This window comes from Carnobacterium maltaromaticum DSM 20342 (assembly GCF_000744945.1).
GTDB lineage: Bacteria > Bacillota > Bacilli > Lactobacillales > Carnobacteriaceae > Carnobacterium > Carnobacterium maltaromaticum.
Genome location: NZ_JQMX01000001.1, coordinates 1,441,786 through 1,672,471, shown reverse-complemented (window position 1 = coordinate 1,672,471; position 230,686 = coordinate 1,441,786). Strand labels below are relative to the sequence as shown.

The window sequence follows — 230,686 nt, the reverse complement described above, 5'->3', positions numbered from 1 at the left end:
AGCTTATTTATTTTCTGGTTTCTTTTTTATCTTTATTTTCATTTTCTATATGGCACTCATTGTTGGAGGTATTTTTCTTTGGTATTTTGTTATTAAAAAAGCAATTGTTAAAGGGATTGAACAATCTGTTTTAAATAAAGATCAAAGCCAATATGAACGAGAGCTTTACTTATTAAAACTTGAATTGAATCAATTGAAATCTTTAGTTAAGTCTGAAGAGTTGGTCGATCAAGCTCAGCAAGAAATTGCAGAATCTGGAAAAATCACGTTAGAAAAAGAGCAGGTAACTCAGTCAGAAGAATTTAATGAATTAGTGACTTCTGAATTTGACGAAAAAAAAGAATAGGAAGTTAACGGAGGAAATTGGAAAATGGAAAGAAAAACCGAATTTATTTTAACGTTGATTGGAGCGATTTTGAGTGGGCTCTTTTCACTTTTAATGATAGGTATAACCTTTTTGATTGGGATTGGAATTTCAGCGACTAGCTATACAGCCAGTGATGATTATTATTATGATAGCTATAATTATTCAGACAGTCTAAGTGCTAGCGAAGCGAGCATTATTATTGGAGCTTTTGCAGTTATTAGCGCAATTTTTATTGCAACAGCTATTTTTGGTTTTATTGCAGCTTTCAAAGTAAAAAAAGACAGTCGTGGATGGGGTATTGCTGTATTTATTTGTGGGATTCTATCAATTAGTACGTTACACGGTATTTTATGGTTAATTGCAGGGATTATGATGTTAGCTAGAAAAGCACCTAAACAAGAACCTATGACTTCCCATACTTTAAAAGAAGATATGGAAAAACTAAGCTCGTTACATGATCAAGGTGTATTGAGTGATGAAGAATATGAAGCTAAGAAAAATGAGTGGTTGGATTTTTAATTAAAAATAAGCAGAATCCCCGTTAAAACCAAGTCAGATTTGGTTTTAACGGGGGATTTTTTTTAGTTGAATTTCTATATAAAAATGATAATTACTCTATCGTTAAGATTTGATCTAGGTTAATAACCTGATTCGTTGTGACTAAAGTATACCCTAGTATTTTTATTGGACTCAATTCAGTGGTGGTGTTTACTTTTTTTAATTTGTCATTATTTTTCAGTATTTTTTTCGGTAAAATTGAACTGACGTTTTCTTTTTCAAGCATAGATATGAGGACATCTAGCGTATCAACTTGAATTAGTCTAGTTGATTCCATCTGGTTTGCCTTAATATAAGCTAAGGTAGCTTTTCTATAAGGGCATTCGCTATCTCTATTGATTACAATAGGGTGATTCTCAATTTTAAATTCACTTTCTTTTGATTGTACCCAGCAAATTTCTTCATTAAAAGAAAAATTTTCTTTCAATGAATCATCATCTATTTCTCTATTAATAATGAGTAAGTCAATAACAGACTGTTTTAGAAAAGAAATTAAATCAGGAATTGGTTTTGTATAAACGGAAATAGTTTCTGAAAAAAGGGCTGAAGATAAATAATGATGGGAGATATTTTGAGTAGCGCCAATCTTAAGTATTTTACTATTCATAGAGAAACTAGCATTAACTCTAGTCATAATTGCTAGGATTTCATTACAGTAAGTCAGAAATAATTCACCTTCAGGTAACAATTTCATGCCTTTATTTGTTCTAAGAAATAATTTGCAATTTAGCTCAGTTTCTATTTTTTCAATTCGTTTGCTAATATTTGATTGGACATAGCCCAATTTAGTTGCTGTTTTAGAAACAGAAGATGAGTGTGCTACTTCTATAAAAATTTTCATATCGTTTGTTTCCATTACTAGTGCCTCCTAGTTATTCTAAATTGGAATGGTAATGAGTAGTTATAATCATTATACAGCAGCAAAACTTCTTTGTATAATAGCATTATTAAAAGAAAGAAGGCGAAGGCTATGATTGGCATGCAATATAAAATTATGTTACCCAATGATTATGATATGGAAATTATTAAAAACCGAGTGAAAACAAACGGTAGCAAAACAGATGGATTTGAGGGTTTATTATTTAAAGCATATTTAGTTGTTAATTCTCCAACTAAAAAACAATATGCGCCTTTATATATATGGAAAAATTCTGAAGGAATGAATCGTTTTATTTTTGATGGGTTTTATAAAAATATTTTAAATTCATTTGGTTGGCAAACGATTAATATAGGGGTTTCTTCTTATATCGATTTATCAGATCAATTCGATAAATCTCAATTTGTTTTAGAAATTGAGCATGAAATTAAGGAGACACAGAATATAGCAACACCCGAATTAACTTTTTCTGATGAGCCAAGTTTAGGAAAAGTAATAATCTATAATCCTGATAAATGGAAATATACAGAATTTTATTTTTATGAAGAAAATCCCGTAGAAAAAAGCGAAAGAGGTTCTATTTATGAAATAGCCCATCTATCATTGTAAAAAAGAAACCCTTTAGAAGTAACTTTTATAGTTATTTCTAAAGGGCTTTATTAGTTGAGTAAGTCTTCGATACGTTCGACAAAGGTTTTATTTTCATCAAAAGAATCTCGAATCCCGATTGCATCACTAGGATAGTTGGTAATTAATCCATCCACATCTAAGGCTAGATAACGACGCATTAAGTCTTCATCGTTAACAGTCCAAACAAAAACCATTTTATCTTGTTGACGAGCTTGTTCTAACAAGCGGGTATTAAAAGAAAATTCTTCTAAGACCAGAAAATCAGCCGAAATTTGAGGAAGATTTCCAATATTTAAAGCTACAAGATAGCCTGTTTTTATAACAGGGTCCAATTTTTTTACTTTTTTAATTGTGGCTTCATCTAAGGATTGAACCAAATAAGTTTCGGTAACTTTTTCTTTCTGTAAGAGTGCTACTAAATTTTTCTCCATATCTTTTGACTCACGACCGTGTAGTTTGATTTCAACGAGCAATTTGATATTATCTTTTTTAGCGGCGGCAATATAGTCTTCAAAGGATGGAATTTTATCAGTAAAGCCACCACTAGAAACATCAATTTTTTGTAATTCTGCTAAAGTTAGGTCGCTAATTCGTTCGGAACGATTAGAAAGTCGGCTTAGTGTACTATCGTGAAAAACAACAAACTGATGGTCTTTTGTTTCTTGAATATCCATTTCTACATAATCTGCTCCAATACGAGCCGCCGCATCTAATGAACTGATTGTATTTTCAACTCCTTCAGCTGTATATCCTCTATGAGCAATAATAGCAGTAGTTGGTTGATAGATTACTTTAGAGACAGAGAAAGTATTCACAATGCTCATACCTAAAAAAGCAGCAAAAACACCCCAGTACATAAAACGTTTAGGTTTAAATAAAAAGGCTGGGTTTTGTTCTCTGTTGATTTCAAAATGAGAAGATTCAGCAATTGGATAAGCGAGATGGGTTAAGGCATCTGCTAACAGGGCTTGAAGTAAACCATAAAATATAAAAAGAAACCACTGGATAAAGGTTAAAGTAATTCCTGCAATTACGGGTGCAGCTCCATTTAGGATTTTTTCAATCACTATTAATGGTAAAAATGAAATAAAGAGAACGAAAGCAACTATTAAACTATGAATCAAAATAAGTAGTCCCAGAGTGAATAAAGCTTTAAACAGTTTCAAACGTGAATAGTTCCAGCTTTTTTTTATTGCTTGCCAAATAGTTAAGTTGGTTTCAATCACAAAAAAAGGAACCGTATAAATTAAGCGCATGCTTAAGTAAAATAATACGACTAAAACGCCTAGATATAAAAGCATCCCACTTGTCGATTTAGCTAATTCATCTGTAATAAAATTAGGAATTCTTAAATTCTCTGTCAAGGCAGCGTTTAAACCAATAGAAGCTATTGGTAAAATTAAAATAAAATAAAAAAAGAAAAACAGTAGTTGAAAACTGATAAAGTATTTAGCCTTTTGATTTAATTTTTTGATAATGTCTCTAAAGCGATAATTTTCCTTTGTTTGCTGAAAATGAGCTAAGAGAAAATAGTAGCCTAATTCATAATAAATAAAAAATAGTGAGACGAGAGCTAATAACAAAAGAAAAAATAATGCCCAGGGGTGCTTAAAAATAGTATAAATAGTTGTTTCTGTAATACCATTTAGACTAGAAGCAGCTAAAATGCGATAAAATAAAAAAGTAATTAAAGGCAAGGCTACGATTAAGCGAATGCCTTGTAAAAAAAGAATACTTTTAATGTATTCAGTTGGATGATACCAAATCGTTTTTAGACTTGTTTTGATAATTTTTAGTGGTTTCATGTTCTTCTCCTAATTCTTTAGTAGGTTATGTTTCCTTATTTTAACGGATATTTGTCAATTAGAGAAGAGGAAGTGTCTAAATCAGCAAAAAAAAGTTGATTTGAGTAAGTTTTAATCCTTATTGAGTTAATTTTTTTAGTTTAAGTCGATAGTTGTTTTTTTTCTTACTTTTTGGAAAAAAAGAATGCACTATCTAAGATAAAAGGCTTGCTTCGAACGTATGTTTATTATAAACTATAGGTTCGTGTTAGTTGCTTTTATTTCTAAGTTGTGTCTTTAGTAAATATAAATAACGAGCTAGATAAATTAAGTCCATTACACTTAATTTAATTATGAAAAACCCCAAAGGAGGGAACTAGTTAATGGGAATTTTGTTCCAACAAATGAAGAAGTTTAAATTACACACCTTACTATCTGTGTTTTTCACGGCTATTATGGTCCTTTCACAGCTATGGCAACCCAAATTATTACAACAAGTACTAGAAGCAATCATGAAAGATGACATGGACAATATCAATTCGATAGGTGTCATGTTAATTAGTGTGGCAGGAATTGGCTTAGTTGCTGGAATCTTAAACACAATTACATCTGCAAAAGTTGCACAAGAAGTTGGAGCGAATTTACGAGAAGAAAGCTTCCGTAAAATCCAAACTTTTTCTTTCAGTAATATTGAACGTTTTTCAACTGGGAATTTAGTTGTACGTTTAACCAATGATGTGACTCAAGTTCAAAACTTAGTGATGTTAGCTTTACAATCATTAGTCCGCATCCCGCTATTATTTATTGGAAGTTTTATTTTAGCGTTATACACGCTACCGAAATTATGGTGGATCATTATTGTATTAGTTATTTTAGTATTTTTAATTGTGATGTTTTCATTTGGTAGCATGGGCAAACATTTTGGTAAAATCCAAGGATATTTAGATAAGGTAAATGGAATTGCGAAAGAAAACTTAGGTGGTATGCGTGTTGTAAAATCTTTCGTGCAAGAAGATAACGAATTGAAGCGTTTTACGACGGTCAGTGACCTTTTAACCAAACATACTATTATTGTAGGAACTATTTTTTCAGTGATGATTCCGGCCTTTATGTTAGTATCAAATTTAACCATTGTGGCAGCTATTTATTTAGTTGGAGACATGGTAAAAGATGATCCAGCTGTTATTGGAGCAATTGCTTCATTTATGAGTTATTTAATGCAGATTATGATGGCAATTATTATTGGCGGTATGTTAATGATGATGGCATCTCGTGCTTTTATTTCATTAAAACGAATCAGTGAAATTTTAGATACAGAACCAGATATTACATATGAGAATACCTCAAGTGATGAAGTTTTAGCTGGAAGTGTTGAGTTTAAACATGTTAGTTTTCAATATGATGGAGACGATCAACCAACCTTAAAGGATATTTCCTTCAAAGCAGAACCAGGTGAACTGGTTGGGATTGTTGGTGCAACAGGTTCTGGTAAATCAACTTTAGCCCAATTAATTCCACGTTTGTATGATCCAACTGAAGGTGAAATTTTAATTGGAAATGAATCCTTGAAAAAAGTTAGTAAAAAAAGCTTACGCAAGACAGTAGCTTTAGTTTCGCAGCGAGCGATTTTATTCTCGGGAACAATTGCCGAAAATTTACGCCAAGGAAAGAAAGATGCAACTTTACCAGAGATGGAAAAAGCGTCAGCAATTGCTCAAGCAAAAGAATTTATTGAAAAACAGGCAGAACGTTATGATTCAATGGTTGAAGAACGTGGATTAAACTATTCTGGTGGTCAAAAGCAACGCCTATCTATTACACGAGGCATTATTGGAGATCCAAAAGTTTTAATTTTAGATGATAGTACTAGTGCACTTGATGCACGTTCTGAAAAGTTAGTTAAAGAAGCTTTAGAACGTGATTTAAAAAATACAACGACTTTTATTATTGCCCAAAAAATCTCATCAGTCATCCATGCTGATAAAATTTTAGTTTTAGATGAAGGAAAGTTAGTTGATGTTGGAAGTCATAAAGAATTAGTTCAAGAGAGTGCGGTTTACCGTGAAATTTATGAAACTCAAAAAGGAAAAGAGGTGGCTGAATAATGGCAGAATTTAAACGAATCACTCGTTTCTTTTGGGACTATCTAGGACAGTTCAAATGGAAATTAAGTGTGATTATCCTTGCAATTATCGGTTCAACCTATCTACAGGTTAAAGCACCTAAATATATAGGTGAGGCTATACAAGAGCTAGCCAATTACGCAACTCGTTATTTTACAACAGGTGTAGATGACAAAACGGATTTCATTCATATTATTTGGTTGTTAGTCATGTTTTATGTGCTATTAGCCGTTGGAACCTTTATCCAAAGTATTTTAATGACTGGAGTAGCAGGTAAATCAACGAATAATATGCGTTTAGATTTATTTAAGCGAATGGAAAATCTATCAATTCGTTTCTTTGATAGCCATCGTGATGGTGAAATGTTAAGCCGCTTTACCAGTGATTTAGATAATATTTCAAATACGTTAAATCAAGCATTAACCCAAGTTTTGTCTAATTTAGCCCTGATGATCGGGGTTGTTATTATGATGTTCCAACAAAATGTAATGTTGTCTTGGATTACTTTAGCAGCTTCACCAGTTGCAGTGATTGCAGCAACTTTAGTCATTCGTAAAGCGCGTAAATATGTCAATATGCAACAAGATTATATTGGCGATTTAAATGGCTATATTGACGAGAAAATTTCTGGTCAAAAAATTGTGATTACAAATGGTTTAGAAGAGGAAACCATTGAAGGCTTTATTGAACATAATGAAGCTGTTAAAAAAGTTTCCTATAAAGGTCAAGTTTATTCAGGTTTACTTTTCCCAATGATGCAAGGTATTTCACTATTCAACACTGCTATCGTGATTTTCTTTGGTGGTTATATGGCTTTAAACGGTCAGATTGAACGTAGTGTAGCTTTGGGGTTAATTGTGATGTTTGTCCAATATTCACAACAATTCTACATGCCTTTGACACAAATTTCATCACAATATAGTATGTTGCAATTAGCGATTACTGGTGCGCGTCGTGTGAGTGAAATTTTCGAAGAGAAACCAGAAACAGAACGTCCAGATGTTAAGTTAATAGATGGTGTTCATGAAGAAGTTCGTTTAGATCATGTTGATTTCTCATATGTTCCAGACAAACCAATTTTAAAAGATGTGAACATTACTGCTAAAAAAGGTCAAATGGTCGCTTTAGTTGGTCCAACTGGATCAGGTAAAACAACGATTATGAACTTGTTGAATCGTTTTTATAATGTAGATTCTGGTGGGATTTATATTGACGGAGTAGATATTCGAGATATCCAATTAGCATCGTTGAGAAAACAAGTTGGAATCGTATTGCAAGATTCTGTTCTATTTTCAGGAACAATTCGAGACAATATTGTCTTTGGGAAACCAGAAGCGACAGATGCAGAAGTAGAAGATGCTGCTAAGCAGGCGCATATTCATGAATTTATTATGGGATTAGAAAAAGGGTATCAAACTGAAATTAGTGATGAACACAGTGTCTTTAGTGTCGGTCAGAAACAATTGATTAGTATTGCTAGAACGATTATTACGGATCCGTCATTATTGATTTTGGATGAAGCCACAAGTAATGTTGATACGGTAACGGAAAGTAAAATTCAAAAAGCGATGGAAAACATCATTGCTGGCCGAACAAGCTTTGTAATTGCGCATCGTTTAAAAACAATTTTAAATGCTGATTATATTGTTGTCCTGAAGGAAGGCGAAGTGATTGAAGAAGGAACTCATGAATCACTACTTCGTCAAAAAGGTTTTTATTCAGAGCTGTATCATAATCAATTTGTTTTAGAATAACCCTAAAAAATAAGTTATTCAGAGATGTAGATATTCTCTGGATAACTTATTTAAAATTACATAGGAATAGTATACTACTTTCCATTACCAAACTGTGTATATTGTTTTGGCACATATTCATTTGAACCAACTAGATACATAATTTTATCATTGATTATTTCAAAACCAAAAGTTTGGAAACTAGTACCAGTTGATAAATATTTTCCAGTCCAAGAGCCGTCTTTCCTATAGGACTTGATACCATAATCTGGAATATAGTTGATGGTAATAACGGATGCATCTAAATTAGTATATCTCCTTGGTAAATAATAATCTGTCCCAATTGAAAACATTTCTTCTCCATTAATCATTTTTGAGCCAAACGTTTTCCACTGAGTCCCATGCTTTAAGTTTAAATTTGAATCAGGAATATTTTCTCCATTACTTCGGAATCCAAAAACACCATAACCCGGAATATATGCAACAGTTGCGATAGATTCATCAATAGCAGGGTGAGGATAGTCGATATCATCTGTTAGGATTCTTACTGCAAAACTTGGTGTATACCATTTTATATTAGTTATTTTCACATTCTGTCCAGGTTGCGGTGCATGAATAAAATCACCATTTCCTATTGCTATAGCATCGTGAGTTGTATTACCCTTATTTCCAAAAAAATATAAGTCACCAGGTTTAGCTTCTGAAACGGGAATTATTATTCCTGCATTCTCTTGTTGAGTAGTTACGCGAGGTAGATTATAACCATTTAGTTTAAAGACGTACTGTACTAAGCCAGAGCAATCAAACCCACTAGGAGTTGTTCCTCCAGTGACATAAGGAACACCTAAATAATTTTTTGCAGTACGAACAATATCATCTCGATTTCCAGTTGCTTTAACTTCATTTGTATAAAAAAAGAAACTAGAAATAATAACAAGTGAGAATATAGTGAGTTTTCCGATTCTTTTCATAAGTCAATTCTCCTTTAAATTATTATTTTCCATTGCCAAATTGTGTATATTGCTTTGGTACATACTCATTTGATCCAACAAGATACATGATTTTATCATTAATTATTTCAAAACCAAAAGTTTGAAAGCTAGTTCCAGTTGTTAAATAGTTACCAGTCCAAGAGCCATCTTTTCGATAGGACTTGACCCCATATCCGGGACTATAGTTGATCGTAATAATAGAAGCATCTAGGTTAGTATATCTTCTTGGTAAATAATAATCTGTACCAATTGAAAACATTTCTTCGCCATTAATCATTTTTGATCCATACGTTTTCCATTGAGTTCCATGTTTTAAGTTTAAATTTGAGTCTAGAATAGTTTCTCCATTGCTTCGAAATCCAAAGACACCATAGCCAGGTATATAATTAACGACTGCGATAGATTCATCAATGGCAACGTGAGGATAGTCAGATTGCTTGAATGCCTCAGAATCCCAACTAGCTAAGTTATTTGATTCAATCAATGATATTAATTTAGCTGGGTATTCAGGATCTGTAGCATATCCATCCTGCTTCAATAAATTAGCAACTTGTTTATAGTCTTTTATACCAATTAAGTTCGAATATCTAGAATTATCATGAAAAAATTTCCCATGATCTTCGACGCTTGCAGACCAATTTGGATATTTTCTGAATTCTGCATTTACTACAATCCATTGACCATTTATATATTCTTGTGTAGGGAGAAGAATATATTGTCCATTGTATCTACCTTTTATTCCGAATAAATTATTTGCAGATTGAGATAATGAGGAGTTTCCCCAACCACTCTCTAATATTGCTTGTGCTGCGGTTATTGAAGGTAAAATTTGATAATTCTTCCACCCATCAATAGCTCCTTGTTTTATTTGATTTAAAAAGATATCAGGAGTCGCTCGAATCGTTCTATTAGAGAAAGATTTAGAATAGTATCCAGGGCCAATCTCTGTATTTTGAGCCACCGGAGATTCGTCAGAAGTAGCAGAAGAGGTAGTTGGAAATAATAACATAGTGAACAAACAGATAAATAATAATAATGAGGAATTCTTTTTTTGAGTAGTCATAGTAGTTCTCCTTTTAATTTTTGTATAGGTGTTTGAAAAATAGATTAAATTATAACCAATTATTTCAAAAATCTATTTATTTCTATTTTTAAATATAAATAAAGTGTATCATATTGTTTTTGTTAAGTAAACGTTTTCTATTGAAGGTTTTTTTGGAACGTTATTCTAATTGAAATTTATCAGGCTGTGTTTAAACAATCTAAATACTTCGAGACTATTCAGAGTTGTATCATAATCAATTTGTTTTAGAATAACAAATTGAAGTAATATACTAAATAAGACTAAAAATGGTGGGTGACTAGTTTTTATAGTTGTCCACCATTTTTGACGATATTACTCAATTCTATCCGTATAATAATTCTATTCTTTTTACTGAATGATAAATAATAAACGATTGCTTTAAACTATTATAAGTAAGACTCATATCCTCAAGTTCAGTTAGCCTCAAAAATACTAGATGATCTTGATCAACCGACTGTGTATAAGGTCGCAGTTAATCAAGATATGTATACATTTGTGGGCGAGTAAATTAAAGTAAATTCAGTTAAGATCACTGTTCTGATTTTAACTGGATTTTTTTGTTGGTCATTAAAACATAACTAGACTTTGAGAATTATATGGTTGTACTAAAAAATAGCAGTACAAAAACGGTGTGAAAGAACAGATTTTTGACTATTTAATTGAATGAACTATAGAAACAAACCTGTTTTTTTATCTTTACACTATCTTAACACCATAGGACTTTTCCTTAACACTATCTTTAGATGAAATCTAGTAAACTTAACCTATCTTAAATAAAGGAGTTAACCATAATGACACTGATTTATTTAGTTGTTGGTTTAGTCGGTTTAGTTTTATTAGGCTATTTATTTTATATATTGTTTTGGGGGGATCATAAGTGAGTGCAATCGTGGTAAATCAAATTCTTTTTTTAGTTATTTTAATTGGATTGGGCATTCCATTAGGTATTTATAGCTACCGAGTGATGAGTGGCAAAAAAGTTTTTTTAAGTAGAGTTATTGAACCTATTGAAAATCAAGTATATAAGTTCATTGGAAAGCCAGCTAAATTAGAAATGACAGCAAAAAAATATGCTTTAGCAATTGTTTCCTTTAGTTTATTTAGCTTTTTAGCTGTTTTTCTATTGATGCTAGGTCAAGGCTTTTTACCTGCCAACCCAAATGGTTTTTCAGGAACAAGTATTGGATTAGCTTTTAATACAGCCATGAGTTTTGTGACGAACACAAACTGGCAAGCTTATTCAGGAGAGGTAACATTATCTCCCTTTACACAAATGGTCGCATTAACGGTTCAAAATTTTGTTTCCGCAGGTGTGGGAATTGCGGTTCTTTTTGCTTTACTACGTGGATTTATTGCACGTAATAAAGAAACTTTAGGAAATTTTTGGCAAGATTTAACGAAAGCTGTTTTATATATATTAGTTCCGGTATCATTCGTGATTGCCTTGCTGTTAGTATCTCAAGGAGTTGTACAATCTTTTAGCGCTGATGTGCCAGTATTTAGTTTAGAAACTGGGCAAAAGATTTTGATTCCGTTAGGTGCAGCAGCAAGTCAAATTGCGATTAAACAATTAGGGACAAATGGTGGTGGATATTTTGGGGCTAACTCAGCCTTTCCATTTGAAAATCCAACTGTCTTTAGTAACTTTATCGAAAATTTAGCGATTTTATTAATTCCAGTAGCTTTAATTGTCGCCTTTGGTTTATTTGTAAAAAATGCGAAACAAGGAAGAACTATTTTCATTGTTTCATTGGTACTTTTAGGTTTGGCTTTAGTGGGCGTAACCATGAGCGAAAGTTATACTGGACCTAGTTATCCAGGAGTTGTTGAAAGTGGGAGTTTAGAAGGGAAAGAAACCCGTTTTGGTGTTGGATGGACGAGTCTTTGGGCCGTTAGCACTACAGCAGCTTCTAATGGATCGGTGAATGGCATGCATGATAGTTTAACGCCATTAGGTGGTATGATTCCAATGTTCTTAATGCAACTTGGTGAGATTGTCTTCGGAGGTGCAGGTAGTGGATTATATGGCATGATTGCCTTTGTCATCTTAACTGTATTTATTGCAGGGTTATTAGTTGGACGAACTCCTGAGTATTTAGGGAAGAAAATTGATCCTTTTGACATGAAAATGGTGTGTCTACTAATTTTAACTCCACCACTTTTAGTATTATTAGGTACAATGAGTTTCGTCATGTTGCCAAATGGAATGGAGTGGCTAACAAATTCGGGTCCACATGGTTTTTCAGAAGTATTATATGCCTTTTCTTCCCTAGCTAATAATAATGGGAGTGCTTTTGCAGGCTTAACCTCAGATACACCATTCTTAAATGTCGTTGGTGGAGTGATTATGTTAGTTGTACGCTTTGTTCCAATGTTTGCAGCTTTATTTTTAGGTGGTAATTTAGCGAAGAAAAAAATGGTCGCTGTTAGTGATGGGACGTTATCAACAACCAATGGAACGTTTGTCGGAATGTTGATTGGGGTTATCTTGTTGATTGGAGCATTGAGTTTCTTACCAGCTATGGCACTGGGACCAATTGCAGAGTATTTTATGCATTAAAATGAGTATCTGCTGATTATTTAGTTGAGAGCTAAAGTAGTTCAACAAACTTTTTATTAGGCCAGTTCTTATGAGCCAGTCCTTCGGAAAAAAGATAAAATTTCGAGGTGGCAAAAAGCGCCACATCAAATTTTCCTATTTTTCTGCCAGGTCTAACCGGCTCAACAAACTTTTTATTAGGCCAGTTCTTATGAGCCAGTCCTTCGGAAAAAAGATGAAATTTCGAGGTGGCAAAAAGCGCCACATCAAATTTCCCTATTTTTCTGCCAGGCCTAACGGGCTCAACAAACTTTTTATATAGGAGTGAATGGAGATGCAAGAGGAACAATCTAGAAAAATGGTTTTTCAAGATGCTTTTAAGCAATCTTTTGTTAAATTAGCACCAATGATTCAACTTAAAAACCCAGTTATGTTTGTTGTTTATTTAGGAGCAGTTTTGACAACGTGTTTGTATTTTCTATCGTTTGCTGGGATTAATGACGCACCTGCTGGCTTTATCTTAGCAATTGCTTTAATTTTATGGGTGACAATTTTATTTGCAAACTTTGCTGAAGCTATCGCGGAAGGTCGCGGTCGTGCACAAGCGGATAGTCTGAAAAGTGCTCGTAAGGAAGTTATGGCTAAAAAATTAAAATCAATTAAGGCTATTGATCAGTTTACGGAAGTTGTTTCTTCGGATTTAAAACGTGGGGATATTGTTTATGTTGCCACCGGTGAGCAGATTCCAATGGATGGTGATGTGGTTGATGGTGCGGCTTCTGTAGATGAGAGTGCTATTACAGGTGAATCTGCCCCTGTGATTCGAGAATCTGGTGGTGATCGAAGCGCAGTTACTGGTGGAACAACCGTCGTTTCAGATTTTTTAGTGATTCAAGTAACTGCTGAAAGTGGCGAAAGTTTCTTGGATAAGATGATTGCTATGGTAGAAGGTTCAGCTCGTAAAAAGACACCCAATGAAATTTCATTACAAATTCTATTGGTGACTTTGACCATTATCTTTTTAGTTGTTTCAGCGACATTGCTGCCTTTTACAGAATTTTCGAGTCAATTGGCTGGAAATGGATCAGCACTTTCTTTGACAACTATTATTGCTTTATTAGTTTGTTTAGCTCCAACAACGATTGGTGCGTTGCTTTCTTCAATTGGAATTGCAGGTATGAGTCGTTTAAATAAAGCAAATGTCTTAGCTATGAGTGGTCGTGCTATTGAGGCGGCTGGGGACGTCGATATTTTAATGTTGGATAAAACTGGAACCATTACACTGGGAAATCGTAAAGCTAGTGAATTTTTACCAGTTGCTGGAGTCGAGGAATTTGAATTGGCGGATGCAGCTCAATTGTCTTCTTTGGCAGATGAAACTGCTGAAGGACGTAGTATTGTTATCTTAGCTAAAGAGCGGTTTGAGATTCGTGGACGTGATTTTCAAGAGTTAAATGCAACTTTTATTGATTTCTCTGCGAAAACACGCATGAGTGGGATTGATTATCAAGGCAACGAGATTCGCAAAGGTGCTGCGGATACAGTTAAACAGTTTGTGGTAGCTGCAGGGGAAGTATATCCTGAAGAATGTGATCAAATTGTAGCGAAAATTGCAGGTCTAGGTGGAACACCTTTAGTTGTTGTTAAGAATAAAAAAGTCCTTGGTGTCGTTTATTTGAAAGATATAGTCAAAAATGGTGTCAAAGAACGTTTTGATGATTTACGTAAAATGGGCATCAAAACAATTATGATTACTGGGGATAATCCAATGACCGCAGCCGCAATTGCAGCTGAAGCGGGCGTGGATGATTTTTTAGCAGAAGCGACTCCAGAAGCTAAATTAGAGTTAATTCGTCAGTACCAAGAAGAAGGGCATTTAGTTGCGATGACTGGCGATGGAACCAATGATGCTCCTGCATTAGCGCAAGCCGATGTAGCGGTGGCAATGAATACTGGAACTCAAGCAGCTAAAGAAGCTGGGAATATGATTGATTTAGATTCTAGTCCAACAAAATTAATAGATATTGTTCAAATTGGGAAACAACTGTTAATGACTCGAGGTGCATTGACGACATTTAGTATTGCTAACGATGTAGCAAAATATTTTGCGATTATTCCAGTGTTATTTTATGGAATCTATCCTCAACTAAATGCCTTAAACATCATGCATTTAACAAGCCCAACAAGTGCGATTTTATCGGCGATTATCTATAATGCCGTGATTATTATTGCGCTAATTCCTTTGTCATTAAAGGGTGTAGCCTATAAAGAGTTACCAGCCAGTCAAATCTTACGTCACAATTTATTTGTTTATGGTTTAGGTGGCTTAATTGCACCATTTATCGCAATTAAATTAATTGATATGGCGTTAACAGTAGTTGGTTTAGTTTAATTTTAGGAAGGCGGAATAGTAAATGAAAACTTTTAAAGCGGCTTTAATGCCCGGTTTTAAAATGTTAATGGTGATGACGGTGATATGTGGTTTTGCTTATACATTACTTGTGACGGGAATTGCCCAATTGTTTTTCCCTGAGGAAGCAAATGGAAGTATTGTAACGGTTGCTTTAGCTGAAGGAGGCGAAAAGCAAATTGGTTCTAAATTGATTGGACAAGGATTTACTGAACCTAAATATTTACTTGGTCGTCCAAATACAGGTGCTAGTGCTAGCCAACTTTCACCAGTTAGTTCTGAACAAAAAGAATTGGTTTTAGAGCGGATTGCAAATTTAGAAAAAATTGATCCTATGAATAAAGCTGAAATTCCAATGGAACTTGTAACGGCTTCTGGTAGTGGAGTTGATCCAGAAATTTCTTTGGCAACTGCTTTGTATCAAGTTGATCGAATAGCAAATGAACGAGGAATTTCAGAAAAAGAAGTTGAGAAAGTAATCAAAAACAATACAATCGGAACAATCTTTGGTAAAATAGGGGAACCAAGAGTAAATGTTTTAGGCGTGAATATGCAGTTAGATGGTTTGAAAATAATTAAATAGGAAGTAGTTGGAATGAGGGAGTTGATAAAACTGTTTTCTCTCATTCCTTATTTTTCATTCGAGCCTGAACAAGTTCAACAAACTTTTTATTAGGCTAGTTCTTATGAGCCAGTCCTTCGGAAAAAAGATAAATTCCCAAAAAAGTAAAGAATCACTTTTCTTGGAATTTCCTATTTTTCTGCCAGGCCTAACCGGCTCAACAAACTTTTTATTAAGGCTAGTTCTTATGAGCCAACTCCTCGAGAAAAAGATAAAAATTCGAGAGGACAAAAAACGTCCTATCAATTTTTCCTATTTTCTTGCCGGAGCTAACCAGCTCAACAAACTTTTTATTAAAGGAGTGATTTTATGCAGGAAGAGGATATACGGCCAGATCCAGATCAATTGTTACTACAAGTTGGGCAGGATGAGGAAACTACAATGGGGAAATTACGTGTTTTTTTTGGGTATGCTGCTGGAGTAGGGAAAACTTACGGGATGCTGAAGGAAGCAATTGAACAACAAGAAACCGGTAAAGTCGTTTTAGCTGGTTATGTAGAACCTCATGCACGTCCTGAAACAATGGCTTTATTAGATCATTTAAATCAACTGCCTTCTAAAAAGATACCGTATAAAAATATGATGCTAGAGGAATTTGATTTGGATGAAGCACTTAGGCTACAGCCAGAAATAATTTTAGTTGATGAATTAGCACATACTAATGCTCTAGGCTCTAGAAATAAAAAAAGATACCAAGATATTGAAGAGCTATTACAAGCCGGTATAGATGTTTACACAACTGTAAATGTGCAACATATTGAAAGCTTAAATGATATTGTCGAGGATATCACGCATGTTCGTGTGCATGAAACTGTGCCAGATTCATTTTTTGATGAGGCTCTTATTAAATTAATTGATGTAGAACCTGATGAATTGTTGGGTCGTTTAAAAGAAGGTAAAATCTATCGTCCTGAGCATGCTAAGAAAGCTATGAATCACTTTTTTACAAAAGAAAATCTTAAATTACTTCGTGAAATTGCGATTCGTCGCGCTGCGGATCATATTGGAATGGATAATCGGATTGAAGAGGCTTATACAGAAAAACGGGCTCATGTTAAATTATTGACTTGTATTGATAGCGAACATCAAACAGGTGCTGAAAAATGTATTCGTTGGACGGCTCGGTTAGCCAATGCTTTTCGCGCAGAGTGGGTTGTTCTTCATGTGGATGAAAGTGGAGATAATGAGAAAAGTGAAGCAGAATTGGCTTTGTTAAAACGAAATAATGAACTGGCTGAGCGCTTAGGAGCAGAAGTTGTCACGTTATCCGGTCATAATCCAGTGACGACAATTGCTCAATATGCCAAATTGACAGGCGTAACAGATATTATTATCGGAAAGCATCGTCGTAAATTGGATTATCAACGTCTGCTAAAGGATGATATTGAAGATCGCTTGATTAAACATTTAAGTAATGTTGAGTTGCATATTGTGCCGTTTATTGAAAAATATCCACGAATTAAGAATCGCTTCTTTTCGAAAGAACGTTTAATTCCTAAAAATTTAACAATAGCAGATAGTCTTAAAACGATGGTGTTATTATTAATGGCGACATTGCTATCAGAAATTTTTTCTTTTCTAGGAATTGGCGATCAAAATGTTATCGTGGTGTATTTGCTCTTTATTTTGATTATTTCACAAGTAACAACAGGCTATTTTTATGGAGTTTTATCTTCTATTATAAGCGTTATATTTTTTAATTGGTTTTTTGTAGATCCATTGTTTTCTCTGACCGTTTATAAAGCTGGTTACCCAATTACGTTATTAATCATGTTAATGGTTGCCTTATTTACCAGTAATATGATGATTCGTGTCAAAAGTCAAGCACGTGAATCAATAAAAAAAGAGCATCAAATGGGTGTCTTATACGATTTCAACAAAAAATTATTAGCTACTCGAAATCTAAATGGTATTATAAATTTAACCAATGATTACCTTGTAAGCACTATGAATCATAGTGTCATATTTTACACGGAGCAAGGGAAAAATTTACTGAATCACAAAGCTTTAGCCTTCGAAAACAAGCAGGATATTGAGGTTTTAACGGGATCTGATGAAGAAGCTGTTGCTAATTGGGTTTTTAATAATCAAAAGGTTGCAGGTTACGGAACTGATACATTAATGGGTGCGAAGGGTTTTTATTTACCCGTCCTTTCTCAAGGGCGAGTTTTGGCTGTTATTGGTGTCTTGTTATCAAAAGAAAATCCATTGACACATGAGAATTTAAACTTTTTAAAATTAATTGCATCTCAACTTTCTTTAGCTTTAGAAAGACAATATTTAGTTACAGAGCAACAACAAATCATGTTGGAAACTGAAAAAGAGAAAATGCGAAGTAATTTATTAAGAGCTATTTCTCATGATTTACGCACACCTTTGACAGGAATACTAGGAGCTAGCTCAGCTATTCTTGAAAATAAAGATAAATTTGATGAGGAATTAAAACTGAGTTTAATTAAAGATATTAAAGAAGATTCAGAATGGCTTATCCGCATGGTAGAAAATCTATTGTCTGTTACCCGAATTGATGAAGGAACGATGAAAGTTAAAAAAATGCCGGAAGCTGTTGAAGAAATTGTTGCTGGTGCTGTGCGCCGCATTCGCAAACGATTTAAGGAACAAGAATTAATAGTTAAAGTTCCAGATGAATTTTTATTGGTTCCGATGGATGGAACGTTGATTGAACAAGTTTTAATTAATTTAATGGAGAATGCGATTAAGCATTCTGGTTCAAAAGGCGCGATATCTGTCATTGTGAAGCGAAATCGGAACAAAGCTATTTTTGAAGTGACAGATAATGGTATTGGTATTCCAGAAAAAAAATTAGCTTCGTTGTTTGATCAATTTGGAAAAGAAAGTGACACACCAATTGATGCAACTCGAGGAATGGGAATTGGATTGTCGATTTGTAAAACCATTGTTGCCGCTCATAGTGGTACAATAGAAGTGACGAACAAGCAACAAGGTGGAGCTGTCTTTAGATTTACTTTACCAATAGATTAAGTCTTTTATGGGTCTGTATTAGGGCTACTAGATGGGAGGAGGAGTATCAATGAGTATAAAAACAGTTTTGGTGATTGAAGATGACCCGGCAATTTCTAATTTTATGACAGCTATTTTAACTGGAAATGATTATAAAGTCTTGACTGCTGATACTGGAAAATTGGGAATTAGTATGTGTGCTACATGGTCACCAGACGTGGTGATTTTAGATTTAGGTTTACCAGATATTGATGGTATTGAGGTGTTGCAAACAATTCGAGGCTGGTCTGAAATTCCAATTTTGATTGTTTCTGCTCGTGGGAATGAAGTCGAGAAAGTGTCGGCTTTAGATGAAGGTGCTGATGATTATATTACTAAACCTTTTGGAACTTCTGAATTATTGGCAAGGATTCGAACGGCTTTACGTCATTCAACAAAAAAAGATTCAGAAAATAGTCAATTAATTAACGGTGAGTTAACTATTGATTTTGAAAAAAGACAAGTTGAAATTGCTGGAGAAAAAATTCATTTAACACCAAATGAGTACAAAATTATTCAATTATTGGCAATCAATATTGGAAAAGTCTTAACTCATGACTTTATTTCTAAACATGTCTGGGGACCTTATGTTTCAGAAAATCAAGCATTACGTGTGAATATGTCCAATATCCGTCGAAAAATAGAAGTAAATCCAGCTGAACCACATTTTATTTTAACTGAAATAGGGATTGGGTATCGTATGGTAGAATTAACTTAGTCTGGAAAATGACTTTATTGAACTTAAAATAAATCAAAAGCTTGAAAAATTATCAGGCTTTTTTTTTAATTTTTTGCTATAATAAATAAAGAAAAGTCTTTATTATAAGGGAGTTGGCTTGATGCCAAAAGAAATACAGCTAAGTTTAATTCTTTTACTTGGTTATTTAGTAGGAACAATTAATGGTGGCTATTTATTAGTTAAATTTCGGAAAAAACAAGATATTAGGGAACAATTTTCAGGTAATGCGGGGGCTCGTAATGTCTATCGTGTGATGGGGAAATATGGCTTTATTGGCACGATACTTATCGATGGATTGAAAACGATTGGAATATATTTAGTGATAAACTATTATTTTCCTGATTGGACGATGGCCAAAATCATTGTTTTTATAGGTGTCTTTTTAGGACACTGTTTTCCAGTCTTTTTAGGTTTTCGTGGGGGAATGGGCGTTGTCGTATACTTAGCTTCGACTTTATTAATACTTCCGTTCGCTATCGTTATTCTAGTAGCAGTCACTTTGCTTGTCTACGCTATTTTTAGAAATAAGACACTGGCGGGATTGCTAGGAATGGCTTGCATTCCAGTGACTAGTTTTTATAGTCCTCTATCTATTAGTTGGACGTATTACTTTGCGGGGATTTTATTAGCTATTTTAGCTTTTTATGTGATTCCTAGAAATAAGAAAAAAGAAGGAACTGATTTTGTTGAATAAATCAGTTCCTTTTTTTGTTGAAAAAAACATTATGAAAATCTTCACACTTTCTTTATTTAAACTGACTTAAAAATAGAGTAGAATTGAAAAGAAAATAGCATATTTAATTTTATTCGATGAGTGGGGGAAAGGCAATGAAGAAAAAAATACGGACGATACTAGCCCTAATGCTACTGTTAATCTGTGTAGGAGCTGTTGGATTTTTTTCAGCAAAATATAGCACCTCCTTGTTTAATCAACCAGATTCAAAAAATATAAAAAAAGTGCTGGCAACCAGTGAAGAAAATAGTAAAGAAAGTTCTAATGAAGCTTCCTCCGAGAGTAGCCAAGAGCCAGAAAATCCAGTAGTTCCAGATACACAGGGAGCAGAAATGATGGCTAACCTAGACGTACCTACTGATGGAAGTCAGTATCCTGAATTAACCCAAGAAATTGAAAAGGCATTAAATAAAGATACTTTTATTGGTTCGGTATTAGTCGTGAAAGATGGCAAAGTTATGCTAAATAAAGGCTATGGATTTGCAGATAAGAGTCAAAATATTGGGAATTCATTTCAATCTTTATTTTACATTGGATCCGTACAGAAAAGTGTCACAGCAGTTGGGATTATGAAACTAGTAGATGAGGGGAAATTAAAGGTTGATGATCCTGTTAGCAACTTCTATCCCAATTTAAAAGGTGGGACAGGTATCACAGTTCGCCAGTTATTGACACATATGTCTGGTATACAGGGACGGAAAAAACCAACTGTAGCTATGACGCATCAACAAGTTGTCGAGGATATTGTGAATCAAACTGTTTTAAAAGATAGTGGTCAATGGCATTATTCTAATGATAATTACAGCTTGCTAGCGGGGATTATTGAACAGGTTTCAGGAAAAGGATATTCAGAATTTATTCGTGATACGGTTCTAGCTCCAGCAGGACTTTCCCATACTGGTTTTTATGATACATTTAATTCAGCTTTATTTCATGCTAATCCCTATCAAAAGGCGAATACAGATCCCTATCAACTAGCTAGCATCTCTGACGCAAGTCTTTCACAAGAATTCGGCGCTGGAAATATGTATATGACACCAGGTGATTTATACAAATTCAATCAAGCCTTGATTACTGGTAAGTTAGTTAGTCCTGAGAGTCTCGCGGAGATTCAAACACCTGGAAATTCTAAAAATGGTTATGGTTTTGGAATGTATATGAGCAATGATACGAAATATAGTCATGGTGTTTTAGGTAGCTACAATGTATTAGTTTTAACTTCTTTGGATGCAAAAGATGCTGTTATTATTATGGCTAATGAAAAACCAGAATTTGATATTTTAAAAGTAGCTGGATCGATTTATGAAGCAGCTAAGAAAATGGAGAACTCTTAATTGAGTTCTTTTTTTTTGCTTAAAATGTTAATGTAACAAGCTTTTGAAAATTTCATGAAAACTTTTTGCTGAAAATGAAAACTTTTACTTGCATTTTTTCTAAAATAGGAGTAAATTTAGTCGTGGATAAAGAAAGTCTCTAATGGATACGAGATGTATCTTATACGAGTTTCTTTACGAAGCAAACGGAAAAGAGGCGAAATCATGAAACTAACGAAAGGATTAGAACAAGCTGTTTGTATTATTACGTTACTGGCGACACAAGAAAAAGAAATACCAGTTTCTTCATTTATTATCAATCAACGATTGCAAGGCTCACCGACATACATCAAAAAATTGATGCGGAAATTGGTAGTCAACGACTTAGTCAATTCGGTATCAGGAATTAATGGTGGTTTTACATTGGCAAAAAGGCCACAAAATATCACCTTACTAGATATCATTGAAGCGTTGGAGGGACCGATTGTAACTTATCCAAATACAGGATTGATTAATATGGTTTTTCAAGATATGCAACCAGTTGCTACGCAAGGCGATTTAGTGTTGACGGATGTTTTTCAAAAAGCAGATACGTATTATACGAAATACCTTAATCAGCAAACAGTGGAAGATTTAATTCAAGAAACGTTAGGACTTCATGAAATTCCAGTTTTAAATTGGAATGATTTAGCCGAGAAAAAAGGTTTATTACGAAAGGTGTTGAATAATGTCAATGGAAATGATGAAAAATGAATGGAAAAAATTAGTCAATAATAAGATTTTATTAATCTCATTTATTGTAATCCTATTTATTCCAATCCTATACGCAGCGTTCTTCTTAAAATCAGTGTGGGATCCATATGGTAAAACCGGCGAGTTGCCAGTTGCAGTTGTCAATATGGATAAATCAGTTGATTATGAAGGCAAAACATTAGATGTTGGGGATCAGTTGGTCGAGAATTTGAAAAAAAATGAACTCTTAGACTGGCAATTCGTCTCTAAAAAACAAGCAGAACAAGGAATGAAAGATAAAAAATATTATATGGTTGTGACATTGCCAGAGAACTTTTCTAAAAATGCTTCAACACTTTTAGATAAAAATCCTAAAAAAATGAATATTACCTATGAAACAAATGGTTCATTAAATTATATTGGTGAGGTTATTGGTGAAACAGCCGCGAAGCAATTACAAAGTGAAGTTTCTGCGAATGTAACCAAAGCTTATGCAGAATCCATTTTTGCTCAAATTGAAAAAGTCGGTGATGGCTTTACACAAGCAGCAGACGGTTCAAAAAAATTGCAAGAGGGTTCTACAAAATTAAACGATGGAAATAAAACCATCACTGAAAACTTACAAAAATTAGCGACAAGTACCATTACATTTAGTGACGGAGCTAATAAATTAGAAGTTGGTTTAGATCAATATACAGATGGTGTAACACAATTGAATGATGGCGCAACGAAATTAAATGACGGTATTGGTCAATTAGCTTCAAATGTTGGTCCATTACAAGCCGGTGTTGGTCAATTAAGCGATGGTTCACAAACATTAGCAAATGGCGTTGGTGCTTATACTACCGGTGTTTCACAATTAATGGATGGTAGTAATCAACTTGTTGATAAAAATGGTAAGTTAAATGTAGGAATAAATGATTTAAGTAAAAATATTGCTTTAGCTCAACAAACTTTTGAAAATGAGTTATTACCTGGTGTTCAACAAATGAGTGATGGTATAACAGCTTCACCAGAAGACTTAAATAAATTATCTGTTGGTCTAACAACAATAGGTGAGAATATAAATCAGTTAGCTGCAGCAGTCAATGATTCAAGCAAATCAGATGCAGTTACTTCGGCAATTACTGCTGATATGCAAGCTATTCAAAGTAACCTTGAAACAAATGGAGCAGAATTACAAAAACTAGCTGGAAATGCAAATGAAAATCCAGAAAAAACTCTTAATGCATTAAAGTCAACAGAAGCTTATGATCAAATACTTGAGCCTCAGAGAAAAGAAATAGAAACAGCTTTGGAAAATGAATTAAATAAGCAAAAAGATGAGGAATTAGCTTCTATAGCAAGTATAGGGAATAATACTACTAAAATTGGTGCAAGTTTGCAAGATATCCAAACTCAATTAGGTAATTTAGCACAATTGTCCGCTGCTTTAAAAACAGGAGTAAATGCTTTAAATGATGGAACTAAAGAACCTTTAGTTCAAGCTTCTAAAGCTGCTCAAGGTCTTGGAACAATCAAAGCGAAAATTGATGCACCTGAAAAAGGCTTATTAGCAGGAGTAACTCAATTGAATTCTGGTTTAAAACGTTTATCTGATGGTAGTACGACATTAAACACAGGTATTCAACAATATACAGCTGGTGTTGATCGATTACAATCAGGAGCTAAACAGTTAACGGCTAATTCAGGTGCCTTAAATGCAGGTGCTAACGCCTTAAATGGTGGGATTGGTCAAATTTCAGGGAAATTACCAGAATTAATCAGTGGTGTGACACAATTAAATGATGGCTCTAGTCAATTAGCAGCTGGAACAGGTAAATTAACCGAAAATTCTCCTCAATTAAAGGATGGAATCGGTCAATTAGCTAGTGGAGCAACACAAATTCAATCTGGTTCAGGTCAGTTAGCAGATGGTTCTAAAACATTAGGCGATGGACTTGGAACGTTGAATTCAGGAACCAAAGAATTAAGTACGAAATTAGGCGATGGTGCTAAAGAAGTTAATGGCATTAAAGCAACAGATAAAACTTTTGATATGTTAGCAAGTCCAGATAAATTAACTCATAAAGAATTTAGTCATGTGGACAACTATGGCGCTGCGCTAGCTCCTTATGTTATGTCACTAGCTTTATATGTTGGTTCACTTGTCTTCAACTTTATTTTCCCAATTCGCAAAATTTCAATGGAAGGTCAATCAAGCCGTGCTTGGTGGTTAAGTAAATTTTCAATTGGTACTGTTGTAGCAATCGCTATGGCCGTAATTGAAGTTGGAATTATGTTAGTACTAGGTTTAAATGTTCAATCTGTTGGACAAATGTTTACAATGGCAATCGTGACTTCACTAGCCTATATGTTTATCATTATGTTCTTAGCAATGACGTTTGATAATCCAGGTCGATTTGTGGCAATGGTACTTCTAATTGTTCAATTAGGTGGTGCTGGTGGAACATTCCCAATGCCATTAACAAATGGATTCTTCAATGCAATTCACCCATTCTTACCAATGTCTCACTCAATCTATGGATTCAGAGAAGCTATTTCTGGTGGATTAGGTCAAGGAACATTTAATCAAAGTGTCTTCATCTTAGTGGCAATTTTTGTAGTCTTTAGTGGTTTATTAATGGTATCAATGAACTGGTTACAAAAAAGACATTTAGATGATGTTTCACAATTAGATAATAATCAAAAATTACAAGCAGTCGAAGAGTAATAAGATAAAAGCTACAGCTAAGCAAGATATTTTGCTTAGCTGTAGCTTTTTTGTGTACTAAATCTATGCTTAAAAATTAGTTACTTCAAGTGAATGACTTCTTTACTTTTTCTGGCTCTTAGAGATGAAAAAATAGAAACAACATCAACAACTTCTTGTAAAGCAGCACCTAATAGTGCGGGAATCACGCCAGTACTCGCAATCAGCATCAAAAGGATACAAATAATAATCCCGATTAAAACAGATTGCTTGGCAATCCTCATAGTGTCTTTTGAAATTTGAATAGATGTACTAACCTTGCTTAAATCATCCGTTAAGATAACGACATCAGCCGATTCACTAGCAGCGGTTGAACCATGAGCACCCATTGCAATCCCAATATCGGCAACTGCTAAGGAAGGAGCATCATTGACTCCATCGCCTACCATAATAACTGGACGAGCATCCTCAGCACTATTTTTCAATACATTAATTTTATCTTCTGGTAAACAATCTGATTTGATATCCACAATTCCAACTTGATTTGCAATCGTAGAGGCAATGTCGTTGTTATCTCCTGTTACCATCATAACGTGCTCTAAGCCTTGTTTTTTTAGTTGAGAAATAGTTTGTTTAGCTTCAGGCCTAACTGTATCTGTAAAGGTAATATAGCCAACATAGTTGTTGTCGATAGCGATAAAGAGGGCAGTTTGATTTAATGGTAGGATTTCTTTGTTAGGAGCGACAAAGGCGTATTTTCCTACCTTGACTATTTTTCCGTTCACTTCACCTTGAATGCCATTTCCAATCGTTTCTTTGCTAGCTGTAACAGGTAATAAGTGTTCCGTTCCGACATGTGCTACAAGTGATTTTGCTAAGATATGACTAGACTGTTGTTCGACACTTGCCGCTAAAATAGCTAACTCTTCTTTAGAAAATGTAGCGGTTGAATGGATGGTATCAACAGCTAAAATACCGTTGGTTAAGGTTCCGGTTTTATCAAAAGCAATTGATTTTGCACTGGCTAATTTTTCAATAATTGTTCCTGTTTTGATAATAATTCCATTGCGACTGGACCGGCTCATACCTGAGACCATCGCGATTGGGGCTGCTAAAATAAGTGGACAAGGAGAGGCGACTACCAGTACCTCAGCAAAGCGTTTTGGATCTTTTGACACATACCAAGCAAATCCAGCAATCAAATAAGCAATAATCGTAAAAGGGACAGCGTAACGGTCAGCTAAACGGACAAAATGAGCCGGTTGCTCTTCGGATTCTTTCACTAGGCGAATAATATTTTGAAATTGACTATCCTTAGCTAACTTTTCAACAGTCATTGTGATAGATCCATCTCCATTAATTGTTCCAGACATTAATTTATCCCCAACTTCTTTATTAACAGGCTTTGATTCTCCAGTTAGAGAAGCTTCATCAAATAAAGATTGACCAGCTAAAATGGATCCATCAACTGGCACGACTTCACCAGGTTTAACAACCAAAATATCATTTATGTTAACATCCTCTACTTTGATATCGGTCAGTTTATTGCCTTCTGATTTATGGGCAATTTGAGGAGAATTGTCTAATAGAGCTTTAAGTTCACTACGCGCTTTTTTTGCGGCATAATCCTCAAGTGCATCGCCACCGGTTAACATAATCAGTATAATCAAGCTAGCCCAATACTCTCCGACGGCTAATGTGGCAATAATGGCTGTAATGGCTAAGATATCAACGCCGTAATTTCCGGAACGGATCGTCTTGACCATTCCAACAAACATAGTGCTTGAAACAAAAATTCCTGAGACTGTGATTAAAATTTGTGCATATAAATCTTGCTTTAAAATAAATTGTAAAATTAGGGCCAATAAGGCAATCCCAAAGGTTAAAAATAATTTCTTTTCATTTTTCATAGTGCACCTCTTTAGTAATTAATTGCTGTAAATGATTTTTATTATAGTCAATAATTTCTATAATAAGCATAGCACTGTTAAGCTAAAATTACTAAAAAATAGGGTTAAATGAGAGTGTTTCTTGATTAGCAAAAAAAAGCCAATTCTAAATGTATAGAATTAGCTTTTTTACCATTCATTTTATTATTTAACAACAACTACAGGGCAAATAGCATCATGAATTACTTTTTTTGAAACACTACCAACAACCAATCGATCGAAACCTATTCGATTGTGATGACCAATAACAATTAAGTCAACAGCGTGCTCTTTTTCATAATCTAAAATTTTTGTTGCGATAAAACCTTCTAAAATAACAACTTCTACACCTGAATAATTCATACTTTTAATTAAAACCATGTGAAACTGCCTCACGGCAGCTTACAATTACTTTTTCATCTTCACCCGTTAAGTGATGAAAAAAGAACCCCTTTCTGCTATGGTTAAAGTGACTAAACCAACCAAAAGAAAGGAGTTCTTCTAATGACTAGCTTACACAAAAACCAAGTAAAATTCAATTCAAATATCACTATTTCTCATACAGGTGGTCAATTATCGAGTGATTCGGGTCTCGTCCTAGTGAAAGAGCTGATGAACACCTTCGGTTTTTCTGAACTGGCTAAGCAACACATTCACATTGAAGACGAACGAGCATATTTTACTCATGACAACTTATCCATACTTGAGCAGTTCATTATGCAATTAATTGCTGGTTACTCAGCTGATTCTGCAGCTAATCTCCTGAGACAAGATCCTGTGTTTAAAGCTGTTTTAGATAGGAAAGAACTCGCTTCTCAATCTTCACTTTCTCGATTTTTAGATCGACTATCTGAGGAGAATATCCATGAACTTCAAGCTTTGAACCAAGAACTTATTGATAAAGCACGCCTCATCCGTAATGATACGGAATTAATCATTGATTTAGATTCGACCCATTCAGATACATTTGGTCACCAAGAACAAACGGATTATAATACCCACTACCAAACCTATGGTTATCATCCATTGGTAGCTTTTGACGGATTGACTGGTGACTTCTTAAAAGCTGAACTACGTTCAGGAAATCAATATACATCAAAAGGCGTAAAGGAGTTTCTCACACCTTTATTAGAGCACTATAATCACTCTCTACCAAACACTGACATCTTGGTTCGTGGAGACAGCGGGTTCGCTACACCTGGTGTGTATGATTCGTGTGAATCAAAAAAGAGTCATTATGTTATTCGACTGAAGAATAATCGTAGACTAGGTCAAATAGCTGAGAAATCAGTACTTTATGGCGATAATCAAAAGTGGGAAGAACGAGAAGTTCAGTACTTCTCCACCACTTATCAAGCACAATCCTGGTCACAAAGTCGTCGCGTGTGTATACGCTCAACACGTGAAGCGGGCGAACTACTCTTTCGACATGAGTTTATCGTGACGAATCTATCAGAAAATGTTTCTCCTGATACCATCTTTTCTCTCTATGCCAAACGTGGCACAATGGAGAACTTCATTAAAGAAGCGAAAGCTGGCTTTTACTTTGACAAGACAGACAGTCCTCGCTTTTTGGAGAATCATGTCCGAATGATGCTCAGCTTGATAGCTTACAACTTAGTCAACTTCTTAAGAACGATTGGCTTTGAGGAAGTCCAAAAGGGAATGACCATTCATTCTATTCGATTGAAGTTTCTGAAAGTTGCTGGGAAATTAGTCCAAACGGGTAGACGAGTCTATCTCAAATTATCTAGTTATCATGTGTATCAGAATGAATTCTACAGGGTCTTTGCTCGCCTGAGGCGAGCCAGTCAATGGATCTAATCCAACAATCTAACGATTTTTTTACTGGGAAGTTATCCAGGGAGAAGTATGCTCAAAATGCCTTACACCCAAAATTTATTCCTCAATATTTTTGAACAGTGAATGTTTGAAGTAACTTTTTAGTCAAAATCAGTTGATAGGGATATTAGTGATACATATTTCAATAAAATGTACCAAAGAATTAAAGCTATGAATTATTCAGGTCTACAAGAATATTCTTTTTTTCGACAATTGCTTTTATTTTGGCTAGATAATCACGAGCTTCAGCCAGAAGTTTTGTTTCTAAATCTTCAACAGAATCAACCACAGGAGCACTTAGCTCACTATTAACAACATGTAAAATAGTTATTTTTCCTGTTTCTTTAAATTTTTCAGTTAGCAAAATGGCTTCTTTTAAAGCTGATTTTGATGTTTTATCCAGATCCATAGGTACTAATAAATGCATATAATTTCCTCCAATCTATTCAATTTGTTCCAGATGAGCTTTTCCAATAAATAAAACCAAAGCTCCACAGGCTACTGCAACTGCAGCAAACCAAAATGTGACATGCGGGTTATACCAGTCTGCTAACTTTCCAGCAAGCCAAGGAGCTAAAGCCCCACCAGTAAAACGAATAAAACTATAAGCCGAAGAAGCAATTGAGCGATCAACAGGTGAAACTTCCATAACAGCCGTCGTTATCAAGGTATTGTTAACCCCCTGAAAAAGTCCCGCGATAATGATACAAATAGAAATAATGGTACTATTATTTGCACCGAAACCCATAATCATTAAATCAAGTGCAAATAATAATAAAGCTGCATACATCATATTCTTGGTTCCGAATTTTTCTTGCAACTTAGGTGCTAGAAAAACAGAAGAAATAGCTAAGCAAAGTCCCCAACCAAAGAAAACAAAGCCAACTTGCATCGCGCTATAACTTTCCATTCTAAATGGTGAATAAGCCAATAGTGTAAAGAAGCCAAAGTTATAAAATAATGCTGTAATCCCCATAATAAGTAAGCCTTTATGTTTTAATGCACGTAATCCATCCCAAAAAGCTACTTTTTTAGTAGGTTTAGGGATTTTTTCTAATAGAATTGTGACTGAAATAAAGGCGACTGCCATTAAGGTTGCTACACCAAAGAATGGAGCACGCCATGAAATGCTCCCTAATAATCCGCCGAGTAAAGGCCCAACCGACATACCTAACCCCATAGCCGCTTCATACATAATAATTGATTGTTCGGTTCCTCCAACGCTAACACCAACAATAGCGGATAAAGCTGTTGAAATAAATAAGGCATTACCTAAACCCCAACCAGCACGAAAGCCAACAAGTTCCCCGACTGAATTAGAAAATCCACCTAAAACAGCAAAAATAATGATAATCACAAGTCCATATAAAATTGTTTTTTTTGCACCAATGCGACTTGAAATGTAACCAGAAAAAAGCATGACAATTCCTGTCACTAACATATAACTTGTAAATAATAGCGATGTTTCAGCAGGCGTTGCATGTAATTGTTCTGAAATTGATTTTAAAATAGGATCAACTAAGCCGATTCCCATAAAGGCAATCACACAAGCAAAGGCAACTGCCCAAGCTGGTTTAGGTTGTTTTAACAAACCTTTTAAAATACTTTCCTGTTTTTGGTCAGGCAGTGAATCTAGTTCTTCTACAAAATCTGGCTTTATTTCCAACTTTTTTCCTCTTTTCAACTTAAAAATTTGTTCAAATATCTCGTAAGTTAGTATAAAAGACTTTCGCTTATATGTCAATATTTATATATATAAATATTGACATATAGGGACAGATTTCATAAAAGCGTGGTATACTAGAAAAAGTAGAAAAAACAAATTAGAGGAGGCTATTATGAATTCATTAGGTTATACCTTACTTAGTATGTTAGTCCGTAAACCCTGCTCAGGTTATGAATTAAAAGGCTATTTAGAATTATTTTGGCAAGCCCATCATAGTCAGATTTACCCATTACTCACGAAATTAGAAGCATCAGGTTATGTTGTCTATATTTCAGAAAATGATCCTGTTCACAAAAAAATATATTCAATCACAGATGAAGGAAAAGCTTTTTTACAAGAATGGATTGAAGGAAAGACTGCGAAGCCGATTACGAGAGATGAATTTTTAGGCAAGCTATATGCCGTTTCAATTATTGATTCAAATCGAGTGAAAGAATTGTTTGAAGAGCGGAAAAGCTATTTTCAAAAATTAGCTGAAATTCATAAAAAGACCTTAACTGAAATTGAAACTCAATTTGGTCCAGATTTAGATGGAGAAGGTTGGGAATCTTCTTTTGGGCGCTACCTCATTTGTAAACGTCGTTATGATATGGATCTTTCGGAGTTAGAATGGTGTGAATGGGCAGAAAATTTATATGAGAAAAAATTTAAGTAACGAACTAAAAATTTAGTAAGTCTGGAGCAGCTACTCTAGGCTTCTTTTGCTGTGATTCTTGTTGTTTTAGCAACTTAGAAGTACAGTATGTATCGATCAAAAAGGGACGATGTAATCCTAAAATTTTGGTCTATTCTATTAAATAACGTATACTGTCAGTAAGAATAAGGAAATTAGGGGGAGATAGGCATGCTACATCATATTGATATTTATGTGAAAGATTTAGAAAAACAATCTAATTTTTGGAGTTGGTTTTTAGGAGAATTAGGTTACCAAGAATTTCAAAAATGGGAAACAGGAATTAGTTGGAAAAAAGCTGATTTTTATTATGTACTCTCAATTGGAGATCAAGAATTGATTCAAGCTCCTTATCAAAAAGGGGGAATTGGTCTAAATCATATTGCTTTTGGAACAGAAAAACGAGCAACAGTTGATCGCTTGAAAGAGGAAATTCAGGCACATGGTGGCAAAGTTTTATATGCAGAGGACTATCCATATGCAGGTGGTCCAGACCATTATGCTCTTTATTTTAATGATCCAGAAGGCATGAAAATGGAGTTGGTTGCTATGGAATAAGAATTAATAGAAAGTAAGTGCTGAAAAAATATATCTTAATAGATATCCTTTACTAAAAAACCTCTTGGAGCAACTCAGTTTTTAGAACTGGATTGCTTCAAGAGGTTTCTATTTTACTCTAATTTAAAATATTTTCCTGATAATACTCATATAATTTATCAATCGACTGACTCATCAAAATAGGTTCAGCATTTTTTATTTCATCCGCAGTCCAATCGAACCAACGTATCGTTAAAAGCTGTTTAATTTCTTTATCAGTAAATCTTTTTTTTATTGCTTTAGCAGGATTGCCCCCAACCATGGTATAAGGTGGAACATCTCCAACAACGATTGAACCCGAAGCCACAATCGCACCTTCACCAATCGTTACACCAGGCATAATCATGGCATTCATTCCAATCCATGCATCACTTTTAATAACCGTATCTCCCTTCGGAGCATAGGATTCTTTGATGTGCCCTGCAAAAGGGTAGACCGTAATCCAATCAGGATGATGGTTATGATTCCCACCCATTAAAATAGTGGCACCGCCAGCAATACAGACATAATTTCCAATAATAAGTTTATCCATTTTCCAACCAAAATCTTCGATTGGATTAAATAAATCCTTTGTTTTTTCATCACCCCAAAGATAACGAACACAGCCATCTTCAAAGTTTTGGTTTCCGTAATAGCCAGAATAATATGAACCCTCTCCCACCTCAATCAGTGGATTTGTGATTAGTTCCTTTAATTGTTTCGTATCTGACCAGTTAGTAAATTCTTTCATACTAATTCCTCGCTTCTAAGTTTAATTGTATTTCTAGACTTAGAAGCTGAGTACTGTAGCGACATTTCTTAATTTCTTCAATCGACGAACCATTGAGATACCTCCTGTAAATAAAAAGTTTGTTGAGTCGTTTAGCTCTGGCAGAAAAATAGGAAATTCCAAGAAAAGTGTCTCTTAACTTTTTTGGGGATTTATCTTTTTTCCGAAGAGTTGGCTCAAAAGAACTAGCCTTAGTAAAAAGTTTGTTGAGTCGGTTAGCTTTGCTAACTGTTTATTATTTTAGCATAAAATCGAACAAGCAATGTACGTATATAAAATTTTACTATATTTTCTATTAGAATTGCCACATACTTAAATTGAGGATATGACAGTATAAAAGAATAGTAACAGTCTAAACACTAAAAACGACTAAGTACTTTCCAGTATTCTGAAAAGTACTTAGTCGTTTTATTAACTCACATCGCCAGTATTAATCACAGGCTGAGTACCTTTATCGGTAATAATCGATACTAATAAATTATTCACCAATTGCAAGCGGCGTTCGTCATCTAATTTCAGGACGCCTTCTTCTTCTAATTGAGCAATGGCCAATTGAGTCATACCAACGGCACCTTCAACAATAATTTGGCGAGCACTTAAAATCGCTTTTGCTTGTTGACGTTGCAACATCGCACTGGCAATTTCAGTTGAATAAGCCAAATGGGTTAAGCGAGCCTCAATGATTTCAACACCAGCAACCTCCAAGCGACGTTGTAGCTCTTCTGTCAACTCCTGTGAGACTTCAGCTGAATTCCCACGTAAAGTTACATCGGTATCTTGAAAAGAGTCATAGGGGTATTTAGTGGCAACATGTCGAATCGCTGTTTCACTTTGGATTTCAATAAAGTCTTCATAAAAATCAACGTCAAAAGCAGCTTTCGCTGTATCAATCACGCGAAAAACGACTACAGCAGCGATTTCAATCGGATTGCCATCCACATCATTAACTTTTAGTTTTGAACTATTAAAATTACGCACGCGTAAAGAAATATGCAATTTATTTGTAAATGGAACGGTGATAAACATACCATTGTTGCGAATCGTTCCTAAATAACGACCAAATAAAACAATAATTTTGGCTTGATTTGGGGCAACAATTGTAACGGTACTAGCAAAAATACCTGATAAAATTAACAATACTCCTCCAGAAACTAACAAAGGCACACTTACTGAGCCACCAAGTGATCCGGTTCCTGAAATAAACAACCAAACTCCCAATAGGGCCATAAGAATTAAAATAATAATGCCAATATAGCCATTAATAGCCAACGTTTTTTTCTCTTTCATTAAACACAACTCCTTTTAGTCTTCGATTTAATCAGAGAATTCTTCTGAATCAACTATTTTTTCTAAGAAATAATCTTGTTCCTCTGCATCATCATAAAGGGTTAATTCCCCAGGGGCTGTCAGCTCTAAAACAAGTTGATAACCAAATGAATCTTCAAAAACAAGTTTTTGATCTGTAGCATGAATGATTTTTCCAGCCAATTCCTTTTGATTTAGAAAGAATTCACCTTCACTTGAAATGGATAGGAAAATTAATTGTGTGTCAGCGTCATCTTTTTTACGCCATTGACCTTGAAAATGTTCAAACACGGGTTTACCAATACGCACCCGTTTTCTTTGTTGTTTCTTAAATAAAACAGATCCTGTTACCCCGGCGAGCATTGAAAGCCCCACTAATACTTTTAAGCCATTTTTTTTACCCATTCAATTAATCTCCCTTCTAAAGATTTAGCAGAATTTTCTACTAAAATCATTAGTCATTTTACTTAGTTAATTTTACCCTATAAAGGGAATCTTGAAGTCGTTTTAGACAATTCTTTAAGGTTTCTTAAAGAAAAAGAGATGAAATTTGGTTTTTTTAGAAAAAAGTGCAAAAAAAGATTGCTTCTTGACCGGAAAAAGGCGAAAATGGAAAGTATATTAAAAAAAAATGAGAAAAAGGATGTGACACAATGAAAGTCGTTAAATTTGGTGGAAGCTCATTAGCTTCAGGAGTCCAATTAAAGAAAGTATTTCAAATTGTAAAAGAGGATCCAACACGCAAGTTTGTCGTTGTTTCAGCGCCAGGCAAACGCTCAAAAGCGGATGAAAAAGTCACAGACTTGCTAATTGATTGTGCCACCAAATCATTAATAAATGAAGATGTTCAACCTATTCTAGAAAAAATAATCGCTCGATATGCCAGTATTGCAGAAGAATTAGACTTAGGTTCTGAGATTATTACCGAAATTAAACAGAATTTAACAGAGTTAATTGCTGGAGATAAGACTCAACCAGAGTACTATTTAGATGCATTTAAAGCTAGCGGCGAAAATAATAATGCAAAATTAATTGCTACTTATTTTAATCGTGAAGGATTAAAAGCTAGTTATGTCAATCCTTTAGAAGCCGGATTGTTTGTAACGGATGAGCCAGGAAATGCACAGGTTCTGCCAGAAGCTTACACGAATTTATATAACTTACGTGAAAAAGACGGAATTGTTATTATTCCAGGATTCTTTGGGTATACAAAATCAGGTAAAATCAGTACGTTTTCTCGTGGCGGCTCAGATATTACTGGAGCCATTGTTGCAAATGGAGTTAAGGCAGATCTGTATGAAAACTTTACGGATGTGGATGCAATCTATGCGGCCAATCCTAATGTTGTTAAAGATCCAGCAGAAATCGTGAATTTAACTTATAAAGAAATGCGTGAGCTATCCTATGCGGGTTTTTCAGTTTTTCATGATGAAGCTCTTTATCCTGCCTTTCGTGGTGGAATTCCAGTTCAAATAAAAAATACAAATAACCCAACTGCTGAAGGAACAAGAATTACGCCAGAACGTAAACAAACCAATCAAGCTGTTGTTGGTATTGCTAGTTCAAATGGATTCAGTAGTATTTATATTGAGAAATATTTAATGAACCGTGAAATTGGTTTTGGGCGAAAAGTTTTAGAGATATTAGAGTTAGATGGTTTAAGTTATGAACACACGCCATCAGGAATCGACGATTTGACAGTCATTTTACGTAGTGATCAATTAACGAAAGAAAAAGAAGCGAAGCTAGTCAGTCAATTAAAGAATGAATTAGGAGCCGATATTGTCACAATTCAACATCATATTGCTTTGATGATGGTTGTGGGGGAAGATATGCGCTGCAATATTGGAACGATGAGTAAAGCTTCAGAGGCTTTATCAAAAAATAATATTAATATTGAAATGATTAACCAAGGTTCTTCTGAGGTTAGTATGATGTTTGGTGTTTCAGAAGCAGATGAAGAAAAAGCGTTAACGGCTTTGTATGAAGCATTTTTTACTAAATAGGAAAAACCGTCACTAAATTAGTGGCGGTTTTATTTATCGTTACTCTTTAATAATAGAGGAATTTTATCGTATAGAGAATGTAATCTTTAGTTAATTTAATTAGTTTAGTCGTATATTTTGCAACTATAGGAACTAAAAGCATAGCTAGTGCATAAAATAACGTTCCAATAATTAGGTTTTCCATACTAAAAGGGAGATAATGCAATACATCTGCAATAATAACTAAAAAGGGTGAAACGGTTAAAGTAAAAATACTTACCCACAAAATAGCCGCAATACTGTAGAAAAAAAGCACAATTAGGCTTGCGATAAGCAGATTAAATAAAATAATCCCAACCAAATTTTTCCAATTAATTTTTTTATGTCCCATAGTATAACCCTCCAAAGCAACTTTCTATAAATTAATAATAACGGAGTAGGGCAACTTTATCCTCCTGCTAAAGGCTGAATTTTTTCTCCAACTTATTGCGGACAAGGGTTAATAATAACAAAAAAACAACTGGAAAAGTATTTTTCCAGCTGTTTAAATGGGTTAGTTTTCTGATTTATTCTGTGATAGTCACATTTAGGAATAAAACATTTTTTTACTCAAATTTAGGTATTGTTTTGTTAAGTTAATGAGATGGTGTGTTAATTTTAGTGTGATGGGTGCTAATTCAACTCCGCCACTACAGACTAAGACTGAAATAAAAATTCGAATTGCAGTGACTGTTTGTAAATGAATCACTCCAGCAAAAATCATTATTGCTGGACAAGCGATACATAACAATGTAATTACCCAAAGGCAAGCGAGAATAGCGTACAGCACTATTAAGGCTCCAAGTCCAATACTAGAGTTAAATCCAACAACTCCAATGAAGGCACCTTTATTTATTTTTTTATTTTTCATACTTCTTTTTCTTCCTCTTCATTTGAAATTCTTCATTCTATAGTATAACAGAATTTTATCAGATGCACATAAAATAAAGAAAAATTCAGAGTTTGAATTTTAATTAGAAGCGAAATGACAACTGTTTCAGGTACTTAACTTTTATTTTTTACTTTATTTTAGGAATAATAAAACATGTTTTTATATTTATTTTATTTTGATATTAGTTATAATAAAAATAGTTCGTAATTTAAAAAAATTAAAATAGAATAGAATTTTAGTGTAGCGTTTTTAGAACTTATTTTGGATAAATTTGTAAATAAAAACTAGAAAGAAGGGCTTTTATAGTGGAACATTTTGGTCAAAAAGTTAAGGAAACAAGAATAGTTAAAGGCGTTACCCAAAAAGGTCTAGCTGAAGGAATTTGTACCCAAGCTACTATTAGTAACTTGGAAAATGGTTCTAGTTTTCCAGGACTCGGAACCTTACTTGCCATTGCAAGTCGCTTAGATATTGATTTTAGTGAAATATATGAGCACACAGAATTAAATGGCAACGGGTATAGCGAAGTGTTTAAGCAAATAAAAATGCTTTGTGGAAAGGAAAAATATAAGGAAGCATACAAAAGTTTAACTACTGAAATTAAAGTTGAAAACTTAGAAACAAATAGTGAAATAAAGCACTATTATTATTATTTAGGAATTACAAGCTTACTCGCTAAGAATAATTTTTCGGATGCGTTTTATAACTTGAATTTAGCGTTATTTACTGAAACAGGTAAACATATTACAAGTATTGATGTATTAATATCCACTGGAATAGGCCTAGCTTACCAGTTAAATTCAGAAGAAAGTAAAGCAAAAACGTATTTTGAAAGAGGCCTTAATCAATTGGATAGCTTAAAAAATCAACATCAGGATAATGTTGAAATGATAACTATTTACTGTAGAGTAGCCAAATTTTATCGGAAAATTGAAGAATACAAAAAGGCTTTAAACCTAATTAATTTAGGGATTGCGATTCAAAAAAATGAGCAAGTTTTCTTTTGTCTAGATACTCTAATTTATGAAAAAGGAAGTAGTTTAGCTGCATTAGGCAAGAAAAAAGAAGCGGAACAACAATTTTTCTATTCAGCAGCAATGGCTGAGTTTAATCAAAATACAACATTGGTTAAGTTGATTAAAGAACAAGTAGGGAATTATCAGCTTGAAGGGTATCGCTATTGGTGAAAAAAATTATAATTAATAAATAGAGTAAATTAATGAGGCTGCAATGCTTATTGTAGTCTTATTTTACTGCAGTAAAATTCGTTAGCAATTAAAATGCCAAGTGTGATATAATTGTTGTAATATGAATTAGAGTTTTGGTAATATTCTTGTGGCTATATTTAGAAAAACTATAATTAAATAGGTAGGAGTGGAATAAAGATGAAAAGAATCGGTCTGAGAGTGAAAAAAAGCAGGTTAGCTAATGGTTTGACTCAAAAAGAGTTGGCAAAAGGAATTTGTGCCCAAGCAACCATTAGCCACTTAGAAAAGGGGAATTCGCAACCTTCGTTAGCATTAATTGTAGCTATCTATAAACGGTTAGGTTTAAAAGTAGATAATCTGTATGAAGGGATTACAACAAAAGCGCGTTATACTAAGATATATGCTCATGTCAGAACTTTGATTAGCCAACAGCACTATCAGGAAAGCTTAGCCTTCTTAACAGAAAAGATTAAAATCGATCAATTAGAAAATCCAAGTGAGATTAAGCAATACCATTATTATTATGGTGTAAATACTTTATTAGGATATCATACTTATTCAGATGCCTTTTATCATTTTAGTTTAACTTTGTTAACTAAAACAACGAATCAGGCTGATCACTTAGATTTATTGGCTACTAATGGCATGGGAGTTGCCTATTTATTAAACTCCGAGCCTCGTAAAGCCCATACTTATTTTAAAAAATCAGAACAGTTAGTTAAGCAGTCCTTAAAGACGGTATCTACGTTGCAAGCTAGTAGCGAAATAGCCAAAATTTATTATACGTTGGCGAAGTACTATTCAAGGGATAAAGAGTATACAAAAGCTGTCGAATTTTGTGAAAAAGGCATAAAATTACAAAACAAACACCAATTAAAGGATTATCTAGGTATCTTATATTATGAAAAAGGCTTTAATTTAAAAAAGTTAAATCGATTAAGTGAAGCAGAAGATTATTTAGTCAATGCTTTTTATGCAGCTAAGGAGAGTAAAAATCAGTGTTTAATGGATGTACTTAAGAATAACCAAAAAAATGATAGTCTGGATGATTATCCTTATTGGTAATCATAAAAAAAATCAGCTGAGATTTTTGTCATTCAGCTGATCTTTTCTGTTTTTTTACTTAGTTGAACTGTTAGTTAGGAAGGTCTCTTTACTAGAATGCTTTCTCATTTTTGAACGAGTGGGATGAGATTTCATTGGTCGCAACAATCGTAAACCATTAAGGATAACGAGAATGGTACTTCCTTCGTGACCAATAACACCCAGAGGTAAATTAATGAGTTGAAAAAGATTTGATAAGATCAATACACTGATGATCGTGATAGAGAAAATCATATTTTGGATGGTAATTTTCTTTAATTTTTTTGAAAGTTCATAACTATAATTTAATTTACTAAGTTCATTTTTCATTAAGACAACATCTGCGACATCCATGGCAATATCTGTACCTGCCCCCATTGCAATCCCAATTGCAGCGGATGCTAAAGCCGGAGCATCATTGATTCCATCTCCTACCATTGCAATCATTCCGTACTCTTCTTTTAAATCCGCTATGATAGTCGTTTTTGTTTCTGGTAAACAATTTGCATAAATTTTATCTAAACCAAGTTGTTTACCGATAGTTTGACCAGTAGCTTCGTTGTCACCGGTAATCATAATTGTTTGGATGTTCTGCTTTTTAAAGAAGGCAATCATTTCCTTTGCATCGCTTTTTGGAACATCTAATAATCCTAAATAGCCAACTGTTTGATCATTTCTAGTAATATAAACCACAGTTTTTCCCTGTTTTTGTAAAAGTTCAGCCTCTTGAAATAAAACTGAATTTCCCTGGATGTCTGCCCCAATATATTCTTTTTTCCCAATTTTCCACTGATCTGCATAAGCCTGACATGCTAAACCATGACCTGTCTGATCTTTTATGAACTGTAAATCAATTGACTCAGTCATTTTAGGTTCAAGGAAATTGACAATGGCTTTAGCTAAAGGATGGGTAGATGTTTTTTCCATCGCAATAACGGCATTGATTGTTTCATTTGTAGTGCACTCAGGAGTAAAATACGAATCTGTGACAACGGGCATACCTTGGGTTAAGGTTCCTGTTTTATCAAAGGCTATCGCCTTAATTTGGCTGAAATTTTCTAAGTGAGCACCACCTTTAAATAAAATACCGTGCTTCGCTCCATTTGAAATGGCAGCTAAAGTCGCGGGAGTAGCGGAAGCGACTAATGCGCAAGGCGAGGCGACAACTAAAAGTACCATCCCACGATAAAAGGATTCATTCCAACCCCAATGTAAACCAAAATAAAAAATAGCAATCATAATGGGAACAAAAGTTAATACAATTTTTACATATGTGCTTTCAATTTTTTTAATCAGTGTGGCTGTTTTCGAAGGGGTGTTTTGGGCTTCTTCTACCAGTCGAATGATTTTAGAAAATAAAGTGTCCTGTACATCCTTGCTGACGGTAAAGGTCAGACCTTCATAAAGATTGATAGTACCACCAAATATAGGATCTCCAACTGATTTCTCAACAGGTAATGGTTCACCAGAAATAGCTGCTTCATCAATGATTGCATTCCCTTTTTCAATAATTCCATCAATAGGAATACTCGCTCCTTTTGGCACAAAGATTGAATCACCAATAGCTAATGATTTAATTGAAACTTCTTTAGTGCTACCATCTTTCTGGATTTTTAAAGCTGTTTCAGGTTGCATATGCATTAGGCTAGCAATAGCTTCAGTGCTTTTATTTGTTGCATATTCTTCTAATGAACCGCTCAAAGAAAAGATAAAAATTAAAAGTGCACCTTCCATCCAATATCCGATAATAGAAGCCCCGATAGCCGCTAGTACCATTAAAATATCTACGTTTAAATTTTTATTTTGATAGGTATCAATAAAGCCTTCCTTTGCTTGCTTAAATCCACCAATAATAAAAGATGTCAAAAAAATAAAAGTAGCAATCGTTTCTTGTGCATTCAATTTTAAAATCCAACCTAAAAGAATCAATAGGCCACTAATTAATGTAGCAATCATTGCAGGATTATTTTTCAATAATTTCATCAGTATCTCCTCCGTTTTGTTTTTCATCTGACATAAGCATAACAAATAAACCTTCTAAATGATAATGATTATAATCAGTTGATAGTGATAATTACTCTCAGTATCCATATTTAGGACATAGTGTTGTGAAAACAGAATGTTATTAGTGATAATGATTCTCAATTAAAGGATGATAGTAGGTAAATAAGTTCTAAATTCGCTAGTGTTTAGTAAATAACTGTCATTTCGAAATTTTATTTCATTATCTTCTATAACAAAAAACATAAAGTCCTTTAAAAACAGGGTTTTAAGCTTTTTTACAAACGCTTAAGAAATAAAATTACGTTAATTTGGATAAAATTGTTGAAATTTTATTTCTTTAGATGTATGATGAGTTTATTAAAAGTACTCAATTAAAATTTAATTCTGAAAGAATTCAATGGGTAAAGGAGACTATTATGTTAGGAATATCAGTTTTTCTTGGAGAAGATTTAAGCAATGAAACAAAGGCATTTATTCGTGAAATGAATGAGAACGGATTCACTGGTGTTTTTTCTTCACTTCACATTCCTGAAGATGATGTTAAGCAATATCTGCAGCGTTTAGAAGATTTAGGAAGGTTTACCAAAAAACTTGGAATGGATTTAACGGTGGATATTTCAGGAGCAGCATTAAGCAAAATTGGGTTATCTTTTAAGCGACCTAGCGAGATTTTAGCAACTGGAATTACAGGATTACGGATGGACTATGCGATTGAAAATAAAATCATGGCAGAATTAAGTCAACATATGAAAGTTGCTTTAAATGCCAGTACCATTACTAAAAAGGATGTAGCTGAATTACAAGAGTTTAATGCCAATTTCGATAATATGGAAGCTTGGCACAACTATTATCCTCGTCCAGAAACAGGTTTAGGAAAAGAAGTATTTGTAGCTAAGAATCAATGGCTTAAAGAATTAGGTTTCAGAGTAATGGCTTTTGTTCCAGGGAATAAGAAGTTGCGAGGACCTTTATTTTCCGGGCTACCTACTTTAGAAAAACATCGCTTTAGTAATCCGTTAAGTGGAATGATTGAGTTGAAAGAAGAGTGTCACGTTGATGATGTTTATCTAGGAGATCCAGAAATTGACTCAGAAACAATGAATCAATTTAACTTATATCAATCAGAGAAACGGATTTTATTACATGCCATTCCGACAGAATCAAAAAGTTATCTGGAATTGATTGAAGGAGACCATCAAAATCGTTTTGATCCAGCTAGAGATGTCATTCGCAGTGCAGACGCTCGTTTTAAAAAGATAAAGAAGGTAGAAGCACAACAAACAGTCCCGAGAAAAATAGGGAGTGTCACGATTGATAATCAAGACTATGGACGTTATATGGGTGAAATTCAAATTTCATTAGTAGATTTACCAAGTGATGAAAAAGTAAATGTTGTAGCTGTTATAGTTCCAGCAGATATTGATTTATTAAAACAATGCAGTCAAGCAGGACAACTATTTAGAATACAAATACAAAGTTAGTAATGAAAGAGGTACAGGTTATGCAATTAGAGAAATTAACAACAGAAGCGAGAAACAAAGATACGATGGGATTGGATCAATTATCAACAAATGAAATGCTGATTTTAATGAACAATGAAGATAAAAAAGTTGCCAATGCTGTCGAAAAAGAATTAAAAAGTATTCATGCAGTCGTTGACCAAATTATTGCCGCATTTAAGCAAAATGGGCGTTTGATTTATCTAGGTGCCGGAACTAGTGGACGTTTAGGTGTATTAGATGCAGCTGAATGTGTACCAACATTTGGTGTAGAGCCAAGCATGGTTCAAGGTTTAATTGCTGGTGGAATGAAGGCCATGACCATTGCAGTTGAAGGTGCTGAAGATTCGAAAGAGTTAGGGATAGCAGATTTAAAAAAAATTCAGTTAACTAAAAATGACGTTGTTGTGGGAATTGCAGCCAGTGGTAGAACCCCTTATGTAATTGGTGGATTAGAGTATGCCAATCAAATTGGAGCAACAACAGCAACCATTTCTTGTAATAAAGACGCTGAAATCAGTCAATTTGCGACGTTTCCAATAGAGGTTAATGTAGGTCCAGAAATTTTAACAGGTTCCACGCGTTTGAAATCAGGAACTGCGCAAAAGCTCATCTTGAACATGTTATCGACAGTTTCTATGATTGGTATTGGCAAAGTCTATCAAAATTTAATGGTTGATGTAAAACCGACAAATGAAAAATTAGAAGAGCGGTCGAAGCGAATTATTATGGAAGCGACAGAATGTAGCTATGAGTTAGCCAGTCAAAAATTCGATGAGGCTGAACAGCAAGTCAAATTAGCAATTGTCATGATTTTGACTGAAAGCTCTAAATCTGAGGCAGAAAAAAAATTAGCTAAGGCAAATGGTTTTATTCGAGATACTTTATAAAAGAATGGGGGAATAAAAATGGTAGAGTTAAAAGAGGATCGCTTAGCAAGAGAAATTTATGAAAAAGTTGGTGGCACTGGAAATGTCAGCAAGGTTATTCACTTTATGACTCGTGTTCGGATGGATATTCGAGACGATTCATTGGTTCAAATGGAAGATTTGAAGGCTATTGATGGGGTTATGGGTGTTGTTGAAGATGATAATTTACAAGTTATTGTCGGACCAGGCACAGTTAATAAAGTAGCGAATAAAATGGTTGAAATGGTTGGAGTTAAGTTAGGTGATCCAATTCCAGTTGACTCTAATCGTTCCGAGACAGCGAAAGGGAATTCTGGTTTAGAAGAAGCTGAACGAGTTGCTGCAGCTACTAAAGCAGCACAAAAAAAGAAAAACAATACACCTGTTAAACGGGCTTTAAAATCAATTGCGAATATATTTGTACCGATGATTCCAGCCTTTGTTGGGGCAGGGATTATTGGTGGGATAGCGGCTATTATTTCTAATTTATTATTGGCTGGGAATATTAGTGGAGATAACTGGGTAACAATTGTAACCGTTCTAAATATTATAAAAAATGGGTTGTTTGTCTATTTACAAATTTATGTTGGGATTAATGCGGCAAAAGAATTTGGTGCAACTGAGGCCTTAGGTGGAATTGTCGGTGGGATTGTATATTTAGCAGGGATGACTCCAGAAATGCCCTTGCCTAACATTTTTACAGGTGGCGATTTAGTAGCTGGTCAAGGTGGAATCATTGGGGTGATTTTTGCTGTATGGTTGATTGCAATCGTTGAAAAACGTCTGCATAAAGTGATTCCAGAAGCGATTGATATTATTATTACCCCAACTATTTCTTTATTAGTGATAGGGATGTTAACAATTTTCTTAATTATGCCGGTTGCAGGATTAATTTCAGGTGGGTTAGTAGGAGCTATTAATTGGGTGCTGAATGTTGGAGGGGCTTTTGCTGGATTCGTATTAGGAGCAGCATTCCTACCAATGGTGATGTTTGGACTACATCAAGTTTTAACTCCGATTCATATTGAAATGATTACAACAACAGGCATGACCTTATTGTTACCAATTTTAGCAATGGCTGGAGCTGGACAAGTAGGAGCCGCGATTGCTTTATGGATGAAGTGTCAAAAAAATAAAAAATTAACAAATATGATTAAAGGCGCTTTACCTGTAGGAATCTTGGGTATTGGTGAACCATTGATTTATGGTGTTACATTACCATTAGGTCGTCCTTTCGTGACTGCTTGTATTGGCGGCGGTATCGGTGGGGCAGTGATTGGTGCTTTCGGAGGAATTGGAGCTATTGCAATTGGACCAAGTGGAGTAGCCTTATTACCGTTGATTGCAAATGGTAAATGGTTGGGCTATCTAATTGGATTATTGGCAGCTTATCTTGGTGGTTTCTTAGCAACTTACTTCTTTGGAGTACCGAAGGAAGCAATGGAAGCAACTGAGTTGTAAACTAATAGAATAAATTGAGTGCGACTCCAAAAAAGTGGATTGAAAAATCTAGCTTTTAGGAGTCGTTTTTTATAGATGAGAATAGTGCAGGCTTCAATTTGAAAAAAGGGTATTCCTTTCGTTTTATGTGAAAGTTTTGTATGCTATGGAGGAAGGCTTTTAAATCAGATAAGCGGAGGGGAAAGCGATGTTGTATGGCAAAGAAGATCAAACGAAAAAGAATGATTATTTAGAACCTATTTTTGGAACAGGAGCAGAAGAACAAGAAATTCCTAAGTATAAATTAGGGAAAAACCCAATTGAACCTCGAGTAGCCTATCGTTTAGTTAAAGATGAATTTTTAGATGAAGGGAATGCTAGACAAAATTTGGCTACATTTTGCCAAACTTATATGGAGGATGAAGCGGCTCTATTAATGGCTGAAACTTTAGAGAAAAATGCAATCGATAAATCAGAATATCCTCGGACAGCAGAATTAGAAAATCGTTGTGTCAATATTTTGGCAGATTTGTGGAATGCACCTAAAGAGAAAAGTTATACAGGAACCTCAACAGTCGGTTCTTCAGAAGCTTGTATGTTAGCAGGGATGGCAATGAAGTTTAGATGGCGTAACCAAGCTAAAAAATTAGGCTTGAATATACAGGCTGCAAGCCCAAATTTAGTTATTTCATCAGGGTATCAAGTTTGTTGGGAGAAGTTTTGCGTATATTGGGATATTGAGATGCGGACTGTACCTATGGACGAAAAGCATATGAGTATGGATATGGATAAAGTGATGGATTATGTTGATGAATATACAATTGGTATTGTAGGGATATTAGGGATCACTTATACAGGTAAATATGATGATATTAAAGCTTTAGATGCTTTGGTTGAAACTTACAATTCTCAAACAGACTATAAAATTTCTATTCATGTTGATGGTGCTTCTGGCGCGATGTTTGCTCCTTTTATTGAGCCGAAATTGCAGTGGGATTTCCGCTTGAAAAATGTAGCTTCAATTAATACTTCTGGGCATAAATACGGCTTAGTCTATCCTGGAATTGGTTGGGTGTTGTGGCGTGATAAAGCCTATTTACCAGAAGAGCTGGTTTTTAATGTGAGCTATTTAGGTGGGGAAATGCCAACGATGGCAATTAATTTCTCTAGAAGTGCAAGCCAAATTATTGGGCAATATTATAATTTTTTACGTTTTGGTTTTGAAGGCTATCGCGCGATTCATCAAAGAACTAAAGATGTAGCAATGTATTTAGCGGCGGAAGTTGAAAAAACAGGTTTATTTAAAATGTATAATGATGGTGTTAATTTGCCAATTGTTTGCTACGCTCTAAAGGTAGAGACTGAGGTTGAATGGACATTGTATGATTTAGCTGATCGTCTATTAATGAAAGGGTGGCAAGTACCTGCTTATCCATTACCAGCCGATTTAGAAGATGTACTTGTTCAACGTTATGTAGTTCGCGCCGATTTTGGGATGAATACTGCAGTTGATTTTATGGAAGATTTTAATGAAGCTTTAAAAGAGCTAAATCAAGCACACGTCCTTTTCCATAGTAAAGAAGAACATGGTGCACAAGGGTTCACCCACTAATAAAAAAGCTCGCAACCAAATCAATTCATTTGGTTGCGAGCTTTTAAGTTTTACTTAATAAAAAATAGATAGCCTAGTAAAATAATTCCTAAGATAATGCGATAGTACCCAAAGGCTTTAAAGTCATTATTTTTAATATAGCCAAGTAAGAATTTAATCGCTATAATCGAAACGATAAAAGCAGTAATCATACCTGTAAATAAGATTGCATATTCCATACCTGTAAAGACAAAGCCAAATTTAACTAATTTTAGTAAACTAGCTCCAAACATCACTGGGATAGATAAGAAAAATGAAAATTCAGTAGCAACAAAACGAGATGTTCCTAAAAGAATTGCGCCAAGAATTGTAGCTCCAGAACGAGATGTTCCAGGGATTAAAGCTAAGACTTGGAAGAAGCCAATAAACAGGGCCATTTTATAGCTTAGTTCATTAAAGTTAGTAATTGAAGGCTTGCGATCTTTATTCCAAGTTTCAATCACAATAAATAGTACCCCGTAGATAATTAAAGTTGCTGCTACTGTTTGAAAATTATAGAATTTTTCATCTAAATAATCATCGAATAGGAAACCAAGTACAGCAGCAGGTAAAACAGCTACGATTACCTTAAACCAAAGACTAAAAGTATCTTGATTCTCCTGTTTTGTTTTCTTCGGTGAAAAAGGATTTAACTTGTGGAAATAGAGGACAACCACGGCCAAAATGGCACCAAGTTGAATCACAACTAGAAACATTTTCATAAATTCAGCCGAAACATTTAATTTTAAAAATTCATCAACTAAAATCATATGCCCCGTACTACTAATTGGTAGCCATTCCGTTATACCTTCAATAATGCCTAACAAGATAGCTTTTAAAATATCAATCATACGTATTATTTCTTCCTTTCAATGCAGTTATTTTCCAGTTAAGGATTTTATCTCACAACTTTCAGTATAAGCTTTTTTTCATTAATTGCCTAATGTTTTAGGCAATTTTTAGCTTTTTTTAAGAAAAATTTAGATAGTTCGGTTACCATTGTTTTTCTATAATTTGGATTAATAGGCTACTACCTGCGACAAAGAACCAAGTAATTAAACCCAATAAAATTGGTTTTGGCCCAGTTTTTAGCATATCTTTTAGGTTTGCTGATAAACCAATAGCAGCTAAGGCCATAGCAATCATAAATTTAGCAAGCCAACTTGTTGTCGCAATAAAAATAGCAGGTAAAATTCCCGTGGAACTAATGATTGAAGCGATTAAGAAATATAAAATAAACCAAGGGAAAATTTGTTTTAAGGCGACTTTTTTTGCCGTTTTCTTTTTCTGATAAAAGGTTATACCGGCAATGATTAAGGAAATTGGAATAATTAGTGTGGCACGTGTTAACTTCACAATTGTGGCGAAATCGCCAGCAGGTTGGCTAAAACTATAACCAGCAGCAACAACAGAAGACGTATCATTAATGGCTGTACCAGCCCAAAGTCCAAATCCAGCATCAGTCATTTGAAAGTAATGACCTAAGAATGGGAATAAAAAAACGGCAATGATATTGAATAGAAAAATAGTTGAAATTGAAAGTGCAATTTCATCATCATCGGCTTCAATAATTGGAGAGACGGCAGCAATAGCTGAACCTCCGCAAATAGCTGTTCCGACTCCAATTAAAATTTGCATTTTATTTGGAACTTTTAACCATTTTCCGACAAGAAAAGCGATGATAAAAGCAACTACGATAGTTACCAGTGTCACCTTTAAAGAAGATAACCCTGTTTTCCCAATATCTTGAATCGATAGGCTAAATCCTAGTAACACAATTGAAGCCTGTAAAATTTTTTTTGATGAAAAAGCAATCCCAGGTTTAAATTCTGGGGCAACATCGACGGTATTTTTTATTAAGATACCAAAAATAATAGCAAAAACAGCACTGCCTATAATTGGAAAAAGGCTGCCCAACCAAGTTGCAACTAAAGCAATGAATAAGACTAATGTAAGTCCTTTTATAATTTTCATAAAACACCTCCATAAAATGTTGAGAGTACAGTCCTTGTGATGGAAGGAAAATAGTAAATTAAAGGGGAATTTTTTTGCCTCTTTGTGGAATTCACCTTTTTCCCGAATGGTTTGCACATGAAACAGGTCTAGATATAATCTAATTAAGTATACCATATGGAAGATTTAAGCGAGAAAATGTTTTTATGAATTTTATTTATTATAAAAAAGTTATTACGGAAAGCTGATAGATAATGAAAATTAAGGTCAAGTCCGTTCAGACTATTCAATTGTTTAGCAGAGAAACTTGTTGTTTTAATTTGTTCCTAGAAAAAAACTGATTTATTGGTAGGTTGCTTTTGATTTAATTCTATGTTAAATTTGTTTTTAATAGTTTGAATGTTGGCTGATAAAAAGAGCCTAGATGAAGACAACTTAGTTTGCGCTAGTAATTTACCAGAGAAGGAAAAATGCTGAGATTTCCTATTTTACTGTTAACTTTGACCACTTCTGAATGTTTAATTGAAATTAAACCGACTTATTCTCGTTACGAATATTGAGTAATGGATAGCTATGCTATGCATTAAATAATTAGGTGGAACCGTGATTAAATTCGCCCTAATACTTCTTATCATTAGAAGTATTAGGGCTTTTTTTTTATAAAAAAAATAGGAGGAACAGTAAAATGAAAATGATTAAACTAACTTTTCAGGATAATAGTAGCAAAGAATTTGAGGCTGGCATAACAACGAGACAAATAGTCGCAGAAATCTATCCTAAACTAGTAAAAAAAGCTTTAGCTGGTAAATTTAATCAGCAGTTAATTGAAATGAATCAAAAAATAAGTGAAGATGGATCATTGATTATTGTGACCTCCGAAGCGGAAGATGCTCCGATAGTTTTAAAAAATTCTGCTATTTTGATGTTAGGAATGGCTTTAATTAAATTATACCCAGAAATAAAGCTTGCTTCTTACGGAATGGATGAAATTGGTTTTTACTATGATTTTGAAAATAGTGAGGCCGTTATTGAAGAACAATTAAGTGATGTTGAAAATGAGATGAAAGAATTAGTTAAAGCGAATGAGAAGATTAATGGGGAAGTTATGACCCAGAAAGAAGCAATAGAACAATTTAAAGAAAATCCATATAAATTAGAATTGATAAAGGGTTCAATAAATCAAGAGAGCTATAGTTTAGCTAAAATAGGAGAGCATATCGACCTAGTTTCAGGACCGCAACTACAAACTACTGGGCGCAATCAGAATTTTAAATTATTGACAGTATCAGGAGCTTATTGGCAAGGTAACTCCAAAAATAAAATGTTGCAACGGATCTACGGAGTTGCTTTTTTTAGTAAAAAAGAATTAAAAGACTATTTACAAAAACGCGAAGAAGCCAAAGAGCGCGATCATAGAAAAATTGGCAAAGAATTGAATTTATTTATGACGTCTCAAGAAGTTGGGTTAGGGTTACCTTTTTGGTTGCCTAAAGGTGCAACGATTAGAAGAATCATTGAGCGTTATATTGTTGATAAAGAAATTAGTTTAGGGTATCAACATGTATATACTCCAATAATGGCAAATACTGAAATATATAAAACTTCTGGGCATTGGGAGCATTATCACGAGGATATGTTTCCACCAATGGATATTGGAGATGGGGAACTTTTAGTGTTGCGCCCGATGAATTGTCCTCATCATATGATGTTGTATAAAAATGATGTGCATAGCTATCGAGAGCTACCGATTCGAATTGCTGAATTAGGTATGATGCATCGCTATGAAAAGAGTGGCGCAGTGTCAGGTTTACAACGGGTTCGTGAGATGACATTAAACGATGGACATACTTTTGTCCGACCTGATCAAGTGTTAGAAGAATTCAAGCGAACTATTGCTTTAATGGTGGCTGTGTATGAAGATTTCAACATCACAGAGTATCGCTTTAGACTAAGCTTACCTGACTTATTGAATACAGAAAAATATCATGGCGATCAAAAAGTTTGGAGTGAAACAGCCGATTTATTACGAAAAGCTTTAAAGGATTTAAATTTAACTTATTTTGAAGCAGAAGGAGAAGCTGCTTTTTATGGTCCTAAGTTGGATGTTCAAGTGAAAACAGCGATGGGAATGGAGGAGACATTATCCACTATTCAATTAGACCGATTTCTACCTGAAAAATTTGACTTAACTTATGTAGGTGAAGATGGTGAAAAACATCGAGCTATTGTTATTCATCGTGGTATTGTATCGACAATGTAGCGTTTTGTAGCCTATTTAACTGAAATTTATAAAGGCGCTTTTCCCACTTGGTTAGCTCCAGTTCAAGTGATGATACTGCCTGTAAGTGCTGCGCATCACGCTGAGTACGCAGAAACTTTAAAAGAATCAATGCTAGAAAAAGGAATTCGAGTTGAGGTTGATTATCGCAATGAAAAATTGGGGTATAAAATTCGATCTGCTCAGATGAATAAAGTGCCATTCCAAGTAGTTGTTGGGGAAGAGGAAATGCTGAACAACACACTGACAGGTCGTAGATATCAAAGTAAAGAAAATAGAACTATGGCCAAGAATGATTTTATTCAAATGCTAATAAGCGAAATTAATCAATATAGTCGAGGTTAAAATATAAAAACTCCCTCTATACTAGCGAGTCTAGTATAGAGGGAGTTTAATTCGTTAAGATTTATTTCTAACCATCAAATAAATCATTAAAATATTGAAGCCTTGGATAATAAAGAAAAATCCTAGTATGAAACCTAGTACAATTCCGACAAGAATTGGAGTGAAGAATGAGAATATCGCGAATAAAATAGCGATAATTCCTAATGTTAACAGCCAAGTCCAACCTGGGAAATCTTTAATTGAAATAGCGGTTAACAAGCGCATAACGCCTGAGAACAATACCCAAATAGCAAAGGCAATGATAAGTGTACTTTGGGCAATTCCTGGATTGAATAAAATAAAAATCCCGGCAATCAGAGAAGCAAATCCATCAAACAAGATCCATTTAGAAATATTCCAAACTTTGCGTTCTTGTAAGAAAGAGAAAATTTCGACTAATCCGTTTCCTCCTAGAAGCAACCCAATTAAAATCGTTGTTGTTTTTAGCGAAGCTGTTGGATTGAAAATAAACCAAAAACCCATCGCCATCATTAAAATAGCACTAATCAATAATAAATACTTAAAAATGTTTTTCATGTTTCTCACCTCATTAAATCTAATTTTTGTTACACTATTAGTTTACTACAAAATAGTAGGGAATGCAGTTTAAAACTCTTGCTCTACGGATAAAAATCAGAAGCAAGTCATTCCCAATATGTGTAGCCGGTTAAATTGAATTCCTGCATATCAATTTTAATTATATCTAAAATAAGATCATGATTGTCCATTTTTGCTAAGGCAGCCGCATAGTAATAGTACTCTTCTGCTTCTTTTTTTCTACCTAATTTATATAAATTAAACCCTTTTTCATAATAAAGCTTATCTAATTCAAAGTTCATATTTTGTTGCTTTTGTAAGGCAATACCAAAGTTACATAACTCAATAGCCTTTTGATATTCTTTAACGCTAGAATGAAATTTAGCAGTATTGTAGTAAATTTTAATGATTTCAAGACTTTCTTGATTTAAATTTAGATAGTCCATTAATTGATTTAATTGTAGCAATGCTTTATCAAAATAAGTACGGGCCTTATCGGTTTCAGAATCTAAAAAATAAGTCATAGCTATACCATTTGTTGAAAGGACATCAAATAAATCAAGTTCTCTTTGTTCACCAGTAGATAAAGCAAGGTTAAAATTAAAATGAGCATCGGCAAAATTGTCTTTAGCTAATAAACTTGTAATTCCTTTGTAATAATAATACTGTCTAAATTCAAAACGATCTTTTAACTCATCAAATTTTAGTTCATTCAGAAGTAAATCATAAGCTTCTTGATATTTTAATTTGCTACAAAGCATTCTTAAACGATTTAAGACTTGGGTGTTCCATTTTTCTTCCTTTTTTATATAATCAGAGATATTTATGATTTCAGAAAGCTCACTTATCTCAATACTCAATCTTTTTGCAATTGCTAATAATATATTTAAAGTAGGGACATTACCATTACTTTCTAAATTACTGATAGTCGCTTGGGTACAAATTTCATAAGCTAATTCAGCTTGAGTTAAATTTTTTAGTAACCGTTTATTTTTTATTTTAATACCTAAATAATTCATTGGATAACCCTCCTTGTTTAATTGATTAACTCTAGTATAGCTTGAAGAAAATTATTAGTATATAGATTTATTTTTATTTTATTTAATAATAAAAAAACTTTGGCAATTCGTAGGTGAACACTATCACGCATCATCCATTTAAGGTAGAATAAAAGTAGACGTAAAATCAAGATAGTGGGGGTGTGACTGTGGGAGTGTATTTAGAAATTCCAGAATTAAATGAACATTTTTTATTTCGTAGTTTTGTCAATGAAGGGGATATTTTAGTGTATCCTCATTGGCATAAGGAAATTGAAATTATTTATGTGAAAGAAGGCAATGTCAATATTGGTGTAAATGATGTGCCGATTCAATTAAAGCGTAATGATATTTATTTTATTAATGGCGGAGATGTTCATTATTTTTTAGCCTCTCCAGAAAGCGAGCGGATTGTGATTCAATTTGATCTCAGCTTTTTTCAAGATATTTCATCACTTGAAAAAACGAGTAAAGAAATGCGAAATCTATTTTCAAGTATTGTTCAAGCAAGTAGTTTGTGGTCCCAAGAAGTAGCAGATCAAATGCGCCAACTATTAATGACGGTGCATGAAGAAAATAATGAACGCAAAAGTGGCTATCGTTATGTGATTAAAGCTAAAATGTTTGAAATGCTAGCTATCCTCAGTCGAGAAGTTCCCCAAAATGAAAATTGGAACGATCAAGTTCGTGAAGAAATCTCAAGTACAAAACAAATGGAAAATTTAGAGCGCTTAGATAAAATATTTATGTATATTGAAGCGCATTATCAAGATACAATTACTTTGAATGATATTTCTGCATATATGGGATTTAGTAGCTTTTATTTTACTAAATTCTTTAAGAAAAATACTGGGACAACCTTTATCCAATTTTTAACAGAGTATCGCTTAAATAAAGCCAAATGGATTTTATTAAATGAAGATGCAACTGTAACCGAAGTTGCTGAAAGAACAGGATTTAGTAGCGTTAAAACTTTTCATCATCAATTTAAAGATTTGATGGGCATTTCTCCTTTAAAATATAAAAAGACAATATCCGGGAATAATTAAGCAAAAAACTGGGTAGAAAGCCTTTTCTTTTTTCTTTATAGTTAGGTTATAAAGAAAAAAGAAAAGGCTTGATTTTTTAGTTCTGCATTGTATCAAAGCTGAGCGAAATCAACAAGCTTTTGATAGAGCTAAACGGCTCAACAAACTTTTTATCATAGGAGGAAATAGTAAAATGACATTAAAAATTGGAATTATCGGGTGTGGCGGAATCGCTAACGGGAAACATATGCCAAGTTTGAAAGCGGTTGAAGAAGGTGAAATGGTAGCTTTTTGTGACATTATTGAAGAGCGTGCTTTAAAGGCTAAGGAAGAATTCGGAACAGGCGATGCAAAAGTTTATACCGATTATAAAGAAATGCTGAAAGATCCTACAATCGATGTGATTCATGTATGTACTCCAAATAGTTCACATTCTGTGATTTCAATTGCAGCAATGGAAGCTGATAAACATGTTATGTGTGAAAAACCAATGGCGAAAACAACGGCTGAAGCTGAAGCAATGTTGGAAGCTGCTAAAAAAACTGGAAAAAAATTAACAATCGGTTATCAAAATCGTTTTAGAAAAGATTCTAGTTACTTGCATACTGTTTGTGAAAATAACGAATTAGGTGACATTTACTATGCGAAAGCACATGCAATTCGTAGACGTGCAGTGCCAACTTGGGGTGTCTTCTTAGATGAGGAAGCACAAGGTGGTGGACCTTTAATTGATATTGGTACTCATGCTTTGGATTTAACTTTATGGATGATGGACAATTACAAACCAAAATATGTTGTTGGAAATAGCTATCACAAATTATCACAAAAAGAAAATGCAGCCAACGCTTGGGGCCCTTGGGATCCAACTAAATTTACTGTGGAAGATTCTGCATTTGGATTTATTACAATGGAAAATGGCGCAACAATTGCTCTTGAAGCTAGTTGGGCACTGAATTCATTAGATGTCCGAGAAGCTCAAACAACTTTATGCGGAACTGAGGGTGGTGCTGATATGCAGGATGGCTTGCGTATCAACGGTGAAGCTCACGGTCAAATGTATACGAAAAAGATTGAGTTAGAATCAGGTGGGGTTGATTTTTATGATGGTGCTGGAGATGATCCTGCTGTATTAGAAGCGCGTCAATGGTTACAAGCGATTTTAAATGATACGGAACCCGTTGTAAAACCTGAACAAGCGTTAGTTGTCACTCAAATTTTAGAAGCTATCTATCAATCAAGTCAAACAGGTGAACCTGTTTTCTTTACTAAATAAACGAGAAAGTTTGATCAAAGAATGGAAATAAAAAAAGTAACACCTGCTGAGTATCCGATGGATTTACTTTATCTAGCTGATCCTTCTAAGGAGATGCTAGACAAGTATCTCGGCAATAGCCAAGTTTATGGTTTAATCAAAAATAACCAAATAATTGGAGTCTGTGTTGTTCAAATAAAAACGTCAAAAAAAGCAGAAATAATGAATATCGCAATTAACGAAAAGAATCAAAATCAAGGGTTAGGTCGTTATTTGCTAGAACAGATTTTAATTGAAATGAAACAGCAAGGAATTCAGCAAGTAGAAATTGCCACGGGAAATTCGAGTGTAGGTCAACTACATTTGTATCAATCATTAGGTTTTAAAATTTTTAAGAGACAAGAAAATTACTTTATCGAGCATTATTCAGAGCCAATTTTTGAAAATGGTATTCAATGTATAGATCAAATTTGGCTTAAAAAAATAATCACTTAACTGATGAGGAGCATAAAAATGACAAAACCAATTGCGTTACAATTATGGAGTGTCCAAGATGAAACTGAAAAAGATTTCTTTGGAACATTAGAAAAAGTAGCTGAGATGGGTTATGATGGCGTTGAATTTGCTGGTTACTATGGAAAAACAGCGGATGAAATTCAAGTGAAGTTAGCAGAATTAGGACTAAAAGTAGCTGGTTCTCATATTCAGTATGAGCAGTTTTTAACTAATTTGGATGAGGTTTTGGCCTTTGAAAAAGTTTTGGGGAATAAAAATTTAATTGTTCCTTGGGCAGCTTTTGATACTGTCGAAGAATGGCAATTATTTGCAGATAATATGAAAACTATTGCTGAAAAAGTTACTGCTGCAGGTTTTAATTTTAGCTATCACAATCATAATCATGAATTTGAAGAGCTAAATGGACAACCTATTTTGACATGGTTGCTTCAAGAAGTTCCCACCTTAAACGTTGAATTAGATACCTATTGGGTTCAATTTGCTGGTGTAGATGCGGTGGAGTACATGGCAAACTATGCAGGAAGAATGAAATTAGTTCATTTAAAGGATCAAAAAGAAAATCCAATTGAAAGCACGGAAATTGGAAATGGTGTTCTCGATATTGCAAGTTATGTTAAACAAGCAGAAGAAAATGGAGTTGACTGGTTTGTTATAGAGCAAGAAGCTTTTACACAACCCACTCTAAAAAGTGTTGAAATTGGGTTAATAAACTTAAAACGAATTATCGCAGAAGGTTAATTTAGAAAGGACGGTTTTTATGGTTAAAGTAACTGTTTGGAATGAATATCGCCATGAAAAAAAGGACGAGGCTGTTGCTAAGGTTTATCCAAAAGGCATCCATAGTCAAATTGCTAGTTTTTTAACAGAAGCTGGAATTGATACTACGACAGCAACATTAGATGAACCAGAGCATGGTTTGACTGAAGCAGTTTTAGCAGAAACAGATGTGCTGATTTGGTGGGGGCATATTGCACACCAAGAAGTGAGTGATGAAATTGTGAATCGGGTTCAAAAACGTGTTCTAGAAGGTATGGGACTGATTGTTTTACACTCAGGACACATGTCGAAAATATTTATGAAGTTAATGGGAACAAGTTGTGATTTGAAATGGCGCGAAGCTGAAGAGAAAGAAAGACTTTGGGTCATTGATCCAAGTCACCCGATTGCTGATGGAATTGGGGAATATATTGATTTAGATGTAGAAGAGATGTATGGAGAGCATTTTGATGTGCCAAATCCAGATGAATTAATTTTTGTTGGTTGGTACGAAGGTGGCAATGTTTTTCGGAGTGGGATGACCTATAAACGTGGTAGTGGTAAGATATTCTATTTCCAACCAGGTCATGAAACTTATCCAACTTACTATAATAAAGACATTCAAAAAGTGATTATTAATGGTGTGAAATGGGCCGAGCCAACGAAGCGGAATTATCCAGTTTATGGCCATTCAAAGGCATTAGAAGAGATTAAACCAAAATAAATCAAAAAGACTAGCGAAAATGGAGGATTTTAATCATGAAATTAGGTGTATTTACGCCGTTATTTGCGGATTTAAGTTTTGAAGAGATGCTAGATCGAGCTAAAAGTGCTGGTTTAGATGCAGTAGAAATTGGAACAGGAGGAAATCCTGGAAATCACCATTGCCCAACAGATGAACTATTAGCTAGCCCGGAAAAACGCCAAGCTTATTTAGCTGAATTGGAAAAACGTGGTTTAACGATTAGTGCTTTTAGTTGTCACAGTAATCCAATTTCACCAGATGCTACAGAGGCTCGTGAAAGTGACGAAATTCTACGTAAAAGCATTCAACTAGCAGCATTAATGGGTGTTCCGGTCGTGAATACTTTTTCGGGAACAGCTGGAGATAGTGAGGATGCGAAAGCGCCCAATTGGCCTGTGATTCCTTGGCCAACGGTTTATTCAGATATTAAGACGTGGCAGTGGGAAAATAAATTAATTCCTTATTGGAAGGAAATTGGTGAATTTGCTACAGAGCATGGCATTAAAATTGGTATTGAACTTCACGGTGGATTTTTATGTCACACCCCTTACACTATTTTAAAATTACGTGAAGAAACGTGCGATGCAATTGGGGTCAATTTAGATCCAAGCCATTTATGGTGGCAAGGAATTGATCCAGTTGGGGCCATTAAAATTTTAGGTAAAGCTGGTGCTATTCATCATTTTCATGCAAAAGATACCTATTTAGATCAAGAAAATATCAATATGTATGGTGTCTTAGATATGCAACCATATGGTGATGTCCAAACACGTGCTTGGACTTTCCGCTCAGTTGGTTGTGGTCACAGTATGTCAGAATGGTCTGATATGATGAGTGCTTTAAGAACATATGGATATGACTATGTAGTTAGTATTGAACATGAAGATCCTTTAATGTCAATTGATGAAGGGTTCAATCGAGCTGTTACAAATTTACAATCTATTTTAATTAAAGATGCGCCCTTAGATATGTGGTGGGCATAGTTATAAGATCAAAATTGCTTAAATGAAAGGATTATCTAAGATGAAGCAAGATAAATTATTCGTTGTGATTGTTGGATTTGGCGGAATGGGCCATTACCACAGTACGTTAATCGAAAAAGACCAAAATTTAAAAGTTAAAGGGATTTTTGATACTAAACAAGATCGTTTAGATTATGGAACTAGTTTAGGTTATGAGGCGTATCCTGATTATTCCGCTGTTTTAAATGATCCAGAGGTAGATATTGTTTTAATTGCTACACCAAATGATGTTCATAAGGAATTAGCAATTGCTGCTTTGAAAGCTGGAAAACATGTGATTTGTGAAAAGCCTGTTACTTTATCTAGTCAAGATTTTATTGAAATTGATGCAGTTGCTAAAGAAAATGCAAAGGTCTTTATGACGCACCAAAATCGCCGTTGGGACGAAGATTTCTTGATTGTTAAAGAAATGGTTGATCAACAAACAATTGGAGATATTTTTCAACTTGAGTCACGCGTTCACGGAGCCAATGGGATTCCAGGCGATTGGCGACATGAGTTGGCACATGGTGGCGGAATGTTACTAGATTGGGGCGTACATTTGTTAGACCAAATGCTTTATATGGTTGATAGTAAAGTGACAAGCGTTTCTGCTCAATTAAGTTTTATTCTTGGTAATGAAGTCGACGATGGTTTTATTAGTACGTTGCAATTTGAAAATGGTGTCACAGCGATTGTCGAGGTAGGAACGACAAATTATATTCCTTTACCTCGTTGGTACGTAAAAGGCACGAAAGGTACGGCTTTAATTGAAGATTGGTCGTTGAAAGGCAAGATTGTTAAGCGAAACGAAGCAGTCGAAAAGGTTGAGCCAAAACCGATTCAAGCAGGCGTTGGGCTAACAAAAACAATGGCACCACCTTCAGAAGAGGCAACTATTATTGCTGAATTACCTGAAGCGCAAAAAAATCCACAAAGTTTTTATGAAAATTTTGCAGCTGTTGTGGCTGGAACAGCTGAGCCAATTGTTAAAAATTCAGAAGTTCTACGTAATTTACGTTTAATTGAAGCGATTTTTGAAGCAGCTCATACAAATCAAGTAGTAACTGATTTTGATCAGTACTCGAAAACTAAATAAAGTAAAAAAGTGTCAGAACTTGAGAAATTCAAGATCTGATACTTTTTTTATTTTAGATTGCTAGATATTTAGTTGTGATTTTATTTTTAGATGATAGTAGTCTATTAATTGATTTTTTTATATTTTTCCAATCATGCTTCGTTGGAATTGAATTGATACTGATTAAAGGGATATTTAGTGAATAGGAGTTATTTGAAATAATTAAATCATATTTTTCTTCTAAGTTTAATGATTCTGGTGCTGTGTTGGGTTCAATAATTGTAAGGAGCACGTTTTTATGAAAATGGTAGTTAATTAAATCACAAATAAATAGAGTATGAGAATAGTCAAAAGTACTAAAAATACCAATAGATATTGGAGTCTGTGTATTTCCTAGCCCCTCCAATAGATTAGGCCAGTAGATAATTAGCGTATAAATAAATTCATTAAAATAGCGACTATTTGAAGTTAAATAATCTGGCAGTTCATTAAGCAAGAGTTCAATTAAAAAAGGGTATTCTGTTTTAATAAATGTAGAGAAATGCTGCCTTTTGTCATACAAAATGAAATTAATATCTAATGAATGAAATTGAACTTTATATAAACGATTTACTAGTTCCTCTTTGTTATTTAAGTTAACTCCAATTTTTTTTTGAAAGGCAGTTAAAAAAGTAGTTAAATCATTTATTTTTTTCTTTTCCGAGCATGCAACAATTTTTTTTGGGAGAAAATTAGTTGCATGAAGATAGTCATTTTTATAATAAAGATAAAACAATTGCGAAAGAATGAGAGGTGTTAATTTAAAGCCAATTGTTTTTTGAAAATCACACATAAACATGCTATTAGTCATAATTTTATTTTCTAAGTCTTTTCCCAAGAAAGGCAAAGGTTCACTTTCTAGTAAGTTTCCATGGGATAAACGTGTTAAGCACACCATCGAAAGGTAGGTTAAATGTTTTATATTTAAATGCGTACTTTTATTTTTAAAAGGTTGAGGCACAAAATTCAGAAGCTCTAAAAAAATGGATTCATGTTTTTTAGAATAAGGGAAATCAGTAGCTAAGTACTTTTCTGAAAAGTAAGCAACATAAAAATTTTGAATTTGAATTTCATTTCCGGTGATTCGGTAGGGAGAAGACTGGATTTTAATAGCCAATGGAGCAAAAAAATCTGCACATTTTTTTATTAAGCGGCTCACTGTAGGAGTACTGACATATAAGTATTCTTCTAAGTCTCTCTTCTTTAAATGTTCATTGAAAAAAATCAATTCTAAAAAATTGAATTCAAGACTGTTACTTAGTATGACCGAATAAATATAATCAAATGTAAAATTTTCAGGATACGAAAGTTGTAGTCCTCTTTTTACAGATGTTGAAATACTAAATGGTGCAAAAATTTCATTGATTGCTCTAAGATCATTTCTGAGACTTTTTGCAGAACAATTTAATTGAGTTGCCAGCTCGTTAAGCGTCAACCATTCGTCTGTATCAAAAAGTAATTTTAAAAACTCTAAGCGTCTTAAATCAGTAGAATTTAATAGATGTTTCATAAGTATGTTCCTTTCTACTAAAGCTAATTTATTGATAGATATGTAAGCTATCTATGACTTAGCATAGCGTATAAACTATTAAGGAATAACAATTGTGCATATATTAGAATAGTGAAAATAGTAAATCTACATAATTAAATTTCATAGTAACCGAACTATTTTTTATTATAAAAAATAGTTTGGTTATTTAATTAGGCTAGGAAATGAATGTGAAAAAAGGCTTTATTACTTTTAGAGATATTTTTATGTTATTTAATAAGTTTCGAGAACAAATTGAATTAGTTTTAAAAAGATTTTATTTTTATTTTTCACATCATTTGTTCCTTCAGGAGGAAAAAAATGAGATTTTAATAAATGATAAGGTTTGTTATTCTGAAAATAAGTTTTGGGGAAAACTAGTATTAGATAGTTTTTTTTAAAGCTGTAAAAAAATGAAAGGAGTTTTTTATGAAAAAAAGGATTGTCTATAGTGTTTTGGTAAGTTTAGCTTTTGTGTTAACAAGTTGTGGAACGCCTGAAAAAAAGAAAACAGCAGAAACAAAAACGGCTGAAGCAAATGAATCAAGTCAAATACGAATAGATACCCCTTATTTACCAAAACCGGGTTCAATTAAAGTTGCTGGAGAAAATGTAGCAATTGGAGACATCGATTTTTCAATCAAAAAAGTTTCGAAATTGGACGGCGTAAATGGAACGAAATTAGCATTTATTCAGTACAAAGTAACAAATAATACGCAACAGAAAAACAGACCCAGTGAATTTTGGTACAGGTATGTACGAGTAACTCAAGACAGCAATATTCCTTTAACTGTAGGAGCACTTCCGTTTGAAGAAAAAGAAAATAAAAACGGGAAATTAGTCAAAAAAGCGAATCGATTTTTAGAAAAAGAGCAAACGACAGATGGTGCTGTTTTATATGTACTAGAGAATGATTCAGATGTAAAAATAACGTATTTAGATACGGACTATCAAGAGATTAGTAGTCAAAATTATTCGTTGGATTAATTAGGAGGAACTAGAAATGAAGAAAAGAATGAAATTTATTGGAATGAGTGCAGCTGTTTTGTTAGCTCTATCACCAGTAGTAATGCCAGCAATTGGCGCAACTTCAACAGTTGTTTATGCAGATGAAAGCTATGATGGGATTTTAAAGAATGCTATTCAATCTAATTATACAGTAGAAGATTGGACAGCAGAACGTATTTTAGGATTGAAAACACTTGTTAACTCAGGCGCTACCAATCAATTGTACACAGGTTCAATAACGAATAACTCTTTTTATACAGATATTTTAAGCTCGAAAATTTTTAATAATCAAACGTTAAATCAAATTTTAGGAGTTGCTGGTGCCAGCGCTAAAGCTCAAATTCTTGTTGATGGGAAATCACAAGTAACAGAAGCTGATTTGTCAAAAGCGCAACTGACACTAACCGTAAAAATCTTTGCTACTAACGGGAAAACAGCAGAAGCAGAAGTCCTTTTGAAAACCAATGCTCCTGAATTAGCTGTTAATGATGAGATGCTTTCGTTGACTCAAGCTTTTGGAGCAGATTATGTTGACTTTGAATTAAATCCAGAGTTATTAACAGTAGCCAACAATGATAGTAATGGTTCTTGGTCAGTTGATACAGTTGTTTCAGTGACTCCAACAAAAGAGAGACTAGTTAGGGATGGTATCCTAGATTCAGAAGGGCGTTATATTAAAGCTGGTGAATATACTCAAACAATTACAGCAAGTTTAATAAGTACGACAGGTACTGAAGTTTTACGAACTATAGATGTTACTATTTCAGTATTGGCTCCCAACGCTGCTGATTTGAAATTTATCGCGAAAACGGCTGATGCAAAAGAATATGCGAATGGATCAACTGTGCTTCAAACAGCTATTGAGAATATGGATGCGACCGTTGCGGCCACAAGTCCTTATAAATTCGAAGACAACTTAATTCTAAATAGTCCGGTTTTCTTTAATTTTGATACTAAGGTAACTAATTATGGCGAATTAGATGAAGTTCTAAAAAACCGTTTTATTGAATTATTCCAAGTATCAAATGAAATTAGTGGCACAGTTGCAACATTGCCTATTCAGATTGATAAGTTAACGGTGGACTCAACCAGTATTGATTTTTCAAAAGCAGGGATTGCGACAGTTCCCTTTAAGTATACGACTCCTAATGGGCAAGAAATGACCTTATCCTTACAATTGAAAATGAAAAATCCAGGCAACCCAGTCTTTGAATTTAGTCAAAATCAAGATATCACTATTTCAATTGGAAATGCTTTTAATTTATATGACTTTAAAGTATATCCCAATACAAATGATTTGAATAATGGAAATGCTGCTGGGAATGAAGGCATTGGTTTATTAGGCGGAGTCACTATTAATGGCAGCGTGAATACTTCTAAAGTGGGAGTTTATAAGATAACTTATACAGCAACTAATTTAAACCATTTAACGACGACCTTAGTTCGCACAATCAATGTGATTGATCCAAATGAAGGAAATGAAAAACCTGAAATTACAAACTTTAAATCGGTTGGCTATGTTGATTATATTACGGGGTATGGTATTCGCGTTTGGGGTACACCTAAAGGCAACGGAAGTAGTCAATTCTTGCCTCATGCTACTGCATGGAAAATTGATCAAAAAGCGACATTTAAAAATGGCGATATTTGGTATCGTGTTGGAAAAGATCAATGGGTTGATGGAAGCTACATTAAATTTAGTCCCGTTGCAAATGATCCAGGAATGAATGAATTAAAAGGCGTTGGAACCATTAATTACGTACCAGGTTATAGCATTAACGTTTATAAAGGTGCTGAAGCTAGTTCAGCAAATTGGACAGGGAAACAGTTAGAGCATGGAACTAAATGGCGCGTTTATGGCGAAAAAAATGGTTTTTATAATTTAGGCGGCAATCAATGGGTTGCAAGTAACTATGTAACATTCATAAAAGATTAAAATGAAGTTAATAACAAAGGAGACGATTGATTAAAATGAATAAAGTTAAATTTATTACACTGAATGCTGTGTTGGTACTAGGTCTATTACCAATTGGAACAACATTAGCCTCAGTTGAAACCGTTCATGCAGAAGAGATGAGTCAAAGAGCAGGGGTAGGGAGCTTACTAGACGATAAATTAAAGCAAACCAGTTCAATCGGAGTTGACGTGTTAGCCCAACATGCGGATGCTTTAGCGGCTATTGTCAATCAACAAGCGAATGAAGGTATATTAACGAATTACTCTGCTGAACCTGAAAGAAAAGCAGCTATGGAAAGTTTATATAAAACGATTTTAATTAGTGAAGATGGCACGTTTACGTTACATTCATTAACGAATCAAATTAGTAGCGCTCAGTTAATTATTAATGGAAAAACATCGATTACAGCGAATGAAATTAAAGAGGCTCAAAGTTTAACAATCGAATTTAAATTATTTGAATTCAACTTACCTGATCCATCAACTAGCCAGATGGTGACTGTAAATGTGAATCCTTATTCAGTAAAAAGTACAACAATTAATACAAAAATAGAATCAAGCTATCAAGCTGAAACAGGAATCAGTGTCAAAACACCAGCTGGAATCCCTGTTGAAAGTGACGATATTGAAGTTAAACATAGTGGTGGTCCAGTCAATGCGAATGGCATTCCTCTTGATTTAATTGAAGCAGGAATAGCAGATGCAACAGGTAACTTTATTAACGTTGGAAGCTACAATGAGGAATTAGAAGTAAAAGTAGCTGGGACCGTTGTTGCATCAAATCTTAAGCGTACGATTATTGTGGGAATTGGTGAATTTCAACCTTCTTTTAGAGGTGAAGCAGGACAAGGTACCAGATATGACCATGGTTCAACTGTGGCAAATTCAATCGATTTTCTAGCAATTGAAGGAGATCAAGTAACAGCTGAGCAATTGGAACAAAAAATTAAATCTGATGTAATTACTAATTTCCATATTTCAGATAAAAATGCTATTGCCTCAACCAGTTACCAAGAATTGACGAATCCAGCTGCGCTAAGTGTGGATACGTCTTCAATTAACTTATTTAAATCTGGTACGTACCAAATTCCAGTAACATATTCAAAACCTGGTAGTAAAATTGTTTCAACAATAACTGTTCCAACTAAAGTAACTGCAGTATCTCCGCCAGTTATCCGTTTTTCTGAGGGACAAAATCTAACGATTAAAGTTGGTGAAAGTTTTGATATGACAAAAAACTTAAATGTTTTTGAAAATCAAGCAGCAGCAGCTAATCCAACCAACTCAGGGAAAAATGTAACCTGGTCTATTGAAGGAAATATTGATACAAACAAAGAAGGTGTCTACACATTACGTTATATTGCGACAAATATTAAAGGGGCTAAAACGGAATTAACACGTATCATCACTGTTGAGAAAAGTTCTGAAACGCCTAAAGTCGAAAATTATACCACTGTTGGATATGTGAATTATGTGCCAGGTTATGGAATTCGCGTTTGGGAAGCGCCTAACCAAACAGCAACAGATTATTTCTTGCCTCATGCCTCCGCTTGGAAAATTGATCAAAAAGCAACCTTTAAAGACGGTAGTGTCTGGTATCGAGTTGGGAAAAACCAATGGGTAGATGGCAAGTACATCTCGTTATCACCAGTTACATCAGGCGAAGAAGTAAGTGTTGATGGGATAGCAACAATTAACTATGTGGCTGGCTATAGTGTGAACGTTTATTCATCTCCTCTAAGTTCAGAGGCTTCATGGACAGGTAAGCAATTAAAACATGGAACTAGATGGAGAACGTTTAAAAAGACGACCTTGAATGGAACAACTTTTTATAACTTAGGTGGTAACCAATGGGTAGATAGCCAATATATTATTTTTTCAGAAAACTAAATAACTTAAATACTGACGATTGAGGAGTTACCATTCTCGGTCGTTGGTTCAATTGAATAGGAGAATGGTGTTAATGATGAAAAAAAGCAAGTGGCAACTAGCCCTTCTTATTCTGATTAGCTCGATTTTTGGCTTTTCAGGAGCAAAGTTGGCGGTAGCAGATACCGTTGCAAGGGAGGGATTGATTGATGTTGGAGAAGATTTACAACTTTCCTATTATTTTGGAAATAAGCCAGGAAATGTAGAGATTACTCCGAATCGTGTGCAAGTAGCTAATGTGAATTTTTTAACTAAAGGGAAACGAGTGGAACACCTATATTCAAACGGAGGTAATAAAGGAACGATTTCGATGGGATTTAACGGGGCTAATAGTTATGTAGATCCGACTAATATTACTGTCAGCTCAATTACTGGAGGTGGAATTAATTCAGCTGTTACGGCAACTTATACTGCTGATTATGCTGGAAATCTGTTTGAAATCACTTCAACCTTAGCGCCAAGAGGAAATAATATTATCGTTTCAGATACTATTAAAAATATTTCTGGTAAGGACTTAGAAAATGTCTGGATTGCTAGAAGCTATGACACGAAGTTGAATGGCAATGATGCTGTACCTGTAAAATATTTAGGATCAAATAATGGTCTTTATATTGCTCAGGATGATTTTAAATTGTCTTATAATTTTCATATGCCAATCGGACCAGAAGGTTGGGCGGCAGATCAATATAATAAACAAATTGTTCCAGTTGTCTTTAGTAACCCAACAAACCTTGGTCAAGCTTCTTTAAATAAACCAGAGGGTGATATTGCCTTTAGTAATGGAGATTCTGGAATCTTTATGAAGTGGTCTCCTAAAGATTTTCCTAAAGATAGTTCTAGAGAAATCGGGTATATTGTAGGAGTGACACCAGAAAATATTGACGCACCAGAAGTGACAGTTGAACAAGAAGAAGTTGAATATCGTGGGGGAGATTTAGCTTTAAATGGGACAGTTTTATCAAAAGATTCTTCAGTAACAAATTTGGATCTTTATTATCAAGTAGATGGTAATACAGCAAAAAAATTTAAAACACTTCCAAATAATCCTGTAAATACGGCTTTTCCTTGGGAATTAACACTACCAGCAGAAGAATTAACAGGAGCAATGCCGAAGCAAATTAGTATTTATGCGATTGATTCAAATGGCTACTATTCGGATTCCATTTCTGTTGATTTAGTTCTCCCAAAGAGTCAGCCAGTAACGATTGAATATAAAAATCAAGAAGGGGCAACCTTAAAAGCTTCTGCTAAGATAGAAAAAAATATGGGGAAGAGTATGATGTTGAAACAGATAATGGGGGAACTTTATTACCTAATTTTGACTATTACACTATCGAAGCTTTACCAGGCAATAAAAGCGGTACAGTAACAGATGAACCTCAAACAGTAGTCATTAAGTATTTAGGTGATTTAGTTGGTGAAACTACGGGTAAAGTCACGGCTCAATACATTAATCAGGCACAGGATGAGTTAACTACTGAAATTCCAGCAACCGGAAATGGCCGTTATGGAAGTCCTTATTCTACAGTACAAAAAGATTTTTCTCATTATGATTTTGTTGGAGTTGATCCAACAGGTGCGACTCAAAATGGAACCTATTCAAATACGCCACAAACGGTTAAATTTAAGTATAAAGGTCACCCTGTGGGCGATGACGGGAAAGTACATGTTACCTATATTAACCAAGAAGGCGTAGCCATAGCTGATGAAGTTGAGGCAATTGGAGATGAATTAGTTGGTAGTCATTTTACTACGGTCAAACACGAGATAGAAAATTATGAGTTTAAATCAGCAGAACTAGATGGACAGGCTGTATCAGAGATTCCTGTCAGTGGAATCTATACAATGGATCCACAATTTGTCACGTATCACTATCAAGGTCAACAGGTTGGTGAAAATAAAGGACAAGTAAAAGTTCGTTATGTAAATCAAGAAGGTGCTGATATTTCACCAGAAGTATCTGCGACGGGAAATGGTTTATTTGGTAGCCCATATACAACCGAGGAAAAAGAAATTGATCATTATCAATTTATCGATGTTGATCCAGATGGAGCCTCAGCGGCGGGTTTCTATACTGCAACTCAACAAATAGTTACGTATCGTTATCAAGGTGAAGACGTAGGCGAAGCGGGCAAAATTACAGTCAATTATAAAAATCAAGCAGGAACAATGTTAGCAACGGAGTCATTCACAGGAATATATGGTCAGACATACAATCTTTCAACCGATAATAATGGAGTATTGTTAAAAGAGTTTGAGCATTATACACGCAATGAATTACCTGGGAATGCAGTTGGAAAGATTACGGATGTGCCACAAACAATCACTCTGACGTATACTGGTGATCAAGTTGGGAATAATATCGGGAGAGTAACGGCTAAGTACCTTAATCAAGAAGGTGTTGTGATTTCACCTGAAGTTGAGGCAAATGGTGATGGCCTCTTTGGTAGTCCCTATACAACTGAACAAAAAGTGATTGAGAACTATGAATTTGTCGGTAACGATGTAGAAAATGCTCCACCTACAGGGTTTTATAAAGAAACGCCGCAAACGGTTATCTATCGATATCAAGGGCGAGATGTTAGTGAAGAAGGCAAAATAACGATAGAATACCGAAATCAAATTGGTAAATTATTGGATAAAGCCTATATTACAGGACATTATGGTCAAACTTACAATCTAGAAACAGACCAAAATGGGAATTTATTAAAGACTTTTGAGCATTATACGCGAGATACTTTACCAGAAAATGCTAGCGGAACAATTTCCGATACTCCGCAAACTATTATTGTAACTTACACGGGGAATCAAGTTGGAAATGAATTAGGTCGAGTAACGGTTCGTTATGTGAATCAAGAAGGGGCTACAATTGCTCCAGAAGTTGATGCAGAAGGGGATGGTTTATACGGAAGTCCCTATACAACAAAAAATAAAACAATTGCTAATTACGACTTGGAATCAGTAGATGTTAATGGAGTGGTAACAACTGAGATTCCTGCAAAAGGACATTATTCTGCAGAACCTCAAGTAGTTACCTACACCTATAAAGGGCAAGAAGTTGGTGAAAGTCGAGGAAAAGTTATAGCCAAATATATCAATCAAGAAGGCGTAACGATTTCACCAGAAAATCCTGCAAGTGGTAATGGTTTGTATGGAAGTCCTTATACAACAGAACAAAAAGATATTCCTCATTATGAATTTGTCGATATTGATCCGTCTGGTTCATCAGCTACAGGTTTATATAGTGATAAACCTCAAACGGTTATTTATCGTTATAAAGGGGAAGAAGTTGGAGAAGCAGGGAAAATTACGATTGAGTATCGCAATCAAGCAGGCACTTTGTTAGATACTGCTTATATTACGGGGATTTATGGTCAACCTTATAATGTAGCAACAGATAACAATGGTGAATTATTAAAAGATTTTGACCATTACACTAGAAATGAATTGCCAGGAAATTCAGTTGGTACTGTGACAGATATGCCACAAACAGTGGTAATTACGTATACAGGTGAGTTAGTTGGGAATGAAGCAGGCGCTGTAGTAGCACGATATATCAATCAAGAAGGCGTAGCAATTGCGGAAGAAAAAGCTGCAGATGGTGATAAATTATATGGCAGCCCGTATACAACAGAGCAAAAAACAATTCCTAATTATGATTTTGTTAAATTAGCAGAAAATGGGGCTCCAGCTACGGGTTTTTATACAGATGAACCACAAACGGTTATTTATCAATATAAAGGGAATAAGATTGGTACTGTAACAGTTACCTATAAAAATCAAGCAGGAGATGATTTAGCTGCACCAATCACACTAAAAGGTGATTTCGGTTCAAACTATACTGCTGAACTAAAAACATTTGATCATTACCAAATAGACTCACTGCCAGGCAATGAAACGGGAACGTTCTTGACAACACCTCAAACCGTTGCATTAACCTACACAGGTGAGGATGTCACTGGTAAAGGTGATGTAACTGTTCGTTATGTAGATCAAAACGGTATACAGTTAACAAATGATACGATTACAGAACCAATCAAATTAACAGGTAGATATGGGGATCATTTTAGAACAACTGAAGAAGTCTTTCCAGATTATAATTTCTCACAAGCTACACTGAATGGAGAAACAACGAGTTCGCCGGTTACTGGTAGACTAAACGACCAACCACAAGAGGTTATTTATAAATATAAAGGTCAACTTGCGGGCAAATTGACCATTGAATATCAAAACCAAATCGGAAAAATATTGAAAACAGAAGAAATAACAGGTTCTGTGGGAGATGAAGTTACTTTAACTCCTCCAACAGAAGGTATATTCCAAAACTATACGCTTAATCCTAATCAAAATTTAACGTTCTCTCTAGAAAAACAACCGCAAACCAAAGTCATTTATTATACGGGTAAAGTTGCTAAGCCAGTATTAGAAAAACATATTGGCGCTGATGGAACTATTTTTAAAGAAGAGTATAAACGGGGAGCGTTTGGTGATGCCTATGAATTTTTACCACTATTATCCACAGAGACAGTTGGTTATACATTTGATCGACTTATTGGATCAAAGGTAGGCTTCTTAACCAATGAAGAAAAAACAGTTACCTTTATTTACAAAAAAGATAAAATAGAAAAAGGTTTAATTAAGGTAACTTACCAAGATGAATTTGGAAAACAATTAGCTTTGCCTGTAACAGTTAAAGGGAATGTTGGAACAGAGTATACTGCAAAAGCTAAAAAGATTAAAGGCTACGTAGCAAATGCAGAAAGTCAAACGGCTACTTATGCAAATGAAGAGACAGTTATCTCCTTTGTATATACCCGTGAACCGGTAGCTGGAGCAAATGTTGAAGTGAAATTTGTGAAAGAAACAGGTGAAGCACTAGCAGGATTGAGTCCCTTGACGTTGAGTGGAAATCTAGGTGCTGGATATGATGCAACAAGTGAAAATAATGAAGAGGTTCAAACCGAAATTCAAAAAGCAGTTGCATTAGGGTATTCAGTCAAAGAAATTCCAGCTAACGTAACTGGAACTTTTACAAATAAAAAGCAAATTGTTGTTTATGTATTTGAAAAAGGTGAAATTCCGGCAGGCGCTGTAACAATCAACTATGTAGATAAAGATACATTGGTGGAAGTTGCTGACTCGGATAGCCTAACTGGGACGGTTGGTGCGCATTACCAATCAGAAGCAAAAATAATTCCAGGTTATCGACTTGTAGAAATGCCAAGCAATGCAAGTGGAAGCTTTACAAATGCAACTCAAACGGTGAATTATCAGTATGAGAAAGCAACTGGTGGAGAAGTGACCATTCGCTTTGTAAATGAAGATGGTGTTGAATTAGCTGAGCCAGAAAAACGAACAGGGTTAGTAGGAGATTCGATTTGGCCTGAAAATAATGCTAAAGAAATTCTGGGCTATACTGTGATTGGCAGCAGCCTTCAAGAGCTTAAAGGACAAAGATTTACTGAAAACAATCAAACTCTTAATTTAACCTATAAATTTAATTCAACAAATCCAGACATAAAACCAGTTAAAGTCGTTTGTATTGATTTATATGGAAATATCTTGAAATCGAATGTAAAAGTAGTTCAATCAGGTCAAACCTTGACAGTCTTAGCCCCAGTAATTGAGAAATACACCTTATTGGGAACTGTAAGTAAAGTAACAGTAAATTGGAGTTTAGGCGATAAAGATCCTGAAACAATTTACTTTACCTATAGAGGAATTGGCAGCAAATAAAAAATTAGTATAATTCTGAGTACTTAGTTAACTAAGTACTCAGAATTTTTAGATAGTAGGATGCTGAAAAAATGTATTAAAGAAGGTGAAAAGAAATGAAATTTGAAGAAAAATGGCTAGACGTTGAAATTATAAATATTGAATTTCTCAGCTTCGAAAAAAAAAGATACAATCGAGTTTTCATTATTCCAGTAGGCTTAACAAAGAAAGAAATTGTGACCTTTTTACAAAAAGAATTTTATTTAGTCGAAGAATACTTGCATATTGATTTTATTGAAGAAGGTTTTTACTATAAAGGCAACTATTTCTCAACAATAAACCAAGAAAAAAAGATGATATAGGAACATGAATGTTTTAGTTAGATGTTGGAAAAACAATGAGTCGGATTTAAGGCTAGAAGAAAATTGAGTTTTGCAGTATACTAGATATGAAAAGAGAGACATGCGCTAACATGTCCCTCAAATGCTGAGTTTAGATTTACTAGGCTCAATGATTCTAGTTTTGTATTGTAACTCTAACTACATCTTGCCTGAACAGCTTGAGATGTGATCTTTTTTTACTCTTAATTATTGGTAGCGTGCTTTATTCAGCAGGAATATTCGTTAGCCAATTAATTCTATTTGTAACTACATTTGTTAGAAAAAGATAAATAAGAGCCAGTTCTTGTTAGTTTATTATAAGCTAATGAAGAAGGGCTTTTTTGCTTGCCAAGATATTTTTAAAAGTTCCTTAATTGAATATTAACTATGAATTGATAAACTACTGTTGAACAAAGTAAATGCAATTAAGAGAGGGAAGATGAAAATGAATTATAAAAGTTATGCTTTAGTAGGTGTATGTTTAGCAGTAGTTGGAGGCTATTTATTGAGCCAGAAACCAGTAGGAGCCCAGGTGAAAACCGTTCAAAAAATCTCAAATAAAGCGATAGATTCAGACTTAAAGAAATTAGAAAAGGAATATGAAGCTACACTTGGAGTTTATGCAATTGATACAGAAACGAATAAAACCATTAATTATAATGGAGAACAACGTTTTGCATTTGCTTCTACGTACAAAGCCTTGGCAGGTGGGTTAGTACTAGATAAATTTAATTGGGATGAGCTGAATCAAACAATGATGATTAATCAAGAAGATTTAGTTGATTATTCCCCAATTACAGAAAAATATGTTGGGATAGGTATGCCCTTAAAAGATATTATTGGTGCTGCGATGGAATACAGTGATAACACAGCAGGAAATATTCTTTTTGATCAACTAGGCGGACCAGCAGGATTTCAAAAAGAATTGGAAAAATTAGGTGACCATACAACAGAATCGGTTCGCTATGAACCAGAGTTAAATGAAGCAATACCAGGTGATTGTCGCGATACAAGCACTCCAAAAGCGATTGCGCTGGATTTAAAAAAATTGACTGCAGACAAGACTCTAGCTCCTGATAAATTAACTTTTTATAAAAAGCAGTTAGTTGAGAATAAAACAGGCGGAAATTTGATTCGAGCTGGGATTCCGACAGATATACTTGTTGGCGATAAATCAGGTGCCGCTTCATATGGGACGAGAAATGATATTGCTGTCTTATACCCACCAGACAGAAAACCGATAGTCTTAGTTATCTTTTCAAATAAAACCAACAAGGATGACGCTTATCAAGATGAATTAATTGCAAAATCTGCTAAACTAGTAGGTGATTATTTTAAATTATAGTCGTTAATATTTAGAAATAGTAGATATAGTGAATAAAAAAAAGTCAGCCATTTAGTTTAACTAAATGGCTGACTTTTTTTATGTTAACTATTTAACTCAGTTTGAATAAAATAATTCTTTAGAGCACCTAATAAATTAGCGTGATTTCCTAGTGTTGATTGACAAACAGTTGGACGAACAATCGGATATGGGACTTTTTTAAGATAGCTATCTAAGTAATAGTCAATTAATTCAAATAAGCGTCCTTGTTTACTAATACCTCCACCAATAGTAATCACTTCCGGATCTAGAATGGTTTGTAAATTCATAATTTGCTGTGTCAAAGACTGGCAGTAATCTTCTAGGAGCTTAACTGCTAAAGGTTCTTCATCGTCAACGGCTTTAAAGAAAATCTTTCCATCCATATCTTTCAGAGGAATATCTTTTTCTTCGGCATAGTTTTTTACCAGCAGGGGTACACTGTTTCTGTAAGCAAAAAGATCTTTTAATTCGCCAAAATCTTGAGAGGTTTGAATGAAAGAAAATTCACCAGCAGATAAATGGGCCCCTTTTAATAACTGATCATTAACGATAATTCCGCCGCCAATACCTGTACCTAAAACTAAAGCAACTCCATTTGAATGTCCGGCTAAACGACCTTGCCAATACTCGCCCAATGCGGCACATTTTCCGTCATTTTCGATATGAATAGTTGTTTGACAAGCTTCGGTTAAGATATCCCGAATATTGCAATCACGAATAAAAGTTAAAGCTCCACCATGAACTGCATGACCTGTACTAGAATCAATTAACCCCGGCATGCTTAGAGCAATACCAACAATTGGAAGAGAAGAGAATTCATTTTGAATGTTTTTTAGGCAAGTAATTAATGCTTCAAGGGTTTTCGGACTTTGTTTTTTCCCGGCTTGCGTAATGGTTCCTTTTTCATCCAATAACGCATATTTTACTGCAGTTCCGCCAATGTCGATTCCAATGTAATTTGTCAAATGAATAACCGCCTTTACGAGTAAATTTTTTTAAGCTAGAATAAAGTTAATGATACTACAAAGGAGTGATTTTTGCATGTTCGATTTATTTGATACAGAAACCTATACTGACCTAGATCAACTTTTAATTAAATATATCAATGGGAATTTAGAGCAAGTGGCTTTTATGCGTATTCGAGAATTGGCTGAAGCTGTACATGTATCGCCGGCAACCGTCATGCGCTTTTCCCAAAAAGCTGGATTTGCTAGTTTCCCAGAAATGAAAGTAGCAATTAAAAATTATGTGGAGCAACAAAAAAGCATTTTAAAGAATGAAGAAAGGCGCCGAGGAATTTTGCCATTAGATGTTTTTTCTAATGACTTAGAAGAACAAATTGATCTTATTACAGCAAAATTAATCGAAGCGCCCTTAATTTATTGCTTAGGTATGGGTTCATCTGGCGTTATGGCAGAGTATGCAGCGAAGCAATTTACCACAATTGGTTTGCGTAGTTTTCATTCAACGTCCCTTTATTTACCTTATTTAAAAGAAAGTCAGAAGCACAGTCCAAAGGATGTTACGTTACTTTTTTCTGTTTCCGGTGAAACGTTCGAGATACTTCATATTGCAAATCTTTTAAAAGAGGCAGAGGCATTCTCGGTAAGTATTACCAATCATATTGAGAATCATCTTGCCGGTCTAACGAGTATTAATTTGTCCTATGATACTTCTTATGATCGTTTACAGTATAATGTGGATATTTCTTCTCAATTGCCTGTTGTTTTTATAATTGAGACGTTAGTTAAAAAATTATATTTATTAATGCATTCTGGTAAAAAAGAAGAACTGAATCAGAAATAAAGTTTTTCTGATTCAGTCAATCAACGAATAAATTTAAGTTAGTTTGATTCTGCGAAAGCTTTCTCCTCATCGACTGCACGATTGTCAGCGATACGGAAAAATGGGAACCAAATAATTAAATTTAAGATAAAGACAACAGCGAAAATAATTAAATATTTCCAACCACCTTGTAATCCCATTAAAATTGGAGCAGGAGTGGTCCAAGGTAAGGAAATAAGTGGATTTAATTCGGTAAAGTTTAATAATTTTACTAAAATCCAAGCCGTACTTCCCATAATTAAAGGTGTGATAGCCATTGGAATAAAAAAGATAGGATTTAACATTAATGGTGCTCCAAAAACAAGAGGCTCATTTACATTAAAAATACTTGGTGGCCCAGCTAATTTTAAGAGTTGTTTATACCGTTCAGATTTTGCTGTAAACATAGCAACTACTAAGCCATACGTGCTTCCTTGCCCACCAAAGCCATTTCCACATACTTGAGCAATTACTGTGGCTAATAAGAATGGTAATGGTTGACCTTCACGAAAGGCATTCATATTGGCAACACTATTGGCAAGCAACATAGGCATCACGACTCCATAAACCATGTTAGGATGAATCCCAAAGAACCAAAGCATATTAGCTATAGTAAAGATGATAATAATAGTAATTGGGGATCCTGTTAATGCTTGTAAAGGAGCTTGAATCGAGCCAAAGACAAAAGCAAAAACACTGCCAAAAGGTGTAAAGCTAAATAACAAGCGAATAATAAAGAAGAAAATAAAAATCGCACCTGCTAAAAGAGAAGGACTTAGAGATTCCGCAACATTAGGTGGGACACTGTCCGGCATTTTAACGACTAGATTTTTTTTATTTAAAAAGACATACAAACGCGCAACGATATATCCAACAATAATAGCAACTAACAATCCTGTTCCGCCAGTGTATAAAGTTTGAAAAGCCTCAACATTTGTCGTGCCAGTAACAATTCCTTGTGAAGGGAATTTAGTGACTGCAGTTTCAAGAGTAGGAACTGCAACTTGTTGCGGCATTAAAATAAAGAAACTACCAACTGCTAGTAAACCAGCAGAAAGTGGATTGTAATTTTCTTTTTTAGCATAAACATAAGCAAAGTTAAATACGATAAAAATGGAAATAGCATTGAGAGTAGCACCGATAACTGAATCAAAATGAACCTTTAAGCCAGAACTTTCTACAAATGCAACCCAAGCAGGTATCGGGAAATTTCCGATAATCATTAAGACCGCTGCACCTAGAGTGACGGGTGTCGTCCGCATAAAAGCTTCAGATAGGGCACTAAAAAATTTGCTTTTATTCATCCAATTGGCAATAGGACCTAAAAATTTATTTAAAAAAATTTCTAATTTATCCATCATAATAAAACAACTCCTTATATAGTATATTTAGCCCGCAGTGTAGGCGCGACTAGAAAATAGAAAATTTCAGGAAAAGTGTCTATTTACATTTTTGTCATTTATCTTTTTCTTCAAGAGGCTTGCGAGATGAAATTAGCCTGAATCTATTCTGAAAGACTTGCTCCATTTGTTCGAATGACATCACGATACCAATTAAAACTATCTTTTTTATAGCGTTTTAACTCTTTTTCATTCGTTTCATCGCGATCTACATAGACAAAACCATAGCGTTTTTGATAACCATTTAACCAGCTTAATAAATCGGTAAAACTCCATGTACAATAGCCAAGGACTTCAACGCCATCTGTTATGGCTTCTTGGATAGCTAGACAATGGGTTTTTAAGTAATCAATCCGAGGTTGATCATGAACCTGACCATCTGCTTCTAGCGTATCAAAATCACCTAAGCCATTTTCAGTAATTAAAATAGGTAAATCATAGCGGCTTGAAATGCGACGTAAACTAATTCTTAAACCTGCTGGATCAATTGTCCAGTCCCAATTTGTTTTTTCTAAATAAGGATTTGATACAATTTTATACATGCCAGGCTGGCCTGCTTCTTTTGTTGTTCCTTTTTTACCAGAATAGTTTGCTTCACCAGTCATGGTCACACCATCTAATGGATTACTGGCAATGGTCATAGATTGGTAATAATTCACACCCATAAAATCAGGTTTTCCAGCTTTTAATAAGTCTTCATCACCTGCTTCAAAAACAGGAGCCAGTCCATTTTTTGCTAGATTTTTTAAAGCGACCTTAGGATAGCGACCATAGACGTAAACATCCATCCAAAAATTAGTGAATAAATCCAACATATTTTCGGTAGCGATTACATTTTCCGGCTGACAATCGACAGCATAAGCAGGGCTCATAGCAAAACTAGGACCGATTTTTCCAGGGTATTTTCCATCTCTAAAAGCTTTAATAACAGAAGCGTTAGCAAGATTAGCAATATGATTTGCTGCATACATACGTTTAGGATCTGTTACAGCGGGTGGATGAGAGGCCATTAAAAAGCCGTGCATCATAAAGACATTTTGTTCATTTAGTGAGACCCAATAGTTAACCCGATCAGAGTAGGCATCAAATAAAATTTTTGCATAGTTAGTAAAATCTTGAATAACTTGACGAGATTCCCAACCACCATAAGCATCCTCTAAAGCTTGTGGCAAATCCCAATGATAAAGAGTAACAATCGGTTCAATTCCGTACTTTAAAAGCTCGTTAATTAGGTCGCTATAAAAATCTAACCCTTTTTGATTGATTTCTCCTCGTCCATCAGGTAAAATTCGTGTCCAAGCAATTGAGAAGCGATAGGTTTTTAACCCCTGTTCAGCCATCAAAGCGATATCTTCTTTAAAGCGATGGTAGTGGTCAACGGCTACATCTCCATTACTGCCTTTAAATGTTTTATTTGGAATTCGAACAAATTCATCCCAAACAGATTTTCCTTTTCCATCGAGATTCCATGCTCCTTCGACTTGATAGGCGGCTGAAGCTGAACCCCATAAAAAGTCTTTCGGAAACGGGTCTAATTTTGTGTGTATCATAGTTAGGCTCCTTTAAATAGTAGTCAGATAGAATGTTCCTATCAGCAATTTAATCATAGTATTTCAAAATGAGTATGTAAACCTTTTCAAAAAAGTAGGTAGTTTTATCAGTAATGAAACACCACGTTTCATTAACAAAATTAAGTAGTAAAGAAAAAAGTTGAAAACGTTTGCTTTTTATATTTATTGTGGTATAATTTACTTAAGGATTAGTAATCCCATAATAAATGCTAGATTAACGAAAGCCAAGTTAATCGTTCAAAAGCAATCAGAAAGAGGTTGGGATTTTGTATAATCCTTGTCAATTTAATAGAGACTAACAAGCATCCATTATACTATTCTAGTTGTAAGTAAGATAGAATCGTATTCTTATGAAAAATAGGAGCTTGTTAGTCTTTATTTGTATTTAGATTTTAAATTTACATAGAAATGAGCAGAAAAAATGAATTTAGTTGAAAAAGATTTTCGTCTATTTAATCGAGAAGTTGTCCTATTTGTTAAACTAAAGCAACAGTTTGATTATGATGAAATAGAATGGATTAAACAACAATATAAAGAACTTTGGCAAAAATGGAAAAGTTTGAATCTTAAAGCGTATGAAAAGAGTATCCGTTATATCCCTTATAATAAACCAAAAATTGAAAGTTGGACAAATGGTTGGCAAATTAGAAAGCATTATTGGGCTTCTTATCGTATGGAAGGTAGAGAATCTGAAGCAACTTGTATCGGCGTTTTACTGAATAGACAAAATTTCAGGATAACGATTATGTGGCAAAAATATAAAAAAAATCAATCAACTGTGTCTGCTAGTCAATACAATCGGAATTTAAAACAAATAGGTGAGTGGGCTACTAAAATCAATCAAGATAATTATTTTATTTGGACAACCAAAAGTGATGAGTATGATTCTTATTATAGTTTATCAGATTACTTAACAAATTCTGAGATTCAAGCTACAATAAAAGCTGAGATTGATAAAGACGAAACGTTTCAAATTGGCTACATCCTCAAGCGGCAGCCTGAAATTAAAAATGTTGAAGAAGTAGTGACTGAAAAATTAATTGAACTTGGAGAATTGTATCAAATTTTCCAATAAGCACACCAAATTGCTAAAATAAAAACTAAATATATGATTTGAGGAGCTAAAAATATGAAGAAAATCAATTATGGTATTTTAAGCACAGCATCGATTGTGCCACGATTTGTTGCTGGTGTGAATGCAAGCCAACATGGTTTTGTTAAAGGCATTGCTTCGCGTTCCATAGAGAAAGCTAAATTGCTAGCCAAGGAGTTAGCTATTCCCAATGTATATGGAAGTTATGAAGCAATTTGCCAAGATTCAGAAATTGAGATTATTTATGTTGCTACATACAATAAGGCTCATTATTCAGCTGCTATGCTAGCTTTAAAAAATGGAAAACATGTCTTACTGGAGAAACCCTTTTGTTTAACTGTAAAAGAAGCTAAGGAATTATTTGCCTATGCAAAAGAGCATAATTTGTTTATTATGGAAGCTCAGAAGGCTGTCTTTTTACCTGCAACTCTTAAAGTAAAGGAGCTCATTGAGACTGGCATAATTGGTAAAATCCGATACGTAAATGCAAGTAGTAGTCATTTAGGTGTTGAACGAATTAAGTGGTTTGATTCTTTGGAATCAGGTGGTGGTGCATTGTTTGGAAGTGGAACGTATCCGTTAGAATATCTACAATTTGTCTTAGGAAATCAATTTTCAAGTTGGACGGGAACTTGCTTAGGAAAACCTAATCAATCTGACTCACAGTGTACATTATCATTAAAGTTAGGCGAAGATACTCTTGCAACAATTTTTATTACAACCTTAGTCGATGCTCCTAGTGCCTTGACTATCTATGGTGAGAAGGGCTCGATTACTATTCCAAATTATTGGAAAGCAACAGAATTAACAGTAACTATTAATGGGGAAGAATCAGAAATTTTTAAATTTCCAATGCTAAGCGAGTTTGCGTATGAGGTAGATCATGTAAATAACTGTTTAGAAAAAGGTTTCATTCAAAGCCCGTGGATGTCAGAATCTGTAACTGTTTCGACAATTACGATCATTGAGACAATGTATCAAGAGTGGATCGGAAATGGATTACTAACAATAAAATAATAAACGATGAAGAGACTTATTTTTTGTTAAGTCTCTTTATTTATGTTTTCTGGGAAACTTCCCGTGTTTTGAGAAATAGTCCATATTAAGTAAGCGCTTCCCTTTAGTCTGATAAAGGATTGTATCAAGTTTTTTTAGATGGTATAACTATATTAGGCCTACTAAAACAAACCGGTTTAGTAAACTTTTTTATCATTTTAGTTCTTATGAACCAACTCCTCGAGAAAAAGATGGAAATTCGAGATGGCAAAAAGCGCCATATCAATTTCCCCTATTTTCTTATCGGAGCTACCCGTCTCAACAAACTTTTTATTACAAAGGAGATTGCATTTATGATGGAAAAAATTCAGCGCTTTGGTGGCGCGATGTTTACACCCGTATTACTTTTTTCTTTTTCAGGAATTATGCTGGCTTTAACTATCATCTTTAAAAATCCAATGCTCGTTGGCAGTATTGCGAATGAAGGCACTTTTTGGTACAACGCTTGGTCTGTTGTTGAAAGTGGAGCTTGGACTGTTTTTAATCAAATGGAATTATTATTTGTAATTGGCTTGCCGATTGGTTTAGCTAAAAAAGCGAATGCTAGAGCAGCGATGGAAGCTGTTGTCACATATTTAACTTTCAATTACTTTGTTGGAAGTATATTAGAACATTTTGGGAAAACGTTTGGTGTTGATTATGCTGGTAGTGCTGATAGTGGCACTGGTCTTAAGATGATAGCAGGAATCAAAACATTAGATACAGGTATTGTTGGAGCTATCTTAATTTCAGCGATAGTCGTTTGGATTCATAATCGTTATTTTGATGTGAAATTACCAGAATTTTTAGGTATTTTTCAAGGATCTTCATTGGTTGTCATTATTGGATTCTTCATGATGTTACCCATCGCTATTTTAACAGCCTGGATTTGGCCTAAAATTCAATTAGGTATTGGATCTATGCAAGGATTCTTAGCAGCCTCAGGTGTTTTTGGTGTTTGGCTCTATACTTTCTTAGAACGAATTCTGATACCAACAGGTCTGCATCATTTCATCTATACACCATTTATTTTTGGTCCAGCGGTTGTTGAAGGTGGGATTACCAGATACTGGATGGATCATCTAAATGAATTTTCTAGATCAACTGAACCTTTAAAGAAACTTTTTCCAGAAGGTGGATTCGCTCTTCATGGAAATTCAAAAATATTTGCAGCACCAGGGATTGCGGCAGCCTTTTATGCCACTGCTAAACCTGAAAAACGTAAAAAAGTGCTGGCTATCTTGATCCCTGTTACACTAACAGCTGTCTTAGCCGGAATTACTGAACCTTTAGAATTTACATTCTTATTTATTGCGCCAGTACTATTTGTTGTTCATGCATTATTGGCAGCAACAATGGCAGCAACCATGTATGCTTTTGGTGTCGTTGGTGATATGGGTGGTGGATTTATTGACTTATTGGCGAAAAATTGGATTCCATTAGGAGCAAATCATTGGCAAACTTATGCGATTCAATTAGTCATTGGTTTAGCTTTTACAGCAATCTATTTCTTAGTTTTCCGCTTTTTAATTTTAAAATTCAATTTTGCAACACCGGGGCGAGAAGCAGATACGACGGATGTTAAATTATATAGTAAGAAAGAGTACAAAGAAAAAATGGCAGGTGCTGGTGGTCCAGCAATAGAGGGGGCAAATCAGTATACAGAAGCGGCAGCAATCTATTTGGAAGGACTTGGCGGTTCGGATAATATTGCTAATGTGAACAACTGTGCTACTCGTTTGCGTATTGGAGTACATGATGAAACTCTTGTTCAGCCGGATGAAGTCTTTAGAGAAGGCGGTGCCCACGGTGTCGTACGCAATGGTAAGGCTTTTCAAATAATCGTAGGTTTATCTGTTCCACAAGTTCGTGAACAATTTGAAAATTTACTAAAATTCAATCAAAATCTTGAAGGAGATGGACAATAATGAAAAAACATTCAATCGTAGTCGCAGGAGGCGGTAGTACCTTTACCCCAGGAATTGTCTTAATGCTATTAGCAAATTTGGAAAAGTTACCGATTCGTCAAATTAAGTTTTTTGATAATGATCCAGCAAGACAAAAACAAATAGCAGATGCCTGTGCGGTCATTATTAAGGAACAAGCACCGGATATCAAATTTGTAGCAACTAGTGACCCAGAAACAGCCTTTACAGATGTTGATTTTGTGATGGCTCACATTCGAGTTGGAAAATATGCGATGCGCGAAAAAGACGAAAAAATTCCTTTGAAATATGGTGTTGTTGGTCAGGAAACTTGTGGACCTGGTGGAATTGCTTATGGCATGCGTTCAATTGGTGGTGTGTTAGAATTAGTTGATTTTATGGAAAAATATTCTCCAGATGCTTGGATGCTAAATTATTCCAACCCGGCAGCCATTGTAGCCGAGGCAACTAGAAAACTTCGTCCAACTGCAAAAATATTAAATATTTGTGATATGCCTATCGGGATTGAAGAACGTATGGCTCATAGCATCGGTTTGAAATCTCGCAAAGAAATGGTTGTGCGTTACTACGGATTGAACCATTTTGGTTGGTGGACCGACATTAGAGACCTAAAAGGTAATGACTTAATGCCACAAATTAAAGCACATGTTGCCGAACATGGCTATGCCTTGAAAGAAGAAGTTGAAGCCTCTCAGCATACGGATGCTAGCTGGATGCACACGTTTAGTAAGGCTAAAGACATTTATGCTCTTGATCCAGAAACATTACCTAACACGTATTTAAAATACTATTTATACGCTAGTGATGAAGTAGCTCATGCTAATCCTGAATACACGCGTGCCAATGAAGTGATGGCTGGACGAGAAAAGCATGTTTTTAGTGAATGTAACCGTATTGCAGAATTAGGTTCAACTGAAGGCTCGACTTTAGAAATAGATGAACATGCTTCTTATATTGTCGATTTAGCGCGTGCTATTGCTTATAATACCCATGAGCGGATGTTATTGATTGTCGAAAATAATGGCGCAATTGTAAACTTTGAAGAAACGGCAATGGTAGAAGTACCTTGTATCGTTGGAACAAATGGTCCAGAACCACTTGTACAAGGCAAAATTCCACGCTTCCAAAAAGGTCTGATGGAACAACAAGTTGCAGTTGAAAAATTAGTTGTTGAAGCGTGGGCAGAAAAATCTTACCAAAAATTATGGCAAGCAATAACAATGTCTAAAATTGTCCCAAATGCAACTGTTGCCAAACAAATTTTGGATGAATTGGTTGAAGTCAATCAAGAATTTTGGCCAGAATTAAGTTAAATTAAATTTCTAGCAATCAGGAAGATACTGTGATGGTATATTCCTGATTTCGCTATAATTAAATAAAGCAATGATGGAGATATTCAGCGATTATAGAAAAACAACCTTTCTTTTTTTTAGAGTCTTAACTTAATGGTATACTGAGTATAAAGACTTGTAGTCGTATTAATGATGTTCTTGGATGAGCAAATTACTCAGTAAAAAGATGGGTATATTTGGTGAATGACACATACCTAATTTCCCGATAGTGAGTAAACTCAGCGAGTATTTTTATCATTTAAACGACTTATATAAAGGGGAGATTTAAAATGGAACTAGAAGCGCTGGTAAACCAGTACCACGACAAATTAAACGAAAATGATTTAGCTATTATTTCTTATGTATTAATGCATAAAACACAATGTGAAACGTTGAGTATTGTTGATTTAGCAAAACTTTGTCATACATCTAAATCATCTATTTTAAGATTAACACAAAAATTAGGATTTTCTGGTTTTAGTGAATTCAAATACAGTTTAAAAAAAGCAAGCAAAGAAAAAGCTCCTAAGTTGAATTTATTAGATTTACAAAGAGAAGATATGGAAGCTACATTAAAATTGATGCAGCAAACAGATGTTGCAACTATTGTTCAAAAAATGCATCAAGCAGATCGGATTATTGGTTACGGAACTGGTTGGGGACAACAAAATGCAGTTAAAGAGCTAAATCGAAATTTTATGGGGTGCGGTAAATATATGTTATCTATTCCCGCGAAAACTGAATTTGATTTGAATATGCCAATCATTACTAAAAATGATTTCGTCGTAATCATCTCATTAAGTGGAGATGCGAAAGATTTGGAACAAAATATTCAAACATTAAACTTACGTGGAGTGCCAATTTTATCTATTACCACCTTTAAAAATAATTATTTAGCCTCACTAGCACCATTCAATCTCTACTATCAAGTCTCTCCTATGCATCAAACAGAAAGGAACGAGATGGTCTCGTTCATCACCTTAAATTTAGTTTGTGATGCGTTATTTAGAGAGTATGCTTCCTATCTAATTGAGAGTGGAGAACTGTAACCAAAAAAATAATCAGAAAAGAGGACAGATGATAAGATGAATGAGAAAAATCAGGTCATTACAAAAGTCAGAAAGATGTCATTTTATTCAAGTTTAATTGCTTATTGGCTGATTTTGCCAATTCTATTCAGTTTCTATTTAGCCATGAAAATGTTGATGATGGGAATTGATTTTCAAACACTGTTAACTCAAAATTTAACTGTAACAGTCTTATTACTGATAGCTCTTTTAAATCCATTTTCAGCTTATTTTCTATTAAATACTACGGAAAAAGATAGGAAACGTAATCAACCAGTTGGTTTTTATTTGAAAGCGATGTTGGTTCAGCAACTCTTAGTGGGGAATTTAGTCGGAGCTGTTTTAGTTTTTTTTAGTTTTCGAGAAATGCCCTATTCGCAAGATGGAGTAGATTCACAAATGAAAATGACTAGCGTTTATATACTAGTTGGTATACAATATATACTATCATTAGTTGCTATTTTTGCACTATGGATGATGGTTAAAAATGGTAGTTAAATTTTTGGAAAGTAGGGATAGCAATGTTTGGATTTTTTAAGAAAAAAGAAGCTAAAAAAGAAGAGACTAAAACTCCAGTTACATCAGTTAGTATAGAAGGAACGTTATTTTCACCAGCAAATGGAAAAGTTATTGCCATTGGCGAAGTTTCAGATCCAGTTTTTGGCGAAAAAATGATGGGGGACGGTTATGCTGTTGTACCCACTGACGGAAAAATTTATGCACCAGTAAATGGAAAAGTGACAAGCGTATTTCCAACTAAACATGCCATTGGTTTATTGATGGATAATGGTACAGAAGTATTGTTGCACATGGGATTAGACACAGTTGAATTAAAAGGCGCTCCATTTGAAATAGCTGTTACAGAAGGGCAAGTTGTCACACCTGAAACATTAGTAGCAACTGTTGATTTAGATGCACTAGCTACAGCTGGAAAAGATAACGCAATGGTTGTCGTAATTACAAATATGGATAAAATTGCAAGTTTTGCAGTAACTGAATTAGGGGAAACAACTGCTAGTAAAGCAATTGGGACTTTTACAACAAAAGGATAATTAGCAAGAAGGTTGAAGACTTAAAAAGTTTTTAGCCTTTTTGTTTATAGAGTAGATCTTCTAGTGTTATTCTTGAGGCTACTGATTAAAAGAAAAACTGGAGGACTAAGAATGAAAAACTATCAAACTTTACTATTTGATGTAGATGATACATTATTAGATTTTGGAGCAGCAGAAGACAATGCCTTACGTTTATTATTTGAGGAACAAAAAGTTTCCTTAACTGTTGAAATTGAAAATTATTACAAAAAGATGAATAAAGGTATGTGGCAAGAATTTGAATTGGGGAAATTAGATCGTGACGAGCTAGTGAATACACGATTTTCAAAATTATTTAAAGCTTTTGGTCAAGAGGTTGATGGGGTTTTATTGGAACAAAAGTATCGTGGTTACCTAGAAGAAGGACATGAGTTAATTGATGGAGCGCAGTCACTGATTCAAAACTTAAAAAAAGAGTATGATTTATATATTGTAACAAACGGTGTTTCTAAAACACAATACAGACGTTTACAGGATTCTGGGCTACATTCAGCATTTAAAGATGTCTTTGTCTCTGAAGATACTGGTTATCAGAAACCGATGAAAGAATATTTTGATTATGTTTTTGCACGAATTCCTAACTTTAAGCGAGAAAATAGTTTAATCATTGGAGATACTTTAGGTTCTGATATTTTAGGTGGCAAGAATGTCGGTATGGATACATGCTGGTTCAATCCTACGAATAAAAGCAATACAAGTGAAATTGTCCCTACTTACCAAATTGCAGAATTAGAAAAACTATACGATATTCTAAATTAAGTAGTAAAAAATAAAATTGAGGCTAGAGACAGGATTGTCTTTAGTCTTTTTCTTATGTAGTTCTTTATTTAATGTCGAAAGAAAATAAAATGGTATAATTATAAAAGAAATAAAATTAAGTGGAGGTGAGTAAATGAATTTAATTCAAGAAAATCAGCGGATCTTAGAACATATTTTTCCAAGCTATCAAACCAGTGAAGGGAAAGCGCAGGTTCTTAAAGAAACTGAAGAATTATTTACTCAATTTAAGCAACAACATTTTCTATATCCAATCCGCTATCAACTTAAAAAAAATACTTTCCATATCAAATTAAAACGTGATTATTCAATTGCGCCTAGTCTGGAAGTTACGTCAATTAATGAAGTAGTTCCAGTGTGGAAATATAAGTTAGATCAAGAATTAATGAAATTAGAGAAACGAACAAAAAAAGTATTTTTAAGTGATTTTGGTGGTATTGCAGATGGAAAAACAGATTGCACAAAAGCCTTTAAACGGGCGTTTTCTGTTGGCTATCGTCATGTCATTCTCTCCTCTGGAACCTATCTTACGAGAGGTCTTAAAATTCCATCTAATGTAATTTTAGCTGGGGAAGGATCAGCAGAAACTTGCTTGAAACTACATCCAGAAGCACCAAAGTCGGAACAATTGCTGACAAATAAATCTCATTTTAAAGGCAATCATCATATACAAATAAAAGGGATATCACTGGATTGGAATGTTGAGCGTTTGACCAAAGGAGAAACAACAGCAACAGGAGGAATCGCTTCAAGCGGAATCACCTTAGCTCATGTTAAATACGCACGAATTGTTGATGTAGTAGTTAAAAATCCTGGTTTACATGGGGTGGACATTACGTCGCCTGCCTATAGTTATGCTGGCGACGGGACACGTTCTAGACTAGGTAGTCAGTTTATTTGGGTGGATCAGATTGAGGCCTTTGGCTTTGGTGATGATGGCATCACAACTCATCACAGTAAAAATATTTTGATTTCTAATTGTTATTTACACCATCCAAGTGGTTTAGCACATCGAACAGGTTTTTCAAATTCAAATGGGATTGAGATTGATGATGGATCGGAACATATCAGTTTAGTAGGTAACCGAACGGCTTATTGTTTTGGTGGAGTTGAAATAAAAGCCCATGAAACTAGTTCAGCAGCTTCAGATACACAAATTTTCGGACATTTTTCGTATCGCGACAATCGTTCTTATAATTTTAGACATATCGGTCATCATAAAGATCAAGACTTATTATCTCAGTCAGCATACGGCATTCGAGCTAGTTTTTTAGCTGCGTATTATCCACAAAAAACAGATTTATATAAAGCCTCTGAACCAAGAGGCATAGTAGTATCTGCTTATCAGCGAGTAGTGGTTAATCAATTTATTGCTCGAGAAGAACCTACTACTAATCACGAAAAAGTAGCGATTGCTATCCAATATCGAGCACGAGACGTTCGGATTGTGAATAGCCAGTTGAAAAATTACTATGGAGCGAAGCAGCCAATTAAAATTAGTAAAGACACAAGTGACATATATATAATCTAGATTTTAATAAAATAAAAATACGGTTACACCAAGAAGATTATTCTTTGGTGTAACCGTATTTTCTAATCTGCTAAATTATCTAAATCATCAACAGCTAATACCCTAGTCGTTAAGGGTTCAGGTGATAAAAGAATAGCAAGAATTTTTTTGGCAATTGTATCAACAGAGATAGGTTTAATTTGCGTGACAAAGACAGACAAAAGTGGGATTTTCAACAAAAATTCTAAAGCCCATTTAGCTCGGATAGACGAGGGTCTTCCCGCGCCTACTATTAATCCCGGTCTGATAATAGTTAAAGGTAAAGGCATTGAAATCAAACTCTGTTCTGCTTGACGTTTTGCTTCGATATATTTAGTAGGACCAGCATTAGCAGATAAAAAAATAAAATGTTGTAATCGATCATTATCTGAAGCAACTGTTCCAATTATTTTTGCTGAGTCGGCAATCATTTTTTGATAAGTAATTCCTTCTTTTGGACGTTCTTTAATAATACCAACTAAATCAATAATAGCAAAGGCGTGAAGTAAGTGAGCTTGCCAATCTTGTGAAGTAAAAATATCTGCTTGAACCCATTCAATTGGTGCATCCCTTAAGCTTTTCAGCAGTTTATTTGAAGGGGGGCGCCCATGTTTTGAAATACTTACAATTGTCCAATTTTCAGTTAAAGCAGTCTGACAAATAACTTGTCCTAAAAAACCACTACCACCAATAATCACTAATTTTTTTAGTTGTATCATACTCTCCCTCATTTCTTTTATAACTCTATATTCATACTATACCAAATAAGTTCAGTTTTTTTTAAGAAAAGGCTTTGAAAGATTAGGAATTTAGTAAATTTTTAACTGTTGTATTGTAATTAGACGAAAGAGCGCTTGACAAATGCTAGCAACCTCGCTAAGTTTTTTACTGAATAGAAGTGTGGTAGAGTAGGAGCAGTCACCAACAGAAAGGATGATTTAAAATGAAAATAGTTAAACCAAAACAAATAATAACGGCTTTAGTAGAAGATCAAATTGTAAAAATTGAAGAGGTTGAGTCGCATACACACTATAAAAAATGTCAAATTACGAGTAATTTTGGTATAAAGAAAATAAATGAAGTCATTTTTGAAAATTGTACCTTTGACCGATTAGATTTTAAGCAAATGGAGTTTTTAGATGTTATTTTTGACAATTGTAATTTAGCGAGTGGTGATTTTAGTGAAGGTTTAATTTACCGAAGTGAGTTTAAGAATTGTCAATTAAGTGGAGCAAATTTTATTGATAGTAAGCAAAAAAATGTTAAATGGCAAGGTTGTTTGTTAAGTTATGCAAATTATTCTAGTAGCAATATGGAAAGTGTTCATTTTATTGAAGGGCGAATGACAGAGAGTTATTTTCAAGATTGTCAGTTAAAAAATGTGATCTTTGAAGAGATTGATGCGAACGGAGTAGATTTAGTAGGTTCTAAGTTGACGGGTCTAGATATTTCGAAAGCCCATTTTGATTTTTTAAATTTGGATATTTCCTTAGCAAAAGGCTTGAAAATCGGATATGATCAAGCGTATAAATTGATTACATTGAGTGGAATTGAAATTGTCGAATAAAAAAACGAATGCAAAGGAAAATGAGAATTTTATCATAATAAGTTAAACTCATTGACCCAATAAAAAAAGCGTGTTAAGATTCTAAACATCAAATACATTAATACTTTAACGCGTTGAAGAGTCAAAGTAGATTAACTATCTTAGTTTCAGAAAATTGGTGGGAGCTGCGAACCAATCGAGATAATTAATTGAATTACGGGCTTGGAGCATCTTTACTTAAAAAATAAAGACGGAACTGGGCCGTTATTCCAATTGAGAGAGAAATAAGTAATTATTTCTAATTAGGGTGGTACCGCGAAATAATAAATTCGTCCCTGTTGTAGTTCGCTACAGCAGGGATTTTTGCTGTGGTTCTTGCTGCTTCAGCAGCTTAGAACCACAGTATGCATCGACCTGAAGGGGCGGATGTAATCCGAAAATGTTGGTTTTTATGGTTCTTGCTGCTTTGTCATGGTTCTTGTTGCTTTAGCAACTTAGAAACATGATACACATCCATCAAAGATGGACTGTGTTCAATTTTTAGAACCACAGTATGCATCGGCCTGAAAGGACGGATGTAATCCGAAGAAAGACAAGACAGATGTCAAAGAGATTTGTGGATGTTGCACTTGCAAAGCCCAAATCGAAATAGCGATGAAATTTCGAGGTGACAAAAAGCGTCACATCAAATTTCCCTATTTTCTTGCCAGAGCTACCCGGCTCAACAAACTTTTTATCAAGGCTAGTTTTTATGAGCCAGTCCTTTGGAAAAAAGATAAATTCCCAAAAAAGTAAAAAAACACTTTTCTTGGAATTTCCTATTTTTCTGCCAGGCCTAACCGGCTCAACAAACTTTTTATTTAGGAGATGGAATGGAAAATGTTAAAGTTAATCAGTACAGCAGGAGGAATTATTGGATATCGTTGCTCAAACTAAATCAACTTAAAAATTAGTTAGGAGAGATGATAGATATGGAAAAGCAACAGTCATTTAAAGAAGCGTTAGGTATATTAATCTTATTATTAGTCGTTATTGGCGTAAGTGTCATTAAATTTGGAGTTGCTCCACAAACACCTTTAATTATTGCCATTGGTTTATTAATATTATGGGGGAGATTTAGAAAGAAATCGTGGGATTCAATTCATAAAGGGATTCAGGAGGGGATTTCAACTGGATTAGTTCCAATGATTATTTTTATCTTAATTGGAGCCTTAATTGGTATTTGGATTGCCGCAGGGATCATCCCATCTATGATGGTATTTGGTTTTAAAATTTTAAATCCGGGTATTTTTGTACCCTCAGTTTTTATTATTTGTGCGATTGTTGGGACTTCAATTGGGAGTGCTTTTACAACAGTTTCAACTGTTGGAATCGCTTTGTTAGGTATGGGAACATCAATGGGCTTTAATCCTGCTTTGGTTGCAGGTGCAATTGTATCGGGAGCAGTTTTTGGTGATAAAATGTCGCCTTTATCAGATAGTACAAATTTGTCAGCAGCTGTATCAGGCGTCGACTTGTTCCGTCACATTAAAAACTTGATGTGGACAACAGTTCCTGCATTGATCATTTCATTAATTTTATTTTTTATTTTAGGTAACGGTGAAACACATGCAAGTACAAGCAATATTGATGAATTAGTCAAAACATTAACCGCTAATTTTTCAGTCAATATATTTGCGATTATTCCAATAGTTGTCATGTTTGCCTGTTCTTGGAAAAAAATTCCTGCAATTCCGACTTTATTATTAAGTATTATTGTAGCACTTGTGATGTTGGTGATTGAACATTCAGGACTTAACTTTACCGAAATTTCAAGTATTATTCAAGATGGATTTATTGCACAAACAGGAGATAAAAATATTGATGCATTACTATCTCGCGGTGGTGTTCAAAGTATGATGTGGTCAATTTCATTAATTATTTTAGCATTAGCATTAGGGGGATTGTTGGTTGAATTTAAGATTATTGATTCAGTCATGGCCCCAATTTCTAATTCACTTAACTCTACTGGCAAATTAATTTTAGCGACAGCATTATCTTGTATAGGGGTTAATTTATTAGTAGGAGAACAATACTTATCCATTATTTTACCTGGTAAAGCCTTCAAAAATTCTTTTGACAAGGCTGGTTTACATCCTTTGGCGATGTCTCGTGTGTTAGAAGATGCAGGGGCAGTTGTGAATTCGTTAGTTCCTTGGAGTGTCAGTGGTGTGTTTATTGCAGGTGCTTTAAGTATTCCAACAATTGATTACTTACCGTTTGCTTTCTTTTGTTTACTTTGTCCAGTCATTACAGTATTTTGTGGTTTTACAGGTATTGGAATTCAAAAGAAAAAAGAATCAAGTATTGCAAAAGAATTACGAGAAGTATAATAAGTTAATCCCAAAAAGGCTAAGATTTTTCTTAGTCTTTTTCCTTTTCTTAAAGTATCAGCTAGAATAATTAGGAGAAAGTGTGTAGAATAAATGAGTAAGACAATTTAGGAAAAGTAGGTGTTCAGTGAATGAAGCAAAAAAAAGGCATTTTATTAGCCAATCTTGGAACTCCAGATAAGCCTGAAAAGAAAGAAGTTCGAGCATTCCTTAAATTATTTTTAGCAGATAAGCGTGTCATTGATACGCCTCGGTATATTTGGTTACCAATTTTACACGGCATTATTTTAAACACACGTCCTAAAAAATCTGCTAAACTTTATAAAGAAATATGGCGCACAGAAGGTTCACCATTATTGATTTATACGAAAGAACAAACGCGCCAATTACAAGATCGTTTTCCAGATGTAGTGGTTCGCTTCGGCATGTCTTATAGTCACCCTTCAATTGTGACATCCTTAACAGAGATGGATGATTTAGGCGTAACGGACTTAACTATTATTCCATTATATCCACAATATTCTACAACGACAACAGCGTCTATCTACGATGCTGTCGCAACTTATTATTTAAAAAAAGAAAATATACCTAGCTTACATTTTATTCGAGAATTCACAGAACACCCTCTATACATTGATTTATTAGTAGATCAAATAAAAACTGAACTTGCTAAACATCCAGTTGATCATTTGCTGTTTTCTTATCATGGAATTCCAGTTTCATATGCAGAAAAAGGGGATCCTTATCCAGAACAATGTGCAGCAACGACCAAAGCCGTTATGGCTAAACTCAAACAAAAGATAGCTTATTCAGAAACCTATCAATCAAAATTTGGTCCAGCTGAATGGTTAATACCAGCAACGGATGCGACTCTAAAAAGGTTGCCTATAGATGAAGGCGTGAAAAAAATCATGGTGATTACACCAGGTTTTGTATCAGATTGTTTAGAAACAATCGAGGAAATTGAATCTGAAAATCGTGGGTACTTTATGGAAAACGGTGGCGAAGAATTTTATTACATTCATCCTTTTAATGAGGATCCGCGATTCGTTGATTTATTGGCCCAACTAGTTAGTGATAAATAAATACAACTAAAATTGAGGAAATGAAAAAGAAAGCTTGCGACTTATTCTTAGGCATGGTATAGTACTTACATGCGATGAGTTGACTCAACCAGGTAACTTCGGTTATTCCGCTGCGGCGGCTAGTGGTTGAACAAAGGCAGGGCGTTGGTACTTCGAGTACAACTACAGGATGTAGATGCTTAGCTCCCTCTGTATTGTGGAATTCATGGAGTTTGTTTATGCAAATAAATACTGCCGGAAAAAGCACTGACATTTATGTCAGTGCTTTTTTCTTTGTTTTTTATTTAATGTAAAAGCTAATAGTTATTTAGTTGAAGGTGCGTTTTTTATAAAATCACGATAGCTTTTTACCATTTCTTTTGACTTAGTATAGTGTAAATAATGTTCACCTTTAAAAATTTCGACTTTCCCGTAGTTTAATCCTTTAATTTGCTCTTCATGTTTTGGCTCCCATCCTTCAGTATCCTTAATACTTGCTTCTGCCAAGAAAAATAGAACAGGTAGTTCTTTAGGAAAGTTCATATTTTTAGCAGCATTAAAATTAGCTTCCATTTGTTCGCCTTCACTAAGAATGGCAGCATTCATAGTGTTTTTTAATGAAATTAATCTAATTTGTTTTTTTGTTCTGGAATCTACATCAGGAGCCATCAAGGAATCGGGTTTTAGCAACAATCTAAAAACACCTAAATCACGTAATAATTTATAGCTGCTAGCAGGAAAAGGGTCAACTGATTGAGTAGGAAAGCTTGTATCAATTCCAACAAAAGCAGTAACTTCATCAGGGTAAGTTCGGCTATAGTCTAAACCATAAATCCCAGCAATTGAATGTCCCATAAGTGTATAAGATGTAATGTCTAATTTTTGCAAAGTTTCATGAATTTCAGAAACAATATTTTTAGTTGAACGTTCTGAAGTTGGAAGGTCACTTAATCCATACCCAAGAGGTTCTACGACGACGACTTTATAGTAGGCTTTTAGTTCATTTACTAAAGGTGTGAAATCTAAAGCAGGAGCAGCAGTTCCAAAACCAGGAAGTAAGACAATGGTTTCTTGACCATTGCCATGAATACTCACATTTATTTTTTTATCATCAACAGAAATTTTTTGTCCATAATCTGTAATTTTTTTATCATCTAATCGATTTAAAATTTTATTTGTCACAAACATTCCTGCAACTATAATGATAACTACTAGTAAAAAACTGATTATTATTTTTAATGAAATTCGTCCTATTTTTTTGATCAACATAGTACCATCCCTTTTCAATTTAATTTGTTTAAATGAGAATTTAGTTCAACTTTCAAATTATTTCCCAGGTAATAATTTCTTTTCTCTGGGATACATTTATTCTACTAGAAAAGGTAAGATTCGTTTTATATTAAGCGTGAATGGTAGAAAAATGACGATGAAATGTAACTATAGCTTGCAAAAAAGTGTTTTTTCTTTTCATTAGTTGCTATAATGGCAGAAGTTGCGGTTTTCATGTAATTATTTTTATAGAGTAAACGCATACTGAAGTGGAAATTTTTTTTATTTATTTTCCTACTTTTTTTGCCGAGCCTAAACAGCTCAACAAACTTTTTATTCAGGCTAGTTCTTATGAGCTAGTCTCTCGGAAAAAAGATGGAATTTCGAGGTGACAAAAAGCGTCACATCAAATTCCCCTATTTTTCTGCCGAGCCTAAATAGCTCATCAAACTTTTTATTAAAGGAGATTCAAGTTAATGAACACCAATATAATCGGGATCGTGTTATCTTTTAGTTTTATTTTTATCGTGTTAGCGCTTGTAACAGTCAGTCAAAAGAAAGCTAATTTAAGTGAGGAGTTTTCTAGGAAAGCCATTCATATAGCTGTCGGAAATTGGATTTTAATTGCTGTTTATTTTTTTGATTCAATTTTATGGGCCGCTTTTGTTCCACTGTGTTTTATTATCTTAAATTATATTTCATATAGGAAGCAATTATTCAAAGCGATGGAACGCAGTGCAGATGATTCTTTAGGGACTGTTTGGTATGCTGTATCTTTATTTGTTTTAACTGTAGTGGCTTTTTATTTAAATATGCCTTTTATCGCTATTGGTGGTATTTTATCAATGGCTTATGGTGATGGATTTGCTGCTGTTATAGGAAGTAAATGGGGGAATGTAACCTACCCAGAAAAATTCGGAAAAAAATCATTAGAAGGCGCAGTGACGGTCTTTATCTTTATTTTTTTAATTACTAGTATTCTTGCTTATCTTTATTTGCCCGTGAATAGCCTGTTAGTAGGCTTAGTTTGTGGCTCAATCGGGACGATTTTAGAATTGTTGACGCCTAATGGCTTTGATAATTTGTCAGTTCCATTGAGTATTGGAGCACTCCTTTATTTGTTTACAATTGGTTCAACGATGACAGGATTGATTCTAAATACGACACTGACAATCTGCATTTTATTTTTAGCTTGGGTGGTCGGAGCTTTAACAGCTAAATCTTGTGTGACATCATTTATCTTAGGAATGTCCCTTTATTTATTAGGAGGTTGGCTCGTTTATGCTGGCTTAATTGTCTTTGCTATTTTAGGCAGTGGAATTAGTAAAATAGGGCGCCAAAAAAAGATTGATGCAGCTGCATTACATGAGCGGGAAGGAACTAGAGGCTCAGTTCAGGTATTAGCCAATGGCTTACCAGCATTATTCTTTGCAATTATTTATTTTGTTACCCAAGTTGAGGCTTTTCAACTTGCAGCGCTGACGACTTTTGCAGCAGCAAATGCAGATACGTTTTCTTCGGAAATTGGTATGCTTAGTCAGAAAAATCCAATCTCTATTTTAACATTTAAACGCTTGGCTAAAGGTTTATCTGGTGGGGTTAGTTTTTTAGGTCTCATTAGTGGCTTGATTGGTGCGTTATTGATTGGTAGTTTAGCGCTAGGGAGTTATCCGATTAGGATTATTTTATTGATTAGTTTAATCGGTTTTTGTGGTACGTTAATTGATAGTATTCTAGGCAGTACTTTGCAAGCCAAATATCAAATTGGCAAGAAAATCACAGAACAGATAACTGAAAATGGACAGAAGTTAAAGCGAATATCAGGATACTCAGTTATCAATAATGATGTCGTCAACTTTATTAGTGTGCTATTAACAGGTATTTTGGCTTGTTTCGTGTTTAATTGAAGTGTTATTTTAAAAGAATAAGTCCAGTAAGAAATCAAAAATTTACAAAAAAAATACATTGAATTGCTTTACTTCCATAAAACCTATGTAATAATGAGAGTAAGATTAAGAAAGGACTATCATCATATGCCTAAACAACGCCTTTACATTATTTCTTTGGATGCTTTTGGTAGCCAAGATTTAGAGTATGCAAAAAACTTACCTAATTTTAAACGATTATTAGCTCGCAGTGCACTTGTTTCAGAAGTTGAAACAGTTTATCCGTCATTAACTTATATGGCGCATACATCAATTGTGACTGGGGTTTATCCCAATAAACATGGCATCATTAATAATACCTATTTGCAACCACATTTAGATTCGCCAGATTGGCACTGGTACGCAAAGGATATCAAAGTTCCCACTTTGTTTGATGTTGCTCATCAAGCTGGATATAAAATTGCAAGTTTACTTTGGCCAGTTACAGGACGAAGTAAATCTATTCATTGGAATTTTGTTGAAATATTTCCAAATCGTAAATGGAAAACTCAAATAGGAGTTTCTTTATGGTCTTCAAGTCCTAAGTATATCTTCGATTTAAATAACAAATTTGGAAAATTGCGCAATGGAATTCAACAACCTCAATTGGATGAATTTATTACTGCATCAATGGTTGATACGATAAGAACAAAAAATCCAGATTTATTTGCAGTTCATTTAGTTGATTTAGATAGTACACGCCATAAATATGGTGTAAATACGCCAGAAACTCAGGCTGCTATTCAGCGGATGGATCAGCATCTTGGCCAGATGATTGTGGCTATGGAAGAAAAAGGTATTTTTGATGATACGGTTATTGCAATTCTAGGTGATCATTATCAAATTGACGTCCATACGGTCATTCGCTTAAATCAATTATTTAAGGAGCAAGGATGGATAACCTTAAATAAAGATGGAAAAATTAAAGACTGGCAAGTTATTGCAAAAGGAGCAGATGGTTCTTGTTATATTTACACTCAACCACATATTGATTTATCCGAAGTTAAAGCTGCTTTAGGTAAACTAGAAAAAGAAATTGATCATATTTATACTGGTGAAGAAGCGGCTGCTATGGGAGCTGATTCAGCTTGTCAATTTTTAATCGAAGCAAAAAGTGGCTATTATTTTGAAAGCGGGATAAACGGACCTTTAGTTGAAAAAACAGCAGAAAATCCTACTTTACTCAAAGGCACTCATGGATTTAGTCCTAAAAAAGAAAATTATACTACAACTTTATTTATTAGTGGTCCAGGAATCAATTCAGCAGCTAAAATTCCATACGCACATTTAATAGACGAGGGACCAACTTTTCTACATGCAATCGGATTGAGTTACCCTCAACCAGTTGATGGGCGAATTTTAATCGAATTATTTAATGAAGTCAATTAAACTGAAATGGATGTGAAGGAATGGAGCAAATTAAACAAAGTGAGAACGATCGCTTTCGTTACACTAAATTAGAGCGTAGTTGGATTATGCAAGATTGGGCCAACTCAGCATACTCAGTAATGATTACAACGGTCGTATTCCCTTTATTTTTTAAGGTAGTTTCTGAAAATGGTGGCTTAAGTGATGCCACTTCAACAGCATATTGGGGCTATGCAAATTCTTTAGCCACTTTAGTTGTATCTCTTTTAGCTCCGTTGTTAGGTGCAATTGCCGACTATAAAGGCTATCGTAATCCTTTATTTACTCTTGCAACAGGATTGGGTGTCGTGGCAACACTAAGTTTTGCTTTTGTTCCTGATGAGAATTGGCAACTATTATTATTTCTTTATGTATTATCTGCAATTGGCTTCTCTGCTTCTAATATTTTTTATGATGCCTCTTTAATGGATGTTACCTCGAATAAGCGGATGGATCGTGTTTCAAGCGCTGGATTTGGTTGGGGATATATCGGAAGTACCATTCCATTTTTACTTTTTATCGTTTTACAATTAACTGAAATTTTACCAATTTCTACAGGAACTTTAATTAAAGGTTCCTTTATTATGACGGCGCTGTGGTGGTTCATTTTTACTATTCCTTATTGGAAAAATGTGAAGCAAACGACTTATATTGAAAAACAACCTAAGATAGTTGCTAAAAGCTTTAGTCGTTTATGGCAAACAATCAAACATATTCGCCAGCATCGCAATGTTTTTCTATTTTTAGCTGCTTACTTCGTCTATATTGATGGAGTAGGGACGATTATAACGATGGCAATGACCTTTGGAACAGATGTTGGTTTAAGTGCGAATAACCTTGTAGTCATTATGTTAGTTGTTCAAATTGTGGCTTTTCCGTGCTCAATCTTATATGGTGTTTTAGCAAAGCGCGTTGGAAATAAAGAAATGATTTTCTTTGGTATTTTAACGTATATAGGAATTTGTATTTTTGCGATTCAGCTCGATAGTTTACTTAAATTTATCGTGTTAGCTATCTTGGTTGGAACTGCCCAAGGTGGAATTCAATCCTTGAGCCGTTCTTTATTTGCCCAATTAATACCAGTTGAAAGAGCCAATGAATTTTTTGGATTTTACAATATATTTGGCAAATTTGCTGCCGTCATTGGTCCTGTATTAGTCGCAGTGACGACACAAATTACCGGACATGCTAAAGATGGTGTATTTTCTTTAATTATTTTATTTGTCGTCGGAGGAATTTTACTTTATTTTGTTAAAGTAGACCATGAAATTGAGAATCTATAAATATAAAAAAACGAGTTGAGAATTTCTCAGCTCGCTTTTTTGGTCAACCTTTAAAATTATATAAGGGTTTAATAATTTCTTGAATCTTCATAGTACCCGTCACATCTTTTTGTAACTGTTTACTTGGTTTATAGGCGCTAGGTGCTTCGTCTAAGGTATGTTTAGAAACGGAAGTACTCCAAATATGCCGCATTGTTTTTTGATAGCTGTCTAGGCTGATTTGAGCTTTAGCTTTGGAACGACTTAAAATCCGACCAGCTCCATGAGGGGCAGAATAATTCCAGGCTGGATTGCCTAACCCAGTCGCAAGAATACTCCCATCACGCATATTTAATGGAACAATAAGTGCTTCCCCTTTTTGAGCTGAGGTAGCGCCCTTTCGAAGCATTAAGTTTTCAGTATCGATATAGTTATGAGCGCAATCAAAAGTACTGATGACAAAGTTGTCCCATTTCATCCCTTTTAAAATCGTTTCAGCCATCAATTTACGATTTAAGGCAGCGTAAGCTTGGGCGATTTTCATATCATTCAAATAGTTTTCAAAATTGCTTCCTTCTACATAAGAAAGCTCATACGGAATCTTAATTGTTTCACGAAGGGTTGCTAGTCTATTGGCCTCTGCAATCAAACCTTTTTTCATTTGGTGCTTCAATTCTATTTTTAACTCTTTTCGTCTAGTAGCTAATGTTTGATAGGCTATTTCTTGATGGTATTCTGCGACTTCTTTGCCGAGACTGCGGCTACCACTATGAATGACCAAATAGATGCCATCTGCACCTTGGTTCACTTCAATAAAATGGTTGCCTCCACCAAGTGTCGCGATACTACGCATGGCCCAGCCTTCATGGACGGGTGCATGTAGTTTTGTGAAATCAAATTGGTGCATTGCGGTATCATGGTTGCTTTGCCCACTAGGAATTCGATTGCGAATCAATTGGTCTAACTTATCAAAATTTAATTTTAAACGTCCAGGTTTTAACTTTACAACATAAAGTCCACAACCAATATCGACTCCAACAAGATTTGGTACGACTTGGTTTGTGATGGTCATACTAGTTCCAATCACACAACCTTTGCCACTATGAGTATCAGGCATAATTCGAATTTGACTATCCTTAGCAAATTCTTGATTACAAAGTGAAATAATTTGACTGATCGTATGATCATCAAGCATATCCGTATAAACAACAGCTTCATTATATTTTCCTTTTAATGTTAACATTTCAAATCCTCAACTTTTCTATAGAGTTTAGGAGAAATGAAGAGATTCGATTTCTCCTATTGCTGGATAAATCCTCTTAGTTGGTTTAATTTATTACTCATTGCTTCGTCCTCCCTTAGAATGTTCGTTGAGCCGTTCAGGCCATAAAAATAGTTAGAATGGTAAACTTGGAGCTTTAGGTTCAGAACTACCTTACTCTTAGTTCTTCTATCTTAAAAAAGAATTACTTTAAAAACGCAAAAAAACAGTTCATCAACCAAGAGATTGACGAACTGTTTCTAAAAATTAAGACTAGCATCTATTTGTTAAGAGCATTGACAACAGAGGGAAAACTATTGCCACTCAAACAAATAAGTGGGGCTTTAAATTCAAAACATAAATCAAATCTTGCTTGTTTCGTAATAACTATCTGTAATTGAGTAACTGCATTTTTCATGATGTCTGCTCCTTTCCGTTTAGTTTTGGTAACTCGAGAAGAAGTATAACATGACATTTTTTTATTAACAAGAGAATCTTTCATCTTTTTTATTTCTGGCTTTTCTTAAATAATCTAAAATTTAGGCATAGACAAGTGTGAAAATCAGAAAAAGTATGGTATCATTTGGTCATTCACAGAATTTAGTAAAGAAAGAATTTATGTCAGCTTTAAGCTGATTTTAGTGATATATATAGTAATGGAAAGAGGTTTATTTAGAATGGGAATGGTCAGCAATGATTTTCATAAAATTATGATGGAACGTCGCTCAATTCGAGCCTATGATGAGGCCGTTAAAATTCAGCAAGAAGAAATGGCTCAAATTTTAACTGAAGCAACATCTGCTCCATCATCTGTAAATATGCAGCCTTGGCGTTTTGTTGTCGTTGAGAGTAGCGAAGGAAAAGCAAAGCTACGTCCACTAGTTGGTTCAAATGTGCTACAAAATGATACATCTGCAGCGATGATTCTTTTATTTGGTGACCGCAATTGTTTTGCTTACTCAGCTGATATTTATGGGGTAGCAGTTGAACGAGGCTTGATGCCAAAAGAAGTGGAAGAAAGACAACTAAAAAATTTAAAACATCATTATGAAACCATTTCTCCTGATCACTTAAAAGAGACGTTATTAATTGATGGAGGATTAGTAGCGATGCAATTAATGTTAGTGGCTAGAGAACATGGGTATGATACGAATGCAATCGGTGGTTTTAAAAAAGAATTATTGGCAGAGGCTTTTAATATGGATGCCGCTCGCTATGTTCCAATTATGATTGTTTCCATTGGAAAAGCGGTTGAAGCAGGTTTCCCATCTGTACGCTTACCTATTGAAAAAATTACCGAGTGGGTTTAAAATTTAATTAGTCAAAAAGACTCCATTTCAATCAGAGGAAATTCTGATCGGAATGGAGCCTTTTTGATTAATTGATAGCTGCTATAAGTCCTGCAAGTTAAGTTTTTTTATAAACCTTGTAAATATCTAACCAATTAGGAGTGTTTGAAGACCAATAAGCAGAAGTGTAGCGATTAAAATAGGGTTTAATCAGTAAATAGTATAGTGTAACATCCAAGTATAAAGGCTAAAGTTAATAGTATCGTTAAAATTATTTTATAAACTATTTTTATTTTCATTCATAGTAGCTTCCTTTTATAATTAAAAAGTTATTTTACTTTAAAATTTTTATTAGTTAAGAGAGTTGCCCAAAGCCCATATATTGGGGAAAAAATACATACTAACTTAAATAAATTAATCAAGGGATACTTTGAAATGATAGAAAATAATAAAGTAAAGAACAAAAGAAAAGAAATACTAAAAACTATAAATCGATATATATTTTTTTTCCAAAAAGGAAACCTTTTTAAATTATTGTCTAAAAAGGTCCCTATCAATCCTAAGCCTAGCCATTTCATAACTTTATCCTCCCCAGTAAATAAACAAGCTTGATGAGTTGTCTAACACATAAAAGCTTGTTTTTATATAATGTTAGCCTTGTTTAGTTGCAATCGTTGCTCCAATTCCATAAATTGGGGCAATAATGCATAAAAGCTTAATTAATTTAATAGTGGGATAGTTGGTAATAATAGAAAATATAAGTGTAAAGAAAATAAGAGATGAAAAACTAAAAATAATAAATCGATAGATATTTTTTTTCCAAAAATGAAATTGATTCAAATGATTGTCTAAAAATATGCCGAAAAATCCTAATTTTAGCCATTTTTTCATACTCAGCCCTCATTTCTGTATTTTAAGATGATAAATTATTGGTAATACCAATATTGATAACTGTAGCTTTGATAGATAAAAACTCGGACATGACTATAAGTTCCTGGAGTAATATATGATATTATACTAGCTATGACAAAATACTTAACTCCACCTAAAAGCATACCAACTGCAGGTGCACCTCTATTTGCAATAAAATTCAAATCACTCTTTTTTATATATATTTTGAAAGTACCAGAAAAAACAGAACCGACTATTTTAGTTGTACCAGCTGCTCGCGCTAAATCAGGAGCTGGTAATGGCAAATTATTATCTTTACAATATTGAACCAATCCGGATCGAGTTAATTCTATTTCAAAGTTATTCCCATCGGAACTAACGGAAAAATATGGAGAATTTTTATAATACTCTAAATCGATGGTTTCTTGTATAGTTTTGGCTTCAGAAGCATTAACCACTATAGGTGAGAATAAAAAAGCATTTACTAGTATCATAGCAGTTAAGGTTATTGAGATTATTTTAATAGTTCTTTTCATGACTTTTCCCCTATTCACTTAATTATTTTTTTTCTAATAAACCACTAAACTCATAGCTATAAAATAAAGTTCCATCTCCATTCATGGTAACCAATTTTTTATTCCCAGTTGCATATAACCACCCTTGATATTTACCACCATTAATATATGAAACATGCCATCGGCGATTTAAACCCGGGGCTTTCATTTGAAACCAAGAGGTTAAATATACTCCAAAAACAGCTCTAGATACTTTATTTGGAAAGTAAGTATAATGCTCACTACCTTCAATTAATATTCCTTCATCCAACAATGGGGAATCAATAAAATCTAAAGTATTGGTTCTGTCATAAACCGTATTTTCTGACGCATAAACTGGTTGGGCAAGAAAAGCACAGGAAAGTAATAGTGTGCTAATCATTAAAACTCTTCTTTTGATTTGCATGGATATTTCCTCCTTAAATTTGATAAATTGATTATTACATATATCAGATAAAGAAAACTATTTTGTTCATAAGTGATTAATTTTGATTCACAAATGCTATAATAATATATAAAATAGAGTTTGTTTTCAATGACATAGTTTGCAGTTTAGAATTCTAAATTTATTTTAAGGAGTGTTTCACGATGTTTGATTGGATTACTGTAGATTCATTTACATATTCATTTTTTGCGATATTCAGTTATTATTTTTGTTTTCTTTATTTTGAATTATTTAATAGTTTGAAAAAAATTTTAATTTTATTGTTGTCATTTTTAGTCATATTGATAGTTCATTTCAATTTTGATAGTATTGCTGATTTATTATGTTTTGGCTTTTTTTTGATTTATGAGATAAGTCAAAAAAAACCTCCTCTAAATGGACTTTTTATTACAGTTGTATCGCTATTAATCCCTAGATTTTGTAAAAATATTATAAGTTATATAGTTTGGAACACGTCAATAAATACACTTTCTGCACCAATAGCATATTTGATTCCTTATATCCTATTTATTTTGTTAGCTATTCCTATACTTTTAGTAGTTAGAAAACTATATGTTGAAATTAAGTTGAAAAATAATTACTTTTTAAGTCTAACAATCGTATTATTTATTGTGTATTTCATTTTACTTATGAATCAGCTATTTGTGTATATTTCTTATTATAATGATTTTTCTGGATATGCGATTTTTGCAACAGTTCTTGTGGCCATATTCGTTTTATCTTTGCAGTTTTTTTTCTATAATGAGATAGTAAAAAAAAGGATAGAAAATATAAAAAAAGAAGAAATGATTCACGCAGCGGAACAATTTAATTTAGAAGTAGAAAAGCAAAATAATGAAATTAAAAAATTTAAACATGACTATCGTAATATTTTATTGTCGTTAGATTATTTTATTGAACAGAAGGAGTGGGGAAAGTTACGAGAATATTATGAAATAACGATTAAGGAATCTCAAAAAAATCTTCAAAAGACAAATTTTACACTGTCTTCAATCAACAATCTTGTAAACTTTGAGTTAAAAAGTATTTTACAAACAAAACTTTTAAATGTCCAAGAAAATGGAATTGAATTGAATGTTACAGTTATTGGGGAAATAGAAGTGGAAAACCAATACTCACTAGCACTAGTCAGAGGTCTAGGTATTATTTTAGATAATGCATTGGAAGAGTTGGAAACATTAAATGGAGGGAAATTAAACATTCTGTTTACAAAGGAAGAAGAAGAAGTTGTTATTATTATATCAAATTCATGTAGTGGAACTGTTGAAAATATCCGAACTCTTAAAACAAAAGGCTTTTCATCAAAAGGAATGAATAGGGGATTAGGTTTAAGCAATTTGCAAGAAATTATAAATGAAAATGACTTTGTGTTAGAAACATCAGTTAAAAATAATTTATTTACTCAGATAATAAGAATTCAAGAAAGGATGAAATAATATGCTTTCAGTTTTTGTTTGTGAAGATGATAAAATACAGCGTGAAAAATTAGAGAAAATTATCCGGAACGTTATTATGATTGAGGAATTAGAGATGGAATTTACTTTATCTACTGGAGATATCAAGGAACTATTAGAATTAGTAAAAAAGCTAGAGCCGATAGGTTTATATTTTTTGGATATAGACTTACAGCAAGAATTAAATGGTATAGAATTGGCATCAGAGATTAGAAAGTATGATACTTTTGGCAAAATAGTGTTTTTGACTTCACATACTGAACTGATGCCTCTAGCTTTCCAATATCGGGTTGAAGCATTGGATTATATCATCAAGTCTGAGGAAGAAGCAATGAGGCTAAGAGTATATGAATGTATGAAATTGGCTTCCGAGCGACACAAAGATGACCGATTTAAAAATAAACATATGATTACAATTAAAATAGGGAACCAACTTAGAACTTTTAAAGTAGAGGATATTTTATTTATTGAAACATCAACTAAACCCCATCGTTTAGTTTTAAATTTAATAAATGAACAAATAGAGTATTATGGAAATATAAAAGATGTTGAAAAATATGGATTTAATTTAACTAGATGTCATAGATCTTTTGTTGTGAATAAAGATAATGTCTCAAAAATAAATAAAAACACCTTAGAAGTTGAGATGAATGATGGGAGCATAATTTATGCTTCTACCAGAGGCATAAAAAAGTTGCATTAATGAACACATACCATTCGTTTATGAATGATAGGTAATAACTTCCAAATTTAGTTTATACTTCAATTAAACATTAAATTTGGAAGGTGATTTTATATGAAAAAAATTTTTTTCTCACTGCTAATACTTCTAATTTTCCCAACCCAAAGCTTTGCAAATTCACAAAAAATAGTGAGTGATTTGGATGGCACTGTAGTAATTGAATTTATACAGAAGATTTTATATAAGTATAAAATCTTCTCGACAGGTAAGTCGGCAAAAACATACAATGGATATACTCTTCGAAAAAGCGTGAAAGTTAAAGACGGATACATAGGATTTTATTAGTAATGCTTCTTAAAGATAGCCAACATTTTATCAGGAAAAATAGCATAAGGATAACATTCTATTGACTTTTCCAAAATAAAACAGCCTGCATTCCACAAAGTATTTTTTGTGGAATGCAGGCTGTTTTATTCTAGTTTACACATCAATTAATGACTATTTTTAAGCATGATTTTTTTCAATGGATAATATAAAAGAGAGACTAAAATTACAGTTGAAATCGAATTAATCACAGTTGCATATAAACTTACAAATGAGGCAATTGAGGCAACTTGTAAAGTCGTACCCGCAATTAAAGAAACAATCACTCCCTGTACATAAGACTCAATAATTTTTGTTATTCCAGCTGCAATTGCAATCAGTAAAATTACATAAAATTTAGAATCATCATGTTTAAATAAGCGGAAAATAGTTGCAACAACTGCGGCTACAATAATTGCTTCAATCATTGTGAATACTGCAAAACTAGCATATCCGTTTAATAAATCAAAAATCCCAAGACCGATTGCACCAGCGGCAGCTCCGTATTTGAAACCTAAAAGTAGCACAGAAAGAACAACAAGTGCATTTCCAAAATGAATAAATGGGGCCCCTACTGCAGCTGGTAAAGGAATTCTAAAAACTTGGACGCCTAGAAATGTAATCGCAGCGAATAGCCCTGTTAACACAATCATATATGTTTTGTTTTTGTTTGAATTTAGCATAAAATTCCTCCTTTAATCGATAAAAAACTCGTTGAGACGGTCAGCTCCGGCAGAAAAATAGAGAATTGCAAGAAAAGTGTCAGTTTCTTTTTTTGGAAATTCATCTTTTTTCCGAGGAGTTGGCTCAAAAGAGCTAGCCTAGATAAAAAGCTCGTTGAGCCGGTCAGCTCCGGCAGAAAAATAGAGAATTGCAAGAAAAGTGTCAGTTTACTTTTTTGGGAATTCATCTTTTTTCCGAGGAGTTGGCTCAAAAGAGCTAGCCTAGATAATTATTTTTAGTAGTTTGGGTAATTCCGTTTCAAAACAAACACCAAATTTAGGATCTTGTTTTTGCTGAAGAGTTTTTGAAATGGCATCGTGAATAAAACGAACAGCAATTTCGCTTGCTGTATGAATGTCTTTACCAGATAATACCGAGCCAGTTACTATACTAGCAAAAATATCCCCAGTTCCAAAATAATGTCCAATCATCTTTTTATCTAAAGCATAATTGATTCTATTTGTTTCAACATCAAAAGAAGCAGCCCCAATTTCAAATTCGTCAAAATAAACGCCAGTTAAAATAATTTTTTTTGGACCTAGTTGTCCCAAACGTTTTAATAAATCTTCAATATAGTCTTTTGTGTAAGGACCTGTTTGAAAAGGTTCTTCTAAAAGTAATGCAGCTTCAGTCAAATTTGGGATAATGACTGTGGCTTTTTCACATAATTTACGCATTTTTGCTGGATAATCTGGTTGAAAGCCACGATAAAGTTTACCTGAATCAGCCATAACAGGATCAATGATGACAGGACATTGTGAGGCTGTCATCGTATCAATAGTATCTATCACAAGATCAATCTGTTTCGGGTTGCCTAAGTAACCTGTATAAATAGCATCAAATTTTAAATCTAAAGATTTCCAATGAGCAATGATTTTTTTCATTTCTTCTGTTAAATCTAAGTAAGTATTAGCTCCAAGCCCTCCAGTGTGAGTTGAAAGTAACGCAGTTGGCAAGACGCAAGATTCAAACCCTAAAGTAGCAAGAATCGGCAAAGTGACAGTTAGGGCAACCTTTCCGACTCCAGATAAATCATGAACAACTAAAACTTTTTTTTGCATGTATATCTCTCCTCGTATAAAAAGTTTGTTGAGCCGTATAGGCCTGGCAGAAAAATAGGGAAATTTGATATGGCGTTTTTTGCCATCTCGAAATTTCATCTTTTTTCCGAAGGACTGGCTCAAAAGAACTAGCCTTGATAAAAAGTTTGTTGAGCCGTTTAGCTTTGGCAAGAAAATAGGGAAATTTGATATGGCGTTTTTTGCCATCTCGAAATTTCATCTTTTTTCCGAAGGACTGGCTCAAAAGAACTGTCCTAATAAAAAGTTTGTTGAGCCATTTAGCTCTGGCAAGAAAATAGGGAAAGTTGATGTAACGTTTTTTGTCACCTCGGAATTTCATCTTTTTCTCGAAGAGCTGGTTCAAAAGAATTAGTTTTAAGACTTATAAAATTAAAAAAGTGGCTAAAAATAAAATGCAGTATAAAAATCCAATCATTAAGCCCCAATTATAGCATGAGTAGCAATAAACTATAAAGCTTTTAACTATTATTTTACTCATTATATTTTCTCTCGTTCTAATTAACGGTTTGGTTATTCTTTTAAAATTAAAAAATAACTTCTAATCCTATTATGCTTGATAGAATTTTTTTGAGATAACTAATAAAATGAAAACTATTTTTTTGTTATTTATTTTTATTGTTATTAAGTTGCTCATTAGTTTTTTTTTTCACTTACAAAAAAACTTTATTCAAAGATAGTTGCATCATATAGGTGTTAATCATTGTGAAAAATTAATTTTCACAATGTTATTTTAGTTGAAAAAAAAGTCTATAAATAAGTCGTGTATCTTTTGTTTTTTGTTATTTTATTGTATGATTTGGTTGAGAAATTAAGATGTTATTTATTCATGTTATTCATGAGTGTGAAAAGGTCTTTTATTCTTTTTAATAACCGATTAATACCAATATAATTAAGGAAGTAGGGGATTGAAATGCGGTCTGGAAATGTCTTGTTTTTAACTATTATTGGAACCATTATTATTGGAGCGGGAACGGCAATTTTAGTGCAAGCAAAAGAAGAAGAAATTGTTATTAAACCCATTGAAATACCTTATGGAAAAAACATCAATGCAGCAGTCATTGAAAAACAATTAGAAAAGCAAGGAATTAAAGATGTTAAAATTATTAAAGGTAAAATTGAACCTGAAAAAATTGGTGAATACTCTCTAACTTTGCAATTAACTAAAGAGGATAATGAAATTTTTGAAAAAGTCGTTAAAATTGATGTTACAGATGAAGTCCCTCCAGAAATAACAGTGAAAAAGGTTGAGATTGAGGCAGGATCTAATTTTAATCTAACGGATTATGTGGATGTAATTGATAATGCTGATGGTGATTTAACCGGAATTATCACGTATAAACCAGTTGATACCAAAGATCTAGGAGAACAAAAGTTAGAAATAGCTAGTACGGACTATTCTGGAAATAAAACCAATAAAAAATTATTCTATCTGTTATAGACACAACAAAACCAACTCTGAATGTAACAGATGAAAAAATCAATTTTGGAGCAAAATTTAATGCAATGGAAAATAGTAGTGCTACGGACTTGATTGATGGAAATTTAACTTCTGAAATGCAAGTTACCGGTACAGTTGACCCTAATACAGCTGGAACTTATACCTTACTATATACGGTCTCTGATAAATCAGGTAACAAAGTAGAAAAAGAACGGAATGTCATTGTGGAAGCTGCTCCAGTTGCAGATAATGTTGAGCCAGAAGCAACCAATGAAAATGCAAATGAAACTAATCCAGAGACTGATACTTCTAGTGATGTGAATTCTGAAGCAGAAGCTGTAACGCCTGCACCTATTTCAAATCCAGATCCAATAGCTCCACCAGCACCAAGTTACGCTCCAATGACTATCTATGTTGGAGGCTCTGCTATACCTTATCAAAATGGCGGTCAAGGAACTGGACAGTCAATCATCGATAACGCTCCAGTTGCTTCAACTTGGGGAGGTGCGGCTATTCAATCAGGAAGCGATGGTTTAAATACACATATTATCGGTCATAACCCGGGTGTCTTTAGCGCTCTATTTAATGTTGGAATTGGTAGCCAAGTAACGATTACAGATGGAAATGGAACACCAACAAACTATACAATTAATCGAGTCTATGAAGTCAATGATAATGCTGTCGGTGTTCGGGATGGTGTTGATTATTGGGATCAAATGATTGGTACTGGCGGAGGTGAACGGGTGACCTTCCAAACATGTGAAAATGACAATGTGAATTGGGTCTATGAAGCAGTAAGCTAATGTTGGTTTGGAACCGAAAAGAAAATACTAGTCAATTAAGAGTTAACTCTTAATGGACTAGTATTTTTTTAATTAAAATCCGCTGAAAACGGGCTTACAATAAAAAATACTTATGTTAAAATAAACAAGGACTTTAAAAAGTAATCATGATTGAGTAAGGAAGTGTAGAATGAACAGAAGTTGGGTATATGTCATTATAGGCGCTATTTTAGAAGTTGCTTGGGTAACTGGTTTGGCTCATTCAACCACAATCTGGCAATGGATAGCGACGATTATTAGTGTGACGATTAGTTATGGTTTGTTTACGTTAGCTGCCAAAAATCTGCCAGTGGGAACACTATATGCAGTCTATACAGGATTAGGAACAGTTGGAACGATACTTGTAGGTATTTGGTTGTTTAATGAATCCATTTATCCATTGAAAGCTTTTTTAATGATGACTTTATTAATCGGAATTATCGGATTAAAGCTAGTAGAAGCAAAAGGCAAGTAAAAAAGGAGGACATTGAATGACGTTAGCATGGGGTGCATTATTCGTAGCAGGTTTAATTGAAATTATTGGTGTCATGAATATTAAACGCTTGGCAGATGGAAAAAAGAGCGCTCTTTTTTTTGCCATTGTTTTAATGGGAATTAGTTTGTTGTTACTTTCTTTTGCATTACAATCAATCCCAATGGGTACAGGATATGGAATTTGGACTGGAATTGGCACGGTAGGTACGACAATTGTTGGTATAGTAGTCTATAAAGATTCAAAAAGTTGGCCAAGGTTATTTTTTATTGCCTTAATCTTACTTTCAACAATTGGTTTGAAACTACTAAGTTAGAACAATAAAAAAACTTGCCAGTAGAACTAGTCTACTGGCAAGTTTTTTTATTTATACATATTTTCCAGTTACAGAGTTCGCTTGTTCTTTGATTTGTGCAGGTGGACCAGAATAAATTAGTTGTCCGCCTTTACTTCCGCCAGCAGGACCAAGATCAATAATCCAATCCGCACTTCTAATAATATCTAAATTATGTTCGATAACAATTACCGTGTTGCCTTTTTCAACAAGGGTATTCATGATATCAATAATTTTTTCAATATCAGACATGTGTAAACCTGTTGATGGTTCATCCATAATATAAATACTGCCTTTTTTATGCAACTCATTAGCTAGTTTTAACCGTTGGCATTCTCCACCAGAAAGAGTATTAAGCGACTGTCCCAGTGTTAAATAACCAATTCCAACTTCTTCAAGCGCTTGTAATTTCTTAGTTATCTTTGGAGTAGTAAAGAAATCTAAGGCTTCAGTAACCGTCATTTCTAAAACATCACTAATTGACTTTCCTTGTAAATGGTAGGTTAGAACCGTTTCTTGAAATCTTTTCCCTTGGCATGTTTCACATACCGTACGAATAGAATCCATAAAAGCTAAATCCATAGTTGTAAAACCTAAACCTTTACAATCTTCACAAGCTCCTTTTGAATTGAAGCTGAATAGAGAAGGGCTAACTTGATTAGCAGTTCCAAATTCTTTACGAATCGTATCCATAATCCCGCAATAAGTAGCAGGGTTTGAGCGACTACTAGCATGGGCAGCCGATTGGTCAATGACAATACTATCTGGATGTTCTTTTAAGAAAATATCTTCAATTAGCGTACTTTTACCAGAACCAGCTACCCCAGTTACAACAGTTAAAATACCTTTTGGAATTGTGACATCAATATTCTTAAGATTATGGAGATTGGCATGTGCAACTGAAAATCCACCAGTAGCTTTACGCGGATTACTTTTTAGTGCGAGATTTTTTTGCAAATAGTTCCCTGTTAATGTATCAGAAGTTAATAAATCAGCATAACTACCTTCAAACATAATTTCGCCACCTTTTTTACCAGCTAAAGGTCCAACATCAACGATATGATCTGCAATTTTAATGACGTCAGGATCATGTTCCACCACTAAAACGGTATTGCCTTTGTCTCGTAATTTAACAAGTAGTTCGTTTAAACGGTGAACATCTTTAGGGTGCAGACCCACACTAGGTTCATCAAAAATATAAAGTAAATCCGTTAAGCTACTACTTAAGTGACGGACCATTTTAACACGTTGAGATTCTCCACCAGATAGAGTGGTAGTTTCACGATCTAAGCTGACATAATCTAAACCGATATCAACCAGATGTTGAATGCGTTCTAGTAAGCTAGTAATTAAAGGTTTAGCAATAGGATCGGTAATTTCTGCCAGTGCGTTTAATAGTTCATCCATTTGCATTGCCAGATAATCAGCAATCGAATAGTTATTGATGCGGCAGTTTAAGGTCGCTTGAGAAAATCGGGCTCCATGGCACAATGTACAACCAGCTTCATGAGTAAAAGGAGCGACTCTTTTTTTAGTTGATTCAGCCATTTCGCCTTCTTTTTTTAAATACAGGCGATTGAATTTTTCAACTAAAGCTTCATAATTTGAGTTTAACGCACCAAAATCACTACCGAGCGTTATTTTTATATCTTTTCCATAAAGTAGCAGATTTAATTCTTCAGCTGTATAGTCGTTGATTGGTTTGTCATTGTCAAAAAATCCTGAAAGAGCATAGATTTTCCAATACCAAGAATCAACAGAAAATGTTGGAAACAGAATAGCTCCATCATTCAATGATTTCGTACGATCTAATAATTTATCGAGATTAACGGTAATCTGTTTGCCGACACCTTGGCACTCTGGACACATACCTTGTGGATCATTAAATGAAAAATAATTGGCAGTTCCAACGTAAGGGGTTCCGACTCGAGAAAATAGAAGTCTTAATAGAGGATTAATATCAGTAATTGTTCCTAATGTAGAACGGGAGTTTCCGCCTAACCGTTTTTGATCAATAATAACGGAAGTTGAAAGATTTTCAATCGAATCAGCATCAGGTTGTTGGTATTTTGGTAAAAAATTTCGTAAATAAGCACTGTAGGTTTCATTTAATTGGCGTTGAGATTCTGTTGCAATAGTCCCAAAGACGATTGATGATTTTCCAGATCCAGAAACACCAGTAAAGATGGTGATTTTTCGCTTAGGAATAGCTAAAGAGATATTTTTTAAATTATTTTCTCTAGCCCCATTTAAATAAATGTATTCTTGTGTCAATTAAACTCCCCCAATACTTTTTTTAGTAACTATATCTTTCTTTCAAATAAAAAAATAGGCATATGAAGACACAGTAAATAGGCTGTTGAGGTAAGTAACGGGTCTAATAGACGAGCAGATTGTTCAAAAAGAACGCGTAAGTGCTTTTAAAATCTATTGAACCTGAATTACAGCACTAAGTTAATGAGGCTTAGCAACAGCATGTTCACGAGCAAATTTTTTATTTTTAGAAAGGGCTTAAAGTCACGAACTAAAATAATAACAAATTGTTAAAATGAAGTCAAGGAATATAGCTAGCTAGTTTCATAATTTAAAACGAAAGTTATTCAACTAAGACTTAAGGATGATTTATGATCAAAATAGTAGTGAAAAAAATAAAAACAAGCTATAATCAAGAGCAGCTTTTATTTGGAGGGGGAGAATAATAGGATGGAAGAACGTGCTACGCCCAAAATAGGTTCATGGAAAAATTTCTTTACTTTACTGAATGACACGAAGCCCAGAAAAATATTGATTTTCTTTGGTTTATTCTTTAGTTTGATTACAACATTGATTGGTCTGGTTGTACCACTATTTACTAAAAATTTAATTGATAATTTTTCGATAGAATCTCTAAGTTGGATGGTTATTGTTGGAATCGTATTAGCTTTTATTTTTCAGGCGATTACAGATGGTGTTTCAATGTATATGCTAAGCTACATGGGACAACAAATGGTTGCTCGCTTACGTGAAAAAGTGTGGAAGAAGCTTGTCCATCTGCCAGTTTCTTATTTTGATGAAACCAAAACAGGAGAGATTGTCAGTCGCTTAATTAACGACACAACCTTAGTTAAAGATTTAATTACGCAGCATTTCCCACAGTTTGTCAGTGGAATCATTTCTATTATTGGTGCAGTCACTATTTTAATGATTATGGATTGGAAAATGACGTTAATGATGTTAATCGCAATTCCGATAACAGCGTTATTTATCACACCATTAGGATCAAAAATGGCAAAAATATCCAAAGCAACCCAAAATGAAACAGCTGATTTCACTGGAATTGTTAGTCAAACATTGGCTGAAATTCGTTTGATGAAATCATCAAGCGGTGAAGAAACTGAAATTAAAAATGGTGAAGCTGGAATTAATCGCTTATTTAAATTTGGATTAAAAGAAGCCAAACTATTTTCAATTATTGGCCCAATTATATTTTTAGTTATGATGGCGATTATTGTTGCGATTATTGTTTATGGCGGGATTAGAGTTCAAGAAGGTACACTAACAACAGGAACATTAATTGCTTTCTTACTCTATTTATTTCAAATTATTTTCCCTGTAACTTCATTTGTAACTTTCTTTACCCAATTGCAAAAAGCCAAAGGTGCAACTGAGCGAATTACTGAGATTTTAAGTATGGAAAGTGAAGACTTAGAAAAAGGCTTGGATTTTGATGTAGCTGGAAAAATGATTCAAATGAAGGATGTTTCATTTGAGTACAATCCAAACGAACCGATTTTAGCCGATATCAATTTCGAAACGAATCCTGGGGAAGTTATTGCCTTTGCAGGACCTAGTGGGTCTGGAAAAACGACTTTATTTTCTTTACTAGAAAGGTACTACTCTGTTAAAGAAGGCAGTATTGAAGTTGGGTCGACACCATTAGAATCAATTTCATTACATTCTTGGCGTCGTCAGATTGGTTATGTTTCGCAAGAAAGTGCGATGTTATCTGGCAGCATTCGAGATAATTTAACTTATGGATTGGAACAAGAATTTTCTGAAGATGAGCTTTGGAAAGTCGCTAAACTAGCATATGCCGAAACCTTCATTCGCGAGTTGCCTAAGGGGTTAGACACAGAGGTTGGCGAACGAGGAATGAAATTATCTGGGGGGCAACGGCAACGAATTTCAATTGCCAGAGCTTTCTTACGTGATCCTAAAATATTAATGCTAGATGAAGCGACTGCAAGTTTGGATAGTCAATCGGAAGGAGTTGTTCAACAGGCCTTAAGTAATCTGATGGAAGGCAGAACAACATTCGTCATTGCCCATCGCTTATCGACGATAGTCCATGCAGATAAAATTATTTTTATTGAACATGGTCGCATTACAGGTATGGGAACTCATAGTGAGCTGGTGGCTAATCACGAATTGTATCGTAGCTTTGTGGAGCACCAATTAACTTAATGGATAGTTGTATCATGTTGTGTCATGGTTTTTGTTGCTTTATCATGGTTCTTGTTGCTTTAGCAACTTAGAACCATGATACACATCCATCGAAGATGGACTGTGATCCATAAATGTTGGTTCACTAAGGTTCTTGTTGCTTTGTCATGGTTCTTGTTGCTTTAGCAACTTAGAACCATGATACACATCCATCAAAGATGAACTGTGATCCATAAATGTTGGTTTGCTTATATGTAGCATCTTTATATCGAAGCCTCTTTACATTTTTCTTATTTCTTATAAAATAGAAATAAGAAAGCATTTTTAATGAAACGAAAAATAAAATTTAAAATTGAAGAGGTGAATTTAATGAAATTTGAAAATAAAAAAGAAGAGAAAAAATATTATGAAACAGTTGCGAGTGAAGAAGAATTTTTAAAATGGTATAAGGCTCAAGATTTGCCTAAATACGAAACGCCATCTGTAACTGTGGATAACGTAATGTTTTGTTATAATCGTGAAGAAGATCAACTTAAAATGTTGTTAATCAAGCGTAAAGCGCATCCATTTAAAGATTCTTGGGCTTTACCACCTGGATTCCCGGAGACACCTAACTAGGAACAAATGCAAAACCCGTCAAATCAAGGTTTGGACAGTATTTTGAGGTTCGATTCACCTAGTTATGTGTTAAACGCATAACTAGGGAGAAATGCTTTTATATCAAGGTTTTATCCGACCTAGTTACGACTATCCGGGAATACAGGTTACCAGGAGGTTTTGTCAATCCTACAGAATCAACAAATGAAAGTTGTTTAAGAGAAACTCAAGAAGAAACCGGCGTCAAGCTAACCGAGTTAAATATTGAACAATTATATACTTTTAGTACGCCTAATCGTGATCCACGAGGATGGGTGATTACAACGAGCTATATTGCTTTTTTAAATCAAGAAGTACTGACAGCGGGGGACTATGCTAGCGATGTTAAATGGTTTAATATTGATATTGAAGGTGATCTAGTCATGCTAACTGAAGGGGATATTGTGATTCAATTAGATATCCAAAAAGAAGCAACTCTTGTCTCTAGTCAAGAACGTTTGGCTTTTGATCACGGAGAAATTATTAGTACAGCCTTTAAACGCATACGTGGAAAAATGTACTCCCAGCCTCGTGTATTAACGATTTTAGGTGAGAGTTTTACAATTACAGAGGCTAGAAAAGTCTTTGCTAAATTTTTAGGTCTAGATTATAAAAAGATCGACCATTCTAATTTTAAAAAAGATTTATTGAAATTTGTCAAAGAAGTGGATGAAAGACCGACTGGAGTTGGACGCCCATCTAAATTTTATGCTGTAGATAGTCCTTATTTGACTTAAATACAATCAAAGCCTATGGGAAATCAGAGGCTTTTTACATAGTTAGAAATTTTAAATTGTTATTTAAATCGATTTTATTAGTTATTAATAGATGTGTCTATATTTTGTTAAAAATAGATAGAAATATTTTTTTGCTCAAGGTTTTTGTTCTTTTTAAATAAGCTATATGTTATTATAGAAACATTATAAGGCTAGTAAAAGATAGAAGGCGAGAGGAGAGCGTTTTTTGTGAAAGAAGCAGACATTCGTGTAGCGATAACTGCACAAAATTATGAACTCTATTATCAGCCCAAATTTGAAAGTGTAGAGAAGAAATTAATTGGTGCTGAAGCACTTATGCGATTAAAAGTTAATGAAAAAGTGTTAAGACCAGATGACTTTATGCCAATTGTCAATGAAATGGAACAAATGGAAACGATGCAAAATTTTTTAATTCATGAAGTTGTAACGAAATTAAATTCAGAAGAGTTAGTCAATTATGATTTTTCAATTTCACTTAATATGAACTCTAGCGAATTTGTGCATAAAGAACATATGGATGAAGTTTTATTGTTTTTTAAAAATGAGTTAATAAACCCCAATAAACTAGAAATTGAGATTACGGAAAGAAGAGAATTTCCTGATTTTGATTTAGCCGTTAGCTATTTAGAAAAACTAAAAGAAACTGGGATTAAGGTCAGCTTAGATGATTTTGGTAGAGGGTTTAATTCGTTAGCCTATTTACGCATGTTGCCTATAGATGTCTTGAAAATTGATCGTGCCTTTATGAATGAAGTATTAACGGATAAGAAAGTTCAAATGATTGTTAAAGCAGTGATTCAATTAGCCCATGACTTAGACATTTTAGTATTGGCGGAAGGTATGGAAACAAAGCAACAAGTTGAGTTTATGGATCAAATGGGTTGTGACACTTATCAAGGATTCTATTTTGGTTCTCCAGTTCCGTACGCTGTATTTCAAGAAACGTGGTTGCCATTCCTTCAATAATAAATGTTTGAGAATAAAAAAGTGAAATCCTCATTGAATCAAGAGGATTTCACTTTTTTTATTTAGGACGTTTTACGGTATATTCATCAGCTAAAGTCGCATATTTATTACCAGCTAGTCGAGCGACAGGTAATAGTTTTTCTGTTAAAATATAGTCATTTTTTTGATCAAAGACAGATTCAGAAAAATGAAAATCACTCACGGCTAAAATAAATAAATCAGTAACTATTTGATCTTGCTGATTTTTTATTGGAACATACTGGTGTAATGTGGTTTCAAAACGAATTTTTGCTTCTGAAATACCAGGTACTTGAACAGAAAGGCTTGGTTCAAGTGTTAAGTTTGTTAGCTCTACTTCACTTTGGTCAGGAGCTAAAGAACGAGAGGTTTGGTTCATAACATGAATCAAACTTTCATCAACAATATGAATGACAGCTTCTTTTGTTGCAAGAAGATTTCGAGCAGAATCTTTCATTTCACCATTTTGACGTAAAATGGCAATAGAAAGTAATGGAAGTTCGTTTGAAACTCCGCTGAAAAAACTAAAAGGTGCTAAATTAACTGTTTTACCATCAGCGGTTAATGTTGTAATCCAGGCAATTGGCCTAGGAATGATGCTACCACTTAAAAACTTATATTGTTGCTTTTTTGACAGTTTATCACTTGTAAAATGAATCATACGAATTCATCCTTAGGAAATTCTTTTTTTAACCATTCTTTTGCTTTTTCTAACTCTGGATAAGTGAGTTGATGACCGGCATTTGTCCAGACCATATCAACATTTCCATCACGTTGGAGAAAGCTATCCCTTAATGTTTCAGAAGCTGATTTTGGTACAATTGGATCATTTATACCAGCTGAAAGCCAAATACTGCTAGTACTTAAATCAAATGTTGCTTCATGTTTGCCTAAGGACATTGCATGAAATAAAAGGCCTCTTTTAAAACTATTTTCTCGTTCTAAAAGCAGATGACCGGCAATATTGGCCCCGTTTGAATACCCAACAAGGACCCACTGATCAAAAGAAATCTGATATTTTTTTGAAAGTTCTTTAACCGTAGCTAGTAGTTCATCTGTTTTTAACTCCAAATTTTCTAAATCAAACTGTCCTTCAGCAAAGCGTTTAAAAAAGCGATTAGCTCCTTGTTCAGAAACAGTTCCTCTTAAAGAAAGGATAGTAGAATTTGGTGATAACTCTTCTGCGATTTTAAGCAATGAGTGTTCATCTCCACCAGTACCATGTAAAAGTAATAAAGGTGGGGCAGTAGTTAAGCCAGCTTTAAAATAATGTTCCATCAATTATTCACTCCTTTTTGTATTAAAAGGTCGGACAGCACTTTCTATATACTCGCGTTGTTCTTCCAAGAATGGCGGAAGTGATAAAGATTCACCAACTGTTTCGTAAGGTTCATCTTGCATAAATCCAGGACCATCAGTTGCAAATTCAAACAAAATTGGGCCTACTCGAACATATAAAGATTCAAAATAAAAACGATTCACATAGCCTGATTGAGGCAAGCCAAAACTATGAATGCGTTCAATCCATTCGTCTAAAACTTGACGATTTTCAACTCTGAAGGCAACGTGGTGAACATTTCCAAACCCTTCTCTAGCAGGTAATAAATCAGTTCGCTCTTCAACAATAACTTGAGCACCATTTCCTCCTTCACCAACTTCAAATAAATGGAACCCAGCCTCTGTTTCAATTTGTTTAAATCCCATAACTTCTTCAAGCATTAATTTCATTGGCTCTAAATCAGCAACTGTTAAGAAAATTGGACCTAAACCAACAATCGCAAACTCGTAAGGGACAGGACCTTTTTGCCATGGAATACCAGCTGGAACTCCATGATTGAATTCATCTGAAATCAGTTGATAATGTTGATCATCGAAATCAGAAAAGGTTAAGATTTTTTTACCAAATTTAGTCTCAATTTCGCCATGTTCAACAGAAAATTCATCAAAGCGTTTTAACCAAAAATCAATAGCGGCATCAGTTGGGACACGGAATGAAGTTCGAGAAATAGAATTTGTTCCTTTGATCCCTTTTTGAATATTCGGGAAGTCAAAGAATGTCATATCAGTACCAGCACTGCCTTTATCATCTGCAAAAAAAGTGTGGTAAGTTTGAATATCATCTTGATTGACTGTTTTTTTGACTAAGCGCATTCCTAATACTTCAGTGAAAAATTGATAATTACGTTCTGCACTACTTGTCATTGCTGTTACATGGTGTATTCCTTTTAAATTATTCATTTATAGTTCCTCCAATGTTTTTGTAATAGTTGTTCGTTTTGTTTCTAAAAAAGCAGGTAGAGCTAAATTTTCACCTAATGTGGCGAGATCTTCATCAATCAGAAAACCAGGTAGTTCAGTAGCAATTTCAATGCGAAGGCCATTTGGCTCTTTAACATATAAGCTTTTGAAATAGCCACGATCAACATACTCCTCAATCTTAAATTGATTTGCTAAAGCCGTTTGATAAAGTTCCTCTAAATCAGCAGCTGTTGCGGCACTATAGGCAATATGATCAATAGATCCACGGCCAATTCTTGACTTGGCCAACTCAGAACTTTTTTTGACAATCGTAAAGCTAGTCCTATTATTTAGTGGAAGGGTCTCAGTTGACTTAATCCCTAAATAAGTGTGTAAAAACTGATTTGTTAAAGTGGGGTTTTCTACGACTAAACTAGTTCCAGCAATTCGAATAATTTGATAGTGAGCAGGAACTGTAGAGTGCTGAGTAGCTTTTTCAGATTGGATTTGTTCGTCAGTTTCAATTAATTTAAGTTTAAAATCATCAAAATCTGTAAATTCAAGACCTTCATCATCCTGATGACTCTCAACATTAAATTGAAGCAATCGTTCCTTCCAAAATTGTAAACTACCTTTTGGGATAGCTAAATAGTTTGTTGAAAAATAATTGTTAAAATCCCTTCGTTGGCCCAATTTTGAAATTTCAAAAAAAGTGAGTAGAGTTCCAGGAGTACCCTGATAATCTCCAAAAAACAAGTGACGCATTTTTGTATTTTCCTGATTAACAGTATTTTTAACCAAACGTAAACCTAAAATTTCTGTATAAAAATAGATTGACTCTTTAGCAGATTTTGTAAAACCTGAGATATGATGGATATTGTGAACCATGAATACACCTCCTAATATAAAAACTAGCCTGATAAAAAGTTTGGTGAGCTTTTTTTAATCAATTTTTTATTTCATGATACTAAATAATTTAGTAACTTTATGAAATTATAATACTTTCTAAATAGAAGTAACTTTGTTAAAGTAAGTATATCATCAATTGAATTATTTAGCAAGGGGGACTCTAATCTAACATAAAAAAGTCCAAATCGTTTATCAAAAAACGATTTGGACTTTTTATAGAGTAGTATATTATTACCTTTTTATCGCAATACACAGACACATTCTGGTGCATAAACATCTTTTTGAATCATATTTAGCAAGCCTGTTTCACGATCTCTTGAAAAAAGAGTTAAATTATCTGAATCTTGGTGTGCAACAATCACAAAATCTTCTGTTGAATCTAGATTGAAATCACGCGGAATTTGACCTTCCGAAGCAATTAATTGAATTTGTTCAAGTGTTTTTCCTTCATTTGAAATCGAGTAAACAACAATTGAATCATGACCACGATTTGAAGCGTATAAAAATTTACCATCTGATGAAACACGAATAGCTGCTCCTCCATTAAAATCAGTAAAGTTATTTGGAATTGTTGAAATGGTTTGGATTTCAGTAAAAGCACCAGTCGTTGCATCATATCCTAAAACAATGACAACACTAGATAATTCACCAAATAAATAAGCAATTTTTCCATTTGGGTTAAAAACAAGATGACGTGGACCAGTACCAGGTGCTGCATTATAACGACTTACTTCTGTTAATTTGCCTTCAGTTGAAACAGAATAAGAATAAACACTGTCTGTTCCTAAATCGCATGCGACTACATAGTTATGATCCGGTGTTAAATCAGAATAATGAGCATGTGGGCTCGTTTGATTTTCATGAACGCTAGAACCTGTATGAGCTACAGTGTCAACTAATGTTAATGTTCCATCTTCTGCAACTTTTAAGACGCCAATTTCACCCTTATGGTAGTTTGCTGTATAAAGGAACCCTCTAGCATCATCAACACCTACATAACATGGTGGAGCACCAGCGGCAGTAACAGAGTTCACTAATTGATAAGTACCAGAAGCATCTTTTTTATAAGAAGACATGCCACCATCACCATCAACTTTAGCTACAGCATATAAAAAATCTTGATTTTTTGATAAGCCAAGATAAGTTGGACTGTCAACTTTAGCAATCAAAGTTAAGTTCTCCAATTGTTTTTTTTCTGTATCTAATGTAATTGTGTAAACCCCTTCACTTTCACGTTTTGTATAGGTTCCTAAAAATAATGTTTCTTTCATTGTTGTTTTCCCCCTTATGTTTGCGTATTCAATTCACTATTTAGTATACCATAAAAGTTAAGAAGGATAATAAAATAATCGGTCATTTAAAAAAACAATCAGGTTCAATTACCTGATTGTTTTGAATTGAATTTAGTTTATTAGCCTTTAGTAAAACGAGTAACAGTTTCAAAAATCCGTTGACATGCGTTTGTATCGCGATATTCAATTAAAAAATTCGCTTTTTGTTTGTTTTGTTTACTAATTTCAAAATGGGTTATTTGTGCAACTTCCAATAAATGCATTAAACTATCTGCATCTGTCGCGATTTCACCAGGTAATTCATTTTGGTAGCTATGATGCAAGTGAACAGCTTCATCCGAATCGACTTGTTGAAACTGTGCTTCTATTTGATAGAATAAAACAGGTTTATCTAAAAAGCTAAAATCAAAAGCCTCAGAGGCGTAATCTGTAATCATAATTTTACTCGCTTTTAACAACTCAATTAAATTCCCATCCTCTTGATAAACAAGCTTTGTAGCCAGTTTTTGAAATTCTGTAGCATACTTATTAAAGGCTGGAGGCAAAGCAATGACTAAATTTAATTGGTTCTGTTTCAAATACTCAGTAAAATCTGAGCTAGCTAGGAATGTTAAATAATTAGCAGCTAAAATATCAATAAATTCTGTTTGAAAGTGTAAACCCGTTTCATGATCCACCGGGAAAAATAGTAATTGATTTTCGATAATCATCGGTTTAGCAGGGTCAAATAGTTCGTCAAAGCGCGCCAACCCAGTAATAGCAACTTGTTCTTTAGCATAGTGTAAAACATCAGTAACTAGACGTAGTTCATTTTTTGAACTAACTAAAAATAAATCAGTTTCAAACTGCAAAGAAGAATGTCCTAAAGTTTCGATTTCGTTTTGTAAGCCGATCACTTCATTTTGTAAATAAATCTTTTTCCCACGAATAAAATTCAATAATTGCTGTGTGCGAGTTGGATAGATTTCATGCGGATGATAGGCGGTTAAAATGACTCTTGCCATAAATAAGTGCCAAATATGTTTTTTAGATTTAAAAGGTAAAATATGATCAGAACCGTATTTTTCTAATTTTTGATAATCAGGTGAAGCAGGATCAATAACATAAAAAACATTACGTTCGGGATGGTTTTCACGCATGTAACGATAAAAAGCAAAGCCATTATTATTAGCAGTATGAGGTTTTTCACCAATTACCCAAATTTTATTTTTTAAGTAAAAAGGTCGGATAAACCAAAACAACACCAACATTTCTCTAAAATAAGAAAAAACAGCTTTTTCAAAACGTGTCACACAAATAGACAAGCTTTGAGATTGAGACGTAAAGTTTGGCGCAAACGTATAACTAGTTGTTGCGTAAGAATAAAAAGCATTTTTATAGATTCCTTTTGATTTTAACGCTTTTGGATTTCCAACTCGAACAACGGTGGGTTCAAACAGCCCGTTTAAATAGACTTCAAAATACAAATCAAAATCATCATCTGGAAATTCAATTAATAGTAGTTCTTGCGCAAAATCTTTTGTATCAATTAAAATATGGTAGTCATAGTGGTATAAATGTGTACCAGATTCTAAATTATCTAACATGATATTTGAATGAATGGTCCGTTTTAGCCCAGATCGTTTACCAACCATAATGGTATCAATTCGATTAATCGCAATTGCTTTTGAACTGATTTTTCCATGGATATTTATTTTTTGTTGTTTGGTTTTTATATCTGTGATATAGCTCCCTTTAATGTAGCGTAGGCTACGAACTGGAACGTTTACAGTAAAACAAAAACCATTTGTTTTACGGCTGAAGTAGGGATAAATATCGTCTTCTCGATCTTTAAATTGGGTTAACCCGTATGAATCAAAGTGCTCAAATAAATCTAAAGAAAGAGGTTCTTCCTTATCTACCCATTGGTTATCAACAAAGTAACTGATTCCAAAATAAAATTCAAAATGTTCACGGCCACCTTGAGGAACAATCTGATGAATAAAATCAGTTAGATTAAATTGAAAAGAAAAGTTTGTTGGATCAATTTCAGTTGTAGAAAAATCGTATTTTTCTCCAGTTTCACGATGCAAAATAAAGAAGCCTTTAAAGTAAACAGGATGATCTTTGTTCAAAGTTACAGTTGTAACAATTTGATCGCCTTGTGTACGGATTGAAAAGCTTGGATGTTTCAAAATTAATTCAGTTTTGTGTCGATTTAAAAATAAATGAGAATCTTTAATAGATGATCTCAATGACATAATAGTTTCCTCCGATAGATAGCTCTTAGTAGAATAACTCAAACTTATCATAGCAGTCGCATGATAGCGTTGCAATGAATTGCTACATTTGTAAAGGAATTGTAATCTAAAAAAGACGAATAGTTGTTACTCTTTTAGTTGAACTTATGTAGAATAGTGAGTTCTACTAACAAATGGAAATCATTCTATGATAAAATAGGAAATGAAACAAATAGGCAGGAGAAAGAGGGTAAGCACGAAATGACAATTGGAACAGTAACAAGTATTGGACCACAAGCAATCAGTGAACAAGATCCAATCATTATTTTATTTGGTGAAGAAGCAACAGAGGATATCCGTCAGGTTTCTGTCATCCAAGCTTTTGAGGATGGAAGAGAAATGATTGAATTAAAAAAAGGACAAACCATTAAGTTTGATAATCAGTCTTATACAATTGAAGCGGTAGGTTCTTTGGCCGTAGATAATTTAAATAGCATCGGGCATATTACGTTAAGTTTTACTGAAGTTCCAGCAGAGGATATGTTAGGGAATGGAATTTACCTGAGTCCACAAGAACTTCCAACGATTTCAGTTGGTACAAAAATCAGTTACGAAGCGTAAACTACTTTTGCGAATCAATAAACTTTTTATCAAGGCCAGTTCTTATGAGCCAGGCCTTCGGAAAAAAGATAAATTCCCAAAAAAGTAAAAAGCCACTTTTCTTGGAATTCTCTATTTTTCTGCCAGGCCTAAACGGCTCAATAAACTTTTTATTAGGCCAGTTCTTATGAGCCAACTCTTCAAGAAAAAGATAAAAATTCGAGAAGACAAAAAGCGTCCTATCAATTTTTCCTATTTTCTTGCCAGAGCTAACCGGCTCAACAAACTTTTTATTAGGCCAGTTCTTATGAGTCAACTCTTCGAGAAAAAGATAAAAATTCGAGAGGACAAAAAACGTCCTATCAATTTTTCCTATTTTCTTGCCAGAGTTAACCGGCTCAACAAACTTTTTATTCAAGGAGGAGTTTAAGATGGAAGATTTAGATCAGAAGACTGAAAAACGCAAGAACTTCTCTTGGTTTTGGCGTTGGTTTTTAAACAATAAATTTGTTACAGTTCTGTTGGTAAATTTATTAATTCTATTAAATATTTTTGTTTTATCCAAAATGGGTTATCTATTTCAACCAATCGGTAGTTTTTTTAGTGTGATTGGGTTGCCCATTATTATGGCTGGAATATTGTATTATTTGATTAATCCATTGGTTGACTGGCTCGAAAGCAAAAAAATTCCTAGAGTTTTTGGAATCACGATTGTCTTTATTATTATCTTAGGTTTAATTGTTTGGGGAGTAGCTATTTTAATTCCATTGATGCAAAAACAAACCATGAGTTTTATTACAAACTGGCCCTCATACTGGGAAAGAGCCAATAGCGAACTTGACAACTTGCTGAGAAGTGACTTGTTTTCTCAGTTGCAAGATCAATTATCTAGCACAAATGGAGACATTGTTAAGTCTGTAACTGGACAATTAAATTCAATGCTTAATTCAACTGTAAATGGTTTAGGTAGTGTGGTAGGTGCTGTTACTAACGTTGTTATTGCCGTGGTTACAATGCCATTTATTTTATTTTATCTTTTAAAAGATGGGAAGAACTTGCCTCATCATTTAATGAAATTTGTTCCTACTAAATTACGTGATACAACATTTAGATTATTGACAGATATGAATACTCAAATTAGCCAATACATTCGTGGTCAACTAATTGTTGCTTTTTTTGTAGCAATTATGTTCATGGCTGGATATGCTATTGTTGGTTTAGAGTATGCAGTGACATTAGGTATTTTAGCTGGATTCTTAAATCTAGTTCCTTATTTAGGTTCATTTTTAGCAATGGTTCCAGCTGTGATTATTGCCTTAGTCGATTCACCAGAAATGCTGATTAAAGTCATGATTATTTTTGTTATTGAACAAACGATAGAAGGTCGAGTTATTTCACCGCAAGTTCTAGGAAGCAACTTAGAGGTTCATCCAGTTACGATTATTATCGTTTTACTAACAGCAGGAAAATTATTTGGAATTCCTGGAGTTATTCTAGGTATACCAGGTTATGCTGTCTTGAAAGTGTTGTTAACGTATATTTTCAACTGGTATAAAGAAGTTTCTGGATTGTATCACCATGATTATAACCCCGCCCCATTGCCTGACAGTGGAGTCAAAAATGAAAAATCTGAAAGTTAAATAAAAAAATGAACGGTTCACTATATTGTGAGCCGTTCATTTTTTTATTTATTAGAATGTTTGAGCTAGATCTTTCGCTGCTGCGAAACCTTCAGCCATAATAGCTGGTGCATGTTCTGGATCATGATCCATTCCCTCAACAGCAAGTTGGTGATAGTCAGTAACTCCAATAAAGTTGAAAATCATTTTTAAATATTGGCTAGCAGGATCTTGGCCTTTATAAACACCGCCACTTGATTGGATGTGTAAGACTTTTTTATCCGTCACTAAGCCAACAGGGCCTTCAGCAGTATATTTGAAAGTTTTTCCTGCTACATTGACAGTGTCAATCCAGGCTTTCAAACGAGTTGGAACATTTAAATTCCATAGTGGATTAGCAATAATGACTTTATCAGCGTCTAAGAATAATTCAGTAAGTTCATTAAAACGTGAAACTTTATCTTGTTGTTCTTGAGACAACGTTTCAAATTCAGTACCTGTACGTAATGCATCCCAAGCTGCTAGTATGTCTAAATCAATTTCTGGAATGAATGATGTATACAAATTGATTTCATTGATGTGGTCAAAGTGATTTTTTTCTTTATAAGCTGTGATAAATGTATCAACAACTTGCATAGAACGTGATACTTCTCCTGTTAATGGATGTGCTTTAATAACTAATACTTTACTCATTTTATAAAAACCTCTTTCATATTTTAAATAATTACAAGAACTATCTTACCAAAAGTAAGTATTGAAAACAAGATTAAATCTAAAAAAATAAATTATTTTACTGAGCTATCTAAAAAAATGTAATAGTTTTCATTCGCTTTATACAGCTAATCGTTAAAAACAGGTGCTTTTTTTCTAGAAATCAGGTGAAAAATATGTTGTTTTTCTCTTGCAATGTGACAGTGCGTCATATATAATGACAAAGTGTCATATGACGGAGTGTCACTTATGGAGAAAGCATGGTACTCTAGTCATTTCCAATCTTTAAATAGAAACTTATAGATTGAATAACTTAAAAGATTAACAATGAAAGGAGAACGTAAGATGCCAACTCAAACATTTTTTAACTTACCCATTGATAAGCAAAAGCGATTACTAGATGCAGCGTCAACAGAATTTTCTAGAGTTCCATTAACAGAAGCATCAATTAACAATATTATTAAGCTAGCAGAGATTTCGAGAGGCAGCTTTTATCAATATTTTAAAGATAAAGAAGATTTGTATTATTATTTTTTTGCGACTTTAAAACAAGACAGTAAAAAAATGTTGGAAGACTGTTTAAAAGAAGCTAATGGTGACTTGTTTTTAGGATACCAAAATTATTTTCCTAAGATGCTAACGATGATTACTGAAGACAAACAAGCGTCATTTTTTAAACATATGTTTTTGCATATGGACTATCGGACAAGTCGCGAAGTTACGCCTGAAGCTATGAAGAAAAGAGAGTGCGAACACAAAAAAGATCGACATCATAATCATTTTGCTGATTTTGTTAATGCGGATTTACTGAAAATTGATTCAGATGAAGATTTTCATTCACTGTTTAAAGTGATGATGACCTTTTTATTTCAAACAATTGGCGATGCTTTTGCAAAAGAATTACCAAGGGATGAAGTAATTGCTAGTTTTAATAAAAAATTGTTTTGGTTACGTGATGGTGTCTACGTAAAAAGCGAGGGAGAGAAGTAGAAATTTAAATGAATAATGAAGATGAACAAGAAAGAAAGGAATGAAAAGAATGTTAAAATTAGCCAAACGAATGTCTTTCTGGGCAGTAGCTGGGGCCGTTGTATTTATGATTATTCAAGTGGTTAGTGATTTATACTTACCAACCTTAACGGCAGATATTATTAATAATGGAGTTGCTAAAGGAGATACAGATTATATTTGGTCTGTTGGTTTTAAAATGCTTGGTTTCTCATTAATTAGTATTGCTGCCGCAACTGGAAATGTATTTTTAGCTGCCAGACAATCACAAAAATTAGGGAAAACATTACGAAGCGAAATTTATACTAAAGTAACAAATTTTTCAAATGATGAAATTGACGAAATTGGAACAGCTTCTTTAATTACTCGGACAACCAATGATGTCATTCAAATCCAAAATGTAGTCATGATGTTTTTACGCATGATGATTATGGCACCAATTATGTTAATAGGAGCTAGTTTTTTAGCTTACAGTAAAGATGGTCAATTAACACAAATTTTCTTATATGTTTTACCAATCTTAGCTATTTTTATTGGTGTGGTAATGTTCTTTGCTGTACCACTGTTTAAAGCAATTCAAAAGAAAACCGATAAACTAAACTTGGTTTTCCGTGAAGGTTTAACAGGTATTCGGGTGATTCGTGCGTTTAATCGCAGTAAATCTGAAACTGAGCGCTTTGCAGAAGCCAATAAAGATTTTATGGATACATCAATTAAAGTAAATACAATTATGAGTCTGATGTTACCAGTTATGACCTTTATCATGAGTGGGACTAATATTGCCATCATTTGGTTTGGTGGTCAATATATTGGAAATGGGACCTTAGAGGTTGGTAATTTACTTGCCTTTATGACCTACGCAATGCAAATTTTAATGAGCTTTATGATGTTGTCAATGGTATTTATCTTTATTCCAAGAGGACAAGCTTCAGCAGTACGGATTAATGAAGTCTTAAATATGGATAGTAAAATTAAAGATCCTGAAAATCCAGCTAAATTACCAGCTGAAAAACAAGGTACATTAGACTTTAATCATGTTGATTTCAGATATACAGGTGCTGAAAATCTAGCTTTGAAAGATATTGATTTCCATGGCAAGAACGGACAAACTATTGCCATTATTGGTGGAACTGGATCAGGAAAATCAACATTGTCTAATTTACTAGGTCGTTTCTATGATGTTGAAAATGGATCCATTGAGATTAATGGCGTCGATATTCGTCAAATGAAACAACAGGACTTAAGAGATGCTGTCGGATATGTACCTCAAAAAGCGATGCTTTTCACTGGAACAATTCGTGAAAACTTAAAATACGGAAACCCAGATGCTACTGATGAAGAACTATGGCATGCATTAGAAATTGCGCAATCGAAAAATTTTGTTGCTGCGATGCCTGAAGGTTTAGATTCATATGTAGAACAGGGTGGAGGCAACTTTTCCGGTGGACAAAAACAACGTCTCTGTATTGCTAGAGCATTAGTCAAAAAAGCAGATATTTATGTCTTTGATGATTCATTCTCAGCGTTAGATTTCAAGACTGATGCTGCTTTAAGAAAAGCATTAAAACCAGAAACTAGAGAATCTGTGGTTGTTTTAGTTGCACAACGAATTAGTACTGTAATTGATGCGGACATTATTTTAGTATTAGATGAGGGCCAATTAGTTGGACAAGGAACTCATGAAGATTTAAAAGCTACAAATGAAACCTATCAAGAGATTATTAATTCTCAATTGAGAGGGGAGGAAATCTAAGATGAGTGATAAAAATGTAAGTCAACCAAAAGGCGGACAAGGAAGAGGTCCAATGGGCGGCGGACCAGGTGCGCGAATGCCAGTTCAAAAAGCTAAGAATTTTTGGCCTACCATTAAACGTTTATTCGGTTATATGTCGAAACGTTCCATTGCGATTATTGCTGTTTTCGTCTTAGCTATTACCGCAACTGTTTTTCAAATTAGAACACCTAAAATCTTAGGTGAAGCAACAACTTTAATTTTTGAAGGAGTTCAAAAAGGATTTATCCAACGCCAAGCAGGGATAGAAGTGGATAAATTACCGATTGACTATGATAAAATTGCTTCGATTCTTTTAGTTGTTGGGATTATGTATGTAGCATCAGCTCTCTTCAGCTTTTTGCAACAATTTATAATGACTCGTGTCTCACAAAGAACAGTTTATGAGTTGCGTCGTGATTTAAAAGGAAAAATGAATACTGTACCAATGGAATATTTTGACACTCATTCTAACGGAGATGTAATGTCTCGTGCGGTTAATGATATGGATAATATTTCCAATACACTGCAACAAAGTTTGACCCAGTTAGTAACAAGTATTGTCACCTTTTTCGGTGTTTTATATATGATGTTAACGATTAGCTGGCAGTTAACATTAGTTGCTGTGGCAACTGTTCCATTAAGCTTAATTGTAGTTGGAATTGTCGCACCAAAATCACAACGATTCTTTGCTTCACAACAAAAAAGCTTAGGTTTGTTAAATAATCAAATTGAAGAAACCTATAGTGGCCATGTTGTCGTGAAAAGTTTTAATCGTGAAGCAGCATCTATTGAAACTTTTGAAAAAGAAAATGAAGTACTATTCAAATCTTCTTGGAAAGCCCAATTTATTTCAGGTTTAATCATGCCTTTAATGAATTTTATCAAAAATTTAGGTTATATATTTGTTGCTGTTCTTGGTGGGATTAAGGTAGCTGATGGTTCAATGACTTTAGGGAATGTACAAGCGTTCCTACAATATACCAATCAATTTTCACAACCAATTACACAATTAGCGAACTTAATGAATACAATTCAATCAACAGTGGCTTCGGCTGAACGTGTTTTTGAAGTCTTAGATGAAAAAGATATGGACAATTCTCCTTCTGGTATTGAACCAATTCCAAATTCACCTTATAAAATCAGTTTTGATCATGTTCAATTTGGATATGGCGAAGGTACGGATGATTTATTAATGAAAGATTTCAATTTAGATGTGAAAGAAGGTCAAATGGTTGCGATTGTTGGACCAACTGGAGCCGGAAAATCAACATTAATTAATTTATTGGAACGTTTTTATGATGTTAAGGGCGGAAGTATTAAATTTAATGGGATAGATACCCGTGATTTTTCAAGAGAAGAGTTACGTAGCCATTTTGCCATGGTATTACAAGATACTTGGCTATTTAATGGATCCATTTATGACAATATTAAATATGGTAATGAGAAAAAAGAAGCAGATGATTTTGTTGTAGAAGCTGCTGTGGCAGCCCATGTAGATGATTTTGTTCGTAAATTACCACATGGTTACGATACAATTTTAAATGAAGATGCAAGTAATATTTCTCAAGGTCAACGTCAATTAATTACAATTGCTAGAGCATTCTTAGTTGATCCAGAAGTATTAATTTTAGATGAAGCGACTTCAAGTGTCGATACTCGGACTGAAGTGTTGATTCAAAAAGCAATGCGTAAGTTATTACAAGGACGAACAAGTTTCGTAGTCGCTCATCGCTTATCTACCATACGTGATGCAGATAATATCATTGTGATGGATAAAGGTTCCGTTGTTGAAACAGGAACCCACGATGAACTAATGGAAAAAGCCGGTTTCTATGCTGACTTATATAATAGTCAATTTTCAGAAGAAGCCGTTAGTTAAGTAAATAGAAAGCTAGTTAGAATGGACATTCATTCTAGCTAGCTTTTTTAGGTTGTGCTAAAATAAGGAATATAGGAAAGGCTAGTTTTGTGAGCCAGGCCTAACCGGCTCAACAAACTTTTTTTTAAAGTAGAGGAGGAATAAATAAATGACAGAGTACCGAATAATTACACCTGAATATAAAGAAGAAATGTTTGAATTAGCTAAATATGCATTTAACATCCCCATTACAGAGAACTTAAAAAATCAATTTAATTTGATTTTTGATAACTCCATTTCAGTTGGCGCATTTCAAGAGACTGGCACTTTAAGTGGACAAGTGATGATTACGGCTTATGAAGTTTATCTTCACAAGCAAGTTTATAAAATGGGAGGTATTGGTTTAGTGGCCAACTACCCAGAATATCGTGGAGATGGGGATATTGCTTCTCTAATGAAGCTCGCTCTAAAAACTATGAATGAAAAAGAAGATGATCTTTCTTATTTAGCTCCATTTTTATATAGTTTTTACCGTAAATATGGCTATGAACATGCCTTTGACCAAGTAAAATTAACTTTAACACCAGATGAATTGCCCAAAGCTCATAAACAAAAAGGAACAATGAAGCGAGTGGATTGGAAAACTGGGAGTCATGAGTTAAAAAAACTATATCAAATGTACCAGAAAGATTCTATCGGACCAGTTCGCAGAGCGGATTGGTGGTGGAGCTATAATTATGACTATAATCAAGAGCTTAAAATAGCTATTTATTATAATCCAGAAAATCAGCCTTATGGCTATTTAACTTACGAAACAGATGGTCAAAACAAAACCTTTAGAATCAAAGAATTAGTTTATTTAGATTACCATGCTTATGATGCTTTATGGGGATTTATAGCGTCACATAACGGGAGCTTTAGCTATTTTGAGTACAGTGCTGGGATTAATCAAAATCAATCCTATTTGTTAAGTAATCCACGTATTAAACAAGAAATTATCCCTTCTATGATGGCGAGAATTGTTAATATGAAACGATTTATTGAGAAATTTAACTTTATATCTGAGATAGACAGCCCACTTTATTTAAAAGTAAAAGATGAAGTTGCTCCTTGGAATGATGGGTTATGGAAATTAGAAATAAAATCGGGACAAACTAGTTTAACAGAAGTTGCAAATGAACCTGAAGAAGGCTTAGAAAATCAGCTATTAACCGGTGATATTGGTGCTTGGACTCAAGTATTTATGAATTATCGTTCTTTAAATGAATTGCATTTCTTTAATCGTATTGAAGGATCTGAAGCTGCAGTTCAAACGTTAGCTGCTCAATTACCTGATGGAAGTCCAACCTTATATGACTATTTTTAATGAACTGAAAAATAGAATAAAAAAAGAATCGTTGAAAAACGATTCTTTTTTTACTCATTATTTTTTCTCTTTGAAATTCATTTTTTCTAACATTTCTTGTGTTTTTTTCATGCTAATACCATTTTTTGATGTATCCGAAAAATTCATTCCAGGAATAGCTGATAACTCTTTAAGATCAGCTTTTTCGTAGTCAACTTCAACTTTTTCAATCGCATGATCTTCTTTAAAGTCCATCGTTTCTTTTAGTCCTTTAACACCTTGATATTGTTCTTCAATAGCTTTAGTGACTGCTTGTGCTTCTTCTTTAGTAGAAACCCCTAATGAGCTATAAGGAATTTTACTAGTTGCAGTTTGTTTTGATACGATATCACCTTTATAAGTATACGTTAAGGACATTTCAACTCCATTTTCATTCGTTTCAAATGTTTTTGTTTCCTCTTTGTTTCCTCCACATCCAACCAAAATAAATAATGAACAAACTACTGCCAACAACGGTAAGACTTTTTTCATTTTTCCCAACTTACTTCCTCCTGAAATTTAATTACACAATATATATAATAACTGTATTTAAAAGATAAGTCAATAATAATTTTATACAAAACTTCCTTAAAGTAAGTATATTACTTGAAGTAATTAAAATAATGTGATTTAATAGTTATATATAAAGTAAAGATAAAGGGAGTCTTATAAATGAAAAAAATGAATAGTGAAACAAGCATTGGAAAAGTAGTATTAAATGTTGAAAATCTGGAAGCGATGAAAACTTTCTATCAAGACAAAATCGGACTTGAAATAAAAAGTGAAACTGAAAATGAAGTTTCTTTAGGCGCAGTAGATGAAAGTCAAACCACATTGTTACAATTAAAACGAGTACCGATTACAGCAAAAGTTGGACGTAGAACAGGATTGTATCATACTGCTTTTCTATTACCGAGTCGAAGTGCTTTAGGTGATGTTCTTTATCATTTAGTTAAAACAGAGTATCCTATTACTGGGGCAAGTGATCATGGCTACAGTGAGGCTATTTATTTAGATGATCCTGAAGGAAATGGTATTGAAATTTACCACGATAAAGCAAGAGAAGTTTGGGATATTAATCCAGATGGTACGATTAATGGAATCACAATTGCGATGGATGCAGAAGGTGTTTTGGGAGCTGCAACTGGAAGCTTTACAGGATTACCAAAAGGAACAACTGTTGGACATATTCATCTGACAGTGGCTGATTTAGACGCAACTGAAAAATTTTATATTGATACATTAAAAATGAATTTACAGACAGATTTTCCTGGCCAAGCTAAATTTATTGCAGCTGGAAATTATCATCATCATATTGGGACAAATGTATGGTCGGGTAGAAATATCCCACCAATGGAAAAAAATACAAAAGGTTTGGCTTACTTTACAATGGAAGTTCCATCATTAGAGGCATTAATAGAAGTTAAAGCTAATTTAGATGAAAAGAGCTATCCTTACACATATGGAAAAGAGCTTTCACTACTACAAATAGTTGATCCAAATGGCATTAATTTAGAAATAACTGTAAAATAAAGTAAATAGAAAAACAAGAGAGTTAGAGAAATTTTCTCTAACTCTCTTGTTTTGTCAAAATAACGGGTCCTTCTTTCGTAATTGCGAGAGAATGCTCATATTGAGCACAATAGCTTCCATCAATTGTTCGAGCAGTCCAGCTATTTGAATCTATGTCCATCTTCCATGTTCCTGTAGTAATCATAGGCTCAATGGTAATCGTCATACCTTCTTTTAAGCGTAAGCCTTTACCCGCTTGACCATAGTGTGAAAAGAAAGGTTCTTCATGAATTGTTGGACCAATACCATGAGCAAGAAAGTCTCGAACGACACCATATCCTTTAGATTCCGCATAACTTTGAATGGCATGGCTAATGTCACCGACGCGATTACCAATTTTGGCTTGCTCAATCCCTAATCTCAAAGCTTCTTGAGTCACTGCCATTAATTCTAGGTGTTCGTTTGATAATTCCCCGACAGCATATGTCCAACAACTGTCAGAAATAGCGCCTAATAGATCAACGCAAAAATCAACCTTGACAAGATCACCAGATTTCAGGACATAATCAGAAGGAAAACCGTGGCAAATTTCATCATTTACACTAATACATGTCGCATATTCATAATTTTCAAAACCAATTTGTGCTGCTATTGCTCCTTTATCTTCAATTTTATTTTGAACAAATTGATTGATTTGATTTGTTGTAATACCAGGTTTGATAAAGGTTCTTAATTGTTGATGAATACCGGCTAAAATTTTTCCAGATTCCTTCATTTGTTCAATTTCTCTTTGAGATTTTAATGTAACCATTTTGACACTCCTTAAAAGTTAATGTACTTATATCTGTATATTGAAAAGCGTTTAAAGTATAGAGTAATGTGTCTGACTCATAAAAGAAGTATTTGCTTAAATCATAAAACAACTGCATATTATTATACCATACGATTTAGCGTACCTATACTCGTAAACCTTAATTTAGGTGATTCTTTTTTACTGAACTTTTGTTGATTTAAGACTAATTAGTGGTAAGATAGAAAGTAAAATTGGAGGGATATGAATGAACCAAAATAAGTTAGTTATCATTGGAGTCGGACATGTAGGCTCGCAAGTTTTGACAGAAGTTTTACATTTGCAACTTTTTGCTAAAATTGCTTTAATTGATAGCCAAGACAAAGTAGCAGAAGGCGAAGCGTTGGATCATCGACATGCAGCAGCGTTTCATTCACAAGCAAATCCAGAAATCTATGCTGGCAGTTATGAGGATTGTCAAGATGCAACCGTTATTATCTGTGCGGCTGGACCGAGTATTGTACCAAATACTGGCGAATTGATGCCTGATCGTAGCCAATTGGCTATGCAAAACGCAACTGTTTTAAGAGAGATTATGACGCGAGTTACTGAATATACAAAAGAAGCTGTACTCATACTTATCACTAATCCTTTAGATTCAATGGTATATTTAGCTGAAAACGAATTCAACTATGCTAAAGGTCGGATTTTTGGAACAGGTACGATGCTTGATTCTGCTCGTTTTAGACAAATACTTGCTGAAAATTATCAAGTGGATCCAAAAAGTATATCGGGAATCATGATGGGCGAGCATGGGTTAACAGCCTTTCCAGTTTTAAGTCGCGTATCAATTGAAGGCTTTAAAGCTGATGAACTTGCGTTTAAAGGGAGTAATTCATTAAGTTATAAAAATATTCAAGGGGCAGTTGTTAAAACAGCTTATGATGTTCTAAACGCTAAAGGTTGGACAAATGCAGGGATTGCTCAAGCTACAGTTGCATTAGTGCGAGCTGTAGTATTAAACGAACGAAGTATTTATCCAGTTTCTACAACCGTTACTAATGCATACGGGTATCAAAGAGATGTTGCCTTTAGTTTGCCTTGTATAATAGGGAAAAATGGGATTGAAGAACAATTAGAATTGCCGCTAGATAAAATTGAAACAGAAGCTTTAAAGCATTCTGTTGCTGCGATAAAAGAGACTATGAAAAACTGTGGAATTTAACAAATAATTAACCAATAAATGACTGGAAAAATGTTGGAAAGAACAAAAATTTTGGTATACTAATTAAGATAGAATAGAAAGAGAGTGTAGTCTTATGTATCCAAAAACACAAGCCTTAATTTCTGAGTTTATTCAGGAAGAAATATTTCCAGGAGCAAGTTTTGCTTTTATAAACCCAATAGAAAAAAATAGTTATCGAACTGGAAATGTAGCTGTTTATCCTGTAAAAGAACAAATTAGAGACAATCAACTTTATGATTTAGCTTCAGTGACCAAGGTGTTGATGACAACAACGCTAATTTTACAATTATGGGAAGCTGGAAAATTAAACTTAACAGATAGTGTCTCTTTGTATTTACCAACCTTTAGTGAACCAAGTGTAACAATTCAACATTTATTAACTCATACCTCTGCCTTAAATGGGTTTATTGAAAATCGAGATCAGTTAACAGCGGGAGAATTAAAAGAGGCTATGTTACATCTATCCATTGGTCCTGATTTTGGAAAGAAAGTCGTTTATACAGATACAAGTATGATTTTATTAGGTTTTATTGTTGAAGAATGTACAAAAAAAAATTTAGCTTTAGTATTTCAAGAAAGAGTTTCGGGGCCATTAAAATTGAGCAATACGGTTTTTGAACCTACAGATCCCCTAAGCTGTGCTCCGACCGAGAACCATCCAACTCGTGGAATAATTCGAGGTGTTGTTCATGATCCTAAAGCTTTTACTCTTCGTCCTAACTGTGGGAGTGCAGGACTTTTTTCAACTATTGAAGATGTTAGTCGCTTTAGCCAAATGCTATTAAATGACGGAGAATTAGATGGAGTCAGATTACTAAAAAAAGAGACCGTCGAGAAATTAAAGCAAGATTGGACTCCAACAGGTAACTTGAATCGTTCATTGGGCTGGGATTTCCTTAGCTCAGGTGATAAAAGTCATCCTAAACGTTATTTATTTCATAGTGGTTTTACAGGAACATTTATCTTTTTGGATATGATCAAAAAAGAAGGTTTTGTTTTTTTATCTAACCGATTGCATTTGCAAAATGATACTCCGCACTATTTGAAACGTAGAAACGAGTTATTAGATGTCTATATTCGAGAGCTAGAAGAAGGACAAACTAATTAAAAATAAGACAAATTATAGTTTTTTTGTTTTTTTGCGTGAATCGCTTTCAGATATGGTAAAATAGATAGCGTGTTAGAGGAAAGCTGAACATGCGAATTTTAATGAAGGCAATGAGCTTTTGATAGAATTAGGTGACTCAACAAACTTTTTATTAAGGCTAGTTCTTATGAGTCAACTCCTCGAGAAAAAGATGAAAATTCGAGGTGGCAAAAAGCGCCACATCAATTTTCCCTATTTTCTTGCCGGAGCTACCCGACTCAACAAACTTTTTATTTAGGAGGAAAACAATGACTGAACCGTTATTTTTAGAAGCAGTTTTACAAGAAAAAATCTGGGGTGGAACAAAATTAAAGGATGTTTTTGGCTACGCAATTCCAAGTGATAAGGTGGGGGAATGTTGGGCAATTAGTGCTCATCCTAATGGCCCTAGTGTAGTTAAAAATGGTCCTTTAAAAGGTCTGACATTGGCTGAGGTCTGGGAACAGCATCGTGAGGTTTTTGGAAATGTTGCAGGTGATGTATTTCCTCTTTTAACCAAAATTTTAGATGCTGCCGATGATTTATCAGTTCAAGTGCATCCAGATGATGCTTATGGACTAGCTCATGAGGGAGAATTAGGTAAAACGGAATGTTGGTATGTGATTGAAGCTGATGAAGGTGCTGAGATTATTTATGGTCATCATGCGAAAACAAAAGCAGAATTGGAAACAATGATTCGTGAGGGTCAGTGGGATCATTTATTACGTCGTATTAAAGTCAATAAAGGCGACTTTTTCCATGTACCAAGTGGAACGATTCATGCAATTGGTGCTGGTATTATGATTTTAGAAACTCAGCAAAGTAGTGATACAACCTACCGAGTTTATGATTATGATCGTAAAGATGATAGTGGTCAACCTCGTGAACTTCATATTCAACAATCTGTTGATGTTACAACAGTACCACATATTGATCCAGTACTACATGTTGAAACAATCAATAAAGGCAATGTGGAGATTACAACATATGTTGAAACGGATTTCTTTGATGTGTATCAATGGGATATTAAAGGTAGAGCTGAATTTATGGCGACGGCTCCGTATACTTTGGTAAGTGTTTTAGAAGGCAGTGGTTTTCTAAATCTAGCTGATGGCGCAAGTTATGAAATTAGTAAAGGCACTCATTTTATTTTGCCAAATGATATTAAAGCTTGGGAAATTGATGGTCATTTGCAAATTATTGCATCAACTCCAGGTAAAGCGAATCGCTAAATTAAATTAACTAATAAATAGCTGGAAATCAAGAGGCAAGTGTCTTAGATTTTTAGCTATTTTTAATTTGGAAAAACTGATTATTAAGAAAAAAAATCGTTTTATAACTTGTTTTATTAAGAAAGGATGTTCTTAAAGTTCAGATAATTGCGTTAAGCTATGTCTGAGGTGAAGGAATTGATAAAAAATAAGAAACGAATTCTGTATGTGTTAGCTATATTAGTCGCAATTATTAGTTTGAGTTTTTATTTACTAGGTATATATGGAAAACAATTAAATCAAGGAAGTAAAACCAAAATAGGAGAAACCAGTGAACTTGTAGTTGACCTTAATAATCAAAAAGTTTTATATCAAAAAAATCCAAATAAAGCTAGACCTTTAGCCAGTTTAACTAAGTTAATGACGATTTATTTAACATATGAAGCGCTAGAAAATAATCAGTTGAATTCATCAGAGGAATTGGAATTGCCTTACTTAAACGATAGCCAGGCTGTTAGCTTACGAAGTATAACAGCTGATGAAAAGAGTCAATGGTCAGTCGCTGACTTAATGGCTGCTGCAATGGTTATGTCAGCTAACGATGCAGCAGAGGCCTTAGGAAATCGTTTGGGAGGAGAAAATGAATTCATTCAACAAATGAACCAAAAAGCCCAAGAGTTAAAACTTTCAAAGAAAACTAATTTTACTAGTTCTAGCGGTCTTCCGACTGAAAAAGGAGAATCCGTGGCAACAGCAAAAGATTTGGCTATTTTAGCAAAAGCGCTAGTGACAGATTATCCACAGGTTTTAGAGCAGACTCGCGCGGCAAGTTGGACTTTAAGTACAGGAGGAATAATTGATTCAACGAATGGTTTGCTAACCAGCAACCAGCATGATTTTGAAGTTGATGGTCTTAAAACAGGCTATACAGAAGATGCAGGCTACTGTTATATAGGAACGGCCAGTAAAGGTGAGCAACGCTTACTAGTCATTGTCTTAGGCACCAATAATTCTGAAGAACGATTTTTAAAAGCGGATAAATTGCTACAAAAATACTTTGATTAATCCTGAAATAAAAAGCCAGACATTGAATTTACTCAATGTCTGGTTTTTTGTTAATTTTTTTGTTTTTTTCGATCCATTGCTGCATGTAACAAACGATCAGCTAAAATCGTATTTTTTACAAGTAAAGGACCATGGAAGTATGAACAGTAGGTTTGTTTATAGATAGCACCCTCTGTTTTATCTTCACCATTATTGCCTTTTCCTTGTTGAACAACCCCTAAAGGTTTTTCGCCTTTACCTAAAAAGGTCATGCCATTATGGTTTTCAAATCCAACATAAGTTTCGCCAAACTCTTCATTCTTAATAATGATATCGCCAATAAAGCGACTGTTATCTTGGCTTAGTGTATAGTGATCTAGGGCGCCGATTCCATCAATTTTATTGCCACTAGCGTCCATATAATAGTGACCTAACAATTGGTAACCACCACAAATTGCTAAAGTAACTCCACCAGCTTCAATATACTCAGTTAAAGCTGCTTTTTTTGATTGAATATCACGAGAGACAATTAGTTGCTCGTAATCTTGACCTCCACCGAAGAAGACAAGATCGTATTTTTTCGGATCAAAATCATCCTTCAAACTAATAATTTCAGTATTTAAATGGATGCCCATTTGTTTGGCACGATGATTTAACATTAATAAGTTGCCATTATCACCATATGTGTTTAATAAATTACCATAAAGATGGCAAACTGCTAATTCTTCCATCGTTACATTCCCTCCTTAACGTAGCCTGCAGCTGCTAACTCTTTACGCAGTTGTAGGACGGCGGTATAAGTTGCCAACACGTATATATGCTCAGTTGGAGCTTTTTCAAAGCTTTTAATGACATCACTTAAATTAGGCAAAACTTGTAATTCATCTTTTGGTACACCCGCTACTTCCAAACGCGTAGCGATATCGTTGACGCGTTCGCCACTAACTGTAAATTGTTTAATATCCATTTCCATTATTTTTTCATAATTTGCATCCCAAATCCAACTAACATCAATTCCATCAGCATAATTTGCATTTAAAATAGAAACAAGTGAAAAAGGTCTTGGATCTAAAGCAATCATTTCTAAAATTTGGTTCAATCCAACTGGGTTTTTGACTAAATTAATAGTAATTTCTTTTTCGCCAATTTTAATTACTTCTTGGCGTCCAAATACTTTTTCAGCTAAATTAAAACCAGCTCTAATTTCAGCAGGGGAAACATCAAATAGGCGTCCAATTGAATAGGCTGATAGTGCATTATAAACATTATATAACCCTCCAACATTAATTTGAAAAGCTTCGCCATCAATTTCAAATTTAGAACTTTGGTGGTCCATTTTCAGCATTTTTGTTAAGCGATAAGTTAACTCAGGTCGTTTGAAATCGCAATTAGGGCAGTAGTATTTCCCTAAATTACTATAAGTAATAAATTTATAATGAAGAATATTTTGACAGTGTGGACATAAAATTCCATCAGTATTATAATGGGCCATCAACTCTCCATCAGGTTGGTCGTCAAAGCCAAAGTAAATACGTTCATTAACAGTGTCTAATGAATTAAAAATAGGGGCATCACCATTGCTAATAATTTTAGCAGTTGGTGCCAAAGCTGCGCCATCGACCATCATTTGATAAATCGTATAAATTTCTCCAAAACGATCCATTTGGTCTCGGAAAACATTTGTAAAAAGAATAGCTTTAGGTTTAATATACTTAGTCACATGAACTAAACTAGCTTCATCAACTTCTAGTACAGCAATTTTTTTCTGATCCTTTTGATTCGCTGAATCATGCATTAAAAAGGTTGAAATAATCCCTTGTTGCATATTTGCACCAGTTGGATTTGTAATAATGTTTGGATATTTTTGCTTTAAAACTTGAAAGGTTAGTGCTGTTGTTAAAGTCTTTCCGTTTGTCCCAGTAACAATAACAACTTCATAATCTTTAGCTAAGGCCCCCAAAACATTAGGATCTATTTTTTGAGTAATCATACCAGGCAAACTGCTGCCACCTTTAAAAAAAGTATGAAGCCCCCATCTTGTCGTTTTACCAACCATAATTGCAAATGAACTACGTATACTCACACTGTCTACCTCCAAATTAAATTCAAATAAATACTATAATCTAAAAAATCGTCTCTCACATCATAGCATAAATTTTTTGAAAATTAATTAAAAAAGGTTAACTAAATGCTAAATTTAACTAAAAATCAAAAATTAGTGTCGGTTAATCTTGAAAATTTCTTTTTGTGTGGAAAAAATAGAAAAAAACAACCATTGTTTTTGAAGTAAAATAGATAGGGTTATATAGAATAGCATTTTGTTAGTGGTTGAAATAGAGCTACATAAAAAATATGTACCAAATAAGTATTTTAAAAATTAGGGTAATTATAGAAGGAGCCAAAATAAATTGGAAGCAATAAATATTCAAATAAAAGTATTTAGCCAGGAAAAAATTAAAGTAAACGCGGAAGATAAAAATGTTTATTTTTATAAAAATGATTTTTTACCAGAAGTAATTTTAGAATTAGCACCAGAAGTGAAAAATAAAAGTTTTTTTGGAAAAAGTAAGTTAGGTCGTAATTCTGAATGGGTATCAAGTATAAATGATTTAGTGAAACAAATAGTCATTGAATGTCATCCATTACCCAATAAATTGTCATTAATGAAAGTCTTAGATGATTACAGCCGAACATTTAATGAAGAAAATCCTGAATTAATTGTCTATCAAATATTTTTAAAGGAAGAAGTCGATAAAGTAGTCTTAGTTTTAAACTTTGTGACTCGCTTTATTTATCAAGATGGAGAGTTTTTAGACAGTGGTATTCGGAAAGCGTTGATGCAACAAAATGTGGATCAAAAAGGGAATATATTAATCAATTGGAAGAACAGTGAAATAAAAAAAATTACAAAAAAACTGCTACAACTTCAAGAATTAAGTGAGATGACTATCCCTGTTGTAGATCAAGAAAGTTCCATAAAATTAGCTGAAACGGTTGTTAATATTGATCAAGAAATACGTCAATTAGCGGATTCTTTACCAAGTGTTTCGAAATTAGAAGAAAGAGTGAATACTTGTCAATCTGAAGTGGATCAAGTCAGTGAGCAATTAACCAATGCTAAAGATAAAAAAATAAAATTAGATAAGCAATCTAAAGAGATTGCTAGTTTTTTGAGTAGTCTAGAGCAACAAGTCGAATTATTAAAGGTAAAAATGGAGCAGCTCCTACCAAATATGGAACTTCAAAATGAAAAAAGTAATCAAGTGAAACAACAAGAAGAGCAAAATGAACTGCAAGAATTAAGGGAGAAAATAACAAAGTTGGAAAAAGCAAATGAAGAAGTTGACCAATTAGTTACAGACTCTATTGCAAGGATAGCGAAACAGACACAAATAGAATCGCCATTGAAAAAAGAGCTTGTAGAAATGAATAAGCGTTTGATAGGGATAACTGAAAATGAAACGACATTAAAGCAACAAGTCAAAAAATTAAATTTAATTATTTCACAACAAAATCAAAAACATGAAGCAGAGCGCCAACGTTTAGAAGGAACAATTCGTCAATTAGAGTTATCTAAATTGGATAATACTAAAAAAATAAGCAACGAAATGGTTGATGAGAGTCCATCAAAAGAACTAAATTTATTAACTATCAAAGTTAATGAAAATAATGAATCTCAAGCAGTACAAGAAAAAACAGAATTAGGACATGGAAACAATGACATAGTGGAATTTGTGAATACAAATGAGGGACAGTTAGTTGAGAATGAAAGCCTAGAAACAGAACTAAATTTATTGGAAAAGCAGTCAAAAAAAACTTCCAATTGGCTTAAAACTAAAAAAATGGAAGCAGCTGAATTTAACGAACAATTTCGTAAAGTTCAGTACTTGGAACATGCTTGGATGATTAATAGGGACCTATCAAAAAAAATAAACCAAGAAAATCAAGATTTTGACGAAAACCAAGAACAAGAAATGATTGAAGAAAAGCTAAAAAATGAAATTAATCAAGTTGAGATTGAGAACTTTATTTTAAATGGTGAGGCAGCTAATCTTCGAGAACGAGTTACCTTTAAAAATAATCGACCATTTGCCAAAGATCGTGTGATTTTAAGCAATGCTGATTATGAGTTATTAGAAAAAAAAGCGAGACAGTATGAATTAATAGATTACATGAATAAACAAATGACGGTAAAAGCTAGAGAGCAAGCTTAAAAGACTTAAAGGAGAGGCATGTGTTCACATGTCTCTTCTTCGAGTATCATTTAAAGTTGAGCCTAACAATAGTCCAAAATACAGGTAAATTTTAACTTAGCCCCATTTTAAAGATAGAAAAGGCTAGATAAATCGTATTTTAGTAAAAAATAGGTGAAAAGTTCGGTATTTTAAAGTATAATTCTAGTTGGATTCCTATAGAAAGAAAAGGTGAATTTCAGCATGGCACAACTTTTTTTTAAGTATGGCGCAATGAATAGTGGTAAAACAATTGAAATCTTAAAAGTTGCTCATAACTATGAAGAGCAAAATAAACCTGTTGTCATTATGACTAGTGGGATTGATGATCGAGATGAAGTTGGCTTTGTTTCTAGTCGTATCGGATTACGGCGTGAAGCGGTACCTGTATTTGATGAAACCAATATTTATCATATAATTGACGAAATGGCCATTAAGCCAGCGTGTATTTTAATTGATGAATCACAATTTTTAACAAAAGAACATGTCTATCAGTTGGCACATATTGTAGACGATTTAGATATTCCAGTGATGGCATTTGGCTTGAAAAATGATTTCAGAAATGAATTATTTGAAGGTTCACATTATTTATTGATTTATGCAGATAAAATTGAAGAAATGAAAACCATTTGTTGGTACTGTCATAAAAAAGCGATTATGAATATGCGCTTAGTAGACGGTCAACCTGTTTATACCGGAGAACAAATTCAGATTGGTGGAAATGAGTCTTATTTGCCTGTTTGTCGTAAACACTACCATCATCCTCCACATCATTAGCTTTTTTGCTATGGAGTATTGGACAGGAAGGTAACTAAAAAAACAAAGGAGTGAATAAGCTAAATGTATGATAAATTACAAGGCGTTGAAGGCCGATATGAAGAATTAGGAGAGCTACTTAGCGATCCGGAAGTTATTAGTGATACGAAGCGTTTAATGGCTTTGACGAAAGAAGAGGCTAATTTAAGAGAGACGGTTAGTGTCTATCGTCGGTATAAAGTTGTTGTAGATGATATTGCCGATACGGAAGAAATGCTAGGAGAAAATTTAGATTCTGATATGGCAGAAATGGCTAAAGAAGAACTTTCAGCATTGAAAAAAGAAAAAGAAGCGCTTGAAGAAACAATTAAAATCTTGCTTCTTCCTAAGGATGAAAATGATGATAAGAATATCATTATGGAAATTCGGGGAGCTGCTGGTGGCGATGAGGCAGCTTTATTTGCTGGCGATTTATTTGGTATGTATCAGAAATACGCAGAAGGTCAAGGCTGGAAGACTGAAGTATTAGAAGCAAATATTACTGGGATTGGTGGTTATAAAGAAATTATCTTTATGATTACTGGGAATAATGTTTTCTCAAAACTAAAATACGAAAGTGGCGCTCACCGTGTTCAACGCGTTCCGTCAACTGAATCGCAAGGACGTATCCACACTTCAACTGCAACAGTTGTTGTAATGCCAGAAGCAGAAGAAGTTGAAATTAACATTGCAGATAAAGATATTCGTACGGATATCTATCATGCCAGTGGAGCTGGTGGACAGCACGTTAATAAGACTGCATCTGCTGTTCGTTTAACCCATTTACCAACTGGAATTGCTGTTGCGATGCAAGATGAACGTTCTCAAATTAAAAATAGAGAGAAAGCAATGAAAATTTTACGTGCGCGTGTCTATGATCAAATTCGCAATGAAGCTCAAAGTGAGTACGATGCAAACCGTAAATCAGCTATCGGGACTGGTGATCGTTCTGAACGCATTAGAACGTATAACTTTCCGCAAAACCGCGTGACGGATCACCGAATTGGTTTAACCATCCAAAAGTTAGATCAGATTTTAGCTGGTAAATTAGATGAGATTGTCGATGCATTAATCGTATACGATCAAACCGAAAAATTGGAGCAAATGAAAAATGGCAACTAATTCATCTTATAAGGAAGTCCTTAACTGGGCTTCCTCTTTTTTAGAGAGTCATGGACTAGAAGGATATGCAGCTGAACGTTTTTTATTAGAGCGGATGGAGTGGACTAAAACAGATTTAATCCTAAATTTAGCTACTGAAATCCCAGAAAAAGTCAAAGAACAATTGGAATCAGATGTAATCGAACATAGTAAAGGAAAACCTGTGCAACACATTTTAGGCTACGAATGGTTTTATGATCGCCCATTTAAAGTTACGGCAGATACCTTAATTCCGCGTCCTGAAACTGAGGAAATTGTAGCGAAATTTTTGGCGAGAAATGGGCAGAAACAAGATGGTTTGACTGTGTTAGATGTTGGTACAGGAACTGGGGCAATTGCGATTACAGTAAAAAAAGAACGTCCGATGGATCTAGTGACAGCTATCGATATTTCATCAGAAGCTTTGAGTGTTGCCAAGGAAAATGCACTAAAATTAGATGCAGATATTCGTTTTTTAGAAGGGGATCTATCTGCACCTGTTAGTCATGAGAAATTTGATGTAGTGCTATCAAACCCACCTTATATTTCTGAAGCAGAGCGTCCATTAGTTGATGACATCGTCTTTTTCAATGAACCCCATCTAGCTTTATTTGCTAAACATGACGGCTTGTTTATCTACGAACGATTAGCTAAAGAGTTACCATATTTAATGAAACCAGCCGGTCAAATTATTTTGGAAATTGGTTTTCAACAGGGAGTGGCTGTAAAAAAACTATTTACGACGGCCTTTCCATTCGCTAAAGTTACAGTAGAAAAAGATATGTCTGGCTTAGACAGAATGATATACGTTCAGTTACCTTAATGAAGAAATAAAGCTAGCTCTGGTTAGCTGGCTAAGATTTTAAGAAAGAAGGAACATGTAATGGAAACAAGCTTTTTTAAAGAAAACAATTTATCTGAGGCGGCGAAACTCATTCAAGCTGGAGAGCTAGTGGCTTTCCCCACAGAAACAGTCTATGGCTTAGGTGCAGATGCGTTGAATGAAGAGGCTGTAAAAAAAGTTTACGCGGCAAAGGGGCGCCCTAGTGACAATCCTTTAATTGTTCATATTGCCAGACGTGAGGAGCTTGAATCTCTAGTTGCTGAAATTCCAGCTATTGCAGAACCATTAATCAAAAAATTCTGGCCGGGGCCATTAACCTTAATCTTTAAGGCGAAACCAGGTTTTTTTTCAACAAGTGTTACTGCTGGCTTAGAGAGTGTCGCCATTCGTATGCCGGATAACAGTTTGACATTAAAGCTAATTCAATTGGCGGAGAGACCCTTAGTTGGACCAAGTGCGAATACATCAGGACGCCCAAGCCCGACTTCAGCTGAACATGTGTATCATGACTTAGAAGGCAAAATTGCGGGAATTATTGATGGAGGTGCAACTGGTATTGGCTTGGAGTCAACGGTTTTAGATCTGACTTCCCCCGAGAATCCACTTATATTAAGACCTGGAGCAATTACTCAACAAGACTTAAAAGAAGTACTTGGTAAAGACGTTATGTACGATCACCATTTAATTGGAAAAGAGGAAGCACCTAAAGCACCTGGGATGAAGTACACACATTATGCACCAGAAGAGCCTGTTATTCTAGTTAAAGGCACTGACTATAATCTTTGGCGAAAAGCAATAACTCATTACTTGGAGCAAGGTGAAACCATCGGAATTTTAGCAAATGAAGAAATTATTTCGAAAGTTAAGTCTGAAGTTGAAGATGTTTTTTCTTTAGGGTTAAAAGCGAACGTTAACGAGGCTTCTCATTCTTTATATGCGGGTTTACGTTTTTTTGAAAAGACGAAAGTAACATTGATTTTAGCAGAAGCTTGTGAAATCAATGATAATACACGAGCATATATGAATAGATTAGAAAAATCTGCTGGTGGAAAATATTTTTAACGAACTTTCTAAGCAAAAAGGAAGAAATTTAGTTGAAATAATGCTATACTAAATTCATTAAATGGAGAATGGAGTGTTGAATTTGACTTTTAAAGATTTTGATCCAGAATTATGGGCAGCAATTGACCAAGAAAAAGAGCGCCAGGAGCACAATATTGAATTAATTGCTTCAGAAAACTTTGTATCTAAAGCAGTACGTGAAGCACAAGGCAGTATCCTAACAAACAAATATGCAGAAGGGTACCCTGGAAAAAGATATTACGGTGGCTGTGAATACATAGATATCGTTGAGAATCTTGCTATTGATCGGGTTAAAGAGTTATTCGGAGCAGAATATGCCAACGTTCAACCACATTCAGGTTCACAAGCCAACATGGCTGCTTTTAATGCTTTAATTGAACCAGGTGATACTGTTCTCGGAATGGACTTAACACATGGTGGTCATTTAACTCATGGTTCACCAGTGAATTTTAGTGGGAAAACCTATAACTTTATTGCTTATGGTGTTGATCCAACAACAGAGAAGATTGATTATGATGAAGTTCGTCGCATTGCGATTGAAGGTCAACCTAAATTAATTATTGCTGGAGCTAGTGCATATTCACGCGCAATTGATTTTGCTAAATTTAAAGAAATTGCCGATGAAGTTGGTGCCTACTTCTTAGTAGATATGGCTCACATTGCTGGTTTAGTAGCTGCAGGAGCACATCAAAATCCAGTTTTATATGCAGACATTGTAACATCAACGACTCATAAAACATTACGTGGTCCTCGTGGAGGGTTAATTTTAGCGAAAGAAAAATATGGAAAAGCATTAAATAGTGCTATTTTCCCTGGAATCCAAGGTGGTCCATTAGAGCATGTCATTGCTGGAAAAGCTGTGGCTTTTAAAGAAGCAATGACACCAGAATTTAAAACCTATTCTGAACAAGTCATAAAAAATGCACAAGCAATGCAATCAGTTTTCAATGAGTCTGTTGGTCATTTGATTAGTGAAGGAACAGACAACCATTTACTTCTATTAGATGTAACAAATTTTGGTTTAAATGGTAAAGAAGCAGAAGCTATTTTAGATAGCGTTGGGATTACAGTTAATAAAAATACAATTCCATTTGAAAAACTTAGTCCATTTAAAACGAGTGGTATTCGAATTGGTACTCCAGCGATTACAACTCGAGGATTTAAAGAAGAAGATGCAGAAGAAGTTGCTAGACTAATTGTTGCAGCATTAACAGCCAAAGATGATGCTGAACAGTTGAAATCAATTAGCCAAGACGTTCGTTCTTTAACAATTAAACATCCACTTTATGATGAAAATGACTAATCAGTTGTTTTAATTATATAAATAAAACGCAGCAAAAACTGAAGGAATAGTCCTTCTAGTTTTTGCTGTATTTTTATTTGTCTTATTTGAACGACATAAGTATAGAAGTCTGGGTAGATTTAGCAATGAAAAAAATCATTTGTCAGCATTTTATTAGCACGCTTCATGAGAAAAAAATTAAATAGAGAAATGGATTCTGATACTATAACTAGTTATAGTTATACCTCTATTCATCTAAATTGGTTTATTTTAAAAAAAATCAAGTAATCACTAGCCATTTGTTCTATTTTCCTTTACAATGGAATTGTTTAGGAAAAATTTTATAGAAAATGAGGGCTGAAATAATGGGTAAATTTCAAGTATTAGATCATCCGTTAATCCAACACAAATTAACAATGATTCGCGAGTCAAAATGTGGGACAAAGGTTTTTAGAGAAGTTGTTAATGAAATCGCTATGTTGATGGCTTATGAAGTCTCAAGAGACATGCCACTAGAAGATGTTGAGATTGAAACGCCTTTAGTTAAAACAGTACAAAAACAATTATCTGGGAAAAAAGTAGCAATTGTTCCAATCTTGAGAGCAGGTTTAGGAATGGTTGATGGAATGTTAGAAATGATTCCAGCTGCTAAAGTTGGACACATCGGCTTGTACCGTGATCATGAATCACTAGAACCAGTTGAATATTTTGTTAAATTACCAAGTGATATTCAAGAACGTCAAATGTTTGTTGTTGATCCAATGTTAGCAACAGGTGGTTCGGCAATTATGGCGATTGACGCTTTAAAACGCCGTGGCGCAACAACGATTAAATTTGTTTGTTTAGTAGCAGCTCCAGAAGGAGTTCAAGCATTGCAAGATGCTCACCCTGATGTAGATATTTATGTTGCAGCACTTGATGAAAAATTAGATGAAAATGGCTATATCGTTCCAGGTCTTGGCGATGCAGGAGACCGTTTATTCGGAACTAAATAAGTAAAAAAGTATTTTCCTATTGAAATAGGAAAATACTTTTTTTGTTTATTTTTTAAAGCGCTTTAAATTTTAAAAGCATTTCTTTATGAAAAAATTATGAAAAACAGTTAAATGTGAAAAAAAATTAGTGGCTTTTTCTTCAGTTAAGCGGGGATTTTGCCATTATATAAAGCGATGATTGCCATTAATTATCGATATGTAAACCCTATTTTATAGTCTTTTTTTGAAAAATAGAACTGTTTTTCAAAAAGCTTTTGTATTTTTGAATAAATGGTGGTATGATATCAAATGTTAAAGAGTGAGCTTGAAAAAAATAATGTTTTGATAAGATTCAGTTTATCTTTCTTCGGATATCTAAAAAGGTGATTTAGATAGGAAATGCTAGGTCATTTGTGTTAGAATATAAAGGTATCAACGAATGGATTCGAAAGATTAAATAAGTAATGTCATCATTTTGTTCTTTCAGATCACTCAGTTTAATTTTACCTGACTTCGTTGAATGAAAGTTCAATTTTAGAAAAGAGGTGAAAGTTGTGGATCATGAAGCTCCAATAATTCATTTATTTGGCCTAGCGTTTAATGTAGCTAATATGATTACGGTTGTAGCAGCATGCTTAATTGTCTTTTTAGTCACTTTTTTCTGTACTAGAAAGTTACAAATTAAACCAACAGGCGGTCAAAACTTTATTGAATGGGTTGTTGATTTTGTGCGGACCATTATTTCTGGACCAATGTCTTGGAAAGAAGGCCAACAGTTTCATTTATTAGGTTTTACATTATTATTATTTGTGTTTGTATCTAATATGATGGGATTGCCACTGGTTATTACAATCGGAGGAAAAGGGTACTGGAAGAGTCCAACTGCGGACCCAGTAGTGTGTTTAGCTTTAGCATTAATGGTTATTTTACTTACTCATTATTTTGGAGTACGTGAACAAGGGTTTAAAAACTATTTTATGAATAGCTATATTAGACCAGTTTCGTTTTTATTGCCAATTAAATTATTAGAAGAATTTACAAATGCTTTAACGTTAGCTTTACGTTTGTATGGTAACGTTTATGCAGGGGAAATTTTGCTAGGTTTGATTGCAAGTTTAGGACTTAGTCACGGACCATGGACCTGGATCGTAGGTCTCCCATTGGAAATGGTTTGGCAAGGATTCTCAATCTTTATCGGAAGTATTCAAGCTTTTGTATTTACCACATTAACGATGGTATACATGGCGCACAAAGTACAGGTAGAACACTAAAAGAACTTGTACAAAAATGATTTAAAAGTAATTATTATCAAGGAGGAAATTTATTATGAACGGAATGGGTTTAATCGGAGCAGCAATCGCAGTAGCAGGCGCAGCAATCGGAGCATCATTAGGAAATGGGAAAGTTATTTCAAAAACAATTGAGTCAGTGGCACGTCAACCTGAGCTACAAAGCAGACTACAAATGATGATGTTTATCGGAGTAGGTTTGATTGAAGCTGTTCCAATTATGGCTGTAGTAATTGCCTTTATTTTAGTGTTTAAATAATAAAATTTTGGCAGAGATTGCCTCTGCCTTTTTGCTTAGGTAAATGAAGTTTAAAAGTGATTTAGAAGGAGTGTCGGAAATGTACGGTTTAGTATTAGGAGAATCCACCAGTGCTGGAGATACAATTTTTGTCTTAGTGTCCTTCTTATTGCTATTGTTAGTTCTAAAGAAATTTGCTTGGAAACCTTTGATGAATATTATGGAAGATCGTGAAAAGCAAATTGCAAAAAATATCGACAGTGCAGAAAATTCTCGGATTGAGGCCAATCGTTTAGCCGTTGAAAGTAAAGATAGTCTTGAAGCGACAAGAATCGAAGCGTCAGCTATTATTGCGAAAGCTCGTGAAAATGGTGAAAATATTCAGGATGAGATGCTAGTAAAAGCGAAAGCAGAAGCTGAGCGTATCATAGTAGATGCTAAAAAAGATATTGAATTAGAAAAACAAAAAGCAATTGAGAGTGTCAAAAATGATGTCAGTCATTTATCAATTGACATTGCCACTAAACTGATTGGAAAAGAATTAACAAGTGAGGATCATGCCGCTTTAATCGATAAGTATATTGAAGGGTTGGCTGATGACGAATGAAATTAGACAAACATACAGTAGCTAGTCGTTATGCAAAAGCATATTACAAGTTAGCCGAAGAACATGATACCGTTGAAGAAGCCTTTGACAACATGATGGATATTCGTCAAATATTTGCTGATAACCCAGGTCTTGGCTTGGTGTTGTCAGATGCTCGCTTAACATTAAATCAAAAACGTCCAATCGTTGAAAATTTAATGAAAAACTTTCCAGAACTGATGCAAAATTTTGTTCAAATGATTTTTGATTATGATCGTATGAATGATATGGAATTAATTGTTGATGAATTTGAAAAACTTTATGATTACAAAAATCGGACGATTCTAGCGAAAGTAACGACAGCAGTTCCTTTAACAGACGTACAAAAAGAACGTTTGGCTGTTTCTTTTGCTAAAAAAATGGACGGTAAAAAAGTCATGTTTGAAGAAGTAGTTGATTCAGCTATTTTAGGTGGCGTGATTATTGAAGCAGAACATCAAATCTTCGATGGTAGTATTCGTTTGAATTTAGAAACATTGAAAAAACAAATCATGAAATAAATTGAAATGGTTGAAGAGGTGAAGGTGTAATGGGCATTAAAGCTGAAGAAATCAGTGCTCTAATTAAGCAACAAGTAGAAGGGTACCGTAACGAGCTACTCATCGATGAAGTTGGAACTGTAACTTATATCGGAGACGGGATTGCTCGTGCATACGGACTAGAAAATGCCATGTCGGGAGAGTTACTAGAATTTTCTAATGGTGTTTTTGGAATGGCTCAAAATTTAGAATCAAATGATGTAGGTATTATTATTTTAGGACCTTTCGAAGAAATTCGTGAAGGCGATAAAGTGAGAAGAACTGGTCGTATTATGGAAGTTCCTGTTGGGGAAGCCTTAATTGGTCGAGTAGTAAACTCACTTGGACAACCAGTTGATGGTTTAGGCGAAATCGTAACAACTAAAACACGCCCAGTTGAAACTTTAGCACCAGGCGTTATGCAACGTCAATCAGTAGGAGAACCTTTACAAACAGGCTTAAAAGCTATTGACGCATTGGTACCAATTGGTCGAGGTCAACGCGAACTTGTTATTGGGGATCGTAAAACCGGTAAAACAAGTATTGCCATTGATACAATTATCAATCAAAAAGATCAAGATATGATTTGTATTTATGTTGCAATTGGACAAAAAGAATCAACTGTACGAAATCAAGTTGAAACCCTAAAACGTTATGGCGCAATGGATTATACTATTGTTGTTACAGCGAGTGCCTCTCAACCGGCCCCAATGTTATTTATTGCACCGTATGCGGGAACGGCTATGGGTGAGGAATTTATGTACAATGGCAAACATGTCTTGATTGTCTTCGATGATTTATCAAAACAAGCAGCTGCTTATCGTGAAATATCCTTATTACTTCGTCGTCCGCCAGGTCGTGAAGCGTACCCAGGAGATGTTTTCTATTTGCACTCACGTTTATTAGAACGTGCTGCTAAATTGAACCAAGAATTAGGTGGCGGTTCTATGACTGCTTTGCCATTTGTTGAAACACAAGCTGGGGACATCTCAGCATATATTCCAACAAATGTCATCTCTATCACTGATGGTCAAATCTTCTTAGAGAGTGATTTATTTTATGGCGGAACTAGACCAGCTGTGGCTGCAGGATTATCTGTATCACGGGTTGGTGGTGCAGCACAAATTAAAGCCATGAAAAAAGTTGCTGGAACTTTACGTTTAGATTTAGCTAGTTTCCGTGAATTAGAAGCCTTTACGCAATTTGGTTCAGATTTAGATGCAGCAACACAAGCTAAATTAAATCGTGGTCGTAGAACAGTTGAAATCTTAAAACAAGATTTACATTCGCCATTACCAGTTGCGAAACAAGTTATGATTTTATATGCTCTTACACATGGTTTCTTAGATAGTGTTCCAGTTGATGAAATTTTAAGATTTGAAGGAGAATTCTTTGATTATTTAGATAGCCAAAGACCAGAAATTTTAAAAACCATTGTTGAGACGAAAGATTTACCAGATTCTGAAGAGTTAGATGCAGCAATAACTAATTTCAAAGAAATGTTTATTCCTGTGAAATCATCAATCTAGCATAAATAGAGAAACAAACTAAAGGCGGTGAGCTGAATGGGTGGCTCTTTAATTGATATTAAAAAAAGAATTGCTTCAACCAAAAAAACAAGTCAAATTACTAGTGCCATGCAAATGGTTGCTGGGGCAAAATTAGGAAAAGCCGAAGCGACAGCTAAGAATTTCCAAATTTACGCATCAAAAGTTAGAGGAGTAGTAACGCATATTGCGGCTACTCAACTAGCTTTAATAGAAGATGGGAATTTGATAGGTACAAATTCACCATCTAACGTTGATTTTCACGATATGCTAATTGAAAGACCGGTTAAAAAAACGGGCTATATTGTCATTAGTTCTGATAAGGGATTGGCAGGTAATTACAATAGTTCAGTGATTAAATCGACCGTTGATATGATTACCCGTGACCATAAATCATCCGATGAGTATGTATTTATGGCTGTTGGTTCGTCAGCTGCTAACTTTTTTAAAAGTCGAGGCATGAATTTAGCCTATGAACTACGAGGAATTAGTGACCAACCTTCATTTGAAGAAATTCGTGAAATTGCTAGAACGGCAACAGAAATGTATAAAAATGAAGTTTTTGATGAGCTATACGTTTGCTATAATCACCATGTTAACTCACTTTCATTCCAATATCGGGCTGAAAAAATGTTGCCTTTAAGTGATTTAGATGCAAGTGAATCAGTTGACTATGAAGTTGAGTACCTATTTGAACCTTCGAAAGAAGCTATTCTAGATATTTTATTACCACAGTATGCTGAAAGCTTAATTTATGGAGCTATTTTAGATGCTAAAGCAGCAGAATTTGCAGCTAGAATGAGTGCTATGAAAAGTGCAACAGATAATGCTCACTCAATTATTGATGATTTAACAATCCACTATAATCGAGCACGTCAAGCTGCAATTACGCAAGAAATCACTGAAATTGTCGGTGGTGCTTCAGCACTTGAATAACCTATTAATCTTGAATAGTTTATTCAGACTAGTTTTTATGAGTCAGCCTCTCGGAAAAAGATGGAATTTCGAGGTGACAAGAAACGTTACATCAAATTCCGCTATTTTTCTGCCGAGCCTGAACAAGCTCAACAAACTTTTTATTAAATGGGAGGGAAAATGAATGAGTATAGGTCAAATTGTTCAAGTAATTGGACCCGTTGTTGATGTGGAATTCCCATTAGATGGATCGTTACCTGATATTAACAATGCCCTCATTGTCAAAAAAATTAAAAACAAAAATAAAGATACAAATGAAGTTCCAGAAACAGTTGTGCTGGAAGTTGCTTTAGAATTAGGCGACGGAATTATTCGGACAATCGCAATGGAATCAACTGATGGTTTACAACGTGGTATGGATGTTGAAGATACAGGTAAAGCTATTTCAGTACCTGTTGGTTCAGAAACATTAGGCCGTGTATTTAATGTTTTAGGTGAAACAATTGATTTAAAAGAACCTTTTCCAGCAGATGCAAGACGTGATGTAATTCATAGAGCAGCTCCAACTTTTGATGAATTAAGCAGTAGTACAGAAATTTTAGAAACTGGTATTAAAGTAATCGATTTATTAGCGCCTTATTTAAAAGGTGGTAAAATTGGTCTATTTGGTGGTGCCGGTGTTGGTAAAACTGTTCTTATTCAAGAATTAATCCATAATATTGCTGAAGAGCATGGTGGAATATCTGTCTTTACAGGTGTTGGTGAACGAACTCGTGAAGGAAATGATTTGTACTTCGAAATGAAGGAATCTGGTGTTATTGAGAAGACGGCAATGGTGTTCGGACAAATGAATGAACCACCAGGTGCTCGGATGCGTGTTGCGTTAACAGGTTTAACAATTGCGGAGTATTTCCGTGATGATGAAGGCCAAGATGTGCTTTTATTTATTGATAATATTTTCCGTTTCACTCAAGCGGGTTCTGAGGTTTCAGCCTTACTAGGACGTATGCCTTCTGCGGTTGGGTATCAACCAACATTAGCTACCGAAATGGGTCAGTTACAAGAACGGATTACTTCAACTAGAAAAGGTTCAATTACATCAATCCAAGCGATTTATGTACCAGCCGATGATTATACGGATCCAGCTCCAGCAACTGCCTTTGCCCATTTAGATGCAACGACAAACTTAGAGCGTAAATTAACGGAACAAGGGATTTATCCTGCAGTTGATCCGTTGGCTTCATCTTCAAGTGCGTTAGCACCTGAAATTGTTGGAAAAGAGCATTATAAAGTTGCGATGGAAGTCCAACAAACATTACAACGTTACCGTGAATTGCAAGATATTATTGCGATTTTAGGAATGGATGAGTTGTCAGATAGCGAGAAGATTCTTGTCTCTCGAGCTCGTCGAATTCAATTTTTCCTATCACAAAATTTCCATGTGGCAGAAGCCTTTACTGGACAACCAGGTTCATATGTTCCTGTAAAAGAAACGATTCGTGGATTCAAAGACATTTTAGATGGTAAGTACGACGATCTTCCAGAAGACGCCTTTAGAAGTGTTGGACGAATTGAAGAAGTTGTAGCAAAAGCAGAAGCACAAGGATACTAATCGAGGAGGGTACTCATGTCTGTTTTAAGAGTCAATATCGTAACACCAAATGGTCTTGTTTATGATCACAATGCTAATATGGTAGTTGCTAAAACACTTGATGGTGAAATTGGGATTCTACCTCAGCATGCTCCCATTATTGTGCCTTTACAAATTAATGAAGTTCGTGTGAAACGAACAGATAACCCAGAGCATGAAGATGCTGTTGCCGTTAATGGTGGCGTGATGGAAGTCCGCGATAATATCTGTACAATTATTGCAGATAGTGCTGAAAGAGAGCGAGATATCGATTTAAGTCGTGCTGAACGTGCGAAAGAACGTGCAGAGAAACGAATTGAAGAAGCGAAAGAGCATGAAGATCGTGATGAAATCGACCGCGCTACTGTTGCTTTACACAAAGCAATTAACCGGATATCTGTTTCAAGACATGGTAGATAAAAAGTTCGTTGAGCCGTTTAGATCCGATAAGAAAATAGGGAAAATTGATAGGACGCTATTTGTCCTCTCGAATTTTTATCTTTTTCTCGAGGAGCTGGTTCAAAAGAGCTAGCCTAGATAAAAATAAATCCTCAGGAAATTTCTGAGGATTTTTACATACTCATTCTTTTAGAGTGAGATTTGTTTATTTATTTATAAAATTATGTTAGCATTAAAAATATAATCCATAAAAAAGGAGACCAGATATATGTCATTTTTAGGCGTACAATCTTTATTAGGAATCGTGTCACATATCATTTTTATCATGATGTCTTTTTGGGCTCTTCGTGGAATTCGCATTGAGAATTGGATCAAAAAAGGGTATGAAAGGCAAGCAAGAGTTTTGTATATTTTTTTATCAATAGTCATTGGTTATACAGTAAGTAGCTTCTTTTTAGAATTTATCAGTCTTTCTAAGAGTTTGCCTTATTTGTTAAAATAAGATGAAAAAGCGGTAATTTTTTCAGAAAACAGGTGAAATGATTGTTTCATGAAATCATTTCATGCTATAATGCTAGAAGCGGTCATTGGTTAGTAAATATCCAATGAAGCACTTAAGAGTTTCGGAGGGGTTTAAACATGGAAAAAATAATTGTTCGTGGCGGCAAACGTCTGGAAGGAACAGTTAAAGTAGAAGGTGCTAAAAATGCAGTATTACCAATTTTAGCAGCAACTATCTTAGCAAGTGTTGGGGAAAGTAAATTAACAAATGTACCAACATTGTCTGATGTATTTACAATCAATGAAGTGTTACACCATTTAAACTTAGATATTAACTTTAGTGAAAAAAATAAAGAGGTTGTTGTCAATGCAACCCATGAATTGAATTTTGAAGCACCTTTTGAATACGTAAGTAAAATGCGTGCGTCAATTGTTGTAATGGGTCCATTATTGGCTCGTTTAGGTCATGCTAAAGTTGCGCTTCCAGGTGGTTGTGCAATCGGAACAAGACCAATTGATTTACATTTAAAAGGCTTTGAAGCGATGGGTGCGAGAGTACATATCGAAAATGGCTTTATAGAAGCGTTCGCTGATGAATTAAAAGGCGCAAGAATTTACCTTGACTTCCCTAGCGTAGGTGCAACACAAAATATTATGATGGCTGCAACGTTAGCTAAAGGTACAACAGTCATTGAAAACGTAGCCCGTGAACCTGAAATTGTCGATTTAGCTAACTTTTTAAATCGCATGGGTGCAAAAGTTATTGGAGCAGGAACTGAGACAATTCGAATCGAAGGTGTCGAAGTTTTAACTGGTACAGAACATGGTATTATTCCTGATAGAATTGAAGCGGGCACGTTTATGGTCGCTGCAGCAATGACTAAGGGAAATATTTTTATTGAAGATGCTGTTGCAGAACATAATAAACCTTTAATTTCAAAATTAAAAGAAATGAATGTTTCAATTACTGAAGAAGAAAATGGCATGCGTGTTATTGGACCTGAAAAGTTGAAAGCAACTGATGTAAAAACGATGCCACATCCCGGTTTCCCAACGGATATGCAAGCACAAATGACTGCTGTTCAATTATTAGCAGAAGGTACTAGCACAATGACTGAGACCGTTTTTGAGAATCGCTATATGCATATGGAAGAATTACGTCGTATGAATGCGAATTTCAAAGTTGAAGGTCCATCATTAGTTATGTATGGCCCAACTAAACTGCAAGGTGCTGAAGTTGCCGCTACAGATCTTAGAGCTGCTGCTGCCCTTATTTTAAGTGGATTATGCGCAGAAGGTTATACTCGTGTGACGCATTTAGAATATTTAGATCGTGGGTACTTTGAATTCCATAAAAAACTGCAAGCACTTGGTGCGGATGTTGAACGTGTGAATGAAGAAGAAAATCAGCTAACTGAAGCAGAATTAGAAAAAATGTTTAACTAAAAATCAACCTAAGTGCTGATCGAAACTTTTAATAGTTTTGATCGGCACTTTTTGATTTAAGTCATAGAAGTAGGTAATAGCAGCGACCTACCAAATTTACCTCTTCTTTATTCAATCCTGAGCAAAGCCAAACAGCTTTTTAATGAGTTAATAACTCAACTATCAAAAAACAATCATTTTTTATTAAATTTTTAAGAAAATCTCGGTTTCGGATTAAGGTTAGTTATGCTATAATAGAAAATTAGATGGCTATGTTTATTTATGTAGCCTAAAATTGAACGAAGAGCTTTGAGAGGAGAACAATAATAATGGCGAAAGATATAGGTATCGATTTAGGTACAGCAAATGTATTAATTCATGTAAAAGGAAAAGGGATTGTTTTAAATGAGCCTGCGGTAGTAGCTATTGACACAACAAATGGTCAAGTATTGGCAGTAGGAGAAGAAGCTTATCGAATGGTAGGGCGTACTCCAGGAAATATCCGGGCAATTCGTCCTTTAGAGGATGGTGTTATTGCTGATTTTGATATTACGGAAGCTATGCTTTCTTATTTCATTAATAAGTTGAATGTGAAAGGATTCTTGTCAAAACCGAATATTTTAATTTGCTGTCCAACAAATATTACCTCTATTGAGCAAAAAGCCATTATTCAAGCTGCTGAAAAAAGTGGTGGGAAAAACGTCTATCTCGAAGAAGAACCAAAAGTTGCCGCAATTGGTGCTGGAATGGATATTTTTCAACCAAGTGGAAACATGGTAATTGATATAGGTGGAGGAACTAGTGATATCGCTGTTTTATCAATGGGAGATATCGTAACTAGTCGTTCATTAAAATTAGCTGGTGACAAATTAGATAGTGAAATCACACAGTATGTGAAGAAAAAATATAAATTATTGATTGGTGAAAGAACTGCTGAATCAATTAAAATTGAAATTGGAACAGTTTTCCCTAAAAATCGTTCTGATTCAATGGATGTTCGTGGTCGCGATATGGTCAGTGGTTTACCAAGAACAATTACGATTACTTCTGATGAAGTTCAAGAAGCACTAAATGAATCAATGATGCTAATTGTACAACAAGCAAAAGATGTTTTAGAACAAACTCCACCAGAATTATCAGCGGATATTATTGATCGCGGGATTATTTTAACAGGTGGTGGTGCCTTGTTAGATGGAATTGATCAATTATTTGCGGAAGAACTAAAAGTTCCAGTTTTTGTTGCGGAGCGTCCATTAGATGCAGTCGCATTAGGTACAGGTATCTTATTGGAAAATATTAGCAAAAAACGTCGTTAATTATTTTATCTCTGATAGCGACTTATATCCTATATGTAGGAATAATGCTTAGTTAATTGAATGAGGTGGAAATAATGCCAAATAAGAAAGAAAAAATGGGAGCAATTCCAACACCTCTCAAGGTATTAATTGTCATTGTTGTGATTATTCTAACGTTTTTAATTGGAGCAATGATTGGATTTGGACTATTAGGTGATGGCAATCCTTTTGCTGTTTTTAGCCAAAATACTTGGGAACATATCTTTAGCTTTTTTACAAAAGGACCAAAAAATTAAAAAAAGTGCTAAATTAGTTTATCTAATTTAGCACTTTTTTTGTATAGTATAGTTAAAATAAAAATTAAAGAGTTGTTTTTGCATAGAGTCTACTATAGAAAGGTGTGAGAATAAATGAATCAAGTTACTTTGGTTGGCCGTTTAGTTAGAGAGATTCAATTACAAGAGGTAGGGGAAAGTAAGTCAGTTGTTAATAATACAATTGCTGTACAACGTATTTTTAAAACCGAACAACAACAGCAAGCTGATTTTATTCCACTTGTTGCTTGGGGGAAAGTTGCAAAATTATTAGATTTATATTGCGAGAAAGGGGATTTAATTGGTATTAATGGAAAGATGCAATCACGAAGCTACATCAATAGTGAAAATATTACTATATTTGTTGTAGAAATGCGTGTTGAAGAAATTCAATTTTTACAAAATAAACGAACGGAAGAGACAATAGCGATAGTTGAACCTTAAAAAGCTCTGCCTTACTTGTTAACGAACTGTAATAGAGACAGGTTCTGGCTTTTTCTTTTCTTGTTTATAAATAAAATAACGTTATAATTTGTGATGATTACTAAAAAAATGTAATATTAAAAAGGGTTTTTTTGACGTATAAAAATAATTAGAAAACAAAATGTGAAATTTTTTGAAAAATAATAGATAACAAAAAAGTGATAGAATTAGGAATGGTTTCGATTTCAAATTTTAGTTTCAAAAAAACTAAAATAAATTAAAAAAAATGAATTGTCAGAAAATTTACAAGTATAACGGGTTTTTCTTTGAATAGGGGTGGGCCGTCACATAGGCTTAATCAATGAGTAACCTAGGGCTTAGATAGAAATGGTATTATTTTCTTCATAGCGAACAGGAGGAAAATAAACATATGAAAAAAAGAATTCTATCGATTGCTATAGCATCTACATTATTTGTAGGTATAGCAGGAGTATCTTCTGCCTTAGCAGCAACATTAGATGATAACTCAGAACAGGTGGTACCTAAAAATGTAGCAACACTATCTGGACAAACTGTGTTAGCTAACTTAACTACTCAAAAAAACTCTAATAATGATTCAAAGACTATTGTACAAGAGCTATTAGCAGCTCAAACTTTAAAAGATCAAACACCAAGTATGTCAAAAGTAACTAAAGTAGAAAAAACATCTACAGTTGCAAATTATACTGTAGAAGCAGGAGACACTATTGAAAATATTGCTAAAGCATTTGAAGTTTCATTAGAAGATTTAATGAAATGGAATGCCGGATTAACGATTGATTCAATCATTCAAGTTGGTCAAACAATAAAAATTCAAACTGAAAAAGATCCAACTACTATTGAAACTTCAAAATTATCTTGGGAAGCACCAGCACCAGTTGTTGAAGTAGCACCAGAACCAGCAGTAGTTGCAGAAGCACCTGTTACTCAACCAGTAGAGGCAGTTGCAGAAGTAGCACCAGCACCAACTGTTGAAACAACTCCAACTGCAGCGGCACCAAGTGGGCGTGTCGTAACTGTTTCAGCTACAGCATATAGCACAAGCGAACCAGGAATGTCCTCGTTTACAGCACTTGGCATTGATTTAAGACAAACGTCAAATGTAATTGCTGTTGACCCTAATGTAATTCCATTAGGAAGCCGTGTATTCGTAGAAGGATATGGTGAAGCCATTGCTGGTGATACAGGTGGAGCGATTGTTGGAAATAAAATTGATGTTCATTTTGCAACAGTTGATGCATGTTATCAGTGGGGTGTACGTTCAGTCCAAGTTACTATTTTAGATTAAATAATCAAAGCTGTACCCAAATAAAAGGGTGCAGCTTTTTATTTTGCTATGAAATAGTAGTAGATGCCGTATAGCAAAGTCATTTGCTGGATATGAATACTTTATGAAGAAAACTTGATTCTTTAACGAGTTACTTTGTTTCAACCGATAAAAATAGTATAATGAAAAGAGTGAAGGTGAATCGAATCGAAAAGAGGGATAGCAATGAAAATATTAATGATAGAAGATAACCAATCTGTTTGTGAAATGATGGAAATGTTTTTTTTGAAGGAAAATTGGGATGCTACGTTTAAACAAGACGGAAAAGAGGGCTTAGATGCTTTTTTAGAGCAGCCAGATTCTTGGGATATTGTGACACTAGATTTAAATTTACCAACAATGGATGGAATTCAAATCTGCCGTGAAATTCGTAAAGTATCGGAGACAGTGCCGATTATCATGTTAACAGCTAAAGATTCAGAGAGCGATCAAGTGATTGGCTTGGAAATGGGCGCAGATGACTATGTAACGAAGCCTTTTAGTCCACTAACACTAATTGCCAGACTGAAGGCGTTACACCGTAGAGCAGATTTAACTAGCCATGAAGAAGTACCAAAGCATAAGTTGGATGAAGATTTTGAAGTGGCAACAGATCATTTGAAAATTAACACAAAAACACGAGAAGCTTTCTTATTTGAAAAGCCGATTGAAGGATTAACACCAAAAGAATTTGAATTGCTTTATACATTAGCTAAAAGTCCAAAGCAAGTTTTTTCTCGAGAGCAGTTACTAACATTAGTTTGGGATTATCAATATTATGGGGATGAACGAACAGTTGATGCTCATATTAAAAAATTACGCCAAAAAATTGAAAAAACAGGTCCGCAAGTGATTCAAACAGTTTGGGGAGTGGGCTATAAATTTGACGACAGCGGAGTTGAATAGCTATGAAATATCTTTATCAGCAAATGTTAGCCTTTTTTGCAGTAATCATGACGGTCTTAGTTATTTTAGGGTTTTCTTTTCTTAAATTTACAACAGATACTGTTCAAGAAAATTTGGAGAGCCAATTAAGTAGTTATGCCAACACTATTATTGAAAATCGTTTAGTTGAGAATGCCGAATGGGCGGAATTATTATTACACAACCAGGGTGTTAGGATTTATGTTACGGACACTAATAAGCAAATTATTTCGCCAAAGCGAGATAAAGGCAAATATTTAAATATATCAGATGCAGATTTGAAGGAATTAACTAAAGGGAACGAGGTTAGCTCAAAAGGTGATTCTCCCATTGATTTATTAGGGAATAAAAATAAGCAATTATGGGTTTTAGTGTCCTTTGTCTATACAGAGACGCAAGAATTTGCGGGAATTGTGTATGTGGATGCGCCCATGAGCAATATTAAGGGAAGTATATCCGAGCTGAAAAAAAATCTTTATTTTGCGTTAGTTATTTCAACGATCTGTGCGTTAATACTCAGCTTTGTTTTAGCACAATATCAAGTCAAACGGATTAATCGCTTGCGTAGTGCTACGCACCGAATTTCAAAAGGTGATTTTGATGTCCATTTAGAAAGTAAAGATCGTGATGAATTTGATGATTTAGCAGAAGATTTCAATACGATGGCTAGCTCATTAAAAGAATCAAATGAAGAAATAGAGCGTCAGGAGAACCGGAGAAGGCAGTTTATGGCAGATGCGGCTCATGAGATGAGAACGCCGTTAACAACCATTAACGGGCTTTTAGAGGGTCTAGAATACGACGTTTTTCCAGAAGAGCAAAAAAAGCGGAGTATTACATTGATGCAAAATGAAACTAGACGCCTCATTCGTTTAGTTAATGAAAATTTAGATTATGAAAAAATTCGTTCCAATCAAATCACTTTAAGCCGTTATACATTTAACGTCCATGATGCCTTGGAAAGCATCGTCCAACAATTGAGCGGAAAGGCTGAAGAATCAGGTAACAAACTTACACTTGATTGTCCTCGAGAATTGACTGTGTACGCTGATTATGACCGTTTCGTCCAAGTGATAGTGAATATTGTTCAAAATGCGATTCAATTTACAAAGGATGGTCAAATTTCAGTTATTGGATTAGCAGGTTTAAAAGAAACTGTGATTGAAATTACAGATACAGGGATTGGAATGACTGCTGAGGAAGTCAAAAATATCTGGGAACGTTACTATAAAGCAGATGTTTCTAGAAAGAACACAAAATTTGGTGAGTCTGGTTTAGGCTTGGCTATCGTGCAACAATTAATGAATTTGCATGATGGGAAAGTAACAGTTGAAAGTGTTCCAGATCAAGGTACTACATTTAGATTAAGTTTTCCAAAAGAAGTGATTGAAGAAGGAACTACTGAAAAGTTAGAGAATCCTGATTTAAAAGCTTAAGTAAGAGTGCATTTGGCAGTTAAATTTTTATAGATATAGAAAAATCCGATTAAATATAGGAGAATTTCTCCTATATTTAATCGGATTTTATTCATTTTAACAGGTAATAACTAATTAAAGATCTGCTGGAGATAGTTGGATATCACCAAGATTAGCAATATTATCATCCGATGTAAGAACAATAATTGAGAGACCTTTTTGTTTAATTAAGCTTTTAAAAATCATAATCCAATTTTTTAATTGGGGTCCATTTTCATTCTTTAGCCAATCATCAACTAAAATTATTTTTTTTTCAGCACACAAACTTGCAATTAATTGAACTTCCTTTTTTTGTTCATCTGTTAGAGAATCGATTTTTTTATTTGCTAAGTCAGGAGAGATATAACTTTCTTCCAAAGCATCTAATATAAGCAATTCAGGAGAACGGAGTTTAGGTTTCGCTAATTTTACAGTTAATAAAATATTCTGTAAAATCGTAAAGTAATGAATAAACGCAGGTTCTTTTAGAATATATCCAATCTTTTCCCGTTCAGAAGAACTGAATAACCTAGTTAACGATTGAATCACTTTTTTTTCTTCTTTATCATTTCCAATAGCAATGGTATAAAGAGACTGTTCAGTAAATGGAAAAGTAGTGTTCTTTGATTTTAAATGAGTCATCATGATTTAACGTAACCTCCTGTATGAAAATAAAAAGTTTGTTGGACTGGTTAGGCCTGGCAAGAAAATAGGAAAATCTGATAGGACGCTTTTTGTCCTCTCTAGATTTTATCTTTTTCTCGAGGAGTTGGCAAAAAAGAGCTGGTCTGATAAAAAGCTCTTTAAGTATGCATGGTCATCCGTATTTCAAAGTATTTCGATTAAGAAACCATAAGGCTGCTGGTGACATACACAATAGTGTGAATAAATTCATTCCTAAGGCAAACTGAACGAACCTCTGAGGGTTTGTTCCAATAGTTTGGTTAGCATCTGTTAAGGTGACTGTATTAAACTTTGAGACACCTTCTTTATAGGGTTGCGGATTCTCACTTGGTAATTTATCATCCTGCGTAGCAGATATAATAGTTGAATTCGTTTGAATAAGGAAATGTTTTTCAGTCTTTCCAACAAAATTTTGCTCAATTTGATTGAGTTGTTGTGCCACAGGTTGCCGGAAAAAGACGCTTGTAACAAATAAAAACAATAAAAAAACATTTAATAAAATTAGATTTTCTAGCACGAGTTGAAAAAAGATTTTTCTTTTCTTTTCGCCAATTAAACGAAAATTTAAAAGCTCTTTTCTTCTAAAGAAAAGTAATAGTCCATGGAGAGCAGTAAAGCCAATTGCACCAAATACAATGGTAAATAAAAGGAGTTGGCCGACTATATCTTGTTTATGCTTAATTGTTTCAGCTAATGACTGAAAAAAATCTGTATTAATTGTTAAATCGCTTTGCTTTAAATTTAAGGTTTCATTTATAGTATCTAAAGAAAAATTAAGTTGAGTTAACATTGAGAATAAGAAAACTAAAATTAAACTGAACGCAACATACAGAAAGAAAACAAGAATGCTTCTCATAGGCGTATGTCGAATACGTAAAACAGCCCGTTCGAAAATAGTCATTGTGTATATTCCTCCCTCATTGTTAGTCTATTATCTAAGTATAATAAAAGAGTATGAAAAAAGTGTGAACAGTTAATGCATTTTTAGCATTTATTTAAGAAAAATAAAAGACAAAAAAAGAAGGTAAACCAGGTAATGTATCAACCCGTTTACCTTCTTTTAAACTAGTTATTTTGTAGCGTCTTCCTTTGCAGCTTCTGCAGCGGAATCTGCAGCAGCTTTAGCTGCTTTTTCAGCATCGGTCATTAATTCAGGAGCATCTGTTTTATAAAGTTCAACAGTAGATTGTCCATCTTTTTGATTGATTAAGCTAGTATTTTCATCGCCAAGTTTTTTAGCAGCTTCTTTCAATTGATCAACTTGATTTTTATAATTAAAGACAGTTGGATCAACAGGAGTGAAGTTAGCAGGGGTGTAATAACGTAATAAATCACTATTGATAATACTATCTGAGAGATTTAATTGTTTTTCGACTCCAGTTCGTAATACTTCAACTTCAGCTAAAACTTCTTCGCTAGGATCAGTGATTAAAGCTCCTGTTTTAGTATCGTAAATTTTAGTTCCCATAACCGTATATTTTGGTGTAACAAAGCTTCCGTTACGGAAAGCGACAGTTTGATCGTGTTCAGGAGAAGTTAAATCTGTCCCAAACTGGATAAATCCATCTTCATTTGTCGTATCAACACCTAATAAATGTAATAGGGTAGGCAAGACATCAATTTGTCCACCAAATTCACTTTTAATACCACCGTTGGTTTGACCAGGGATATGGTACATAAATGGTACACGTTGGACTAAGGCATTGTCGTAATCTGTCCATTCTTCAGAAGTTTTCCCAAGTAGGGGTGCTAATGAAGGATTTCTTGAATTAGAAATACCATAATGATCTCCGTAAAGGACAATCATTGAATTATCATATAAGCCTGAAGCTTTTAAATAATCAAAGAATTCTTTAACGGATTGATCTAAATAATGAGCAGTGGCAAAATAGCCATCAATAGTGCTATCACCCGTAGTTGCTCTTGGAAACTCAACATTATCATCATCTAGTGGATACGGGAAATGATTCGTTACAGTTAAGAATTTAGCATAGAAAGGTTGCGGCAACTGTTCTAAATACTGAGTAGATTCTTGGAATAATAATTTATCTTTTAATCCATACTCCAATGTGTTCCCATCAGAAACATCATAATAACTTGCATCAAAGAAGTAATTAAATCCAAAAGATTTGTATGTGTTATCACGATTCCAGAAAGAGCCGACATTTCCATGGAAAACAGCACTTGTATAGTTGCCGTTATCACGTAAAATTTGTGGAGCAGCTTGGAACACATTACTTGAACCAGCTTGAGTAAATGCTGAACCTTGTGGCAATCCAAATAATGAATTTTCTAATAGTGTTTCTGCATCACTCGTTTTACCTTGTCCAACTTGATGGAAAAAGTTCTCGTAAGATGTAGTACTTTGATCATGGTATAAGCTGTTTAAGAAAGGTGTAACTTCATGTTCAACACCATTTTCATCTTTTAATTTATAATCAATTAAAAATTGTTGGAAACTCTCTAAATGGATATAAATTACATTTTTTCCTTTTGCTGAACCAAAAGTAGCGGGGTTAGCAGCTGCGCGATGTTCATTTAGATATGAGATAACTTCATCCATATCTGAACTATCAGCATTTGCTTTCACCTGATTGGCTTGAGCGGTTTTGATTCCGTCATAAACAGTAAAGACATTTAAACCTAGATATTTGACAATATAGTTACGGTCAAAAGTACGAGTTAATAGTTGTGGACGATTGCTTTCAGCAATGCTAAGATTTGCTCCAAAAATAGCAACAGATAAAACTGTCATAGCAAATGCATAGCGTTTTTTGAATGGGCGAGGGTCCATTTTCACTTGTTTAGATAAAAGTAATCCTAATAAGATAATAAAATCTAAGATGTAAAAAATATCAGCAAATGAAGTTAAGGCAAAAGCACTTGTATTTAAGCCACCAGCAACACTTTTAGCCCCTAACATGGTATTTACAGTTAAAAAGTCTGTAAACTCACGATAGTAAATTACGTTTGAGTAAAGTAAGGCTGTTGCTAATAAGTACAAAACAAACAGTGCAATATAGGCCCGACGTGGTTTTTTAAAATACAACGCAATTGAAAAAATGAACAATGTGGTTGCAACTGGATTAATGAACAAAATAAATTGTTGTAAGGGTCCAGTCACCCCTAATGAGAAGGCTGTTTGATAGCTATAATAAGTTTTAGCCCAAAATAGTAAAACAGCGAGTGTGAAAAATCCTAATCTTGTATTCAGTATAGCTTGTGTTTTCTTTATCAATTTCAATTCTAGCGTCCTCCTTAGAAAGTAGACAAGTTTGTAGGTTACATTAAAAAAAGAAGTTCCATGTCTAAATAGTCACGTCTTCTTTCTAACTGTCAATAAATATATCACTTTATATTTTACCTTTTTGACCAGAGAAAGTCAATTTTTCTATCTGATTAACAAGAGAATGAAAGGCTGTTTTAAAAGCTTTTTAAAGGGTGTTTTCATTTTAAAGAAATCTTAACCTTCATTTTTATCTTTTTTTATCAAATTCAGTTATAATAGTGGTAACAAAAAAGAAGGAGGTTCCCAAAAATATGTTTTTTTTACAAAATTTATATGAGTTTACAGAGTCAAATTTTGGGGACACTATTAATCACTTTCCTTTAATTAAACTTATTTTCTATAGTGTTGATCGTACACTTCGTTATTTTTTAGTCTGGCTTTTAATTAGAGGTATTTACCTACTATACAAACATCTGAAGGGAACTAAAATCAGAGTTGCAAGAGAATTTGTTGTTCAGTTTTTCGTGTTCTATGTAATTTTGTTATTTCAACTAACTGTGTTTCGTGGGGAATATAGTATTACAAATGTCTATATTGAACTACGCCCCTTAAGTGAAGTGAATTGGCAACCATTTACCGAAACATTTAAACTAACACAAGGAACATCTTTGTTTGATTTTTACTATAATTTATATGGAAATATCTTTTGGTTTATTCCGTTAGGTTTCTGTGTGGCTTATCTTTCACAAAATAATCATCCGTTTTTACGCACATTTTTTATCGGTTTATTTTGTTCAATTGCTATTGAAACAATGCAGTTCTTATTTAGGACAGGTATCGCAGATGTAGATGATGTAATGTTCAATACCACAGGAGCGCTAATCGGTTTTGTATTATATGAAGTTTATTTCTTGCTAAAAAAATTATTTTCCAAACAAAAAAGACGAAAAGAGGCAGTCTGACTGTTTTTTTCGTTTTTTTTTTGAGAAAATAACCACTTTTAATTTTTTCTAAAAGCTGTGCTATAATAGGAAACAAAGGAATCAGAAAAGAGTGGATGCATCGATGAAAAGAGAAATCTGGCAAGTGAACCTTAAAATTTTGTGGTTTGGTTGTTTTTTAGCTGGAGTTGGATTCAGTTTAGTCATGCCTTTTATGGCTCTTTATATTGATACTTTAGGTGATTTTACATCTAAAGAAGTGAGTATGTGGAGCGGAATTACTTTTAGTTCAACTTTTTTTGTGACGGCAATAGTAGCGCCTTTTTGGGGGAAACTAGCAGATCGAAAAGGGCGAAAGCTCATGCTTTTACGAACAGCACTTGGAATGGCAATTGTGATTGCCTTAATGGGTACGGTCCAAAATGTCTATCAATTAATCGGATTGCGTTTGTTACAAGGTTTTTTTTCAGGTTTTATTTCTAATGCGACAGCTTTGATTGCCACTCAAGTACCAAGGGAAAAAAGTGGTGCAACATTAGGGACACTTACAACTGGAAGTGTGACAGGAACATTAATGGGACCACTAGCTGGTGGAACGATTGCTGAATTTTTTGGTTTTCGAATTACTTTTTTTATTACTGGCTTTTTATTATTTTTAGTTTTCTTATTGTGCTTGTTCTTTGTAAAAGAAAATTTTGAACCTGTTTTAAAAGAAGACGAGTTATCTGGTAAAGCCGTTTTAGCAGAGTTGAAATTTCCACGAGTCATTATTGGCATGTTCGTTACAACAATGATGATTCAAGTTGCCGCTAATTCAATCAGTCCGATTTTAAGTTTATATGTGAAACAATTAGCCGGTGAATCCTCCAATGTAGCCTTTATTAGTGGCATTGTTGCATCTGTTCCAGGAATTGCCACCTTACTGGCAGCACCTCGTTTAGGTGCGCTTGGTGATCGAATCGGAAGTGAACGAGTGTTGAAAGCTGGGTTACTATTTTCAGTCATTATTTTAATTCCGATGGCTTTTGTGACCCAAGTTTGGCAATTAGCTGTTTTACGGTTCTTGTTAGGGGTATCAGATGCAGCTTTAATTCCAGCAGTTCAAGCTATTCTAACAAAAAATACCCCACATGCTGTGGCTGGTAGGATTTTTAGTTATAATCAATCATTTCAAGCAATGGGAAATGTGATGGGTCCGCTGCTCGGATCGGTTATTTCAGCTAGTTTAGGATTTAGTGGAGTCTTTTTAATTACACCGCTATTTATTATAAGTAATTTCTTTTTAGTACAGCGTAATACTAAAAATATTAAAAAAATTCAATCAAATAAGTAATTTGAGTAAAGAGAGATAAAGGGGTTTTAGGTAAAATGGAAAAAATAATGGTGAAAATGCAAGCAACAAATAAAATTAAAAGTGGCTATCCACTGCTTGTGAAGGGTGATTTTGTTAAAGAACCAAGTGTTACAGAAGGTACCTTGGTTGAACTAATTGACCAACAAAAGAAATTTGTTGCTAGTGCCTATTTAGCTAAACAAAATAAAGGCGACGGTTGGATCTTATCTCTAAATCCTCAAGAAAAAATAAATCAAAAGTTTTTTGAAAAGTTATTTCATTTAGCTGGAAGCAACCGGACATTTTTAGAAGCCAATGGTGATACGACGGCTTATCGCTTTTTTAATGGTGAAGGAGACGGTTTAGGCGGATTGACAATTGATTTTTATGCAGATTACTATGTTTTTTCATGGTACAGTGAAGGTATTTATACACATCAAAAAATGATTATAGAAGCTTTTAAGTCAGCAGTTCCAGCTATAAAAGGTATTTATCAAAAATTTAGATATGATACAAAAGGCCAAAATGATGAGAGTCATGTATTTGGTGAAAAGGCTCCAGAACCCTTGTTGGTACAAGAAAATGGCATCCAATACGCAACTTATATGAATGATGGTTTGATGACTGGAATTTTCCTAGATCAACGAGAAGTTCGTGAAGCCATTAGGGAAAAATATGCTGTGGGTAAAACCATTTTAAATACATTCAGCTATACAGGTGCTTTTTCAGTAGCTGCAGCCATGGGTGGTGCTTTAGAGACAACCAGTGTAGATTTAGCTAATCGTAGTTTACCTAAAACTAAAGAACAATTTGAAGTTAATGGAATTGATCCAGAAACACAAAAAATTATTGTGATGGATGTTTTTGATTATTTTAAATATGCATCTAAAAAAGAATTATCTTTTGACACAGTTATAATAGACCCACCAAGTTTTGCCAGATCTAAGAAGCGAACTTTTAGTGTGGCAAAAGATTATTCAAAATTACTAGAAGAAGTGATTGAGATAACGAATAAAAATGGTGTAATTGTTGCTTCAACAAATGCAGCCAATGTAACAATGGAGAAATTTGAAGGATTCATTAAGAAAGCTTTTGCAAATAAAAATTGCCAATTTGATTGGCTTGAAAAGTATCAACTGCCGAATGATTTTAAAATAAATACTCATTTTCCTGAAGGCGACTATTTAAAAGTCTGGATTTTACGTAAAAAATAAATAGATTTCGATTGATTAGACAAACGAGTCATACTTGTTTGTCTATTTTTTTCGACTTTTTTAAGTTTGATTTAAGCTTGGAAAGGTATAACTAATGCAGAGCACAAGTAAAGTGTTTCTATATTGAAAGGAAGCAGGGGGAAAGTAGTATGAATTTTATCAAACGAGCATTATTAAGTACTAAAGTAAAAAAAGGACGTTCATTTTTATTGTTATTCATTTTTTCTGCCATCTTAATTTTTGTGTTAGCAGGGTTAACAATCCAAAGTGCTGCCAATGTAGCTACATCTGAAGCTAGAAAATCAATGGGAGGTTCTGTAACTTTAGGAGTCAATCGTGAAAATACATTAAAAAAATCAACTGAAGAAACGAGTAGTTCAGAAACCACAGAAACTCAAAGACCAACTCCTGGTTCCTATGAATCAACGCCTGTTGATTTGACGATTGCCACTAAATTAGCGGCGTTAGATCATGTTGCTAGTTATAACTTTATTTCAACGACTTCAGCAGGAGCGGAGTCTTTCGAACCCATTTCAAGTAGCGATTCAACGGAAACAACGACTGAAACCCAACAACCAACTGGGGGACCAGGAGGTGAAGGTAGTGAGAGCGAAAGAGGCTCAAATTTTGGACCAGGGGCAGCCCAGGGTGATTTAAATGTTCAAGGTGTTCTATCGACAGAAAACTTAGCGGCTTTTACAGACGGAACAAGTACATTGACAACTGGAACAGCCTTGACTAAAGAGGACGTAAATAAAAATGTTGTTTTAATCGAAAAAAGTTTAGCTGAAGCCAATGACCTGGCTGTTGGCGATACAATTACTATTTCTAATCCAACAGATGACACAGTCACATATGAGCTAACGATTCAAGGAATTTATGAGACAACAACAAGTGACAATGCAATGGCGGCTAATTTTAATTTCTTAAATCCTTCGAATCAAATCTATGTCCCTTACACCTTTGCCAATACTTTAAAAGGCGCAACATATGATAATGGGGTTGACTCAGTTATCTTTAATTTAGATGATCCAGAAAATGTCGAAAGTTTTGTGAAAGCTGCAGAGGCAACCGGTTTAGATACTGAGACCTATAGCTTACAAACAGATACAGCCGTTTATGAGCAAATGATTAAACCGATTGAAAATGTCTCAAGCTTTGCTAAAAAAGTTGTTTTATTAGTAGCGATAGCTGGTGTTGTCATCTTATCACTAATTATTATGATGACAATTCGTGAACGCAAGTATGAAATGGGCGTTTTACTCTCTTTAGGCGAAAAACGTTGGAAATTAATTGCCCAATTTTTCACTGAGATTTTGATGATTTTCTTAGTTGCGATGTGTGTAGCTGGAATTAGTGGGAAATATGTTGGAACAATCGTTGGCCAACAATTACTAGATCAACAAACAGCGACAACAACAGAAACGACTGAAAATACAGGACCAGGTGGTGGCAATAGTGAACCACGTGGCGGAAATATGGGCGGATTTAGAAATTTTGGTGCAGAAAGTTCCACAGCAGCGAAACAAATAGATGAGCTGAACGTAACTGTTTCAACAAATGACTTGGTTAAACTAGGGGGAATTGGATTAGGAATTTGTTTCTTGTCCATCATGATTTCATCAATAGGAGTTATTCGTTTAGAACCAAAGAAAATTTTGACAATGTAAAAAGATAGGGGATGTTTAAATGATAACAGCAAAAAATGTCGGGTATTGGTACGATAAAGGGAATATACCTCTTTATCAACATGTGAATTTAACGTTTGAAAAAGGCGTTTTATACAGTATTTTAGGCAGTAGTGGATCTGGTAAAACGACTTTTTTATCTTTACTAGCAGGATTAGAAAAGCCTAAAGAAGGGGACATACTTTATGAAGGTACATCCATTAGTAAAATGGGTTTGACTAAATTTCGCAATCAAAAAGTTTCGATTGTTTTCCAAGCCTATAATTTATTACCCTATATGACTGCTTTACAAAATATTGTAACAGCAATGGAAATCACCCGTTCCAAAGAAACGGATAAAAAAGCTTATGCGCTAAAAATGTTGAAAAAGGTCGGTATATCTGAAGATTTAGCAAATAAAAATGTGATGAAACTCTCAGGTGGACAGCAACAACGAATTGCAATCGTGCGGGCGATGTGCACGGACACAGAATTGATTGTTGCAGATGAACCGACAGGAAACTTAGACGAGGAAACTTCTCGTGATATCATCCATTTATTTCAAGAGTTGGCTCATAAAGAAAATAAATGCATTATTTTGGTGACGCATGAAAAAGAAGTAGCGAATGAAAGCGACGTGTGCATCCAATTAAAAAATAAGGAATTCACAACTATTATTTAAGTACCAAAAAGGCGTTCTCAGATAAATTGAGAACGCCTTTTACATCATCTAAGCTAATCAGCAACATTTAAATCAAAGACATCAATGTTGTCTAAACCACCATAGATGTCATACCAGGGAACAGCACCATCCGCTAAAATGCGATTCAAAGTCTCAACGTTATTTTTCCCAGTGGTATCTAACCATTGGATTAAACCGGTTTTCCCACCTTGAGCATATGCTGAAACCCCATCAAACCAAGTGGCTCTCCCACCTAGAATTCCACTATATTGTGCACCGGCCTCTTTAGCAAATCTTAGTTCTGTTTGAAAAGTTTTGGTAGGGACGCCAGCGCTTAAATAGATAAAAGGCCGAGTTGCTGCATCGCTAGCCTCTTTAAAGTAAGCCAACGCTTCATCTCGAGAATAAACTTGCGGATCACCATTTTCTGTATAGCCTTCAACATACTTGAAAAGGACAGGCACTTCTACTTTTAGTACATCGATATGATATTTATCTTTAGTTAATTCTTTGATTGTATCGATAACTTTTTTCGGTTTGATTTTTGCAAACTCAGGACTGTGATCATCGGTAATATCATTATCATAAACGATAGGCTCAACGAAAACAGGAATATCAGCAGCCCGAGCTTCATCACCAAGTCTTTCTAGAAATCCCAATTTTTTTTGAATAATTTCATCCTCTTCATCGGGGTTAAAGTAGACTAGAACTTTCGCTGCATCAGCACCTTTAGCAATTAAACGTTGTGCTGACATTTCAGGAATTAACTCAGGTAAGCGACCAGGTGTATGCACATCATAGCCTGTTTTTTCATAAGATAAGATTAAACCAGCTTGCTCATTTTTATCAGATATTCCTTTAAAACCGAGTTCTTCATCAAGCAAAATAGCACTGACATATTTAGTTAGTTCTTGTGAAACGAGCCCTTTGAATTCATAGACCATTTCAATAGTATAATTTTCTGAACCCACAGCTTGTTCCATCATTTTTTTCATAGAACCACGTTGATCAATTGCTAATGCAGCAATCACGCCATTTGAGTTAGATAATTGTTGCATTTTTTCAAACTTGCCTCTTGAAATTCTTTTCTTTGTCATGAAAAATCCCTCCAATATCAGTTTCATTAATTGTAGTCCTCCTATTTCTAAAAGACAAATGAAACGCTAGATAAACAAAACCTTTACCAAAGAAAGAGTTATGATAAACTATAAGAAAGACTACTAAAGAAAAGAAGGAATGAACATGAAAGCTAAAAAAATCCACAAAACAAATGCTTGCCGTATTTTAGATAAAGCTAAGATACCTTATGAAATTTATGAGTTTCCTTGGAGTGAAGATCATGTAGATGCCAAAACAGTTGCTAAAGAGCTAGGCATACCAAATGAGAGTATTTATAAAACAATTGTCACAATCGGTGATAAAACTGGAGTTACAATAGCTTGTTTACCAGGTACTGAAGAATTAAATTTAAAAGCTTTAGCCAAGGCAAGTGGAAATAAAAAAATTGAGATGTTGCCCATGAAAGAGCTTGAAGAAACAACTGGTTATATTAGAGGAGGCTGTTCTCCAATCGGTATGAAGAAAAATTATCCAACCTTTTTGGCAAGCGAAGCTCAAGAAAGAAACGAAATCATCATTTCAGCGGGAAAACGTGGCATGCAGGTAGCACTTAATCCAGCAGACTTAACCAAGGTCGTTAATTTAAAAATTATGGATATTACTGAAAATAAGGTGTGAGTAGGATGTTTAAGAGGGAGTAAAAAGGCTGAGTAAACTAGAACATTCTAGTTTACTCAGCCTTTTTATTGCCTATTTAGAGCTGCTTACTATACTGATGTTGTGAGAGCTTCTCACTAAAGCCATTTTGTACTAAAAGTTTTGTTATGGGAGAATCAGCAACTAGATTACTTCCAATCCACTTATTAGGAGTATAAAGCTTTTGTAGTGAGGCTAAAGCAGCTTTTATTTGTAATTTTGGTGAATCTAACTCTAGTTGATGAATAACTAATTGATTCCCTTGTAAACTAACAACCGTATAACCGATTAATTTTGTCTGATCATAAATACCTATAGAATCATAGCCATGAATGGCTTTATTTTGCCATAAAATATCTGAGCTCTGATTCACACCAATCGATTTTAGACTCACCACTTTTTTCAGCTGATAATCAGTTTCAGAAGTGAAATTCGTAGAGCTTTCTAGAAATAAAACTTTTTTTACAGGCGCGAACCCAAATTTCTTATAAATAGAAATCGCCCGTTCATTTCCGTCAATCGCTTCAAGATACAAAATAGAAGTACCACGTTCAACAGCAACGCGCTCAAATTCCCTTAACATTTTAACTGAAACTTGCTGATTACGAAAAGCTGAATCGACAGCCATCCCACCTAACCAGGCTATTTTTTGATCAGAAAAAGTTCCTTCAGCATGAAGATAAATCCCAGCAGGTTGATTATCTATAAAGAAGACTTTAGATAATTCTTCAGAAATCGACAGACTAGATAATCGGTTATCTAACTGTACCTCAGTCATATTGATAGGAACTAAATAATCTGAGAAACCATTATTCCAAACTTTAGTTCTAGCAGTTGGCGAAACTTCATTAAAACTTTTGAACATCATAATTAATCACTCCTTTAATAAAAAGTTCGTTGTGCCGTTTAGCTCCGTCAAGAAAATAGGAAAAATTGATAGGACGTTTTTTGTCCTCTCGAATTTTTATCTTTTTCTCGAGGAGTTGGCACAAAAGAACTGGCCAATACAAGAAAATAGATGAAAAAAATGTAAGAAACCCAATAAACCTGAATTTCTTACGTTTTGGATAAAAATGTATATCAATCTGTTTGTTTCCCTGCATGCATACCAGCAATTCTTCCAGTGACAAATGCCGCTGTGATATTGTATCCACCAGTATAACCGTTAATATCTAAAATTTCACCAGTAAAATACAACCCTTTTGCTAATTTACTTTCCATTGTTTTAGGATTAATTTCCTTTGTATTGATTCCACCGCCAGTAACAAAAGCTTTTTCCAAAGGTTGAGTTCCATTAGCAGTAAAGCGGAAATCCTTAAAAAATTCAGCCAATGCTTGAATTTGATCCGGTGTACATTGTTTTAAAGGCATCGTTTCTAAAAGCCCTAGACGATCAAAAGCAAAAAGTAAATAACGCTCTGGAACCAGCCCTTTTAAGGCATTTTTAAGACTTTTATCGCCCTCATTCTTAATCAACTGCTGAAACTTTTGATTAAGCTGACCGCTACTAAACGTTGGCAAAACATCTAAAGTCATCGTAACAAAATCCGATTTATCACGACCCATCGTTTGGTGTACAAACATTGAACAGCGTAATGCAGCCGGACCTGACACGCCAAAATGAGTAAAAATCATATCCATTTGATGCGTAATTACTTTCTTTTCTTTCTTATTTAAAACACTCAAAGCAACATCTCTTAAAGAGAGACCTTGTAATGTTTTATCCAAAATAAAAGGTTCATCAGAGAGAATCGGAGCTTCAGTTGGGTAAAGAGGTTTTAACGTATGCCCAGCTTTCTTAGCCCATTTATACCCATCACCAGTTGATCCCGTTCGAGGCATTGCACGCCCGCCAGTCGACAAAATAATCGCCGAGCCATGAATCTCCTCGCCGTCTTCTAAAATAACCCCTTTAACTGCTCCATCCTCATAAAGAACCGTTGCAACAGGATTATCCGTTAAAATAGTGACATTCAATTGTTCCATTTTGGCCATAAGGGCCTCTAAAATAGTCTTAGACTTATCTGTTACAGGAAACATGCGCCCGTGATCTTCCTCTTTCAAGCGCACCCCGTTCGATTCAAAAAAGTTTATAATATCGTAGTTATCAAATTGATGAAAAGCGCTATATAAAAATCGACCATTTCCAGGAATATGGGCAATGATTTCATCTGCATCGCGGTTATTCGTCACATTACAACGTCCGCCGCCAGTCACCAATAATTTTCGTCCTAATTTTTTGTTTTTTTCAATCACCAAAACTTTGGCGCCTTCTTCAGCTGCTGCAATAGCTGCCATCATACCGCTTGTACCGCCACCGATGACAATAACTGTATAGGTTTTCATAATAAATCCTCATTTCCATTAATGAATCACTGCTTCTAATAATGTATCATAAAAAATGGGAAAAGCAATCTAAGAGATTTATTTTTAATGAGAATTTGTTCATTCTAGAGGATACTGCTTGAAGTGGGAACGCTCTCTTTGTTAGGATGAGGAAAGTAAAAACTTGTTTATAGAAAAGAGGAGTATCATGGAGATAATCATTGCACTTATTCCGGCAATTGCCTGGGGTAGTATTGGGTTAGTTAGTAATAAAGTAGGCGGTACTGCCTATAATCAAACTTTAGGTATGACAATTGGTGCGTTTATTTTTTCAATAGGCATCTACCTTTTTTATCAGCCAGTTATAGATATGAAGATTATGATTACTGGTTTACTTTCTGGTTTGTTTTGGGTATTAGGCCAACAACAACAGTTCCAAAGTATGAAATTTATGGGTGTTTCTGGTGCTTTACCGATTTCAACAGGCTGCCAATTAATTGCTAATACATTGGCGGGTGCGTTACTTTTTCATGAATGGAAATCGGGTCGTGATGTAACCTTAGGTGTTCTAGCATTAGTGATTTTAATTGTTGGGGCAAGATTTACCGCTGTAAGTGATGGTGGAGAGAGTAACGGTAGTGGCGAAAAAAATAAAGGCTACCGTGCAATTGCAATCTCAACAGTTGGTTATGCTTTGTATACAATTATTGTCAACGCTGCAGGAGTGGATGCGCTAGCAGTTATTTTACCGCAATCTGCAGGCATGCTAATAGGTGGAATTTTATTCTCCGTCAAGCAAGATGTGTTAAATAAATATACTGTGAGAAATTTAATTACGGGTTTATTATGGGCAGTTGGAAATATATTTATGTTGATTTCAATGAAGAATGTCGGACTTGCAGTTAGTTTTTCTTTGTCACAAACAGGAATTATTATTTCGACACTAGGAAGTATTTGGTTATTAGGAGAAAAGAAAACGAAACGAGAATTTCGTTATGTAGTAATGGGCTGTATTTTGGTTATTATTGGTGGTGTACTATTAGGATATCTTAAATCCTAAAAATAAAGATTAGGATTTTTTAACAATCTGAATCTCCCTTGTTTTTTATGGTAAACTTATCATGGTTTTCGTAGATAAACCCATGGAATTGATAGTGTTTAAATTAAAAATAAGGTAGGAATAAAAATGGATTATATGAGGAAAAAACCGCTCGACCCGACAGCGCATCATTCGTCAAAATTAAAAAAAGAATTAAAAACAATGGATTTAATTTTATTAGGTTTAGGAGCAATGGTTGGAACGGGTATTTTTGTAATTACCGGAACTGCAGCAGCTAAATATGCTGGACCGTCTTTAATTATATCGTTTGCGATAGCCGCGTTTTCATGCGTACTCTCAGCACTTTGTTATGCTGAGTTTGCTTCACGGGTACCAATTGCAGGTGGTGCATACTCTTATGCTTATACTATTTTTGGTGAACTGATTGGTTGGATAACAGGTTGGTTAGTTGTTTGTGAATATTTGTTAGCCAATGCATCTGTAGCATCTGGTTGGTCAGGATATGTACATGGATTTTTAGATGGCTTAGGAATCCCCTTTCCAAATGCACTACGAGCTTCATACAATGCCGAAAATGGAACTTATGTGGATGTTATTGCAATTTGTATCACGTTTATTGTGATGTTTGTTGTAATGCAAGGAGCAAAAAAAGCATTAAGACTAAATAATATTATGGTTATTATTAAATTTGCGTTAGTTATTTTATTTTTAGTTGTGGGTGTGTTTTATGTGAAACCAGATAATTGGACGCCATTTGCGCCATTTGGCATGGCTGGGATTACAACTGGGGCCGCAATTGTTTTCTTTGCCTTCTTAGGTTTTGATGCCGTGAGTATGGCCGCCGAAGAAGTTGAAAACCCGCAGCGCGATATTCCACGGGGAATTATAGGTTCATTAGCTATCGCGACGATTTTATATATCGGAGTTACCTTAGTTTTAACTGGCATGGTGCCTTTTAGTAACTTAAATGTCAAAGATCCAGTTGCGTTTGCTATGCGTTTTATCGATCAAAATTTTGTAGCAGGTTTGATTTCAGTCGGGGCTATTTTAACATTACTAACCGTTTTAATTTCAATGATGTATGGGTTAACTCGAATGATTTATGCGATTGGTAGAGATGGTTTGTTGCCTAAAGGGCTAAGTAAAGTCGATTCAAAAACCAAGACACCAAAAAATGCGACTTTAGTGATTGGGATAACTTCAGCTATTCTGTCAGGTCTTGTGCCTTTAGAAAATTTAGCTCAACTAACCAATATTGTGACCTTGATGGCCTTTGCGATTATTGCAGCAGGAATTATTAAGTTAAGGAAAGATTTTGGAGATCCAAAGATCAATGAATTTAAAGTTCCATTTGTACCAGTGTTTCCAATTGTTTCAATGCTCGTTTGTTTCTATTTAATGATTCAGCTTGAATTATCGACTTGGATTGTCTTTGGAATTTGGTTAGTTTTAGGTTTAGCTATTTATTTCTTATATGGATATCGGAATAGTGAATTAGGGAAAAATAAAGAATAATAGGGTTTAAAAAACACGTTAGAATCTAGTAAATAGAATTCTAGCGTGTTTTTTATCAAAATACTGTTATTTATAGTTAGAATAAGTGCTTATTTATTGACAAATAACAGTGATAACTGTAAATTTGGAGATAGAAAACCTTAAAATTCAGCATTTAGAAAAGAGGAATTAAGTTGAACCCAGAAGTAACTAATTTTATTAATGAGCTGGATAGTCCTTGGAAAATTACTTTAGTAAATGAGTTAAGAGAGCTCGTTCACTCAACAGTTCCTGATATTGAAGAGAGAATTCAATACAAAAAACCTCACTTTTTAAAAGATGGTCATTATGCAGCAGTCATATCTCCAAGTAAAGATGCAATTACTTTTATGATTATGAACACTGAAAATATTGAGTTTCCTAAAGAGTTTGCAGGACCTAAAGAACGAAGATGGATTAAAATAAGTGAAGGTCAAAAAGTTGATTTTGATTTGTTGTCTAAATTGTTAGCAGAAGCAGTAAATAGCCTTTAGAATTTAAGTTATCTGCTTAACAAAGTAATAAAAACAAGGATTTGTCAGTTATGCTGCACAGGTCCTTGTTTTTCGTACAAAAATGTGAACGTTTTCTTTTTTTAGTTGTTATTATATAAAAACAGTTGTGTTTTAAATTTATTTAATATATAATAAAACCATCAGATGCATTTGATAAAAAAAATATAATAAGGGGTTGTTAAAATGAAAAGAATATCAGGAGTCACTCTGGCTATATTGGTTTTATTATTTATCCCGGTAAGTGCAAAAGCAGCAGAATATTCAAATCTTGGTCCAGGTAATATCAAAAAAGAAACTGTCTTTTACTCCAACTTAGGACCAGAAAAAATAGAATCTAAAAAAATAGAAGAACAAGAAAAAGTGGGAACTATTGAAATTAAATTAAACGATAATAGTATTTTAAAACTTGATAAAAAATATACAGAAGGAACAGAATATTCAACTGTCGATAGGAATGTAAGTACCAGAGCATTAACGGATTTTAAGACAATTACCTTAGCGAGAAATAATAGCAACTTTCCAACAGAAACTTACTATTCTCAATATAATAATAGTGTAAAGCGTTGGTATGCTGGCAATTTGAGTTTGAGGACTATATCCTATTCAAATGGAAGATATGTGGCTACTTATTCGGGGATTTTAGTCATGCAAAACTGGTGAAGATTAAGATAGATAAAAAGATTTGTAGATTATTTCTTTTCTATCTGCTTTATTTTACTCATACAGAAACGCTAAATAAGCTATTTGCTTAACCAAGTAATAAAAACAAGGACTTGTCAGTTATACTGAACAGGTCCTTGTTTTTCGTTTCTGCTTCTTTAAAATCTGTAGAAATAACTAGCTAGTCTGAATCAGATAACCAATAAAAAACGCCCCAGCTTCTTTTTTTATGGTAAAATAGATAGATATAAAAATTCTTAGGGGATTTAGAAAGTAAGGTGTATAAAATGGCATATGTCAGTATAAAAGATGAATATAAACGATACCAAATGGGAGATTCAGAAATTATCGCCAATGATGGCATCAGCTTTGATATTGAAAAAGGGGAATTTGCTGTCATTATTGGACCTAGTGGAGCAGGTAAATCCACTGTTTTAAATATTTTAGGTGGGATGGATAATGCTGATGAAGGGCAAGTCTTAGTCGATAATATTGATATTGCAAAATTTACAAAAAAACAATTAACAGGTTATCGTCGTAATGATGTTGGCTTTGTTTTTCAATTTTATAACTTAGTTCCTAATTTAACGACCAAAGAAAATGTTGAGCTAGCCGCTCAAATCTCACCTCATGCGCTAGATGCTGAAATGGTGCTTAGAGAAGTTGGCTTAGGCGAGCGTTTAAATAATTTTCCAGCGCAATTATCTGGCGGAGAGCAGCAACGGGTAGCAATTGCTCGTGCATTGGCGAAACAACCTAAATTATTATTGTGTGATGAACCAACTGGGGCACTCGATTATGAAACTGGGAAGCAAGTCTTAAAACTGTTACAAGATACTTGTTTAAATACAGGCACAACAGTCATTGTAATTACCCATAATTCAGCGATTGCTCCAATGGCAAACCGTGTGATTGAGATTAATAATGCCAAAGTACGAAAAGTGACACTAAATGAAAATCCACTCTCGGTTAGTGAGATTGAATGGTAAAGGAGCTGAGAAATTAAGATGAAAAAAGGAGCACTTTACAAAGATATATTTAGAGAAATTTGGCGGACTAAAGCACGTTTCTTATCTATTTTTGCGATTATTACATTAGGAGTCGGGTTCTTCTCAGGAATCAAAGCGACAGGTCCAAATATGATTGATACAGCGGACCACTATTTTAAAGAGAAATCGTTGATGGACAGCAAAGTTCTTTCCACTTACGGCCTAGATAAAGAGGATATAAGCATCTTAAAAAAGCTTAAAGGAACTGAAATCCTGCCAAGTTATACACAGGATGTTTTTCTAGGAAATTCAGGAATTGTCGCAAAAGTAATGTCACTGCCTGAACAAAATTCACTAAACCAGTATCGAGTTATCGAAGGTAGATTACCTGAAAAATCTGGTGAAATTGCCTTAGATAATGTAGCGAAATTAAAAAATAATTTTAAAATAGGTGATGAAATTACCTTTACTTCAGAGGGGACAACAACTGATTTAAAGGACAGTTTCAAAGAATTGACGTATAAAGTTACTGGATTTGTTAATAGCCCGATGTATATTGAAACGTTGACGCGAGGTACTAGCTCAATTGGAAAAGGCACAGCTGATGGTTTTGCCGTTATTCCAGAGAATGATTTTTCATTGGACTATTATACAGAAGCGTATTTAACCTTCCAAAATACAAAAAAATTACAGGCCTATTCAACAGAATATGAAGATACGATTGAGAAAAATAACAAAATAGTCGAAAAGGCTTTAGCAAATCAACCAGAAAAACGGTTAGCTGAAATCAAAACCAAAGGCGAAGAAAAAATAGCTGAAGGTGAAAAGAAAATAGCTGATGCTAAGGCAGCTATTAGTGATGGTGAACAGCAATTAGCTACGGCTGAACAAAAGCTAGCTGATGGCGAAGCTGCTTATACTGCAGGTGTGAACCAACTACAAACAGAATTAGCTAAAGCTCAAGCGAGCATTGATGAGAATCAAACAAAGATTGATACAGGAAAAAGTGAGATAGCTAGAAATGAAGCGACTCTTTCAGATGGCGAAGCACAACTTAATGCAGCCAAAGAAGAATTTCAAACAAAAAAAGTTGCGGCTGAAACTGGGATCAATCAAGGTCGCGATTTTGTTGCTGCTGTGAACCAAGCCATGGGAGTACCAATTCAACAGGTTCCTACAACAACTCAACAGAGTCTCATTCAAGCTGGCAATACAATTGATCCAGCTATGGGGCAAGTTCTGACAGGCTATTTTGCAGGAGTCGTACCGATTGAACAAGTTCAAGGAGCAATTAACGGATTGAATCAAAAACTAGCTGCCTCATCTGCTGAATTAGTTGCTGCCGAAAGTCAGTTGCAGCAAAAAGAACAAGAACTAGCAAATGGTAGAAGCACCTTAGAAGCAGCAAAATCGGACTTAGTGGCTGGCGAAGAAGCTCTAGCTAGTGGGAAAGCTCAATTAGAGACAGAAAGAGTTAATGGTGAGGCACAACTCGCAAGTTCTCGTAGTGAATTAGATGCTGGTCAAGCTAGTTTTAAAGATGCAACAACAGAATTTGCAACTAAAAAAGCCGATGGTGAAAAAGAAATTGCTAAAGGCGAACAAGAAATAGCGGATGCAAAAAAACAATTAGCTGATTTAAAAGAGCCAGAGTACTTTGTTCTAGATCGAACCACGAATCCTGGCTATGAAGAATTTAGCGATAATGCAACGAGAATCTCGGCCATTGCTCAAGTATTTCCCGTCTTCTTTTTCTTAATTGCTGCGCTTGTTAGTTTAACAACTATGACAAGAATGGTGGAAGAGCAACGATTACAAATCGGGACATTAAAAGCCTTAGGTTATACAAATGGCAATATAGCGATGAAATTTATCATTTATGCTTTGTTGGCGAGCGTTAGTGCAACTATTGTAGGATTATTTATTGGTTATCAATTATTCCCAACGATTATCTTTAATGCATACGGTGCGTTGTATAATTTACCAGATATCCGAATTACCTACTATGTAAGTTATGCGCTGATTTCATTAGTTGTAGCCTTACTATGTACGGTCATTTCAGCGATCGTTGTTACGTGGGTTGAACTAAAAAGTAATGCTGCCGAACTGATGCGTCCAAAAGCACCGAAAAGTGGAAAAAGAATTTTATTAGAACGAATTCCGTTTATTTGGAATCGATTTGGATTTAATCAAAAAGTGACAGCTAGAAACTTATTTCGTTATAAACAGCGGATGTTAATGACGGTTTTAGGAGTGGCTGGGTGTACAGCATTAATTTTAACTGGTTTTGGCTTGAAAAATTCAATTGCAGATATTGCTGGATTACAGTATGGTAAAATTATGCGCTATCAAGCAGTAGTTGCTTTCAATCCAGAAGCTTCCAAAGCGGATGAGGAAAGTTATGCTAAATTAATTCAAGGCACACCAGAAATAACTGGAACATTGAATGTGAGACAAGAAAATTTTAAAGTGGCTAAAAAAGGTGTAAATACACAAGAAGCCGCTATCTTTGTTCCTGAAACTACAAAAGATTTTGATAAATTTGTAGGATTACAGAACCGTAAAACAGGTGAAAAATATACCATTCCGGCTAATGGAGTTTTAGTTACTGAAAAATTAGCCAAGCTGTTTGATTTGGAACCAGGGAAAACCTTTGAAATTACAAATACTGACAATCAAAAGTATAAATTAGTCGTTAAAGGGATTACCGAAAACTATGCGGGTCACAGTATTTATATGAATCCGACTTATTATGAAGAGATTTTTAAGACACCCGTAGTCTTTAATTCACAGCTTTTAACATTTAATGAAAGCAGCAAGTGGGAGAATAGTTTTGGTGAGAAATTAACAGCTAATCCTAGAGTTGCCAGTACGATTTTTGTAAATCGAGTTGGAGATAATTTTGAAGACACAATGTCTAGTTTAAATATTGTGACACTTGTCTTGATTATTTCAGCGGCGCTATTGGCCTTTGTTGTATTATATAATTTAACCAATATCAATGTTTCAGAACGAATTCGTGAGCTATCAACTATTAAAGTATTAGGTTTTTATGATGGGGAAGTCAGTCTTTATATTTATCGTGAGAATATTATTTTAACCTTGATGGGAATTGTTGTCGGTTTAGGCTTAGGTGTTGTTTTACATGGCTTTGTCTTAGCAACAGCTGAGGTAGATATCATGATGTTTAGTCCAACTATTAAGACCCTAAGTTACTTGTATTCAGCGATACTTACGTTACTTTTCTCAGGTATTGTGATGATTGCTATGCATGTTAAATTGAAGAAAATCGACATGATTGAAGCATTAAAATCAGTGGATTAATTCTAACTTAAAAAGTCTCTAAAACCATTAAAATTGGTTTTAGAGACTTTTTGACGCTAGTAGAATAGTAGAGTTTTTGATAAAATATCTATTTAGTGTGTTTAAGAGGAGGATTGTAATGAAAAAAATTATTGTCATAGGACCATCTGGTTCAGGGAAATCAACCCTAGCAAGAAAAATTGCTCCTATTCTAAATCTGCCTTTGTATCATTTGGATCAGCTTTTTTGGCAGGCAGGGTGGAAATCTATTTCTCAAGAAGCATTTACTGAAAAACTACAAGAAATTGTAAAAAAAGAGGAATGGATTATTGATGGGAATTTTAATCATTCTTTAGAAATCCGGATAGAAAAAGCAGATGCGATTATTTTCTTAGACGTTCCACGCCGTCTTTATTTTCCACGCATTTTTAAACGCTATTTTCAAAATTATGGTCGAGTTCGAGTGGATATGAGTCCTGGATGTGTAGAGCAACTGGATACGGAATTTCTCAAGTTTGTTTGGACATTTTCTAAAAAAGTTCGTCCTAGTTTAATTGAAAAATTAAAAGGTTTGAAGCCAGAACAAACTTTAATTGTCCTTCGTTCGAAAAAAGAAGTGAACTTTTTTATTGAAAATTTACCTAGTTCTAAAAGTGATAAAACATAGACAATAGGCAAATTTTTTTGATAAATAAATGAGATTGTTTTCGTTATTTAAAAGCTGGACAAACAAATTTACTTACGAAAAGGATACCAATTATAAAGGATTATTGCTACAATATAGTTAATGAGAGGAAGTGAAGAAGATGCTATGGGGAACGACCTATGAAACGGTTTACTTCTATATTTTAATTGTGACGGCTATTTTGGCGGTAATCACTTTTTTTATTGGTGATATTATTGATTTTGATGGACCCATTGATCCAGTTTTAATTGTGCCCTTCTTTGCCTTTACTTCATTGTTCGGTTACTTAGGGGAAGCTCATACTGGATTTGGAAGCGCTTGGATTTTATTAGTGAGTCTAGTAATTTCAACAATAATTATTTTTTTATTGAATTTTTATTTAGTTGTGCCAATGCGAGATGCCGAATCCACCTTATCCACATCTGAAAAAGATATGGAAGGACGAATTGGAATTGTTGTAACACCAATCCCGGAAAAAGGTATGGGAGAAATTAGTTTAAAGAGTGTGACCGGTTCAAGTACCAGACCAGCTAGTCGTTATCAGGCAGGCCAGGCAATCAAAGCGGGAGAAAAAGTTTTAGTGATTGAGATTAAGGAACGTGTTGCGTATGTAGTTCCTTACGAAGAAGCATTTTAAAAAAAGAGAGGTTGGGGGAAAATGTCGTATTTGGTAATTGGTTTGTGTGTTTTTGTTGTATTAATGTGTTTAGTAATTTTTATTTCAAAGTATCAAACAGCTAATCCTGATGAAGCTTTAATTATCAGTGGAAGTTATTTAGGTGTAAAAAATGTATTTAAAGATGATTCTGGTAATAAAATTAAAATTGTTCGTGGTGGGGGAGCCTTTGTGTTACCTGTTTTCCAACGTTCTAATCGTTTAAGTTTATTATCAAGCAAGTTAGATGTATCAACACCAGAAGTTTATACAGAGCAAGGTGTTCCGGTTATGGCTGATGGAACATCCATTATTAAAATTGGCTCTTCTGTTGAAGAAATTGCAACAGCAGCTGAACAATTTTTAAGTAAAACCAGAGACGAATTAGAAAATGAAGCTCGTGAGGTTTTAGAAGGTCATCTGCGGTCAATCTTAGGCTCAATGACAGTTGAAGAAATCTATCAAAATCGAGATAAATTTAGCCAAAGTGTTCAAGAAGTTGCCAGTGTTGATTTGGCAAAAATGGGTTTAATTATTGTTTCCTTTACAATTAAAGAAGTAAAAGATAAAAATGGCTACTTAGATTCATTAGGTAAACCTCGGATTGCTCAAGTGAAGCGTGATGCTGATATTGCAATTGCTGAAGCAGACAAAGAAACTAGAATTAAACGTGCCGAAGCTGAAAAGAACTCGAAAAAATCAGAATTAGAACGTGAAACAGAAGTAGCAGAGGCCTTAAAAGAAAAAGAATTGAAACTAGCAGCTTACAAGCAAGAGCAAGATATTGCGAAGGCCCAAGCAGATCAAGCTTACGGTTTAGAAAGTGCTAAAGCTCAACAAAAAGTTACAGAAGAAGAAATGACGGTTAAAATTATTGAGCGTCAAAAACAAATTGAATTAGAAGAAAAAGAAATTACGCGTCGTGAGAAACAATACGATTCAGAAGTGAAGAAAAAAGCCGATGCTGATCGTTATGCGAAAGAACAGGAAGCCTTAGCTAACAAAGCTAGAGAAGTTGCTGAAGCTGAAGCGGATCAATTCCGGGTTGAAGCTATGGCAACAGCCAATGCTAACCAAGTTCGTTTAGAAGGACAAGCAATCGCTGATGCTATTTTAGCAAAAGGACAGGCAGATGCTGAGGCAAAAGCCAAGATTGCTGAAGCCTTTAAACAATATGGTGAAGCAGCTATTCTATCTATGGTAGTTGAAATGTTACCAAATATGGTAAAAGAAGCGGCTCAACCAATGGGGAATATTGAAAAAATTACAGTTATTGATAATGGTCAAGGTGAAGGTAGTGGAAGTGGCGCAAATCGAGTCGCCAATTATGCAACGAATTTATTAGCGACTTCACAAGAAACTTTAAAAGAAACAACTGGCTTAGATGTTAAAGATTTGATTGAAAAATTTGTAACAAAAGCGCCTCAAACGATTCATCAAGACATTCACCAAGATAAATAAAAAATAACCTAAAGCTCTAAAATGAGTTTTAGGTTATTTTTTTTTGCTGTTTTTAGGTTTTGTATCGTTTAAAAGTTCTTCAAGCTCTGCTTTCTCTTCATCTAAAGTTTTCAAATCTGCTTTAATCTCTTTGACCTCTTCATGAGCAGGAGTTCGAATTAAATGGTTAATGGTAATAGCGATAAAGGTGCCAATAAATGTATCTCCAACACGTTCTAATGCATAAATAAAAGTTTCATTATTAGGAATTGAAAAATAAATAATTAATAAAGTCGCAATCGCTCCAATAATTCCAGAGTTGTAATTAATACCATCACAAATGATAATAATGAACATAATACAAAAAGGGATACCAATTAATTCAATTAGGAAAGAAGAGCCTAGTTGTCCTTGAATAAAAATAAATAAGGCAGCAATTAAAGCTCCGATTGAGTTGCCCAAAATCCTAGATTTTCCAAACTTAACAGTTGTTTCAACATCTTCTCTTAAGGCGAAAACGGCAGATAAAGAAGCAATCATCGGAGTTCCACGTCCACTATAATGGAAGATTAGAATACAAATTGCAACTGCAATTCCTGTTTTTACTGTTCTCATACCAAGTCTAAATTGTCCAAGTTCCATTATTATCATCACCCTGATTTTTATTGAGTTTTTTTATCTTTTTCCTTAATTGCATCAGCTAAATTTGTCATTGCGAAGGCAGTTGAGCTGAGATCAGCACTTAGAACTTCCAATTGTTGAAAAGCGGCACCATGACTGATATTAATCAAACTAATTGCTTCTGCTAATTCCTCTTTCTTCATATCAGAAGAAAAATTTTGATAAAATTCAGATTCGGCATCCACTGTTTTTTCATAATAGCTATAAAATAAATCATAGGTGATACTAAGTTGTTTAAGAGTTTGAATCGCATTTTCTAATTCAGTTTCAGGCATATCGACTGCTTTTTTTGCTTGATAATCAAGTAAAGTATCTTGATTTTCTTTAAGTTTAGTCATATTTTTTTGAATACTTGCAAGTTCTTTTTTACGAGCTTTAAAGTTTTCGCCAACTTCACCTGTTTTCTTTCTAATGATTTTTTCAGCATTTTTATCTTTTAAATCGTTACTTAAAGCTGTCATCATATCTTCTTCTAAAGCTTCATATTTTTCTAAATGAGTATTGATATTTTCAATTCTCTCATTATTTTCTTCGGCAATTTTTTTAGCTCCAGCGCGTTCCTCAGTGTTACCACAACTAGCTAATACTAAGAACAATAGCGGCAATAAAACGAAATAGACTTTTTTGTTTAGTAACTTAAAATTCAAATAGAACACTCCTTCTTATAAATTGAATCATTGTGTGTAGTGCTACTTAAACTATGATAAAGGAAAATTGAAGAATTGCAAGAACTACATGTGATAATCCCAGAACTTAATCATTAAAATTTCAGAAAATAGTTGCATGTTTTTTTAGAATACATGCTATGATAGAAGAAAAAAGAAAAGGTGAGAATATGAGAATTGGTTTAAGGACCATTAAAACGGCAGTTGGAGCAGCAATTGCGATTTTTATTGCTGAGAAATTTCAGTTGAATTATGCTGTATCAGCAGGAATTATCACTATTTTAAGTGTCCAAAATACGAAAAAAAAATCAATTACATTAGCTGGGCAAAGGATTCTATCAACCTTACTAGCCTTGGGAATTTCTTCGATTTTCTTTAATTTAGTCGGCTTTAATCCACTCGCATTTGGTTTATATTTAGTTGTATTTATCCCGTTAGCTGTGCGTTTAAGTTTAACCGATGGAATTGTTGTTAGTTCTGTTTTAGTTACTCATTTTTTAATCGAAGAAAGCACCTCAGTAGACTGGTGGACCAATTCTTTTGGTTTAATGCTCATTGGTTTAAGTATTGCGATTTTAGCTAATTTATATATGCCATCTAGTGAAGGCAGATTGCAGGAGTTACAAATGGAATGTGAAAATCAAATGAAACTAATTTTATTAGACTTTTCAGGCACATTACGAAATGGCCATTTTCACAGTGAAGAAAATCCGCTTTTAATTAAACTAAATCAACTTTTAAATGAAGCTGTGAATCTAGCTAAGAATCAACATAATAATCAATTTTTTGGACAAAGTTATTACTATATAAAATATTTTGATATGCGGCAAATGCAAACCTATGTCTTGCATCAAATCAAAGAAGATCTAAGTCAGTGTCATTTACCTACAATGGAAAATGAAAAATTAGCTGAGATGTTGATTCGAACAGCGGAAGGGTTACATGAAAATAATTCTGCTGATCAGTTAATGGCAGATATTCAAAAGCTTTTTGAACATTTTAGAAATAGTCCATTACCTGAAACACGGGCTGAATTTGAAAATCGAGCGATGTTATTTAAAATGTTAAATGATTTTATGCATTTTATTGAAATCAAACAAGTTTTCTATAAAGAATTTGCTTCAGAAAAGAAAATAAGTGTCTAGTTCGTATGAGGAAGTGTCATTAAAATGTCACTTCCTCATTTTTTTTTAATATTTAGACAATAAGCTATTGATTAAATTGTCAGAATATTCTATACTTACATTTATATTCATTGAATGTTCAGAAAATTTAGAACAAATGAATACATAAAATAGCAATTATTTAGCAGGATAATACAAGGGGGAAAATACATGAAGAAAATAGTCGCGAGTTTGGCAGTTTTGGCAATTATGGCCACAGGATGTGGAGCAGGTGGAGGAGCAGCAAAAGATTCTAAAACAATTAAAATTGGTGCGAATTTAGAATTATCAGGTCCAGTTTCGGCTTATGGAACAGCTGAATATGAAGGAGCTAAGTTAGCTGTTGAGGAAATCAATAAAAATGGCGGTGTCTTAGGCAAAGATTTGGAATTAGTTAAATTAGATAATAAATCAGACAAGGCTGAGTCAGCTAGTGTAGCAACAAAATTAGCAACAAAAGAGAATGTAGTGGCAATTGTTGGACCAGCAACATCTGGAGCAGTTAAAGCTGCTACTCCAAGTGTAACAAAAGCAAAAGTACCAATGGTGACACCATCAGGAACAGACGATTCTGTAACTGTTGAAAACGGAAAAGTTTGGGACTATGTTTATCGTGTTTGTTTCCAAGATTCATTCCAAGGTGTGGCACTGGCGAACTTTGCAACCAAGAATTTGAATGCGAAAAAAGCGGTTATCATTGGCGATAGTTCAAGTGATTACGCAAAAGGGTTAACAAAAAGCTTTAAAGATAGCTTTAAAGGTGACATCGTAGATGAAGTCAATTTTACAACTGGAGATAAAGATTTTAAAGCGGTCTTAACTAAAATTAAAGACAAAAACTTCGATGTTTTGTATATGCCTTCTTATTATGAAGAAGCTGGTTTAATCATTAAACAAGCAAGAGAATTAGGTATTACACAACCTATCTTGGGAGCTGATGGTTTTGGCAATGAAAAATTAGTTGATTTGGCTCAAGCTAAAAATCTAAATGATGTTTATTATACAGCACATTATTCAGATAAGAGTGAGAACCCTAAAGTTACTGACTTTGTTGCAGCCTTTAAAAAAGAAAATGACAAGACACCAGATGCTTTCTCAGCATTAGCTTATGATTCAGTTTATATGATTGCAAAAGCAATTGAAAATGCTGGCGAAGCAGATCCAGAAAAAGTAAAAGATGAATTAGCTAAAATTAAAGACTTTGATGGCGTAACAGGTAAAATTACAATGGATAAAGAACACAACCCAGTAAAATCAACCTTAGTTATCAAATTAGAAGATGGTAAAGAAGTTAGCAATACGGTTGTAGAGCCTTAAAAATAAAATACTAGCTTTATCGAGCTGAAGGAATTCCCTTCAGCTTTTCGTATTTAAATTCGTTTATTAAAAAGAGGTGCTTTTATGGAAAATTTTATTCAGCAATTGATTAATGGTCTGTCATTAGGCAGTATTTATGCATTGATTGCCCTAGGTTACACAATGGTTTATGGGATTATCAAGTTAATTAACTTTGCCCACGGAGAAGTTTATATGGTGGGATCGTACGTTGGATATACAGTGATTCGTAATTTTAATTTAGGACTTATTCCAGCATTACTTTTTTCAATGGTATTTTGTGCTATTTTGGGAGTAGTCGTTGAACGAGTAGCATACAAACCTTTGCGTAAAGCCACGCGAGTAGCTGCTTTAATTACAGCAATAGGGGTTTCTTTCTTATTACAATATATTGTACTGTTTATTATGGGACCTGAAGTGAAGGCTTTTCCCGAAACATTACAAAATAAAAGTTATTCATTAGGTGGTATTACAATTGATGAGCAACAAATTACTATTTTTGTCGTAACAATTGTGTTGATGTTAGCTTTACAATTCATTGTGAAAAAAACCAAAATGGGGAAAGCAATGCGTGCTGTTAGTGTTGATGCAGATGCTGCAAAATTAATGGGGATTAATGTAGATAACACGATTTCATTCACTTTTGCTTTAGGTTCAGCTTTAGCTGGTGCGGCAGGAGTTTTAGTAGGAATTTATTACAATTCAATTTCACCAATGATGGGAACTGCTCCAGGGCTAAAAGCATTTATTGCGGCTGTTTTAGGTGGCATTGGCCTAATCCCAGGTGCCATGTTTGGTGGATTTACGATTGGGATTATTGAAACATTGATCAGTGGCTACGGAAATTCAATGATTAAAGATGCTGTTGTATATGGAATCTTAATTGTGATTTTAATTGTTAAGCCATCTGGTTTATTAGGCAAAAATACTAAAGAAAAAGTGTAGGTGATAAAAATGAAACAATTCAATAAAACAAATCTTGGCTGGCTCATTTTTATTGCCGCTATTTATGGCATAATTGGAGCAGGCGTCTACTTAGGTATTATTGACGCTTTCTATGAGATTACGTTGATTACGATTGGAATTAATATTATTTTAGCTTTAGGTTTGAATTTAATTATCGGTTTTTCAGGTCAATTTTCGTTGGGGCATGCTGGATTTATGTCAATTGGTGCCTATTGTTGTGGAATTATGACTTTAAAAATGCCAAATTGGACAGGCTTCTTTGCTGGTATTATTTTAGGAATTATTATGGCTAGTATTGTGGCGTTGATTGTTGGGATTCCAACCTTGCGTTTAAAGGGCGATTATTTAGCGATTGCAACTTTAGGAGTCAGTGAAATTATTCGAATTGCGATCTTGAATATGGGAGATTTAACGAATGGGGCAGCCGGATTAAGCGGAATACCGATGTTTACAACATGGCCAGTTTTATTCATTTTTATCGTATTAGTGACGATTGTCATTGTGAACTATATTCGCAGTAGTTCTGGACGAGCAACTGTTGCTATTCGAGAAGATGAGATAGCGGCGGAATCTATGGGGATTAATACAACTAAATATAAAACCATTGCATTTATGATTGGAGCAGCAACAGCTAGTGTTGGTGGAGCTTTGTATGCGAGTTATTTTAGTGTCATTACTCCGTCTGATTTTGGCTTTATGAAATCTGTCGATATTTTAATTATTGTTGTATTTGGTGGATTAGGTAGTATTACAGGAACATTTATTGCTGCCGTAGTTTTAGGTATTATCAATGTTCTTTTACAGGATTTCGGTGCTGTAAGAATGATCATCTATGCTGTAGCCTTAATTGCAATTATGGTTTTTAAACCATCAGGCTTGCTAGGAACAAAAGAATTCACAATCAGTGGTTTAATAGCGAAATTTAGTAAAAAAACTCCTACAAAAAAGGAGGAAAAATAAATGAGTTTATTAGAAGTAAAAAAATTAACTAAAAATTTCGGTGGTTTAGCAGCAGTTTCAATGGTAAGTTTGGAACTAGGAGAAAATGAATTAATCGGATTAATTGGTCCAAATGGAGCAGGTAAAACGACTTTATTTAATCTTTTAACGGGTGTCTATGTTCCAACAGAAGGAACAGTAGAATTAAATACCAACGGTAAAAAAAATGTGTTAAATGGACAAAAACCTTACAAAATTACTGATTTAGGTTTAGCTCGTACGTTTCAAAATATTCGTTTATTTAAAGAATTAAGCGTATTAGAAAATGTCTTAATTGCCATGCATGCAAAAAATAAAGTTGGCGGATTAGCTAGCGTAATGAGAACACCAGGGTTTTATCGTTCTGAAGCGAAAATGCGCCAAGAAGCGATTGACTTACTAGCTATTTTTCAGCTTGAGAATAAATTAGACCATTTAGCTAAGAATTTACCTTATGGTGAACAACGTCGTTTGGAAATCGTAAGAGCTTTAGCAACAAAGCCTAAAATTCTATTTTTAGATGAACCAGCTGCCGGAATGAATCCACAAGAAACAGCTGAATTAACAGCACTAATTCGTCAAATTCAAAAAGATTTCAAAATAACGATTCTTTTAATTGAACATGATATGTCATTAGTAATGAATGTTTGCGAACGAATTTATGTATTAGAATACGGTCGGATGATTGCACATGGAACACCAGAAGAAATTAAAAATAATCAAGCCGTAATCAAAGCTTATTTAGGTGGTGACTAAGAGATGTTAAAAGTAAAAGACTTATCTGTTCATTATGGTGTGATTCAAGCCATAAATAAAATAAATTTTGAAGTTCATGAAGGTGAAATTGTTTCGCTAATCGGTGCAAATGGTGCGGGAAAATCAACAATATTAAAAGCAATTTCAGGTTTATATCGTCCTAGTGAAGGGGAAATCCTTTTTAAAGATACGCCGATTCAAAAAGCATCCACTAAAAAAATTGTGGAATCCGGCATCTCTTTAGTTCCAGAAGGGCGCCATGTTTTTAGTGGTATGACAGTTTTAGAAAATCTTGAATTAGGTGCCTATCTACGTAAAGATAAAGATGGAATTAAGCAAGACCTAGAAAACATCTATGAACGTTTTCCAGTTTTAGCAGAACGGAAAAAACAAGATACAGCGACACTTTCAGGCGGAGAGCAACAAATGGTTGCAATGGGGAGAGCCATGATGTCAAGGCCTAAACTTCTATTGCTTGATGAACCCTCAATGGGGCTCGCACCTATCTTTATTAAAGAAATTTTTAGCATTATTAAAGACATTAATCAGCAAGGAACAACGGTTTTATTGATTGAACAAAATGCGAAAGTAGCGCTATCTATTTCAAATCGAGGGTATGTTTTAGAAACTGGAAAAGTTGTACTAAGTGGAACTGGCGAGGAATTATTAGCTAGTGATGAAGTTCAAAAAGCCTATTTAGGAGGATAAAACATGTATGTAAAAAATTATATGACTGCTGAAGTCATCACAATTTCCGAAGAAACTAAAATTTTAGAAGCTTTAGATTTGATGAAAGATCATCAAATTCATCGATTACCAGTCACAAAAGATGGACAAATTAAAGGCTTAGTCACAGAAGGGATTATTCAAGAAAATTCCCCTTCAACAGCTACTAGTTTAAGTATCCATGAAATGAATTATCTATTAACTAAGACAGCCGTCGGAGATATCATGTTAAAGAATGTGATTACAATTGCCCCTGATGCATTGTTAGAAGAAGCTGCAGATACAATGCGCAAAAATCAAGTGAGCGTTCTTCCAGTTATTGGAACAGATCATAAATTAGTCGGAATTATAACAGAAAAAGATATTTTTGCTGCCTTTTTAGATTTATTAGGTTACTATAACCAAGGAACGCGGGTTGTTGTTGACATTAAGGATGATCATACAGGGATTTTAGAAAAACTAACACATCTGTTTACAGAAGAGCAAATGAATATCGATCAAATTGCTGTTTATCGTCAATCTGGTCTAACTCAGGTTGTGATTCAAGTTGCAAGTGTTGAAGTTGCTAAAATAAAACAAAAATTAATGGATAATGGATATACAGTTAGTTCATGTAGTTTAAAAGAAGGATAACTAAAAAGCTAGTCTTTTCTAAACCTTTTAGGGTTAAAGAAAAGTCTAGCTTTGTTTATTGATAATGAGATAACATTATTTTAAGTTTATCTTTATAGAGAGCAATAAGGCTTTGAGGAGCAATAATTTTAGCTGAATCTCCAAAAGTAATCAAATAGTCTACCATAAAGTTTAACTCATGGGGTTCGAACCAACCTTGTATATAAAAATCACCTTTTTCCTCAACTAAACTCATATTAGGATAGTGTCGTTGATTAAAACGCTCTACTCCAAAAGTAGTCAGTTGTACTGTGAATTCAGTAGCAGCTTGGCTTTTATTCTTTTTTAAATGATTTTGGCGAATATCAAAATCCGCAAAATCTTTTGCTACATATCGTTTAGATTCTGTAAGTTCTAGAATTAAGTCACAACGAAAAATTCGATAGTCATTTTTTTCAAAATCAAAAGCGTTACAATACCATTTTCCATCCATCGCTTCAAGTCCTAAAGGTTGAATCCAACGCTTAGTTAGCGTTAAGTCTTTTTTTTGATAGCTAATTTGAACAACATTTTGGTTCATTGAGTAAAGAAGTAATTCTTTTAGAAAAAAGGTTGGATAATGTTGAGGTGAACCATTAAATGAGAGCCTTTTTTTCATGATGTTCAGTGCATTTTTTTGATTATCAGGCAAGCTTTCAATTAACTTTTTAGTGATAAAATCATATTCAGATTGAAAAGGCGTTGTAATAAAGAAAGCTAGCATTTGCATAGCAAAAAAAATAGAGAAAACTTCGTCATCTGAAAAATAAACAGGAGGGAGGAAGTGTTGGTTAATCACTTGATATCCTCCATTTTTTCCATACTCAGCATACAGTGGAACACCTATTTCTTCTAGTGAAGAAATATCTCGTAACGCCGTACTTTTTGAAATTGAAAATTCATCCATTAAATCACGTAAGTTAAACTTTACTCTGTTATTAATAAAATAAAGTTCTTTTGTCAGCCGTATATCTTTTTTCATAGAATCTCCAATCGGTGTCATGTTTTGGTACCTATTGATAGTATAATAGAACTTGTAAGTGAATACTAGAGCTTAGATTTTATCAAAGAAGGGATGAATAAAAATGACAGTACAATTAACAACATTTCTTTCAATGAATGGGAGAGCAAAAGAAGCAATTTCATTTTATCAAGAATATTTAGAGGCTAAGGTTTTATTTATAAAAAATTATGTAGAATTAAAAGAGATGGATCCGACTTTTGAATTTATTGAAGCAGAAGCGAACTATATTGCTCACTCTGTTTTAGAAATAGGCGGAGGGATGTTAATGGTGGCCGATGAAATTATGAGTGCCAATAAAAAAGAGATTATCGGGACTAATTTCTCACTTTGCATTACTGGAGAAGTGGAAGAAATCAAGAAAATGTATGCAAAATTAAATACTCATCCTAATGTTAAGATAGTGATTCCTTTGGAACCTAATATTTTTGGTAATGCATATGGAATTGTTGAAGATCCTTTTGGTATAACGATCCAACTGGTTAATGAAAAACAAGCCAAAAAGTAATAGTAAAAACAGCAAGACTTGCTAAGAAATCCAAGTTTTGCTGTTTTTTTTGCTATTCAAAATCGTAATGTAATCCCCATTGTTTTCTAGCTGAATCCATCATTTTAAGAACATCGTGGGAGAGAGTAAGGTAATTTTCACCTTGTCCTTCTAAAATTAAATTTGTCATATTTTGCGCTTCATAATTTAAAGCTTCGGCTTCAACTCCGGCCTCAACGATTTCAGTTGTTCCGTCTGGGCGCGTGATTGTTGCACGTGTAGCTCTAGGGTATTCGTCAACAGTAATATAGCCATCTTCACAAGCTATAATTCCGCGTTTAGGCATTTTAGCTCTAAAGGTTAGCGCAACAATCGCCATTTCATTTAGCTCGTTTTTTAGAATAATAGCTGATTGTTCATCCACTCCAGTTTCAAATAAATTCATGGTTGTTAAGATTTCATTTGGTTGACTGTTTAAGAAAAAGCGAGCGAAAGATAACGCATACGTACCAATATCTAATAATGCTCCACCAGCTAAATTTTTGTTATAAAACCGATTTGTCGGGTCGGTTTCTTTTAAGCTTCCAAAAGAAACTTGGAGCATTTTTAATTTGCCCAGAGTTCCTCCTTCAATAAGCGCTTTAAGCTTGTGAAATAGCGGCATATGAAAAATAGTCATGGCCTCTGCTAAGATTAAGCCTTTATTTTCTGCTAAATCCATCGCTTCTTGCAATTGTGTCGCATTCATTGTAATTGCTTTTTCACATAAGACATGTTTCCCATGCTCTAGGCATTTAATAATTAAATCAAAATGATGACTATGTGGTGTTGCAATGTAGACAACATCAACTTTAGGATCTTGAACTAATTGATCGTAATCCCCATAAGCTTTTTCGATGGCATGTTTTTGAGTAAAAGTAAGAGCTTTATCCAATGAACGAGAACCAGCTGCATATAAAGTCCCACCGTTAACATTAAAAGAGCGAGCAAAACTGTCTGCAATTGCTCCTAAGCCAATAATGGCCCAATTAATAGTTTTCATAAAATTCCTCCTAATTCGAGATTTACTTGCAAAAATAAATGCTGTTAATAGTCTAATTGTAGCAAAAATATGTCGAAATCGATAGGAATAGCAGTTGTTTTAGAGCATTATTTAAAAAGAAAGAGAAATTGGAATTTATAGGTGTTCTAATTAGAGTGTAGTTAGGGTAAAATGGAAATGAGTGAGGAGAGAGGGATGAGATAGAAAATGGTTATGTGGGAGAATTTTAAACGAAACGACTCATTAAGACGTTTTAGTGTCTTTTTAGTTATATGTTTAGCGCTTTATTTTATTCGTGAAGCAATAAGTATGATTTTATTAACATTTATATTTACATTTTTAATTTTAAGACTAGTAAAATCGGTCCAACGATGGGTGAAAATCCCCCAAACGTTAATTGTAATCGTGACATACGCTGTGATTGTCTCTTTGTTTTATTTTACATTGACCCATTATGTTCCGAAATTAATTTATCAAACCGGGCAGATGATTGAATCCGTTTATCGTTTTTATCAATCACCAGCACGGAGTAGTATGATTGTTGAATGGATTGGTCAAAATATAGATGCTACAGAGATTAAAGATCAACTGAAAAATGGTTTAAGTTTAGCGTTAACTTACTTAACTAGCATCGGATCAATGGGAGCGACTTTTTTACTTTCTTTTATTTTAAGTTTCTTTTTTTCAATAGAAGAAAAACGTGTCAGAGAATTTAGCCGTTTATTTTTCACCAGCAAGATTGGTTGGTTTTCGCAAGATGTTGCCTATTTAGGTGGGAAATTTGTCGAAACATTTGGTGTTGTTCTAGAAGCACAATTTTTAATTGCTTTAGCAAATACCGTGATTACAACAATTGGACTTTATTTCCTAGGTTTACCTCAGTTAGTAAGTTTATCAATTATGATTTTTATTTTAAGCTTAATTCCAGTTGCGGGTGTAATTATATCGTGTATTCCATTAGCTTTAATCGGGTATAGCATTGGTGGATTTACAGATGTTGTTTATATTTTAGGGATGATAGCGATTGTCCATGCATTAGAATCTTATGTACTGAATCCAAAATTAATGTCGAGTAAAACAGAGTTACCTGTTTTTTTCACATTTGTAATTTTGTTGTTTTCAGAACGCTTTTTCGGAGTTTGGGGACTAATTGTGGGAATTCCAATTTTTGTTTTTCTGCTAGACCTACTAGATGTTAAAGCGATTCGAAAAAAAATTGGAACAAAAAAAGAGGAAAAAACATCCCCAACAATATGAGTTAAAAACGAAGTACCTAGCTTTTAATCAGTAGGTACTTTTTTTAGTTAGAGATACTAAGGGATATTAGTTGAAAGTTCACGTATTAAGTGTAAAATAAAAGTATAAAGCACTTGAAATTAGATTGTGAACGAGGAGGAATTTGTATGAATCAAGCCTTGGTAAAAATCGTTTTAATGGCAATTAAAGAACAATTTATTAGTGAGAAAGCATTTTATAAAGACCAACTGGGGATTACTCCACAAAGTTGGGATCGTTGGAAAAAAGGTGAACAAGGATTAAAAGCTGAAAACATGCAGAAAATAGCGTTATTATTTACTGATTATGAATGGATGCTTGTACAAAAAGTTTGCCGAAATGCACTTATTTTACCGGAAGTCGCTGAAAATCCAGTCTCAGAATTTCAACACATGAAATTTTATGTAGCAAAAAAATGGGTGAATAGTGGTATAGCAGATTTAGATTTTAAACGAAATGATTCAAAAGAAGAAACAGAAAATAGCTACCGTAAACCAGCAGTAACAACATTACGGGTCTCGGTTAATTATGAATTTTGGAGTTATAAAGATAGCATTGAGTTACGTTTACCAGGTATTATTCAACAACAAATTGAGCGAGAAAAACAAGACTTGTTGGAATGGTTTAATGAAAATATAGGTGAAAAATTTCCGCCAATGACTAAATAAAGGAAAAGAACTATCCATTTTGGGATGGTTCTTTTTTTGAGTAAGAAGAGTTTTTCCGTCTTTTTATGTAACTTTCCATACATACAGATAAAAAAGACGAACTCCTTATTAAAAAATTAAAAAATAAATGGTATGATAGGGAAGGTACTTTTATAAGGAGAAATTAAAATAAACAAATTTAAGCATACTCCTAGCGTGATAGTTATTGCTTAAAAAGCGAACCGATAAAAAAGAATTGGAGTCAACTTATATGAATAAAAAAATAATCATCTCTTTATTTTCTCTAACTTTGCTTAGCGGATGTCAGTTTATAGGTGAGAATACAGCAAAAGATTCGACTGACAATACAAATAAAACTACAAAAACGAGTACTACTGAAAAAGACAAAGCAACTGAGGAAAAAGTTGCAATAGCACCATTACCAAACGTCTCAACAGCCGATTGGAACTTATTATTAGTGAATTCTGATTTTCCAATGGATCCGACAAGGGAGATTCCTTTAGCAGTTGTAGATAATGGTTTACAGATTGATCAAAGGATGGAAGCCGATTATCAGGCTTGGATGGAAGCTGCTAGAAATGCAGGTTTTAATATGGAATTAATTTCAGCGTATCGTTCAATTGATTTACAGCAAACGGTATACGATCAATCGATTCAAGATAACGTAGCAAAAGGCATGAGCCAAGAGGAAGCCTTAAAAGAAACCAAAGAATATGTAGCATTTCCAGGAGCAAGTGAACACCACTCGGCTTTGGCGATTGATATTGTAGATGACCAGTGGCTTGCAACAGGTAAAGGTTTAATCCCAGAGTATGATCAAACAGACTCACAAAAATGGTTAGTCAAAACAATGCAAGATTATGGTTTTATTCTTCGTTTCCCAAAGGATAAAGAAAGCTTTACAAAAATCAGTTACGAGTCATGGCATTTTAGATATGTAGGAAAAGAGAATGCTAAATATATTGTTGATAATCATTTAAGTTTAGAAGAGTATATTGAAAGATTAAAAGCAGCTGGTAAATAGTTTATTAAACTCAAGGAGCTTTTTCCATGTTAGTTCTTATGGTATTTTGGTAGATCTAAACGATTCAACAAACTTTTCTTTAGACTAGTTCTTTTGAGTCAGTCCTTTGGAAAAAAGATGAAATTTCGAGATGGCAAAAAAGCGCCATATCAAATTTCTCTATTTTTCTGCCAGGCCTAAACGACTCAACAAACTTTTTACTAGGCTAGTTTCACTCGCAAACTACTCGAGAAAAAAGATAAATTCCCAAAAAAGTAAAGAGACACTTTTCTTGGAATTTCCTATTTTTCTGACGTAGTTAAAGCTGCGAGTTCAACATACTAATTAGGCTAGTTCTTATGAGCCAACTCTTCGAGAAAAAGATAAAAATTCGAGATGGCAAAAAGCGCCATATCAATTTTTCCTATTTTCTTGCCAGAGTTAAACGGCTCAACAAACTTTTTATAAAGGAGTGAGATAAGTGGTACTGAAAAAAGGGAATAAAAATTTAAAAAAGTTAAAATCAATTAAAATCATTCCCAGCTATCTAGTCGCTAGTATTTTTATTAGTTGCTTAGTATTTTTTGGGACACTTTCTTTCCTTTCAAGTCGTGAGAATGCGCAACAAGCTCAAGTTGCTGTTGAGATTGATCAAGAGCAAGCTTTTATTGATAAAATTTCAGCTTATGCAAAAGTTCTTCAATCTGAATATGGTGTGTTGCCAAGTATTAGTATTGCTCAGGCTATTCTGGAATCTAATTGGGGAAATAGCGAACTATCTGAAAAGTATAATAACTTTTATGGAATTAAGGGGAGTGAAGAGGCAAATACTGTTTTGATGAATACCAAAGAATTTGTTGATGAAGAGTGGATTGAAATAAATGGGCGTTTTCGAATTTATGAAAGTTGGCAAGATTCGATGAATGCACATACCAAACTCTTTGTTGAAGGAACAACTTGGAATCCGCAACAGTATGCGGCTGTTTTAGCTGCTGATAATTACAGAGATGCTGCATTTGCATTGCAAGCTAGTGGTTATGCCACAGATCCAACTTATCCTGAAAAATTGATTGAATTGATTCAGCAATATAAATTAGATCAGTTTGATAAATAATTTCATGAATACATGTATTTATATTGAGTGAAAAATTAGCTTGGACTTTCGTTCTATCAGCTAATTTTTTTGTTTATAGTAAATCTTTAAAGTAATGATGGTATTAAGATCGTAAATTGAGTAAAATAGCTATATACAGAAAAATTAAATTTAAATTTTATATTTATATTAAAGGTGGTAAATAAACTTATGTCTGAGAAAAAGAATATTCCTATTATAACAACGGATTTAAGAAAAGATATTATTGAAGTTCCAAAAGAGATTGAAGCAGCTAGTGGCATGCGTGTTTTTGGAAAATTGATTAAGTCTATTATTTTTACAACAGATATTTCTATTATTGCGAATACAGATGCGGATGCTGTGATTGCAGTGTATCCATTTACTCCTCACCCGGCTATTATTCAAAGTATTACAATGGTTGCCAATATCCCTGTTTTTTCAGGTGTAGGTGGTGGCTTAACTCATGGGACACGTTCTGCCAATATTAGTTTATTTGCGGAAGCTCAAGGGTCACTCGGCGTCGTTGTCAACGCACCAACGCCTATCAGTACAATTAAAGAAATTAGTGATAACATTGATATTCCAATTGTAGGAACAATTGTTTCTGAATATACGAATATTAAAGAAAAGTTGGATGCAGGTGTGTCTATTTTAAATGTTAGCGGTGGAGCCGACACCGCTCGGATTGTCCGCAAAATTAGACAGGATTTTCCTGATGTAGCAATTATGGCAACCGGTGGCCCTACACCTGAATCCATTAGCGAAACAATTGAAGCAGGTGCAAATACAATTACGTATACATCTCCAACCAATGGTGTTTTATTTAGTCGGAAAATGGAAAAATATCGTGATCAAGAAGAAGCAAAATATAGTTAATCTTTAAGCAATTAGTTTTATTAGGAGGACGAGGACTTGAGACAAGTAAAAAAGGAAAAAAATAAAACAGTGCTAATGATTGTTGCATCTATTTTATTAGTCATTGCGATGGTTGGCGGTACGTTTTATTATAAGTGGAATAATAGTCAAAAAAGTGATCGAGCAGCGTTGGAGACAGGTAAGAATTTTACAAAAGCACTTGAAAAACAAGACTTTAAAAAACTTAGTCAATTAGTTACTTCTGAATCATTAAAAAAAGTTGATTATACAAAAGAATCATTGGTTGATAAATATACAGTTATATTTGATGGCATTAATGCGAGCAAATTGAAAATTAGTGATTTGTCAGTCACTCCAATTGAAAATAAACCTGAATTTAAATTAACGTATACTCTAAATATGCAGACGAATTTAGGTAAATTTGATGAGGAAAAATATGAAGCAATCTTAGTTCCTAATGGTGAAAACTTTTTAGTTGAATGGACTGCTCAGTTAATCTTTCCCGAAATGGAAGCAACTGATAAAATAAATATCACTTCAACATTTGGAAAAAGAGGTTCAATAGTCGATCGTAATGGAAACCCATTAGCTTATTTAGCCCAATACCCTGAAGTTGGAATGATTCCAGGTGAATTGGGTTCAGGAGCAGATAAGGCCGCAAATTTAAAGGCAATTAGTGAACAATTTGATGTTTCAGTTGAAAGCTTAGAAAATAGTTTAACAGCGGAATGGGTCAAACCCAATATATTTGTGCCTATCAAAGTTTTACCAAATGGTGAAACTCCGGTTATGACGGGAATCCAATATGCTTCTAAAGATATGCGCTCTTACCCGTTAAATCAAGCGGCTGCGCACTTAATTGGATATGTTGGCGAAGTTTCAGCAGAAGATATTGAGAAAGATCCGAACTTAAATGTAGGGGATACAATTGGAAAGGCTGGTTTAGAAGCAACTTTTGAGAAACGTTTACGTGGGAAAAATGGTGGGCGAATTGTGATGAACGATCAAGATGGCAACTTGAAAAAAGTTCTTCAAGAATCTGAAAAAACAGATGGAGAAACAATTTCTTTAACCATTGATAGTAAATTACAACAACAAGCCTTTGATCAATTAAATGGTGAAAAATCTTCTGCTGTTATTATGAACCCTCAAGATGGCAGCTTGTTAGCTTTAGTTAGTACGCCATCCTATGATGCCAATTTAATGGCTACAGGAATTTCCAGCAAAGAGTACGATGCATATGCCAATGATCCTAATTTACCATTCTTAGTCCGTTATGCAAGTGGTTATGCGCCAGGATCAACCTTTAAGGCGATTACGGCTGGAATCGGCTTAGATGCAGGTGTGACGAAAGAAAATAAAGAACGAGAGATTTCTGGTTTGAAATGGCAAAAAAATAGTTCTTGGGGCAATTATTTTGTCACTCGAGTCTCAGATGTATCACCAGTAAATATGGACCAAGCACTGATTTATTCAGACAATATCTATTTTGCGCAAGAAGGGCTAGAAATGGGTAAAAAGACCTTTGAAGCTGGCTTAAATAAGTTCATCTTTGGAGAAAAATTTGATTTACCACTAGCTATGGACCCAGCTCAAATTGCCAATAAAAAAGGTCTGAATACGGATATTTTATTAGCGGATACAGCATATGGTCAGGGACAATTATTATTAAATCCAATTCAACAGGCTGTTTCTTATTCACCATTTGCCGATGACGGAATGATTATGTATCCGAAACTAACAGCTGATCAAAAAACAGCAAAAAGTAAACAAGCCATCACACCTGAGTCTGCAGCTATTGTCAAAAACGCTCTGATTCAAGTAGTTGATGATCCAAATGGGACAGCACGAACTTTAGCAATTCAAGGACACAAAATTGCTGCTAAAACGGGTACAGCAGAATTAAAACAAGAACAAGATACTAAAGGCGATGAAAATGGCTTCTTACTAGCAATTGATGCAGATAATGCTAGCTATTTGATGGTGGCCATGATTGAAGGTAAAAGTAGTCATGTTGTCATTGAAAAAATGAAGCCAGTTTTAGAAAGTATTTATGCGGGTCAATAAAAGACTTTAATTTAGAAAGGTAGAAATAATGATGCCTCTTGTCTTACCAGAAAATAAAGATAACCGCCAAGCGATGGAAGCATATATGAAAAATAGATTTATATTTAAGGGGATTAAAGCACCAGAACGCCGTTTATTAGAGAAAGAGTTGCTTAAAGAAAGCCAAAAATGGCCGATGGAAAGAGTCTTAAAAGAAATTGAAAGTTACTATCAAGAAGAAGCACGAGAATATCAATATATCGCGGCTGACCTCTTATTAAAAAATTATAAGCGCATGTCTTATCCTGAATTAAAATCGCTCTTTCCTTTGATTAATCAAAAAGCTTGGTGGGATACGGTTGATGTTCTAAGAAGTTCATTTTCTAAATGGTGCCTGTTAAATCCAGCTTATTTTCATGAAATCTTTACCTATTTTACTAGGAGTGAAAGCTTTTGGGATCGCCGAGTAGCATTAAATTTACAATTAGGTTTTAAAGAGCAAACCGATCAAGCCTATTTAAAACAAAGTATTTTACAAGATTTAGCAACTGATGAATTTTTTATTCAAAAGGCAATTGGCTGGGCTTTACGGGATTATAGTAAAACAAATCCTGAATGGGTCACAAAATTTATTACTGAAAATCCAGGCTTAAGCACTTTAGCAGTCCGTGAAGGCTCCAAATATATATAAAGCATAGATAAGTTGGAAAACCATTGTTTTAAAAAGGTTTTTCAACTTATCCTTTTGTTTTTATTTAGATACAGATATAATAGAAAGAGATTTACATAGATGTCAAAGCCTTGAAAAAGTGGAAATTGGAGTGGGGAAAATGGCAAAATACAGTCAAATAGCAGACGAAATTAGAAAGAGAATTTTGGCAGGGCGTTATGCAGTGGATCATGCTTTACCTGATCAAGGAAAACTAGCAGCTGAATTTGAGACAAGCCGGATAACTATAAAAAAAGCAATTGAACTTTTAGTTGTTGAGGGACTAGTATACAGCCGTCAAGGTTCAGGGACCTATGTTCGAAAGAATGCTTTGGAGATGTCAAAATTAGATAGTAAAATGGACGAATATGTTGGTGTGACACATCAACTAGCGGATCGAAGTACAATTACAAGCCAAATTCTACATTTTGATGTTCGCTTTCCAACTGATATAGAAGCTGAAAAATTAATGCTGACTAAAACACAACCAGTGTACGCTATTGATCGTTTACGTTTACTTTCTGGTGAGCCTTTTTTAATTGAACATACAATTATGCCTGTCGAGGTGATTCCAAATATAACGAAAGAGATTTTATTGAATTCAATTTATCATTATATAAAAGGTGAATTAGGGTTGAAATTTGGTGGAGCAAACCAACATATTCGAGCAGATAAACCGAATGAATTGGATCAGAAATACTTGAAATGTGCTCAAGATGATCCGGTTTTAGAAATCGATCAAGTTGTTTATTTAACCGATGGCGTTCCTTTTGAATATTCACAGACAAGGCATCGATATGATCAAGGGGATATTTTAGTTGTAACGATTAATAGCGTTTAAGGTCTAGATAAATAGTCTATGAATTATAAAAAAATCATCATACTTTCTTCATATTTGCTAGGTATACTGTAGAAGTAGTAAGAAAGACATTAGCTTCCAACTAATGTCCAAAACAATAAACTTTTTTTATTTTTCTTTTACTCCTCCAAAGTAAAGAAATAAGAAGATTAAAGGCTTTTTTTAAAAGAAACTTTAATCAACCAACTCCTTTCACCACAGTCTCTCCAACTGTGGTGTTTTTATCATGGTTCTTGTTGCTTTAGCAACTTAGAACCATGATACACATCCATCAAAGATGGACTGTGATCCTAAAAAGTTGGTTATTTGTCTAATTAGAAGAAATAGCTCATATATCGACTTTATACCAATCTGCATTTTATGAACTATTTTTAATAATGATTGACAAGAGCTGCTTTTGACGGTATATTAATCTAAATTAATTCACTCATATAATAGTCGAGATAAGGTCGACGAGTATCTACCCAGCACCGTAAATGGCTGGACTATAAGTGAAGAATACAAGGATACACGTTTGAGACTGTAGCCCTTTTTCTTTGCTGTTTCATTTAGCGAAGGAAAAGAGTTGCAGTTTTTTTGTTTCATAATATAAAAGGAACAGAATGAACCAAATTCCTCTTTATTCAAGGATTAATTAAATAACGAAAATATAAATCGAAGGAGTTTTTGAAAAGCAATGAAACTATTGGAAGAGCGCATTTTGAAAGATGGAGTGGTACTAGGGGATAATGTTTTAAAGGTGGATAATTTTTTAAATCATCAAATTGATCCAGTTTTAATGCAAGCAATTGGAAATGAATTTGCAGAGCTTTTTAAAGGACGTGGCATTAATAAGATTATCACGATTGAATCGTCAGGGATTGCGCCAGCAGTGTTCGCAGGGTTAGCTATGGGTGTTCCAGTTATTTTTGCCAGAAAACATAAAAGCTTAACTTTAGTTGATAATATGTATAGTGCAAGTGTCTATTCCTTTACTAAAAATGTAACCAATGAAATTGCTGTTTCTAAAAGTTTTTTAGATTCTTCTGATAATGTGTTACTAATTGATGATTTTTTAGCAAATGGTCAAGCAGCCATCGGGTTATTGGAAATTTGTGAAAAAGCAGGGGCAAAAGTAAGCGGTATGGGGATTGTTATCGAGAAATCATTTCAAAAAGGCCGCCAAATTGTTGAAGAGAGCGGAATTGAAATTGCTTCATTAGCTAGAATAGCTGCTTTTGAAGACGGTATTGTGAAGTTTGTTCCTCAGGAGGATAAATAAGCCTATGTTATCAAATGGAAAATCAGCTGCTTTAGGCTTGCAACATGTTTTAGCTATGTATGCAGGTGCCGTTATTGTTCCACTTTTAATTGGTGGAGCATTAAATTTCACTCCGGAAGAAATGACTTATTTAGTATCAATTGATATTTTTATGTGTGGAGTAGCCACATTATTACAATTAACCGTCAATAAATTTTTTGGAATTGGCTTACCAGTCGTACTAGGTTGTGCTATTCAAGCGGTATCCCCTCTAATTTTGATTGGATCTAATCAAGGTATTGGTGCTATGTATGGCTCAATTATTGTTGCAGGAATTTTTATTATTTTAATTTCAGGGGTCTTTTCTAAGATTAAACGTTTTTTTCCACCAGTCGTGACAGGAACGGTTATTACCGTTATCGGTTTAACGCTAATTCCAGTTGCTTTAGAAAAAATGGGTGGCGGCAGTAAAATAATGACAGATTTTGGCTCCACTAAGTTTTTAGTGTTGGCTTTCGTTACAATCGCAACGATTCTAATCGTTCAGATTTATGGTATTGGATTTATGCGCTCGATTGCTGTTTTGATTGGTTTATTAGTTGGAACAGGTTTAGCGGCATTTTTAGGCATGGTAAATTTAGCTCCAGTTGCAGAAGCAACATGGTTCCATATGCCTCAACCTTTTTACTTTGGTCGACCAACCTTTGAATGGTCATCTATTTTAACCATGATTTTAATTTCATTAGTGAGCATGGTAGAATCAACAGGTGTTTACTTTGCTTTAGGTGAAATTACAGATAAAAAAATTCAAGAAGACGATTTGAAACGTGGGTATCGAGCAGAAGGTTTAGCGGTATTGCTTGGTGGGATTTTCAATACATTTCCCTATACTGGATTTTCGCAAAATGTAGGACTTGTCCAGTTATCTGGAATTAAAAATCGTAAGCCTATTTATTTTTCGGCTGGTTTTTTAATTCTTTTAGGATTACTACCTAAAATTGGTGCAGTTGCAACGATTATTCCAGACCCTGTTTTAGGTGGTGCTATGCTAGTGATGTTTGGCATGGTTGCAACACAAGGCATAAGAATGCTGGCTCATGTCGATTTTACAAATGAAAGTAACCTTTTAGTAGTTGCTATGTCCGTTGGTTTAGGATTAGGTGTAACGGTCGTTCCAGAGCTATTTGCGGGCCTACCAGAAACAGTTCAATTGTTTACAAGTAATGGGATTGTTGTAGCAAGCTTGACCTCAATCATTTTAAATGTTTTATTCAATAAAAAAGAGCGTGGTAAGGTGGATTTAGAAACAAGTACAGTTGGCAGTGAGTTTGCTGAAACTGGGAATAGTCATTAACAAGTTGAAAAGTACAAATCTTCAGTTTAATCAGGCTGAAGATTTTTTTATGCTTATAAAAATACAGTGTATATGTTAAAATGTAAATTATAATTAAAATATGGAGGAATGTATGGAAATTATTGAACCATTTAAAATGCTTATAGAGACATTACTTGAAAATAAACTAGTATGGGTATTAATAGCCATTTTACTCATTTCATATGTACTTAAAATAGTTCGTTTTTTTATAGAAAGAAATAAAAATTATGAGCTGAAAGAAATTGATTTAATGAGTGGTCAAGACTTTGAATATTGCTTTGCAAATATACTTAGAAAATCTGATTATAAAAAAGTTAAAGTTACACAGTACCAAGGCGATCAAGGAATAGATATTTTAGCTAGTAAAGATAGCAGAAATATCGGTTATCAGTGTAAACGTTATAAGAAAAATGTTGGAAATAAAGCTGTGCAGGAAGCCCATGCTGGAAAAAGCTATTATGGATTGGATGAAGTATACGTTGTTACAAATAGTTATTTTACAAAACCTGCAATAGAATTAGCTAATAAAACTGGGGTCATACTTTTAAACCGAGATGATTTGTATAAAATGATGAAAGAGCTGAAATTGGACAAGTCTTGAATTCAACCAATTAAGAGTTAAGTTAGAGAAAAACAACAAAAGAAAATTTTTCTTTTGTTGTTTTTCTTGTATTTTCCATGAATCTTGCTAGACTAAACAAGGAGAGGGACGTGTAACTATGAAAAATCAAGCTCAACAAGCGGCAATATTTTTGTTAGCAGGAACGTGTTTATGGATTGGAGCTTTGATGGTGAGATCGTACATCACCTTCACAAATCCAATGCTACTTTTTATAGTAGGAAGCCTACCTAACTTTGGAACAGCTTGGATGTTACCAAGTTTTTTAATTTTAGTAAATATTACTTTGACCTGAATAATTCATAGCTTTAATTCTTTGGTACATTTTATTGAAATATGTATCACTAATATCCCTATCAACTGATTTTGACTAAAAAGTTACTTCAAACATTCACTGTTCAAAAATATTGAGGAATAAATTTTGGGTGTAAGGCATTTTGAGCATACTTCTCCCTGGATAACTTCCCAGTAAAAAAATCGTTAGATTGTTGGATTAGATCCATTGACTGGCTCGCCTCAGGCGAGCAAAGACCCTGTAGAATTCATTCTGATACACATGATAACTAGATAATTTGAGATAGACTCGTCTACCCGTTTGGACTAATTTCCCAGCAACTTTCAGAAACTTCAATCGAATAGAATGAATGGTCATTCCCTTTTGGACTTCCTCAAAGCCAATCGTTCTTAAGAAGTTGACTAAGTTGTAAGCTATCAAGCTGAGCATCATTCGGACATGATTCTCCAAAAAGCGAGGACTGTCTGTCTTGTCAAAGTAAAAGCCAGCTTTCGCTTCTTTAATGAAGTTCTCCATTGTGCCACGTTTGGCATAGAGAGAAAAGATGGTATCAGGAGAAACATTTTCTGATAGATTCGTCACGATAAACTCATGTCGAAAGAGTAGTTCGCCCGCTTCACGTGTTGAGCGTATACACACGCGACGACTTTGTGACCAGGATTGTGCTTGATAAGTGGTGGAGAAGTACTGAACTTCTCGTTCTTCCCACTTTTGATTATCGCCATAAAGTACTGATTTCTCAGCTATTTGACCTAGTCTACGATTATTCTTCAGTCGAATAACATAATGACTCTTTTTTGATTCACACGAATCATACACACCAGGTGTAGCGAACCCGCTGTCTCCACGAACCAAGATGTCAGTGTTTGGTAGAGAGTGATTATAGTGCTCTAATAAAGGTGTGAGAAACTCCTTTACGCCTTTTGATGTATATTGATTTCCTGAACGTAGTTCAGCTTTTAAGAAGTCACCAGTCAATCCGTCAAAAGCTACCAATGGATGATAACCATAGGTTTGGTAGTGGGTATTATAATCCGTTTGTTCTTGGTGACCAAATGTATCTGAATGGGTCGAATCTAAATCAATGATTAATTCCGTATCATTACGGATGAGGCGTGCTTTATCAATAAGTTCTTGGTTCAAAGCTTGAAGTTCATGGATATTCTCCTCAGATAGTCGATCTAAAAATCGAGAAAGTGAAGATTGAGAAGCGAGTTCTTTCCTATCTAAAACAGCTTTAAACACAGGATCTTGTCTCAGGAGATTAGCTGCAGAATCAGCTGAGTAACCAGCAATTAATTGCATAATGAACTGCTCAAGTATGGATAAGTTGTCATGAGTAAAATATGCTCGTTCGTCTTCAATGTGAATGTGTTGCTTAGCCAGTTCAGAAAAACCGAAGGTGTTCATCAGCTCTTTCACTAGGACGAGACCCGAATCACTCGATAATTGACCACCTGTATGAGAAATAGTGATATTTGAATTGAATTTTACTTGGTTTTTGTGTAAGCTAGTCATTAGAAGAACTCCTTTCTTTTGGTTGGTTTAGTCACTTTAACCATAGCAGAAAGGGGTTCTTTTTTCATCACTTAACGGGTGAAGATGAAAAAGTAATTGTAAGCTGCCGTGAGGCAGTTTCACATGGTTTTAATTAAAAGTATGAATTATTCAGGCTTTGACTAAGCGACAATTATCTTTAAAAGTGGTAAGATGCATGTTGGTAGGAACATTTATTTTACAGAATTTATCAGAGCTGTATTATGTTTATTTTGCTGGAGCAAGCTTTGACTTAGTCGATTGCTTATTTGGTCTTGGTGCGTTACTTATTCTAGAACAAGCAATGAAAAGAATTTAGATTGGAGGAATAAAAAATGGTTATTGATGCAAAAATGTTGTTGATGATTTTTATCATCAATTTGTCATACATTACACTAAATACAATCCGCTTTATGTTAACGATGAAAGGTTATCGTTTGATTGCGCCAATTGTCAGTGTTTTTGAAATAACAATTTACGTTTTGGGTTTAAGTTTAGTCTTAAATCGTTTAGATAATCCTTGGAATTTAGCAGCCTATGCGATTGGTTATGGTGTTGGAATCGGTATTGGGATTCGAATTGAAGAATTTTTAGCGTTAGGCTATATTATGGTGACAGTTATTATTCCAGATGTAGAAAGTAAAATGCCAGAAGAATTAAGGGAATTAGGATACGGTGTTACGATGAATTATGCTTATGGTCGCGAGGGTGAGCGCATGATTTTAGAAATATTAAGTCCTCGTAAAAATGAACGAACTTTATACAAAGAAATTCATAAATTAGAACCAAAAGCCTTTGTCATTTCTTATGAACCTAAATATATCAGTGGTGGTTTTTGGACTAAAAAAGTTAGAAGAAGAAGAAATCAACTGAAAAAATAAGTATTCATTTCTAAAAAGGCGAATAATTTATCCGATTATCTATTTATCGTTCGAATTATTTTGACATGTATTTGATAGATTGGTAAACTAGGAAGTGAAAATAAAAAGAAATGGGGACTAAAGTTGACCGAAAAAGTTGCAGTGATTATGGGAAGTACTTCAGATTGGGAAACAATGAAATTTACGTGTGACATTTTAGATGAATTTGGTATCGCCTATCAAAAAAAAGTTGTCTCTGCTCATCGAACACCAGATTATATGTTTGAATTTGCAAAAGGTGCTAGAGCAAGTGGGCTTCAAGTCATTATTGCAGGAGCTGGTGGTGCCGCTCACTTGCCAGGAATGGTCGCTGCGCAAACAACATTACCGGTTATTGGTGTTCCAATTGAATCTGCTGCATTAAAAGGGATGGATTCTCTATTGTCGATTGTTCAAATGCCAGGAGGAGTTCCAGTAGCTACTGTTGCGATTGGAAAAGCAGGAGCAACGAATGCAGGTTTGTTGGCTTTAGAAATGTTATCAATGACAGATGGGGAAATTGCTGATAAACTAGATAAGAGAAGAATAAAGCTTAAAGAAAAAGTAATGGAAAGTAGTGATGAACTTGTCTAATTTAATTCCACCCGGTAAAACAATTGGCATCATTGGTGGTGGGCAATTAGGTCGTATGTTAACCCTGGCAGCTAAAGAAATGGGCTACTTTGTTGGTATATTAGATCCTGAAAAAAATTGTCCGGCTGCTCAAGTAGCAGATTGGCAGATCGTTGCCAAATTTAATGATTACACTGCTTTACAAGAATTGGCTTTTCGAACAGATGTCGTAACATACGAATTTGAAAATGTGGATGTTGATGCAATTTCAAAAATTGAACATTTAGTTTCCTTGCCACAAGGAAGTGAATTGCTTTCAATTACGCAAGATCGTTTGTTAGAAAAAGCTTATTTAGAGGAAAATAATATCAATATAGCGCCATATGCAACGATTATTGACTTAAATGATATTAGTGCTTCCTTAGATGGAATTGGCTTTCCTTGTGTCTTAAAAACGATTCGTGGAGGCTATGATGGTAAAGGGCAAGTTGTACTTTATAGTGAAGAAGATATTCCTAAATGTGAAGTTCTTTTAAAAACAGGTATTTGTGTTTTAGAAGCTTGGATTCCTTTTGAAAGAGAATGCTCCGTGATGGTAGCTCGTAATGAAGCTGGTGAAATTAGAGTATTTCCAGTTGTAGAAAATTTACATCGAAACAATATTTTACATGAAACCATTGCACCAGCTCGTGTAAGTAATGAGATTAGTGAAGAAGTTGAACGAGTAGCAACCGTAATCGCTAAGAAGCTAAATTTAATTGGTGTTCTAGGAATTGAAATGTTTCTAACCTCTTCTGGTTCTCTATATGTAAATGAGCTAGCTCCGAGACCGCATAACTCAGGACATTATAGTATTGAAGCTTGTTCATTTTCTCAATTTGATTTGCATATTCGTGCAATCTGCGGCTGGCCATTACCAGAAGTAAAGTTGTTATCTAAAGCTGTAATGGTTAATATTTTAGGTGAACATATTGAAGATTCTTTATTTCAAATTCTATTTAAGCCAGAGTGGCATTTCCATTATTATGGAAAAAGTCTTGCTAGACTTGGTCGGAAGATGGGGCATATCACCATTTTAACAGAAAATATTGAACGCACATTAGAGACAATTGAAGATACAGGAATATGGGAATAGGAGCGATGAACGAATGATTGAACGTTATACAAGACCTGAGATGGGTGCAATTTGGACAGATGAAAACCGCTATGATACATGGCTGGAAGTAGAGATTTTAGCCGATGAAGCTTGGGCTGAGCTTGGTGAAATACCTAAAGAAGATGCTCAAAAAATTAGAGAAAATGCTTCTTTTGATGTTGCACGTATTTTAGAAATTGAGGCAGAAACACGTCATGATGTTGTAGCCTTTACACGTGCTGTTTCGGAATCTTTAGGTGCAGAACGTAAATGGGTGCATTATGGTTTAACTAGTACGGACGTAGTTGATACAGCTTATGGCTATCAATTAAAGCAAGCCAATGATATCTTACGTCAAGACTTACAAAGATTTTTAGAAATCATTGGAACTAAAGCGAAAGAACACAAAATGACGGTTATGATGGGAAGAACTCACGGAGTTCATGCTGAACCAACAACATTCGGCCTAAAGTTAGCGTTATGGTATTCAGAAATGAAACGGAATATTGAACGCTTTGAACATGCTGCTAAAGGTGTTGAAGCTGGGAAAATAAGTGGAGCTGTAGGAACATTTGCGAATATTCCTCCATTTGTTGAAGAATATGTTTGTGAAAAATTAGAAATTCGCCCGCAAGAAATTTCAACGCAAGTTTTACCAAGAGATTTGCATGCTGAGTACGTTTCAGCAATGGCACTGATTGCGACAAGTATCGAAAAATTTGCTACCGAGATTCGTGGCTTACAAAAGTCTGAAACACGAGAAGTAGAAGAATTTTTTGCGAAAGGTCAAAAAGGTTCATCTGCAATGCCGCATAAACGTAATCCAATCGGCTCTGAAAACATGTCTGGTTTAGCTCGTGTTATTCGTGGCTACATGGTAACTGCTTATGAAAATGTGACATTATGGCATGAACGCGATATTTCCCATTCATCAGCGGAACGAATTATTTTACCTGATACAACGATTTTATTAAATTATATGTTAAATCGTTTTGGAAATATTGTTAAAAATCTGACGGTCTTCCCAGAAAATATGTTACGTAATATGGATGCTACTTTTGGATTGATTTATAGCCAGCGTGTTTTATTAAAACTAATTGATAATGGAATGAGCCGTGAAGCTGCTTATGATTTAGTTCAACCTAAAACAGCTATTTCATGGGATGAACAAGTCCAATTCCGCCCATTATTAGAAGCTGATCCAGAAGTTACAGCTATTTTAAGCCAAGCAGATTTAGATGACGCTTTTGATTATCATCATCATTTAAAGAACGTTGATGTTATTTTTGAACGTGTAGGCTTAGGTGAATAGGTAAAAAGTAAATGAGTGTAAAAAATCGTATGGAATCCATTTTAAATGATGATTTCATACGATTTTTATTTGTTCATAAGACAGCACATACTTAAATTAAGGTGTTAAAGTGTATATTTCTTTTTAATTGTGATTAATTACACAAATTAAAAAGTAAATAGATAAAAGCATAGACTTTCGAGTCTTTTTCATGGTATATTGACTAGGTAGATTAAGAAAAAAGTAGAATAAATACATTTGTGAAAATAAACACATTGAATCCCTAACGTTGAGGTGTCTGTCCTAACCTAGGCAAGCAAACCTCAAAGCGCTAAAAAATAAAAGCGCTTTAATTAAGTTGGTTTAATCGACTAACTAATCGGAGGGGAAAAAATGGTGAAATTTTTAAAGAACTATAAAAGCTCGTTGACACTCTTAGCTGGTATTGCAGTTGGAGCGATTATTGGGGTGTTTTTTGGTGAGGCAGCACTCTTTTTAGAACCAATTGGCAAGCTATTTTTAAATTGCGTATTTGTACTGATTATTCCATTGATTTTTTGCAGCATGAGTTTGGCTGTAGCAGGTACTGGCAAACAAGGTGTAAGTCGTATTAAAAAAATTCTAGGCTTAACATTGGGAACCTTTGCGATAACAACCTTAATTGCTGTGACTTTAATGTATGTGGCAACGCTGGTTTACAATCCATTTGCTAGTATTGATCGGAATCAATTTTCAGCTTTAATGGACCAGAATCTTGTAGCTGAAAGTCAGTCTTTTGGAATGATGATTGTCAATACAATTAGTGTTGGAAATTTTCTAGACTTATTTGATAAAAGTAATTTATTAGCGTTGATTTTATTCTCTTTATTCTTTGGTATAACACTGTCTTTAATTGGAGAAAAAGCTTCACCTATATTGGCTGTTTTAAACGTGGGGAATGATGTAACAATGAAGATGATCGCACTTGTAATGAAGTTTGCACCAATTGGGTTAGGATCGTACTTTGCTTATACGCTAGGTGAACTCGGACCAAAAATCTTAGGTGGATATATGAAAGCTTTGCTGCTTTTTATTTTGATTTGTGGGATTTACTTTATCTTTATTCTTTCTTTTTATGCTTATATAGCTGGAGGTTTGAGAGGGCTTAAACTTTATTGGCAAAATATTTTCATTCCAGCCCTACAGGCTTTAGGAACGAGTTCCAGTGCTGCTTGTATTCCGACAAATTTAGCAGCTTTAAAAAAAATAGGCGTGCCAGAGGACATTCGAGAAACGGTGATTTCTTTAGGTGCAAATATTCATAAAGATGGTTCAGCTATGAGTGGTGTTTTACAAGTAGTCTTACTATTTACCTTATTTAACCGCGATTTGACGACACTTTCAGCAGGTTTAAGTATCATCTGTGGTGGATTCTTAGTTGGCATTGTGATGGGATCAATTCCTAGTGGTGGGTTTACTGCTGAAGTATTATTGATTGCTTTATTTGGTTTCCCTGTGGAAGTTATTCCAGTAATTGCAGTCATCACAACGATTACAGATATGACTGCGACATTAGTTAATTCAACAAGCAATATAACATGTGCCATGATGATTACAAAAGTTATTGAAAAAGAATCACTTACTCATAAATTTTATGAAACTGAATGTAGTAGTGAAAATCAAGGCATCAAAGGCAGCCCAAAGGAATTAAGTTAATCTGGAAAAGCTTATAAGGGCAAACTCAATAAAAATGAAAGAAAGGGAGAAAACTTAATGACAAAAACAGTCACGAAATTAATGAATGACGATGTCACTACGCTATTTGTAACGGATGGTGAGGGAAATATTTTATTAGCAAATGAATTTACGGCTATGACATTAGGAATGCCGTTGAATACGTTGTTGAATTCAAATGTTTATGATTTAGTTGCAAGTAACATATACAATGCTTCAGCTACAATCGAAACATTAAAAACACATAAAATGTCTGAAGTGAATTTAACAACTAAAGCTGGTTATCAAATAAAATCAAAATCAACGCCAATTTTCTATCCAGATAAAACGCTACACCTAGTTGTAACTAAGTCTGATCCGCTGACAATCGAAGAGTTAGAGCGCTGGACGAAAAATATTGCTGAGACTTCAAAAGAAACCGAGGAATTTAGTGAATTAGAAGTCAATGAAAAAGTGATTGCCGAAAGTAATGAAATGAAGCGAGTTCTGCGAGTCTGTAAACAAGTCTCAAAATACAATAGTCGAATTCTGCTATTAGGTGAATCTGGTGTTGGAAAAGAAGTCGTTGCTAATTACATTCATCAGCATAGCCAACTAGCTGATTGTCAATTCATAACAGTCAACTGTGCTGCAATTCCAGATAATTTATTTGAGTCAGAGTTCTTTGGCTATAAAAAGGGGACCTTCACTGGGGCTAAAGAAGATAAAATTGGTTTGATTGAAGCCGCGGATGGTGGCACTTTATTTTTAGATGAAATTTCAGAAATGCCACTAGAAATGCAAACAAAATTATTACGTGCTTTAGAAACGATGAAGATTCGTAAAGTTGGTGATATTGCCGAAATCCCAATCTCTTTTCGTTTAATCTCAGCATCTAACCAAGACATTTTAAGTTTAGTCGAAAAAGGTAAATTTAGACGGGATCTTTACTATCGAATTAATGCCATTCCTGTTGTGATTCCCCCATTGAGGGAAAGAAAAAAAGATGTACTCGCTTTGGCAAATTATTTTATAGACTACTTTAACCAACAACACCAGCGAAGTATCTCATTAGAAACCCAACATATTAAGCATTTAATGTTGTCTGAATGGTCGGGAAATGTCCGAGAATTGAAAAATTATATTGAATACTTAGTAGTCACTGCAGATCTTGATTTACCCGTTCATCAAGGAGGATACGAAACACCTTCAAATGATCAAATCGAAGAGTCTTTACAAGCGATTGCCGGGGAATGTGATTATCAAGCATTTATCCAGTACGTTGAAAAAATTTATTTTCAAAAAAAATTAGAGTCTAGTGAATGGAATATTAGCCAAACAGCCGAAGAAAGCCAAGTCAGCCGTCCTTTTATTTATAAGAAAATTAACGAATTAGAATTGAAACAAAATGTGACATCTTAACTAAAAAAGCTTTAAAGTGTAATTGTTTGTTACACTTTAAAGCTTTTTACTTGCTCATAGTTAACTACATAAGATAAAGAAATCAAAAAAGATAACTACGAACTAAATTTTTTAGCTACTTGCGAAGTGGTATTAAGGAAGCTTTCTTACTAGCTAACGTCATTAAAAATGAAAGTTGAGAATAACTATAACGCCGCTTTCCAAAAGTTGGCATACAACTTGCTATTAATTCAGGTGTAAGGGATTGAATGTGATTTATTTCACTATTATGTGTGTTTTTCTACTGTTTAGATTTTTCTCAACATTGTAATAAAGTTAGGTTGCTTAATTACAAACAAATAAAGAAAGCAGTTGAGAGATTATTTTAATTTTTAAAATAAAACAAAGAAAGGAAGTTTAATGTGAAAATAATCACTAGAGAAGCTGCTGCCGCATTAATTAAAGACAATGATACATTGGCTTTTAGCGGATTTGAATTAGCTTGCGCTAACGAAGAAGTAGCGATTGCACTTGAAGAGCGTTTTTTAGAAACAAATTCTCCTCAAGCTTTAACTGTGATTCATTCGAGTTGTTGGGGTGATAGAAAAGAAAAAGGCATGTCTCACTTATCACATAAACAGCTTTTGAAAAGATGGATTGGAGGGATTGTTAAAGCCTCATCACCAAAACTTTCAGAGATGATTCAAAACAATGAATGTGAAGCTTACAATTTTCCTCAAGGCGTGTTGGCGCAACTATATCGAGAAATAGCAGCTAAACGACCAGGATTGATTACAAAAATAGGCTTAGAAACCTATATTGATCCACGGATTGAAGGAGGAAAAATGAACGAAGTCACCACCGAAGAATTGATTCAAATTATTGAACTTTTAGATGAAGAGTGGATGTTTTATCCGGCCTTTCCAATTGATGTAGGATTGATTCGCGGAACCTATGCAGATGAAAATGGCAATTTAACATTAGGCAAAGAAGGCTTACATATGGAAGTCTTGCCGATTGCTCAAGCAGTGCATAATAGTGGTGGAATTGTGATTGCTCAAGTTGAAAAAATAGTTAAAAATGCCACTTTACATCCTAAAGATGTTGTTGTTCCAGGTATCTTAATTGACTATCTAGTGATTTCAGAACCAGAGAATCATTTTCAAACGGGGACAACACAATTTGAACCAGCATTTAGTGGTGATGTCAAAATTCCGTTGGCAAATGTGCCTAATCTTGCTCTTAATGAGCGAAAGGTTATCGCCAGGCGAGCAGCAATGGAGTTAGAGCCTAAGATGATTTTAAATCTGGGTGTTGGGATTCCAGTCAGCGTTTCAACGGTTGCTGCTGAAGAAGGAGTTAGCGATCAATTTATCTTAACAACTGAAGCAGGAACGATTGGTGGAATTCCAGCAGGTTTAAAAGATTTTGGTCATGCCTATAATAGTGAAATGATTATTGATCATCATGCTCAATTTGATTTTTACGACGGTGGTGGTTTGGATTTATCTGTTTTAGGTTTAGCTGAAGTTGATCAGTTGGGTAATGTTAATGTAAGCAAATTAGGCAATCAAGTTATTGGCTGTGGTGGGTTTATCAATATCTCTCAAACAGCTAAAAAATTAATTTTTACCGGAACATTTACAGCGGGTGGCTTAAAAACGGAATTAAAAGATGGGAAATTACTAATTTTAGCAGAAGGGCGCAATAAAAAATTCGTGAATAAGATTAACCAAATTACATTTAATGGTGGATTTGCCACTAAAAATAAGCAGGAAGTTTTATTTGTGACAGAAAGAGCAGTTTTTAAATTAGAAAATGGGGAACTTATTTTGACTGAAATAGCACCCGGAATTGATTTGAGTCGAGATGTATTAGACCAAATGGAATTTGATGTCCGAGTTTCTAGCGACTTAAAAGAAATGCCAGTAGAAATTTTTACTGAAAAATGGGGAAAGTTAGCTGAAATAATGGAGGAAAAAAAATGAGTGAGATCAAAAAAAAGGTTGGAATGAATCGCTGGGCGATACTATTTGCCTCAGTTGGAATTATTATCTGCCAAGGTGGTATTTATGCATTTAGTGTATTTGCGACCCCGATTGCTAAAGCTAATGGTTGGAATGTTTCAGATGTCATGTTTGCTTTTACAATTGCGATTGCCATTTCACCGCTACCAATGGTAATTGGCGGTATTATTTCAGATAAAGGTAAGTCGAGAGAATTAATTTTATTTAGTTCTTTACTGCTAGCAGTAGCCTTTATTCTGACAGGTTTTGCAACAGAAAAATGGATGCTGTACTTAACTTATGGCGTCTTTGGTGGATTTGGTTTGAACTTAGGTTACATTGCCTGTATTAATAACTGTATTCGTTTTTTTCCTGATAAAAAAGGCTTAGCATCGGGAATTGTGATTACTGGAATTGGGATTGGAACGATGATTTTCGCGCCACTATCTGCTTGGATGATTGAAAACTTAACTATCAGAATGACATTTGTTGTCTTAGGTGCAATTTATACAGTTATTTCGTTGATTTGTTGTCTAATTATTCGCAATGCTCCGATTGTTGCTAAAGATGTCGAAATAGCGGAAGACACTCCTATTGATCATAAGTGGAATGAAATGTTAAGAAAACCACTCTTTTACATTATTGTATTGATGTATGCAGCTGGTGGGTTTTCAGGTTTAATGATTTCATCCAATGCTGCGGATATTGGTCAGAACATGTTTAATTTGACTCCAATCTTAGCAGCAACATTTGTGAGTATTTATGCGTTAAGTAATTGTTTGGGACGTGTTTTTTGGGGTGGTTTATCAGATAAGTTAAATCGAACAAACACGATGATTTTAATTTTTATATCCATTGCTATCTCATTACTAGCCTTTATTTTTATTCACTCCGTTGCTGGTTTTGCTATCGGTATGATTGGTTTAGGTTTATGTGAAGGCGGAGTAGCTGCTGTCATGCCACCAATTACAATCGAAAGCTTTGGAAATAAGAATCAAGGTGTAAACTATGCCTTTGTTTTTGCAGGGTATTCGATTGCAGCTATGGTAGCGCCGAAACTATCAGCAATGATTGGTGAAAAAAATGATGGAAATTTTACTCAAGCTTTTATGATTGGATTTGGTTTAGCACTTGTTGGGGTAGCTCTGACATTTGTGTATAAAGCTATGCGAAAAGCAATTTAAAGAAAGAAAGGAAGAAGAGAATGAAACAGATTACTGAGATATTAGGCATTAAGTATCCTATATTCCAAGGTGCAATGGCACAAATATCAAAGCATCAATTAGCCGCTGCAGTTTCTAATGCAGGAGGATTAGGGATTATTGCTTCCGGTGGTATGACTGAAGAACAGTTAAGGGAAGAGGTGATTCAGTGCAAAAAGTTAACGGATAAACCTTTTGCTGTCAATATTATGCTAATGGCCCCAAATGTGCCTGATATGGTTAAAGTCGTTGTTGAAGAAGGCGTTAAAATTGTCACAACAGGAGCAGGAACGCCTAAAAACTATATGGAAACGTTTAAAGAAGCAAATATTAAGGTCATTCCAGTTGTACCAAGTGCTATTTTAGCGAAAAAAATGGAAGCAATCGGTGCTACTGCAGTTGTCGCAGAAGGCTCAGAAGCAGGTGGACATATAGGTGAATTATCAACCATGGTGTTACTTCCACAAGTGGTTGCAGCTGTCAAAATTCCAGTTATTGCTGCAGGTGGGATTGGCTGTGGCAAAGGGATGGCTGCTGCCTATACCTTAGGTGCCCAAGGAGTTCAAATGGGAACTGCTTTCATGTTGGCTAATGAATGTCCCATTCCTGAGAATGTTAAAGAATTTATTGCAAATGCCAAAGAAATGGATACGGCAGTTACAGGGCGTAACGGTGGTGCTCCAGTTCGGAGTTTGAAAAACAAAATGATTGAGCAGTATATTCAATGGGAAAAGGAAAATATGCCTAGAGAACAATTGGAAGAATTAACCATGGGATCAGCTCGTAAAGCGGCAGCTGGTGATATTGAAAATGGTTCCGTAATGGCGGGGCAAGTCTCAGGTTTAATAAATGAAGTCAAATCAGCGCAACAAATTGTCGATGATGTATTAGCAGAAGCGAAAGTAACGATTAAAAATGTACAATTAAACTTTTAGGAGGAAAATAAAATGTCAGCAGCAGAATCAATAAAAAAAGTAGTTTTAACCGGGGAAGATTTAACACTAGATGAATTAATTGCAATTTCAAGATTTAATGTACCTGTTGAAATTAGTGAGCAAGCGATTGAGGAAGTTAATCGTTCTCGTAAAATCGTTGATGAAATTGTTAACGAGGAACGTGTTGTTTATGGGATTACAACTGGCTTTGGTTCATTATGTAATGTTTCAATCTCAAAAGAAGATTCCGTTCAACTGCAAGAAAATTTAATTAGAACTCACGCATCTGGATTTGGTGCACCTTTTTCGACAGACATTGTACGAGCAATTATGGCAATTCGGGCTAATTCATTAACGAAAGGGTACTCAGGAATCCGATTAATCGTCATTGAAAAATTAGTTGAAATGTTAAATAAACAAGTTCATCCAATTATTCCAGAAAAAGGATCACTAGGAGCATCAGGTGATTTGGCACCACTATCACATATGGTTTTGCCGATTTTAGGCCTGGGAGAAGCAGAGTACCAAGGAAAAGTTCTTGATGGAAAAGTGGCAATGAGTGAAGCGAACATTGATACGATGGCTTTGGCTTCAAAAGAAGGATTAGCCTTAATTAATGGGACACAAGCTTTAACAGCCTGTGGTGGTTTGGCACTATACGATGCTATTCGTCTATTAAAAGTTAGTGATATTGCAGGTGCTTTATCTTTAGAAGCGCATAACGGTATCATTGATGCATTTAAAGAAGAGTTACATGTAATTCGCAACCATGAAGGGCAAGTATTAACGGCTAAAAATGTCCGTAATTTACTAGAAGGCAGTACATTTGTAACAAAACAAGGTGAAATAAGAGTGCAAGATGCTTATTCATTAAGATGTATGCCACAAATTCATGGTGCAAGTAAAGATGCCGTTCGATTTGTCCAACATAAAGTTGAAATTGAAATCAATTCTGTTACAGATAATCCAATTATTACACGCGATAAAGAAGCAATTTCTGGTGGGAATTTCCATGGACAACCAATGGCTTTACCGTTTGATTTCTTAGGAATAGCCGTCGCTGAAATTGCGAGTGTTTCTGAGCGTCGCTTAGAGCGTTTAGTTAATGCAGAACATAATAACCTAACCTCATTCTTAGTAGCTAAAAGCGGTTTAAATTCAGGTTTTATGATTACACAATATGCTGCGGCAGCTTTAGTATCAGAAAATAAAATTTTAGCTCATCCAGCATCAGTAGATTCTATTCCATCTTGTGAAAATCAAGAAGATTTGGTTAGTATGGGTACAATTGCAGCTAGAAAAGCTAAAAGTATTGGCGAAAATACCTCACGTGTTGTAGCTACTGAAGTTTTAGCTGCCTGTCAAGCGATTGATATGCGCCGAGCGATTAACCCTGATTATAAATTAGGTAAAGGAACAGAAGCAGCCTATAATGTAGTTCGAAAACATTGTGGTTTCCTTGAAGAAGATAAAAATATTGAAATGTACAAAGAATTAGATACCATTACGAACTTAATCATGAGTGATGAGTTTGTGGATGCTGTTGAAGCAGTCGTAGAAATGACATACTAGATCTAGCATAAATGTAAAAATCCAATCTTATGAAAATGAGATTGGATTTTTTTATGATAGTATTGATTGGCTACTTTTGGAATGCATCCATTCTTAAAAAAGTCCCTGGTTTACTTTGATAAGAATTAATTAATGGAACTAAGCGTGTAAAGTGTTCAGAGTTGCAATGCTTTTCCAAAGCTAGCTCGTTAGGCCACTCTTCAATAAAGATAAAATGTCCTGGATCTTTTTGATCAACAAAAAGATTATATGCGAGACAATCAGGTTCAAGCTGGGTTTTTTCAACCAATTCGCGATAAAGTGGTTTGACTGTTTCTAGATGTTCTAGCTTGATATAATCTTCTGCAATTAATTTTAACATGGCTCTCTTCCTTTCTCTTGTAGCTAAATAGACTGTAGCACAAAATTAGACACAATACGATGAATAAAAGTATAGTAGAATAGATAACGAATGGTATAATGATTAAAAAGAACTTTGGAGGGTGAAAAATGAATCAGAGTAAACAGGTAAATTTATTGCGTGAAAATTATGAAGTAATTAAAAGTAGTGGGGTTCACTTTATTGACAAAAGAATGCGTTACTTAATAGCACGGTTTTTTTACAGGAAGTGCTCAACGAATTCAGCCAGAATTATTTTTACATACGAATCTTAAATTAAAGCAACAAAGTGGTTTGTTTACGAATTTAACAAGTACAGTTAGGGCATCAATTGCAAGTTTGCTTATTGCCAATGAAATGAATACAAATCGCTATTACCATGAACTAGCTGATAATTATCAGCTTTTGCTCGATTCAGGATTTAAGCGTTCTGAATTCACTTATTTTACAGCCTACCAATTGCTACATTCAGAAGTACAAGATCGGAAGAAAATTGTCAGAGAAGGGAAAGCTATTTTCGAAGCAATTCAGAATAATCATCGGTTTTTAAAGGGGAGATCAAGTTGTTCAATGGCTATCCTGATAGCACAATTCAATCTTGATAAAAAAGCCACAGAAATAGCTGGAATAGTAGACTATTACTTCCAAGAATTAAGTCAAATTGGTTTTAGAAAAAATGAACAGTTGTATTATTTAGCTGCTTTGGGAGCTATGTTTTATCAATCCCAGCAACCTATTTTTATCAATCAAATTCAATGTATCTTAAATCAGTTGGATGAAATGGAAATTCCATTAAAACCTCTTTATTATACTACAATTGGTATTTTAGCATTTACTCAAGGCGATCAAACTAAATTAATGAATGAAAAGGAATTAAGTGAGTTCATCCAAGAAATACGATTACTACCAGGGATGCGATTCCAAAAAGAGATTTCTTTTGCCTTAGGGTTAAGTTTATATACTGAAAAATTAAATTCAAATTTAAGTAGTCTTGAGATGGAAAGCTTATTATTAGCTTTGCAAATTCAAATTTTTAAAGAAAATCAACGAGTTTACAGTGCTTCAACCTAAGTTCATAAAAAGGGTATTTCTGCCTCGCATCATTAGTCTATGTAAAAAAGCACATAAAAAAGCCACCTGTTGGAGTGCAGGTGGCTAAAAGGAGTTGGTTCTCTTTACTTTGGAGGAGTAAAGAAAATGAAAAATAAAAAAAGTTTGTTTGTTGTTTGTTGGTATGAAACTAGTATATAACTTAAATATGAATATTTTGTGACCAAAGCATAACGATAATGTAACTTTTTTGTGAAAAAAACGTGACTTTTATAAAATAATTTGATTTATCTTAATAGAAATTTTATGAATAAAGAGGAGAATATAAAGTATCGTTGGTTTCACTAGGAGGAGAAAGATGTCATTTATTAGAGGGTTACTACAATTTACGTATCAGCAAGTTCTGTGTTGTTTATTTCCAGGCGCAATTTTTTTTGCATTAATCGTAACAAAATATTTTTCTATACCCGGAATTGCCAGATATGATTTGCTTTTATTTATTTGTATTTTAATTCAAGTATTGTTACTTTATTTTAAACTAGAGACAGTTGACGAGTTGAAAGTAATTATGTTATTTCATGTAATAGGTCTTGTTTTAGAAATCTATAAAGTCAATATCGGATCATGGAGTTATCCAGGCGCAGGTTTTTGGAAATTAGGTGGCGTGCCTTTATATAGTGGGTTTATGTATTCTAGTATTGGAAGTTATATTTGCAAAGCTTGGAAAGTTTTTGATTTACAATTGAGTAATTGGCCAAATCAAAAATTAGTGATTACTTTAAGTTTAGCTATATATGCTAATTTTTTTACGCATCATTTTATTTGGGATTTCCGTTGGATTTTGATTTTACTTGTTTTTATTTTATTCTATCGAACATGGGTTTATTTTACAGTTGGTGGAAAAGTGTTGAAAATGCCAATGAGTTTTTCATTTTTTTGTATCGCTTTTTTTATCTGGGTAGCTGAAAATATAGCTAGTTTCTTTGGAGCATGGGCATATCCAGATCAATTAGCACGTTGGCAACTTGTTCATATTGGCAAAATAACTAGTTGGTACCTTTTAATTATCATTAGTATTATGATTGTCGCTGAACTAAAATTGAAAAAAACAAGTCATTTGTTCAATGAAAGTACTGAAATAAAAAGCAATAACTAAGGTTTATAAAAATATGACGAAGTTAAAATAAATGGGGAGGAGGTCCTATTGTGTTTTAATTCACATTAGAGGGCCAAAAAATTAAGTTTTATGCAAAAAAGCTTTAAAAGCTGATGAAATTAGAGTATAATTAAACAACGTTACATATGTTTATAAATAGGGGGAGTAAAAGTGAAGTATTCAATTGAAGGCGATACATTGCCAGTAGTTATTTGTGAGTTGGAAAAAGGTGAAGCGATGGTGAGTGAAAATGGTGGACGTAGTTGGGCATTAGGTGAAATTACTACTGAAACAACCTCTGGTGGCGGGATGAAAAAAATGTTAGGCAGAGCTTTTTCAGGCGAAAGTTTATTTCTAAGTCGTTATGAAGCTCAAAGTAATGCAACAATTGCTTTTGCTTCTTCCTTTCCAGGCTGTATCATAGCTAAAGAACTTCAAGCCGGTGAAAGTGTTATTGCGCAAAAAACAGCTTTCTTAGCTGCAACAGAAGGTGTAGAACTAAGCACATTTTTCCAAAAAAAGGGAACAGCAGGTTTCTTTGGTGGAGAAGGCTTTATTATGCAGAAATTACAAGGTCCAGGAACTGTCTTTTTTGAAATTGATGGCAGTACAAAAACGTATGACTTAGCTGCAGGCGAACGTCTAGTTTGTGATACAGGTTTAGTTGCTTTAATGGATGAAACTTGTAAGTTAGAAATTGTAGCTGTTAAAGGGTTAAAAAATAAGTTATTAGGTGGAGAAGGTTTCTTTGATACTGTGGTAACTGGTCCTGGAAAAGTAACTGTCCAAACGATGACATTAGGTGGATTTGCACAAAGTATTTTACCTTTCATGTCTTCTAAATAATAAAATTGTGAAGGAAAAAAACCTAGTCTTATAGCTAGGTTTTTTTTCAAAACTCAATGAGATTAGAATTTGATTAAAAAAAGCGTTTCACTTTGCTTATAAAGTTGTAAATAGTTCTTTTAGAAAAAAATGGAATTTGTAAAAAGAGAACGTTGTTGTTGTTTGTTAAATTTTTTTAAGAATAAATGCAAAAAAAGCGAATAGATATTATTTTTTTAGTTTTTTTATTCGTTTTTTCTGTTATAATGAAAACTACATTCTTTCTTATAAAATGGTGAGAATGTAGAAATTGAACTAAAAGGGGAAGATAGTGTGGAACGAGTGTATAATTTTTCAGCAGGTCCTGCCGTATTACCGGTGCCTGTCCTAGAACAAGTACAAGCTGAATTACTTTCATATAATGGAAGTGGAATGTCAGTAATGGAATTGAGTCATCGCTCTTCGTGGTTTCAACAGATCATGGATGATGCTGAGGCATTATTAAGAGAATTAATGAACATTCCATCCAACTATCAAGTTCTCTTCTTACAAGGTGGCGCAAGCCTCCAATTTAGTATGGTTCCAATGAATTTAGCTAAAAATAAAAAAATTGCCTTTGTTGATACTGGCTCATGGTCAAAAAAAGCCATTGAAGAAGCCGAAAAAATGAAAGATATGCAAGTGGAAGTGATCGCTAGTTCAAAAGAAAAAAATTATGCTAGCGTTCCAGAAATTCCTGCTGTGGAAACAGATATTGATTATTTACACATTACAACCAACAATACGATTGAAGGAACTTGTTACTTTACGGCACCTACTACAAATGGCGTACCGGTTGTAGCTGATATGTCTTCAAATATTTTATCAAGCGAGTACAATGTAGCAGACTTTGGTTTAATCTATGCAGGTGCACAAAAAAATATTGGGCCAGCAGGCTT

The 230,686-nt window shown here is 34.3% G+C and carries 208 protein-coding genes, 3 pseudogenes, 1 riboswitch and 1 other annotated feature (2 of these 213 running past the window's edge); of the genes and pseudogenes, 153 read left to right on the top strand and 58 right to left on the bottom strand.

Going from position 1 to position 230,686, the window contains the following annotated elements; translation table 11 throughout:
- Window positions 1-346, top strand: partial view of a hypothetical protein gene (locus BR77_RS08020; protein WP_010049911.1) — the 3' portion only. The gene continues 11 nt to the left of window position 1, outside the view; only the last 346 of its 357 coding nucleotides appear in the window; the start codon falls outside the window, past its left edge; it ends in the stop codon at window positions 344-346.
- Between the two features lie 24 nt (window positions 347-370).
- On the top strand, window positions 371-886 hold the full coding sequence (locus BR77_RS08015) for a DUF4064 domain-containing protein (protein WP_010049913.1): 516 nt from the start codon (window positions 371-373) through the stop codon (window positions 884-886).
- Window positions 887-977: 91 nt separating this feature from the next.
- Here the strand turns inward: BR77_RS08015 and BR77_RS08010 are convergent, their stop codons facing one another.
- On the bottom strand, window positions 978-1,781 hold the full coding sequence (locus BR77_RS08010; protein WP_016356318.1) for a LysR family transcriptional regulator: 804 nt from the start codon (window positions 1,779-1,781) through the stop codon (window positions 978-980).
- A gap of 114 nt (window positions 1,782-1,895) precedes the next feature.
- Between BR77_RS08010 and BR77_RS08005 the strand changes: the two genes are divergently transcribed.
- The gene (locus BR77_RS08005; protein ID WP_015075567.1) at window positions 1,896-2,411 is read left to right on the top strand and encodes a DUF4865 family protein; all 516 of its coding nucleotides are present in this window, start codon (window positions 1,896-1,898) and stop codon (window positions 2,409-2,411) included.
- Window positions 2,412-2,461: 50 nt separating this feature from the next.
- On the opposite strand, the gene BR77_RS08000 is transcribed toward BR77_RS08005, so the two are convergent.
- Window positions 2,462-4,237 (bottom strand): glycerophosphoryl diester phosphodiesterase membrane domain-containing protein, encoded by a 1,776-nt coding sequence (locus BR77_RS08000; protein ID WP_015075568.1) that lies wholly within the window; start codon window positions 4,235-4,237, stop codon window positions 2,462-2,464.
- Between the two features lie 383 nt (window positions 4,238-4,620).
- Here BR77_RS08000 and BR77_RS07995 point away from each other — a divergent pair, with 383 nt between their 5' ends.
- On the top strand, window positions 4,621-6,321 hold the full coding sequence (locus BR77_RS07995; RefSeq protein ID WP_411795838.1) for an ABC transporter ATP-binding protein: 1,701 nt from the start codon (window positions 4,621-4,623) through the stop codon (window positions 6,319-6,321).
- On the top strand, window positions 6,321-8,093 hold the full coding sequence (locus tag BR77_RS07990; RefSeq protein ID WP_035064516.1) for an ABC transporter ATP-binding protein: 1,773 nt from the start codon (window positions 6,321-6,323) through the stop codon (window positions 8,091-8,093). Before BR77_RS07995 ends, BR77_RS07990 begins: the two co-directional genes overlap by 1 nt.
- A gap of 74 nt (window positions 8,094-8,167) precedes the next feature.
- On the opposite strand, the gene BR77_RS07985 is transcribed toward BR77_RS07990, so the two are convergent.
- Both BR77_RS07985 and BR77_RS07980 read right to left on the bottom strand, forming a co-directional pair.
- Window positions 8,168-9,043 (bottom strand): C40 family peptidase, encoded by an 876-nt coding sequence (locus tag BR77_RS07985; protein ID WP_010049921.1) that lies wholly within the window; start codon window positions 9,041-9,043, stop codon window positions 8,168-8,170.
- 22 nt (window positions 9,044-9,065) lie between these two features.
- On the bottom strand, window positions 9,066-10,073 hold the full coding sequence (locus BR77_RS07980) for a glycoside hydrolase family 73 protein (RefSeq protein WP_229252034.1): 1,008 nt from the start codon (window positions 10,071-10,073) through the stop codon (window positions 9,066-9,068).
- 952 nt (window positions 10,074-11,025) lie between these two features.
- On the opposite strand from BR77_RS07980, the gene kdpA reads away from it, so the two are divergent.
- The gene (gene kdpA / locus BR77_RS07975) at window positions 11,026-12,708 is read left to right on the top strand and encodes a potassium-transporting ATPase subunit KdpA (RefSeq protein WP_010049923.1); all 1,683 of its coding nucleotides are present in this window, start codon (window positions 11,026-11,028) and stop codon (window positions 12,706-12,708) included.
- Window positions 12,709-12,739: 31 nt separating this feature from the next.
- Here the strand turns inward: kdpA and BR77_RS19070 are convergent, their stop codons facing one another.
- The gene (locus tag BR77_RS19070; protein ID WP_155520288.1) at window positions 12,740-12,952 is read right to left on the bottom strand and encodes a hypothetical protein; all 213 of its coding nucleotides are present in this window, start codon (window positions 12,950-12,952) and stop codon (window positions 12,740-12,742) included.
- 69 nt (window positions 12,953-13,021) lie between these two features.
- Between BR77_RS19070 and kdpB the strand changes: the two genes are divergently transcribed.
- The 8 genes from kdpB (at window position 13,022) to BR77_RS07930 (ending at window position 24,970) form a co-directional block, all read left to right on the top strand.
- On the top strand, window positions 13,022-15,079 hold the full coding sequence (gene kdpB / locus BR77_RS07965; protein WP_015075573.1) for a potassium-transporting ATPase subunit KdpB: 2,058 nt from the start codon (window positions 13,022-13,024) through the stop codon (window positions 15,077-15,079).
- Between the two features lie 22 nt (window positions 15,080-15,101).
- Window positions 15,102-15,680, top strand: coding sequence for a potassium-transporting ATPase subunit C (locus BR77_RS07960; RefSeq protein ID WP_015075574.1), 579 nt, complete (start codon window positions 15,102-15,104; stop codon window positions 15,678-15,680).
- 348 nt (window positions 15,681-16,028) lie between these two features.
- Complete coding sequence (locus BR77_RS07955) at window positions 16,029-18,722, top strand: sensor histidine kinase (RefSeq protein WP_016356319.1); 2,694 nt, start codon at window positions 16,029-16,031, stop codon at window positions 18,720-18,722.
- A 49-nt stretch (window positions 18,723-18,771) separates the two neighbouring features.
- The gene (locus tag BR77_RS07950) at window positions 18,772-19,458 is read left to right on the top strand and encodes a response regulator (protein ID WP_015075579.1); all 687 of its coding nucleotides are present in this window, start codon (window positions 18,772-18,774) and stop codon (window positions 19,456-19,458) included.
- Between the two features lie 121 nt (window positions 19,459-19,579).
- On the top strand, window positions 19,580-20,173 hold the full coding sequence (locus BR77_RS07945) for a glycerol-3-phosphate acyltransferase (protein ID WP_010049930.1): 594 nt from the start codon (window positions 19,580-19,582) through the stop codon (window positions 20,171-20,173).
- Window positions 20,174-20,307: 134 nt separating this feature from the next.
- Entirely contained in the window at window positions 20,308-21,546 is a 1,239-nt protein-coding gene (locus BR77_RS07940) for a serine hydrolase domain-containing protein (RefSeq protein WP_015075580.1), read from the top strand.
- Window positions 21,547-21,750: 204 nt separating this feature from the next.
- Window positions 21,751-22,278, top strand: a complete 528-nt coding sequence (locus BR77_RS07935) for an Rrf2 family transcriptional regulator (protein WP_010049933.1) — start codon at window positions 21,751-21,753, stop codon at window positions 22,276-22,278.
- On the top strand, window positions 22,259-24,970 hold the full coding sequence (locus tag BR77_RS07930) for a YhgE/Pip domain-containing protein (protein ID WP_197537116.1): 2,712 nt from the start codon (window positions 22,259-22,261) through the stop codon (window positions 24,968-24,970). The genes BR77_RS07935 and BR77_RS07930 overlap by 20 nt, the downstream gene beginning before the upstream one ends.
- An 80-nt stretch (window positions 24,971-25,050) precedes the next feature.
- Here the strand turns inward: BR77_RS07930 and BR77_RS07925 are convergent, their stop codons facing one another.
- Window positions 25,051-26,859, bottom strand: a complete 1,809-nt coding sequence (locus tag BR77_RS07925) for a heavy metal translocating P-type ATPase (RefSeq protein ID WP_016356320.1) — start codon at window positions 26,857-26,859, stop codon at window positions 25,051-25,053.
- A gap of 183 nt (window positions 26,860-27,042) precedes the next feature.
- Window positions 27,043-27,258 (bottom strand): universal stress protein, encoded by a 216-nt coding sequence (locus BR77_RS07920; RefSeq protein ID WP_257613198.1) that lies wholly within the window; start codon window positions 27,256-27,258, stop codon window positions 27,043-27,045.
- A 123-nt stretch (window positions 27,259-27,381) separates the two neighbouring features.
- Between BR77_RS07920 and BR77_RS07915 the strand changes: the two genes are divergently transcribed.
- On the top strand, window positions 27,382-28,701 hold the full coding sequence (locus BR77_RS07915; protein WP_015075518.1) for an IS1380-like element IS1678 family transposase: 1,320 nt from the start codon (window positions 27,382-27,384) through the stop codon (window positions 28,699-28,701).
- Window positions 28,702-28,888: 187 nt separating this feature from the next.
- On the opposite strand, the gene BR77_RS07910 is transcribed toward BR77_RS07915, so the two are convergent.
- Entirely contained in the window at window positions 28,889-29,146 is a 258-nt protein-coding gene (locus BR77_RS07910; protein ID WP_236700886.1) for a universal stress protein, read from the bottom strand.
- Window positions 29,147-29,161: 15 nt separating this feature from the next.
- On the bottom strand, window positions 29,162-30,385 hold the full coding sequence (locus BR77_RS07905) for an MFS transporter (RefSeq protein ID WP_015075585.1): 1,224 nt from the start codon (window positions 30,383-30,385) through the stop codon (window positions 29,162-29,164).
- 172 nt (window positions 30,386-30,557) lie between these two features.
- Between BR77_RS07905 and BR77_RS07900 the strand changes: the two genes are divergently transcribed.
- Both BR77_RS07900 and BR77_RS07895 read left to right on the top strand, forming a co-directional pair.
- Complete coding sequence (locus tag BR77_RS07900; RefSeq protein WP_015075586.1) at window positions 30,558-31,100, top strand: PadR family transcriptional regulator; 543 nt, start codon at window positions 30,558-30,560, stop codon at window positions 31,098-31,100.
- 189 nt (window positions 31,101-31,289) lie between these two features.
- Window positions 31,290-31,676, top strand: coding sequence for a VOC family protein (locus tag BR77_RS07895; RefSeq protein WP_015075587.1), 387 nt, complete (start codon window positions 31,290-31,292; stop codon window positions 31,674-31,676).
- A 118-nt stretch (window positions 31,677-31,794) separates the two neighbouring features.
- Here the strand turns inward: BR77_RS07895 and BR77_RS07890 are convergent, their stop codons facing one another.
- The 3 genes from BR77_RS07890 to BR77_RS07880 form a co-directional block, all read right to left on the bottom strand.
- Window positions 31,795-32,445, bottom strand: a complete 651-nt coding sequence (locus tag BR77_RS07890; RefSeq protein WP_016356321.1) for a CatB-related O-acetyltransferase — start codon at window positions 32,443-32,445, stop codon at window positions 31,795-31,797.
- A gap of 450 nt (window positions 32,446-32,895) precedes the next feature.
- Window positions 32,896-33,771 carry an SPFH domain-containing protein gene (locus BR77_RS07885; protein ID WP_015075590.1) on the bottom strand — a complete coding sequence of 292 codons (876 nt, stop codon included), beginning with the start codon at window positions 33,769-33,771 and terminating at the stop codon, window positions 32,896-32,898.
- Window positions 33,772-33,798: 27 nt separating this feature from the next.
- Window positions 33,799-34,194, bottom strand: a complete 396-nt coding sequence (locus BR77_RS07880; protein WP_010053159.1) for a DUF4828 domain-containing protein — start codon at window positions 34,192-34,194, stop codon at window positions 33,799-33,801.
- Window positions 34,195-34,442: 248 nt separating this feature from the next.
- Between BR77_RS07880 and BR77_RS07875 the strand changes: the two genes are divergently transcribed.
- Window positions 34,443-35,795 carry an aspartate kinase gene (locus tag BR77_RS07875; RefSeq protein ID WP_010053160.1) on the top strand — a complete coding sequence of 451 codons (1,353 nt, stop codon included), beginning with the start codon at window positions 34,443-34,445 and terminating at the stop codon, window positions 35,793-35,795.
- A gap of 46 nt (window positions 35,796-35,841) precedes the next feature.
- On the opposite strand, the gene BR77_RS07870 is transcribed toward BR77_RS07875, so the two are convergent.
- Together BR77_RS07870 and BR77_RS07865 are read right to left on the bottom strand one after the other, a co-directional pair.
- On the bottom strand, window positions 35,842-36,165 hold the full coding sequence (locus tag BR77_RS07870) for a DUF1700 domain-containing protein (RefSeq protein ID WP_010053162.1): 324 nt from the start codon (window positions 36,163-36,165) through the stop codon (window positions 35,842-35,844).
- A 195-nt stretch (window positions 36,166-36,360) separates the two neighbouring features.
- Complete coding sequence (locus BR77_RS07865) at window positions 36,361-36,684, bottom strand: HAAS domain-containing protein (RefSeq protein WP_010053164.1); 324 nt, start codon at window positions 36,682-36,684, stop codon at window positions 36,361-36,363.
- A 326-nt stretch (window positions 36,685-37,010) separates the two neighbouring features.
- On the opposite strand from BR77_RS07865, the gene BR77_RS07860 reads away from it, so the two are divergent.
- On the top strand, window positions 37,011-37,892 hold the full coding sequence (locus tag BR77_RS07860) for a helix-turn-helix domain-containing protein (protein ID WP_035064511.1): 882 nt from the start codon (window positions 37,011-37,013) through the stop codon (window positions 37,890-37,892).
- 198 nt (window positions 37,893-38,090) lie between these two features.
- Window positions 38,091-38,978 (top strand): helix-turn-helix domain-containing protein, encoded by an 888-nt coding sequence (locus tag BR77_RS07855; protein WP_016356322.1) that lies wholly within the window; start codon window positions 38,091-38,093, stop codon window positions 38,976-38,978.
- 54 nt (window positions 38,979-39,032) lie between these two features.
- Here the strand turns inward: BR77_RS07855 and BR77_RS07850 are convergent, their stop codons facing one another.
- Complete coding sequence (locus tag BR77_RS07850) at window positions 39,033-40,979, bottom strand: heavy metal translocating P-type ATPase (RefSeq protein ID WP_016356323.1); 1,947 nt, start codon at window positions 40,977-40,979, stop codon at window positions 39,033-39,035.
- Between the two features lie 437 nt (window positions 40,980-41,416).
- Between BR77_RS07850 and BR77_RS07845 the strand changes: the two genes are divergently transcribed.
- From BR77_RS07845 to gad, 4 genes are all read left to right on the top strand, one after another.
- Window positions 41,417-42,481: a DUF871 domain-containing protein gene (locus BR77_RS07845; RefSeq protein ID WP_015075596.1), complete on the top strand. Its 1,065-nt coding sequence runs from the start codon at window positions 41,417-41,419 to the stop codon at window positions 42,479-42,481.
- Between the two features lie 20 nt (window positions 42,482-42,501).
- On the top strand, window positions 42,502-43,389 hold the full coding sequence (gene murQ, locus BR77_RS07840; protein ID WP_016356324.1) for an N-acetylmuramic acid 6-phosphate etherase: 888 nt from the start codon (window positions 42,502-42,504) through the stop codon (window positions 43,387-43,389).
- 18 nt (window positions 43,390-43,407) lie between these two features.
- Window positions 43,408-44,868 carry a PTS transporter subunit EIIC gene (locus tag BR77_RS07835; protein ID WP_035064509.1) on the top strand — a complete coding sequence of 487 codons (1,461 nt, stop codon included), beginning with the start codon at window positions 43,408-43,410 and terminating at the stop codon, window positions 44,866-44,868.
- A gap of 187 nt (window positions 44,869-45,055) precedes the next feature.
- Window positions 45,056-46,459: a glutamate decarboxylase gene (gad, locus tag BR77_RS07830; protein WP_015075600.1), complete on the top strand. Its 1,404-nt coding sequence runs from the start codon at window positions 45,056-45,058 to the stop codon at window positions 46,457-46,459.
- A 50-nt stretch (window positions 46,460-46,509) separates the two neighbouring features.
- Here gad and BR77_RS07825 read toward each other — a convergent pair whose 3' ends face one another.
- Window positions 46,510-47,328 carry an undecaprenyl-diphosphate phosphatase gene (locus BR77_RS07825; RefSeq protein WP_010053176.1) on the bottom strand — a complete coding sequence of 273 codons (819 nt, stop codon included), beginning with the start codon at window positions 47,326-47,328 and terminating at the stop codon, window positions 46,510-46,512.
- Between the two features lie 142 nt (window positions 47,329-47,470).
- Window positions 47,471-48,451: a YeiH family protein gene (locus tag BR77_RS07820; RefSeq protein ID WP_015075601.1), complete on the bottom strand. Its 981-nt coding sequence runs from the start codon at window positions 48,449-48,451 to the stop codon at window positions 47,471-47,473.
- Window positions 48,452-49,121: 670 nt separating this feature from the next.
- On the opposite strand from BR77_RS07820, the pseudogene thrS reads away from it, so the two are divergent.
- Window positions 49,122-51,053 (top strand): annotated as a pseudogene (gene thrS / locus BR77_RS07815) (threonine--tRNA ligase).
- A gap of 54 nt (window positions 51,054-51,107) precedes the next feature.
- Here thrS and BR77_RS07810 read toward each other — a convergent pair.
- Together BR77_RS07810 and BR77_RS07805 are read right to left on the bottom strand one after the other, a co-directional pair.
- A complete protein-coding gene (locus tag BR77_RS07810; protein ID WP_035064507.1) occupies window positions 51,108-51,629 on the bottom strand; it encodes an HdeD family acid-resistance protein in 522 nt (173 codons plus the stop codon).
- Window positions 51,630-51,736: 107 nt separating this feature from the next.
- Entirely contained in the window at window positions 51,737-52,648 is a 912-nt protein-coding gene (locus BR77_RS07805) for a helix-turn-helix domain-containing protein (RefSeq protein ID WP_016356325.1), read from the bottom strand.
- Between the two features lie 188 nt (window positions 52,649-52,836).
- Here BR77_RS07805 and BR77_RS07800 point away from each other — a divergent pair, with 188 nt between their 5' ends.
- The 7 genes from BR77_RS07800 to BR77_RS07770 all read left to right on the top strand — a co-directional run bounded on the left by BR77_RS07800 (window position 52,837) and on the right by BR77_RS07770 (window position 59,063).
- Window positions 52,837-53,715 carry an AraC family transcriptional regulator gene (locus tag BR77_RS07800; protein ID WP_015075608.1) on the top strand — a complete coding sequence of 293 codons (879 nt, stop codon included), beginning with the start codon at window positions 52,837-52,839 and terminating at the stop codon, window positions 53,713-53,715.
- Window positions 53,716-53,887: 172 nt separating this feature from the next.
- Window positions 53,888-54,967, top strand: a complete 1,080-nt coding sequence (locus BR77_RS07795) for a Gfo/Idh/MocA family protein (RefSeq protein WP_035064505.1) — start codon at window positions 53,888-53,890, stop codon at window positions 54,965-54,967.
- A gap of 21 nt (window positions 54,968-54,988) precedes the next feature.
- Window positions 54,989-55,441 carry a GNAT family N-acetyltransferase gene (locus BR77_RS07790; protein WP_016356326.1) on the top strand — a complete coding sequence of 151 codons (453 nt, stop codon included), beginning with the start codon at window positions 54,989-54,991 and terminating at the stop codon, window positions 55,439-55,441.
- An 18-nt stretch (window positions 55,442-55,459) separates the two neighbouring features.
- Window positions 55,460-56,200: a sugar phosphate isomerase/epimerase family protein gene (locus BR77_RS07785; RefSeq protein WP_015075610.1), complete on the top strand. Its 741-nt coding sequence runs from the start codon at window positions 55,460-55,462 to the stop codon at window positions 56,198-56,200.
- A 19-nt stretch (window positions 56,201-56,219) separates the two neighbouring features.
- Entirely contained in the window at window positions 56,220-56,942 is a 723-nt protein-coding gene (locus BR77_RS07780) for a ThuA domain-containing protein (protein WP_035064502.1), read from the top strand.
- 35 nt (window positions 56,943-56,977) lie between these two features.
- Window positions 56,978-57,946: a sugar phosphate isomerase/epimerase family protein gene (locus tag BR77_RS07775; protein WP_015075612.1), complete on the top strand. Its 969-nt coding sequence runs from the start codon at window positions 56,978-56,980 to the stop codon at window positions 57,944-57,946.
- Between the two features lie 40 nt (window positions 57,947-57,986).
- Window positions 57,987-59,063, top strand: coding sequence for a Gfo/Idh/MocA family protein (locus BR77_RS07770; RefSeq protein ID WP_035064499.1), 1,077 nt, complete (start codon window positions 57,987-57,989; stop codon window positions 59,061-59,063).
- Window positions 59,064-59,115: 52 nt separating this feature from the next.
- On the opposite strand, the gene BR77_RS07765 is transcribed toward BR77_RS07770, so the two are convergent.
- The gene (locus tag BR77_RS07765; protein WP_035064496.1) at window positions 59,116-60,591 is read right to left on the bottom strand and encodes an AcpB/EbpR/MafR family transcriptional regulator; all 1,476 of its coding nucleotides are present in this window, start codon (window positions 60,589-60,591) and stop codon (window positions 59,116-59,118) included.
- Between the two features lie 203 nt (window positions 60,592-60,794).
- On the opposite strand from BR77_RS07765, the gene BR77_RS07760 reads away from it, so the two are divergent.
- The 9 genes and pseudogenes from BR77_RS07760 to bla all read left to right on the top strand — a co-directional run bounded on the left by BR77_RS07760 (window position 60,795) and on the right by bla (window position 72,942).
- Window positions 60,795-61,010: a hypothetical protein gene (locus BR77_RS07760; RefSeq protein ID WP_016356328.1), complete on the top strand. Its 216-nt coding sequence runs from the start codon at window positions 60,795-60,797 to the stop codon at window positions 61,008-61,010.
- A gap of 28 nt (window positions 61,011-61,038) precedes the next feature.
- Window positions 61,039-61,596, top strand: coding sequence for a DUF5067 domain-containing protein (locus BR77_RS07755; protein ID WP_015075617.1), 558 nt, complete (start codon window positions 61,039-61,041; stop codon window positions 61,594-61,596).
- Between the two features lie 16 nt (window positions 61,597-61,612).
- A complete protein-coding gene (locus tag BR77_RS07750; RefSeq protein WP_010053196.1) occupies window positions 61,613-63,553 on the top strand; it encodes an immunoglobulin-like domain-containing protein in 1,941 nt (646 codons plus the stop codon).
- A gap of 35 nt (window positions 63,554-63,588) precedes the next feature.
- Entirely contained in the window at window positions 63,589-65,463 is a 1,875-nt protein-coding gene (locus tag BR77_RS07745; protein ID WP_015075619.1) for an immunoglobulin-like domain-containing protein, read from the top strand.
- Between the two features lie 73 nt (window positions 65,464-65,536).
- Window positions 65,537-66,871, top strand: coding sequence for a hypothetical protein (locus BR77_RS19435; protein ID WP_015075620.1), 1,335 nt, complete (start codon window positions 65,537-65,539; stop codon window positions 66,869-66,871).
- Window positions 66,820-67,077: pseudogene (locus BR77_RS19430) on the top strand (MucBP domain-containing protein); the annotation flags it as partial. The gene BR77_RS19435 and the pseudogene BR77_RS19430, both read left to right, overlap by 52 nt.
- Before the next feature lie 69 nt (window positions 67,078-67,146).
- Window positions 67,147-71,238 carry a MucBP domain-containing protein gene (locus BR77_RS07740; protein ID WP_015075621.1) on the top strand — a complete coding sequence of 1,364 codons (4,092 nt, stop codon included), beginning with the start codon at window positions 67,147-67,149 and terminating at the stop codon, window positions 71,236-71,238.
- Window positions 71,239-71,333: 95 nt separating this feature from the next.
- The gene (locus tag BR77_RS07735; protein WP_016356330.1) at window positions 71,334-71,579 is read left to right on the top strand and encodes a hypothetical protein; all 246 of its coding nucleotides are present in this window, start codon (window positions 71,334-71,336) and stop codon (window positions 71,577-71,579) included.
- 457 nt (window positions 71,580-72,036) lie between these two features.
- Complete coding sequence (bla, locus tag BR77_RS07730; protein ID WP_015075623.1) at window positions 72,037-72,942, top strand: class A beta-lactamase; 906 nt, start codon at window positions 72,037-72,039, stop codon at window positions 72,940-72,942.
- 83 nt (window positions 72,943-73,025) lie between these two features.
- Here the strand turns inward: bla and BR77_RS07725 are convergent, their stop codons facing one another.
- Window positions 73,026-73,928 carry an ROK family protein gene (locus BR77_RS07725; RefSeq protein ID WP_035064493.1) on the bottom strand — a complete coding sequence of 301 codons (903 nt, stop codon included), beginning with the start codon at window positions 73,926-73,928 and terminating at the stop codon, window positions 73,026-73,028.
- A 76-nt stretch (window positions 73,929-74,004) separates the two neighbouring features.
- Between BR77_RS07725 and BR77_RS07720 the strand changes: the two genes are divergently transcribed.
- A complete protein-coding gene (locus tag BR77_RS07720; protein WP_015075625.1) occupies window positions 74,005-74,769 on the top strand; it encodes a MurR/RpiR family transcriptional regulator in 765 nt (254 codons plus the stop codon).
- A gap of 38 nt (window positions 74,770-74,807) precedes the next feature.
- On the opposite strand, the gene BR77_RS07715 is transcribed toward BR77_RS07720, so the two are convergent.
- Both BR77_RS07715 and BR77_RS07710 read right to left on the bottom strand, forming a co-directional pair.
- Window positions 74,808-76,148, bottom strand: coding sequence for a PTS sugar transporter subunit IIC (locus BR77_RS07715; RefSeq protein ID WP_016356331.1), 1,341 nt, complete (start codon window positions 76,146-76,148; stop codon window positions 74,808-74,810).
- 143 nt (window positions 76,149-76,291) lie between these two features.
- On the bottom strand, window positions 76,292-77,737 hold the full coding sequence (locus tag BR77_RS07710) for a glycoside hydrolase family 1 protein (protein WP_015075628.1): 1,446 nt from the start codon (window positions 77,735-77,737) through the stop codon (window positions 76,292-76,294).
- Window positions 77,738-78,179: 442 nt separating this feature from the next.
- Between BR77_RS07710 and BR77_RS07705 the strand changes: the two genes are divergently transcribed.
- The 9 genes from BR77_RS07705 (at window position 78,180) to BR77_RS07665 (ending at window position 87,629) form a co-directional block, all read left to right on the top strand.
- Window positions 78,180-78,833 carry an HI_0552 family protein gene (locus tag BR77_RS07705; RefSeq protein ID WP_035064490.1) on the top strand — a complete coding sequence of 218 codons (654 nt, stop codon included), beginning with the start codon at window positions 78,180-78,182 and terminating at the stop codon, window positions 78,831-78,833.
- 54 nt (window positions 78,834-78,887) lie between these two features.
- Window positions 78,888-79,868 (top strand): Gfo/Idh/MocA family protein, encoded by a 981-nt coding sequence (locus BR77_RS07700; RefSeq protein ID WP_015075631.1) that lies wholly within the window; start codon window positions 78,888-78,890, stop codon window positions 79,866-79,868.
- 332 nt (window positions 79,869-80,200) lie between these two features.
- Window positions 80,201-81,814, top strand: coding sequence for an alpha-glucoside-specific PTS transporter subunit IIBC (locus tag BR77_RS07695; RefSeq protein WP_035064487.1), 1,614 nt, complete (start codon window positions 80,201-80,203; stop codon window positions 81,812-81,814).
- The gene (locus tag BR77_RS07690; RefSeq protein WP_010053218.1) at window positions 81,814-83,145 is read left to right on the top strand and encodes a 6-phospho-alpha-glucosidase; all 1,332 of its coding nucleotides are present in this window, start codon (window positions 81,814-81,816) and stop codon (window positions 83,143-83,145) included. The genes BR77_RS07695 and BR77_RS07690 overlap by 1 nt, the downstream gene beginning before the upstream one ends.
- Window positions 83,146-83,453: 308 nt before the next feature.
- Window positions 83,454-84,212, top strand: coding sequence for a MurR/RpiR family transcriptional regulator (locus tag BR77_RS07685; RefSeq protein ID WP_010053220.1), 759 nt, complete (start codon window positions 83,454-83,456; stop codon window positions 84,210-84,212).
- Window positions 84,213-84,248: 36 nt separating this feature from the next.
- Window positions 84,249-84,728, top strand: coding sequence for a hypothetical protein (locus BR77_RS07680; protein WP_010053221.1), 480 nt, complete (start codon window positions 84,249-84,251; stop codon window positions 84,726-84,728).
- 23 nt (window positions 84,729-84,751) lie between these two features.
- Window positions 84,752-85,282: a PTS sugar transporter subunit IIA gene (locus tag BR77_RS07675; protein ID WP_010053222.1), complete on the top strand. Its 531-nt coding sequence runs from the start codon at window positions 84,752-84,754 to the stop codon at window positions 85,280-85,282.
- A gap of 111 nt (window positions 85,283-85,393) precedes the next feature.
- Window positions 85,394-86,080 (top strand): YjjG family noncanonical pyrimidine nucleotidase, encoded by a 687-nt coding sequence (locus tag BR77_RS07670; protein ID WP_015075634.1) that lies wholly within the window; start codon window positions 85,394-85,396, stop codon window positions 86,078-86,080.
- Between the two features lie 133 nt (window positions 86,081-86,213).
- Entirely contained in the window at window positions 86,214-87,629 is a 1,416-nt protein-coding gene (locus tag BR77_RS07665; RefSeq protein ID WP_016356332.1) for a glycosyl hydrolase family 28-related protein, read from the top strand.
- A gap of 62 nt (window positions 87,630-87,691) precedes the next feature.
- Here BR77_RS07665 and BR77_RS07660 read toward each other — a convergent pair whose 3' ends face one another.
- Entirely contained in the window at window positions 87,692-88,366 is a 675-nt protein-coding gene (locus BR77_RS07660) for an SDR family oxidoreductase (protein WP_010053227.1), read from the bottom strand.
- A gap of 224 nt (window positions 88,367-88,590) precedes the next feature.
- Between BR77_RS07660 and BR77_RS07655 the strand changes: the two genes are divergently transcribed.
- The 3 genes from BR77_RS07655 to hemH all read left to right on the top strand — a co-directional run bounded on the left by BR77_RS07655 (window position 88,591) and on the right by hemH (window position 92,650).
- On the top strand, window positions 88,591-89,214 hold the full coding sequence (locus BR77_RS07655; RefSeq protein ID WP_015075637.1) for a pentapeptide repeat-containing protein: 624 nt from the start codon (window positions 88,591-88,593) through the stop codon (window positions 89,212-89,214).
- 104 nt (window positions 89,215-89,318) lie between these two features.
- Window positions 89,319-89,533, top strand: a binding site (T-box leader).
- 631 nt (window positions 89,534-90,164) lie between these two features.
- A complete protein-coding gene (gene nhaC / locus BR77_RS07650) occupies window positions 90,165-91,565 on the top strand; it encodes a Na+/H+ antiporter NhaC (RefSeq protein ID WP_015075639.1) in 1,401 nt (466 codons plus the stop codon).
- Between the two features lie 131 nt (window positions 91,566-91,696).
- Window positions 91,697-92,650, top strand: coding sequence for a ferrochelatase (gene hemH / locus BR77_RS07645; RefSeq protein ID WP_016356334.1), 954 nt, complete (start codon window positions 91,697-91,699; stop codon window positions 92,648-92,650).
- Window positions 92,651-92,953: 303 nt separating this feature from the next.
- On the opposite strand, the gene BR77_RS07640 is transcribed toward hemH, so the two are convergent.
- A complete protein-coding gene (locus BR77_RS07640; protein ID WP_015075642.1) occupies window positions 92,954-93,898 on the bottom strand; it encodes an alpha/beta hydrolase in 945 nt (314 codons plus the stop codon).
- A gap of 476 nt (window positions 93,899-94,374) precedes the next feature.
- Between BR77_RS07640 and BR77_RS07635 the strand changes: the two genes are divergently transcribed.
- From BR77_RS07635 to BR77_RS07625, 3 genes are all read left to right on the top strand, one after another.
- Complete coding sequence (locus BR77_RS07635; RefSeq protein ID WP_015075643.1) at window positions 94,375-95,805, top strand: DUF92 domain-containing protein; 1,431 nt, start codon at window positions 94,375-94,377, stop codon at window positions 95,803-95,805.
- A 126-nt stretch (window positions 95,806-95,931) separates the two neighbouring features.
- Window positions 95,932-97,212, top strand: coding sequence for an alkaline phosphatase family protein (locus tag BR77_RS07630; RefSeq protein ID WP_016356335.1), 1,281 nt, complete (start codon window positions 95,932-95,934; stop codon window positions 97,210-97,212).
- A 20-nt stretch (window positions 97,213-97,232) separates the two neighbouring features.
- Complete coding sequence (locus tag BR77_RS07625) at window positions 97,233-98,513, top strand: MFS transporter (RefSeq protein ID WP_035064479.1); 1,281 nt, start codon at window positions 97,233-97,235, stop codon at window positions 98,511-98,513.
- A gap of 43 nt (window positions 98,514-98,556) precedes the next feature.
- Here BR77_RS07625 and BR77_RS07620 read toward each other — a convergent pair whose 3' ends face one another.
- Window positions 98,557-99,735 carry an RtcB family protein gene (locus BR77_RS07620; RefSeq protein ID WP_015075645.1) on the bottom strand — a complete coding sequence of 393 codons (1,179 nt, stop codon included), beginning with the start codon at window positions 99,733-99,735 and terminating at the stop codon, window positions 98,557-98,559.
- 298 nt (window positions 99,736-100,033) lie between these two features.
- Window positions 100,034-100,171, bottom strand: a complete 138-nt coding sequence (locus BR77_RS19065) for a hypothetical protein (protein WP_015075646.1) — start codon at window positions 100,169-100,171, stop codon at window positions 100,034-100,036.
- Window positions 100,172-100,430: 259 nt separating this feature from the next.
- Here BR77_RS19065 and BR77_RS07615 point away from each other — a divergent pair, with 259 nt between their 5' ends.
- The gene (locus BR77_RS07615; RefSeq protein WP_015075647.1) at window positions 100,431-101,063 is read left to right on the top strand and encodes a nitroreductase family protein; all 633 of its coding nucleotides are present in this window, start codon (window positions 100,431-100,433) and stop codon (window positions 101,061-101,063) included.
- Between the two features lie 308 nt (window positions 101,064-101,371).
- Here BR77_RS07615 and BR77_RS07610 read toward each other — a convergent pair whose 3' ends face one another.
- The 4 genes from BR77_RS07610 to BR77_RS07595 all read right to left on the bottom strand — a co-directional run bounded on the left by BR77_RS07610 (window position 101,372) and on the right by BR77_RS07595 (window position 102,893).
- A complete protein-coding gene (locus BR77_RS07610) occupies window positions 101,372-101,620 on the bottom strand; it encodes a hypothetical protein (protein ID WP_035064476.1) in 249 nt (82 codons plus the stop codon).
- A gap of 73 nt (window positions 101,621-101,693) precedes the next feature.
- Window positions 101,694-101,933, bottom strand: coding sequence for a hypothetical protein (locus BR77_RS07605; protein WP_015075649.1), 240 nt, complete (start codon window positions 101,931-101,933; stop codon window positions 101,694-101,696).
- A gap of 35 nt (window positions 101,934-101,968) precedes the next feature.
- Entirely contained in the window at window positions 101,969-102,469 is a 501-nt protein-coding gene (locus BR77_RS07600; RefSeq protein WP_015075650.1) for a hypothetical protein, read from the bottom strand.
- Between the two features lie 22 nt (window positions 102,470-102,491).
- A complete protein-coding gene (locus tag BR77_RS07595) occupies window positions 102,492-102,893 on the bottom strand; it encodes a hypothetical protein (protein ID WP_016356336.1) in 402 nt (133 codons plus the stop codon).
- A 182-nt stretch (window positions 102,894-103,075) separates the two neighbouring features.
- Between BR77_RS07595 and BR77_RS07590 the strand changes: the two genes are divergently transcribed.
- Both BR77_RS07590 and BR77_RS07585 read left to right on the top strand, forming a co-directional pair.
- Window positions 103,076-104,368 (top strand): sensor histidine kinase, encoded by a 1,293-nt coding sequence (locus BR77_RS07590; protein WP_015075652.1) that lies wholly within the window; start codon window positions 103,076-103,078, stop codon window positions 104,366-104,368.
- 1 nt (window position 104,369) lies between these two features.
- Window positions 104,370-105,089 carry a LytR/AlgR family response regulator transcription factor gene (locus BR77_RS07585; RefSeq protein WP_015075653.1) on the top strand — a complete coding sequence of 240 codons (720 nt, stop codon included), beginning with the start codon at window positions 104,370-104,372 and terminating at the stop codon, window positions 105,087-105,089.
- A 470-nt stretch (window positions 105,090-105,559) separates the two neighbouring features.
- Here the strand turns inward: BR77_RS07585 and BR77_RS07575 are convergent, their stop codons facing one another.
- On the bottom strand, window positions 105,560-106,114 hold the full coding sequence (locus tag BR77_RS07575; RefSeq protein ID WP_015075654.1) for an ECF transporter S component: 555 nt from the start codon (window positions 106,112-106,114) through the stop codon (window positions 105,560-105,562).
- 261 nt (window positions 106,115-106,375) lie between these two features.
- Window positions 106,376-107,215: a pyridoxamine kinase gene (locus BR77_RS07570; protein WP_015075655.1), complete on the bottom strand. Its 840-nt coding sequence runs from the start codon at window positions 107,213-107,215 to the stop codon at window positions 106,376-106,378.
- A gap of 64 nt (window positions 107,216-107,279) precedes the next feature.
- On the opposite strand from BR77_RS07570, the gene BR77_RS19060 reads away from it, so the two are divergent.
- The 5 genes from BR77_RS19060 to BR77_RS07550 all read left to right on the top strand — a co-directional run bounded on the left by BR77_RS19060 (window position 107,280) and on the right by BR77_RS07550 (window position 110,304).
- The gene (locus BR77_RS19060; protein WP_035064467.1) at window positions 107,280-107,588 is read left to right on the top strand and encodes a hypothetical protein; all 309 of its coding nucleotides are present in this window, start codon (window positions 107,280-107,282) and stop codon (window positions 107,586-107,588) included.
- Window positions 107,589-108,146: 558 nt separating this feature from the next.
- Window positions 108,147-108,674, top strand: a complete 528-nt coding sequence (locus BR77_RS19425; protein ID WP_015075657.1) for a hypothetical protein — start codon at window positions 108,147-108,149, stop codon at window positions 108,672-108,674.
- Between the two features lie 65 nt (window positions 108,675-108,739).
- Complete coding sequence (locus BR77_RS19420) at window positions 108,740-109,477, top strand: immunoglobulin-like domain-containing protein (RefSeq protein WP_236700885.1); 738 nt, start codon at window positions 108,740-108,742, stop codon at window positions 109,475-109,477.
- A gap of 169 nt (window positions 109,478-109,646) precedes the next feature.
- A complete protein-coding gene (locus BR77_RS07555) occupies window positions 109,647-109,970 on the top strand; it encodes a DMT family transporter (protein ID WP_010053248.1) in 324 nt (107 codons plus the stop codon).
- Between the two features lie 16 nt (window positions 109,971-109,986).
- Entirely contained in the window at window positions 109,987-110,304 is a 318-nt protein-coding gene (locus BR77_RS07550; RefSeq protein ID WP_016356338.1) for a DMT family transporter, read from the top strand.
- Between the two features lie 51 nt (window positions 110,305-110,355).
- Here the strand turns inward: BR77_RS07550 and BR77_RS07545 are convergent, their stop codons facing one another.
- A complete protein-coding gene (locus BR77_RS07545) occupies window positions 110,356-112,596 on the bottom strand; it encodes an ATP-binding cassette domain-containing protein (protein WP_015075661.1) in 2,241 nt (746 codons plus the stop codon).
- 429 nt (window positions 112,597-113,025) lie between these two features.
- Here BR77_RS07545 and BR77_RS07540 point away from each other — a divergent pair, with 429 nt between their 5' ends.
- The 4 genes and pseudogenes from BR77_RS07540 (at window position 113,026) to BR77_RS07525 (ending at window position 117,104) form a co-directional block, all read left to right on the top strand.
- Complete coding sequence (locus tag BR77_RS07540; protein WP_035064464.1) at window positions 113,026-114,765, top strand: ABC transporter ATP-binding protein; 1,740 nt, start codon at window positions 113,026-113,028, stop codon at window positions 114,763-114,765.
- A gap of 348 nt (window positions 114,766-115,113) precedes the next feature.
- Window positions 115,114-115,326 (top strand): annotated as a pseudogene (locus tag BR77_RS07535) (NUDIX hydrolase); the annotation flags it as partial.
- A 113-nt stretch (window positions 115,327-115,439) separates the two neighbouring features.
- The gene (locus BR77_RS07530) at window positions 115,440-116,117 is read left to right on the top strand and encodes an NUDIX hydrolase (RefSeq protein ID WP_307781484.1); all 678 of its coding nucleotides are present in this window, start codon (window positions 115,440-115,442) and stop codon (window positions 116,115-116,117) included.
- A gap of 228 nt (window positions 116,118-116,345) precedes the next feature.
- Window positions 116,346-117,104 (top strand): EAL domain-containing protein, encoded by a 759-nt coding sequence (locus tag BR77_RS07525; protein WP_015075664.1) that lies wholly within the window; start codon window positions 116,346-116,348, stop codon window positions 117,102-117,104.
- A 58-nt stretch (window positions 117,105-117,162) separates the two neighbouring features.
- On the opposite strand, the gene BR77_RS07520 is transcribed toward BR77_RS07525, so the two are convergent.
- From BR77_RS07520 to BR77_RS07495, 6 genes are all read right to left on the bottom strand, one after another.
- Entirely contained in the window at window positions 117,163-117,783 is a 621-nt protein-coding gene (locus tag BR77_RS07520; RefSeq protein ID WP_015075665.1) for a flavin reductase family protein, read from the bottom strand.
- The gene (locus BR77_RS07515) at window positions 117,780-118,400 is read right to left on the bottom strand and encodes an alpha/beta hydrolase (protein WP_015075666.1); all 621 of its coding nucleotides are present in this window, start codon (window positions 118,398-118,400) and stop codon (window positions 117,780-117,782) included. Before BR77_RS07515 ends, BR77_RS07520 begins: the two co-directional genes overlap by 4 nt.
- Before the next feature lie 3 nt (window positions 118,401-118,403).
- Complete coding sequence (locus tag BR77_RS07510; RefSeq protein WP_015075667.1) at window positions 118,404-119,360, bottom strand: ring-cleaving dioxygenase; 957 nt, start codon at window positions 119,358-119,360, stop codon at window positions 118,404-118,406.
- A complete protein-coding gene (locus BR77_RS07505) occupies window positions 119,361-120,248 on the bottom strand; it encodes a glyoxalase/bleomycin resistance/extradiol dioxygenase family protein (protein ID WP_015075668.1) in 888 nt (295 codons plus the stop codon). It abuts the gene before it with no gap.
- Window positions 120,249-120,508: 260 nt separating this feature from the next.
- A complete protein-coding gene (locus BR77_RS07500; RefSeq protein ID WP_035064461.1) occupies window positions 120,509-121,540 on the bottom strand; it encodes a lactonase family protein in 1,032 nt (343 codons plus the stop codon).
- A gap of 140 nt (window positions 121,541-121,680) precedes the next feature.
- Complete coding sequence (locus tag BR77_RS07495; protein ID WP_015075670.1) at window positions 121,681-123,801, bottom strand: CDP-glycerol glycerophosphotransferase family protein; 2,121 nt, start codon at window positions 123,799-123,801, stop codon at window positions 121,681-121,683.
- 240 nt (window positions 123,802-124,041) lie between these two features.
- Between BR77_RS07495 and BR77_RS07490 the strand changes: the two genes are divergently transcribed.
- A complete protein-coding gene (locus BR77_RS07490; protein WP_010054615.1) occupies window positions 124,042-124,401 on the top strand; it encodes a PTS glucitol/sorbitol transporter subunit IIA in 360 nt (119 codons plus the stop codon).
- 1 nt (window position 124,402) lies between these two features.
- Here the strand turns inward: BR77_RS07490 and BR77_RS19055 are convergent, their stop codons facing one another.
- Complete coding sequence (locus BR77_RS19055) at window positions 124,403-124,798, bottom strand: hypothetical protein (protein ID WP_035064458.1); 396 nt, start codon at window positions 124,796-124,798, stop codon at window positions 124,403-124,405.
- Window positions 124,799-124,811: 13 nt separating this feature from the next.
- Between BR77_RS19055 and BR77_RS07480 the strand changes: the two genes are divergently transcribed.
- The gene (locus BR77_RS07480) at window positions 124,812-126,020 is read left to right on the top strand and encodes an AI-2E family transporter (RefSeq protein ID WP_015075672.1); all 1,209 of its coding nucleotides are present in this window, start codon (window positions 124,812-124,814) and stop codon (window positions 126,018-126,020) included.
- 51 nt (window positions 126,021-126,071) lie between these two features.
- On the opposite strand, the gene BR77_RS07475 is transcribed toward BR77_RS07480, so the two are convergent.
- On the bottom strand, window positions 126,072-126,692 hold the full coding sequence (locus tag BR77_RS07475; RefSeq protein ID WP_010049465.1) for an FMN-dependent NADH-azoreductase: 621 nt from the start codon (window positions 126,690-126,692) through the stop codon (window positions 126,072-126,074).
- 363 nt (window positions 126,693-127,055) lie between these two features.
- Between BR77_RS07475 and BR77_RS07470 the strand changes: the two genes are divergently transcribed.
- The 4 genes from BR77_RS07470 (at window position 127,056) to BR77_RS07455 (ending at window position 132,716) form a co-directional block, all read left to right on the top strand.
- Window positions 127,056-127,700 carry a TetR/AcrR family transcriptional regulator gene (locus BR77_RS07470; protein ID WP_010049470.1) on the top strand — a complete coding sequence of 215 codons (645 nt, stop codon included), beginning with the start codon at window positions 127,056-127,058 and terminating at the stop codon, window positions 127,698-127,700.
- A 49-nt stretch (window positions 127,701-127,749) separates the two neighbouring features.
- Complete coding sequence (locus tag BR77_RS07465) at window positions 127,750-129,471, top strand: ABC transporter ATP-binding protein (protein ID WP_010049471.1); 1,722 nt, start codon at window positions 127,750-127,752, stop codon at window positions 129,469-129,471.
- 1 nt (window position 129,472) lies between these two features.
- Complete coding sequence (locus BR77_RS07460; RefSeq protein ID WP_015075673.1) at window positions 129,473-131,371, top strand: ABC transporter ATP-binding protein; 1,899 nt, start codon at window positions 129,473-129,475, stop codon at window positions 131,369-131,371.
- 148 nt (window positions 131,372-131,519) lie between these two features.
- Entirely contained in the window at window positions 131,520-132,716 is a 1,197-nt protein-coding gene (locus BR77_RS07455; protein WP_015075674.1) for a GNAT family N-acetyltransferase, read from the top strand.
- A gap of 57 nt (window positions 132,717-132,773) precedes the next feature.
- Here the strand turns inward: BR77_RS07455 and BR77_RS07450 are convergent, their stop codons facing one another.
- Window positions 132,774-133,226, bottom strand: a complete 453-nt coding sequence (locus tag BR77_RS07450) for a YehR family lipoprotein (protein ID WP_029451969.1) — start codon at window positions 133,224-133,226, stop codon at window positions 132,774-132,776.
- Between the two features lie 180 nt (window positions 133,227-133,406).
- On the opposite strand from BR77_RS07450, the gene BR77_RS07445 reads away from it, so the two are divergent.
- The gene (locus BR77_RS07445) at window positions 133,407-134,267 is read left to right on the top strand and encodes a VOC family protein (protein WP_015075675.1); all 861 of its coding nucleotides are present in this window, start codon (window positions 133,407-133,409) and stop codon (window positions 134,265-134,267) included.
- Between the two features lie 37 nt (window positions 134,268-134,304).
- On the opposite strand, the gene map is transcribed toward BR77_RS07445, so the two are convergent.
- Entirely contained in the window at window positions 134,305-135,057 is a 753-nt protein-coding gene (map, locus tag BR77_RS07440; RefSeq protein ID WP_015075676.1) for a type I methionyl aminopeptidase, read from the bottom strand.
- A 247-nt stretch (window positions 135,058-135,304) separates the two neighbouring features.
- Between map and BR77_RS07435 the strand changes: the two genes are divergently transcribed.
- The 4 genes from BR77_RS07435 (at window position 135,305) to BR77_RS07420 (ending at window position 139,684) form a co-directional block, all read left to right on the top strand.
- The gene (locus BR77_RS07435) at window positions 135,305-136,261 is read left to right on the top strand and encodes a lactate/malate family dehydrogenase (RefSeq protein ID WP_015075677.1); all 957 of its coding nucleotides are present in this window, start codon (window positions 135,305-135,307) and stop codon (window positions 136,259-136,261) included.
- Window positions 136,262-136,355: 94 nt separating this feature from the next.
- Entirely contained in the window at window positions 136,356-137,390 is a 1,035-nt protein-coding gene (locus tag BR77_RS07430) for a serine hydrolase domain-containing protein (RefSeq protein WP_035064451.1), read from the top strand.
- 287 nt (window positions 137,391-137,677) lie between these two features.
- On the top strand, window positions 137,678-138,640 hold the full coding sequence (manA, locus tag BR77_RS07425; RefSeq protein ID WP_015075681.1) for a mannose-6-phosphate isomerase, class I: 963 nt from the start codon (window positions 137,678-137,680) through the stop codon (window positions 138,638-138,640).
- 159 nt (window positions 138,641-138,799) lie between these two features.
- The gene (locus BR77_RS07420; RefSeq protein ID WP_257613196.1) at window positions 138,800-139,684 is read left to right on the top strand and encodes a D-alanyl-D-alanine carboxypeptidase family protein; all 885 of its coding nucleotides are present in this window, start codon (window positions 138,800-138,802) and stop codon (window positions 139,682-139,684) included.
- Between the two features lie 50 nt (window positions 139,685-139,734).
- Here BR77_RS07420 and BR77_RS07415 read toward each other — a convergent pair whose 3' ends face one another.
- Together BR77_RS07415 and BR77_RS07410 are read right to left on the bottom strand one after the other, a co-directional pair.
- Window positions 139,735-140,394, bottom strand: a complete 660-nt coding sequence (locus BR77_RS07415; RefSeq protein WP_016356340.1) for a type 1 glutamine amidotransferase — start codon at window positions 140,392-140,394, stop codon at window positions 139,735-139,737.
- Window positions 140,395-140,396: 2 nt separating this feature from the next.
- The gene (locus tag BR77_RS07410; RefSeq protein ID WP_015075684.1) at window positions 140,397-141,746 is read right to left on the bottom strand and encodes a Mur ligase family protein; all 1,350 of its coding nucleotides are present in this window, start codon (window positions 141,744-141,746) and stop codon (window positions 140,397-140,399) included.
- Window positions 141,747-142,071: 325 nt separating this feature from the next.
- Here BR77_RS07410 and BR77_RS07405 point away from each other — a divergent pair, with 325 nt between their 5' ends.
- The 23 genes from BR77_RS07405 to BR77_RS07295 all read left to right on the top strand — a co-directional run bounded on the left by BR77_RS07405 (window position 142,072) and on the right by BR77_RS07295 (window position 164,858).
- Window positions 142,072-143,877, top strand: a complete 1,806-nt coding sequence (locus BR77_RS07405; protein WP_016356341.1) for a coiled-coil domain-containing protein — start codon at window positions 142,072-142,074, stop codon at window positions 143,875-143,877.
- A 222-nt stretch (window positions 143,878-144,099) separates the two neighbouring features.
- Window positions 144,100-144,672 carry a thymidine kinase gene (locus BR77_RS07400; protein WP_010054304.1) on the top strand — a complete coding sequence of 191 codons (573 nt, stop codon included), beginning with the start codon at window positions 144,100-144,102 and terminating at the stop codon, window positions 144,670-144,672.
- Window positions 144,673-144,735: 63 nt separating this feature from the next.
- A complete protein-coding gene (gene prfA / locus BR77_RS07395) occupies window positions 144,736-145,812 on the top strand; it encodes a peptide chain release factor 1 (protein ID WP_010054305.1) in 1,077 nt (358 codons plus the stop codon).
- Complete coding sequence (gene prmC, locus BR77_RS07390; RefSeq protein ID WP_010054306.1) at window positions 145,802-146,653, top strand: peptide chain release factor N(5)-glutamine methyltransferase; 852 nt, start codon at window positions 145,802-145,804, stop codon at window positions 146,651-146,653. Before prfA ends, prmC begins: the two co-directional genes overlap by 11 nt.
- 60 nt (window positions 146,654-146,713) lie before the next feature.
- Window positions 146,714-147,736 (top strand): L-threonylcarbamoyladenylate synthase, encoded by a 1,023-nt coding sequence (locus BR77_RS07385; protein ID WP_035064446.1) that lies wholly within the window; start codon window positions 146,714-146,716, stop codon window positions 147,734-147,736.
- Between the two features lie 61 nt (window positions 147,737-147,797).
- The gene (locus BR77_RS07380; RefSeq protein WP_185751410.1) at window positions 147,798-149,060 is read left to right on the top strand and encodes a serine hydroxymethyltransferase; all 1,263 of its coding nucleotides are present in this window, start codon (window positions 147,798-147,800) and stop codon (window positions 149,058-149,060) included.
- A 344-nt stretch (window positions 149,061-149,404) separates the two neighbouring features.
- Entirely contained in the window at window positions 149,405-150,034 is a 630-nt protein-coding gene (gene upp / locus BR77_RS07375) for a uracil phosphoribosyltransferase (protein ID WP_015075690.1), read from the top strand.
- Window positions 150,035-150,567: 533 nt separating this feature from the next.
- Complete coding sequence (atpB, locus tag BR77_RS07370; protein ID WP_010054311.1) at window positions 150,568-151,284, top strand: F0F1 ATP synthase subunit A; 717 nt, start codon at window positions 150,568-150,570, stop codon at window positions 151,282-151,284.
- Between the two features lie 64 nt (window positions 151,285-151,348).
- The gene (gene atpE, locus BR77_RS07365; RefSeq protein WP_010054312.1) at window positions 151,349-151,561 is read left to right on the top strand and encodes a F0F1 ATP synthase subunit C; all 213 of its coding nucleotides are present in this window, start codon (window positions 151,349-151,351) and stop codon (window positions 151,559-151,561) included.
- Window positions 151,562-151,640: 79 nt separating this feature from the next.
- The gene (gene atpF, locus BR77_RS07360; RefSeq protein WP_010054317.1) at window positions 151,641-152,147 is read left to right on the top strand and encodes a F0F1 ATP synthase subunit B; all 507 of its coding nucleotides are present in this window, start codon (window positions 151,641-151,643) and stop codon (window positions 152,145-152,147) included.
- Window positions 152,144-152,686, top strand: coding sequence for an ATP synthase F1 subunit delta (gene atpH, locus BR77_RS07355; RefSeq protein WP_010054319.1), 543 nt, complete (start codon window positions 152,144-152,146; stop codon window positions 152,684-152,686). Before atpF ends, atpH begins: the two co-directional genes overlap by 4 nt.
- A 29-nt stretch (window positions 152,687-152,715) precedes the next feature.
- Window positions 152,716-154,233: a F0F1 ATP synthase subunit alpha gene (atpA, locus tag BR77_RS07350; protein ID WP_010054320.1), complete on the top strand. Its 1,518-nt coding sequence runs from the start codon at window positions 152,716-152,718 to the stop codon at window positions 154,231-154,233.
- Window positions 154,234-154,269: 36 nt separating this feature from the next.
- Window positions 154,270-155,187 carry a F0F1 ATP synthase subunit gamma gene (locus tag BR77_RS07345; protein WP_010054323.1) on the top strand — a complete coding sequence of 306 codons (918 nt, stop codon included), beginning with the start codon at window positions 154,270-154,272 and terminating at the stop codon, window positions 155,185-155,187.
- Window positions 155,188-155,350: 163 nt separating this feature from the next.
- A complete protein-coding gene (gene atpD, locus BR77_RS07340; protein WP_010054325.1) occupies window positions 155,351-156,778 on the top strand; it encodes a F0F1 ATP synthase subunit beta in 1,428 nt (475 codons plus the stop codon).
- A gap of 15 nt (window positions 156,779-156,793) precedes the next feature.
- A complete protein-coding gene (locus BR77_RS07335) occupies window positions 156,794-157,216 on the top strand; it encodes a F0F1 ATP synthase subunit epsilon (RefSeq protein WP_010054326.1) in 423 nt (140 codons plus the stop codon).
- Between the two features lie 247 nt (window positions 157,217-157,463).
- Window positions 157,464-157,697, top strand: a complete 234-nt coding sequence (locus tag BR77_RS07330; RefSeq protein WP_010054327.1) for a DUF1146 family protein — start codon at window positions 157,464-157,466, stop codon at window positions 157,695-157,697.
- 137 nt (window positions 157,698-157,834) lie between these two features.
- Window positions 157,835-159,142, top strand: coding sequence for a UDP-N-acetylglucosamine 1-carboxyvinyltransferase (gene murA, locus BR77_RS07325; protein ID WP_010054328.1), 1,308 nt, complete (start codon window positions 157,835-157,837; stop codon window positions 159,140-159,142).
- Between the two features lie 308 nt (window positions 159,143-159,450).
- Window positions 159,451-160,437: a rod shape-determining protein gene (gene mreB, locus BR77_RS07320; RefSeq protein WP_010054329.1), complete on the top strand. Its 987-nt coding sequence runs from the start codon at window positions 159,451-159,453 to the stop codon at window positions 160,435-160,437.
- A gap of 74 nt (window positions 160,438-160,511) precedes the next feature.
- A complete protein-coding gene (locus tag BR77_RS07315; protein WP_010054332.1) occupies window positions 160,512-160,712 on the top strand; it encodes a DNA-directed RNA polymerase subunit beta in 201 nt (66 codons plus the stop codon).
- A gap of 114 nt (window positions 160,713-160,826) precedes the next feature.
- Window positions 160,827-161,174, top strand: a complete 348-nt coding sequence (locus BR77_RS07310; RefSeq protein ID WP_010054334.1) for a single-stranded DNA-binding protein — start codon at window positions 160,827-160,829, stop codon at window positions 161,172-161,174.
- A 409-nt stretch (window positions 161,175-161,583) separates the two neighbouring features.
- The gene (locus tag BR77_RS07305) at window positions 161,584-162,480 is read left to right on the top strand and encodes a 3D domain-containing protein (protein WP_015075694.1); all 897 of its coding nucleotides are present in this window, start codon (window positions 161,584-161,586) and stop codon (window positions 162,478-162,480) included.
- 204 nt (window positions 162,481-162,684) lie between these two features.
- On the top strand, window positions 162,685-163,404 hold the full coding sequence (locus tag BR77_RS07300; RefSeq protein WP_010054338.1) for a response regulator transcription factor: 720 nt from the start codon (window positions 162,685-162,687) through the stop codon (window positions 163,402-163,404).
- A gap of 2 nt (window positions 163,405-163,406) precedes the next feature.
- On the top strand, window positions 163,407-164,858 hold the full coding sequence (locus BR77_RS07295) for a sensor histidine kinase (protein WP_035064442.1): 1,452 nt from the start codon (window positions 163,407-163,409) through the stop codon (window positions 164,856-164,858).
- 114 nt (window positions 164,859-164,972) lie between these two features.
- On the opposite strand, the gene BR77_RS07290 is transcribed toward BR77_RS07295, so the two are convergent.
- The 3 genes from BR77_RS07290 to BR77_RS07280 all read right to left on the bottom strand — a co-directional run bounded on the left by BR77_RS07290 (window position 164,973) and on the right by BR77_RS07280 (window position 168,804).
- Window positions 164,973-165,521, bottom strand: a complete 549-nt coding sequence (locus BR77_RS07290; protein ID WP_015075696.1) for a P-loop NTPase family protein — start codon at window positions 165,519-165,521, stop codon at window positions 164,973-164,975.
- A 172-nt stretch (window positions 165,522-165,693) separates the two neighbouring features.
- Complete coding sequence (locus BR77_RS07285) at window positions 165,694-166,461, bottom strand: FtsX-like permease family protein (protein ID WP_035064439.1); 768 nt, start codon at window positions 166,459-166,461, stop codon at window positions 165,694-165,696.
- Between the two features lie 168 nt (window positions 166,462-166,629).
- Window positions 166,630-168,804, bottom strand: a complete 2,175-nt coding sequence (locus BR77_RS07280) for an LTA synthase family protein (RefSeq protein ID WP_010054345.1) — start codon at window positions 168,802-168,804, stop codon at window positions 166,630-166,632.
- A gap of 296 nt (window positions 168,805-169,100) precedes the next feature.
- Between BR77_RS07280 and BR77_RS07275 the strand changes: the two genes are divergently transcribed.
- The 5 genes from BR77_RS07275 (at window position 169,101) to BR77_RS07255 (ending at window position 174,626) form a co-directional block, all read left to right on the top strand.
- Entirely contained in the window at window positions 169,101-169,751 is a 651-nt protein-coding gene (locus tag BR77_RS07275; RefSeq protein ID WP_010054348.1) for a VanZ family protein, read from the top strand.
- 103 nt (window positions 169,752-169,854) lie between these two features.
- Window positions 169,855-171,063, top strand: coding sequence for a multidrug efflux MFS transporter (locus tag BR77_RS07270; RefSeq protein ID WP_010054350.1), 1,209 nt, complete (start codon window positions 169,855-169,857; stop codon window positions 171,061-171,063).
- Between the two features lie 35 nt (window positions 171,064-171,098).
- Window positions 171,099-172,277 (top strand): class I SAM-dependent rRNA methyltransferase, encoded by a 1,179-nt coding sequence (locus BR77_RS07265; protein ID WP_015075698.1) that lies wholly within the window; start codon window positions 171,099-171,101, stop codon window positions 172,275-172,277.
- Between the two features lie 149 nt (window positions 172,278-172,426).
- Window positions 172,427-173,947 (top strand): ABC transporter permease, encoded by a 1,521-nt coding sequence (locus BR77_RS07260; RefSeq protein ID WP_015075699.1) that lies wholly within the window; start codon window positions 172,427-172,429, stop codon window positions 173,945-173,947.
- Between the two features lie 19 nt (window positions 173,948-173,966).
- On the top strand, window positions 173,967-174,626 hold the full coding sequence (locus BR77_RS07255) for an ABC transporter ATP-binding protein (RefSeq protein WP_010054353.1): 660 nt from the start codon (window positions 173,967-173,969) through the stop codon (window positions 174,624-174,626).
- Between the two features lie 53 nt (window positions 174,627-174,679).
- Here BR77_RS07255 and BR77_RS07250 read toward each other — a convergent pair whose 3' ends face one another.
- Window positions 174,680-175,723 (bottom strand): tagatose 1,6-diphosphate aldolase, encoded by a 1,044-nt coding sequence (locus tag BR77_RS07250; protein ID WP_015075700.1) that lies wholly within the window; start codon window positions 175,721-175,723, stop codon window positions 174,680-174,682.
- 145 nt (window positions 175,724-175,868) lie between these two features.
- Between BR77_RS07250 and ybaK the strand changes: the two genes are divergently transcribed.
- Window positions 175,869-176,363: a Cys-tRNA(Pro) deacylase gene (gene ybaK, locus BR77_RS07245; RefSeq protein ID WP_010054355.1), complete on the top strand. Its 495-nt coding sequence runs from the start codon at window positions 175,869-175,871 to the stop codon at window positions 176,361-176,363.
- 76 nt (window positions 176,364-176,439) lie between these two features.
- Here ybaK and BR77_RS07240 read toward each other — a convergent pair whose 3' ends face one another.
- Both BR77_RS07240 and BR77_RS07230 read right to left on the bottom strand, forming a co-directional pair.
- Window positions 176,440-177,249: a GNAT family N-acetyltransferase gene (locus BR77_RS07240; protein ID WP_035064435.1), complete on the bottom strand. Its 810-nt coding sequence runs from the start codon at window positions 177,247-177,249 to the stop codon at window positions 176,440-176,442.
- Window positions 177,250-177,461: 212 nt separating this feature from the next.
- The gene (locus BR77_RS07230; RefSeq protein ID WP_015075704.1) at window positions 177,462-178,727 is read right to left on the bottom strand and encodes a BaiN/RdsA family NAD(P)/FAD-dependent oxidoreductase; all 1,266 of its coding nucleotides are present in this window, start codon (window positions 178,725-178,727) and stop codon (window positions 177,462-177,464) included.
- A 187-nt stretch (window positions 178,728-178,914) separates the two neighbouring features.
- On the opposite strand from BR77_RS07230, the gene BR77_RS07225 reads away from it, so the two are divergent.
- The 9 genes from BR77_RS07225 (at window position 178,915) to BR77_RS07185 (ending at window position 189,567) form a co-directional block, all read left to right on the top strand.
- Complete coding sequence (locus BR77_RS07225) at window positions 178,915-179,766, top strand: GRP family sugar transporter (RefSeq protein ID WP_015075705.1); 852 nt, start codon at window positions 178,915-178,917, stop codon at window positions 179,764-179,766.
- A 126-nt stretch (window positions 179,767-179,892) separates the two neighbouring features.
- Complete coding sequence (locus BR77_RS07220) at window positions 179,893-181,281, top strand: APC family permease (protein ID WP_015075706.1); 1,389 nt, start codon at window positions 179,893-179,895, stop codon at window positions 181,279-181,281.
- A gap of 173 nt (window positions 181,282-181,454) precedes the next feature.
- Window positions 181,455-181,793 carry a DUF1801 domain-containing protein gene (locus BR77_RS07215; RefSeq protein ID WP_010054365.1) on the top strand — a complete coding sequence of 113 codons (339 nt, stop codon included), beginning with the start codon at window positions 181,455-181,457 and terminating at the stop codon, window positions 181,791-181,793.
- Window positions 181,794-181,997: 204 nt separating this feature from the next.
- A complete protein-coding gene (locus tag BR77_RS07210; protein WP_015075707.1) occupies window positions 181,998-182,474 on the top strand; it encodes a hypothetical protein in 477 nt (158 codons plus the stop codon).
- A 287-nt stretch (window positions 182,475-182,761) separates the two neighbouring features.
- Window positions 182,762-183,463 (top strand): ABC transporter ATP-binding protein, encoded by a 702-nt coding sequence (locus BR77_RS07205; RefSeq protein ID WP_010054366.1) that lies wholly within the window; start codon window positions 182,762-182,764, stop codon window positions 183,461-183,463.
- Between the two features lie 18 nt (window positions 183,464-183,481).
- On the top strand, window positions 183,482-186,787 hold the full coding sequence (locus tag BR77_RS07200; protein ID WP_015075708.1) for an FtsX-like permease family protein: 3,306 nt from the start codon (window positions 183,482-183,484) through the stop codon (window positions 186,785-186,787).
- Window positions 186,788-186,905: 118 nt separating this feature from the next.
- Window positions 186,906-187,433, top strand: a complete 528-nt coding sequence (locus BR77_RS07195) for a P-loop NTPase family protein (RefSeq protein WP_015075709.1) — start codon at window positions 186,906-186,908, stop codon at window positions 187,431-187,433.
- Between the two features lie 139 nt (window positions 187,434-187,572).
- Window positions 187,573-188,088 carry an NfeD family protein gene (locus BR77_RS07190; protein ID WP_015075710.1) on the top strand — a complete coding sequence of 172 codons (516 nt, stop codon included), beginning with the start codon at window positions 187,573-187,575 and terminating at the stop codon, window positions 188,086-188,088.
- 21 nt (window positions 188,089-188,109) lie between these two features.
- A complete protein-coding gene (locus BR77_RS07185; protein ID WP_010054372.1) occupies window positions 188,110-189,567 on the top strand; it encodes a flotillin family protein in 1,458 nt (485 codons plus the stop codon).
- 33 nt (window positions 189,568-189,600) lie between these two features.
- On the opposite strand, the gene BR77_RS07180 is transcribed toward BR77_RS07185, so the two are convergent.
- Window positions 189,601-190,188, bottom strand: a complete 588-nt coding sequence (locus BR77_RS07180; protein WP_010054373.1) for an FUSC family protein — start codon at window positions 190,186-190,188, stop codon at window positions 189,601-189,603.
- Window positions 190,189-190,208: 20 nt separating this feature from the next.
- Window positions 190,209-190,883, bottom strand: coding sequence for a YkyA family protein (locus tag BR77_RS07175; protein ID WP_233638695.1), 675 nt, complete (start codon window positions 190,881-190,883; stop codon window positions 190,209-190,211).
- A gap of 149 nt (window positions 190,884-191,032) precedes the next feature.
- Here BR77_RS07175 and BR77_RS07170 point away from each other — a divergent pair, with 149 nt between their 5' ends.
- The 7 genes from BR77_RS07170 (at window position 191,033) to BR77_RS07140 (ending at window position 197,449) form a co-directional block, all read left to right on the top strand.
- Window positions 191,033-192,037, top strand: a complete 1,005-nt coding sequence (locus BR77_RS07170) for an aromatic acid exporter family protein (RefSeq protein WP_229252294.1) — start codon at window positions 191,033-191,035, stop codon at window positions 192,035-192,037.
- Between the two features lie 189 nt (window positions 192,038-192,226).
- Window positions 192,227-193,372: an ABC transporter substrate-binding protein gene (locus BR77_RS07165; protein WP_035064425.1), complete on the top strand. Its 1,146-nt coding sequence runs from the start codon at window positions 192,227-192,229 to the stop codon at window positions 193,370-193,372.
- Window positions 193,373-193,456: 84 nt separating this feature from the next.
- Window positions 193,457-194,335 carry a branched-chain amino acid ABC transporter permease gene (locus BR77_RS07160; protein WP_010054383.1) on the top strand — a complete coding sequence of 293 codons (879 nt, stop codon included), beginning with the start codon at window positions 193,457-193,459 and terminating at the stop codon, window positions 194,333-194,335.
- Window positions 194,336-194,344: 9 nt separating this feature from the next.
- Entirely contained in the window at window positions 194,345-195,316 is a 972-nt protein-coding gene (locus BR77_RS07155) for a branched-chain amino acid ABC transporter permease (protein ID WP_010054385.1), read from the top strand.
- Window positions 195,317-196,090, top strand: coding sequence for an ABC transporter ATP-binding protein (locus BR77_RS07150; protein WP_010054386.1), 774 nt, complete (start codon window positions 195,317-195,319; stop codon window positions 196,088-196,090).
- Between the two features lie 3 nt (window positions 196,091-196,093).
- Window positions 196,094-196,798, top strand: a complete 705-nt coding sequence (locus BR77_RS07145; RefSeq protein ID WP_010054389.1) for an ABC transporter ATP-binding protein — start codon at window positions 196,094-196,096, stop codon at window positions 196,796-196,798.
- 3 nt (window positions 196,799-196,801) lie between these two features.
- On the top strand, window positions 196,802-197,449 hold the full coding sequence (locus BR77_RS07140; protein ID WP_015075718.1) for a CBS and ACT domain-containing protein: 648 nt from the start codon (window positions 196,802-196,804) through the stop codon (window positions 197,447-197,449).
- Between the two features lie 55 nt (window positions 197,450-197,504).
- Here BR77_RS07140 and BR77_RS07135 read toward each other — a convergent pair whose 3' ends face one another.
- Window positions 197,505-198,449 (bottom strand): helix-turn-helix transcriptional regulator, encoded by a 945-nt coding sequence (locus BR77_RS07135; RefSeq protein ID WP_035066054.1) that lies wholly within the window; start codon window positions 198,447-198,449, stop codon window positions 197,505-197,507.
- Window positions 198,450-198,552: 103 nt separating this feature from the next.
- Here BR77_RS07135 and BR77_RS07130 point away from each other — a divergent pair, with 103 nt between their 5' ends.
- Window positions 198,553-198,996: a VOC family protein gene (locus BR77_RS07130; RefSeq protein ID WP_010054394.1), complete on the top strand. Its 444-nt coding sequence runs from the start codon at window positions 198,553-198,555 to the stop codon at window positions 198,994-198,996.
- 52 nt (window positions 198,997-199,048) lie between these two features.
- Here BR77_RS07130 and BR77_RS07125 read toward each other — a convergent pair whose 3' ends face one another.
- The gene (locus tag BR77_RS07125) at window positions 199,049-200,017 is read right to left on the bottom strand and encodes a Gfo/Idh/MocA family protein (protein WP_015075721.1); all 969 of its coding nucleotides are present in this window, start codon (window positions 200,015-200,017) and stop codon (window positions 199,049-199,051) included.
- Window positions 200,018-200,224: 207 nt separating this feature from the next.
- Between BR77_RS07125 and BR77_RS07120 the strand changes: the two genes are divergently transcribed.
- From BR77_RS07120 to BR77_RS07065, 12 genes are all read left to right on the top strand, one after another.
- Window positions 200,225-201,274, top strand: a complete 1,050-nt coding sequence (locus BR77_RS07120; RefSeq protein ID WP_035064421.1) for an AI-2E family transporter — start codon at window positions 200,225-200,227, stop codon at window positions 201,272-201,274.
- A gap of 146 nt (window positions 201,275-201,420) precedes the next feature.
- Window positions 201,421-201,960 carry a hypothetical protein gene (locus tag BR77_RS07115; RefSeq protein ID WP_010054397.1) on the top strand — a complete coding sequence of 180 codons (540 nt, stop codon included), beginning with the start codon at window positions 201,421-201,423 and terminating at the stop codon, window positions 201,958-201,960.
- Window positions 201,961-202,210: 250 nt separating this feature from the next.
- Complete coding sequence (locus BR77_RS07110; protein WP_010054401.1) at window positions 202,211-202,984, top strand: M15 family metallopeptidase; 774 nt, start codon at window positions 202,211-202,213, stop codon at window positions 202,982-202,984.
- 460 nt (window positions 202,985-203,444) lie between these two features.
- Window positions 203,445-204,077 (top strand): glycoside hydrolase family 73 protein, encoded by a 633-nt coding sequence (locus tag BR77_RS07105; RefSeq protein WP_016356346.1) that lies wholly within the window; start codon window positions 203,445-203,447, stop codon window positions 204,075-204,077.
- 189 nt (window positions 204,078-204,266) lie between these two features.
- Window positions 204,267-204,953 (top strand): beta/alpha barrel domain-containing protein, encoded by a 687-nt coding sequence (locus BR77_RS07100; RefSeq protein ID WP_035064417.1) that lies wholly within the window; start codon window positions 204,267-204,269, stop codon window positions 204,951-204,953.
- Window positions 204,954-204,989: 36 nt separating this feature from the next.
- Window positions 204,990-207,020 carry a penicillin-binding protein PBP4(5) gene (gene pbp4 / locus BR77_RS07095; RefSeq protein ID WP_016356347.1) on the top strand — a complete coding sequence of 677 codons (2,031 nt, stop codon included), beginning with the start codon at window positions 204,990-204,992 and terminating at the stop codon, window positions 207,018-207,020.
- A 28-nt stretch (window positions 207,021-207,048) separates the two neighbouring features.
- Entirely contained in the window at window positions 207,049-207,690 is a 642-nt protein-coding gene (locus BR77_RS07090; RefSeq protein ID WP_015075727.1) for a DNA alkylation repair protein, read from the top strand.
- Between the two features lie 139 nt (window positions 207,691-207,829).
- A complete protein-coding gene (locus BR77_RS07085) occupies window positions 207,830-208,549 on the top strand; it encodes a GntR family transcriptional regulator (RefSeq protein WP_015075728.1) in 720 nt (239 codons plus the stop codon).
- Window positions 208,550-208,974: 425 nt separating this feature from the next.
- Window positions 208,975-209,075: riboswitch (purine riboswitch) on the top strand.
- 168 nt (window positions 209,076-209,243) lie between these two features.
- Window positions 209,244-209,828 carry a xanthine phosphoribosyltransferase gene (locus BR77_RS07080; RefSeq protein WP_015075729.1) on the top strand — a complete coding sequence of 195 codons (585 nt, stop codon included), beginning with the start codon at window positions 209,244-209,246 and terminating at the stop codon, window positions 209,826-209,828.
- Between the two features lie 4 nt (window positions 209,829-209,832).
- Window positions 209,833-211,161: a nucleobase:cation symporter-2 family protein gene (locus BR77_RS07075; RefSeq protein ID WP_015075730.1), complete on the top strand. Its 1,329-nt coding sequence runs from the start codon at window positions 209,833-209,835 to the stop codon at window positions 211,159-211,161.
- 112 nt (window positions 211,162-211,273) lie between these two features.
- Window positions 211,274-211,783 (top strand): restriction endonuclease, encoded by a 510-nt coding sequence (locus tag BR77_RS07070; protein WP_035064414.1) that lies wholly within the window; start codon window positions 211,274-211,276, stop codon window positions 211,781-211,783.
- Between the two features lie 118 nt (window positions 211,784-211,901).
- Window positions 211,902-212,096, top strand: a complete 195-nt coding sequence (locus tag BR77_RS07065; RefSeq protein ID WP_035066052.1) for a hypothetical protein — start codon at window positions 211,902-211,904, stop codon at window positions 212,094-212,096.
- A 198-nt stretch (window positions 212,097-212,294) separates the two neighbouring features.
- On the opposite strand, the gene BR77_RS07060 is transcribed toward BR77_RS07065, so the two are convergent.
- Window positions 212,295-213,614 (bottom strand): IS1380-like element IS1678 family transposase, encoded by a 1,320-nt coding sequence (locus tag BR77_RS07060; RefSeq protein ID WP_015075518.1) that lies wholly within the window; start codon window positions 213,612-213,614, stop codon window positions 212,295-212,297.
- Window positions 213,615-213,810: 196 nt separating this feature from the next.
- Between BR77_RS07060 and BR77_RS07055 the strand changes: the two genes are divergently transcribed.
- From BR77_RS07055 to hutH, 11 genes are all read left to right on the top strand, one after another.
- Window positions 213,811-213,951, top strand: a complete 141-nt coding sequence (locus tag BR77_RS07055; RefSeq protein ID WP_236700864.1) for a hypothetical protein — start codon at window positions 213,811-213,813, stop codon at window positions 213,949-213,951.
- A 16-nt stretch (window positions 213,952-213,967) separates the two neighbouring features.
- Complete coding sequence (locus tag BR77_RS07050; protein ID WP_010050863.1) at window positions 213,968-214,513, top strand: DUF2179 domain-containing protein; 546 nt, start codon at window positions 213,968-213,970, stop codon at window positions 214,511-214,513.
- Window positions 214,514-214,636: 123 nt separating this feature from the next.
- Window positions 214,637-215,125, top strand: a complete 489-nt coding sequence (purE, locus tag BR77_RS07045) for a 5-(carboxyamino)imidazole ribonucleotide mutase (RefSeq protein ID WP_010050865.1) — start codon at window positions 214,637-214,639, stop codon at window positions 215,123-215,125.
- The gene (gene purK / locus BR77_RS07040; RefSeq protein ID WP_035064409.1) at window positions 215,112-216,239 is read left to right on the top strand and encodes a 5-(carboxyamino)imidazole ribonucleotide synthase; all 1,128 of its coding nucleotides are present in this window, start codon (window positions 215,112-215,114) and stop codon (window positions 216,237-216,239) included. The genes purE and purK overlap by 14 nt, the downstream gene beginning before the upstream one ends.
- A gap of 13 nt (window positions 216,240-216,252) precedes the next feature.
- Window positions 216,253-217,551 (top strand): adenylosuccinate lyase, encoded by a 1,299-nt coding sequence (purB, locus tag BR77_RS07035; RefSeq protein WP_015075733.1) that lies wholly within the window; start codon window positions 216,253-216,255, stop codon window positions 217,549-217,551.
- A 372-nt stretch (window positions 217,552-217,923) separates the two neighbouring features.
- On the top strand, window positions 217,924-219,225 hold the full coding sequence (locus BR77_RS07030) for a dicarboxylate/amino acid:cation symporter (RefSeq protein ID WP_015075734.1): 1,302 nt from the start codon (window positions 217,924-217,926) through the stop codon (window positions 219,223-219,225).
- A 57-nt stretch (window positions 219,226-219,282) separates the two neighbouring features.
- Entirely contained in the window at window positions 219,283-220,644 is a 1,362-nt protein-coding gene (locus tag BR77_RS07025; protein ID WP_015075735.1) for a sigma-54 interaction domain-containing protein, read from the top strand.
- Between the two features lie 401 nt (window positions 220,645-221,045).
- Complete coding sequence (locus tag BR77_RS07020; protein WP_015075736.1) at window positions 221,046-222,611, top strand: acyl CoA:acetate/3-ketoacid CoA transferase; 1,566 nt, start codon at window positions 221,046-221,048, stop codon at window positions 222,609-222,611.
- Window positions 222,608-223,813, top strand: coding sequence for an L-lactate MFS transporter (locus BR77_RS07015; RefSeq protein WP_015075737.1), 1,206 nt, complete (start codon window positions 222,608-222,610; stop codon window positions 223,811-223,813). The genes BR77_RS07020 and BR77_RS07015 overlap by 4 nt, the downstream gene beginning before the upstream one ends.
- A 20-nt stretch (window positions 223,814-223,833) precedes the next feature.
- Window positions 223,834-224,766 (top strand): nitronate monooxygenase, encoded by a 933-nt coding sequence (locus BR77_RS07010; protein ID WP_015075738.1) that lies wholly within the window; start codon window positions 223,834-223,836, stop codon window positions 224,764-224,766.
- Between the two features lie 12 nt (window positions 224,767-224,778).
- Entirely contained in the window at window positions 224,779-226,338 is a 1,560-nt protein-coding gene (hutH, locus tag BR77_RS07005; protein WP_035064405.1) for a histidine ammonia-lyase, read from the top strand.
- Window positions 226,339-226,408: 70 nt separating this feature from the next.
- On the opposite strand, the gene BR77_RS07000 is transcribed toward hutH, so the two are convergent.
- Window positions 226,409-226,699: a putative quinol monooxygenase gene (locus tag BR77_RS07000; RefSeq protein WP_015075741.1), complete on the bottom strand. Its 291-nt coding sequence runs from the start codon at window positions 226,697-226,699 to the stop codon at window positions 226,409-226,411.
- 258 nt (window positions 226,700-226,957) lie between these two features.
- Here BR77_RS07000 and BR77_RS06995 point away from each other — a divergent pair, with 258 nt between their 5' ends.
- The 4 genes from BR77_RS06995 to serC all read left to right on the top strand — a co-directional run.
- Window positions 226,958-227,788: a DUF4003 family protein gene (locus BR77_RS06995; protein ID WP_080639133.1), complete on the top strand. Its 831-nt coding sequence runs from the start codon at window positions 226,958-226,960 to the stop codon at window positions 227,786-227,788.
- A gap of 337 nt (window positions 227,789-228,125) precedes the next feature.
- Window positions 228,126-228,923 carry a DUF817 domain-containing protein gene (locus BR77_RS06990; RefSeq protein ID WP_015075745.1) on the top strand — a complete coding sequence of 266 codons (798 nt, stop codon included), beginning with the start codon at window positions 228,126-228,128 and terminating at the stop codon, window positions 228,921-228,923.
- 171 nt (window positions 228,924-229,094) lie between these two features.
- Window positions 229,095-229,769, top strand: coding sequence for a TIGR00266 family protein (locus BR77_RS06985; RefSeq protein ID WP_010050887.1), 675 nt, complete (start codon window positions 229,095-229,097; stop codon window positions 229,767-229,769).
- A 312-nt stretch (window positions 229,770-230,081) separates the two neighbouring features.
- On the top strand, window positions 230,082-230,686 hold the 5' portion of the coding sequence (serC, locus tag BR77_RS06980; RefSeq protein ID WP_010050888.1) for a 3-phosphoserine/phosphohydroxythreonine transaminase. The gene runs 481 nt beyond the window's last position; 605 of the gene's 1,086 nt are visible here — the first part of the coding sequence; it begins with the start codon at window positions 230,082-230,084; the stop codon falls past the right edge of the window.

Excerpts from the sequence above, each read along its gene's own strand:
- BR77_RS08015 (WP_010049913.1), top strand. The coding sequence starts at position 371 with ATGGAAAGAAAAACCGAATTTATTTTAACGTTGATTGGAGCGATTTTG.
- BR77_RS08010 (WP_016356318.1), bottom strand. The coding sequence starts at position 1,781 with ATGGAAACAAACGATATGAAAATTTTTATAGAAGTAGCACACTCATCT.
- BR77_RS08005 (WP_015075567.1), top strand. The coding sequence starts at position 1,896 with ATGATTGGCATGCAATATAAAATTATGTTACCCAATGATTATGATATG.
- BR77_RS08000 (WP_015075568.1), bottom strand. The coding sequence starts at position 4,237 with ATGAAACCACTAAAAATTATCAAAACAAGTCTAAAAACGATTTGGTAT.
- BR77_RS07995 (WP_411795838.1), top strand. The coding sequence starts at position 4,621 with ATGAAGAAGTTTAAATTACACACCTTACTATCTGTGTTTTTCACGGCT.
- BR77_RS07990 (WP_035064516.1), top strand. The coding sequence starts at position 6,321 with ATGGCAGAATTTAAACGAATCACTCGTTTCTTTTGGGACTATCTAGGA.
- BR77_RS07985 (WP_010049921.1), bottom strand. The coding sequence starts at position 9,043 with ATGAAAAGAATCGGAAAACTCACTATATTCTCACTTGTTATTATTTCT.
- BR77_RS07980 (WP_229252034.1), bottom strand. The coding sequence starts at position 10,073 with ATGTTATTATTTCCAACTACCTCTTCTGCTACTTCTGACGAATCTCCG.
- kdpB (WP_015075573.1), top strand. The coding sequence starts at position 13,022 with ATGCAAGAGGAACAATCTAGAAAAATGGTTTTTCAAGATGCTTTTAAG.
- BR77_RS07960 (WP_015075574.1), top strand. The coding sequence starts at position 15,102 with ATGAAAACTTTTAAAGCGGCTTTAATGCCCGGTTTTAAAATGTTAATG.
- BR77_RS07955 (WP_016356319.1), top strand. The coding sequence starts at position 16,029 with ATGCAGGAAGAGGATATACGGCCAGATCCAGATCAATTGTTACTACAA.
- BR77_RS07950 (WP_015075579.1), top strand. The coding sequence starts at position 18,772 with ATGAGTATAAAAACAGTTTTGGTGATTGAAGATGACCCGGCAATTTCT.
- BR77_RS07945 (WP_010049930.1), top strand. The coding sequence starts at position 19,580 with ATGCCAAAAGAAATACAGCTAAGTTTAATTCTTTTACTTGGTTATTTA.
- BR77_RS07940 (WP_015075580.1), top strand. The coding sequence starts at position 20,308 with ATGAAGAAAAAAATACGGACGATACTAGCCCTAATGCTACTGTTAATC.
- BR77_RS07935 (WP_010049933.1), top strand. The coding sequence starts at position 21,751 with ATGAAACTAACGAAAGGATTAGAACAAGCTGTTTGTATTATTACGTTA.
- BR77_RS07930 (WP_197537116.1), top strand. The coding sequence starts at position 22,259 with ATGGAAATGATGAAAAATGAATGGAAAAAATTAGTCAATAATAAGATT.
- BR77_RS07925 (WP_016356320.1), bottom strand. The coding sequence starts at position 26,859 with ATGAAAAATGAAAAGAAATTATTTTTAACCTTTGGGATTGCCTTATTG.
- BR77_RS07920 (WP_257613198.1), bottom strand. The coding sequence starts at position 27,258 with ATGGTTTTAATTAAAAGTATGAATTATTCAGGTGTAGAAGTTGTTATT.
- BR77_RS07915 (WP_015075518.1), top strand. The coding sequence starts at position 27,382 with ATGACTAGCTTACACAAAAACCAAGTAAAATTCAATTCAAATATCACT.
- BR77_RS07910 (WP_236700886.1), bottom strand. The coding sequence starts at position 29,146 with ATGCATTTATTAGTACCTATGGATCTGGATAAAACATCAAAATCAGCT.
- BR77_RS07900 (WP_015075586.1), top strand. The coding sequence starts at position 30,558 with ATGAATTCATTAGGTTATACCTTACTTAGTATGTTAGTCCGTAAACCC.
- BR77_RS07895 (WP_015075587.1), top strand. The coding sequence starts at position 31,290 with ATGCTACATCATATTGATATTTATGTGAAAGATTTAGAAAAACAATCT.
- BR77_RS07890 (WP_016356321.1), bottom strand. The coding sequence starts at position 32,445 with ATGAAAGAATTTACTAACTGGTCAGATACGAAACAATTAAAGGAACTA.
- BR77_RS07885 (WP_015075590.1), bottom strand. The coding sequence starts at position 33,771 with ATGAAAGAGAAAAAAACGTTGGCTATTAATGGCTATATTGGCATTATT.
- BR77_RS07880 (WP_010053159.1), bottom strand. The coding sequence starts at position 34,194 with ATGGGTAAAAAAAATGGCTTAAAAGTATTAGTGGGGCTTTCAATGCTC.
- BR77_RS07875 (WP_010053160.1), top strand. The coding sequence starts at position 34,443 with ATGAAAGTCGTTAAATTTGGTGGAAGCTCATTAGCTTCAGGAGTCCAA.
- BR77_RS07870 (WP_010053162.1), bottom strand. The coding sequence starts at position 36,165 with ATGGGACATAAAAAAATTAATTGGAAAAATTTGGTTGGGATTATTTTA.
- BR77_RS07865 (WP_010053164.1), bottom strand. The coding sequence starts at position 36,684 with ATGAAAAATAAAAAAATAAATAAAGGTGCCTTCATTGGAGTTGTTGGA.
- BR77_RS07855 (WP_016356322.1), top strand. The coding sequence starts at position 38,091 with ATGAAAAGAATCGGTCTGAGAGTGAAAAAAAGCAGGTTAGCTAATGGT.
- BR77_RS07850 (WP_016356323.1), bottom strand. The coding sequence starts at position 40,979 with ATGAAATTATTGAAAAATAATCCTGCAATGATTGCTACATTAATTAGT.
- BR77_RS07845 (WP_015075596.1), top strand. The coding sequence starts at position 41,417 with ATGTTAGGAATATCAGTTTTTCTTGGAGAAGATTTAAGCAATGAAACA.
- murQ (WP_016356324.1), top strand. The coding sequence starts at position 42,502 with ATGCAATTAGAGAAATTAACAACAGAAGCGAGAAACAAAGATACGATG.
- BR77_RS07835 (WP_035064509.1), top strand. The coding sequence starts at position 43,408 with ATGGTAGAGTTAAAAGAGGATCGCTTAGCAAGAGAAATTTATGAAAAA.
- gad (WP_015075600.1), top strand. The coding sequence starts at position 45,056 with ATGTTGTATGGCAAAGAAGATCAAACGAAAAAGAATGATTATTTAGAA.
- BR77_RS07825 (WP_010053176.1), bottom strand. The coding sequence starts at position 47,328 with ATGATTGATATTTTAAAAGCTATCTTGTTAGGCATTATTGAAGGTATA.
- BR77_RS07820 (WP_015075601.1), bottom strand. The coding sequence starts at position 48,451 with ATGAAAATTATAAAAGGACTTACATTAGTCTTATTCATTGCTTTAGTT.
- BR77_RS07810 (WP_035064507.1), bottom strand. The coding sequence starts at position 51,629 with ATGAAAAACATTTTTAAGTATTTATTATTGATTAGTGCTATTTTAATG.
- BR77_RS07805 (WP_016356325.1), bottom strand. The coding sequence starts at position 52,648 with ATGAATTATTTAGGTATTAAAATAAAAAATAAACGGTTACTAAAAAAT.
- BR77_RS07795 (WP_035064505.1), top strand. The coding sequence starts at position 53,888 with ATGACATTAAAAATTGGAATTATCGGGTGTGGCGGAATCGCTAACGGG.
- BR77_RS07790 (WP_016356326.1), top strand. The coding sequence starts at position 54,989 with ATGGAAATAAAAAAAGTAACACCTGCTGAGTATCCGATGGATTTACTT.
- BR77_RS07785 (WP_015075610.1), top strand. The coding sequence starts at position 55,460 with ATGACAAAACCAATTGCGTTACAATTATGGAGTGTCCAAGATGAAACT.
- BR77_RS07780 (WP_035064502.1), top strand. The coding sequence starts at position 56,220 with ATGGTTAAAGTAACTGTTTGGAATGAATATCGCCATGAAAAAAAGGAC.
- BR77_RS07775 (WP_015075612.1), top strand. The coding sequence starts at position 56,978 with ATGAAATTAGGTGTATTTACGCCGTTATTTGCGGATTTAAGTTTTGAA.
- BR77_RS07770 (WP_035064499.1), top strand. The coding sequence starts at position 57,987 with ATGAAGCAAGATAAATTATTCGTTGTGATTGTTGGATTTGGCGGAATG.
- BR77_RS07765 (WP_035064496.1), bottom strand. The coding sequence starts at position 60,591 with ATGAAACATCTATTAAATTCTACTGATTTAAGACGCTTAGAGTTTTTA.
- BR77_RS07760 (WP_016356328.1), top strand. The coding sequence starts at position 60,795 with ATGAATGTGAAAAAAGGCTTTATTACTTTTAGAGATATTTTTATGTTA.
- BR77_RS07755 (WP_015075617.1), top strand. The coding sequence starts at position 61,039 with ATGAAAAAAAGGATTGTCTATAGTGTTTTGGTAAGTTTAGCTTTTGTG.
- BR77_RS07750 (WP_010053196.1), top strand. The coding sequence starts at position 61,613 with ATGAAGAAAAGAATGAAATTTATTGGAATGAGTGCAGCTGTTTTGTTA.
- BR77_RS07745 (WP_015075619.1), top strand. The coding sequence starts at position 63,589 with ATGAATAAAGTTAAATTTATTACACTGAATGCTGTGTTGGTACTAGGT.
- BR77_RS19435 (WP_015075620.1), top strand. The coding sequence starts at position 65,537 with ATGATGAAAAAAAGCAAGTGGCAACTAGCCCTTCTTATTCTGATTAGC.
- BR77_RS07735 (WP_016356330.1), top strand. The coding sequence starts at position 71,334 with ATGAAATTTGAAGAAAAATGGCTAGACGTTGAAATTATAAATATTGAA.
- bla (WP_015075623.1), top strand. The coding sequence starts at position 72,037 with ATGAAAATGAATTATAAAAGTTATGCTTTAGTAGGTGTATGTTTAGCA.
- BR77_RS07720 (WP_015075625.1), top strand. The coding sequence starts at position 74,005 with ATGTTCGATTTATTTGATACAGAAACCTATACTGACCTAGATCAACTT.
- BR77_RS07715 (WP_016356331.1), bottom strand. The coding sequence starts at position 76,148 with ATGATGGATAAATTAGAAATTTTTTTAAATAAATTTTTAGGTCCTATT.
- BR77_RS07710 (WP_015075628.1), bottom strand. The coding sequence starts at position 77,737 with ATGATACACACAAAATTAGACCCGTTTCCGAAAGACTTTTTATGGGGT.
- BR77_RS07705 (WP_035064490.1), top strand. The coding sequence starts at position 78,180 with ATGAATTTAGTTGAAAAAGATTTTCGTCTATTTAATCGAGAAGTTGTC.
- BR77_RS07700 (WP_015075631.1), top strand. The coding sequence starts at position 78,888 with ATGAAGAAAATCAATTATGGTATTTTAAGCACAGCATCGATTGTGCCA.
- BR77_RS07695 (WP_035064487.1), top strand. The coding sequence starts at position 80,201 with ATGATGGAAAAAATTCAGCGCTTTGGTGGCGCGATGTTTACACCCGTA.
- BR77_RS07690 (WP_010053218.1), top strand. The coding sequence starts at position 81,814 with ATGAAAAAACATTCAATCGTAGTCGCAGGAGGCGGTAGTACCTTTACC.
- BR77_RS07685 (WP_010053220.1), top strand. The coding sequence starts at position 83,454 with ATGGAACTAGAAGCGCTGGTAAACCAGTACCACGACAAATTAAACGAA.
- BR77_RS07680 (WP_010053221.1), top strand. The coding sequence starts at position 84,249 with ATGAATGAGAAAAATCAGGTCATTACAAAAGTCAGAAAGATGTCATTT.
- BR77_RS07675 (WP_010053222.1), top strand. The coding sequence starts at position 84,752 with ATGTTTGGATTTTTTAAGAAAAAAGAAGCTAAAAAAGAAGAGACTAAA.
- BR77_RS07670 (WP_015075634.1), top strand. The coding sequence starts at position 85,394 with ATGAAAAACTATCAAACTTTACTATTTGATGTAGATGATACATTATTA.
- BR77_RS07665 (WP_016356332.1), top strand. The coding sequence starts at position 86,214 with ATGAATTTAATTCAAGAAAATCAGCGGATCTTAGAACATATTTTTCCA.
- BR77_RS07660 (WP_010053227.1), bottom strand. The coding sequence starts at position 88,366 with ATGATACAACTAAAAAAATTAGTGATTATTGGTGGTAGTGGTTTTTTA.
- BR77_RS07655 (WP_015075637.1), top strand. The coding sequence starts at position 88,591 with ATGAAAATAGTTAAACCAAAACAAATAATAACGGCTTTAGTAGAAGAT.
- nhaC (WP_015075639.1), top strand. The coding sequence starts at position 90,165 with ATGGAAAAGCAACAGTCATTTAAAGAAGCGTTAGGTATATTAATCTTA.
- hemH (WP_016356334.1), top strand. The coding sequence starts at position 91,697 with ATGAAGCAAAAAAAAGGCATTTTATTAGCCAATCTTGGAACTCCAGAT.
- BR77_RS07640 (WP_015075642.1), bottom strand. The coding sequence starts at position 93,898 with ATGTTGATCAAAAAAATAGGACGAATTTCATTAAAAATAATAATCAGT.
- BR77_RS07635 (WP_015075643.1), top strand. The coding sequence starts at position 94,375 with ATGAACACCAATATAATCGGGATCGTGTTATCTTTTAGTTTTATTTTT.
- BR77_RS07630 (WP_016356335.1), top strand. The coding sequence starts at position 95,932 with ATGCCTAAACAACGCCTTTACATTATTTCTTTGGATGCTTTTGGTAGC.
- BR77_RS07625 (WP_035064479.1), top strand. The coding sequence starts at position 97,233 with ATGGAGCAAATTAAACAAAGTGAGAACGATCGCTTTCGTTACACTAAA.
- BR77_RS07620 (WP_015075645.1), bottom strand. The coding sequence starts at position 99,735 with ATGTTAACATTAAAAGGAAAATATAATGAAGCTGTTGTTTATACGGAT.
- BR77_RS19065 (WP_015075646.1), bottom strand. The coding sequence starts at position 100,171 with ATGAAAAATGCAGTTACTCAATTACAGATAGTTATTACGAAACAAGCA.
- BR77_RS07615 (WP_015075647.1), top strand. The coding sequence starts at position 100,431 with ATGGGAATGGTCAGCAATGATTTTCATAAAATTATGATGGAACGTCGC.
- BR77_RS07610 (WP_035064476.1), bottom strand. The coding sequence starts at position 101,620 with ATGAAATGGCTAGGCTTAGGATTGATAGGGACCTTTTTAGACAATAAT.
- BR77_RS07605 (WP_015075649.1), bottom strand. The coding sequence starts at position 101,933 with ATGAAAAAATGGCTAAAATTAGGATTTTTCGGCATATTTTTAGACAAT.
- BR77_RS07600 (WP_015075650.1), bottom strand. The coding sequence starts at position 102,469 with ATGAAAAGAACTATTAAAATAATCTCAATAACCTTAACTGCTATGATA.
- BR77_RS07595 (WP_016356336.1), bottom strand. The coding sequence starts at position 102,893 with ATGCAAATCAAAAGAAGAGTTTTAATGATTAGCACACTATTACTTTCC.
- BR77_RS07590 (WP_015075652.1), top strand. The coding sequence starts at position 103,076 with ATGTTTGATTGGATTACTGTAGATTCATTTACATATTCATTTTTTGCG.
- BR77_RS07585 (WP_015075653.1), top strand. The coding sequence starts at position 104,370 with ATGCTTTCAGTTTTTGTTTGTGAAGATGATAAAATACAGCGTGAAAAA.
- BR77_RS07575 (WP_015075654.1), bottom strand. The coding sequence starts at position 106,114 with ATGCTAAATTCAAACAAAAACAAAACATATATGATTGTGTTAACAGGG.
- BR77_RS07570 (WP_015075655.1), bottom strand. The coding sequence starts at position 107,215 with ATGCAAAAAAAAGTTTTAGTTGTTCATGATTTATCTGGAGTCGGAAAG.
- BR77_RS19425 (WP_015075657.1), top strand. The coding sequence starts at position 108,147 with ATGCGGTCTGGAAATGTCTTGTTTTTAACTATTATTGGAACCATTATT.
- BR77_RS19420 (WP_236700885.1), top strand. The coding sequence starts at position 108,740 with ATGGAAAATAGTAGTGCTACGGACTTGATTGATGGAAATTTAACTTCT.
- BR77_RS07555 (WP_010053248.1), top strand. The coding sequence starts at position 109,647 with ATGAACAGAAGTTGGGTATATGTCATTATAGGCGCTATTTTAGAAGTT.
- BR77_RS07550 (WP_016356338.1), top strand. The coding sequence starts at position 109,987 with ATGACGTTAGCATGGGGTGCATTATTCGTAGCAGGTTTAATTGAAATT.
- BR77_RS07540 (WP_035064464.1), top strand. The coding sequence starts at position 113,026 with ATGGAAGAACGTGCTACGCCCAAAATAGGTTCATGGAAAAATTTCTTT.
- BR77_RS07520 (WP_015075665.1), bottom strand. The coding sequence starts at position 117,783 with ATGATTCATTTTACAAGTGATAAACTGTCAAAAAAGCAACAATATAAG.
- BR77_RS07515 (WP_015075666.1), bottom strand. The coding sequence starts at position 118,400 with ATGGAACATTATTTTAAAGCTGGCTTAACTACTGCCCCACCTTTATTA.
- BR77_RS07510 (WP_015075667.1), bottom strand. The coding sequence starts at position 119,360 with ATGAATAATTTAAAAGGAATACACCATGTAACAGCAATGACAAGTAGT.
- BR77_RS07505 (WP_015075668.1), bottom strand. The coding sequence starts at position 120,248 with ATGGTTCACAATATCCATCATATCTCAGGTTTTACAAAATCTGCTAAA.
- BR77_RS07500 (WP_035064461.1), bottom strand. The coding sequence starts at position 121,540 with ATGAAAGAAACATTATTTTTAGGAACCTATACAAAACGTGAAAGTGAA.
- BR77_RS07495 (WP_015075670.1), bottom strand. The coding sequence starts at position 123,801 with ATGTCATTGAGATCATCTATTAAAGATTCTCATTTATTTTTAAATCGA.
- BR77_RS07490 (WP_010054615.1), top strand. The coding sequence starts at position 124,042 with ATGACAATTGGAACAGTAACAAGTATTGGACCACAAGCAATCAGTGAA.
- BR77_RS07480 (WP_015075672.1), top strand. The coding sequence starts at position 124,812 with ATGGAAGATTTAGATCAGAAGACTGAAAAACGCAAGAACTTCTCTTGG.
- BR77_RS07475 (WP_010049465.1), bottom strand. The coding sequence starts at position 126,692 with ATGAGTAAAGTATTAGTTATTAAAGCACATCCATTAACAGGAGAAGTA.
- BR77_RS07470 (WP_010049470.1), top strand. The coding sequence starts at position 127,056 with ATGCCAACTCAAACATTTTTTAACTTACCCATTGATAAGCAAAAGCGA.
- BR77_RS07465 (WP_010049471.1), top strand. The coding sequence starts at position 127,750 with ATGTTAAAATTAGCCAAACGAATGTCTTTCTGGGCAGTAGCTGGGGCC.
- BR77_RS07460 (WP_015075673.1), top strand. The coding sequence starts at position 129,473 with ATGAGTGATAAAAATGTAAGTCAACCAAAAGGCGGACAAGGAAGAGGT.
- BR77_RS07455 (WP_015075674.1), top strand. The coding sequence starts at position 131,520 with ATGACAGAGTACCGAATAATTACACCTGAATATAAAGAAGAAATGTTT.
- BR77_RS07450 (WP_029451969.1), bottom strand. The coding sequence starts at position 133,226 with ATGAAAAAAGTCTTACCGTTGTTGGCAGTAGTTTGTTCATTATTTATT.
- BR77_RS07445 (WP_015075675.1), top strand. The coding sequence starts at position 133,407 with ATGAAAAAAATGAATAGTGAAACAAGCATTGGAAAAGTAGTATTAAAT.
- map (WP_015075676.1), bottom strand. The coding sequence starts at position 135,057 with ATGGTTACATTAAAATCTCAAAGAGAAATTGAACAAATGAAGGAATCT.
- BR77_RS07435 (WP_015075677.1), top strand. The coding sequence starts at position 135,305 with ATGAACCAAAATAAGTTAGTTATCATTGGAGTCGGACATGTAGGCTCG.
- BR77_RS07430 (WP_035064451.1), top strand. The coding sequence starts at position 136,356 with ATGTATCCAAAAACACAAGCCTTAATTTCTGAGTTTATTCAGGAAGAA.
- manA (WP_015075681.1), top strand. The coding sequence starts at position 137,678 with ATGACTGAACCGTTATTTTTAGAAGCAGTTTTACAAGAAAAAATCTGG.
- BR77_RS07420 (WP_257613196.1), top strand. The coding sequence starts at position 138,800 with ATGTCTGAGGTGAAGGAATTGATAAAAAATAAGAAACGAATTCTGTAT.
- BR77_RS07415 (WP_016356340.1), bottom strand. The coding sequence starts at position 140,394 with ATGGAAGAATTAGCAGTTTGCCATCTTTATGGTAATTTATTAAACACA.
- BR77_RS07400 (WP_010054304.1), top strand. The coding sequence starts at position 144,100 with ATGGCACAACTTTTTTTTAAGTATGGCGCAATGAATAGTGGTAAAACA.
- prfA (WP_010054305.1), top strand. The coding sequence starts at position 144,736 with ATGTATGATAAATTACAAGGCGTTGAAGGCCGATATGAAGAATTAGGA.
- prmC (WP_010054306.1), top strand. The coding sequence starts at position 145,802 with ATGGCAACTAATTCATCTTATAAGGAAGTCCTTAACTGGGCTTCCTCT.
- BR77_RS07385 (WP_035064446.1), top strand. The coding sequence starts at position 146,714 with ATGGAAACAAGCTTTTTTAAAGAAAACAATTTATCTGAGGCGGCGAAA.
- BR77_RS07380 (WP_185751410.1), top strand. The coding sequence starts at position 147,798 with ATGGAGAATGGAGTGTTGAATTTGACTTTTAAAGATTTTGATCCAGAA.
- upp (WP_015075690.1), top strand. The coding sequence starts at position 149,405 with ATGGGTAAATTTCAAGTATTAGATCATCCGTTAATCCAACACAAATTA.
- atpE (WP_010054312.1), top strand. The coding sequence starts at position 151,349 with ATGGGTTTAATCGGAGCAGCAATCGCAGTAGCAGGCGCAGCAATCGGA.
- atpF (WP_010054317.1), top strand. The coding sequence starts at position 151,641 with ATGTACGGTTTAGTATTAGGAGAATCCACCAGTGCTGGAGATACAATT.
- atpH (WP_010054319.1), top strand. The coding sequence starts at position 152,144 with ATGAAATTAGACAAACATACAGTAGCTAGTCGTTATGCAAAAGCATAT.
- atpA (WP_010054320.1), top strand. The coding sequence starts at position 152,716 with ATGGGCATTAAAGCTGAAGAAATCAGTGCTCTAATTAAGCAACAAGTA.
- BR77_RS07345 (WP_010054323.1), top strand. The coding sequence starts at position 154,270 with ATGGGTGGCTCTTTAATTGATATTAAAAAAAGAATTGCTTCAACCAAA.
- atpD (WP_010054325.1), top strand. The coding sequence starts at position 155,351 with ATGAGTATAGGTCAAATTGTTCAAGTAATTGGACCCGTTGTTGATGTG.
- BR77_RS07335 (WP_010054326.1), top strand. The coding sequence starts at position 156,794 with ATGTCTGTTTTAAGAGTCAATATCGTAACACCAAATGGTCTTGTTTAT.
- BR77_RS07330 (WP_010054327.1), top strand. The coding sequence starts at position 157,464 with ATGTCATTTTTAGGCGTACAATCTTTATTAGGAATCGTGTCACATATC.
- murA (WP_010054328.1), top strand. The coding sequence starts at position 157,835 with ATGGAAAAAATAATTGTTCGTGGCGGCAAACGTCTGGAAGGAACAGTT.
- mreB (WP_010054329.1), top strand. The coding sequence starts at position 159,451 with ATGGCGAAAGATATAGGTATCGATTTAGGTACAGCAAATGTATTAATT.
- BR77_RS07315 (WP_010054332.1), top strand. The coding sequence starts at position 160,512 with ATGCCAAATAAGAAAGAAAAAATGGGAGCAATTCCAACACCTCTCAAG.
- BR77_RS07310 (WP_010054334.1), top strand. The coding sequence starts at position 160,827 with ATGAATCAAGTTACTTTGGTTGGCCGTTTAGTTAGAGAGATTCAATTA.
- BR77_RS07305 (WP_015075694.1), top strand. The coding sequence starts at position 161,584 with ATGAAAAAAAGAATTCTATCGATTGCTATAGCATCTACATTATTTGTA.
- BR77_RS07300 (WP_010054338.1), top strand. The coding sequence starts at position 162,685 with ATGAAAATATTAATGATAGAAGATAACCAATCTGTTTGTGAAATGATG.
- BR77_RS07295 (WP_035064442.1), top strand. The coding sequence starts at position 163,407 with ATGAAATATCTTTATCAGCAAATGTTAGCCTTTTTTGCAGTAATCATG.
- BR77_RS07290 (WP_015075696.1), bottom strand. The coding sequence starts at position 165,521 with ATGATGACTCATTTAAAATCAAAGAACACTACTTTTCCATTTACTGAA.
- BR77_RS07285 (WP_035064439.1), bottom strand. The coding sequence starts at position 166,461 with ATGACTATTTTCGAACGGGCTGTTTTACGTATTCGACATACGCCTATG.
- BR77_RS07275 (WP_010054348.1), top strand. The coding sequence starts at position 169,101 with ATGTTTTTTTTACAAAATTTATATGAGTTTACAGAGTCAAATTTTGGG.
- BR77_RS07270 (WP_010054350.1), top strand. The coding sequence starts at position 169,855 with ATGAAAAGAGAAATCTGGCAAGTGAACCTTAAAATTTTGTGGTTTGGT.
- BR77_RS07265 (WP_015075698.1), top strand. The coding sequence starts at position 171,099 with ATGGAAAAAATAATGGTGAAAATGCAAGCAACAAATAAAATTAAAAGT.
- BR77_RS07260 (WP_015075699.1), top strand. The coding sequence starts at position 172,427 with ATGAATTTTATCAAACGAGCATTATTAAGTACTAAAGTAAAAAAAGGA.
- BR77_RS07255 (WP_010054353.1), top strand. The coding sequence starts at position 173,967 with ATGATAACAGCAAAAAATGTCGGGTATTGGTACGATAAAGGGAATATA.
- BR77_RS07250 (WP_015075700.1), bottom strand. The coding sequence starts at position 175,723 with ATGACAAAGAAAAGAATTTCAAGAGGCAAGTTTGAAAAAATGCAACAA.
- ybaK (WP_010054355.1), top strand. The coding sequence starts at position 175,869 with ATGAAAGCTAAAAAAATCCACAAAACAAATGCTTGCCGTATTTTAGAT.
- BR77_RS07240 (WP_035064435.1), bottom strand. The coding sequence starts at position 177,249 with ATGATGTTCAAAAGTTTTAATGAAGTTTCGCCAACTGCTAGAACTAAA.
- BR77_RS07230 (WP_015075704.1), bottom strand. The coding sequence starts at position 178,727 with ATGAAAACCTATACAGTTATTGTCATCGGTGGCGGTACAAGCGGTATG.
- BR77_RS07225 (WP_015075705.1), top strand. The coding sequence starts at position 178,915 with ATGGAGATAATCATTGCACTTATTCCGGCAATTGCCTGGGGTAGTATT.
- BR77_RS07220 (WP_015075706.1), top strand. The coding sequence starts at position 179,893 with ATGGATTATATGAGGAAAAAACCGCTCGACCCGACAGCGCATCATTCG.
- BR77_RS07210 (WP_015075707.1), top strand. The coding sequence starts at position 181,998 with ATGAAAAGAATATCAGGAGTCACTCTGGCTATATTGGTTTTATTATTT.
- BR77_RS07205 (WP_010054366.1), top strand. The coding sequence starts at position 182,762 with ATGGCATATGTCAGTATAAAAGATGAATATAAACGATACCAAATGGGA.
- BR77_RS07200 (WP_015075708.1), top strand. The coding sequence starts at position 183,482 with ATGAAAAAAGGAGCACTTTACAAAGATATATTTAGAGAAATTTGGCGG.
- BR77_RS07195 (WP_015075709.1), top strand. The coding sequence starts at position 186,906 with ATGAAAAAAATTATTGTCATAGGACCATCTGGTTCAGGGAAATCAACC.
- BR77_RS07190 (WP_015075710.1), top strand. The coding sequence starts at position 187,573 with ATGCTATGGGGAACGACCTATGAAACGGTTTACTTCTATATTTTAATT.
- BR77_RS07185 (WP_010054372.1), top strand. The coding sequence starts at position 188,110 with ATGTCGTATTTGGTAATTGGTTTGTGTGTTTTTGTTGTATTAATGTGT.
- BR77_RS07180 (WP_010054373.1), bottom strand. The coding sequence starts at position 190,188 with ATGGAACTTGGACAATTTAGACTTGGTATGAGAACAGTAAAAACAGGA.
- BR77_RS07170 (WP_229252294.1), top strand. The coding sequence starts at position 191,033 with ATGATAGAAGAAAAAAGAAAAGGTGAGAATATGAGAATTGGTTTAAGG.
- BR77_RS07165 (WP_035064425.1), top strand. The coding sequence starts at position 192,227 with ATGAAGAAAATAGTCGCGAGTTTGGCAGTTTTGGCAATTATGGCCACA.
- BR77_RS07160 (WP_010054383.1), top strand. The coding sequence starts at position 193,457 with ATGGAAAATTTTATTCAGCAATTGATTAATGGTCTGTCATTAGGCAGT.
- BR77_RS07155 (WP_010054385.1), top strand. The coding sequence starts at position 194,345 with ATGAAACAATTCAATAAAACAAATCTTGGCTGGCTCATTTTTATTGCC.
- BR77_RS07150 (WP_010054386.1), top strand. The coding sequence starts at position 195,317 with ATGAGTTTATTAGAAGTAAAAAAATTAACTAAAAATTTCGGTGGTTTA.
- BR77_RS07145 (WP_010054389.1), top strand. The coding sequence starts at position 196,094 with ATGTTAAAAGTAAAAGACTTATCTGTTCATTATGGTGTGATTCAAGCC.
- BR77_RS07140 (WP_015075718.1), top strand. The coding sequence starts at position 196,802 with ATGTATGTAAAAAATTATATGACTGCTGAAGTCATCACAATTTCCGAA.
- BR77_RS07135 (WP_035066054.1), bottom strand. The coding sequence starts at position 198,449 with ATGAAAAAAGATATACGGCTGACAAAAGAACTTTATTTTATTAATAAC.
- BR77_RS07130 (WP_010054394.1), top strand. The coding sequence starts at position 198,553 with ATGACAGTACAATTAACAACATTTCTTTCAATGAATGGGAGAGCAAAA.
- BR77_RS07125 (WP_015075721.1), bottom strand. The coding sequence starts at position 200,017 with ATGAAAACTATTAATTGGGCCATTATTGGCTTAGGAGCAATTGCAGAC.
- BR77_RS07120 (WP_035064421.1), top strand. The coding sequence starts at position 200,225 with ATGGTTATGTGGGAGAATTTTAAACGAAACGACTCATTAAGACGTTTT.
- BR77_RS07115 (WP_010054397.1), top strand. The coding sequence starts at position 201,421 with ATGAATCAAGCCTTGGTAAAAATCGTTTTAATGGCAATTAAAGAACAA.
- BR77_RS07110 (WP_010054401.1), top strand. The coding sequence starts at position 202,211 with ATGAATAAAAAAATAATCATCTCTTTATTTTCTCTAACTTTGCTTAGC.
- BR77_RS07100 (WP_035064417.1), top strand. The coding sequence starts at position 204,267 with ATGTCTGAGAAAAAGAATATTCCTATTATAACAACGGATTTAAGAAAA.
- BR77_RS07090 (WP_015075727.1), top strand. The coding sequence starts at position 207,049 with ATGATGCCTCTTGTCTTACCAGAAAATAAAGATAACCGCCAAGCGATG.
- BR77_RS07085 (WP_015075728.1), top strand. The coding sequence starts at position 207,830 with ATGGCAAAATACAGTCAAATAGCAGACGAAATTAGAAAGAGAATTTTG.
- BR77_RS07080 (WP_015075729.1), top strand. The coding sequence starts at position 209,244 with ATGAAACTATTGGAAGAGCGCATTTTGAAAGATGGAGTGGTACTAGGG.
- BR77_RS07075 (WP_015075730.1), top strand. The coding sequence starts at position 209,833 with ATGTTATCAAATGGAAAATCAGCTGCTTTAGGCTTGCAACATGTTTTA.
- BR77_RS07070 (WP_035064414.1), top strand. The coding sequence starts at position 211,274 with ATGGAAATTATTGAACCATTTAAAATGCTTATAGAGACATTACTTGAA.
- BR77_RS07065 (WP_035066052.1), top strand. The coding sequence starts at position 211,902 with ATGAAAAATCAAGCTCAACAAGCGGCAATATTTTTGTTAGCAGGAACG.
- BR77_RS07060 (WP_015075518.1), bottom strand. The coding sequence starts at position 213,614 with ATGACTAGCTTACACAAAAACCAAGTAAAATTCAATTCAAATATCACT.
- BR77_RS07055 (WP_236700864.1), top strand. The coding sequence starts at position 213,811 with ATGTTGGTAGGAACATTTATTTTACAGAATTTATCAGAGCTGTATTAT.
- BR77_RS07050 (WP_010050863.1), top strand. The coding sequence starts at position 213,968 with ATGGTTATTGATGCAAAAATGTTGTTGATGATTTTTATCATCAATTTG.
- purK (WP_035064409.1), top strand. The coding sequence starts at position 215,112 with ATGAACTTGTCTAATTTAATTCCACCCGGTAAAACAATTGGCATCATT.
- purB (WP_015075733.1), top strand. The coding sequence starts at position 216,253 with ATGATTGAACGTTATACAAGACCTGAGATGGGTGCAATTTGGACAGAT.
- BR77_RS07030 (WP_015075734.1), top strand. The coding sequence starts at position 217,924 with ATGGTGAAATTTTTAAAGAACTATAAAAGCTCGTTGACACTCTTAGCT.
- BR77_RS07025 (WP_015075735.1), top strand. The coding sequence starts at position 219,283 with ATGACAAAAACAGTCACGAAATTAATGAATGACGATGTCACTACGCTA.
- BR77_RS07015 (WP_015075737.1), top strand. The coding sequence starts at position 222,608 with ATGAGTGAGATCAAAAAAAAGGTTGGAATGAATCGCTGGGCGATACTA.
- BR77_RS07010 (WP_015075738.1), top strand. The coding sequence starts at position 223,834 with ATGAAACAGATTACTGAGATATTAGGCATTAAGTATCCTATATTCCAA.
- hutH (WP_035064405.1), top strand. The coding sequence starts at position 224,779 with ATGTCAGCAGCAGAATCAATAAAAAAAGTAGTTTTAACCGGGGAAGAT.
- BR77_RS07000 (WP_015075741.1), bottom strand. The coding sequence starts at position 226,699 with ATGTTAAAATTAATTGCAGAAGATTATATCAAGCTAGAACATCTAGAA.
- BR77_RS06990 (WP_015075745.1), top strand. The coding sequence starts at position 228,126 with ATGTCATTTATTAGAGGGTTACTACAATTTACGTATCAGCAAGTTCTG.